Source organism: Marinicella meishanensis, from assembly GCF_019931145.1.
GTDB classification, from domain to species: domain Bacteria; phylum Pseudomonadota; class Gammaproteobacteria; order Xanthomonadales; family Marinicellaceae; genus Marinicella; species Marinicella meishanensis.
The window spans coordinates 173,014-403,699 of the sequence record NZ_JAIOUV010000001.1 but is presented as its reverse complement, the minus strand read 5'-3'; the positions used below and the strand labels follow the sequence as shown (position 1 = coordinate 403,699).

Below are 230,686 nucleotides of genomic sequence, written 5' to 3'. Positions count from 1 at the left end.
GGTGTTGGCAGTCGATTCAGGCAAGTTCACATCCACCCCCAGGTTCATCAAGGGGGTGGTGATCATGAAAATGATCAACAACACCAAGGTCACATCGATGTATGGGACCACGTTGATTTCGGCTTTGACTTTTCTGGGTCGACGCATGGAATCACCCCACCTGGCGATGCAAAATGGCGGAAAACTCTTCTTTGAATGCGTCGTACTGGGCGTAGATGCGTTCCACTTTGTCGCTGTATTTGTTGTAAAAAATCACCGCTGGAATGGCCGCGAACAAACCCATCGCGGTGGCAATCAAGGCCTCGGAAATACCCGGCGCCACCAAGGCAATGGTGGCTTGGGTGACGTCGGATAAGGCATGGAACGACAACATGATACCGATCACCGTGCCAAACAGGCCAATGTATGGGCTGGTTGAACCGATGGTGGCCAGGGTCGGCAAATGGCTTTCCATGTCTTCGATCTCGCGGTTCAAGGCCACCCGCATGGCCCGATCTGAGCCTTCAATCGATTGGATGGAGATGTTGCCCACGGTTTTTTTGCGTTGGAATTCTTTGAAACCGGCTTCGAAAATTTTCGCCAAACCTTGGTTTTTCTTGCCAGAGATGTTGTCATACAGCTTATTCAGATCTACCCCGGACCAGAAGTATTCTTCGAACTTTTTGGCTTTGCCCTGGGCGCTGGACAGCACCCGACCTTTGGCGAAAATGATCAACCACGACCAAACCGAAGCCAGGATCAAAATGATCATCACCACTTTCACCGGCATGGAGGCGCTCATGATGATCTCGTAATAAAATTGTCCGCTGTCGTTCAAAACAATAACTCCTCTAAATATTGGGTGGGAAAGCGCATCGGCTTGAATTTGCTGGCATTCAAACTGACGATTTGCACACGGGCTTTGGCCATCAGGGTGTCACCCACGTACATGGCCTGTTGCACCACCATGGCGATTTTGCTGTGGGACTCCACTGCGGTGGTCACCGTCAACAAATCGTCCAGCCGGGCGGGCAACACATAGTCGATTTCCATTTTGCGGATGGCCAAAATCACATTGGCCTGTTCACGCATCACACTTTGTTCTAAACCTTTGGAACGCAACCATTCTGTCCGCGTGCGTTCGAAAAAGTTCAAATAATTGGCGTGGTAGACCACCCCGCCGGCGTCGGTGTCTTCATAATAGACTCTGAATTGATGGGTGTATTGACTCATGATTTCATTCAAACAGGTCTTGATTGTGTCTGTTTTTTGGTGGGTTCAAGCCCATGATTTGCCAGGTTTTGGGCGTCGCGATGCGGCCCCGGGCGGTGCGGGCCAACAGGCCTTGTTGGATCAAATACGGTTCGATCACATCTTCCACCGTGCCGCGTTCTTCCGATAAGGCCGCGGCCAAGGAGTTGACCCCCACCGGGCCGCCTTCGAACTGGGTGGTGATGATCGACAACAACTTGCGGTCCATTTCATCCAAGCCTTTTTGGTCCACCTGCAACATGTTCATGGCACTGGCGGCAATCGCCTCGGTGATCACCCCATCGCCCTTGACTTCGGCATAGTCCCGCACCCGCCTGAGCAAACGGTTGGCAATCCGTGGCGTGCCGCGAGAACGGCGGGCCACCTCCAAACAACCGGCCTGATCGGCTTGGATGTTGAGGATGCTGGCCGAACGGGCGACGATCTGGGTCAAATCTTCGGTGTCATAGAACTTCAAACGCTGCACGATGCCAAAACGGTCGCGCAATGGCGAGGTCAACAAGCCGGCGCGGGTGGTGGCACCGACCAAGGTAAACGGTGGCAAATCCAGTTTGATAGACCGGGCGGCCGGGCCCTCTCCGATCATGATGTCGATTTGAAAGTCTTCCATGGCTGGGTACAAAATTTCTTCGACCACCGGCGATAATCGGTGAATTTCGTCGATAAAGAGCACATCGTGCGGTTGTAGGTTGGTCAACAAAGCGGCCAAATCACCGGCTTTTTCCAGCACCGGTCCGGACGTTTGGCGCATTTGCACCCCCATTTCATGGGCAATCACATGGGCCATGGTGGTCTTGCCCAAACCCGGTGGGCCAAAGATCAACACATGATCCAGTGACTCTTGGCGCTGGCGCGCCGCGGCAATGAACAGGGCCATTTGTTCTTTGACTTCTTTTTGCCCCAAGTAATCTTGCAACGATTGCGGCCGGATGCTCGCTTCAATGATCTTTTCTTGTGAGCTTTCGGCCATGCCACCCATCAGCCGATCATCAAAATTCATCTCATGGTCCATCAACCAGCTCCTTTCATTTGCAGACATTCGCGGATGATTTGTTCAGCACTCATGTCATCTTTGGCCACCTGCTTGACCATTTGCGCGGCCTCAATCGGTTTGAAGCCCAAGGCTTGTAAGGCCGATTCGGCTTCGGCTTGTATGCCAAAACGGCTGGCCTGAGGTTGGTTCGGATCACCCGGGTCCATACTGGTCACATCGACTTTGTCTTTCATTTCGATGATCAAACGTTGGGCGGTTTTTTTGCCGATACCCGGTACTTTGACGATGGCGTTGACGTTTTGTTCTTGAATCACTTGGGCGAACTCGGCCGAGCTCATGGTGGAGAGGATGGCCAAGGCCGATTTGGCGCCGATGCCGTTGACTTTCAACAGGGTGCGGAACAGGTCGCGCTGTGGAAAACTGCGAAAACCGTATAAGATCGAGGCGTCTTCTCGCACCAAATGATGAATCACCAAAGTGATTGGCTGGTTCAACTCCGGCAGCTCAAAAAACACGCTGGTGGGGGCTTCCACTTCATAGCCAACGCCGCCCACATCCACGATCAGGTGCGATGGTGGGTCGGCATGTACCAGTTGTCCTTGTAAACGTCCTATCATGTTCGGTTCAGAATTTTCTCCAGTTGCTGGTGTTGTTGGCCACCAGCCGTTGTTGGGCCCAGCGGTTGTTGGCATGGCAAATCGCCACTGCCAAGCCGTCAGCCGCATCATTTTGCACCTTCTCGGGTAAGTTAAGCAACAGCTGCACCATGTATTGCACTTGTTTTTTGTCCGCCCCGCCTTTACCGACCACCGCTTGTTTGATGGCTTTGGGCGCGTATTCATGCACCACCACGTCATTGGCCACCGTGGCACAAATGGCCGCGCCGCGGGCCTGTCCGAGTTTCAAAGCGGCATTGGCGTTTTTTGCCATGAACACATTTTCAATGGCCATTTCGTGCGGGCGGAATTGTTGCACCAACTCATTGACCGCCACAAAGATGGTTTTCAAACGGTCGGGAAAATCGCCGTCACCACAAGCGATGGTTTGGTGATGTACGTGTTGGATCTTTTGGTCTTGGGTGTCAATGATACCAACGCCGGTAAACCGGGAGCCAGGATCGATGCCAATGATGCGCAGCATGGTTCAATGTTAACAAAGGTAGGCTTTATTTTATGTTATTGAATTCCTTGATTGTTGATTTATTGAGATTGTTTGTTGCGGCATTCTTTAATGATCTGCCGCATTTCACGAACTTTTTGTTCATACAATTGACCATATTCATCATAAACCACTTTTCCCATTCCATCTAACCCAGAGCCTTTGACCACAATACTTTCATTCGAATCAGAAATCAAAATTCTGCCAAACTCATTATGATTGACTGGTTTTATGGGCAGGTTAATGGTTTCTATCAATTTTTCCACCAACAGTTCGCAGTTTTGTCCTTTTAATTTAGTGGTTTTGATTCTTTCTCTGAGTTTCAGAAGATTTACCTTTTTGTCACTGCCAAACTCATACTGTAAATAGTTTCCACCATCTTCACTGACATATTCTTTGATGAAAATTTCTGTATTTGCAGTATTTCCATTAGCTGCATCTTCCCAATATACGACCATGGTGATACCGATCTCAGCATCTGCGCCGTGATAAAAGTTTAAATTCGTTTTGAACAGTACTTGCACATAAGATTTCACATTTTCTGGAACCGGGATGAGGCTTTCTTCTGTAAATTGTTCATACAGTTCATGGTGATGATTGGCCAACAACAAAGAGGGGATGAACAATGTGGCAAAAACTACTGTAGTGATGAGTTTCTTCATGCTGAATTCTTTTGTTTGGTGTCTCCATACTATTTTTTATGGGTTAAAGTTGCTACAATTTTTTTTTGTCATTAATTTCCCACATGAAAATCGCCTCCTGGAACGTCAATTCCCTCAATGTCCGCTTGGACCATGTTTTGCAGTGGCTGGAATCAGCCAGTCCCGATGTGCTGGCCTTGCAAGAAACCAAATTGACCGATGAGGCCTTTCCGGTGGATGCCATTCAGCAGGCCGGTTATCAGGTGGTGTACTCCGGTCAAAAAACCTACAACGGCGTGGCCATCATCGCCAAGCAACAGCCTGAAGATGTGATCACCGACATCCCCGATTTGGACGATCCGCAACGCCGCATCTTGGCCGCCACGGTCGACGATGTGCGCATCATTGATCTGTATGTGGTCAATGGCTCGGCCCCAGGCACCGAAAAATTCACTTACAAACTCAATTGGTTGGACAAAGTCACCCGCTTCATCGAACAGCAAATGGCCGAATACGATGACGTGGTGGTGCTCGGTGATTTCAACATCGCGCCGGATGACCGCGACGTGCATGACCCGAAAAAATGGCACGAAAAAATCTTGTGCACCACCGAAGAACGCCAAGCCCTCAACCGCATCCTGGATTTGGGCTTACAAGACTCTTTCCGCTTGATGCACGATGACGGCGGATATTTCAGCTGGTGGGATTACCGCATGAACGGCTTTGCCCGCAATCTGGGCCTGCGCATCGATTTGGTGTTGTGTTCAGATGAGATGTCCGAAGCGGTCAACGCCGCTTACATCGATGTCGAACCCCGAAAATGGGAGCGACCTTCCGATCACACGCCGGTGGTCACCGAATTTGACTGGTGAGCCATGAACAGTTCAGCACCCTTTAACAAGCATCCTTTGCTGTTGCGTTGCTTGCATTGGATCAATGCGCTGTTGATCATCGCGCTGTTTGTTTCAGGCTGGATCATGGTCGACTTGGATTATTACAGCCCCTGGTACAACCGACTGCCGGAGTGGCACATCACCGGTGGGGTGCTGCTGTTGCTGTTGTGGACACTGATGATTCTGCGCACCTTGTTTCCCAAACAAGCCTTGCCCGATTTGCAACACCACCGCCTGGAGTACTGGCTGAGCCTCATCACCCAAATCCTGTTTTATCTGTTGGTGTTGATCATTACAGTCTGCGGTTACCTGTTCACCACCGCCGATGGTCAAAGCAAAGCCCTATTGGGTGGTTTGAATATCCCGGCCATTTCACATTTTTCTGCCGAACAAATCGATACCATGGGCTGGTTACACGAAAACCTGTCTTATGTGTTGATGGGCTTGGTGCTGTTGCATGTCTTGGGCGCGCTGAAGCACCACTTCATCGACCGAGACGCCACTTTAAAACGCATGTTATAGGAACACACCATGAAAAAACTTTTGCTCATTGCTTTGTTGGGACTCAGTGGCGCTGCCGCTGCCGATCGTTATGTGGTTGACACCAAAGGCGCACATGCCTTTGTGCAATTCAAAATCTCTCACCTCGGATTCAGTTGGTTGTACGGCCGCTTCGATTCCTTCAGTGGTGAATTCAATTTTGATGAGAATGACCCCAGTGCCGCCCGCATCCAAATGACGGTTGATACCAACAGCGTCAACTCCAACCACACCGCCCGTGACAAACACCTGCGCAGCGATGACTTCCTCAATGTGGCCGCCCACCCCACCGCCACTTTCGTCAGCAAGTCATTCTCGCCAGCCAGCGATGGTCACGGCACCATGACTGGAGACTTGACCTTGAATGGTGTGACCCAGGAAATTGAGTTGGATGTTAAATTCATTGGCGCGGGTAAAGATCCTTGGGGTGGCGAACGCCGCGGCTATGAAGCCACCACCGAATTGTCCTTATCAGATTTTAAATTGAAGAAAAGTGTCGATGGCGCTTACGAACAATTGTGGCTGACGGTGTCGGTGGAGGGCATCAAACAGTAAACACCCACCACCCCAAAAACGGTCGGATGGTGTCGATCATTCGACCGTTTTTTTGCGCTGCTGTGTGCCTGGAATTCTCCCCACTTAAGCCACCCATCAAGCGCATTCAAGACAAAGCCCTTGCTTAAACCATCAAAAACGAAATAAATGCTTGATATTAAAAGGTAATTATTAGCCCACGGGGTGAGATTTACCTCTCAGAAAAATGGTTACATATTAACCATAATTCACAGCGGTTGATGGCGCTGAGCCGACATTGAAAAAAACCTCGCCATACCCATCGATCGGTGTCATTTTTCGACCGTCAATGCGTTTTAATCAAATTGGCTTTCTTGAGAAGAATCATTCAATGGTGGGTCGTATAGGATTTGAACCTATGACCAATGGATTAAAAGTCCACTGCTCTACCAGCTGAGCTAACGACCCATTTGAATAAACAGGAATGAAACAGAATGTTTCGAGGTGCGCAATGATAAAATAAATCAATGCATTAGGCAAGCCTTTTTAATGCTTATTTAAACTTTTTTCCAGCCCATTCAATCCACCCACCAGCGTGCCTATTTTGCGGGTCATGGTGGGTCCAATGCACCACCCCGCCTTGCTCATTCCATTCGTATTCCCCCCGGATAAGCAAGCGGTCTCCGGCTTGTGCCGGTACCCTGGGTGCCAGGTCGATGTTGTGGGCAATCAACACCGTTTGTTGACCCTTTTTCACGATCATTTTTTGGTGTCTGGAACCGTGGTTGTCATCGGCCAACAAGCGCACCACCGCCGCATCAAACTCCACCCAAACCCCACTTTTTTGTTGTTGGTACAACTGTTGTAAGGTGGGATCACCGGCCGCTTCTTGACTCGACCACACAAGCCACAACACCATCGCCAGCAACAAAAAAGCGCCTGGCAAGAGGCGCTTTGGTAAGCCGTTTTTTGCTCGTGGGCTAGGCGCTCCAGGCATTGTAACCACCGGTCAAGTTGAACACCTTGGTGTAACCTTTTTTACGGAAAAATTCGGCCGCTGACATGGAAGATTGCCCCACCTGACAGACAAACACCAACGGGGTGTCTTTGTCCATACCTTCAATGTCATTGATCGCCTGTTTGTCCAACCGGACGGCATGGGCCACCGTGCCTTCAGCCACTTGATCGGCTGATCTGACGTCATAAATTCGGGGGTTGTCCACTTCGGTGTCCAGCCAATCTTGCAATTCCGCCACCGACAAATCTTGCACCGGTGGGGGTTCATTGGGGTTTTTGATGCGCAATCCAGAACCTTGCAACTCATCGACCCAAGAGATTTCCACCCCTTGCGCCCGCTTGGCGGTACCGATGTCCATGTACACCTTCAAATCACCCACATCGGCAATGATTTCATAGCCTTTGGGCAGTTCCAAACTGAATCGGGTGTTGAATTCATCATCCACCGATAAAAACAATTGGTGGTCGCCCATGTCTTTCAAACCTTCTTTGATGTGAGACAAAGCTTCATCGGTGATGTCAATGGTTGGTGGGGTGCGATCGGGTTGTTCCAGGTTCAACAACTCATGCAATTCACCGGTGTTGAACATTTCAGAAACGATGTCATTGCCACCGATCAATTCTTTGTTGACATACAGTTGGGGGATGGTGGGCCATTGGCCATAGGCCTTGATGCCTTCCCTGATGTCCGGATCTTCCAACACATTGAATGTGGCAAAGCCATCTCCCAACAAGTCTTTGAGGATCTTCACGGTGTTGCTGGAAAACCCACACATGGGGGTTTGTGGGGTGCCTTTCATGAACAAAAAGACTGGGTTTTGATCCAGCATTTGTTCGATTCTGTGGGTGGTTTGGTCAGTCATTTTTATACATCCAGGTTGCTGGCATTCAATGCATTTTCTTCGATAAATTGGCGTCTGGGTTCCACCACATCGCCCATCAAAGTGGCGAACACGGTGTCGGCCGAGACCGCATCTTCGATGGTGACTTGCAACAAGCGGCGGGTCTCTGGGTTCATGGTGGTTTCCCACAATTGGTCGGGATTCATTTCACCCAAACCTTTGAATCGACTGATGGTCAAGCCTTTCTTGGCCACCGCCAACAGGTGTTCAAGCACTTCACTTAAGCTTTTGATCTGTATGGTTTTTTCACCTTTTTGCAAGAAACAATCGCCGTGCATCAAATCGCGGTTTTGTTCGGCAATTTCCATCATTTGTTGGTAATCTTTGGATTTGAAGAACAAGTGACTCAATGCGGTGTGCTCGATCAAACCATTGGCATTTTTGGCAAACAACACCGCTTCCATGTCGGCTTGGTAACTGACTTCCCAAGTCACGCCCAGGCGGTTACCGGCATTCATCAAATCTTGTGCTTGTTGAATCCAAGCCTCACTGACGGCCTCTTCGGCTGGATTGATCTTGGGTAAATTGAGCAAGTGATCAATCACCTTGCGGTCATACAGCAAACTGAGTTTCTCGATCACACTTTTCACGTGCACCTGTTGTTTGATCAAGCGATACAACACATCGCCACTGATCGGTGGGATGTCATCTTGATAAGTCAATTCCACATCATCCAATGAGCGGTTTAACAGGTATTCATTCATTTCGTCATCATCTTTCAGGTAAGTTTCCTGCTTGCCTTTCTTGACCTTATACAAAGGGGGTTGACCAATGTAAATGTGACCCCGTTCAATCAATTCTGGCATCTGGCGATACAGGAAGGTCAACAACAAGGTTCGGATGTGGGAACCGTCCACGTCCGCATCGGTCATGATGATGACTTTGTGATAGCGCAATTTATCTGGATCAAAGTCATGCTGACCAATGCCACAACCCAAAGCGGTGATCAAAGTACCCACCTCGGCTGAGGACAACATCTTATCAAAACGGGCTTTTTCCACATTCAAAATTTTACCTTTCAGGGGCAAAATGGCCTGGTTTTTACGGTTGCGGCCTTGTTTGGCAGAGCCACCGGCCGAGTCACCCTCGACCAGGAATATTTCTGACAACACCGGGTCTTTTTCTTGGCAATCGGCCAATTTACCCGGTAATCCCGCGATGTCCAAGGCGTCTTTGCGGCGGGTCATCTCACGGGCTTTGCGGGCCGCTTCCCGAGCACGGGAAGCATCCATCACCTTCTCGGTCAAGATCTTGGCTTCGGTTGGGTTTTCCAACAAGAAATCAGACAGGTGTTCGCCCACCGTACTTTCGACGATGCCTTTGATTTCAGAAGAAACCAATTTGTCTTTGGTCTGCGATGAAAATTTGGGGTCTGGTGATTTCACTGAAATCACTGCAATCAATCCTTCCCGACAGTCATCACCAGTCATTGCCACCTTTTTCTTGGCCGATTGGTTGATGAAGTTATTGATGGTGCGGGTCAAAGCGCCCCGGAAACCAGCCAGGTGGGTGCCGCCGTCTTTTTGCGGGATGTTGTTGGTGAAACAGAAGACCGATTCACGGTATGAGTCGGTCCATTGCATGGCCACTTCCACCGCCGTGCCATCTTCGGTTTCATTTTGAAAATGCACCACAGTGTCATGCAAAGGGGTTTTGCGTTCGGCCAGGTAATGCACGAATGATGCAATGCCGCCTTCGTATTCAAAGATTTTTTCTTCATCGGTGCGTTCATCACGCAACTCAATACGCACCCCTGAATTCAAGAAAGACAGTTCACGCAGGCGTTTGGCCAAGATGTCAAAATGAAATTCGACATCGGAAAAGATTTCGCCCGAGGGTAAAAACCGCACTTCTGTGCCGGTGCGATCGGTGTCACCGACCACAGCGAGGTCAGCCTGGGGCACACCCATTTTGTAGGATTGTTGATGGATTTTTCCTTTGCGGTGGATTTCCAAATCCAACTCTATACTCAAGGCATTGACCACCGACACCCCCACACCGTGCAAACCACCAGACACTTTGTAGGAATTGTCATCAAATTTACCACCGGCATGCAACACCGTCATGATCACTTCGGCCGCCGATTTACCCTCTTCGTGTTGATCCGTTGGGATACCCCGACCATTGTCCACCACGGTGACGCTGCCATCGGCATTGATGGTGACTTTAATGGTGTCACAATGCCCGGCCAAGGCTTCATCGATGGAGTTGTCCACCACTTCAAACACCATGTGGTGTAAGCCGGTGCCATCATCGGTGTCGCCAATGTACATCCCAGGACGCTTCCTGACCGCATCCAATCCTTTGAGCACCTTGATATTCGACGAATCGTAATTCTCACTCATGAGCGCGTTTCAATCCAAAAAATAAAACAACACATTATACCAGTTTTTACGCCCCTGCAAACGACCATTTGGGGACTGTCTGTGTGGCTCAGGGAGCACCAACGAAACGTTTGTTATCGGCTGATTCCCTGTTGTTTCACGTGAAACAAATCAGCATTACCCAACACCGCCAGCAGATTCTTTTGATCCACCGTGCTGATGAACACCTGGTGCCCACCCTGTTGGATGAAATCGGCCAGAATTTTGGTTTTCCTTGCATCCAACTCAGCATCCATGTCATCCAAGCACAACAGCGGCGACCGTTGTAAGGCGTCTGACATCAACTCAATGAAACTGAGGTAATAGATGATCGAGATGATTTTTTTTTGTCCCCGAGACAAACGTTCATGGGCAGGGGTGGTGCCAAACTGGTTTTTCAAATCCATTTTATGGATCCCCCCTTGCAAGTGTCCATACAACAAATGGCGAGAACGGTCTCTGTCCAATAAATCTTGTAAGCACAACTCAGTCGACCAACCTTGCGCATACACCGTGTTCATGTCGCTCAACTCAGGAATGAATTGTTTGATTTTGCTGGCGATCAAGGGTTGCAAATCGTTGAACACGGCCTGTCGCATGGCATTCAATTGGTCTGCATATTGGATGTATTGGGCTTCCCATTGCGGCAACAAAGCGGTGTTCTTGTCTTTGTACAACTGGTTCAATTGTTTTTGGCAGCGGGCCACTTTGGACCAGATACCCAAGTACTCAGGTTTCACGTGAAACACCAACCAATCCAAAAAAGAGCGGCGAAACTGGGGAGGTTTGTCCAGGAACAAATAGGAATCCGGATCAATGGAAACCACCGGCAATGTGTGCGCCACGGTGGACTGGTTGTTGATGTTGTCGTGATTGAAGCGAATGGTTTTTTTTAATTGTTGGTTCAGTGACACCCCCAACTGTTGCTTGGATCCGGTGTTGTCAGCAAATTCAGCATACACGGTCAGCTGTTCACTTTGGTGATTGATCAGGTTTTTGGTGCGGTTGGAGCGAAACGATTTACCGGTGGAAATGAAATAAATCGCTTCGAGCACCGAAGTCTTGCCGGCACCGTTGTCACCATGGAACACATTGATGGCTTGCTGGAATTGGATTTCGGCCTGGGAATAACAGCGAAAGCCGGACAATTTGAGGCGTTTCAGGAACACTGAGGACCTGTTGAAGACTTATCACGGGTGACCGATGGATTGCCAGGCTCAGCTGGTTTGGCCGCCACCAAGCGCGCGCATCGCCACATGTTTGGGGGTTGGCTCGGCATCACCGCAGTCATTCAAATTGGGTTAACCCAGCCTAGATGCGCAAGGGCATGACCACCAAACGGCAATCGAGTTTTTCAGGGTGTTTGATCAAACAGCTGGACAAAGCTTCTTTGAAGCTGAATTGAATTTCTTGATCGGTGATGGCTTGGGTCGCATCCAAAATGTAATTGACGTTGAAGGCGGTTTCGATGTTTTCGATGTCAGTTTGCACTGTGATCACATCTTCGGCTTGTTCCTGGTCGGGGTTGTGGCCAATGATTTCCAACTTGTTGGGAGAGATTTTGAATTTCACCCCTTTGTATTGTTCATTGGACAAAATGGCCACCCGGTGCAAAGCACTGCGCAAGGCCTCCCGATCGGCAATGAAGTTGTTTTCCATGTTCAAGGGGATCACCGATTCATAATCAGGGAACTTGCCGTCAATCAATTTCGAAGTCATGCTGATCGACTCGATGGAAATTTTGACGTGGTTCTGCCCGATGTTGATGGTGATTTCCTGATCCAGATCACGGATCATTTTTTGCAGTTCCAACACCCCTTTGCGTGGAATCAGCACCTGTTTGTTCAAACCACTGTCATTGACGTAGTCACATTCAGACAGAGCCAACCGGTGGCCATCGGCCGACACACAACGCAGCTTGTGGTTCAACACTTCAAACAACAGGCCATTGAGGAAATAGCGCACATCTTGTACCGCCATACAAAACACGGTTTGTTTCAACATGCGTTGCAAATCAGTCGAACCCATGGTGATCGGCTGGTAGGATTCCATGTCATCGATCAATGGAAACTCTTGTGCCGGTAGGGTGCTCAAACTGAAGCGGCTGTCACCAGAGGTGATCAAACATTTGCCGGAATCAAAAGAAAAGGTCAGGATCGATCCATCAGGCAAGGCTTTACAAATATCCAAAAACTTGTGGGCGGGGACCGTGACTTCACCGGGGCCTTGGGCATCGACGGTGCATTCTGAGCGCATCTCGACATCCAGGTCACTGGTGGTTAATAACAGGGTGTCACCATCTAACTTCAGCAACACATTGCTCAACACCGGCAATGTGCCTTTTTTCTCGACCACCCCACAGATTTGATTCAATGGCGCCAAAAGGGTTTCTCGTTGGATATTAAATAACATAGTATATATATAAAATTAGTTTTTATAGTGTTTAATAAATCAGTGAATATTTTTCTAAGTATTTGATTATAAAAACATTTATTCCTTATTCTTTGTTGTTAATCTTGTGGATAACCTGTTGGTAATTTCAGACCATATTTTTGCTCACAGTTTATCCACAGCTTGTTAACAGTCATTCAGTTAACTTATTCACAATCTTCTGTCGGTCTTCATCCAAATCATTGTTTTCCGAAATCAGTTCAACAATTTTGCGGTAGGCATGCAACACCGTGGTGTGGTCACGGCCACCAAACAGCTCGCCGATTTCAGGGTAACTTTTGTCGGTCAATTCTTTGGCCAAAAACATCGCCAGTTGCCGCGGCAACACGATCGACCGCTTGCGGCTTTTTCCCAACAACTCAGACAATTTCACATTGTAATATTGTGCCGTGACTTTTTGGATATTTTCTACCGACACAATTTGGTGATTGACTTTGAACAATTCTTTGAGGATTTGTTTGGTGTAATCCAAATCAATCGCTTTGCCGGTGAAAAAAGCATTGGCTTTGAGCGTGCTCAAGGCCCCTTCCAATTCTCGGATGTTGGAGTTGAGTTGTTTGGCGATGTAAAAAGCCACTTCATCGGTCAAGGTGAAACCAAATTGAATGGCTTTTTCTTTGAGGATGGCCACCCGGGTTTCATAGTCAGGCGGATCGATTGGCACCACAATGCCCCACCCCAATCGGGATTTCAGCCTGGATTCCAAGCCGTTGACCTCTTTCGGGTAACGGTCACAGGTGATGATGACCCGTTTTTGGCCTTCCAATAAATAATTGAAGGTGTGAAAAAATTCTTCCTGGGTGCGTTCCTTGCGCGCAAAAAACTGGATGTCATCAATCAGTAAAGTGGTCACCGATCGGTATTTCTGCTTGAATGCTTCCATGGCCTTTTGCTGAATGGCCTTGACCATCTCATTCACGTAAATTTCCGAATGCAAATAACAAACGACTTCATCGGGGTTGTTGGCCACAATTTCATTGCCAATGGCGTGCATCAAATGGGTTTTGCCCAAACCGGTGCTGCCATACAACAACAAAGGGTTGAACTCAGGGTTCGGGGTTTGGGCGGTTTGCAAAGCCGCGGCCAGGGCGATGGTGTTGGAACGGCCCTCAATGAAATTATCAAACTTGAAACGGGGGTCCAAATTGGAGGGAATTTGCGTGGGGCTGTGTTTGACCGGCTCGACCGTTTCGGCGGTTTGTGATTTTTGCAGTTGTAGGCTGGCAGAGAATGGATCACCAAACACTTCCTTGATGGCGGCTTGGATCAAGGGGTAATATTGGCCTTTGACCTGGTTCAGGACCACATCGTTGGCGGCATATAAATTAACGGTGTTTTGGGAGATGGCAACTTCGAGTGGGCGGATCCACAACAGGATGTCGTTTTTGGGTATTTCTGATTCAAGTCTTTTGAGACAATGTTCCCACATGATGCGTTGCTTGGAATCTCCTGGAAAAAGCGCTTCAGTATACCAAGAAAAGATTCACAAACCCATAAGAAACTGTGCAAAAACGGGTCATGTGAGCCAGCCAGTGGTGGTGACTTATGGTGGAAAAACCGGTCTGTAGATCTGGCCGTTGCCCATGGGGCCAAATGGCGGTACAGTCCGGCACCGCACAGATCATAAAAAAGACTTGAAAAAGGGGCAAAAAAACAGTATGATGCACGGCCTTTTTAGAGGCGTGCATGAAGCATGCCTGACGCGTTAAAAAAAAACAGGTAGACAATCATGAAAAGAACATTTCAACCAAGTAATTTGAAAAGAGCCCGCACCCATGGTTTCCGTGCCCGCATGAAAACCGCCGGTGGCCGAGCTGTGATCAATGCCCGCAGAGCCAAAGGCAGAAAACGCCTGGCCGCTTGATGCCATTGGGCTGACGATTAGATCACCTCAGGTGTGCCTTGGAACAATTCCCTAAAGGCAAAAGATTATTAACCCGACTCGATTACAGTCGGGTTTTTAGTAAGTCAAAAAGAATCCAAAACAAAGCGTTTACTTTGCTGATTCACCACCCCAAAAACAGCAACCAGCAACCAGCACATGCCGGTAAAATGGGTCTGGTCGTTTCAAAAAAAGTTCACAAAACTGCGGTACAAAGAAACCGCATCAAACGCTTAATCCGAGAATCATTTCGTCGCCACCCCAATGTGCGCTCCGCTGAATACGTGGTATTGGCCAAACCATTGGCTGCTTCGATGAACAATGCAGACTTGTTGACCTTGCTCCATGCTTTGTGGTCACAAACAGAGAACCAAGAATGAACAACAAAACCCTATATTTGATCACCCTCATGTTCCTGGGCTTTATGCTCTACACCCAATGGCAGAAAGATTACGGCCCGGCCCCAGTGAGTCAACAACCCAGCACCTCAAGCAGCAACCCGAATCCAGTCAACAACTCTGTTGATGCGGTGATTGATCAAGCCATTCCAGCAACCAGTGTCCAAGAAGACGACATCCCGCAACCTTTGAATAACAACACCGCTGATGTACCGGCGGTGATGGACCAAACCGCTGACACCCAGGTCATTGCAACGGTAGACACGCCCTTGGTTAAGCTGCAGTTCGCAGCGCAAGGAGCGGCCTTGGTCTATGCGGAATTGAAACAATATCCGGTGAAGAAAAAATCCGATCAACATGTGGTGCTGATGGATTATGCCAACAACCGCTTCAAAATCGAGGCCGGTTTGGTGACCCAATCGGTCAACTTCACCCACAGCGACATTTACCAAACCAACACCCCCAATGTGGTGGTGACTGAAAATGCCATTGATGTGGTATTCACCACCGAAAAAGAAGAAGGTACTTTGGTCAAAACCTACCGCATTGACCCCAACAGTTATGCCATTGGATTGACCCAAACGGTGACCAATAACACCGCTTCGGACTGGAATGCCTCTGAATACCAACGGTTGATGCGCAACAATCCTTGGTTGGGTAAAGACCCCTCTTTCACCGATGCCAGCCGTTATTCATTCAAAGGTGTGGGCTATTTTGATGCCGAAGAAGGTTATGACACCTTGAGTTTTGATGATTTACAAGATGAATCATCGGTGATCAATCTGGGACCAGAAAGCTGGGCCGCCATGGTCCAACATTATTTCTTTGCAGCAGTGATCCCATCAACTGACTTTGCCAAATTGGAAGCCAAATTCCGGCCCAATAACCCCCACCCTTACCTGGCCAGCATTGTGACCAACAATTCAGCAGTGCGCGCCGGTTCGACTGTGGCCTTTGAGTCGACCTGGTATGTGGGGCCGAAACTGCAGAAAACCTTGCCGGAAGTGGCGCGTGGTCTGGACCTGACCGTTGATTACGGCATGTTCACAGCCATCTCCAAGCCGCTGTTTTGGGTGTTGGAAAAAATTCACGGCTTGGTCGGTAATTGGGGTTGGTCGATTGTGTTGTTGACGGTGTTGATCAAGTTGATGTTCTTTAAACTGTCAGAAGCCCAATACAAATCGATGGCCCGCATGCGCAAACTGCAGCCACGCATCACCGTGTTGAAAGAGCGGTATAAAGACGACAAACAAAAATTCAATCAGGAAATGATGGGCCTGTACCAAAAAGAGAAGGTCAATCCATTGGGTGGTTGTTTGCCCATCCTGATTCAGATTCCGGTGTTCATCGCCCTGTATTGGGTGTTGTTGGAGTCGGTGGAATTGCGCCAAGCGCCGTTCATCTTGTGGATTCAAGACCTGTCTTCACCCGACCCCTATTTCATTTTACCGATCATCAACGCCGCGGCCATGATCATGACCCAACGCCTGTCGCCGACCCCGGGCATGGATCCGATGCAAGAAAAGATCATGAAAGCCATGCCGATTGCCTTCTCAGTGTTGTTCGCCTTCTTCCAATCTGGCTTGGTGCTGTATTGGGCGGTCAACTCGGTGTTGTCCCTGGCCCAACAATGGGTCATCACCAAACGCATCGAAGAGCAGGACAACAAAACGGCGGCCTAAGGCTTGCCCACCCACATGACGGCTCATCAGGACACCATCGCTGCCATTGCCACCCCGGCGGGCAGCGGCGGTGTCGGCATCGTGCGAATTTCTGGCCCAGCGGCCACAACCATGGCCACCCAGATCAGTGGTTTGCGCACCCTCAAACCCCGCTTTGCCCACCACGCCACCTTCAGCAATGCCAAAGGACAAGTCATCGACTCGGGGCTGTTGTTGTTTTTTCAGGGGCCCGCTTCATTCACCGGTGAAGACGTGATTGAACTGCAAGGCCATGGTGGTCAAGTGGTCATGAACATGCTGCTGCAGGCGGTGATTCAATTGGGCGCGCGGTTGGCCCGCCCGGGTGAATTTTCAGAACGGGCTTTCTTGAACGACAAAATCGACTTGGTCCAAGCCGAAGCCATTGCCGATGTGATTGCCAGTGGTTCAGAACAAGCCGTCCTGGCCTCGCAACGATCCTTGCAAGGCGCCTTCTCGCGACACATTGATGAGCTGTTGGAAAAGTTGATCGAAACCCGGGTGTGGGTCGAATCGGCGATCGACTTTCCCGAGGAAGAAATTGATTTCTTGTCGGATGTGGGTTTGCAACGGCAATTGGCGGCGTTGAATCAGATGTTGCTGGACACCTTGCGCAAAACCCAGACCGGGGTGGTGTTGAGTCAAGGCATCAGCATTGCCATCATTGGCCGACCCAATGCCGGTAAATCGTCCCTGCTCAACCGCCTGACTGAAGCCGATTCGGCGATCATATCTGAGGTGGCCGGCACCACCCGTGACGTGGTCAAAGAAGACGTGGTGATTGCAGGCATTCCGGTGCGATTGATCGACACCGCAGGGATTCACGAAACCGACAACCCGATTGAACAACAGGGCATTGAACGGGCTTTGTTGGCCAAAGCTCAGGCCGATGTGGTGTTGCAGGTCTGGGATGGCAGTGAATACCAGGGTCAGCCCTTGCCAGTGGCTGCCAACCAGATCAACATCATCAACAAGTCCGACCTGGTTGGTGAATTGACGGTGGCCGATGCTTTGGTGGTTTCGGCCAAGCACAACACCGGCATCGATGCCATCCGCCAAGCCATTGTTGATCGGGTCACAGCCGGTGACTTGAATGAAAACAGCTTCACGGCCCGACAAAGGCACATCGAACAACTGCACACCACCCAACAACACCTGGCCGCCGCTGAACGTCAACTGCATGACAATCAGGGAGAACTGTCGGCCGAAGAGTTGCGCCTGGGACAACAGGCTTTGAGTGAGATCACCGGTGCGTTTTCTTCTGATGACCTACTGGGCGAAATATTTTCCCGGTTTTGTATCGGTAAATGAGGTCAGGTTTGGGGCCGTCAATCGCCGCACATAGCGCATAAAAACCGCCCAAAACCACAATTTTTGCACGATTGTGTGGCAAGATTCGGTGGATGAAAACCGGTTCACTAAAAACCAAAGTCTTCATGGGGCTGTTGATGATCACCTTACTGGTGGTGTTCTGCATGGCGTTGATGATGCTGTTTGGCATTGACCGGGGTTTTGATCGATACAAAAAATCCCAAGAATATCGGTTCAATCAAAATGTCATACAGCTGTTGGGCGAACACCATCGAACAGTGGGTAACTGGGACACTTTGCGAGCCGACCCGGACCTGTGGAAAGAAATGATTTTCCATTCCGCCTTCAAAGTGGTGGACAAAAAACCACCCCGCCACCCCAGAAATCCTGCCGAGCACAACCACCCAGACCCCAAAGCGGAAAATCGTCACCAGCAAAAACAAGCCAAGTACACTTTTAAGCGCATGTTGCCAAACTACGCGGTTTACGACCGCCAGAAAAACAAAGTGGTTGGCTCGATCAATTGGGATCAAAAGGTCCACCACGCACTCAAAATCAGCGATCGAGGCGAGGTGGTTGGCTTTTTGATCACCCAAAGTAACAAAGGCATTTACGCCGAAGAGGACCGCCAATTCAATCACGGCATACAAAAGTTGTTGCTGGTGATGGTGATCACCATGGCCGTGCTGTCGATGTTGTTGACTTTACCCATCACGCGGTATTTCACAGGGCCCATACAAAGATTGACCCGGGCCACCCAGCAGGCATCGGCCGGGGATTTTTCAGTGCGCACCCAAATCACCCGCAACGATGAATTGGGTCAATTGTCCAGTCACTTCAACCATTTGGTCAAAACCCTGGAGTCCAATGCCACGAGTCAAAAAAACATGATGGCCGACATTGCCCACGAGTTGCGCACACCCCTGTCTGTGACTTTGGCACAAATTGAAGCCATTCAGGATGGCATCCATCAATGCAACGAAAAAACCCTGGGTATTTTGCACCACCAAATCACCACCCTCAATCACCTGGTCAATGACTTGTATGAGTTGAGTTTGTCGGACCTGGGCACCATGCGATATGAGATGAAAAACATCGACTTATTGATGGTTTTGAGGCGTTCGGTCAATGCCTTCAAGCTGGCCTTTGAACAAAAAGCCATTCAACACACTTTCCAATTTGATGATCAGCCTCACCCGATCCTGGCGGATGAAAATCGATTGTGTCAGTTGTTTTACAACATATTAAACAATGCCGTGCAATACACCGATGAAGGGGGGCAAGTTGAGGTTTCATTGCGTCAGGAAGGTCACGATTATGTGGTCATGATTGCCGACTCAGAACCCGGACTCAACCAGGCCCAGATGGCCAAAATGTTTGATCGATTGTACCGCCAAGAATCGTCTCGCAACAAAAAGTCGGGTGGCTCTGGTCTGGGACTGGCCATTGCCGCCAACATTGTCCAAGCGCACAATGGACAGATTATGGCTGGCTCATCGGCCCTGGGTGGCATCCAAATCGAAATCAGCTTGGCCAAAGCATGAAGCACGCACGCATATTGGTGGTGGAAGATCAGGAGGACTTGGCGGCGTTACTCAGTGATTATTTGCAGCAAGAAGCCTGGCAGGTGGACTTGATTCATCATGGCGATGAGGTGGAGGCATTCATCCAACAACACATGGTGGATGTGGTGCTCTTGGATGTCATGTTGCCCGGTAAAAATGGCATGGACATCTGTCGAGACATCCGCAAGACCTCTGATGTACCGATCATCATGACCACCGCCCGGGTGGATGAAATTGATCGCATTTTGGGCTTGGAGATCGGCGCCAATGATTATGTGTGCAAACCCTACAGCCCCAGGGAACTGGTGGCACGGGTCAAAGTGTGGTTGCGCCACAAAGCCAAGCCCTGTGTACCGCCGGTGCTTGAGCTGGACACCGAATCGATGGTGGTCAGTTGTGCCGGTTCTCAGGTCGAATTGACATTGGTTGAATGTCGCTTGTTAGATAAAATGATGTCTCAACCCAGTCGGGTGTTTTCCCGCAGTCAACTGATGGATGCGGTTTATGATGATGGGCGCATCGTGTCGGATCGAACCATTGACAGCCACATCAAGAAATTGCGGGCCCGCCTGAAGCGGGTGCAACCACAGCAAGATTTGATTCATGCCATCTATGGTTGTGGTTATAAATACGAAGAAGATCGGTGACTTCCATGGTTTTTGCACATTTCTTGTGAATTCGATTGTTAGGATGAAACTCCATTCACACAACATAGGTATAGAAATGAAAATATTGATGGCATTACTGATGGTGGTTTCTTTCGCGGCGGTTGCAGGACCTGAGCACAAAAACCACAAAAAAGGTGGCTGGATGCAAGAATTGGGGCTGACTGAGGCCCAAATGAAAGAAGTCAAAAGCATCAAAAAAGCCAAGCACGAGAAACTGATGGCTTACAAAGATCAGTTGGCCACAGAGACCGACGATGAGTTGGCTGCGGTGTTGTCTGCCGATCAAATGAACCAGTTGCAAGCCATGCGCGACCGCAAAGAAAACCACATGGCAGCCAAAAGCCACAAAAAGCACAAAAAAGGCCGCGGGGATTAAGCCTGTCGTTGTATTGTTGAGTTTTAAACGCCAGAAAATGTGGCGTTTTTTATGGCCAGCGAATGCAGAATTCAGGTGTCAACTCGGGCCGGGTCAAGACCGTGTGCTTGGGTTGTTTGCTCAAGCAGGCCACCATTTGGGTGGGTTTGATGGTGCCCTTGAGTATGGCTTGTTCATCGATTTCATGAACCCGATCAATCAAGGCGAGGTCCGCCGGGTCATCGACCTGAAAGTTGTGTCCAAATGGGCGGTCAATCAAGACCATGATGAGGTTGGCAAAGGGGATGAACATATCGAAATGAAACCGCTCAACCAACATCGGCAAAATGTCTTGCGCACGAATGCCTTCAAAACCGGAAGTCGAGCAATCGTGGTTGATGTATTCGGGTTCAAAGCGCTGCAACAAGCGGTTGTGTTTGAGGCGATCGGGCATGCCTTCCCAGATTGGCTTGAGTAAGGTCAGGGCTTCGGGCCAACGTTGGTGCCCATTGCGTCCAATCATGTCTGACACCAAGAACACCCCTGTGGGTTTCAAGGCAAGCTCAACCGTGGCCAACAGGTGTTCTAAGTTGATCACGTGGTGCAGGCATTGGTTGGCTAGGACCACATCAAAAGTTTGATTGGCTTCCCACACATTGAAATCACCACACTCGGTGGCGATTTGCGCCCCCAGTCCTTTGGCCGCGGCGTTTTCTTGGCAACGCTGTAACATGTGGGGGTTGATGTCCAGACAAGTGATGGTGAAATGGCGAATGCCTTGCTTGACCAGGGCATCGGCCAGCAGCAGTTCGGATTCACCGTTGCCGGCACCGATGCTCAACAACTGAAAAGGGTCTTGAGTCGGGTGCTGACTCAGGTGTTGCAACACCTGTTGAATGAAAAAATCATCGGGGCTGTTGAAACCGTGTGGCTGAAACTTGGGCAGCAAGTAGCGATTGGACCAGTAGTGAAAGATGTCGGGCAATTGATGCACCTGCTCACAATCTTTATAAAAGTTGATTTCGTTGTCAATGCGGTCTTGATAAGTCGTTGGTTCGGTGGCCAGCATGGGTGGATTGTCTGTCAAAACCCTCAGCTTGCCGCATGTGGGTTGCAATTCAGTTAAGAATGCATGAAGCTTGGGTTAAATCATGGAGTGAAAAATGTTGTCCCCACCACAGCCATCCAAGTTAATATAGGCGCATGCTGAATAAAGAACGTTCCAAGGCCATTTTGGCACTGGCCCTGCCGATCATTGGTGGCATGATGTCACAAAACATCCTCAACTTGGTGGACACCGCGATGGTGGGTCGACTGGGCGCGCCGGCCTTGGCGGCGGTGGGCTTGGGTGGTTTTTTGAACTACATGAGTGTGGCCTTTTTGTTGGGTTTGAGTGCTGGGGTGCAGGCCATGGTGTCGCGGCGCATGGGTGAGGACAAACAAAGCCAAGCGGCGTACCCTTTGAATGCGGCCTTGTTGTTGATTCTGCTGGCGGCCATCCCCATGACCGTCATTTTGTATCTGTTGTCGCCTTATTTAATTCAATGGTTTAACCCCGACCCCTTGGTCATGGAGCAGGGCACACCTTATTTGCAAGCGCGCTTTTTGGGCTTGATTTCCTTGGCCGTGCACTTCAGTTTCCGTGGTTATTGGAGCGCCATACAAATGACCAAGGTGTACTTAAAAGCCTTGTTGTTTGCCCATGCCAGCAACATAGTGATCAGTTACGTGTTGATCTTTGGCAAGTTGGGCATGCCGGCATTGGGCACCTTTGGGGCCGGTTTGGGCACCAGCATTTCCATCACCCTGGCGGTGTTCTATTATTTTTACTGTGCCTGGAAACACACCCGCGGTTATGGCTTTTTGGAAAATTTACCCACCCGGGCCACGGTCAAACAAATGATCAAAACCTCGGTGCCCTCTTCGATTCAACAGTTCTTCTTTGCCGCCGGTTTTGCCGCTTTGTATTGGATCATCGGCCAGGTCGGTACCAACGAATTGGCTGGCGCCAACGTGATCATCAACATCATGTTGGTGGGCTTGTTACCGGCCATGGGCTTTGGTTTGGGTGGCGCCACCCTGGTGGGTCAGGCTTTGGGTCGCAAGAACATCGATGCCGCGCATACCTGGGGCTGGGACACGGTGAAACTGGCCTGCCTCACCGCCGCCTGTTTGATGTTGCCGGTGTTGCTGTTTCCCGACTGGATTTTGCGGGTGTTTCTGACCGACCAAACCGCCGTCATTGAGTTGTCGCGGCTGCCCTTGCAGCTGGCGGCACTGTCACTGGCAGTTGAATGCATTGGCATCGTTTTGTTCAACACCATCAACGGTGCCGGTGACACCACCAGCACCATGAAAATCTCTTTTGCCTTACAATGGTTGTTGTTCTTGCCCATGGCGTGGTTGGTGGGACCGTATTTGGGTATGGGTCTGACCGCGATTTGGATTGGGCAAATCATTTATCGACTGATTTTCACCTGGGCCATGATTCACATGTGGCAAGGCCGCAAATGGTCCACGGTTGAGGTATAGGAAGCATCCATGACAGAAAAAACTCGCTGTGGCTGGGCCACGCACGCCAGTCCTTTGGACCAGCAGTATCATGATGAAGAATGGGGCCGCCCCGTGCACGATGACCGGGTGTGGTTTGAGTTCCTGACTTTGGAAGGCGCGCAAGCCGGCTTGAGTTGGTCGACCATCCTCAACAAACGCGAGGGTTATCGGCAGGCCTTTGATGACTTTGATTACCACAAAATTGCGCAATACTCAGCGGCCAAACAACAGCAGCTGAAAGACAACCCCAACATCATCCGCAACACCCTGAAAATCAAATCCACCGTCACCAATGCCCAGGCTTTTCTGCAGGTGCAGGCTGAATTTGGTTCCTTCAATGAATACATTTGGCGCTTTGTCGGTGGCCAACCAATCATCAACCACTGGCGCACCATGGCCGAAGTACCGGTCAGCACGCCGGAATCAGATGCCTTGAGCAAAGATTTGAAAAAACGCGGCTTCAAGTTTGTTGGCACCACCATTTGTTACGCCTTGATGCAAGCCACCGGTCTGGTCAATGACCACACCACCGACTGTTTTTGTTACCAACCGGAGTGATCCATGCCCCCAAATAAAGTCCCCTTTCTGATCATCCTAATCACCCTGCTTGTGGGCTGTCAGGAAAAACCCCGCAATGCGCAGGGTGCTTTTTTTGCCAACCTGGGCTCGCTGTGTGGACAACGATTCATCGGGGCCAGCACCTTTCCCGACGATCCGGCCCATGATTTTGCCGGCAAAACGCTCGTGGCCGACTTCAATGATTGTCGGGACCAAGAAATCCGCATCCAGTTTGACGTGGGTGCAGACCGTTCCCGCACCTGGGTGATCACCCTGACTGACGCGGGTTTGCTGCTCAAGCATGACCACCGCCATGCCGATGGCACCCCCGACGAGATCACCAATTACGGCGGCTGGGCCAATGACCAAGTCTCCGAGTGGCAGCAATATTTTCCAGCCGATGCGGAAACCGCCGCGCTGATTCCGGCGGCCGCCACCAATGTTTGGATGTTGCGGTATGAGCCCCAGTCTGCCACCTTGACCTATGACCTCAAACGCCATGGTCAACCGCGCTATCAAGCGCAATTGCAACCGGTTAATCAGCGTTGAGGGGTGTCAGGTGTTTGAGTTACAGACCCAACGTTTGCGGCTAACCGAGCTGAGCCCAGCAGATGGGCCATTCATTCAAGCCTTGTTCACCGACCCGGATTGTTTGCGCTTCATTGGTGACCGCGGCATCACCGATTTGGCATCGGCCGAAACCTATTTAAAAGACCGCTTGATGGCCTCCTACCGAGAGCACGGCTTTGGTTTGTACAAAGTCACTTTGTTGGGAGCAGACACCGCCATGGGCATTTGTGGTCTGGTCAAGCGCGATGCCGACAACCCGCCGGACATCGGTTTTGCGTTTCTGCCAGCCCACCGGGGTGGTGGCTATTGCACCGAAGCGGCCCAAGCGATCTTGGACTGGGCCCAGCAGCAGCGCATCAGTGACACCATCCTGGCTTACACCAACCCGGAGAATGCGGCATCGATTCATGTGTTGGAAAAAATAGGTTTGCAGCGGCAAACCATCACCACCCTGCCCGGTCAGGACTTTCCCAGCCTGATCCTACAAATTAGGATCTGTTAACGCCCACTGCATGACCACTGTTCAAGTTACAAAGGTCACACTTCACGATTGATGCCTTGATGGCTGAAACATACGTTCCAGCAGTCGCCATTCATTTGGTGTTAACAGGCCCTGAGTTTTGACTGAGTCTGGCATCAGAGCGCACAACTGATCAGAAGCTTGCCCCAAATTGGCCACAATTGCTGGTTATGCTGGCAGTCAATCAAACAGGAGCCACCGGCCATGAAAGAATTTTGTTTTTGGGATGAAGATGATTTGGACAACCTGCCCAAAGATTTCAAGCTGACCCCATTCAATGTGGATTATTTCGAAACACCCAAAACTTCGACATCAGAAACGTCACCATCGGCACCGTCACCATCAACAACGGCAGTGCCTGCGTCTGATAAGTCAACTGCAGTTGGTTAACCAACAGATACACCCCGCTTTGGTGCAGGGCAAAGCCGGTACCGGCGGTGATGGCAAACTTGGGAAAGCGTTGTTTGTGGGCCCCATCGTCTTTGAAGGAATAGTGGTAATGACCCAAATAAGCGGTGATCAAACCACCAAAGAAGCCGATGGCATGGGACCAAAACGGCTCAATGTCAAACACTGCCAACACCGCCAAACTGATGCCGGCATGTATCAACGAAGCCAGCACCCCGACCATGCCATAGCGCACCATCAAGGCGAATAACGATTTATACGAGCTCAATGTAGACGTCCTTGTCATCAAAAGTGATGTGCAGTTGAGTCAGAGACTGACCGGCGCAGGGCCCACCCGTACAGAAGCCTGATGCGGCATCGAATGTGGCGCCATGCGCTGGGCAGACCAATTGGCCGTCGGGCGTTTCCAAAAAGGCGTTTTCGGCATAATCCAGGCGCCGGCCCTGATGGGGGCACTCATTGATGAAAGCTACCCACTCGGTGTGACCGCGCTTGACCATCACCGAAGTGAGGCCATTCTCGGTTTGCCAGGCGTGTTCGGACCATTGGCCCAATGGCACATCGATCAATTGGGTGAGTTTGTGTTTCATGAACGGGCCGAGAGCTCACGCACCGCATCCACCAGCACCGCCACCTTTTCCGGTTGCATGTCCGGCTGCATGCCATGACCAAGGTTGAACACATGCCCGGCTTGGTGGCCATAAGCATCGAGGACTTTTTTCACCGCCGCCCGGATGTGGTCGTCGGGTGCGTACAAGGTGGCCGGGTCCAGGTTGCCTTGCAACGCCACCCGGCCACCGGTGAGCTGTTGGGCCACATCAATGTCGATGGTCCAGTCCACCCCCAAGCCATGACAGCCGGTGTGGGACAGGGCTTCAAGGCTTTGGTTGGCGCCTTTGCTGAACAACACCACCGGGGTGTCACCGAAGCCGGCCTGTTGTAAGCCGCTGACGATTTGTTGCATGTAGCGCAAAGAAAATTGCTGAAAATCGGCCGGGCTCAACACCCCGCCCCAACTGTCAAAGACCTGCACCGCTGAGGCGCCGCTTTGGATCTGACCGATCAGATACTTGATGATGGACTGCGCCAATTTGTCCAGCAATTGGTGGGCCAGTTCCGGTGATTTGTACAACAGCGCTTTGGATTTGGCATAGGTTTTGCTGCCACCATTTTCGATCATGTAAGTCAACAGCGTCCAGGGACTGCCGGCAAAGCCAATCAAAGGCACGCGCCCGGCCAAGGTTTGGGTGGTCAAGCTGATGGCGTCCATCACGTATTGCAAATCCTCGGCTTCGGGTATCGGCAGTTGCTCAATTTGCCGGGCATCGGTGATCGGGTGCTTGAAGCGGGGGCCTTCGCCTTGGACAAAATACAAGTCCAGCCCCATGGCATCGGGGATGGTCAAAATGTCAGAAAAGATGATGGCGGCATCCAGCGGAAACCGCTCCAGCGGTTGGATGGTCACCTCACAGGCCATCTCTGGTGTGCTGGCCAAGGTCATGAAGTCACCGGCCTGAGCCCGCACTTTGCGGTATTCGGGCAAATAACGACCGGCTTGGCGCATCAACCAAACAGGGGTTCTTTCGGTGGGTTCCCGGCGCAAGGCGCGCAAATACAAATCGTTGTTCAGAGCCATCAGGATTGAGCAAAAAAAGGGCCATTTTAGCAGTTCGACCGTAGCAAAACAGCTATAAATGACGGTCAAACCCCCGTGTTGACCTACCGCCAGCCCTTTTCTGGTAAAATTCCGCGCTTTGCAGTGAACCTCACTCCGGTGGTGGGGTCTTATAGGAACTTTTGATATGCCTGACACCATGAAAAAATTGACCTTACTGTTGCTGATTTTCAGCACCACCCTGTTGCATGCCCAAGCCATGGATCCGGAAGACATTTTCGCCCGCGATGTGAATGCCATGGACAGCATACCCCAATTGATCGAATTGGCCCGCGAGATGGAAGCCAAAGATCAGTTTGCCCGCCAGGAAGTGGTGATTCAACGCTTGTTGGTCTTGCGCCCGTTCAACCCCGACTTCAAGTTTGCCTTGGTCAAAGCCTTTGCCCAACAAGACAAAAAGACCGATGCCTACAACACCTTGATCGAAATCCAAAAAGCTGGATTGAGTTACCCCATTGGTGAGTTGGAGGGGTATGAAAACATCCAAGGCACCAATGTCTATGATTACATCGAGGAAAACATGGTGAAGAACGCCGAGCCTTTTGGTGAAGGCCAACAGGTGTTTGCCGTCAGCCACCACTACTCAGGGATGTTGTTTGAAAACATCGCTTATGATGCCACCGCCGATCGCTTGTTGCTGGGCAGTGTGCGCGCTGGCGCGGTGTACCAACATGACGCCGCCGGCGGCTTCAAAGAGTTCATCAAACCCGCCGACCCCCAAACAGGCCCCTGGGGCATTGTTGACTTGGTGGTTGACCAACAGGCCGATTTGCTGTGGACGGCATCGGCCACCTTGCCGCATTACAACGGCACCACCCCGAACAATTTCGGGCATGCAATGATCTCAAAATTCAAGTTGAGCACCGGCGAACTGATCAACAACTTCGCCATGCAGCGCACCAACCAACCGCTGTTGTTCACCGCCTTGCATGTCAGCGAAGGTCAAAACCTGTACTTCATCAATGCCTTCAACAGCCAGCTGTTCAAGATTGCCAAAGGCAGCGAACAAGTGGAACGGGTCTTGGCCTTGCCCAACTTGACGGCGATCAAAGCCATCACCACCAACAGCGACGAATCGGTCATCTATGTGTCTGACTATGATCAGGGTTTGTATCTGATCAACACCCAAACCCAACAACTGGCACCTTTGGTGCCGGCTGGTGCCGGCTTTTTTGCCGGCATCAACGACCTGTTCTATGACGACGGCGATTTGGTGGCGATACAAAGTGGCGTCAAGCCGGCCCGCTTGATGCGTTATGTGTTGGAACAAGATGTGATCTTGCAAAACATGTTCCCCATTGAAGCTTCCAACCCCGCCTTCCAGACTTTGGGCAATGGGGTGCTGGTGGGTGATCAGGTTTATTACACCGCCAACACGCAATGGGAAAAAGTCGATGCCCTGGGCCGCCTGTTGCCAGAACAACAATGGGAGCCACTGCTGGTGATGCAATCACCCACCAAATACCGCATGGAAGAACACATGGAGCGCATGCGGCGCATCGAAGAAATCAAAAAGAAACGCGGCATTCAATGAAGCCGAACAAAAAAGCCAGCTGAATCGCTGGCTTTTTTGTTGCCTTGAAGAAGTGGGGCTTCAGCCGGTGGCCTCGGCGATGTATTGATCCACCAGCTGTTCCAGGATGTTCAGCGGCACTGAGCCGTTGTTCAACACCACCCGGTGGAAGTCTTTGATGTCAAAGCGGTCACCCAAGGCCTGTTGGGCCCGTTGCCGCAACTCCAGGATTTTGGTCATGCCCACCTTATAAGCCGTGGCTTGGCCAGGCATCACAAAGTAACGTTCGATTTCGGAGATCACATCAGATTCAGCCATGCCGGTGTTGGCCTGCATGTAGTCGATCGCCCGTTCACGGCTCCAGCGTTTGGCATGGATGCCGGTGTCGACCACCAGCCGCACCGCCCGGAACAGTTCCGCCTGTAAGCGACCGATGTTGTCATAGGGGTCAGGTAACATGCCCATTTCATAGGCCACCCGCTCGGCATACAGGGCCCAACCTTCACTATAAGCGGTGAATGGGATCATCTTGCGGAAAAACGGCATGTCTTCCAGTTCCTGTTGAATCGCCAGTTGGTAATGGTGGCCAGGAATGCCTTCGTGGTATGCCAGGGTTTTCATGCCATATTTGGGGGTGGCTTTGATGTCATACAGGTTAGCAAAGAACACCCCAGGACGGGAACCGTCCATTGCCGGCCTTTGGTAATACGCGCCGGGTGCAGTTTTTTCTTTGAATTCAGGAATGCGTTGCACATCCATGGTGGCTTGGGGCAAATCATGGAAATGACTGCCCATTTGTTTTTCAATGTCCACCAGCATGGTTTTGTAGTCAGCCAAAATTTGCTCGCGCCCTTCATCGGTGTCGGAATAATAAAAGCGCGGGCTGATGGCCATGTTGTCGATGCTGCTGGTGAAACCACCACTGACTTCCCAACCCTCTTGTTCCAGGATGCCAAGGATCTCGGCCTGGATGCGGTCGACTTCGGCCAAACCAAAATCATGGATGTAATCCGGGGTGTAATCGGTGGTGGTGAAAAAGCGCAGGGTCAAAGCATAATAGGCATCGCCATCCGGCAGGTTCCACACGCCGTGATTGGAATCCACCTTGTTGTCCAGTTGCACAAAGTAATCGATCAGCTTTTGGTAAGCCGGATAGACCGATTGCTCGATCAGCTGTTTGGCTTCGGTGGCGATGGTCTGTTGGTCCTCAGCACCGAGCTTGGCCTCGTCCATTTTGCTGGCCAATGCGGTGAACAAGATGTTGTCTTCGGCGGGGGTGTTGATGAAGCCATTCATTTCTTCCAACACCTTGGTCACCACAAACTGGGGTGGTAAGATGCCCAGGTTTTCGCGGTGGCGCAAGCCTTCCAGCACCTGATCAAATTTAACCCCCACTTTGGACAGGCGGCTGAGGTAATCTTCGGCATCGCCCACATCGTCGATTTGGTGGGTGCTCTCCATGAAAGAGGGAAAACCATTTTGTACCCCGAACAGTTGATTCACCGGATAATTATGAAACCGAAACCGTTGGCCTTCTACCATGATGTCCAACAAAGACAACATCACGTCTTTGGACATTTTATCGGCGGGTTCCAAATCCTCATCGGTATAGGACAGCAGGGTTTCGTGGGCTTTGAGCATTTGTTCCAGGGTGCGGTCACCCGCTGCCAGGCTGGCGTCGTCCAGTTCGGCGTTGTGGCCATCCAGGCCAAACTGTTCCAACACCCGAACTGAACTCAATGTTTCAGGGCTTTGCAAGGCAAATTGCAGGGCCGTGCGCCCGAAGAACAAATTGATGTCATAGGGTTTGAAATACCACACATGAACAAAGAACGCCGAAGCCAGCAACACCACCACCAACAACAAGCCACCCAAAATTTTCAGAATTTTCTTGATCATGGCAGACTCCTTGAGTGGGTGTGTTGGGCCCAATGGGTGGTTAACTGTGCGACCTGGCTGACATTGATTTCAGCAAACAGGCTGTCGTAAAATCTTGATGCAGCATCCAGGTCGTTGGTGCCGAGTGTGATGAAACCAAGCATGGGGTGTCTCCTCTGAGCCAATGAAATCAAACATTGTGAATGCCGCGCCATTCATTGTCCAGCACAACACAAGCGAGAGAATCAAAAAATGAAAAAAGTCATGGCCAACCAAGCACCCGATCCCGTGGGGTTGTATCCGCATGCCCGTCAAGTGGGCAATTTGTTGTTTTTGTCGGGGGTGGGTCCACGGCAAAAAGGCAGCCAAGACATTCCTGGGGTGGTGTTGGATGAAGGGGGCAATGTGACCTCGTATTGCATCGAAACCCAATGTCGCAGTGTCTTTGATAACGTGCGGTTGGTGCTGGAGGCCAGCGGTGCGAGCTGGGATGATTTGGTCGATGTGACGGTGTTTTTGACCAACATGGACGATGACTTTGCCACCTACAACCGGGTTTATACCGAATATTTTGCCAGCAACCAACCGTGTCGCACCACGGTGGAAATCAACAAGCTGCCAACGCCGATTGCCATTGAGTTAAAATGTATAGCCAACATGAGCAACGACAAGACTGGGGAAACCGCATGAAAACCACCAACGCCAAACCCATGCCGCCGTTTGATTTCAAGGGCTGGATCGAAGCCCACCGCGATCAACTCAAGCCGCCGGTGTGTAACAAACAAGTGTTCGAAGAGGATGACTTCATCGTCATGGTGGTGGGTGGGCCCAATGGCCGGCGCGACTACCATTATGATGAGGGTCCGGAATTTTTTTACCAGCTGGAAGGTGAGATGTTGTTGAAAACCCAACAAAATGGCCAAGTGGTGGATTATCCCATCAAGGCTGGCGAAGTGTTTTTGTTGCCACCGCGGATGCCGCATTCGCCGGTGCGCTTTGCCAACTCCATTGGCTTGGTGGTGGAGCGCAAGCGACTGCTGCATGAAAAAGATGGCTTGATGTGGTTCTGTGAAAACTGCAACCAAAAATTGTATGAAGAATACTTCACCCTGGAAGACATCGAAAAAGATTTCTTTCCGGTGTTTGAGCGGTTTTTTGGTGACGAAGATGCCCGCACCTGTGACCGGTGCGGCACGGTGATGCCAGCCACCAACAAGCTGGATCTTTGATGCTGACCATCGACATCCACACCCACATCCTGCCTGAGAACTGGCCCAACTTGCGTGACCGTTATGGGTACGGTGGCTTCGTGCAATTGGAGCACACCGGCTGCGGTTGTGCCCGCATGATGCAAGACGGCAAGCACTTTCGCGACATTGAGTCCAATTGTTGGGACCCGCATGTGCGGCTGCAAGAATGTGACCAACACGGGGTGCATGTGCAGGTGTTGTCGACCGTGCCGGTGATGTTTTGTTATTGGGCCAAACCCCAAGACACCCATGATTTGTCGCGGTTTTTGAATGACGACATGGCGCAAAAAGTGGCCACCGACCCCCGCCGTTTGGTCGGTTTGGGCACCTTGCCGATGCAGGCGCCGGACCTGGCGATCAAAGAATTGGAACGCTGTGTCAAGGAATTGGGCTTGGCTGGCGTGCAAATTGGTTCACATGTGAACGATTGGAATTTGAATGCCCCGGAATTGTTTGATGTGTTTGCCGCTGCCGAAGAACTGGGTGCGGCCATTTTCGTACATCCGTGGGACATGGTGGGCAAAAAGCAAATGGAAAAATACTGGTTGCCCTGGTTGGTGGGCATGCCGGCCGAAACCTCTTTGGCCATTTGCTCGATGATTTTTGGTGGGGTGCTGGAACGGTTGCCCAATTTGCGCATCGCCTTTGCCCACGGCGGTGGCGGGTTTCCGGCCAGCATTGGCCGCATTGAGCATGGCTTTGAAGTCAGGCCGGACCTGGTGGCGGTGGACAACCCGCACAACCCGCGCAAATACCTGAAACAAATATACCTGGACACCTTGGTGCATGAACCCGGGGTGCTGGATTACATCGTTAAGCTGATGGGCGCTGATCGCTTGGCGCTGGGCACCGATTACCCGTTTCCTCTGGGTGAGTTGCAACCGGGCAAACTGATTCACTCGATGCCCTACAGTGATGAGACCAAAGCCCGCATGCTGGCCGGCACCGCGCTGGAGTGGTTGCAGCTGGACCGGTCGCAGTTTGTCTGATGGCTCAACGCATCGATTTCAAAACCCCGCCGGCGTCCATTGCCATTGCCATGGACTTTGCCGGCGGTCCACAGCCGAACCATTTTGGGGCCGCCATGGCCCATGCTGAACCGATGCAAGCCGGCGGCTTCATTGGCGACACCACCCAAGGCGGTTCATGCAACGCGCCATCGGTGACTTTCAACCCCCATTGCAACGGCACCCACACCGAAAGCATTTCGCACGTGATTGATGAATTGGTGCCGCCGCATGAGGTGGTGAAACAACCGTTGATGTTGGCCCATTTGCTGACCCTGGAACCGGTCAGCCATGTCAGCATGGACACCTATTCACCGCCCTTGGAGCCGGGTGACAAAGTGATCTGCCGATACCAGTTGACACCCGTAAAGAAAAATTTACATGCAGGTGTAAAAGCGTTGATTATCAGGACCTTACCCAATACCCAGGCCAAGCTTTCACACCGCTATGGGCAAGACATTCAGCCGGCTTTTTTCAGCCATGAAGCGATGCACTGGTTGGTCAACGAAACCGCCATTGAACACCTGTTGGTCGATCTGCCCTCGGTGGACCGGTTGCATGATGATGGGGTGTTGAACAACCACCGTTTGTTTTGGAACATCGAGCCTGGGTCACACGCGACCACGGCTGAGCAATTCAAGCACAAAACCATCACCGAAATGGTATATGTGCCCAATGAGATCAAAGACGGTGCCTATTTGTTGAACCTGCAATTGCCCCGCTTGAACCTCAACGCCGTGCCCAGCAATCCATTGCTGTATCGCCTGGACACCAATCAGCGATGAAACCCCGTCTGTGGTTGCTCACGGCATTGGCTTTGCTGGCCTTTGCTGGCAACTCGGTGTTGAACCGTTGGGCCTTGGCCGGGGGCTTGATTGATGCCGCCGGTTTCACCGCCATTCGTTTGCTGGCCGGAGCGGTGATGTTGACATTCTTGTGTTTGTTGAAAACCAACAACCGCCAGCGGTTGTGTCGCCGCCCCACTAGCTCAACCCTCGCCGGTTCCTTGTTTTTGTTTGTCTATGCGTTGGCCTTTTCGGTGGCCTATCGGGTGCTGGACACCGGCAGTGGCGCACTGATTCTGTTTGCTGCGGTGCAACTCACTTTGTTGATGGCCGGTTTCATTCAAGGCCATCGACCGGCTGCAGGAGAATGGTTGGGTTTGGTGTTGGCCTTTGTGGGTTTGGGGTATTTGCTGTTGCCCGCTTGGGGCAGCCCCACCTTGGCCGCCGGTTTGTTGATGATGCTCAGCGGCATCGCCTGGGGTGGATACACGTTGTTGGGGCGGAGTTCGGCCCAGCCACTGTTGGACACCAGCCGCAATTTCTTGTGGTCTTTGCCGTGGGTGGTGCTGTTGTGCTGGTGGCAGTTCACCCCGAACGCCTGGAGCCTCACCGGCGTGGGTTTGGCGGTGGCCTCAGGCGCTTTGACCTCGGGTTTGGGCTACGCCATTTGGTATGCGGTGTTGCCCCATTGGAACACCTTGCAAGCGGGGGTCCTGCAGTTGTTGGTGCCGGTGTTGGCGGCCATCGGTGGCGTCTTGTTTAATCATGAATTGGTGACTTGGCGCCTGGCCATCGCCGCTGGCTTGGTCCTGGGTGGCAGCTATTTGGTGTTGCGTGTGGGTCCTGCCAAAACTTGAGGCAGATTTCTGCTTGAAAAAGCCCCGGCCAAAGTTAACAATGAAGTCATTTCAATCAAGAGGGTCACAATGGAAGGATTGTTCACCATAGAGAATTTATTGACCTTGGGCATGTTGATCATGCTGCAAGCCGTGCTGGGTTTTGACAACCTGCTGTACATCATCATTGAATCCAAACGGGTCGAGCCGGACAAGCAGTCGAAATTGCGCAAGACCGGGATTTGGATGGCGGTCGGATTCCGCTTGATTTTGTTGTTCTTGCTGCTCAAACTGCTCAGTTATTTCACCGAACCGTTGTTCACCTTGGCCTGGCAAGGGGTGGTCGAAGGTTCGTTCAACCTGCGTGCCGTGGTGGTGCTGCTCGGTGGGGCATTCATCATTTACACCGCGACCAAAGAAATCTGGCACATGATGCTGTTGGAAGAGCACGCCGATCAAGAGCAAAGCAAGAAGACCTCATTCGGAATGGCTTTGACCTTGATCGTGACCATGAATGTGGTGTTTTCCTTTGATTCCATCCTCAGCGCCATGGCCTTGACCGATAATTACGTGGTGATGGCCACCGCCATCATCATCGGCGCCTTGTTGATGGTGTGGTTGGCCGACACCATTGCCGATTTCTTGCAACGCAATCGCATGTATGAAATCTTGGGTTTGTTCATCCTGTTCATCGTCGGTGTGATGTTGATTTCCGAGGGCGGCCACATCGCCCACCTGAAATTCTTTGGCCATGAAATCACCCAAATGAGCAAAGCCACGTTCTATTTTGTCATCGTGATTTTGGTCATTTCGGAAATCGTGCGCGGTCGGTACTCGAATAAGCTGAACCGAATAAAAATCGCCAAAACACCCAAACTGTCTGAGACCTTGAAGGAAAAAGCATGACCGAACATTTGATGTTGGCATTGGCCATCATCGGCATTTTGGGCTCTTTGGCCCAATGGGCCGCTTGGTGGCTGAAACTGCCCTCGATTTTGTTGTTGCTGTTGTTGGGCATCGTGTTGGGCAAGCCGGTTACGGGTTTGATCGATCCCGACCTGATCTTTGGTGACCTGCTGTTTCCAATGGTGTCGCTGGCGGTGGCGGTGATCCTGTTTGAAGGGGCCTTGACCCTGAACTTTTCGCAGATTCGGGGCCTCGAATCGGTGGTGCGGCGCATGGTTTCGGTGGGCATGTTGATCACCTGGCTGGTGATTGCCGTGGCCACCCGCTACCTCCTCGATTTGTCCTGGCAGCTGTCTTTGTTGTTTGGTTCTTTGGTGGTGGTCACCGGCCCGACTGTGATTGTGCCGATGTTGCGCATATTGAAACTGAATAAAAAAGTGGCCAACGTGTTGCGCTGGGAAGGCATCGTCATTGATCCCTTGGGCGCCTTGCTGGCGGTGTTGGTGTTCAATTTCATCATTTCCACCCAAGGTGGCGCGGCTGGTTTACTGGAAGTGCTGTTGGATTTTGGCTGGATCTTATTGATCGGCTGTGTGTTGGGCGGGGTGGCCGGTGCCTTGTTGGGCTTGATTTTGCGCCGCCATTGGCTGCCCGAATACCTGCACAATGTGTTCACCCTGACCTTGGTGTTTGCGGTGTTTGCGTTTTCCGACTTCTTGGCCCATGAGTCCGGTTTGTTGACCGTGACGGTGATGGGCATGTGGCTGGCCAACAGCAAAAACACGCCGATTGAAGACATCTTGAATTTCAAGGAAAGTCTGACGGTGTTGTTGATCTCGGGCTTGTTCATCATCCTGGCGGCGCGACTGGACTGGGACGCTTTCATGCAGATCGGTTGGTTGTCGATTTTTCTTTTTTTAGTGGTGCAATTTGTCGCCAGACCGCTGAAAGTGTTCATTTCCACCTGGGGTTCGGAACTGGATTTGAAAGAAAAGATCATCCTGTCCTGGATTGCCCCCCGGGGCATCGTGGCCGCCGCAGTCTCGGCTTTGTTTGCCTTGAAACTGGAACAACAAGGCTATGCCGACGCCCCCTTGTTGGTGTCACTGACTTTTATGGTGATCATTGGCACGGTGGTGTTTCAATCCGCCACTGCCGGTATCTTGGCCAATAAGTTGGGGGTGTCCAGCAGCGAAGCCAAAGGCATTTTGATGGTCGGCAGTAATCCGGTGGCCATTGCCATTGCCCAGGCTTTGAACAGCCATGGCTTTGAATGCATGGTCAGTGATTCACATTGGCGTTACATCCGCGAAGCCCGCATGAAAGACATCAAGACCTACTATGGCAATGTGGTGTCAGAACATGCCGACCAACACCTCGACTTGATCGGGGTGGGCAAACTGTTGGCGGTTTCCATGAACCAAGATTTGAATCTGTTGGCCGCCACCCGTTACAAAAATGAATTTGGTCGGGCCCACATTTATGTGTTGAAAGGCGAGGACAAGGGCAAAGGCGAAAAACACAGCGTTGCCCAAGAAGGCCTGGCCCGTCATTTGTTTGGCAAAGAGGTGACCTATGCCAAACTGGCCAGCTGGTTGGGCCAAGGGGCGCAAATCAAAACCACCTTGTTGACCGAAGAATTCACCGTGACAGACTATTTGGCCAAACACGGCAAACAGGTCATTCCGATGTTTGCGGTATCACCTGGCGGCAAGACCCTGAAGGTATTCACCCATTCGGAAATCAGCGATCAAGTGGCCGCTGGGTGGAAAGTGATTGGCCTGATCAAAGAGAACAACGCACAAGTTTGACATCAATCAAGCACATTGTTTGTGTACATGTGCGAATATATGGGTTTACTCAAAGGGGGAAAACCCATGTCTGGAAAACCCGAAGTGTTGTATCGCCACGGCGATCATTATTGCCTGGCCTTCACCGATTTGGTCACTGGACAGGGGGTGCAAGCCAATCAGTTTTTGATTGTTCATGGCGAGCACACCTTGTTGTTGGACCCCGGTGGTGATTTGACCTACATCCCGTTGAACATCGCCATCACCCGCTACATCAACCCGAAAAAATTGAATTACATTTTCGCGTCTCACCAGGACCCGGACATCATCGCCTCGATCGATCGCTGGATGATCAACAGCGGTTGTCAGGTGTTGGTGTCCAAGCTGTGGGACCGGTTCTTGCCCCATTTGTTGTCTGCGCATGTGGACAAGCAGGTGGGCGACTTCAACGACCGGGTGGTGTCGATTCCTGACCGGGGCATGCGCCTGCCATTTGGTGACAGTGAGTTGGTCATTTTGCCCGCCCACTTTTTGCATTCGGTGGGTAACTTTCAACTGTATGACCCCATCAGCAAAATATTGTTTTCTGGCGATATGGGTGCCTCCATCGGTGATGATTCAGGGGCGGCCTTGGTGACTGATTTTGCCGCCCACATCCCCTTGATGCAAGGCTTTCATCGGCGCTACATGTGTTCTAACAAAGCCACCCGGTTGTGGGCCAGAATGGTGAAACAACTGGATGTCGAGATGATCGTGCCGCAACATGGCTTGGCCTTCAAAGGTGCCAACATGATTGGTGAGTTTTTGGATTGGATCAGTGATTTGGAGTGTGGCGTGGATCGCGTACAGCAACAGGATTATGCCGTACCATCGTGAACTGTTGGCACAAAAAAACCCCACGATTGTGAGGTTTTATGTTCAGGCTGTTGCCGTTATCTAGCTGAGGACATGTCTGGCAAAAGACAAAATCATCAGGACCAGAAAGACAAAGAAAATGATTTTCGCAATGCCTGCAGCGGTGCCGGCGATGCCGCCAAAACCAAAGATGGCTGCAACCAAAGCGATGACTAAAAAGATCAGTGCCCAATTTAACATAATAAAACCTCGTGTTGTTCAGATGTGAAGGATCAAATCAGAATCTAAGTGCGGGACCTCAGCCCCGCACCGATCATGAATGGACTGCTTATGAGTTGCTGTCAACTTCGATTTCGCTGTTCACTTGTTTCACGCCAGGCGTGTTTTCCGCGATCTGCTCAATCAAGTCTTTTTCAGCGGCAGTTTCTACAACACCGTTCAAGGTAACCACCCCAAAAGCAGTGTCAACATTCACATCTAAACCTGATGTGTCGTCATTAAACAACAATTCTGATTTAATGGATGCAGTGGTGGTGGCATCGTCGTACCAGGTGCCAAAGCTTCTGGTTTTAACCGACTCATGCTCATGGGTGACATGCAAAGCGTCAGTGGCCTCTTCAGGCTTTTTCACGATGATGTCATTGTCCACCGAAGTCACGCCTTCAATTGAACGGGCAATCTCTGCCGCCAATTCGCGGTCAACTTCTGAATTCACCGTACCTGATAAATAGGCCACATTGTTTTTCACATCGGTGTCGATGGTGAAATTGTTCAAGTGGCGGTTGATCAACAGCGCGGTTTCGACTTTACCGTCCAACCAGGCGTCTCTCAACTTTTCATCAGTGGTGTATTGGTCATTACCACCTGCGGTGGCCATGGATGAAACAGCAAGAGTCGCGGCTAAAAATGTAGATTTAATGGCTTTTGATAACTTGTCTGTTTTCGTTTTCATAATAATCTCCTGAAAGTTATTAATAAACACGCACCGAGTGATGCGATGGCCACTAATTTAGCAAATCAAAAATAAAAGCCGTTGAAAAAAGTTAACATTTCGTTAACGTTAAAAATAAACAACGTGTATGTTGTTGATATTGTTGTATATTATTAGTTTCAAAAGAAACCATATAAAAATTCAATATATTTTGAGAACCTGGTCTTGAACGTGACAACCGTCTTGAAAAAAAGCCTGGTGGTGTCTTGATCGCGTCAAAAAAACCAATTCAGGCCCAGCTGCACATAATCATTGCGACTGAACACAAAGGCCGGGTCTGCAGGGTCGGTGTTGGTGAACAGCCGCACCCGCAAGTCAGCCGTTAGGTGATCGGTCAGGCGGGTTTCGGCTTCGATGTTGATGAAGGTGGAACCGGTGTCGAGGTCGTGACTGAAGCCGCCCAACACGCTGCTGTCCTTGGCATCATTCAAGGCCCAACGGGCGGCCAAAAATAAGTCATTGTCGGCCAGCGTCGGGGCGCTGGTCAGATCCCGGTCATCGAATTGGTATTCGAGCAGCACCCCCAAGTCGGCTGCGCCGTCGTTGATCTGGTAGAAGGTGTATTCAAAACCGCCCACCGCGGCCCAAAATTGATCGGTTTCGGTGTCGCGAAAGATGGCTTCCAGTTTCCACAGCCAGGCGTCGGTGGTGTATTGTAAATCCACCCCCAACTGATTCATTTGTTGGTAATAAGGCTGCCATTGACTGCCGTCATCGCTGGGCAGCAACAAGGGTTCGCGGTTGGTGCCGACAAAGCCATACAAGCCGACATCCAAGTCACCAAAATAGTGCGAATACCGCAAGGCCACATCGGTGTGGGATTGTTCGGCCGAAGATTCGTAAAGTGCCTCATCGCTGATTGGCACCCCGAAGCCAAAACGGCCCTTGGCACCAGGGAAAGTCCGTTCACGAAAATGCGGTAAGACGAACAAATCCAACCGCCCCCAGTTTTGTTGGCGACTGATTTGCAGCATGGGTTGGCCGAGTTTGTCTTCTTGATCCAAGTCCTCAACCAAATCGGTTTGGTTGATCACGTCGACCAGGTGCACCGACTCGGTGACACCCCAGAACACTTTGTTGATACCCACCGTGGTGGTCCATGCCCGATCACTGTAGGACCAATACAACTCCCGCACATCCAGGTGGCTGCGTTCATCATCTTGTTGGTCCCAGCGCATGAAAATCGCGGCATTGAAGCGGTGTTTGCGGTCTGCCGAGCGCCATTGCCATGCAGGCAGCACCGACACAGAGGCATTGAATTCGTGGTCCTGGATAGAAAGCAAGGGGTCCGCGAAGAACCCCCTGGTTTCCAGGCCAATATCAATCGAGAAATCAACTTCCTCGGACTGTGCAGGGAGGACACAGCTGAGCGTGAGTAAGATCAACATCAAGCCCACTCTTGGAGAGGGATAAAATCCCAAGAGTGATTCCCTGTGGGTATTGGATCGGAGTGACATGGTTTTCATTACAAAAAGGATGAATTAAAGTTCGGTCAGTTTGCCTTTGACAAAATCATGGTCACCCAAGCCGACCTTGAAGGTGTAGTCACCATAGTGCAAATCGGTGCTTTTGCCATTGGTGTGGTTCAACATCGACAGGCGGTGGCTGCGCCAAATGCCATCGTAACTGCGGTAATCGCTGAGCGTGAGGGTTTTCAACAGGCTGTCGCGGCGGTCATAAAATTCGACTTGGCGCAGTTGGTGATCGGTTTGGTCGATCCAGGCGATTTGTTTGGTGTAGCCCGAATGCTCATAGCGGGGTGTGCGTTGCACCACGTCACAGACCAAATCGCCACAGGCTTCGGTGCGCAACCACAGGTAATCATATTTGTTCAACTCGGTGGCGGTGAAGTCTTCAAAGGCAAACTCCGATCCCACAAAAGGGCCTGATTTGTTTTTCGACGAAATGCGTTTGACCCGTTTCAAGGCCGGCAAGAACAACCATTGGTCATCGGGTTTGACCATCTTGGCGTGGGACAACAATGCCGTGCCCTCGACGTCTTTGGGGGTGTTGAACAGCACCAGGCTTTTGTCGCCAAGGTCTTCATCAGCGACTTCCAAGGTGGTGAAGGTCATGGAGCGGGCGGTTTCCTGCCCGGCGGCGTTCTTCAACACCATGGTGACGTCCACTTCACTGTCGGCAAAGCCGCGATCTGAGCGGTCCGAACGGGCCGAAATGGCGTGGCCTTTGAGCACCGGATCGGCACTTTCCAGGTTGAGGTCTTGCGCGGCGACCGAGCCGAAGCTGCTGAACAGCAGCACGGCGGCCATGGCGGCAGCGGTTTTTACGGGTTTCATGGGGGTTCCTCCAGAGGGGTTAACAGATGGTTGGGTGGCCGGTTTGCGATCAAAAAAGACCAGCAAAGCCGGTAACAGCAAGAAATCCAGCAACAAAGCAAAGACAATGGCGATGGCGGTCAGCATGCCCATGTCGAAATTGATTTTGAATGACGATGTGGTCAGCACCAAAAAGCCCACGGTGAGGATCGCGGTGTTGACCAAAATGGCCAGACCCACATTGCGATAGGCATATTGGACTGAGGCGGCGGCATCCAGGCCTTTTTCATTCCGCGCCCGCACATACTTGGACAGAAAATGCACCGTGTCATCAACAATGATGCCCAGTGAAATGGAAGCCACGGTGGCCACCGAAAAGCCCACTTCGCCCACCAACAGAGCCCAGGTGCCAAAGGTGGCCAAGATGGGCAAGCCATTGGGGATCAGACTCAACAAGCCCAGGCGCCAACTCATCAATGACACCATCAAGATCAGCGAGATCAGCACGATGGCGCCGACGGTGCCGCCAACCATGTTGAAGACGTTGCGTTCGGCGATGTAGGTGAACATCACTTGGGCACTGGTGGGTAAGGTCGCGTGCATGTAGTCAGGCAAGTTGGTTTGGATCCACTGTTGGGCGTTTTCCAGCATGATTTTGGTCTGAGCGGTGGAGGTGTTGGCCAATGTGGCGGTGACCCGCGTGGCTGATTTGTCGATGTTCACGCGGTCGTTCAAATCCAGACCGAACGGCAAAGACATCTCATACAACAACAGGTATTGAGCGGCCAATTCATGGTTGTCAGGGATGGCATAATGGTCCGGGTCATCGGCGTGTAAGTTCTTGTTCAAGCGCTTGATGATGTCGGAAAAGGCGTACACATGGGTCACATGCTCTTGTTGCTTGAGGTATTCACTGAAACGTTCCAAGTGCGCCAGGTATTCGGGATCGGCAATTTGATTGGGGCCTTTGGCTGGCAGTGAAAACTCCACTGGATAAATGCCAAAATGTTTGACCACTTCGTCGGTGTCTTGTCTGAATTGGATCGAATCATCAAAGTATTCGGACCATTGGTCATTCAATTCAATGCGTGGAATGAAGCTGATCAGGATCAGGGTCGATAAGCCCAGCACGGCGATCAATTGTTTGGGGTAACGCACCACAAACTGGCCCAAACGATCCATCAGGGTCAAGTCGTCAGCCGCCCGTGGTTTGACCCGAAAAGGCAGCCAGCTGATCAACACCGGCAACAAAGTCAAGGACAAGATCCACGCTGCGAAAATGCCCATCGCGGTGATGTTGCCCAAATGCCAAAACGGCGGTGAATCTGAAAAATTCAAGGCCAAAAAGCCGATGATGGTGGTCAGTGAGGTGATGGTAACGGGCAAGAAATTGACCCGCACGGCTTCGATGATGGCTCGTGATTTTTCCATGCCGTCGCGCATCAAATTCTTCAAAGTGATCAAGATGTGCAAAGAGTCGGCAATCGCCAAAGTCAAGATGATGGTCGGCGCAGAACCGGCGATCGGGGTCAGTTTGATGCCAAAATAGCCGGCCAGTCCCATGGCAAACATGGACGACAGCATCACCACCACCAAGGTGGCCAGGGTGGCGGTGAATGAGCGCATGATGACCCAGGTCATCAGCATGATCACCAAAAACATCAGCGGCACCAAGCTGCCCATGTCACCAAATCCGGCTTCGGCAAAGGCGTTGTTCAACATGGCCACACCACTGATGTACACGTCCATTTCGGGATGCTGTTCCAGCAGTTGGGCTTTCAAGCTCCGCGCTTCGGCCACCGCTTCGGGCACCTCTTGGACATTTTGTTGGGGGAAGTTCAAGGTCACCACCACCGCCGTGAGTTGTTGGTTGTCGTTGACCAGTTGCCGATGGATCAGGGGTTCGTGCAGCGCCACCTGTTCGATGGCGTCCAGTTGTTCAGCGCTCAGACTGCGGGCGTCGGTCACCAAGTCTTCCACGATCAAATCGTCATCCACCCCGCGGGTGTGTTGGAAGTTGGACAATGAATCGACCCGCTGGGTGTAGGGGATCTGCCAGGAAGCTTCGGTCAACCATTCCACCGCCGCCAAAGTGTCGTTGCTGAACACCTGCTGGGACTTGGGTTTCAACACAAACAGGATGTTGTCGTTTTTGCTGTAGGTGTTTTGCAAGTCATCAAAGGCTTGCAATTCAGGGTTGGACTCCGAAAAGAAGTCGCGGTAATCGGTGGAGAAATCCAAAAAGCGGCCGCCTGAACCGGCCAACATCACCAGCATCAGGCTGATCATGAGGACCCACAAGCGGTGGCTGGTGGTGAATTGGGCCAGTTGGCTGGCAAATCGATCAATGGCTTGGAAATAACGGCTCATGTGATACCTCTTTTTGTGTAGTTGTTTATGACCAATCGGTCAAAAAATAGGCAAAAAAAATCAGATGCCCAGTAATTGTAACTGTTGATCCAGCACGGCTTTGGCCATATCCGGATCCATGTTGTTTTTCATCTCGATGCTCAAACCTTCCATGGCCACCCCAATCAGGGCAGTGACCACCTCCACCGGACGGGTCAGCTGTTGCGGGTTGGCAGCTTGGATTTGTTCAATCACTTGCACCATGGAACCAATCATGCGTTGTTTCTTTTGTTCCAACAACTGACAGATGTCATCGTCGTATGGGGCGCTGTCTACCAAGGAATTCACCGCCATACAACCGCGTTGTTGTTGCCCGCCCTGGTCGTTGATGTGGGCGTATTCCAACAAGTGAAACAACACCGCTCGGATGGCAGCGGTCGGGTCGTCATGGGTTTTGATGATTTGTTGTTGTTCGACAAACATGCCGTCCAAATACCGCTCCAAAGCGGCCATGAACAAAGATTTTTTGTCGCCAAAGGTTTGATACAGACTGCCTTTGTGCATACCAGTGGCGCGCATGATGTCAGCCATGCTGCTGCCTTCATAGCCTTTTTCCCAGAACACCTGCATGGCGTTCTCAAGGATGATGTCTGGATCAATTTTGCGCGGTCTGCCTACTGTCATGATGGGCATTGTATTGATTTATGACCGCTCGGTCAACAAAAAAATCAATTATTTGACCAATTGGTCATAAAAGGGCCAAAAAAAGGGCCCAAAGGTGGGCCCAAGCACAAAAATAAAGGGAGTGTGTTGATCAGAATGTTTTGCCGAAGCCAATGCCAAACACGATGGGGTTGATGTCCACATCCACCGAAGCCCGGCCGATGGCGGTGTCAAAAGTGGCTTCGGTTTCGATGTTGGCGTATTTCACATCGATGTTGAATGACCAGTTATTCTGTAAGGCCCAATCAATGCCGAATTGGGCAGCCAATCCAACCGAATTATCCAGGCTCAGGTTGCTGGCACCCAACACTTCTTTGGCCGCGGGTGTCAATTCGTCATTCAAGAAGGTGGTGAAATTCAGACCCACCCCGGCATAAGGCCGGATGTCGCCAGTGGGGTTGAATTGATATTGCAAGAACAAGGTGGGTGGCAGGGTGTTGACTTCCACCACGTCGGTGCCATCGGGTACGCCCAAGCTGGACAGGCCATAGGCGGACACATCGTGTTTGGAGCTCAAGTCCGCCAACAGTTCAACCGCCCATTTGTCGGTGAACATGTAGCCCAAAGAGATGTCCAGCGACTGCCCTTCGTCCACCCTTACGCCGGTGCCGGCCACGCCGGTACCATCCACCCGAATCACTGAACTGTCGTCATTCGGTCCGACGTTGATCACCCGCAGGTGCAACAGCCAATCACCTTGTTCAACAGCGAAGGTATTCAAGCTCATCAGGGCCAAAGCGGTGGTCAGAATTTTTTTCATGATAGGTCTCATTGGTTGTGAAAACTGCATTGTAAAAAAACCGTTAATTGAGGAGTTTGACAATAGTCAAAAAGATGTTTGAGCAGGCTTGTTGGCAGACGTTCTGCGCAAACTGAACCCCACTTGAACCAGGCGCTGTTTGGGAGTGCGCCCTGTCGCACATTTGCCGCACCGGCGGTTGAGAATCGGTGGCGGTTGCGACACAATGGTGGCCTTTCAATTCAGAGATCAATGCCATGAAAAAAATCACCTTCTGTTGCCTGGCAATGGCCACGCCGGCCGTTTGGGCCAACCCCGACACCATATTGGTGTTTGACGCCTCAGGGTCCATGTGGGGACAAATTGACGGCGTCACCAAAATCGAAATCGCCCGCGATGCGGTCAGCACCATCAGCCAAGGCTTTGCCGCCGAGCAAACGGTGGGCTTGATGGCTTATGGACACCGACGCAAAGGCGATTGTGCGGACATCGAAACCTTGGTCGAGCCGGCCGCGGGCACCGCCCAGGCCATTGCCGCCCAAGTTCAGCAACTGCAACCCAAAGGCAAAACCCCGCTGAGCCAAGCGGTGGTGATGGCGGCAGATTCTTTGAAATACACCGAGAACCAAGCCACGGTGGTGCTGATCACCGATGGGGTGGAAACTTGTGACCGCGATCCTTGTGCCGTGGCGGCTGAATTGGAACAACTGGGTGTTGATTTCACCGCCCATGTGGTGGGCTTTGGTTTGAGTGCCGACCAAGGCAAACAACTGTCTTGCATGGCCGACATCACCGGTGGCCGTTACCTTCCTGCCGCCGATGCCCAGAGCCTGAATCAGGCACTGCAGCAGGTGGTGTTGGCCGCTGAAGAACCGGTGGCCACGGTTGAGTTGCCCACGGCTGAGGTGCTGTCGCCCAGCGAGCCGGTGGTCATTGGTGCCGGTTTTGCCGTCAAATGGACGGGACCTGCCGGAGAGCAGGACTACATTGATGTGGTGCCGGTGGGTGATGATCGGGTCTATGGTGAGTTGGCTTATCAATGGGCCAACACCGGCAGTCCGGCGCAACTGAGGGCCCCGGGGCAAGTGGGAGAATACGAGCTGCGCTACATTTGGCAGGGCCCCAAGCAAAAACACATTTTGGCCCGGGCCCCAATGCAAGTGGTTGACAGTGATGTGTCGTTATTGGCACCGGCGAAAGTGGCTGCGGCCAGCGCCTTTGAGGTCACTTGGCAAGGCCCCAACCGCAATGGTGACTATGTTGATTTGGTGAAACGAGGTGATCAGCGAACCTATGGTGAATTGGGCTACTTCTATACCAATGTGGGTCCAACTGGGACCATCAATGCCCCCGCGGCACCGGGTAAATATGATGTCCGCTATGTAATGGAAGCGCCGGATGGTCGCCAAATCCTGCACCGCATTCCCGTTGAAGTTGAGGCCTCAGCGGTGACTTTGGCATTTCAACCACAGGCTGAAGTGGCGGCCAAAATAACGGTCAATTGGAGCGGACCAAACAATGCAGGCGGCTACATCGATGTGGTGAAACAAGGGTACACCCACACCTACGGTGAAATCAGTTATTTTTACTTAGAACACAACCCGGAAAGTGGTGAATTATTGATGCCTGTGGAACCCGGTGAGTACCAAATTCGCTTTGTGATGCAAGGATCAAAAGACCGCCAGGTGTTGGCCAGTGAGCCGATCACCGTCACTGCGGTGCCCGCCATTTTGGCGCTGCCCGGCACGGCGGCGCCTGGCAGCACCATTCAGGTGCAATGGACTGGCCCCAACCGCCAGGGCGATTATGTTGACTTGATGCCGGCCGATCGCCACACCCTGTATGGTGAGATCACCTACTTTTACACCGAACAAAACCCCGGACAAGGCCAGTTGACGATGCCTGAGCAAGCAGGTCAATACAAAGTCAGGTATGTGTTGCAAGGCCGCAAACGTTTGGTGTTGGCTGAACAAACCATCACCGTGCAGTGATCCAGGCTGGTGCCTTCAGGGGGCGGTGTTGAACGGCCCCCTGATGCCTGGTTCATCAAGTGATCATCACCAACCGCTGCAGTCGCGTTCGCCCAGTTCATCCAGGCGATCTATGATGTCATCCAAAGAGGCTTCGAAGTCTTCCCGCTCCATCTCCTCCCACGCCAGATTCAAATCGGCAATCCAGCGGGTCAAGCGGGCGTCATTTTCGACCGCAGCCACCACCGATAAGGCTTCGGTGACGTCACCCAAGGCCCCATCCAAGGTCGAATTGACCCCAATGTCATCCACCACGGACATGGCTTCAGCCAAGTCATCCAAACTGGCGGCCAACTCATCCAATTCATCACAACTGAGTCGCGCATTGGCGGCACTGGACAGGCCCAACAACAGGCCCAGTAAATAAACATGTTTCATGTGAGATCCCCTTTTTAATGGTTGAAATCAGGATACCACAAAGCCATCAAGAAGTGGCTTGTCGTCGGCGTTGTCGGTTGCGGAATGAAAAAACCAACAACACCACCCCGCTCAAGGTGAACAGCAAGGCAGAACCGGCGGTGAGGTACAACAAGGGGTGGTTGAAATCTTCCCGCTCATCATAGTCCATGATGTGCAGCATCCACAAAAAGTCAAACCAGCGCCAGCGGTCAGTGCGGGTGGCGACGATGTCACCGGTGCTGGGCGAAACATAAACCCGTGGATTTTCCGGTCCTGACAACTGCACTTGCCACAACGGCGCTTGACGGCCCCGGGCTTCAGCAGGCACCTCATCCAACCATTGGACCGCCAGGATCTGTAACGGTGGGCGCAAGCGTTCGGCCACCACCGCCCTGGCCTGTTGTTCATTCAGGGGTGTGATCAAGGCATGGTTTTGGGCATCCAACAACCAAGTTCCATGCGCCGTGGTGGCTTCAATCACCGGCCGTTGCAACCAAGTTTTGACCACCATGGATTGCACCGATTCAGGAATCGCGGCCTGGACCTTGGCCCCATCGATGGTGACCGCAGGCAAAGGGCTGCTCTGGGCCGGTTGCCACAAATGACTGCCTCGCACCTGCTCAATCGGCATCCAGCTCATGAAAAAGCCGCTGAGGAACCACAGCAGGATTTGCAGGCCCAGGATCAAACCAAGCCAACGGTGAATTTTTCGAAACAACAATTGTGGACGCATGGGATGCTCCAAGACAAAAGCCGCATTGTAATGCATGGCCCTGAGACTGGCAAAAAAAGTGCCCGAACAACCACAAAGGTGGTTTAATGAGGCCAACTCAAATCAGGCACAGCCATGAAAAAACAAATCTCCAGCGGTTCAGCCTTCGAAGCCGAGTACGCGTATTCCCGGGCCGTGATTGATGGCCAATATGTGTTTGTCTCAGGCACCACCGGCTACGATTATGCGACCATGACCATCAGCGAAGACGTCGTTACACAAACCGAACAATGCTTTGAAAACATCAAACTTGCTTTGTCAGCGGCCGGCTGCGGTTTGCACGATGTGGTGCGAATCCATTACTTGCTGCCTGACAAAGACGATTTCGCCCGCTGTGCCCCAGTGCTGCGTCAATACCTCAGCGACAGCCGCCCGGCAGCCACCATGATGGTGGTGGGTTTGTTGGATGACAAGATGAAAATAGAAATCGAAGTGACCGCGCGGTTACCGGCCTGAAGCCACAAAAAAGCCCCGGATGGACCGAGGCTTTCCTGCAAAGGACTCAATCAATTGAGTCAGGGTTGGGCTTTTTTCTCCGGCACCGGGAATCCACGGTCGCGCATCAAAGCATCGATGCTGGCATCGCGGCCTCGGAACTTGCGGTAGGCTTCGGCCGGATCCATGGCGTTGCGCGGGGCAAACAGGTATTTAACCAACTTGTTGGCCATGTCCTTGTCGTAGTAACCGCCGGGGGCTTGTTCAAACGCTTCGGCCGCGTCAGAAGTCAGCACGTCGGCCCACATGTAACCATAGTAAGCCGTGGCATAACCCTCTCCTGAGAACACGTGACCAAAATGCGGCGTGCGGTGGCGCATCACCAATTCATCGGGCATGCCCAAGGCTTTCAGGGTATCGCGTTCAAACGCATCGACATCGATGCCTTTGGGATCGGCCATGTGAATTTTCATGTCAATCAAGGCCGAGGCCAGGTATTCGGTGGTGGCAAAACCCTGGTTGAAGGTGGCGGCCTTTTTGATTTTGGCGATCAGTTCTTTGGGAATTACTTCACCGGTTTTGTGGTGTTTCATGTACTTGTTGATCACTTCATCGGTCGATAACCAGCGCTCCAGCAACTGTGATTGGAACTCGGTGTAATCACGCACCCCACCATTGGAGCTGGGGTATTTCACATTGGATGACAAGAAGTGCAAAGCATGTCCAAACTCATGGAAGAAGGTGTTGGCATCATCCCAAGAAATCAACACCGGCTCACCGGGAGCGGGTTTGATGAAGTTCGAGTTGTTGGATGACAACACGGTGATTTTGTCATTGTACGACTCATGGGTGCGGTACTGACTGGCCCAGGCGCCGGAACGCTTGCCGGCACGGGCAAATGGATCCAGGTACCACAAGCCAATGTGCTCACCGCTGGTTTTGTCGGTCACATCCCACACTTTGACATCGGGGTGATAAACCGGCACTTTACCTTCTTCTAAGGCAGTGAATTGGTAATTGAACAGCTCTCCAGCGACAAAGAACATGGCTTCACGCAGGTTGTCCAATTGCAGGTATTGTTTCACCTCGTTGGAGTCCAAATCGTACTTTTTCTGCCGCACTTTTTCGGCGTAATAACGGTAGTCCCATGGTTCAATGGTGATGCCATGGCCCAATTCGTTAGCCACGGCCTGCATGTCGGCCACTTCTTCTTTGACCCGAGCAATGGCCGCAGGCCACACCGCTTCCATTAATTCCATGGCACGTTCTGGGGTCTTGGCCATGCGGTTTTGCAAACGCCATTCGGGGTAATTTTTGTGCCCCAACAGCTCAACCCGCTCGCGACGCAACTGCAGGATTTTGGCGATGTTTTCATTGTTGTCGTACTCATCGCCGTTGTCACCACGAGAATAGTAATTGGTCCACACTTTTTTGCGTAATTCACGTTCATCAGAATAGGTCAAAAACGGGTCCATGGATGAGCGCGTGTTGGTGATCGCGTATTGACCTTCTTGGTCCTTTTCTTTGGCGGCTTGGGCCGCGGCTTTGACCAAGGACTCAGGCAGGCCGCTGAGTTGGTCCTTGTTCAGGAAGGTGACGTAGTTTTCTTCGTCATGCAACACGTTGTTGGCGAAGTTGGTGTACAAGGTGGACAATTCTTTGTTGATTTCTGCATAGCGCTTTTTGGAAAACTCATCCAGGTTGGCGCCATTCATGGCAAAGCCTTCATAGGCGCCCAGCACCAAGCGTTGGGCTTCGGGATCCAAGGGGTTTTTCAAAGAATCCTCATAAACCTTTTTGACCCGTTCAAACAATTTTTTGTTTTGCGAGATTTTTGAGCTCATCTCGGAAAATTTGGGTGAATATTCCATTTGTAATTTGCGCACTTCGGGGCTGGACAGGTTGCTGCTCCAAATGCCGAAATAGGTGAACGCCCGACCCAGTTTTTCGCCGGCGGCTTCCATCGCGACGATGGTGTTCTCGAAGGTCGCGGGTTCGGGGTTGTTGGCAATTTTGTCGTAGTCCGCCAAATTTTCAGCCATGGCCACATCAAAGGCCTCGGGGACATATTTCAAATCCATTTTGTCAAAGGCGGGTACGCCACCATAGGGGCCGGTCCATTCAGCCAACAGTGGGTTGGCAGCGGCTTGTTCAGTTTGGGGTTGGGCCGTGACAGTCAGCGAAGTGGCCAGGGCCAGCCCGGTGATCAGCCATGTGGCTTTTTTCATTGGTTTCATTGCAAACCTCTGTTGATCAAATAATTGGGCCAATCATGTTGCCGGGTCAAACCTTGGCGCAACAGTGCCAAAAGTCCTTATCGGGGGAAAAGTGGGTGATCAGTGGGTTTTTGACGCGATCTTCACTGGTGGTTTTCTATCATGTGCCCTGTCCAATGACTGTGTGAGCTGCGACTTCTTGCCCACACCAGAAGGCGGGTTCTGCTTTCATTGGACCCTTCCTAAAATTCGAACCGCGCACCGACACTGGCGGTGTGCTGTTTGAAATTCCTCAAGCCGAACAGGCGACTGTAGCGCAGGTAAAACATTTTGCCGTTGGCCGTGATCCAGGTGAGCCCCACACTGGCCTGGCTGTAGGAACTTTCGGTGAAATTGGTTTCCACATTGAACAACTCATCGACCGGCATGCCAATCAAGCGCATGGCCATCACGCCGTCATCCTGATCTTCGTAATTATGTTGCCAGCTGAGTTGTGGAGACAACACCCCATTGCGGGTGCTGATGGCCCGGGACACGATGAAACCCAAATTGTATTTGAGTGCCTTGAAGTCTTGCTCGGCATAGAAAATGTTCCAGCCGCCGGCGCCGGTTTCGGCGAATTCGTCGAGCTGGTTATTGACGTATTCGGCGGTGATGTAGGGCGACCAGTTCCAGGCGCCTTTGTTGAAGTTATAACCGGCACTGGCGGCGACGGTGAATTGTTCCGATTGGGTTTCACCGATGGCTTCGATGCTCACCACCTCATCAATCAAGTTGAACAACTCAATGCGCCGCTGCCTGACGTCGGGACGGGCAAAACTGACGCGGGTGTCCAGATAAAAGTTTTCGGTGGGGGTGAACAGGCCATACAAACTGACACTGGCCCCCTCGGATTCCATGCGCACCCCAGCGCCGGTGTTGGAATCCATTTGGTTGTAGCCCACCGCGGCGCCCAACACAAAGCGGTTGGAAAAGCGGTAATCGACCCCGGCACTGAGGCTGTCGGAATCAAAATCAAAGCCGTCATTGACCTCATCGGCATAACTGAAATCGCCGGTGGTCAAACTGCCGTTGATGAAAAAGCCCCAGGGAGAGACAAAACTCTCGGCTGGGCCGTTGTCCTCTTGATAGGCCAACATCGACAGCGGCAAAGCGGCCTGGCCATTGTCCAATTGCAAATCGGCGGCGGTGAAACCACTGATGCCAGCCCGCAGCTGCGCCATGCGCTGTCCCAGGTTGGACAGTTGTGAGGCAACCAATTTGGTTGAATTGCGCGCCTGGTGCACGGTGTTGCGCGGCCGCATCCAGCTCAACACCCGGGTGATGGTTTCGAAGTCACCCAGCTCGGCTTGTTGCAACAGGTCATCACAAACCCCTTCCAGGCGGGTGTGAATGAGTTCGCCGGAACAGTAGGCCCCCAACACCTGTGCCGCCCGCAGAAAGCGTTTTTTACGGGCTTCGGGCATGTTGGTCAGCATGCCATTGGCGTATTCATCTATGTTGGGCAGCGGACTGACATTGAAGACAATGGTTTGGGTGTTGTTGCCGGGGTTGGGGTCGTTGCTGTCAGAGGTCACTTCAGCGGCCAACACCAGGTTGTCGGGCATTTCTTGTTGTTCCAGTTGCACCCGCACCAACAGCACCTTTTCTTGGCCGGCGGCAAAATCACCGATGTTTTGACAGCGGATGGCGCCTTGTTCCACGTTGATCTGACACGGGCCTGTGGCGGTGGTGGTGATGTCACTGAACAGCCCTTGGGTCACGTCCAGGTTGAAGCGCACCCCTTGGGCACTGTCAGGGCCCTGATTGCGTACGGTGATTTCCATTTTGGCCAAGTCACCGGTGATGATGCGGCTTTGGAATAAGCGCACGCCGACGCCGATGTCGGCCTCACCGGCCCACAACCAATCTGAAAAAAGCACCATTGTGATGAGAAATAATGTACGCATAATTCCCTCTGTTTTTCTTTTATTTTTTCCGCAAAATCATGATTTGTCAAACACTTGGAGCGTTATTTAGACATTTGGGCTTAAGGTCTGATTGCCTTGTTTTGTACCAACACGTAATATATTCGGTCTACCAGCAATGCATTTGACCCATGGCACAGCACCCAACACTGAACAATTATCGCCACCATGTACTGAATAAATTCCAGGTCAACAACAGCCTGTTTTTGAACCTGCCGTTTGATGCGGTCTACCAAACCGGGGTGTTGTTGCCGTTCTTGAGTCATGCCTGTGAACAAGGCTACCAAGCCGGCCTCAGCCCGCAGCAAATCATGCAGCGGTTTTTCCAACAACAAGGCAAGCTCGACGCCGAGGAGCAACAACTGAACCTGTTGTTCAAGTGCGTGCAGTACATCGAGCGGCAAATCGTCTTGTTCGATGCCGTGGAGGAAGCCGCCTTTGCCCACACCCACGAGTTGGATGGCCCGGGCAGCCTCACCCACTTGGCCTCACGGGCGGCCCAAACCGAGCGCAGCGCGGCCTTGCAAGACATCCTTTCGGAACACCGGGTGCGGGTGGTGTTGACCGCCCACCCCACGCAGTTTTATCCGGGTCCGGTGCTGGGCATCATGACCGACCTCAGCCAAGCGATCCAAGCCAATGACTTCGCCACCACCGAAGCCTTGCTGCAACAGCTGGGTCAAACGCCGCTGTTCAGCCAAAGCAAACCCACCCCATTTGATGAAGCGGTGAGCTTGATTTGGTATTTGGAAAACGTTTTTTATGACACGGTCAAAGCCATCATCAAGCGCATCAGCCAGCACATCTACCCAAACCAAGCGCTGCCCGACAACGCCTTCATCGAGTTGGGTTTCTGGCCCGGTGGTGACCGCGATGGCAACCCCTTTGTGGATGCCAGCACCACCCTGAAAGTGGCCGATCGCTTGCACCGCAGTGTGCTCAAGTGCTACCACCGCGACCTCAGGGAGCTGAAAAAAAGACTGACCTTTCGCGGCGTGATCCAACGGGTTGAGGCCTTGGAAAAAAGCTTGTATCAGGCGGCTTACCTGACTGATCAAACGCATGACTTGACCGCCGCTCAGCTGGTCGATGAACTGCAGGCAATTTTGGCACTGATCAATGAGCGGCATCATGGCTTGTATGCCGACTTGGTGCACGGCTTGATCAATCAGATCAAATGTTTTGGATTGTATTTTGCCACTTTGGATGTGCGCCAGGATTCTCGGATCCACCACCAGGTGATGCTTGGAATTGCCCGTGACACCATGGCCCTGCCAGCTGCATATCAGGACCTGGCACCAGCTGCTCAAGCCGCGGCTTTGGCTGCCATCGAGCAAACCGTGGCGCCTGATCAATTGAGCACGGCGGTGGCACAGGACACGGTGGCCAGCATCCAGGCCATGCAACAGATTCAAGCCCAAAACGGTGAATTCGGCGCCAACCGCTACATCATCAGCAACTGCCAAAGTGCGCTCAATGTGTTGGAGGTGTTGGCTTTGTTCCGCTTGGCTGGCTGGCCACAGCCCAGCGCCGATGTGGTGCCATTGTTTGAGACCATTGAAGACCTGGCGCAAGCCCCTGGCATCATGGCCCAACTGTTGCAAGATGAAGGTTACCGGCAACACCTGCGGCGGCGGCAGCAACGACAAACCATCATGCTGGGTTTTTCCGATGGCACCAAAGACGGTGGTTATTTGGCCGCCAATTGGGCCATTGTCCAGGCCAAAGAGGCATTGAGCGAAGTGTTTGAAGAAGCCGGCATCCAGGTGGTCTTTTTTGATGGTCGCGGTGGACCACCGGCCCGTGGTGGTGGCGCCACGCATAAGTTTTATGCCACACAAAGCCCGGCCATTGCCAACCACGCCACCCAGCTGACCATCCAAGGCCAAACCATTTCCGCCAACTTTGGCCACCCCTTATCGGCCCAACACAACCTGGAACAGTTGCTCAGTGCCGGTCTCTCCAGCCGCCTGTTTCCAGCCAAAACCGGTTGGGATTCCGCCAGCCGCCAACAGTTACAACAACTGGCTGAATTGAGCTTGGACCATTACCAACGGTTCAAACAACACCCCCAATTCCTGCCCTACCTGGAACGGGTCAGCACCCTGAAATACTACGGCATGACCAACATCGGCAGCCGGCCGACCAAACGCAACCCGGGTGAGGGCTTGCGCTTCGAGGATTTGCGCGCCATTCCATTTGTCGGTGCCTGGAGCCAACTGAAACAAAACGTGCTGGGTTATTACGGTGTGGGTCATGCCTGTGCCGAATTGACCCAGTCTGAGGGACCGGCCGCCTTGGCCCAACTCTACCAGCAATCAGGTTACTTCAAAGCCCTGGTCGACAACAGCCTGATGTCGATTGCCAAATCGTTCATGCCGTTGACGGCCTACTTGCAAGCAGACCCGGAATTTGGGACTTTCTGGTCCGTGATCAATGATGAATTTGAACAAAGTCAACAGCAATTGCTGGTCATCGCCGGGGTCAATGAACCGCTGGCCGATCAGCCGATGCGCCAATGGTCAATCCGCGAACGCGAGGCCATCGTCTTGCCACTGTTGACCATTCAACAACATGCTTTGCAACGCATCAAACAGCTGCAAGCCAAGGCCGAACCACAAGCAGATCTGTTGGCCGCCTATGAAAAACTGGTGACCCGCTCGCTGTACGGCAACATCAATGCGGCCCGGAATGCGGTGTGAAATGCGGTGTGATATGCGGTGTGATATGCCGTGTGAGATGACCGGTGAAATGTGGCCAGAGTCAGCTGGCGGCGGTCACAACAAATGCCGTACCTCAGGCAGGTATTTTTCAAAGGAACCGGTGTTGAACACCACCACTTGATCACTTGGCTGAATCAAACCGGCATCCACTGCGGGCTGCAAGGCGGCCAAACAAGCCGCGCCTTCAGGGCACAGCCACCAATGGTGTTGTTGCCAGGTGGTGCGCAGGTGGTCGGCCATCGCGGCCTCATCAATGGTCAAAGCGCCCCCGCCACTTTGGCGGATGATCTCCAACACCTTGAAGTGACCCACGCCACCGGCCACATTCAGGCCCACGGCCAGGGTGTGTCCGGCGTCGGTCGGCTCCGGTTCAAACAAGTCGTGTTCGAAGGCATGGGCCACCGGTGGCGTGGCGCTGGACTGCACCGCAATGACTTTCGGCCGTTCGGCCCCGATCAGGCCCATTCCTTGCAACTCATCAAAGGCTTTCCACATGCCCAAAATGCCGGTGCCACCACCGGTTGGGTAGAGGATCACATCCGGTAACTGCCAAGCGTCTGACAGGGCATTGGGCTCGGCCAATTCCAAGCCCATGGTTTTCTTGCCATCGATGCGCCAGCCGGGTTCCTGAAAGGTGGCGACATTGAAATAGCCGTGTGGTAGGTAGTGCTCTTTCATCAACACCCCGGCTTCCTTGATGGTGCCCTGCACCATGGCCAACTCGATGTCGGGGTTGTGGAAGGACAAGGCTGCGACACTGCCCTGGATTGGCATCGGTGTGTCATCTGGCATGATGATGGCGGCGCCCAGGCCCATTTGGTTGGCGTAGTAAGCCAAAGAATCCCCGGCATTGCCCTGGGTCGGCACCGCCAAGCGACTCAGGCCATAATGCCGCGCCATGTTGACCACCACCGCCATGCCCCGGTCTTTGAAACTCAAGGTTGGGTTTTGGCCATAACCCGGGTGGCCTTTGCCCTCGTCTTTGATGAACAGCTCAAAACCATGGGCCTGGGCCAAGGGGTGGTCCGAGTGGTTCAGCAGCGGGGTGTGCCCCTCACCGAGTGACACAAAGCCTTCGCTGATCGGCAGCAAACCGGCAAAGCGCCACAGGTCCTTGCGTTCAGGGTGGTACCAGTCGGTGTTTTTGATGGCTTCGGTGTCGTACACCATCTGCACCGGGCGCTGGTCATGTGGGCACAGGTTCATCGGCTCATCCAAAGGGTATTGTTGGCCACAATACGTGCAGGTCAGGTGGGATAAATGGGGGTTGAGTTGGGTCATGGGCGGTCCAAAACTCCCACCATACCGCCTCAAGGCGTCGCTTGCAATGCCTGAATTTCGCCTTGGGTGGCTAACAATGATGGGTTGTTGGCATCGATGGCCAAAGCGGCGTTGATTTGTGCCGTGGCTTGGTCCAACAGGTCTTGTTGAGGCGCCGTGCCCAGACCTTGGGCTTGCACCATCAGGCTTCTGGCCCACAGCTGATGGAAATAAGGGTTGGGCGGGTAATCGGCCAACACTTGGGCAAACAAATCATTGGCCTCCTGGTAATCTTGCCCAGCCGTGTGGTTTTGCAGGGTCAGCAGCATGGCCCAGCTCAGTTTTATGCCGGGATCGACTTGGTTAACTGCGCGGGCTTGGACCAGGTGTTGTTCGGCTTGGGTCAGGTGGGTTTGGAATGGCCGTTGCCCGCGCCGCAGGTGTTCGGCCAACAACAAATGGGTGTTGGTCAAATTCACCAGCTGATGGGGGTCGTTGACCAATTGGTTGTCGGCTGGATTCAACAGCGCCAGCAGCTCTTGTCCAAGCGCTTGGATGTTTTGCCCCTGATCGAAGGCCTGACGCAGCTGCACCCCTTTCATCTGCGCCATGTTGTTGATCAAGCCCCGCTGTTCGCTGACCAACAAATCCGGGGTCAACAAAATTTCTTCGAACACAGTCTGGGCCCGTTCGATAACCGCCGTGGGGTCTTGCCCTTGGCGGATCATTTCCGCGGCCTGTTGCGCCAACACATACAGGAAATCACTGACCACGAACGGCCGATAGGGGCTGTCCACCACCAGCAGCTGTTCAAACCACGACACCACCTGCTCCAGCTTGGCCAGGGCCGATTCACCGCGCAGCATGTGCACGTTGGCTTCGGTGGCGACAATCAGCGCCTGGGTCCAGGTGAAACTGAATAGGTCGGCCATCGGGCCGACCTGTTGGTTCCAATGTTTGGCTTGTTCCAGCGAGGCCGCAACATCACCACCATGGACCATGGCCCAGCGCCCTTGCATCAAGTGGAGGCGCGACAACAAGAATTTGGGATAGCGGTTTTCAGGCAAGGTTTGCAGGGCGTTGTCACAGGCTTCGATGCCCTGTTCAGCGAACTGTGCCACCTGCTCGCCGCTGCGCTGGATGCCATCGGCCATTAAATTAAAATAGGTGTAACAAAGGCTGTCGTATCCTGGTGGGTAACTGCGCGCCATTTGGGTTGATCGTTGATAGGTTTCGGCGGTCATCAAGGCATACTCTTTGGCCGCCGCCCACTGTCCCTTTTGTTCGGCGTTTTGCATCGATGCCGACAAGATCAGGGCTTTGAGGTTGACCGCGTCTTTGTTCCATTGCTTCTCGGCCAGCAGCTCATTGACCGCGGCCAAGCCGGCATCCAAAGACTCGGTTTGACTCAAGGCAAAAGCCCTGAGCAAGGGGTCTTCCTGGCCAGTGTCTTGCTGTGCCAGGGCGATGTATTGCAGGGCCGGTTGCAGGTAATTTTGTTGCAAGTCGGGGTCTTGCATGGCCTGTTCATAACCGTGTTGGTCGGAGAATTCTGAGGCTTTTTCGATGTACAGCTTGGTCCAGGCTTCGGCCAGCAAGGGGCTTTCGGCCTGACCTTGGGTCAACAGCGGAATGGCCTCGGCATAGTACTCAGCGCGCAGCATGATCAGGCCCATCAAGCGATTCTTTTCGGCTGTGGATAAAGTTGGGTCTTGGTCAATGTCGGCATACAGGCTTTCACCTTGCTGCAAGATCAGGCCGATTTCTTCACCCACCGGATGAATCGGCAGCACATAAATTTGTTCGGCTTGGCGCACCAGGTCATTAATTTGGTTTTCGTATTCATTGACCAATTGGTTGCGTTGTTCCTGGTTACCGATTTGCAGCCATTGCCACAGCATCACCGCCACCAGTACCAAGATGCCGGACGTCACTGCCCACTTCAGGCGTTTTTGCCGACGCCGCTTGGGGGCCAACAAGATCTCGGTGAAGTGCTCGGCGGCTTCGGTGGCTGTGGGCCGCGCCTGTGGCTCAAGCTGGGTCAGCTGTTGCAACAAGCCGGACAGCGGTTCTGGCAAACCATCCGGCTGCAAGCGTTTGCCCTGTTGCACATCGGCCAGCAGTTGTTTGGTTTCCATCACCTGATAGGCCGCCTGGTGACTGAACACCTCCTGCGCGATGATGCCCAAGGCGTACAAATCACTGGCGGTGTCGATGGCCTGGCCTTTGGCTTGTTCCGGACTCATGTAACGGATGGTGCCGACCAAGGAACCTTGTTGGGTCAGTTGCTGGTCGCTTTGGGTGTTTGTTTGATCGCTTTGTTCAGGGCCTGGTTGATCAGTGGCTTTGGGCTGGGCCAAGGATTGGGCGATGCCAAAATCCAACACCTTGAGTTGACCCTGTTCGGTGATCATGATGTTGTCGGGCTTCAAGTCCCGGTGCACGATGCCGTGCTCATGGGCCACCGCCAAAGCACTGGCCAACTCGGCCATCAAGGTCAGTTTTTGCGTGTCGTTCAACGGCACCTGATACAGTGGTTTGCCCTTGATGTATTCCAACACCAGAAAATCACCCTCAGGCGTTTCCATGTAGTCATACAATTGGCAAATCGACGGGTGGTTGATCTTCGACAGGATCTGCGCTTCGCGCACAAAGCGTTGCTGGGTGGCGGGGTTTTTCAGGTGTTCCGGACGGATCGACTTCACCGCCACCTGCCGCTCCAGCTTTTCATCAAACCCCAAATACACCGCACCCATGCCACCCTGGCCCAACAGCTTGATGATGCGGATGCGCTTGATCAGGGTCCCTGGCTCAATGGTCGCCACTTTTGCTGCCAACTGGGCCGTTGAAGCCGCCGGTTGGTTGGGCGCCAAATAAGCGGCCAACTGCGCCTCATCGGCCAACAAAGTCTCCACCTGAGACCGGATGTCGGTGTCATCAATTTGCTCCAACAACACCGTCCGCTCCTGGGTGCTCATGCCCAAGGCTTGCTGTAACAGGACTTTGGTCTCTTCGGTTTTTTTCACGGGGTCAAAGGACGACAACGGCTCGCTTGCGTTTCATTATAACCAACATCGAGAGCCATTCAGCAAAAACCCAGCCATTCAAAAATTTCCTTTGAAGAATTGTGGGGTGGGCTTGGCCCACCATCAGCGCGCTAAGAGCCCATCCCGCATGACTTGGCCCATCATTCAGGACCTGTGTTAATATCGTGGTTTCTTGCTTGCGCTGATAATAGTGGTTCAAAAAGGTGATTCAGCTCATTCAGAACGTCAATGAATCCATAAACATTAATTAACAAACCAGCCGAAAATCATGAGTGATTCTGAACATCAAATAGAGTGCAGTCGCCACGGAAAAACCAATGTCACTTTTCTTTGTAGGCATTTGGTTGAGGGTGAAAAATTGGGTTTTAACTTAGCTTATGACCCTGAAAATCCAGATGATTTATGCCCTGATGCTTGGTGTGATGAATGTGACAAGGTTTTGGATGCCGAAGGTGGGTGGACTGGAAAATTTGAAAAATTCGCCGACATAAAAGTTTTGTGTTCAAGATGCTATGAAGATGTTCGTGACAGGAATTGGGTCCAAGATGAAGAAATTTTTCATGATTTGGTTCGATCAAGTTTCAGTTTTATTGAGCCCAGGCATGAGGCATTTCTTTCTGAATACAAAGTCGACGAACATGAACGTTGGGATTGGTATCAAGAAACCGCCAAGTTGGTATTTTCTCACAACGGCAAGCCTCAAGTTGAAGCGGACATTCAATTTTCGGGGACTTTTTCTACCTCGTCCAATACTTGGATGTGGGCCTGGGTAAACAACAGTTTGTCTGAGATCGTGAAGTCGTCATCTCGGGAAATTAAGGAATTGGGTGAAGAGCTGGGTTTAAAACAATTGGTGGCTGGGCGATACGCTGCCACAGAGGTTGATGGTTGGGAAATGACGTCGGTGTTGGCTAAACATTTGAATGCAATTGGGGTTTATCGCACGCCCAGTGACAATGGTTTCACCTACATGGTTATTACCCTGGCAAAGTGGGTTGGTTAGCATGCGGTGATGCTGTTTGATGGGCAGGTCCCATCATACATGACTGCATACAGAGCCATTTTTAAATGGCGAGAAAAATACCCAACAAGCGCATGTTGTCGGACTGGTATTCCGCTGCGCTTCAAACCAGCCGCATATGCGGGCGTTATCTGTAAATTATCATTGCAAACCACGGAGTGATAGAATAGTATCACTTTTATGAAAATAGAACTTGTAACCACATTAAAAAGGCAAGCCACAAAAATTTTAGCTGACCTTCACTCGTCTAAAGAACCTGTGTTAATTACTGAACACGGTAAGCCTTCTGCATATCTTTTGGATGTCGAAGATTACGAGCAAATGCAAAAGCGAATGTGTATTCTGGAAGGTATTGCTCGAGGAGAAAAGGCTGTATTTCAAGGTCAAGTTTATGCTGAATCGGAAGCAGAAGAGAAAATGAGTAAATGGCTCAGATAATATGGACTGAGCCCGCATTGGAAGACCTTGACGAGATAGCCGAATACATTGCATTGGACAAACCAGTTGCAGCAAAAAAACTGGTGACTCAGGTATTCGATTCTGTAAAACGTTTAAAAGAGTTTCCGCTTTCCGGTAAAGTCCCAGAAGGGCTTGAAGATTCGCGCTATCGCGAAATTGTTGTTGGCCCTTGTCGTATCTTCTATCGCCTAGAGGGAAACCAGGTATTTATACTTTATGTTATGCGCAGTGAACGATTACTGCGAAATTTCATTTTGAATGATCGTGCAGATAATACTAAGGGACACACACTTTTTAGAAAAGCCAGCTTGAGAAATTGAACTGGGTTTTTCTTAATTTAACTGGGATTTTCTGGAGATAATACTAAGGGACACACACTTTTTAGAAAAGCCAGCTTGAGAAATTGAACTGGGTTTTTCTTAATTTAACTGGGATTTTCTGGAACTGAAAATCCGAAGTCGTCAGTTTAGAAGGATGTTGATGGAGTTTGGTTGATTTTGCCTGTTTAGAAATAAGCAGGCCGGTGGCAGACAGGATCTGCTAATGGGGACTTGATGGATTGAGCGCTATTCCAGAACGGTTTTTAATCTTAATCCTAAAGCGAATTTCTTACCGACTTGACGACAGAAATCTTTCAGTTGATCAACGGTGCCAACTGCTGAAAAACCCACCGATTTGAATCCTTTAAGCTCATCCATCCAGGTATCTGGGTTGAGCCCAAGTCTGTCGAGGATGGAAGGTAAGTTTTCAGGGGTATATCCACGCTTGTTTTCCAGGATGGCTCGGCCTGAATAATCGACCAATTCTAAATATCCTGAAAGTGAAAAAGGCAGATCTTTGTCGCCCTTTCCGAAACCAATCAGTCTGGTGTTTTCGTTGTTGATGCGATCTTGAATGGAAGTGTAATCTGACTGCTCTGGTGTTTTGGCCATAGCAGCCCTGATGGGGTTTAAATCAACATAAGCCATACAGGTCAGCAGTGCCCTTTCATCCAGCAGTGCCTGGCTTTTGAAGCGACTTTCCCAGAAGTGACCGGTGCAGCCATCTTCAATGTTGGCTCGCCTCGCTATGTACTCATTCAGGGTTTTCATAAACCATGAAATGTCCATCAACCGCTTGCGGTACTCATCAGCCTTAATGATGACGAATTCCAACTCAGGATTACTCATCTGATCACCCCTGACATACCGCTCACACAGCAGCGGTAGATCAAACAACCCAGCCCAAGTCATCAACACCCGCTTATCCGACCAATCTTGGGTTGAATTGACCTTCAGAACGATGTGAAAGTGATTCGACATGATGGCATAAGCGCAGATGTCCAATGCGAACAGTTTGGCCAAGAACTTCATCCGATCCACCACCCATTTTCTGCGGTGCTCGAATGACCGACCTGTGGTATGGTCGTCACCACACAAAAACGCCCTTCGCACACATCGACTCACCACATGATAATAGGGCGTTTCATCTACACATATTTGGTATTTCCTGGCCAGACCCATGGTTTTCTCCTTTCAAAACCATGATTTTGAACATTTCTGTGGATTTTATCTGTGGCAAAGCCCTGATCGATGTGTAAGAATTCTTTTATGGGGTGTCTGTCCCAAAGTATTCACTGATTAAGAGATGAAACCACGAGTAACACCAACAAAACATTGGATTGGATTTGCTGTTTTGGCATTTTTTGAGGTTTAACGAAATATGACCAAGCTGTTGCCAGAAATCTTTTGTGACCTCAATGCGGGAGTGGGTGTAAAAAGCTATCGATTGACAGTTGGCTCTTTTGCCGATTTGGAAAGATTGGGGCTAACACCGGAACAGGCAGTTGGCATGCGGTTTTCGTTCAATGGTGGCGCTGATGAAGACGAGAATGGCCAACCTGCGGACATCATGTTTCACGGCACAGTTGTCAAGGATGACCAATGGGGTTACTTGGCTGTGGCAGACGGAAAAGGTATCTACTGGCGTCCTGCAGAAGCCTAAGAAGGATTTTCATAAAAATCCGAAAGATGGGCTTGGCCCATGATGGATGCTGTTAATTGATTGATTGGAGAATGCAGTGATCACGTATCAATTGTGTGAGGACATACAGGCCTCAGCAAAACTGACCCATGAAAACATGCGGGTTTATTACGAGAAATTTGCGCCTGACTGGGACGAAGCAATGATCCGGGGGCAGATTGCCAATCTAGAAAATTGGGACATCTTGGACAACGATGAGGTTGTTGGCGCATTGAGGATCGAATTTGACAATCAATGTTGTGTCATCCGCGATCTTCAAGTCCTTTCGGTGCGCCAAAATCAAGGCTTGGGGGCCCAAGCCATCGAATATGCTGGGAAACAGGCTGTAAAAAATAGCGCAACCACCCTGGCCCTGAGGGTGTTGAAAGTAAGCCCAGCTTGCCGCCTCTACCACAGAGCCGGTTTTGCCACGATCAGCGAAGACGAACGGTTTTATTACATGGAAAAACACGTCTCCTGAATCATTTGCGTCCAGCCACAAAAAACCCCGCCGAAGCGGGGCTGGTATCAACAACTGAACGAGGGAGTCATCAGTCGAATTGATTCATGGTGTTGTCGGCGCCGGAGGCTTTCAGGGCCGCCTCACCAGAGAAGTACTCTTTGTGGTCGTCACCGATGTTGGAACCGGCCATGTCCTGGTGTTTGACACAGGCCAAACCTTCGCGGATTTCTTTGCGCTGCACCCCGGCCACGTAGGCCAACATGCCGGCTTCGCCGTAGTAGCCTTTGGCCAATTGGTCGGTGGACAAGGCGGCGGTGTGATAAGTGGGTAAGGTGATCAGGTGGTGGAAGATGCCGGCTTCTCGCGAACCATCGCGTTGGAAGGCCTGGATCATTTGATCGGCTTTTTGGCCCAAAGCGGTGTCGTCGTATTTCACGTCCATCAGCTGGTCGCGTTCGTAGGCGCTGACGTCTTCGCCGGCTTCGAGCATGGCGTCATAAGCCTGCTGGCGGAAGTTCAGGGTCCAGTTGAATGACGGTGAGTTGTTGTACACCAGTTTGGCATTGGGGATCACTTCACGGATGCGTTTGACCATGCCGCCGATTTGACCCACATGCGGGGTGGCGGTTTCGATCCACAACAGGTCGGCGCCGTTTTGCAGGCTGGTGATGCAGTCGAGCACGCAGCGGTCTTCACCGGTGCCGGGTTTGAATTGGAACAAACCACTGGCCAAGCGCTTGGGTTTGACCAACTGACCGTTTTGTTTGATCACCACGTCACCGTTCTTGAGGTCCTCAGCGGCAATCGCATCGCAATCCAGGAAGGCGTTGTATTGATCGCCCAAATCACCTGGCTCCTGGGTCACGGCGATTTGTTTGGTCAGGCCGGCGCCCAAAGAATCGGTGCGGGCCACGATCACGCCATCATCAACCCCGAGCTCCAAGAAGGCGTAACGCACGGCGCGGATCTTGGCCAGGAAGTCGGCATGCGGCACGGTCACTTTGCCGTCTTGGTGGCCGCATTGTTTTTCATCGGACACCTGGTTTTCGATTTGAATCGCACAAGCACCGGCTTCGATCATTTTCTTGGCCAGCAAGTAAGTCGCCTCTTCGTTACCAAAACCGGCATCGATGTCGGCAATGATCGGCACCACATGGGTTTGGAAGTTGTCGATGGCTTCTTGGGTGCGTTGGGCTTTGATTTGATCACCAGCGCCCTTGGCGTCATCCAGATCTTTGAACAAGCCACGCAGTTCACGGGCGTCGGCTTGTTTGAGGAAGTCATACAGTTCTTTGATGAGCGCCGGGACGCTGGTTTTCTCATGCATGGATTGGTCGGGCAGTGGACCAAATTCGGAACGCAGGGCGGCGATCATCCAACCAGAAAGGTACAAATAGCGCTTGTCGGTGGTGCCGTGGTGTTTTTTCACCGCGATCATTTTTTGTTGACCGATGAAACCGTGCCAACAACCGAGCGATTGGGTGTAGTTGGCTGAATCGAGGTCATAATCTTGCATGTCTTTGCGCATGATGGCGGCGGTGTACTTGGCAATGTCCAAACCTGTTTTGAATCGATTTTGCAGTTTCATTCGAGCGACGTATTCAGGGTTGATGGCTGACCAGGGAGACTGGTGGTCCTTGATGAGTCCATCGGCTGATTGCACTTCTGTTTGGTAATTTGACATGATAAAAGTCCTGCTTGTGTTTTGTGGTTAAAAACCGTTTTTGTTGAATAATGAATAAAAGTCGGGGTCAGTCAAACAAACGTTTGAATAACGCGTTCACGAATATTAAGAGCATTTTCATGACTTTTAAACACTTTTTTGCTACTTTTTGAGAAAAATTATTTTTTTCATACTTTCGTCTAAAAATTGCCAGAATTAGAGTTTTTAGTCTAAAAACCTGATATAAAATAAAAAGGTTTCGTCTCGAATCTCCCGCCATCCAGGACCCAAAATGACCCAAAACGCAGAATTGAATACCACCAACGACCACCCTAATTACCAGCACCGTGCCGCCTTGTCAGTCGATCCCTTGTTGGTCGAATTCATTGAAACAGAGGTCTTACCCGAGCTGCCCATCAGCCCCGATCAATTTTGGTCGTCAATGGCTGCGGTGATTCAGGACCTGGCTCCGATCAACCAAAAACTTCTCAAAAAACGCGAGGCGCTGCAAGCCAACTTAGACCAATGGCTGATGAAAAACCGCGATTCATTCGATCTAGCGGCTTATGCCGACCATTTAAAGGCCATCGGCTACCTGGTTGAGGAAGGGCCGGCATTCCGCATCGGTACAGCGAATGTCGATGCCGAAATCGCCCAACAAGCCGGGCCGCAATTGGTGGTGCCGACTTCCAATGCCCGCTTTGCTTTGAATGCCACCAATGCCCGGTGGGGTTCTTTGTATGACGCTTTGTATGGCACCGACGTGATTGCTGAGGCCGGTGGCGCCGAGAAAGGCACCGGCTACAACCCCGTGCGGGGTCAAAAAGTGATCGAATATGGCCGTGACTTTCTCGACCAACACTTTCCTTTGCAACAAGGCAGCCATCACCAGGCCACGGCTTATGAGATCAGCGAGCAACAGTTGTTGGTGACTTTGGCAGATGGTCAAACCAGCCCGCTAAAAGACCCAGGTTTGGCGGTCGGCTTCAATGGCGAGGCCAGCCAGCCGAGTCAAGTGGTGCTCAAACACCATGACCTGCATGTGATCATTGAGATTGATCGCGACTCGGTCATTGGCCAAACCGATCCAGCCGGGGTCAAAGACCTGACCTTGGAAGCGGCGGTGACCACCATCCAGGATTTCGAGGATTCCGTGGCAGCGGTCGACGGCGAAGACAAGGTCGGCGTGTACCGCAATTGGTTGGGTTTGATGCGTGGTGATTTACAAGACACCTTTGACAAAGGCGGCCGGCCCATGACCCGGGTGGCGGCACCGGACAAAGCATTCAAAGCCTTGGATGGCTCGCCACTCACCCTGCATGGTCGCAGCCTGTTGTTTTGCCGCAATGTCGGCCACTTGATGACCAACCCGGCGATCATGGATGCTGGCGGCAACGAGGTGCCTGAAGGCATCATGGACGCGATGGTCAGTGTGCTGGTGGCGATGCATGATTTGCGTCAACTGGGCCCTTTGCGCAACTCCCGCACCGGCAGCGTCTACATCGTCAAACCGAAAATGCACGGGCCGGAAGAAGCGGCCTTTGCCAACACCCTGTTTGATCGGGTGGAAGATGAGTTAGGCCTGCCACGACACACCATCAAAATCGGCGTGATGGATGAAGAGCGCCGCACCACAGTGAACTTGAAAGAGTGCATCCGCCAGGTGAAAGACCGCATCGTGTTCATCAACACCGGCTTTTTGGACCGCACCGGTGATGAAATCCACACCAGCATGCTGTTGGGCCCGATGGCGCCCAAAGCCGAGATCAAAGCCATGCCCTGGATCGCTGCTTATGAAAACTGGAACGTGGACATTGGCTTGGAATGCGGCTTCACTGGCATCGCCCAAATCGGCAAAGGCATGTGGGCCATGCCCGATGAAATGGCCAAAATGATGACCACCAAAACCGAACACCCCGAAGCCGGCGCCAACTGTGCCTGGGTGCCCTCTCCCAACGGCGCCACCTTGCACGCCATGCACTACCACCAAATCAACGTGTTTGACGTGCAAGCACTGCTCAAAGACCGAGCACGGGCCGATTTGAACGACATCCTGACCATCCCGCTGTGCGCCGATCCGGCCGCTTTGACCGCCGAACAAATCCAACGCGAGCTGGACAACAACGCCCAAGGCATCCTCGGCTATGTGGTGCGTTGGGTCGATCAGGGTGTGGGTTGTTCCAAAGTGCCCGACATCAACAACGTCGGCCTGATGGAAGACCGCGCCACCTTGCGCATCTCCAGTCAACACATCTGTAACTGGCTGGTCCACGGCATTTGCACCGAGCAACAAGTCAAAGACACCTTCGCCCGCATGGCCGCAGTGGTCGACCAACAAAACGCCGGTGACCCCGCCTACCAAGCCATGGCCGCTGACCTGGCGAACAACACCGCCTACCAAGCCGCCTTGGACCTGGTGTTCATAGGCCAGGAACAACCCTCCGGTTACACCGAACCCTTGCTGCACGCTTACCGCCTGCGACTGAAAGCCAAAGGCTGAGCCACCAACAGGAGCGGCCTTGGCACCCGCTCCTTCGGCTTTACCTCAAAAACAACGTGCCTGCGGCACTCGGCGACTGAAGTCACCGCTCCAAGTAAGAACCAGCCCCCCCGGAGCATCGACTTCAGTCGATGTGACACCCCCACAAACCTGACTTACGTTGAATCTGCAGTGGTTATTGGTGGCGTCATGTCAGCCAAAACATGGCACAATGAACACATCAACCACACCCAAACCATGAGCAAAAAAGAAGGCGAAAAAATTGTGATTACCCATCAAGCGTTTCAAATGCTTGATGGCGGGTTGGTGGTGCAAGCAGAACCATGGGACCAATTGGTGAAAGTGACAGCATATAAACTGGACTTGCTGGCCATGGATCATGGATCAAATCAGGGTGTTGTTTGAATATCAGTCTGGTCTGGAAATTGAAATCTCAGAGGACATGACGGGTTTCACTGAATTGATGGATTCGTTGCCCAAGCACATCCCTGGTTTTCCCCGATTGGATCAATGGAGGCCCAAGATTGTTCATCCGCCATTGGCAACAAACCTGACGACATTGTGGCAGAAACCAGATTAAACCCAGGGCTCAAGTAAGGTCGTTCGGCGACTGAAGTCGCCGCTACAAATGAAAGACGGTCCTGACACCACTGCATGATTCACAGGCTGTGAATTGGGCCCCAAATATGGGCCCAATGATGTGATAGGATTTTAGTTATTGATTCAAACAACCCACCAGGGGGTGAAACTTGAAAGCAGCGCTGTGGGAAACATATGGTAAACCGGCAGATGCATTGCGGTTCTCCGATGCCGATCAGCCGCGGCCGAAAAGCAATGAGGTTTTGATCAAAGTTCACGCCAGCACAGTCACCGCAGGAGATGCCCGGATTCGTGCCTTGAATGTGCCTCAGGGTTTCAGGCTATTGACCCGATTGGCTTTCGGTTGGTTCAAACCACGAAAAACGATCCCTGGTATGGAATTTTCTGGGGTGGTCAAATTCGTTGGTAATGGGGTCAAGTCATTCAAAGCGGGCGACCGGGTTTTTGGTTCGACAGGCATGCAATTGGGTGCCCATGCCGAGTACCTGTGTCTGCCTGAAAAAGCGGTGATGGTCAAATTGCCCGTTGAAATCAGTCACCAAGAAGCTGTGGCCTCTTTATTTGGTGGACTGACAGCGATACATTTCTTGAAACAAAAAGCGCAACTTAAAGCGGGTCAAACCATCCTCATCAATGGGGCTTCTGGGTCGGTGGGCACCGCATCGATTCAGGTGGCCAAATACCTGGGGGCGAACATCACCGCGGTTTGCAGCACCGGTAACATGAAGCTGGTCAAATCCCTGGGCGCCAATCAGGTCATTGACTACACCCAAACGGACCTCGATGCCATCTCAGCTGAATTTGACTTCATCTTGGATGCGGTGGGCAATCTGCCGCTGTCACGTTGTCAAAACATGCTGAAAGAGCGGGGAAAAGTAATCGCCATTGTGGCGGACCTGCCCACCAACATATCAGCCATTTTCAACGCCAAATTGATCAGTGGCGTGGCATGGGAAAATAAAGCGAATTTGACGTTCCTTAAAATTCAGGTCCTCAACGGTGATTTCAATCCAGTGGTCGATCGGGTGTACCCCATCGAGCACATTGTTAAAGCGCATGAATATGTCGATACGGGACACAAGAAAGGCAGTGTCGTCATCACCATGGACGATTGAAGACGACTTTTGGCGCATCGACTTCAGTCGATGTGTTGTTCAAAATAGTAAGCCAGATGCAAGCCCAAACTTTGGATGATAAACTGTTTTCGACAGCCGAAATTATTGCAACTTTTAGGAGCTGTGGATGAATTTTGAAGCAGGCAACCATTCAATAACAATCAATCAAGAATCGCATGACACATCAGGTTCAAATGATCATTTAAAACGGTATTCAAAGCAGCATCAATTGGCGCCCAATTACCAACCTTCTGTAATCTATGGGGTTGAGCTTGATGGTCGGTTTGATTGTCTGATCTTTGCTGCTGGAGGTGCAACGGGCGTGTCTCAGCAGTCGGCCATGATTCATCAAACCAGCTTATTTGTTGGCATCGGTGATCAATTGGTTGGTTTATCGCTTCCTGATTTACAGTTGTTGTGGCACAAGCAAGTTGATGAGGCGACTTGTTTTGACATTTACCTGTCCCCTGACGAAATGGGTTTGTTGGTACATGGTGAAATGGCCGTCTCAAAGGTTTCATTTACTGGTAAATTAATTTGGTCTTTCAGCGGCAAAGACATATTGACCGAAGGATTAGCGGTTCATGAAAGTCACATAGAGGTGATTGATTTCAACCAAGAGCCATACCAACTGGACATAAAAAACGGTGCGCTTATCCAGGGTTGATTGCTTGGTCGTGGCATCTTAAACTCCCTTTGCTTTACGGCGACTGAAGTCGCCGCTCCAGGAAATTTTTGGAGCATCGACTTCAGTCGATGAAAAAATCACGATCAATCCAAAGGTCGGATTGGCGTTTGCGATCATGGTCATCACCCATAAAGCCCCCAAAACCGCCGATCGGCATCGGCCAAGCCGGCGGCAACGGCGTTGTTTTTGATGTAGCGGTAGGTGCTGCGAAAGTGACGCTCAGAGCGGATGGCTTTGTCGAAATAATTCTTTTCCCACAAGGGGCCGGACCACTGCAGGCGTTTGTTGATCAAGCGGGCCAAGCCGCCTTTGAGTTTTTGCATGATCACATCCAAGTCTTGCCGTTGCTCAAACAAGATGTGCACGTGGTTGGGCATCACCGACAGGGCGATCAGTTGATAATACTCTGGGCTCAGGTTGTGGCAATACAGTTGGGTCAAATCAATGAGGTCGGCATCCAGTATCCGGCCTGAGTCAGAATGGTCGAGGTATTGATCGATGCCAAATTGTTTGTTGGACTCGTCCAGCTCTGATTCTTGCATCAAGCGGACAAACTCATCGACACTGTCCAGGGTCCGAAAGGTGACAAACTGAAGGGCATTGATCTGACTGAAATGTGGCAACGGTCTTTTCACGGTTGGCTAAAACGCAGACTGAAACCAACACCCCTGCAAAAGGGGAAACAAGGGTTGTCGATTCCAGCCGACGTTGTTCCTGATAAATCCAATGCCCCCCACTTTATTTGGTAGCCGTCAGAAAGTCTTGCGGCATTCACCGCTTCAGGCTGTCAATAATTTGGATCGATGGTCGAAAAAAATGACGGTGTTTTTAAGCAGCATCGACTGCTGTCGAGATAAGCAGCACCATAAACAGGGTGGTGTGTGCCTGCGGCAGTTGGCGACTGAAGTCGCCGTTCCAGGGTGGCTGCATTCTTTTGGAGCATCGACTTCAGTCGATGAATTAAACAATGAGAGCTTAATGGTTTGTGTTTGGTTGCCAGCATTAAGCCCTCAATGATAAAGCCCGAAAAAGTTGATCGGTTTTTTGGCTGTCCTTGTCGCAAGGGAGATGTTGCAGCTGAAACAGTTCTTATTCAAAAGTGCCTGCGGCAGTCGGCGACTGAAGTCGCCACTCCAGGGTGGGTACATTCTTTTGGAGCATCGACTTCAGTCGATGTAATCAGCACCATGAACATGAAGGTTTGAGTCCACCCATAGAAATAAACTTTAACCATGCAGCTCTTTAATGGATGATTGGTGTTGATGATCCTTTTTGATTACAAGAAAGTCGAAACAGGTAGCCACTTTTATCCTTCTGTGTGCCTGCGGCAATCGGCGACTGAAGTCGCCGCTCCAGGGTGGGTTTTTTCTCAAACGGTGATATGGGATGATGATGGCGGCGCAGATCGGTTGCGGTGGGTTTCAGGCGGCCAGCACCACCCGGTCGCGGCCCTGGGCTTTGGCTTGGTACATGGCATGATCGGCTTGGATCAGGGCGCTTTCCAGCTGGTCGTGGATCAGGGCCACCCCAAAGCTGCCGGTGATACGCAACTTGGCGTTGGTTTTGTGGCTCTGTTCGGACAGCTGCAGCCGCAAGTGTTCGGCCAGTTGTCCGGCTTCTTTCAGGTCGGCCACCGGCACCACAACGGCAAATTCTTCACCGCCGGTGCGGCCCATCACCGAGGGTGGCAACAACAGTTTGTTCATCCACATGGAGACCTCTTTCAACACCTCGTCGCCGACTTGGTGGCCATACTGATCATTGATTTTTTTGAAATGATCGATGTCGGCGACGATCACCGCCAGGTTTTTACCCAGTTTGTCTTGTTGTTGGATCAGGGCTTCGGCCTGTTGTTTGAAGCCGCGCCGATTGAGCAAACCAGTCAGGTAATCAGTGATCGCCTGGTGTTTCAGCTTGCTGGCCAAATCATCAACCAAAATCAACAGGGTGAACAGTCCCAGACCAGCAAAGAAGGCGGGCATGAACAAAAAGTTGACTTGGGAATACAGACTCAGCCAGTGCTCATTCCTTGCAGCCCCTTGCAACAAAGCCAGGGTGCCGCTGGTCAATTGCACCACGGCATACAAGGCAAACAACACCATGGCACTGATTTCCGCGGTGCGGAGTCGGCTTTCGGTGCGGGCGATTTCCCGCACAATGGCGAACACCACCACCGCGCCACTGAAAGGAATGAACACCATGCGCAGGCCCATGTGCGGTTGCCAATAGGTGAACACCACCACCAACAGTTCGACCAACAAGAAATAAGCCATGATCATAGGCGGAAATGGCCGTCGTCCGGCACGCATGCGAAAACCGGCCAGGGCCAGTGCTTGGGTCAGCAGGGACACACCATTGACCACCACCCAATACAGGTTGCGATCTGGAAACAGGTCGTTGATGGCGTTGAGGATGCCATTGACCGCAGCAAACACATAGAACAAAGACCACATCAACACATAGGTCTTTTTTTCCATGATGCGCCAGGCCAACAAAAACACCACCGTCATCATCAGGCTGATGAGGAATTGACTGATGTTGATCAAATCGACGTCTGACAAAGCCATATTGGTGTTTTTTGAACTCAGGTTTAAATCATTATAGCCTAAATGGGCGGCAGGGGTTTTTCGACCATGACGTGTTCAATTCGGTCTAAATAACGGTCAATGCCAGCACTGAATGTTACCCACAAAAAACATGTTATTCAGATTAATATGACCCTAAAATATGGCATTGATGTCAAGTCCCATGTCACCCATGAAAGCCAAAAACCACCACGTCATCAGCGCCGCATTGAGCGCTTTGCTCAGTTACCAAACAGGCGCTGCGAAGCAGCCAGATGTTTACTATTTAACGGCGGCAGAAATCAAAGCAGGCAACGCCTTGAATTTAACCAATGCACTGGGTGCCTGTGGATCGTCATTCATGTCTCACAAGCCAGGTTGTTGTGAGCCCAGTACAGCCAGCATACCGCTGGAAGAAAGGATCAAGCAACCACCTGCGGATCCGTTTCTGGAACCGGCCATCATTGAGGAAGGCAACAGCATTGACTACCAGGGCATGGCTTTTCAATGTGTGGCCATTGAACCCCCAACCAACCGCAATGAAACGCCATCAAGAACGGGGTTTGGAGAGCATAAATTTCAGTGGATTTCTCAAAATGTCATGGCATTTTGTGACTCGAAGGGCTTGTCATTGACTGCTTGTGCAGATCACATCAAAGTCAAAAACTAACCGGCATGTCCGTTTGATCATCGGGCTCATGACTGAGCCGCATGATTTGGCTGTGGGGCATGCAAATCGATGATTGGATGGACAACATGAAACAAATTAACAAGCCATTGCCTTGGTTGATGTTGTGGTCGTTGATGCTGGGGGTATCAACAGGCTCTTCGGCAGACAACAAGTACAAGGCAAAAAGTGTGGACACCCCAGAGGTGGTGGGTCGTTTGTATCTCCCAACCGACCATGAACAACCCGTTCCTGCCATCATCGTGCTGGGTGGTTCCGGTGGCAGATTGAATCAAGTGTATGCCGAGCAACTGGCAAAAGCTGGTTTTGTGGTGTTGGCCTTGGCTTATTTCAATGCCCCAGGCAGGTCAAGCACTTTGGATCGGGTCCCGGTGGAAACGGTCAGTCAAGGCATTGATTGGTTGTTGGCTCAACCCAATGTGCAAACTGCCGGCGTTGGGGTTTTAGCGGTGTCACGTGGCACGGAACTGGCCATCTTGGCCGCCGCCCATGACCCCCGCATCCAGGCAGTGGCCGCTTTGGTACCATCCTCAGTGGCCTGGCAGGGACAACGTGGGTCCGTGGCTTGGACCTTGGGGGGCGAAGATGTGGCCACCTTGACCTTGCCTCCGGCCGGGGACCAAACCACCTGGCAACGGGCCCAGCGGGCTTTGCAAACCAACCAAGCCACCCAGGCCCGCCTGCCGGTGCACATGATCAACGGACCCATTTTGTTGGTGTCGGTGGAACAGGATCACATCTGGCCCTCCACCGCGATGGCTGAAGAATTGATGCAGCAATTGAGTGATCATCCCCATGAGCACCGGCATTTGGTGTTGGATGATGACCACACCTTGAGCCCAGAGTCTCAGGCCCAGTTGGCCCAGCCTTTGCTGACCTTGTTCAGTCAATTGGCGGCTGAATCAACCAGCCATTGAGACCTTCTTCACAAGGCGTGCGTGGTTTTTTGGCTACAATATGGGGTCCATCAAAACAGCGCCTGAGGAACAGGCCGGAGTCAACATGCAACACCCCAGTAACCCGGTCCACCCACAAAACATCGGTGGCATCCACAAAAAAGGCATTGGCGTGGGCGAACAAGCCATGATCCAAATCACCGCTGGCCTATGCGCCACGGCCGAAGTCTGGCAGAAAACCCCACAAGAAATCGTCGCCATGGCCCAACGCATCCACGATGAGTTGTTTCGTTATAAGCCGGCAGATGAACGGGATTGAATCAAGCAGCTTTTAATGTCAACTTACCGGCGAAAGCCTGCCACTGGTGAAAACAGGGCCCGCATTCAATGTCATTCAATGGGTATTTGGCTTACTTCACTTTGACAACTTAAACCATCGTCTTAGCAGCGAAGGCCGCAATCCAGCGTCTTGCGTATGCGCTTTAAATTTGCCAATTGACATAATATTTGGTTCTTGCCAAAAGACACTGGGAACCGGCTTTCGCCGGTAAGTCGATATAAACAGTGTCTTCTCATGGGCAGGCTTTGCAAGCCTTGAACAAGCACAGAGCTCAACCCATAAAATGCGGCAACAAATCCACTGGGCTGGCAAAGTGGTGGTGGGCTGACCACTGTTTGGGGTCATCTTCGGGGGCCAAGTATCCCCATAAGGCGATGCCGGATGACATGCCGGCGGCGTGGGCGGCTTCGACATCGGAGCGGGCGTCGCCCAGGTATAAAGTGGCCGCGTGGTTCAAGTCCATGTTGGCGGCCGCTTGCAGCAACGGTTGCGGGCTGGGTTTGCTGCTGCCGACTTCATCGGCACACACCAGGATGCGGCTGTTTTTCAAAGCACGGATGTGCTGCACGATGGGTTTGGCCAACCAGGAAGGTTTGTTGGTGACGATGCCCCATGGAATGTCCTGTTGGTCCAAGTGGTCGATCAAACCCGCCACCCCATCAAACAAATGGCTGTGGGTGTTCAGCTGCTGTTGGTAAATCACCAGGTATTCTTGTCGCAGGGTTTCCAGTTGCTGCTGTGGTGGATCATTGAACACCGATTTGACCAGCGCCACCGCACCTTGGGAAATGTATTGGCGAAATTCAGACACATTCAAGGTGTGGTCCATGCCATGCTTGTCGGCCAATTGAGCCAGGGCATGGATCATGTCAATAGCGGTGTCGATCAGGGTGCCGTCCAAATCAAACAAAATGGCTTGGTAGCGGTCCATGATCAAGCGTTTTTCTGGGCCGCCACAAAGTAGTTGATGTCCAAATCCTCTGGGTCCAGCGCCGCCGATTGGGTGAGCGGGTTGTAACGCATGCCGGTCAGGTCCTGGATCGTCACCGGGTGTGCTTGCAGCATTTTGACCAACTCCGAGGGTTTGATGAACTGTTCGAAATGGTGGGTGCCCTTGGGCACGATTTGCAGCAGGTGTTCAGCGGCAAAGATGCCCAGCAACATGGCCTTGGGGTGGCGGTTCAGGGTCGATAAAAACAACCAGCCGCCAGGCTTCAAGGCCGCCACGCAGGCCGCCAAAATGCTGCCGGGATCCGGCACGTGTTCCAACATTTCCAAACAACAGACCACGTCCTGACTGGCGGGCTGGGCCGCTGCAAAGTCTTCGATGCTCAGGTTTTGGTAATCCACCTGCAGCCCCGATTCGTGCAGGTGCATTTTGGCCGTTGCCAATGAAGCGGCAGACAAGTCCAACCCGGTCACGTGGGCACCGGCTTGGGCCAAAGCTTCGGCCAGAATGCCGCCACCACAACCCACATCCAACACCTGTTGGTCGTTCAAGGCCACCCGTTCGGTGATGTATTGCAGGCGCACGGGGTTGATTTGGTGCAGGGTTTTGAAGGGGCCATTGGGGTCCCACCAAAAAGCCGCCTGACCATCGAATTGTTTGATTTCTGCGGGGTAGTGGTTGCTGTTCATGAGACTTGGCAAACAAAAGGGCTATTGTACACGATGGTCTGGTCGCGGGGGGTGGAATGCAGGTGGTAACTTTTTACTGCTTTTGTGCAGACTTGACTTGTGACTGTTCGAAAACAACCCATATCTGGTATCATCTTGCATTTGTACACCTGCCCTTGCTTCAACCATGAAATCGTTCGCGGATAAACTCGGTATGTTCCTGTCTGGACTGTGCGCCATTCAGTGTGCCATGCTGCCGATCTTGCTGAGTTTGTCAGCGGTGGTGCCCAGTTGGGCGCACTTTGGTCATGGGTGGATTTGGATGACGGTGATCGGGGTGATTGCTTTGTGGTCGTTTTCACGCGGCTGGCAACGCCACCATGACAAGAAAGTGATTCTGTTTTGTGTGCTCGGTTACGGCTTTTTGCTGACCGCCACCCTGCTGGAGAACCAAGTCAGCGTGCTGACGGAGTCGGCGCTGTTTGTGGTCGGCGGCACCTTCATGGTGCTGGCGCATTGGCGCAATTACCGCCGCATGCAATGCCTGCCAGCCGCCCAGTGATGGGCTGGATTTGGGATGATTGGGCTTGGGCACAGCCAAGCCGCGGCTCAGAGGAGTTCGAAATCTTCTTTGGTGACGCCGCAATCGGGACACATCCAGGTTTCTGGCACGTCTTCCCAGCGGGTCCCGGGCTCAATGCCGTCATCGGGCCAACCATCGGCTTCGTCGTAGATCAGGCCGCAGACAACACAAATGTATTTTTTGTACTCAGTTTCCATGGTGTCCAAAGAGATTCAGATGGAGCCAATATACGGTCAAACTGAGAAAAATCAACCGCTAAAATCGAGTGATTTATGGAAACAGCTTTAGCCATCAACAACCTGGTCAAAACCTACAAAGACGGTACCCAAGCCCTCAAAGGGGTGGACCTCACCGTCAACGCCGGAGAAATCTTTGCCTTGTTGGGACCCAACGGTGCTGGCAAGTCGACCATGATCGGCATCATCGCCTCCTTGGTCAATGCCACTTCGGGTGAGGTCAAGGTGTTCGGCAAAGACCTGTACAGCGACCGTCAGGCGGTCAAATCGATGATCGGTTTGGTGCCGCAGGAATTCAACTTCAACATGTTTGAGAAGCCAGTCGACATCGTCGCCAATCAAGCCGGTTACTATGGCGTGCCGCGCGAAGAGGCCTTGGTCCGCACCGAAAAGTATCTCAAGCAGCTGCAACTGTGGGACAAGAAAGACAGCGTATCGCGGGGCCTGTCAGGAGGCATGAAGCGCCGCTTGATGATTGCGCGGGCGATGGTCAACGAGCCGAAATTGTTGATCCTGGATGAGCCGACTGCCGGGGTCGACATCGAGATCCGCCGTTCCATGTGGTCGTTTGTGGAAGAGATTGCCGAACAAGGCACCACCATCATCCTCACCACCCATTACTTGGAAGAAGCCGAACAGCTTTGTAAAAACATCGCCATCATCGACCACGGTGAAATCGTGCGCAACACCACCATCAAGGAATTGTTAAAAACCCTGGATGTGGAGACTTTCATCTTTGACCTGGACCACCACCCGGATGACGCCTTGTTACAGGCTTTGGGCGCGGTGCACAAAGACGATTGTTCAATTGAATTGGACGTGCCCAAATCGAAAAACCTCAACAGCGTGTTCAAAACCATTGATCAAGCGGGTTACCAAGTCTCATCCATGCGCAACAAAGCCAATCGCCTGGAAGAGCTGTTTGTCAAAATGATCGAAAACAATGGAGGTCAAGCATGAGCACCACCTACATCGGCATCAAAACCCTGTTGCGCAAAGAAGTCACGCGCATCATCCGCATCTGGTCTCAAACCCTGTTGCCTCCGGCCATCACCATGACCTTGTACTTCGTGATCTTTGGCAACTTGATCGGCTCGCGCATCGGCGAAATGGGTGGTTTTGACTACATGTCCTTCATCGTTCCCGGCCTGGTGATGATGGCGGTGATCACCAGTTCCTATGGCAACATGGTGTCGTCGTTTTTTGGCGCCAAATTTGCCAAACACGTGGAAGAGCTGTTGGTCTCGCCGATGCCGAACTGGGCCATTTTGGCCGGTTACGTCAGTGGCAGCCTGTTTCGTGGTTTATCGGTGGGTTTGATCGTGACCTTGATCTCATTGTTCTTCACCGACATCCAGGTGCACAATGTGTGGATCATCCTGTCCACCGTGGTCTTGACCTCCATCGTCTTTTCGCTGGGTGGCTTCATCAATGCCGCCTTTGCCAACAAATTCGATGACATCGCCATCATTCCGACCTTTGTGCTGACCCCCTTGACCTATTTGGGCGGGGTGTTTTACTCCATCACCTTGTTGCCGGATTTTTGGCAGAAAGTCTCTTTGATCAATCCTGTGTTGTACATGGTCAACACCTTCCGCTACGGCTTTTTGGGTGTCAGTGACATCAACTTGGGTGTGGCCTATGGCATCATTATTGCCTTTGTTTTGATCCTGGGCTTCTGTTCCTGGTACATCCTGCACAAAGGCATCGGTTTGCGGTCTTGATGCGGGCATTGATCACAGCCATTTAAGGGCGTCCTGAATGGTTAACCCAACACCGCAATCAGTTGGCGGTGATGGGCCGATCATATCAATTCTTTTCGGTTTTTTTCAGCCAAGCCAGCAAGGTTTTGGCCACTTCATGGCTGTAATGGTCGCCTGGGTTGGCGGGGCTGAATGTGCCGGTTTGCATGGCGGTCATCAGCGCCTCACGCGACTCATAACGCATCAGGCTGTGTTCTGATTGGGGGATGATTTGGGTCACCGCCTGGGGTGCGGCCTGGGCAATGTCTTTGAGCCAATCGGCATTGATGGCCTGGATGTCGTATTCGCCGTGCATGGCCAGCACAGCGCCTGGGTAGTTGGCCCAAGCTTGTTTGAAATCATATTGGTTCAGGTCTTTAAAGAAGCTGTGGTGGCGGTTGAATACCTGGTCGCCGCTGTGGGGCATCAGACCGGACTCCAGGGCGGCGGCATATTGTGGATCGGCCACGATGTCGTCCCAATGGCGATCGGTTTTTAACCAAGCGTGCAACAGCGGTTGAATCAGTTTCTCGTTGTTGGCGGCGGTCTCGGCATCGGTGCCAAACAGCTGCGCTTGTTCACCGAAAATTTTCAACAAATAATCATACCAAGGCTCAACCACCGACCCATAAACCGACAGGCCTTTCAATTGATGTTTTTGGGCCAGCAGTGGAGCCACCAAACCACCCAGTGAGTGACCGAACACATAGACCCGTTGCGGATCGACAAAGTCATAAGCCTGCAAAGCCTGGAGCCCGGCGGCAAAGCCGGTCAATTCGGTGCTGAAATCCACTTGGTCACAGCGCAAAGGACCGACCGAATCACCGACCCCAAATTTCTCAACCTTGTAAACCACAAAGCCATTCAACACCACCTCATTCAGCAGTTGTTGCAATGTCAATTGCATGAACGGGCTGTGGTCCACCGAGCCGCAGGTATAGCCCTGGATGTAATACAAAGCCGGCAGGCGTTGGCCGGGTTTCAAGTCATGCGGCTTATAGACCATGCTGCGCAAGTGGTTTTGGCCCACAGTGACTTGGTCATAAACCACGGCAAAGTCGGGGTGTTGTTCAGGTGGGCGACCCAGCAGTTCACCGCTCAGGGTTTGCGTCTCTGGCCCTTGCTTGACCGCCACTTTGAGGGCATCGCCCACTGCCAAAGTGCGGATCTTGCTGACCAGGTCTTGTGGGCTGTTGATGGCTGTGTGGTTGATCTGCAGCACCACGTCACCTTGGCTTAAACCCAGTGCTGAGCCGGTGCTGTCGGGCAACACACGCAAGATTTCAACCCCGCCACCTGTGGGGTTGGCCTGCACTTGGATGCCCATGAGTGGGCTGGGTTTGAGCTCGGTGGCGTTGAGCCAGGTGCTGCACAACAGCAACAAGAAAAACAATTTATTCATGGTGGGCCTCCGGTTGGTAACTGTCCAAATGGGTTAAGGCTTGCAGCGGAAAGTGGCTCAGCCCCAACAGTTGGTGGTGAAAAGTTCTGAGATCAAAATCTGGCCTGGCGGCCTGTTTTGATAAGCTGTGTTTGATTTGATTCATGCCATAGACATAGGTGATGACTTGCATGGGCCAACGCTTGATGCGTTGTATTTCCCGTTCCATCACATCGGCCCCCTCGGGGAAATGACGCTGCCAATGTTGTCTGGCTTCGGCATCGGTCCAGCCGCGGGCATGGATGCCCACATCAATCATCACCCGCATGGCCCGCAACGATGCCCAGCGGAGGGCATAGGCTTGGCTGGCTTGATCCCGGTACCAGCCCATGTCATGACCCAGGGTTTCGGTGTAGGCGGCCCACCCTTCAATGAAGGCCATTTGTGGCGAGCTTGAAGACACGTCGGGGCACAGTGGGTGCAGCCGCCTCATTTGTTGTTGTAAGTGATGTCCTGGTATGCCTTCGTGGATATACAGCCAATCCAACTGGGCCAGATCAAAGGCGTCCTGTAATGGGTTGTAGTAGATGGTGTTGTTGCCGTAATGCCCGGGGGCACTGAACTCAGGACCCAAGGGTGAGCGGGCGAATGCCGGTTGGGACACCCCCGGCATGGGGTGAAACAGCCGATCCAGGTTCTGCTCAACCCGGGCCGCGCTGGCACGCAGCTGGGCTTGGATGGCGATATCTTGGCGGCTGTCAATCATGGGCTGGTTGTCAACCTTGGCTGTTTGACGCAGTGCCGCGATGGCTTCGGTAAAAGTCTGTTCGCCCATCGCATACAAGGCATCGGCCGACACCTCGGCGCCCAACCACCACCGGGTCAAATAGCGGTACCACAGAGCCCCCTGGGGTAAGGCATGAACCCGGCCGGCATAGGCCGCCACTGGCGACTGTTGGGCTGCCGACTGCATCAATTGATAACGCAATTGTTGGGTTTCCAGTCTGAACACCAAGTCATCCCAGGCACGGGCCTCGCACCATGATTGGGGGACGAACGTGTTGGCTTGGGCTTGGACCCTTTGCAGCCGCTTGAGTGCAACGGCGTGGTCTTCCGCTGTTCCGCGCTGTTGCAAAACCGCGGCAAAATCCAGTCTGGGGCTGGGTATATTCAATGATTGGGCTTGCTGAGCCAGTGCCGACCAGCTGATGGTTTCCTGCTGCGCCGGTTCTGGCGCAACGGTCGAGCCAGCCATCAAACCAAGCAGAGCCAAAACCAAGCGCTTCATTTTGTAGACTCGTCCAGCAAAAAGGATTTCAGCGGCCCTGTGCCAAAGGGGGCAAAATAGTGACCGCCGTCAGGATCGGGTAACACGTTGGACACAATGCCCACCACTTCACCCGCGGCATTCAACACCGGCGCTCCACTCAATCCACGCAAGGTGCCGGGTTCGGCATCGTTCAACTTGAGCAACAAATTGTCACCTTCCATGCGCACAAAGTGACCCTTGAAGCGGTCTTGATGACACGTGGCTTGACTTTGGTAGGTGCAGCCATGGGTGACCAGCTCATCACCCGCTTGTGGTGCCTCGTCGGCCAACCGCAAAGGCTGCAAGCGGGAGTGGTTTTCTTTGACGGCGAACAACAGCCAATCATCGGCCAACACCGCCATATCCAGGGCTTCGGCTGGGTTGGCATTCAACAGTTTGCCGAGGGTCACGACACCGGTGTCTTCATTGAATGGTTTGAGTTGCCATTGCGTGACCTGGCCGTCAATGTTGATGTGGTCAATGCCCTGGTCCATGGTTTCAAACAGCACGTGTTTGGCAGTGACGGCATAGACCTGTTGACCGTGCTGCAACAAAAAGCCACTGCCCACAAAGGGTTTTTCGCTGTGTTGGAATTGGATGTGGTTGGCACCGCTGTAGCGCTCAGTCGCCACCGCTGGACAACTGCACAAAGCCAACAACAGGATGGTGTTCAGTTTCAATGCATGTCTCCGGTTGTTTTCATGCCCATGATAAGGTAGGTCATCATCAAAACCAGAACAGCCAGGATCCGCCCCGGTTGTTGGTGGGTGCTGCGCTTGATTAAGATGGCGGCCAACAACAAGGCTGGGGTTAAGGTCATGAAATAAGCCAAACTGAGCAAAGACATGTGGTACTGGGGCATTGAACTACCAACCATTAAAGCAAAACCGGCGGCCAACAACATGTGTCAGAGGTCAGTCTGAAGCGCCCTGCAGGGTGTGTGGTGATGGACCCAGTCCGCCGTTGCAACACCGGTGGTTGACCATGGGAGGCGCCGTTAGATCAAGCCCAGCACCAGCCAAAAACCGCTGACAGTGCATTGGCATTTGGTTCGGCGAGACAGAATGCAAGAAAATCAAGAAAATCTGTGGATATTGACTTGAATTCAATTTTGCCAACCCCACATGTCACACCAACCGAGGCGTTATGGACCAAGCACCCATGGCGCTTCTTCGTATTAGTTAACTGTATTACTATAAATTTTATTTTTAAGGAGTTCGATAATGAATATTCGTCCTTTGCATGATCGCGTAATTGTCAAGCGCGTCGAAGAGGAAACCACCTCTCCTGGTGGCATCGTGTTGCCTGGTTCGGCCGCCGAAAAGCCGCAACGTGGTGAAGTGGTTGCTGTGGGTAATGGCCGCATTTTGGACAACGGTGAAATCCGTGCTTTGGATGTCAAAGCGGGTGACAGCGTGTTGTTCGGTAAATACTCGGGCAGTGAAGTTAAGGTGGATGGCGTGGAATACCTCGTCATGAAAGAAGAAGACATCATCGGAATCATAGGATAATAACAATGAGTGCAAAAGAAGTTAAATTTTCAGAAGATGCCCGCGCCAAGATGGCCCGTGGTGTGAACATTTTGGCCAACGCCGTTAAAGTCACTTTGGGTCCCAAAGGCCGCAATGTGGTGTTGGAAAAAAGTTTCGGTGCCCCCACCGTGACCAAAGACGGTGTGTCGGTGGCCAAAGAGATCGAACTGGAAGACAAGTTTGAAAACATGGGTGCGCAAATGGTCAAAGAAGTGGCCTCGCAAACCAATGACGTGGCTGGTGACGGCACCACCACTGCGACCATCCTGGCCCAAGCATTCGTGCGCGAAGGCTTGAAAGCCGTGGCCGCTGGTCGCAACCCCATGGACCTGAAGCGCGGTATTGACCAAGCCGTGGCCGTGGCCGTGGACGCGATCAAAGCCCAAGCCACCCCTTGTTCAGATTCCAAAGCCATTGCCCAAGTGGGCACCATTTCTGCCAACTCTGATTCGTCTGTCGGTGAAATCATTGCTGAAGCCATGGACAAAGTGGGCAAAGAAGGGGTGATCACCGTGGAAGAAGGATCAGGACTTGAAAACGAACTGGATGTGGTTGAGGGTATGCAGTTTGACCGTGGTTACTTGTCACCCTATTTCATCACCAACCAAGAAACCATGTCAGCCGATTTGGACGATGCGTTCATTTTGTTGCACGACAAGAAAATCTCCAACATCCGTGATTTGCTGCCGGTGTTGGAAGCCGTGGCGAAAACCGGTAAAAAACTGTTCATCATCGCCGAAGACATCGAAGGTGAAGCGCTGGCCACCTTGGTGGTTAACAACATGCGTGGCACCGTGAAAGTGTGTGCCGTCAAAGCCCCTGGTTTTGGTGATCGCCGCAAAGCCATGTTGGAAGACATCGCGGTGTTGACCGGTGGTACCGTGATTTCCGAAGAAGTCGGCTTGCAATTGGACAAAGCCTCTTTGGAAGATTTGGGTTCGGCCAAACGCATCCAAGTCAACAAAGACAACACCACCATCATTGACGGTGCCGGTGAAGTGTCTGAAATCGAAGGCCGCGTGAACCAAATCCGTGCCCAAATCGAAGACGCCACCAGCGACTACGACAAAGAGAAATTGCAAGAGCGCGTGGCCAAATTGGCCGGCGGTGTGGCAGTGATCAAAGTCGGTGCGGCCACTGAAGTGGAAATGAAAGAGAAGAAAGCCCGGGTTGAAGACGCCCTGCACTCCACCCGCGCCGCTGTTGAAGAAGGTGTGGTGCCTGGTGGTGGGGTGGCCTTGTTGCGTGCCCAAGCCGAAGTGATCGGTCTGAAAGGCGCCAACGAAGACCAAAACGTTGGTATTTCCATTGCCGTCACGGCGATGGAAGAGCCCCTGCGTCAAATCGTTAACAACTGCGGTGAAGAATCATCGGTGGTGGTTAATGAAGTGAAACAAGGCAAAGGCAACTACGGTTACAACGCCGCCACTGGCGAGTACGTCGACATGATCAAAGAAGGCGTGTTGGATCCAGCCAAAGTGACCCGCTCGGCCTTGCAACATGCCGCTTCGGTGGCTGGTTTGATGATCACCACCGAGTGCATGGTGGCCGAACTGCCTAAGGAAGAAGCCCCTATGCCTGACATGGGCGGTATGGGCGGCATGGGTGGTATGGGCGGCATGATGTAAGCCAGCCGCACCATCGATGGTATGTCAAAAGCCCTGGTTATACCCAGGGCTTTTTTGTGGTCAAGTGGATGGCAGGATTTGGGTTGCCAGCAAAAGTACAGAAAAAAATCCAATTACTTTGGAAATTGTGAGCGCCATCACATTAATGTCTGAGGGGAAGCGTAAACTGGGTACCAAGGTTGAGATCAAGCTCACACACACCCTTTTCCCCCTTTCTTGATCTCAAGGCCCAAAAAGACCGCCCCACGAGGCGGTCTTTTGCATTTGGGGTCCTGGAAAATCAGGCCTGCCACTTGCATCCTCCCAATCAAGCCTTACAATCACAGCATGAATGACCCATCCAACACACCGTTGATTGACGCCACAGGCTTGTTGTGCCCACAGCCCTTGTCCATGCTCAAACAAGCCGTCAAGCCCTTGTCTGCTGGCGCGGTGGTGCACATCACCGTGACCGACCCCCATGCCGAGCTGGATTTTGCCATCTGGTGCGAACGCTTTGGCCATGGTTTGGAAAAAATCAGTGAAGCCAGTGATCAATGGGTCTTTGCCGTGGTAGTCGATGCCGGGGAGGCTGCCTCATGAGGTATGTGTGGGGGGTGGTGATGCCGATGTTGGTTCAGGTGTTGGTGGTTTGGGCAGTGGTTGTCGGCACCCAAGGGGATGGCAGTTTCACCGGCTTGGGGGTGTATCTATTGGGCCTGTTAGCCGTGCCCTTGACCGCCATCATCAATGCCATTTATGTGTACACCCAGCGTGAAAAACCGGCTTTTCCTGTGGTTATGAAATGCTGGGGTCTGGCCTTGTTGATGCCGCTGTTGGTGGCTTTGTTGGCCGTGATTGGGTGAGGACCACCGGTGGCCGCCAAGCGGCCACCGGCAGGATGTAGACAATGGATCAGAAGCGCAAAACGGCTTGGATGCGTGCTTGCACGTCTTCAACGCTGCCGGTACCCAGCACTTCAGTGACGATGCCTTGTTGTTGGTAAAACGCCGCCACCGGAGCGGTTTGTTCGTTGTAGACATTCAAGCGATTGCGCACCACATCCTCGGTGTCATCCGTGCGGCCTTCAATTTCGGCGCGTTTGGCGATGCGGGCCACCACTTCATCGGGGTCCACTTGGATCAACAAGGCGTGATCCAAGGTCAGGTTCAGTTCTTGAAACAGCTGTTCCAACATTTCAGCCTGGGTCACGTTGCGAGGAAATCCGTCCAGGATGAAGCCATTGCTGGCATCGTCTGCAGACAAACGGTCTTTGAGCATGCCCAGGACAATTTCATCTGACACCAGGTCACCTCTGTCCATGACTTCTTTGGCGGCCAGCCCCAAAGGGGTTTTGGCGGCGATGGCGCCACGCAGCAAATCACCGGTGGAAATGTGCGGGATCTGCAGTTGTTCAACGATCAATTTGGCTTGCGTGCCTTTGCCACTTCCAGGCGCACCGAGTAATACGATTCTCATAAGCAGTTTTCAATAATGGTTTATGGGGTTCAGATCTTGGCAAATACCCGGTTTGGGGGGACGGTTCATTGGCCGTCAGACTTCATGCAATGGTCTTAATTTTCAGTTAAAATCAGCGGCCACAGTTGAAAGACATGAACGCCTGGGGTGTTTGCGCTAAAAAACGTGCTACAGTACACGCCCAACGCCTTTTAGTCAATACGTACCCCCAAATTAGCAATCAGGATTGAATATATGACGCAGAAAAATGCCCTCTACTGCCAATCAGGCGGCGTCACCGCCGTGATCAATGCCACTGCCTGCGGTGTGATTGAAGCGGCCCGCAAAAATCCCCAAGTGGGCACGGTGTTTGGTGCCAAAAACGGCATCATCGGCGTGTTGCGAGAACAGTTGGTGGACACCGCGCAACACAGCGATGCCGATATCGCGGCCTTGCGCCACACCCCTGGTGGGGCGTTTGGTTCATGCCGCTATAAACTCAAGGACATGGAAGCCCAGCGGGCAGAATATGAGCGCCTGATTGATGTGTTCCAAGCCCACAACATTGGCTACTTCTTGTACAACGGCGGCGGTGATTCCTCGGACACCGCATACAAAGTGTCACAGATGGCCAAAGCCCGCGGTTTGGATGTGACCTGCATCGGGGTGCCCAAAACCATTGACAATGACTTGCCGGTCACCGACACCTGTCCCGGTTTTGGTACCACCGCCAAGTACATCGCCACTTCGGTGATGGAAGCCTCGTTGGACGTCGAATCGATGGCCGAGAGTTCCACCAAAGTGTTCATCATGGAGGTCATGGGACGGCATGCCGGTTGGATCGCAGCGGCCGGTGGTTTGGCGGGCAACAGCCATGACGAACCACCCCAAATCATCCTGTTTCCAGAAATTCCTTTTGACCAAGCGGCGTTTTTGCAACGGGTCAAATGGTCGGTGGAAAGCCATGGCTACTGTTCGGTGGTGGTCTCAGAAGGGGTCAGAAACCCCGATGGGCGTTTTTTGGCGGATGCCGGCACCACCGACGCCTTTGGCCACGCGCAATTGGGCGGTGTGGCATCGGTCATTGCGCAAATGGTGAAAGACCATCTGGGTTACAAATACCATTACGCGATCAGTGATTACCTGCAACGATCGGCCCGGCACCTGGCGTCCAAAACCGACTTGGAACAGGCTTATGCCGTGGGCGAAAAAGCCATCGAATTGGCGGTGGCGGGACGCAATTCGGTGATGCCGGTGATCAAGCGACTGCAAGACGACCCATACCAGTGGGAAATTGCCACCGCTGAACTGAAAGATTTGGCCAACGTGGAGAAGATGGTGCCCCGTGAATACATCACCGAAGACGGCTTTGGCATCACCGAGGCCTGTCGCAAATACTTACAACCGTTGATTGTCGGCGAAGCCTATCCCCCGTACAATGACAATGGCCTGCCCCAGTATGTGCGTTTAACGCAAAATCTGGTGCCACAAAAACTGGCTAAATTTGACATTTGAATGATTGATCAAAACAGCAACATCGCGGTGATTGGTTTGGGTTATGTGGGCTTGCCCCTGGCCCTGGCCTTGTCTGAGCATTACCCAGTGGTGGGTTATGACATCAATCCGCAGCGGGTGGCTGAGTTGGAGAACCACCAAGACCACACCCAGGAAGTCACCAGCGATCAACTGCGACAAGCATCCGGTTTGCGATTTTCGGCTGACGCCAGTGTTTTGAACTCGGCCAATGTGTTCATCATCACCGTACCGACCCCAGTGGATGACAACAACACGCCCGACTTGACACCGTTGATCGAAGCGTCTGAGTTGGTCGGATCGATGATGTCCCAGGGCGCCACCGTGATTTATGAATCAACGGTCTATCCCGGTGCCACCGAAGGGGTCTGTGCCGACATCCTGACGGCCGCCAGTGGTCTGGTGTTGAATCAGGACTTTTATCTGGGTTATTCGCCCGAACGCATCAACCCAGGTGACCAAGTTCACACCTTGTCATCCATCGTCAAAGTGGTTTCAGGTTCCACCCCAGAGGTCGCTGCAGCGATCGATGGCCTGTACCAAAAAATCATCACAGCGGGCACCCACCTGGCCCCATCCATTCAGGTGGCCGAAGCGGCCAAAGCCATCGAAAACACCCAGCGTGACATCAACATCGCTTTCATGAATGAACTGTCGATGATGTTCCATGAGATGGACATTGATGTGTTGCAGGTGATTGAAGCGGCGGCCACCAAATGGAATTTTTTGAAGTTCACCCCCGGCTTGGTTGGTGGCCATTGCATCGGTGTTGACCCCTATTACTTGATTCACAAGTCCCAAGAGAAGGGCTACTTTCCGCAATTGATCACCACCGCCAGGCGCATCAATGAAAACATGAGCGCTTATGTGTCTGAGCGCATCTTGAAATTGTTGGCACTGCACCAGAAGCACATCGTCAATGCCCGGGTGCTGATCATGGGTTTGACATTTAAGGAAAACTGCCCTGATTTGCGCAACACCCGGGTGGTTGAAATTGTGGAACAATTGCAAAAATACCACGCCCAGATTGAAGTTTACGATCCCTGGGTTGACCCCACCGAAGCGGCCATTTTGCAACAGCCGTTGATCGCCCAGCCCGAGCCTGAGCAATATGATTTGGTGGTGTTGGCGGTGGCCCACAGTCAATTCACCGAAATCAATCCACGGCAGTACTTGAAGGCCGATGGCTTGTTGTTTGACCTCAAAGGCTTGTTGCCAGAGGCTTGGGTGGATGAGCGCTTGTGAGTCCCAAGCCCTGAGCCACGCGCAACCACAGGCCATTTGGCCGGCCGGATCGCATGCCTGATTCAACCGCCCACCGCAAAATCATTCATGTGGACATGGACTGTTTCTATGCGGCGATTGAAGCCCGGGATTATCCACACCTGCGGGGCCAACCGATTGCAGTGGGTGGCCAACCCGACAAACGGGGGGTGGTGGCCACCTGTTCCTATGAAGCCCGGGCCTTTGGCATTCACTCGGCCATGCCAATGGCGCAAGCGGTGAAAAAGTGCCCACAGTTGATCATCCAACCGGTGCGCATGGCCGTCTATCAAGCGGAATCCAAAGGCATCAAAGACATATTCAAAAAATACACCGAGATCATTCAGCCCTTGTCCTTGGATGAGGCTTTTTTGGATGTCACCGACGCACCACATTGTGCCGGCAGTGCCACTTTGATGGCGCAACAAATCAGACAAGACATTTGGCAAGCCCACCGGTTGACCGCATCGGCGGGCATTGCCCCCAATAAATTTTTGGCCAAAATTGCCAGTGACTGGAACAAGCCCAACGGCCAATGGGTCATCACCCCGGAACAAATCGATGGCTTTGTCCAGGCTTTGCCGGTCAAAAAAATCTATGGTGTGGGTCGGGTCACGGCGAAAAAAATGCATGCCATGGGTTTGCACACCTGCGCCGATTTACAACGACTGTCGCAGACTGAGTTGACCGATCGATTTGGCGTGTTTGGCACCACCTTGTACCAACTGTGCCGGGGCATTGATCACCGCCCGGTGCAAACCCACAGCGTTCGTAAATCGGTCAGTGTAGAAGACACTTTTCTCAAAGACCTGCCGCATTTGCCGGCTTGTTTGGCTGAAGTGGACCGTTTGTATGAGCTGCTGGGTGAGCGCCACCATCGGGCCCAGGCCAAACAAAACATTGCCATCAAAGCCTTGTATGTCAAAGTGAAGTTTGCTGATTTTCAAACCACCACCGCCCAACAAATCCATCCGCAGCTGGATCTTGACGTGTTCAGGCAGTTGCTCAAAACTGCCTGGCAACGCCAACAGTGTCCGGTGCGTTTGTTGGGATTGGGCATCCAATACCGGCAAGCCGACCAGCCCCAACAACAAAGCCTGTTTTGAGGCCAAAAAAAAGGCCGCTGATGCGGCCTTCTTCGGCTTTGATGGTTTTGATCAAGCCACCATTTGGGTTTTCAGTTTCTTCAACGCCACCGCTTCCAGTTGACGGATGCGTTCGGCTGAGACTTCGTACTTGGCAGCCAACTCTTGTAAGGTGGCTTTCTTGTCAACCAACCAACGGCTTTGGATGATGTCATGTGAACGCTCATCCAACTTGTCCAAACCTTTGAACAAAGCGTGGTGGTTGCGATCCGCTTCGGTTTCCTTGATCAGCTCCGATTCGGGCGTGGGGCTGTTGTTGGTTAACCAAGCTTGTGGTGAATAGTTGTTGTCCTCGTCGTCATCCATGGGCAAGTCGAAGGACACGTCCTGACCGTGCAGGCGCGATTCCATTTCGACCACCACTTCGGGGCTGACATCGAGGTCTTTGGCGACCCGGTTGACTTCTTCTTGCGAGAACCAACCCAGTCGTTTTTTGTTCTTTCTCAGATTGAAAAACAATTTGCGGTGCGCTTTGGTGGTGGCCACTTTCAATATGCGCCAGTTTTTCAAAATGTATTCGTGAATTTCGGCCCGGATCCAATGCACGGCGAATGACACCAAGCGCACTTTGTGCGTGGAATCAAAGCGTTTGATGGCTTTCATCAGACCGATGTTGCCTTCTTGGATCAGGTCACCCAGAGGCAAACCATAGCCGGAGTAGCCTTTGGCCACATAGACCACGAAACGCAGGTGTGACATCACCAGGGCGTGGGCGGCATCCAGGTCATTGTGATCCCGCACTTTATCAGCCAGTGAACGTTCTTCTTCGACTGACAACACCGGGATTTGGTTGACACTGCTGATGTACGACTCCAGGGAGCCAGTAATCGCAGGTACGGGTAAGGTTTTGATGGTTTCAGTTGTCATTAATTTTTCTCCAATCCGACATGGCTCTTAGAGCCCATGTGATGAGACATTTCGATGCTTGATTTGACTGTCAAACACCCAGAAAAGTTCCGTCCTCCAATGAGCAACGGGACAGCGATTATAGCACGCCACCTGCTCATGTCAATGGGCCTGAAGTCCCGGTTCAAGCGGGTTTTGTGAAGACTTCAGTCAGGTGGTCAGGCTGAATAAATAAAATACCTGAACTTTTGTCGGTTTTCTGTGAAAATGGGCTTTTCAATGGGGGCTTTTTTGACATGCAATTATGGGGTGATCACCGATCAGGCAACTGTTACAAATGTGCCCTCACCGCCGCTTGGTTGGGCATTGACTTGGCATGGGTCGACACCGATGTGTTGCAAGGCCAGACCCGCACGCCTGAATTTCTGCAGCACAACCCCAATGGCAAAATTCCCTTGTTGGTGCTGGATGACGGCCGCTGTCTCAGTGAGTCCAATGCCATTGTCAATTATTTGGCCCATGGTTCGGCTTTGTTACCGACCGAACCCTATGCCCTGGCTGTGGTGCAACAGTGGCAATTCTTCGAACAATACAGCCACGAGCCACACATTGCGGTGGCCCGGTTCATTCGGCTGTATCAAGGCATGCCGGCTGAGCGCCAAGCCGAGTATGAGGCGATCATCCCGGGCGGTTATCGGGCTTTGGATGTGATGGAAACCCAGCTAGAAAAAACCGCCTATTTGACTGGTGAGCGGGTGACGGTGGCTGATTTGTGTTTGTTCGCTTACACCCATGTGGCGGCCGATGGCGGCTTTGATTTGGCGCCATACCGTGCCATTCAGCGCTGGTTGCAGTCGATTCAAGCGCAGCCGCAGTTTGTGCCGATGGGTCATCAGCGCGGCAAATAATTGAAATCACACAAACAATGGGCCACCTGCAGCACCTCGCCAGGTCGGGCGGACAGGATCAGGCTCAATTCATTGGCCAAGGGTTGCAGCAATTGTTGCATGGTCAATTGTTGATTGCTTTTGAGGTCGATGTGCTCACCGGCGGTGGCCAAAAAGTCCACCAGCAGCTGTTCGGTGAAGCTCAAAGACTCTTCCACCCAAACCAAACTGTAATCATCGCCCAAGTTGGCTTGACTGGCGGCATCGGCCACGGCTTCTTGCAAACCACCCAATTGATCGATCAAGCCCAGGTCATGCGCTTGTTTGGCGGTCCACACCCGGCCACGGGCAATGCGGTCCACCATTTCAAATTCCAAATTCCGGGCTGATGCCACCGATGAAATGAATTGATGGTAACCGTATTCAATGTTGCTCTGAATCAATTCAGCCAATTCTGGGTCCAGCGCTTTGTCCGGGTTGAAGGCGCCGACCCATTTGGTGGTGCCCACACCATCGGAGTGGATGCCCAATTTGTTGAACAATTCAGGGTAGGTCATCAACAAGCCATAGATGCCAATGGAGCCGGTGATGGTGGCTTCATCGGCCCAAATGGTGTCGGCGGTCATGGAGATCCAATAGCCGCCTGAAGCGGCGACATTGCCCATGGAAACCACCACCGGTTTACCCGCCACTTTCAAGGCATCGACTTCACGGCGGATTTGTTCCGATGGATAGACCCCGCCACCGGGGCTGTTGACCCGCAACACCACGGCTTTGACCGAAGGATCCAGGCGGGCCAGTTCCAACAAGTTGCTGGTCGAGGCGCCGCCAATGGTGCCGGCGGGTTGTTCACCACCGAGGATGGTGCCTTCAGCCACCACCACCGCCACGCGATCGGCCCACACCGGCTCTTCCAGCAGTTGCATGTTCAGGTAATCTTCAAAGCCAATGCCGCGAAATTGGTTGTTGTCATCATCGAAGGAACTGAATTCGGCGATGCGTTTGTGCATGAAGCTGCGTTTCATGATGCGGTCCACCAAGCCGGCTTCAATGGCCATGTCAGCCACCGAACCATTTTTGGCCATCAAGCGCTGGGCTTGCTGGTCGACGATGGCTTCCAGGTCAGCCACCGCCAGGCCGCGGCGTTGGGCCACACCTTCGAGGTAGGTTTGCCACAAATCATTCATAAAATGCAGCCCCGCTTCCTTGGCTGCCTGCGACATGTCATTGCGCACATATGGCTCTGCCGCTGATTTGTATTCGCCCACTTTGAACAGGTGGACATCCACCCCCAGCTTATCCAGGCCGTCTTTGAAGTAGTTGCGGTAAGAACCAAAACCTTGCAAGAACAAAAAGCCTTGCGGGTCCATCAAGATTTCATCGGCCAGTGAAGCAAAGTAATATTGCCCTTGGCTCAAATTGGTGGCCATGGCGATCACCGGTTTGTTGGATTGGGAGCGGAATTGATCAATGGCGTATTCGATTTCTCGGAGGTTGGCCAGGCCGGCGCCCCACATGTAATCGGGGTTCAACACCAGGGCACTGATGCGGTCATCATCGGTGGCCAGTTCAATGGCCTTGATCAAGTCCCGAACCCGGGTTTCCGGGATATCGGTGCCACGGATGTTGTCGATGGCTTGTGAGGTCGGGTCACCACTGAATTGATCGACCACAAAGCCTTTGGGGGCCAACACCAAGGCGGTGTTGTCGCGCAATGTCAGGGTGTGACCGCCAACAAAGAAATACACGATCAGCATAAACAGCAGCAGCAACAACAAATGGCGGGTGAAATTGGCCAGCAGGATGAAGGGTTTGGTCAAGAACTGAAACAGTTGTACCAAGATCGGTGGTTTGGGGTTGGTGTGGGTTGGGTTGTTCATCATCAAATCAATATAGGGTCTGGTTGGGGAATGGACATGTCACAGAAGTCATGATTTATTTGAGATTCTCATGCCGCACTTGCCACTGTCACAACGAAAGCCCATAATTATAGGCTCAAAAAACCGGATAACAAAGCATGAAACACGTCCATTCACCTTGGCTGGTTGCGCTGGCAGGCTTGGCCACCCTGTTGCTGACCCTCCCCTCTCAAGCCGAAATATCGTCCACTTACGACCACCAAATGGCGGCCTGGGAACAGCATCAGGCGATGCGGGCAAACAGCCCATACAAAGGCATCAGTTGGCGCAATGTGGGTCCGGTGATTCAAGGTGGCCGGGCCGTGGATGTGATTCGGCCCAAAGATCAGCCACATGTGATCTACGTGGGTTATGCCTCTGGTGGGGTGTGGAAAAGCACCAACAACGGCACCACTTTCCAGCCCATCACCGAACACTTGCCCAGCCAGATCGTGGGTTCCTTGGTGATCGATCCCAATGATTCCAACACCTTGTGGTTGGGTACCGGAGAAAACAACTCTTCGCGTTCCTCTTATGGCGGCATGGGGGTGTACAAAACCACCGATGGCGGGGCCAATTGGCAATTCATGGGCTTGGGTGATACCGACCGCATTGGCCGCATATTGGTCGACCCCAACGATTCGGATCGGGTCTATGTGGCGGCTCTGGGCCGTTTATATACCCAGGGTGGAACCCGTGGTTTGTACCGCACGACCGACGGTGGCGGCAGCTGGGAAACCCTGATCAAGGGTCAAGATTTCACGGGTTTCATCGACCTCACCCGTTCCCCCAACGGCACCTTGTATGCATCGGCCTGGGACCGTTCTCGCCGGGCCTGGGACTTTGTTGAGGGTGGCACAGGCAGTGCGGTGTACCGCAGTGTGGATAACGGCGACAGCTGGGAAAAACTGACCGAAGGGTTGCCCCAGGGAAAGTACACCGGACGCATTGGATTGTCCGTTTCAGACAGCGCGCCAGACACCCTGTATGTGTCGATTGACAACCAAACCCCCTTGCCACCCGAACAATGGGACCTGGGTGATCAGGCGGTCAATGCCAAACGCTTGAAAAACATGGACAAGGCCACCTTTTTGTTGCAGGACGAAACCGCCATTGAAACGTTTTTGCGTGACAACAATTTCCCGCCTGAGATGACTGCAGAAGAAGTCATCAAACAAGTCAAAAAGGATGAGCTCACCCCCCAATCTTTGGTTGATAAGCTGGCCGATGGCAACACCAACCTGTTCGATGTGGACATCAAGTCACTGGAAATTTATCGCTCGGATGACGGTGGAGACCGGTTTTATCGAACCCATGAAGAAGACCTGCAAGGCGTGGTGTTTTCCTATGGTTATTACTTTGGCCAAATCAAAGTTGATCCGCAGGATGTGAACACCGTTTATGCCACCGGCGTGCCATTCATCAAGTCCACCGATGGCGGCAAAACCTGGGCTTCGGCCTGGAATGAATCGGTGCATGTGGACATCCAAGCCATTTGGATTGACCCCAACAACGGCAACCACCTGATGATTGGTAATGATGGTGGGGTGGATGAAAGCCATGATGGTGGCCAAACCTGGCGCAAAGTCGATCACCAGCCGGTGGGTCAGTTTTACACCATCGCGGTGGACATGCAAGAACCTTACAACATTTACGGCGGACTGCAGGACAACGGCACTTTGAAAGGCGCCAGCACCAACTTGTGGTATGACAACCGCTACCGGGGCAATGATTGGGAACGCATTTTTGGCGGTGATGGAATGCATGTGAACATCGATGACGATGAGAACTACACCTATGTGGGCTTTCAATTCGGCAACTCATTCCGTTTGGGTTCGGCCGCACCGAAACGCATCACCCCGCCCAACTATGTGGGTGAAGAGTCCTTGCGCAAAAACTGGAACACGCCGGTGATGATGTCGACCCACAACAAAGACATCCTCTATTTCGGTGGACACAAAGTCTATCGCAGCCTCAACAACGGCGATGACTGGACAGAAATCAGTGGTGATCTGACCGAGTCAGAAAACCGCGGCGATGTGCCATTTGCCACCCTGACCAGTTTGTCAGAATCGCCATTGAAGTTTGGTTTGTTGTGGGCTGGTACCGATGATGGGTTGGTCTGGGTCACCGACAATGGTGGTGATGATTGGACCCAAGTGAATCGTAAATTGCCCCGTCATCGTAGCCTGCGAGGCAAATGGGTCAGCCGGGTGATCGCCTCACCGCATGAAACAGAACGCGCTTGGTTGGCCTTCAACAATTACCGCAACGATGACATCAAGCCTTACCTCTACAAAACCGACAACTTGGGCCAAAAATGGCAAGACATGAGCGCCGGGCTGCCCAACGAAACCATCAATGTGGTCAAAGAAGATCCGCAAAACCCCGATGTGGTCTACGTCGGGACCGACAAAGGCCTGTATGTGTCGTTGAACCAGGGTGAAGACTGGCACATGCTGGGTGACCAGCTGCCCACCGTGCCCGTGCATGATTTGGTGGTGCACCCCCGCGATCATGAGCTGGTGATTGGCACCCATGGCCGCAGTGTGTTTGTGGCCGATGTCGGGCCCTTGCAGGCATTGGACGAAACCATCCGCGAGGCCGATTTGCACATTTTTCCCATGGCTGAACTCAAAGAAAGCAGCAGTTGGGACAACCGGCCTTATCGGTGGGGGCCCAACGACGACATCCCGAGTTTGACCACCGTTCACCTATGGGCCAAGGCGGCTGGTCCAGCCACCGTGCGCATCACCGATGCCGATGAAGCCGAGTATTTCAGCACCGAGGTTGCTTTGACCCAAGGGCTTAACCAGTGGCGGTGGGACCACCAGATTGACGTCGATAAAGCCATGGCGATTGAAGCCGAGCAGTTGGCCAAAGCTTTGGAACAAGCGGCCAATCAAGGCCCAGACAGTGATGCCGCTGCCGAGGACGATCCCCGCAACAAGGCCAATATGCCCTACAGTGAATCGCAGCGCTTGCAACACCCGCCATACATTGAGCCGGGTGAGTATCGACTGTTGATCGAGCAGGGCGAACACCGGCATCAGGTCGATTTCAACGTGAAATGATGGTGTGGGTTTGCGGCTGGCCTGAGTCCGGAAGTGCACTGTGAGCCACCACCAACCACCAAGCAGACCGGCCATTGGCGCCCACCTGGGATCCTGGCTGGTCTACGGACTGTGCTGGCTGTTGGCGCACCTGCCTTATGGCCTGTTGCTGTGGCTGGGGCGGGTCTTGGGGTGGCTGTTCAAGCGGTTGTTCAAATCGCGCCGCCGGGTGATTGCCAAGAACATTGCGGCCTGTTTTCCAGCGCTCAGTGAGGCGGAACAACGGGCTTTGATCGACCAAAACTACCGCGAAACCGGCATGATGGTCAGCCAAACCTTGCGCACCTTTTTGAACCGCTCAATATGGCCTTATGCCGACTTAACCATTGAGGGCAAAGAACACCTGGAACAAGCCATGGCGGCTGGCAACGGGGTGTTGTTGGTGTCCGGGCATTTCACCGCACTGGATGTGGGCGGCCGGGCCTTGTGTGAGCAGTATCCGGTGGCCGGGGTTTACCGTCCGCACAAAAACCCGGTGCAAGAACACATCGTCAAACGGTCCCGTTTGCGCTATGCCGATGCCATGTTTTCCCGCGACGAATTGAAAGGCATCATCAAGTACCTCAAAGCCGGTGGCGTGGTTTGGTACGCACCGGATCAAAATTACCGCCGGGGTCAATCGGTGTTTGTCGATTTTTTTGGCACCCCCGCGGCCACCATCACTGCCACCCATCAATTGGCGCGCATCACCGGCTGTCAGGTCTTGAGCTATGCCGTCAAACGCCTCGATCAGGCCCCTTATTATGCCTTGCGCATCGCCCCGGGGTTGACCGATTTTCCCAGTTCGGATGTCAACCACGACACCCAACGCATCAACCAAGTGATTGAACAGATGGTGCAAGATGCGCCGGAACAATACCTGTGGCTGCACAAGCGATTCAAAACCAGACCACCGGGTGCCGCACCGTTCTATTGATATTTCTGGCGTTGCCCCCACTGTTGTGTTTTGCCCATGATGAATCGATGAAAATACCCCACCTAGACCCGGATTACGCCCGTGCCCGGCGCCAACAATGGCCCAAAGCATTTCGCACGGCGTTGATCTTTTTGTTGGTGATTTGGGGGTTGTTTTTGTTGGCCCAAGTGGTGCCCATCACCCAGTTTGGCACCAAACCCAGAACCTTTGAAGGATTGGTGGGTCTGGTCACCATGCCATTCATCCACAGTGGCTGGCCGCACCTGATAGACAACTCTTTACCGATGTTTTTGGCCATGGTGGCCTTGTATGGCAACTACCCGAAAGTGGCCAAACGTGTGGTGTTGTTGAGCATAGTGTTGACCGGTGCGTTGGTTTGGTTGTTTGGTCGGGAAGTCAACCACATCGGCTCCAGCGGCTTGTTTTATGCCTTGTTAAGTTATTTGTTCGTCAGCGGTTTTTTGAAAAAAGACATCCAGTCGGTGGGCATTTCCATCGCCATTGCCTTCATGTATGGCTCACTGATTTGGGGCATTTTCCCGGGTCAAGAGGGCATCTCCTGGGAATCGCACATGTTTGGATTTTTGATGGGGGTGATGTTGGCCTACAACACCAAAGACATCGATCGCCCGGTGTTGAAGGATTGGCGCTTGGATGAGGGTTTGGAGGATTGGGAAGAATGAACAACCGGACAGCCAAGCGTCTGCAACTCAGCCCATGCTCCCCAATCAGTCAAAGCCTCACTTGGCGCTGGCGCATTGGATGCAAAAAGGCGTGTGCGGAATGGCTTTCAGCCGTTCGGTATTGATCGACCCGCCACAGACCACACAACTGCCGTAGTCGCCGGATTCAATGCGTTGTAACGCCTTGTTGATTTGTGACAACTCGATTTGCGCCCCTTGGTCCAGAGCCGCCACCACTTCATCATTTTCGGTCTCGGTGGCTTGTTCGGCAAAATCGGCGCTGACCGGATCTCTGCGGTGCAGGTGCCGCTGGGTGTTGGCCAACAATTTTTTCAGCCGCGTTTGTTCGGCCAGCAAGGTGGCTTTCAGCTCATCCACCAGGTGAATTTCCATCAACGCACTCATCAGTATTGCTCCTTCAAGTAGCAGATCAGGTCGGTGCTGGTCACCATGCCAATCAGTTGTTGTTGGTCATCCACCACCGGCAGTGAATGAAAGCCGCCATCGGCCAACAAGTGCACCGCATCGCGGATGGATTGTTTGTCTTGCAGGGTGGTCAGGTCTTGCGACATGATGTCGGTGATCTTGTATTGTTGATCAATCATTTCGGCAAAGCCGCTTTGATCAAACCCTTGTAGATTGAAATTCAACTGCATCATGTCGGTGAAACTGACCATGCCGACCAGTTGTTTGGCATTGAGGATGGGCACATGGTGTACCCCGGCTTGACTCATGATTTGGTAGACATCACTCAAGTTTTGCCCCTGTTGCACGGTCTGAATGTCGGTACTCATGATGTGATTAATGGGCTCATTTTTTCTCATCTTTGGTTCCCAGATATGGCGATAACATGCAGTCTATCATCGGCCCTGGGTCGAAAAAATTGACCAATGTCAATTTGCTCTCAGTTTCAAAAAAAAGCCAGCACCCGGTCCGGTGCTGGCTGGTCAATCATGGTTGGGTTAATTATTGTTGTTGCAGCTGGGCTTCCAATTTTTTGATGGTGCTCATCACCCGTTCTTGGGTCGCGGCATCCAAGCTCGAGCTGGGAGCTGCTTTCAAGTTTTGTGGGTCCAGCATTTTGTTCAAGCCCATGGCTGTTTTGTTGGTGCTTGCGGCTGACTTGGAAGGCCCGGTGCCGGTGTCAACGAATGTTTTGCTGGCTGAGCGGAAGCCGCGGACACTGAAGCCTGCCAGATTCAAATTCGGCGAGCTGCCCACTTCGTAGGAAAATGCTTCGCCATCGAATTGATTGGTGCCGGTTTTCAGGTAATAGGCCAAATAATAGTCATCGTCATCCCGCACCACCGCAATCAACTCATCGTTAACGGTGTCGTATGCCGCAGCCAAATCGTTGTTGTTCAGCGCATAATTGGTGCAGCGGTTGTAGATGGTGGATTCAGAACGACAGCCCGTGGCCAGGTAGTCGCCATTGAAGGTTTCGGTTTGTTCAAAGATCAACACATCGGCAAAAAACGGAAAGCCATTGCTGTATTCTGACACGTCATACACCACTTGCCATTCGCCGCGCATTTTTTGCAGTTCGTCGCCGAGGAAAAAGTTGAAGCGTTCGATGTATTTGATTTGACCCAAGTACTCGATGGTGGCAGTGGTCTCGGTTAAAAAGTTGATTTTGGCTTTGCCCAGGTTGCTGGCATAGGTGTTGGTTGGGGTCCAGCTGCAACCCAAACACGGGCCTTCTTCGCTGATGAAGATATCGCCTTCGACGTAGGAATTGCCTTCCATGAAGCCCGATGTGGTGTACCAGTAGGCGTTGCCAAAATCATCGAACACGTAAAAAATACCAAAAAAGAAATTATCCTGGATTTCAAAGTTGAAGCCACTGCCGGCCTCATCCGGATCCCAGTACAAGCCAGACTCTGGGGTGAAGGACCAGCTGGGTAGGCTGCTCAGCAGCAAAGCACATAAAGTCAGTATTTTTTTCATAAAAATCTCCGCGTGGTGAGTATAGGTTGTTATATTACGCATCCAGACTGAATTGGAAATGAATACTTAATTAACTGAAAATGAATGCCCATGATTGACATTGGAGCCAACCTCACCCATGACAGCTTTGATGCCGACCGCCAAGTAGTCATCGAACAGGCCCAACAAGCTGGCGTCGACACCTTCATCATCACCGGATCGGACGTGAGCTGTTCCCACAAAGCCCGTGACCTGGCGCACCAATACCCGGATTGCTGTTATGCCACAGCGGGCATCCATCCGCACCATGCCAGTGAGTTTGATGGCGAAGCCGAGGCCGCCATCGAGGCCTTGTTGGCCGATGAAAAAGTGGTGGCGGTGGGCGAAACCGGCTTGGATTACTTTCGCGATTTTTCACCCCGCGAAGCGCAGGTGTTTTCCTTTGAACGACACATTCAACTGGCGGCAGAAAGCGGCATGCCGATGTTTCTGCACCAACGCGATGCGCACGTCGATTTTCAGCCCATCATCAAGCAAAACCGGGACCAGTTAAGTCACGTGGTGGTGCATTGTTTCACCGACAATGAGCGGGCCTTGTTTGACTATTTGGACCTGGATTGTTACATCGGCATCACCGGTTGGATTTGTGATGAGCGGCGGGGTCAGCACTTGTTGGAATTGGTCAAAAACATCCCTTTGGACCGCTTGTTGATCGAAACCGATTCCCCCTATTTGTTGCCACGCAACTTACAACCCAAACCCAAAAGCCGGCGCAATGAGCCGAAATATTTGCCCCACATTGCGCAATTCATCGCCGATCGACTGCACATCGGTTATGATGAATTGGTGCAAGCCACGGTGCGCAACAGCCGCCACTTTTTTCAATTACCAGAACACCCAGCAGCATCATGAGTCTTTTTAAAAACCACATCCAACACCTGAGCCAAATCACCACCGACGCCCTGCAAGCCACCGGATATGACGGTTTGTGGATCTATTCGGGTCACCCAGTTAATCGTTTTCTGGACGACATGGCCCCACCCCACCGCAGCAACCCCCACTTCAATTGGTGGGTGCCCTTGCCGGAAACCGCCAGCAGTGTGGTGCATTTTGTGCCGGGCCAACAACCCACGGTGTACCTGTATCAACCGGCTGATTTCTGGCACAAAATCATCGACCACAGTCAGGAAAAGTGGGCCCAATATTTTGACGTCAAAGTCATTGGCCATTACTCAGAACTGCCGGATTTCACCGCAAAGGCCAACCACGCCTGGATTGGGCCAGAAGAGTTACAACCCTTACCGGATGCCGACACCAACCCCCAGGCTTTGATCAATCACTTGCATTTCAGCCGCATCCAAAAAACCGACTACGAAGTGCACTGTGTTAAGCAGGCCAATCAACTGGCACTGCAAGGTCATGCCGCGGCCAAAGCCGCTTTTTATGACGGGGCCTCGGAGTTTGAGATTCATCTGGCTTACCTGGCCGCTTGTGATGCCAACGAACACCACATGCCTTATGGCAACATCGTGGCCCTGAACGAGAATCCCGCGGTGTTGCATTACCAATATCAGAGCCGAGCACGCATCCCCAGCGCCGACTTGAAATCGTTTTTGATCGACGCCGGGGCCAATTACAAAGGTTATGCGGCCGACATCACCCGCACCTATGCCTACCAGCCAGGCCTGTTTGCCGACATGATCGCGCTGATGGATGACAAACAACAGCAGCTGTGCGAACAAGCGGTGGCGGGTCAGGATTACGTGGCCTTGCACCGTCAGGCGCACCTGTATATCTCGGAGGTGTTGCACGAATTCAAGGTCATTCAATGCACGCCAGAAAGTGCCGTCGAGCAAGGCTTGAGCCAAACCTTCTTCCCCCATGGCCTGGGACATTATCTCGGTTTGCAGGTGCATGACGTCTCGGGTCATGTGATTGATGCCCAAGGTACATTCAAAGCACCACCGGCCCAATACCCATTCTTGCGATTGACCGATCAGTTGCGAGAAAACGCCATCGTCACCATCGAACCCGGGGTGTATTTCATCCCCATGTTGTTGCAGGAGATTGCCGGTCACCAAGACGTCAACTGGCAGCAGGTTGATGCTTTGTTGCCTTATGGCGGCATCCGCATCGAGGACAACGTGGTGGTCAAGCCAGCCCAATCGGTGAATTTAAGCCGCGCGGCCTGACCCGGCTTTCATCAGCACCACAAAAAAAGCCTGACGTGTGCGGTCAGGCTTTGTGCTTGGATTGTAACAGAACGATTAAGACCGTTTGTTTTTGTCGGTTTTGGCAATCAGGCGCTCTTTTTTCAGGTCAATGAAATCAGCCAGAATTCGCGCCGTTTCATGCAAACGGTAATCGACGAACTCTTCGTCATCGATGTCTTCGTCATCGGCGGCCGCTTCTTCTTTGGCGCGTTGTTCGGCTGCCAAAGTGTCGTCCGATTTCAGCTCTTCACCAGAATCGTACAACAAGGTGACCTCGCCCAACAACGGATTCGGCTCAATGGCCGCCATCAATTCCGCCCGTTTGGCTTTGCGGGCTTTTTTCCGTGCTTTGCGTTCCTCGACTTTGCGCTGGCGTTCAGCCAATGACAGTGATACGGTCACGTCGTCTTTTTCTTGTTCATACAACTCAATCTCTTTTTTCAAAAAATCAAATTCGAAGTTCACTTCGCTGCGCGCTTGGTGGCGTTGTTTGAGTTCCGAAATTTCATCAGACAGGTCATCAAACATGGTGTAGTTGCTGCTGGAAATGCTGTTCCATGGCAAGGCGTTTTCATAGGTGGATTCACCGTATTTTTCAAACCCGGGAGATACCGGGAACGTGATGTCCGGAATCACCCCCCGGTTTTGGGTGCTGCCACCGTTGATGCGAAAAAACTGGCCACGGGTCAGTTTCAATTGACCCAATTCCAACTCGGAGTTGTTGATGTATTCATTCAACGGCATGACGTTCTGCACGGTGCCTTTGCCGTAGGTTTGGTTGCCCACAATCAAGGCCCGGCCGTAATCTTGCATGGCCGCAGCAAAAATTTCCGACGCCGACGCCGACAGTTTATTGACCATCACCACCATCGGTCCTTCCCAGGCAATGGTTGGGTTGACATCGCGTTTGATGTCGATTTTGCCTTTGGGAAACTTGGTTTGTACCACCGGACCTTTGTCTATGAACAAGCCAGTCAATTGAATGGCTTCATGCAAAGAGCCTCCGCCGTTGTTGCGCAAATCGACGATGATGCCTTGCACCCCTTCTTCTTCAAACTTGTTGAGGATTTTTTTGACGTCTTTGGTGGTGCTGCGGTAATCATTGTCACCGGCTTGGTAAGCGGCAAAATCCAGGTAGAAGGTGGGCAAGTCAATGACGCCGATTTTGCGTTCGTGCTTGCCGTCTTTGACTTTGTAGATTTGGTGTTGGGCAGCTTGTTGTTCCAATTTGACTTTATCTCTGACAATCCGCACGGTGTGTGGGATGGTATCTGGCCCATCGTCTTCGGCGATCACCCGCAAGCGCACGGTGGAGCCTTTTTCACCACGAATCAGTTGCACCACATCTTCGATGCCCCAGCCCACCACGTCTTCAAAGCTGCCGTCACTGCCCTGGCCCACGGCCAGTACTTTGTCGCCACTTTTCAGGGTGCCTTCCATATCAGCAGGACCGCCTTTGACGATGGTTTGAATAGAGGTGTATTCACCGTCATTGCCCAGCACCGCACCGATGCCTTCCAACGACAGTTTCATGTTGATTTCAAAATTTTCTGAAGTGATGGGTTCCATGTACCCAGTGTGGGGTTCCACCAAACTCAGGTAGGAGTTGATGAAGAACTGAAACACGTCATCGCTTTTCATGTCACTGACGCGCTTGGCCATCAGGTTGTATCGCTTGGCCAGTGTTTCTTTGATTTTTTCAGGTTCTTTTTTCAACAGTTTCAGACCCAGGTAGTCATTTTTGACTTTCTTGCGCCACAACTCATCCAGTTCATCCTGATCGATGGCGTAGGGGGCTTTTTCACGGTCCCATTGGTATTCTTCTTCGGCCTCGAAATTCAAGTCCGACGCCAACACCGACAAAGCGTAGGCTTTTTGAGTGGCCACGCGCTTTTTGAACAGGTTAAAAATGTCATACGCGGGTTTCAAATTGCCCGAGCGCAAGCCTTCATCCAGGGTGTAACGCCAGCGATCAAAGGCCACCACGTCTTCGCCCAAAAAGTACATCTTATTGGGATCCAGCACGGCCAGGTACTTGTCCAGAATTTGGTTGGAAAACTCGTCATCCAACTCGGTGTGTTTGTAGTGGAGGTTCTCCACCAATTTGACCACCAGGCGGCTCTCGTCCTGGTGTTTGGGATTGGGCTTGATCAACTCAAGATTGGTCTTGGCCAGGGCCAATTGGGCGGTGATTAAACTGCCCAGCAATGCCACGGCCATCCATGTTAGTCTGCTTCTGTTCATTTCTTTTGTCCGGTTGTTCTTATTCTTTGTCGTGGGCGCTCAATGCCAGGCATTGAACTTTTCTCCAACCATACTGCCAGAGGGGTGTATTTAATGATATATGTCAATCGTCACCAATACAAGCCCAGGCGGCGTAAACTGAGACCCAGTTATTGATTATTGGTTGCATATTTTTGTTATAATTGCCTGCTTTGGTTGATCCTGTTGATCTGCCAAGACCACAAATTCTAAAAAAATCGGAGATATTGAATGAAAAAATTAGCCATTGCTTTTGCTGTAGCAGGTGCCTTCGTGAGCGCCACTGCATGGGCAGACATGGATTCTGAAAACGGTCAGATCAACTACAAAATTGGTTCGGACGTCGGCAAGTACTTGAACGATTCTGAACTGGAGTTTGACAAAGAGTCATTCCTGAAAGGTTTGGAAGATGGCTTGGCCGGTAGAGAGCTGCGCTTGACCCAAGAAGAGCTGACCCGAGTGCGTGGCGTGATCCAACAAAAACAACAAGAAGTGCAAAAAGCCAAACGCGAAAAAATGATGGCTGAAATGGAAAAACAAAAAGTTGAAAATGCCGAAAAAGGCGCCGCCTTCATGAAAGAAAAAGCCGCTGAATCGGGTGTCATGAGCACCGAATCAGGTTTACTGTATGAAGTGGTGCAACAAGGCGATGGCGCCAAGCCGGCTTCAGAAACTTCAACCGTGGTGGTGCACTACACCGGCACTTTGATCGACGGCACCAAATTCGACAGTTCAGTGGACCGTGGCCAACCCGCCACATTCGCCCTGAATCAAGTGATCAAAGGTTGGACCGAAGGCTTGCAATTGATGAATGCCGGTTCCAAATACCGTTTCTACATCCCACCCGAGTTGGCCTACGGTGCGGATGCCAGACCTGGCGGACCGATTGGCCCCAACAGCACCTTGATTTTTGATGTTGAATTGATTGAAGTGAAATAATCAATTCACCACCAAACCAAGCCAAAAGCCCTGAGAGATCAGGGCTTTTTTTTGCTCAGTCGAAATTGACCGGATCGATGTCGATGAACCAGGGAATGGTGCCTTGGTGGGGGTTGTGCTGGTTGCGCAGGCGATGCAAGGTGCGGTGCAAAGCCTGGCGGTTGTTGCTGTTGAGGATCAGCTGCATGCGGTGCAGTTTTTGCCGCTTGGCCATGGGCGCTGGTAACGGCCCCAATACACTGAGGTCAGGCTCCCCTTCCAGTTCTGCCCCCATGCGTTGTAAGCAGCGTTCCAGTTCGCTTTCATTGCCGTGTTGTCCGCGGATGATGGCCAGGTGAGAAAATGGTGGAAACATCATCGCCTCGCGTTCGGCCATTTGCTGTTGGGCAAAGACCTCGTAACTTTGCTGGAACAAGGTTTGGAAAAACTCATGTTCGGGAAATTGGGTTTGGATGATGACTTCACCCTTGGTCTTGGCCCGGCCAGCGCGGCCGGCCACCTGCGTCAACAATTGAGCCAGGTATTCGGTGGCCCGAAAATCGGTGGAGAAAAAGCTGTTGTCCACATTCACCACCACCACCAATGACAGCCAGGGGAAATCATGGCCTTTGGACAACATTTGGGTGCCGACGATCACACAAGGGTCACCAGAACGCACCACTTCGAGGTTGTGTTGCCATTGGGCCGGGGTTGACACCGAATCGCGATCAAAGCGCACGATCGGTACCTGCGCAAAACGGTCAGCCAAACCGGCGGCCAGCTTTTCCGTGCCCACGCCCATGGTTTCAACCTGTTGCGAGCCGCAAGCGGGGCAAAATTCTGGCAACCCATAGCGGCGGTCACAGTGGTGACACTTGAGCAATTCCAGGTGTTTGTGAAAAGTCAGGTAGGCATCACAGTCATCGCACTCGGCCACCCAACCACAATCGTGACACAGCAACTTGTGTGACCAGCCGCGGCGGTTCATGAACACCAACACCTGATTGCCGTCATCGAGGTGTGATTCAATGCGGCTCAAGGTGGTGTGGGTCAAGCCTTTGGTCAGTTTTTTGGCTTGCGTGTTCTGCAAGGTCAGGCTGGGCATGGGGTTGCGGTTGGTGCGGCGGCGCAGTTGCAACCAGTGGTAACGACCGGTTTGGGCGTGTCTCAAGCTTTCAAAACTGGGTGTGGCCGAACCCAGTACCACCGGAATGTGTTCGATTTTGCCGCGCAACACCGCCAAATCGCGCGCTGAATAACGCACCCCTTCTTGCTGTTTGTAGCTCAAGTCGTGTTCTTCATCGACCAAGATGGCGCCCAGGTTTTTGAACGGTGTAAAGATTCCTGAACGGGTGGCAACCACCACATCCACCAATCCCTGACTGGCGTGTTGCCAGACCCGCGCCCGCGCCCCATCGGACAAACCGGAGTGCAGGATGGCTATTTGGCCATTGATGCGCTGGCTGATTTCTTGAAACAATTGGGGCGTCAGGCCGATTTCCGGCACCATCACCAAGGTCTGTTTGTGTTGTTTCAACAGTTGGTTGATGAAGCGGATGTAAATTTCGGTTTTCCCCGAACCGGTGATGCCATCCAACAAAGCCACCTGGAACCCCTGGTCATGTTGTGACAAAAATTGCATGGCCTGGGCCTGGTCGGCAGTCAGTTCAAAGTTCGGATCACGGGCCTCATCGGTCGCCACAAAACACACTTCTGATGATTCCAACAAACCTTTGTCCTGCAATTGACGGCACAGTTTGGCCGCCGCTGGGTTGAGGTGGGACATCATCTTGCTCATGACCGGTCCGTGGCGCCTGACATAGTCAAAGATGGCCAGTTGCTGCGGGGCCTGGGACAGCCGGGCGGCGGCTTCCTCGGCACTGACCGTCACTTGCCACCAGTGTTGAATTGGGATGGGGCGGTTGTCGGTGCTGCGAAACCAGGCCGGCAGGGCGGTGAACACCATTTCACCCAAGTTCACCTGGTAATAGCGCGCCGCTTGTTGCAACAAGTCCAAACTGGCTGGGTTCAACAAAGGGGCATCATCCAACAGGGCTTGAATGGGTTTGAGTTTTTGGTGCGGGCTGCTGGCCACCAAGCCCATCACCACCCCCACCACCGATCGGTTTTTACCCAACGGCACCTGCACCCGGGCCCCCACTGCTGGGGCTGGCATGTCATCGGGCAAACGGTAATCCAAGTGGGGCGCGAAAGGCACTTTCAAGGCCACCTGAACCACCTTCAGTTGATCGGTCTCGGGCATGCCCAGATGATACCACTTTTGTGCCAACGAACAACATCATTGAGGCGTCATTAAGGGCATGTTGAGGTGAATGAATGAAGCGGAGGAAATGGTGCCGACACGAGGAGTCGAACCCCGGACCTACTGATTACAAGTCAGTTGCTCTACCAACTGAGCTATGTCGGCACACTTTCTTTGGTCTCGCTGAACCGCGAGGAAGCGAAGTATAGACAAATCAGGGGCATTGTTCAACTTTTTTTTGGTGTATCCGGAGTGTTTTGCGTTGCAGCCAAAGGGTCCGGGGGCTCAGGCCTGGCGCGGGATGCGGCCGATCAGTCACCAAACGCAGCCCTTTTTCACAGGATGTGCGATAATGGCCGGCTTTGAACTTTTGACCTGCACACATGACCCCTTTGAAATTGACCATGCTCAGCCGTGAAGCTTTGAATGACAACACCGTCAACATGGCTTTTGCGGTGAGCTCTGAGCAGCCCTTCGTGGTGATTGCTGGCCAGTTTTTGCGCTTGCACTTCACCCAAGATGATGGCCTGGAAACCTTCCGCAGTTATTCTGTGGCCAGCATTTTCCCCGAAGAAAAAACCACGCTGGATCAAATTGACATCGCGGTGTCCTGGGTGCCAGGGGGGTTGGCCACCGAGCGGCTGTCGCAGATGCAAGTTGGCGATCAGTTGGAAGCCACCGGCCCGTATGGTCGGTTTTGTTTGTTGCCGGATCGCCATGAGCGGTATTTCTTGATTGCCACCGGCACCGGGGTCACGCCATACCGGGCCATGCTGAATGAGATTGAACTGCGCCTACAAGCCGGTTCGGAATTTTATGTGGTGATGGGTGCGCAAGACGCCACCGGACTGCTCTATGAAGCCGATTTCGTGGCCATGGAACAACGGTATGAGGGGTTTCATTACGTGCCATGCCTGTCTCGCCAACAGCGCGACAAGCCAGGCCCCAATGACCAATCAGGTTATGTGCAGCAGTATTTGGCCCAACATGAATTCGATGCCGAAAATGACATCACCTACTTGTGTGGCAATCCCAACATGGTCGATGACGCTTATCAGTTGTTGAAAGACAAAGGCCTGCCGGTACCATTGATCAAACGCGAAAAATACGTCAGCCCCCCGATTCGCAAGAAATGAAGGGAGCTGCCGCAGGTCCTGGCTCGCCGTGACCATTGGGCCATGATTAAGTCAGGCCATTTCATTAGAATAATTAACGTTAAACAGCACGGAAAAACATGAACAAAACAATCATCACTTTGGTGGCCTGGTTGCTGGCCACCAATGCCTACGCGCTTGAGTTGGAGCCCTGCTTCATTGGTGCGGCAGGCTCAGGCGTGCACACCGCCGCCCATTGTGGTCGCTTGAGCGTACCAGAAAACCGCGAGCAGCCAGAGCAGCAAATCGAGTTGAACATCGCGGTGGTCAAATCAGGTTCCAGTGACAAACTCAACGACCCGGTGTTGTTGTTGGCTGGTGGGCCGGGGCAAGGCGCGGTTGACACCTTTGCAGGCTTGGTTAAACCCATCAGCGCCCTGTTGCCATTGCGCGATGTGGTGATGGTGGATCAGCGGGGTACTGGTGCCTCCAACCCGTTGCGCTGTGAAATCACGCCGGAAGATTTTGAAGCGATGAATGACTTGGATCCAGAGGCCCTGCGCGCCTGGACCAAAGAGTGTCATGACAGCTTGGATGCCGACACCCGCATGTACACCACGACCATCGCGATTGAAGACTTGGAATCGGTGCGTCAAGCCCTGGGTTATGACCAATGGAATTTGTACGGTGGCTCATACGGCACCCGCAAGGCCTTGACCTACATGAAAATGTATCCGGACGCCATTCGCTCGGTGGTGTTGGACGCGGTGGTCAGTCAGGACGAAGCCCTGGGGGTCTCGCATGAGGCCAATTTACAAAGCACTTTATCGCGAATCTTTGCGCGTTGTGAACAAGATGAAAGCTGTGCCAAAGCCTTTGGTGATGCCGAGCAACAAATGTGGAAGTTCTTGGACCAGTTGCAAGAGCAGCCCATCACCTTGCGCATCCAGAATTCGGCCACCGGTGAATATGAAACGGTGGTCATGACCCGCGAATATGCGGTGTTGGCCTTGCGCATGTTTGCCTATTCGCCTGAGACCATGGGCTTGATTCCATTGTTGGTGTCGTTGGCCAACAACGGTCAGCCTGAAACCATGGCAGCGCAGGCACAAATGGTCATGAACAGCCTCAACCAAGGGCTGAACAACGCCTTGGAATTGTCGGTATCTTGTGCCGAGGATGTGCCGTTCATGCCGACCTCGAGCAACGTGACCAACTCCCTGTTTGGTGACAATTTATTCGAGCTCATGCGGGCACGTTGTGCCGAATGGGATTCGGTGCCGGTGGCCGATTCGTTCAAAGAGCCGGTGACTTCAGACATCCCGACCTTGTTGTTGTCTGGAGAATACGATCCGGTGACGCCGCCTGAATTTGCCGAAAGAGCCATGGCAACGTTGAGCAATGCCCAACACTTGGTGGCCAAAGGTCAAGGCCACATCGTGAGTACCCGTGGCTGCATGCCGAAAATCGTTGCCGCTTTCATCAAGCAACCGGAAACTGAATTGGACACCGCTTGTATGGGTGACTTCAGAGATTTTCCTTTCTTCATCAACATGAATGGGCCTCAAGAATGATACAAGTCGATCGAATCAGTAAATCCTTTGGCGAAGTGCAAGCCGTCAAAGAAGTCAGTCTGGTGGCTGAAGACGGTAAAATCACCGCCTTGTTGGGCGCCAATGGCGCCGGAAAAACCACCTCCATGCGGATGATCTATGCCTTGATCAAACCGGAAACCGGGGTGGTCATGGTTGATGGCATCAACTCCACCGAAAATCCGGTTGCGGCACGTGCCCGCATGGGTGTGTTGCCCGATGCCAGGGGCCTGTATAAACGTTTGACGGCACGAGAAAACATGGAGTATTTTGGCCGTTTACAAGGCATGAGTGAAGCCGATATCAAGCGCCGTGCCGATGAATTGATTCAACGGTTGGGTATGGAAAAATTTGCCGATCGCCAAACCGACGGCTTTTCCCAAGGGCAGCGGGTCAAAGTGGCCATTGCCCGGGCCATCATCCATGATCCGCAAAACATCCTGTTGGATGAACCCACCAATGGTTTGGACGTGATGAGTACGCGGGCCATCCGGGCCTTTTTGCGGGAAGAAAAAGCCCGCGGCAAATGCGTGCTGTTTTCATCCCATGTGATGCAAGAGGTGTCGGCGGTGTGCGATGAAATCACCGTGGTTGATGCCGGCGCCATTTGTGCCACAGGCACCGAACAAGAACTGTTGGCCTTGACCCAGGAACAGAATCTGGAAGACGCCTTTGTCAATCTGGTCACCCAAAAATCCACTGTCGGAGGTGTGTCATGATGAGTCAAGCATTCAAAGTGGTGTTCAAAAAAGAGGTCACCGAAAACCTGCGCGACAAACGCACCGTGATGTCGTCTTTGGTGATGTCTGCGGTGCTGGGTCCGCTGATGATGTTGGGTTTGATCATCATGACCACCAACATGACCAAGGGCAAGGCCGAAGAACAATTGGAATTGCCGGTGATCAATGTGTCTGGGGCCCAAAACCTGGAACAATTTTTACTCAGCCAAGGGGTGAAAATTGTGCCATTGGGAGACAAAACCCCGGAACAAGCGATCAAGGACAAAGACCACGACGTGATTCTGGAAATTGACGAGAATTATGCGGCCGATTTCAATGCCGGGCGGGTGGCAACCGTGAAACTGTATTTTGATGGTTCGGCCAAAGGCACGGCCAACATATCGGTGCGCAAAGCCCGCTCCTTGGTCAATGCCTACTCCTCCAGCATCGGTGCCTTGCGCCTGCAACTGCGAGGCATTTCACCGAACATCATGAAAGCGGTGAGCATCCAAAGCCATGATCAGGCATCGCTGGAATCCAAAGGGGGCCAGATGATGACCTTTTTGCCCTACTTCCTGATTCTGATCTTGTTCTCTGGCAGCATGTACTTGGCGATTGACACCACCGCCGGCGAAAAAGAGCGCAAATCCCTGGAACCTTTGTTTTTGAATCCGGCCAAACGCAGCGACATTTTGGCCGGTAAATTGGCGGCCACCATCACCTTTGGTCTGCTCACTTTGGTGTTGACCATGATTGTGTTCAAAATCACTTTGCCGTTCTATCCCCAGAAAAAACTGGGTTTGAGTTTGGATTTGGGCATGTATAAGATTCTGATCATGCTGGTGGTGTTGATGCCTTTGGCGGTGGTGGCCAGTGCCATCCAGACCATCATTGCCTCGTTCAGCAAATCTTTCAAGGAAGCGCAAACCTATGTGGGGCTCTTGATTTTGTTGCCAATGATACCCAGTTTGTTGTTGATGTTCATGTCCGTGAAGGAAAAATTGTGGATGATGTTGGTGCCGATTTTGAGTCAAAACCTGATCATTAACCAAATCATTCGCGGCGAAGAGCCTGGCATGTCGGCCATTTTGGTCACCATCTTCGGCACTTTATTCTTTGGTGTCGTGCTTGCATGGTTTGCAGTCAGGCTGTATAACAAAGAAACGATGTTGTTTTCGGATTGATTATGAATAAAACCCATCTGCTCTTGGCTGCCTGGTTACTCAGCACCGGTGCACAGGCCAAAGAAGAGAAGAAAATATACAAATACACCGATGAAAACGGGGTGACCCACTACACCGAAACCAAGCCCAATGACAATTATGAAGAGGCTGATTTACCGGAGTTGTCGGTGGTGCCTGCCAGACCAGCAGACACCTACTCCAACACGACCACCAGTGATGCCGAACCGGTGGATCCGGCAGAGGTGCCCAAGTTTGAGATCCTGGAACCCAGCCAGGAACAAAACCTGTGGGGCACTGGGGGTAAAGTGACGGTGTCGGTACCGGAATTGACCGAAGCACAGAGTTTCCGTTATCAGGTCCAGGTGGTGTTGGATGGCGAAAAACAAAAGCCGGATGACAGCAGTTCACAGACCTTTTCCAACATCAGTCGAGGAGAACACCAAGTGCAGGCTTTGCTGGTGGAGCGATTGACCAACAAAGTCAAGAAAAAGTCACAAGTGGTGACCTTCTTCATGCATCAAAACTCAAAAAAGTGAACAACGGTCGGAGCCGCATCAACCGGGCCCGGCCGAACCGCATTCGATGACCACCACCCAGGGCTTGCGCGGCAGCAGCACAGGCCCTTGGATCGGTGCACCCCGCTGACATAAGTGCAGCAGAAGTCAGCAAAATCAGTTAAGATGGCGCTGTTTTTTTGATCACCCCCAATTGTTACCATGAGAACCACCGATTTTCATTTAGTTACCCGCAAAGAGACCCCTCAAGACGCCGAAATCATTTCCCACCAATTGATGATTCGTACCGGCATGATCAGAAAGCTGGGCGCCGGCTTGTATACCTGGGCACCGTTGGGACTGCGGGTGTTGCAAAAAGTGGAACAAATCATCCGTGAAGAAATGAATGCCAGTGGTGCTTTGGAAATGTTGATGCCAGCGGTACAACCCAAAGAATTGTGGGAAGAGACCGGCCGCATTGAAGACTTCGGTGGGCAACTGTTGGCCATCCATGACCGGGCCCAAAGGGACTACTTTTTTGGCCCCACCCATGAAGAAGTGATCACCGACTTTGTGCGCAATGAAATCAATTCTTACAAGCAATTGCCGATCAACTTTTACCAAATACAAACCAAATTCAGGGATGAAATTCGGCCGCGTTTTGGGGTCATGAGGTCCCGTGAGTTCATCATGAAGGATGCCTACTCCTTCCATTTGACTCAGGATTCGCTGGCAGTTACATACCAAAAAATGCACCAGGCATATACCAACATCATCAACCGCATTGGTTTGGAATTCCGTTGTGTGTTGGCCGATTCCGGAGCCATTGGTGGCTCTGGTTCACAGGAGTTTCATGTGATTGCTGATTCGGGTGAAGATGCCATCATGTATTCAGACACCGGTGACTATGCGGCCAACCTGGAAAAATGTGAGGCCGTCAGTTTGCTGAATGAACGGGCGGCACCGACAGCGGCGCTGCAAAAAGTGGCCACGCCCGAGCAGAAAACCATTGAGGCAGTGGCCAGCTTTTTGCAGGTCGACAAAACCAGCACCGTCAAAACCCTGTTGGTCGAAGGCACCGAACAACCGGTGGCCTTGGTGTTGCGCGGCGATCACACCTTGAATGAAGTCAAAGCCGGTAATTTGGCCGTCGTGGCCTCGCCTTTGCGCATGCTGAATGAGGCAGAAATCAAAGCCACGGCCGGCTGTGATGCCGGCTCCATCGGGGTCAAAGATTTGCATTGCCTGATCGTGGTTGATCAAACCGTGGCCAACATGAGTGATTTTGTGTGTGGTGCCAATGAAGAAGGTCACCATTACACCGGGGTCAACTGGGATCGCGATGCGACCTATGATCTGGTCAAAGACATCCGCGATGCCCAGGTGGGCGAACCCAGCCCAGATGGGGTGGGCACCTTACAAATGGCCCGTGGCATTGAAGTGGGACACATCTTCCAATTGGGCAACAAATATTCAAAAGCCATGAATGCCGTGGTGTTGAATGAACAAGGCAAATCACAAGCCATGGAGATGGGCTGTTATGGCATGGGTGTCACTCGCATGGTGGCCGCGGCCATCGAGCAAAACCACGACGACAAAGGCATCATTTGGCCTGCCAACATCGCCCCGTTCAGCGTGGCCATTTTGCCCATGAATTACCAAAAATCGCAGCGCGTTAAACAAGCTGCAGATCAATTATATGCAGAGTTAACCGCCCTGGGTATTGAGGTGATCCTGGATGACCGCAAAGTGAGACCCGGTTTCATGATGTCTGATTTCGAGTTGTTGGGCATTCCGCATCAAGTCATCATCGGCGACCGCGCCCTGGACAATGACGAAGTGGAATACCGCCATCGTGTAGACATGCAATCACAAAACATCAGTCGTGATACAATCAAAAGCTTCTTATCAGGACAAATCAAGGCATGAGCAAAAAAGTCAAAAATTCCTTGAAAGATTCGGCCTTGTTCCTGAAGCACGCCATCAAGAGTCCGATGCAAGTGGCCTACTTCATGCCCTCTTCGCCTTGGTTGATTGAACAAATTGCCAAAACCGCGCATTTACAAGAATCTCAACACATCATTGAGTTGGGTCCGGGGACCGGTGGCACCACCAAGGGCATCCTCAAATACATGGCCGATGATGCCCATCTGATCAGTGTTGAAATCAATCAAAAGTTCATCGATCACATGGCCAAAACCATCGGTGATCCGCGTTTGATATTGAGCAACAAAGGGGCCCAAAACTTGGTCGAAATCATGTCAGAACATGACTGGGAGTCGGCCGATGTGATCATTTCTGGCATCCCGTTCACCACCTTACCCAAAGGCATGGACAAAGCCATCATGCAATCGATCCATGACGCCCTGAAGCCCGGCGGCATCTTTTTGGCTTATCAGTTGAGGGATCACGTCAGCAAACTGGCCAGACCGTTGTTTGGTGATTACACCTACAAGAAAATCGAGTTCAAAAACATCCCGCCCATGCGCATTTATACCTGGCTCAAGCAGTGAGTTCAGACCCCAATCGCCTGCCCCACATCAACACCATTGGTTTGTTGGGTGGCATGAGTTGGGAAAGCACCCGCATTTATTACCGCGAACTGAATCAGCAAATCAATCAACACCTCGGGGGCCTGCACTCGGCGCCGATGGTGCTGGTGAATGTGGATTTTGCCCCGATAGAACGGCTGATGCAGGCCGGTGACTGGGCAGGCATTGGCCAGCGATTGTTGGGTCATTGCCGCTGTATCCAAGCCGCTGGGGCGGATTTTTTGGTGATTGCCACCAACACCATGCACAAATTGGCGCCTTTGATCGAGGCCGAATTGGATCTGCCGTTGCTGCACATCGCCGATGTGGTGGGCCAGGCCCTGCGAGACCAAGGGGTAACAACCGTGGGCTTGTTGGGCACCGCCTTCACCATGCAAGAGCCTTTCTATCGAGACCGCTTGCGGGCACGTCATGGGATCCAAACACTTTTGCCCAACGCCCCACAACGCGACGTGGTGGATCGGGTGATTTTTACCGAGTTGTGTCACGGTCAGTTGCAGGCTGAATCCAAACAAGCGTATTTGGACATCATCGACGACTTGGCTGCACAAGGGGCGCAAGCGATCATCTTGGGCTGCACTGAGATCGGTTTGTTGGTGCAGTCATCAGACACGTCAGTGCCCCTGCTTGATGCCACCCACTGCCACATTCAAGCCGCCGTTGAGATGGCCTTGAACCAAGACCCATGATTCAAAAAGTGCTGACCGCCAAACCTTCAATGTCAGCGGCACGGACCTGATCCACAGCAGTCACCAAGGTGGCCACATCGATGTCTTTGGCCGCCACCAATTGAGCAGTGAGTTTGGGGTGTTCGGCGTGCAGTTGGGCCAGGCGGCTTGCCATGCCATCCAGGGCAACGCTTTGTCCATTGATGCTGTGACCAGCAAGGTCGAGTTTGATGGTCACCACCGGTGCATCATGCTGGGGCATTTCTGCGGCGGTGGAGCGGCTGATGCCGAGACCGGTTTCTTTGACAAAAGAGGCGGTCACCACGAAAAAGATCAACATGATGATTTAACCCGTGTGGCGTCTAAATTCCGTTTCAGGACAAAAACAAATTCTCAAATCAAGGCTTGGCTTGAAATTAATGGTCATTCTATTAATGAAAGTCGTAACGCAGAGTTGAGGATTAGTTTTTGTCCCATAACAACAGCTACTCAAAGGATGGTCAATGATAGGAATCATGCATCATCGTTGTTGAATTTTGATACAGATGACTGTAACTTCAATTCATCGCCTTGATGCATGAATCCTATCATTGACTGAAATGAAATATAGACGTCACTCGGGTTAAGACATCCATCATGGGGGTGACATTGATTTCGTCTTGGTTGGCTTGGGGGGTTCGGTGTCGTAACATGCCTGTTCTCCGTTTGTTCTTCATTGATCCTGTCAGTTGTGACCACCGACTGAAACCTTCGGTTCAAAAATTTTCCATCCACCGGTGACTGTGGTTACAATGCCACCATGCAATACATCCTCAATGAACTCAAAGCCTTGTTCCAGGCCTTGGTGGCCATGGTGAGTTTTTATGGTCGGCCAGCTTGGGTCCTCAATGGCATCCAGCAACACCCCAATGCCATTGAACAAGCCATGTTGCATGTGAAAAAGTCGATCGCTTTGATGGTGATCATCATCACCGTGATGTCGCTGCTGTTCAGCGGCTTTGAATTTGTCCAGGAACAAGAAAAGCCCGGAGAAATTTTTGCCGTGTTGTTGGTGCATGGGGCCATGGTTACGGTCCTGCTTGCTGCGGTGGCCTGGTTGGGTTTGCGTGACCACCACCAAGTGGGCTTGTTGGTGGGGTGGTTCATCGTGGTCTATTGGGTGCCGTTGTGGTTGTGGAACATGTTGTTTGAAATCCATGCCGGCTTCAGCAGTGAAAAATACCACAACCTGTTTTTGCAGTTGGCCCATGACGAGGCGATGCAGGATTGGCACTTATGGGTGCTGGGCTTGATCTGGGTGCATGCCACCGCCATTGCGGTGTATGGACTGCATCGCTTGTTGGCTGTGCAAGCGCACTACTTGTGGGCCCTGGGTTGCTTGGCATCGGTCCTGTATTTGGGTTCTTTCTTGCTGTTGCACCACACCCAAAAAGGGGTCGAAATCATTTACCTGATCTTTGGCATGGGCTGATTTTGGGCCAATCGGGGCCTTTTTTTCATGTTTTTGTAACCTTTGGCAGTTTTCCGGCCTATCAGTGTTCGTATCTAATAGTTATTAACCGGAGCACAACATGAAAAAAACCATCACCCTGTTGACCCTGCTGTGGGTCTTTGCATTTAACAGCCAAGCCGCTGCCTATGATGAAGCCAATTGGTATTTGTCGGTGGATGTGGCCCAAATCAGAGACAAGGTGTTGCCTCTGTTACCCCAAGAGAAACACCACAAGAACGATTTTTCTCTGCGCGAAAACATGCCCCAAGAGGTGCAAAAAATCACCCTGTATGGCCACACCGAAAAAGAAAATGACGTTTCGGTGGTGCTCGCCGGCCAATTCGCCAACTTCAGCCTCAATCAATACATCACCGACACGCTGTATCAGATCAATGGTGAATCACCGATCGCCTTGTATGACTCAACGGCCCACGGTGGCACCGTGATCAACCAGTTCAAGGTGGATGAGAAAAAGGCCAATGATTTTGCTTTTTACAGCGCCAAACTGAACGACCAAATGATGGTCATCAGCTTCAGCCAAACCGAGGTAAAAAACTGGATTGATGGTCAATACAGCACCGCCGATTTGTACCAGTCAGATTTGATTTCCTTGTTGGTTAATGTGGAATCGGCGATGGCCAAAATGGGTGCGGATTTGAGCGCGCACAAACAGCCATTCCAATCTGAAATGTTCACCAAAGTCACCCAAGTATCAGCCGCTGCCTATGAGTCGGGTGCTGATCTGTCGCTGGATTTGGTGTTATCCACCAGCGACGACGCCACCGCCACCCAACTGGTGCAAGTGGCCCGGGGTTTGGTGGCCATGAACGCCTTGTCTGGGGCGACCGATGAAAAGCCGGTGTTGACCACCTTGCTCAATGGTTTGAACATCAGCCAACAAGGCACCGACCTGTTGGTGACCACGTCTGTGCCATTCAGTCTGCTGCCGCAAATCAACGTCGACTGAAGCATGACTGAGCAACAGCTCATCAGCCAGGCGCAACAAGGAGCCACCCACTGTTTTTCGCAGTTGGTGGCTTCCTACCAGGCGCGTTTGTACAGTTATTTGCTGGCCCGTTGTCACAACAGCCATGACGCCGATGATGTGCTCCAAGAAACCTTCATCAGCGCATTCAAGTACCTCAAAACTTATGACGCCCAGTGGCAATTCAGTACCTGGCTGTTCACCATTGCCCGCCGCATTCTCAGCAAACTGAAAACCGTTTACCACGTGGCCATGGATGCCATCTCTGGAGAGCAGTTGGCCACCCAGGAAGACCCCTTTGCCATCGATCGGAACAACATTTGGCAGTTGATCAAACAAGACGTATCACCCAAGCATTATGATGTGTTGTGGTTTTTTTATGTGGAACAAGCCAGCATCCAAGAAATTGCCCACATCATGAATCAGTCCACATCGTGGGTGAAAACCAACCTGCATCGCAGTAAAATGAAACTCAGTAACAACCGCTCGTTGTCGCTGATGTTGGAGGCCCATTGATGAACCCAGAATTGGAAAAACAGTTGAAACAAGATGCGCAAGCCATCCAGGCGCAGGCGCAACAGCGCCTGGCAACACTGGACTTGGATGTGCGACTGGCGGCCTCTCTGACCCAATCCCCGCGACCAAACCGCAGTCCCCAAAGGGTTTGGCTGGGTTTGGCTGCCGGCTTTACCCTGGCGGTGTTGGTGACGGTGTTTGCCTGGCAAAATCAAGCCTCCGTGGCGCTGGTTGCTCCAGAGCTGGTTGCCAACAAGCCGATCAACCCCCCGTGGCAACCCAATGCCCAACAGTTGGAACAAAGGATTTACCAACCGCTGCACCAAGAACAGCAAGCCATCATTGAAGACCTCAAAGCGCTGAAGACCCATTTGCTGTCTATTTGAACACCACATCGGAGTCTGGTGCTGCTATAGTAGGTCCAGTTTTTTTAATCCAAACTGACATGCAGCAAACAGCAGAGGGCGGCCGCCAAAAATTCGCTTGGGTTCAATACCTCAAAATTGGGACTCAGCCAGGAAGAATTCCAGAGCTGGATGGCTTGCGGGCACTGGCCATTGTCATGGTGCTGTTGTATCACTTTGCCACCTATTATGGTGAAGTGAATGGCTCTTATTATCGCAATTTTTTCACAGGGGCATTGGGTCACTTCCTGCAAAATGGCTGGCTGGGCGTGGATTTGTTTTTTGTGCTCAGTGGGTATTTGATTTTCCACCACCTGATCAAATTGCAAGACCAAACCGCCTTGGCCACCGATTACCGCCGCTATGCACTGAAACGCGTGCTGCGAACGTTTCCCGTGTATTACGCCATGATCTTGCTGTTCATGTTGGGTGCCATTCCTTATTACAAGGTCGATGTGACTGGCACACAGCTGCTTACGCATTTGTTTTTTTTACAGGATTACATGGGCCCCCGAATATTGGAACCCATGTGGTCACTGGCGACGGAAGAGAAGTTTTATCTGCTGGCGCCATTGCTGTTGTTTTTGCGCCGCTGGCCGGCCAAACAAGCGACCCTGCTGTTGCTGCTTTTTGTGCTCTTGATGTTACTTTATCGGAGCGTGTTGATCATTCAAGCAGACGCCGATTTGAGAAGCAATGATTTTTTCATAGAGCTGCGTCTGCCCTTTCATTTTGCCGTGACCGGGATTCTGATTGGCGTGCTGGTGGCTTTGTGGCAAGGGCGCCCGGTCAACAGGCTTGGACCGGGATCCACGATTGGGGTGATGTTGATTTTGGGGGTGTTGTTATTCAGTGTGAAATTGTTTGACCTGCCAAGCTGGCATTGGACCAACTGGCTTCATGGTTTGGTGATTGTGCTGTTTGGGTGTTTGGTGTGGTCGGTGGTTCAATTCAGTGGTCATCGTTGGTTGGCCTTGTTGCGAGGCCGGACGTTGCGGGTGATTGCCGTCCTGTCTTATTCATTGTACTTGGTTCATTACGCGTTGTTGCCATGGGTGGTGCGAATTCACAAAACATACATTCGCAGCGAAGAAGCTTGGATCCACATCGGCTCATTCATGGCATTGTATTTGGGGATGACGTTGTTGGGCAGTTTGTTGGTGCATTATTTGGTGGAAAAGCCCTTCTTGATTTGGAAAGACAGGCTTTGAATGCGGAACTCACTGGCCTGATGATCAGGCCAGTGGTGGGGTTCACATCGCCAATGGACCATCCATCCTAATTTTGGTGGTCATCGCTCGATTGCTGTTAGCATGATCATTTTCAATCGAGAACAATTATCATGAAACAATTGATTAAGTTGACATCATTGCTGCTGTGGTCATGGACGGTCCACGCTGAGTTGGCAGGTGACTGGGAAGGGGTGTTGGAAGTCAACGGCATGCAGTTGCCTTTGGTCTTGCACTTGCAACAAAACGATGGCGTGGCCAGTGGCACGCTGGATTCACCCGCCCAGGGCGCCATGGGCATGCCCATGAGCCGGGTGGAAATGGACGGTGCGCGTTTGTTGTTTGAGTTGTCAGCCATTGGGGTGCATTACGAGGGCCAGTTGGATGAGGCCAATGACACCATCACCGGCAAGTTCATTCAAGGCGGGGTGTTTGATTTGAGTTTCTCCCGCGCAGATGCCAACGTGGCCCACAGCGACAGCAGTGATCCAGCGGTGTTGGTGGGTCAATGGGGTGGCACGGTGCAGATTCCAGGCAACCCCCTGAGTTTGGTGTTGCACGTCAAGCAGTCAGAAGGGCAATTGCAGGCCAGTGCCGACAGCCCCGATCAAAACGTCACTGGCTTGGTGGTGGATGCCATCGGCATCGAGGCCGGTGAAGTGCGTTTCACCATGCAAGCGCTGGGGGTTGAGTTCACCGGTCACCTCAGTGAAGACGAACAGACTATTGACGGCGATTTCAAGCAACAAGGCCTGGTGTTCAAGCTGGCCTTGACCCAAGGTGCTTTGCCCAAACAGGTCTACCAGCGACCACAGCAACCCCAAGCCCCATTTGCTTATCACGTGGAAGACGTGGTGGTGGAGAACGTCACTGCTGGGGTGCAATTGGCTGGCACCCTGACCCGGCCCCAAGACCCCCAACAGGTCAAGGCTGCGGCGGTGATGATCACCGGATCGGGTCCCCAAGACCGCAACGAAACCGTGTTCAAACACGAACCCTTTTGGGTGATTGCCGATCATTTGGCGGCACAAGGTTATGCCGTGCTGCGCATGGATGACCGCGGTGTCGGTGATTCCACCGGCGACTTCAAAACCGCCACCAGCGCCGATTTCGTCACCGACATCAGCGCGGCGGTGGATTACCTGCAAACGCGGGATGACATCCCCGCTGACAAAGTGGGTTTGATTGGTCACAGCGAAGGGGGCATGATCGCCCCCATGTTGGCGGCCGAGCGTGACGACTTGGGTTTTCTGATTTTGTTGGCTGGACCAGGCATTCCGATCACCGAGTTGTTGGCCGAACAAAAGTACTTGATTGCCAAGACCATGGGTCAAGACGAAACGACTTTGCAGCAGCAACGGGCCGATGATTTGGCCTTCCATCAGCAGTTGGTCAAATGGGCCAAGCGCGATGATTACAGCGCGCAAGTCAGTCAATACCTCAAAGACGATTTGGCGGCCGACGGGGTGTCCGCAGAGCAGTTGCAACTGGCTGTGGACAACCACTTGAAAATGGTCGACACCCCATGGTTCCGGTATTTCATCGCCTTTGACCCGGCCCCATATTTGGCCCAGGTCTCCACTCCTTTGTTGGCCCTCAATGGTGAATTGGATGTGCAGGTCGCCGCCGAGTCCAACCTGGCCGGCATCGAGCGCAGCTTACAAGCAGCCCAGCACCCAGATTTCACCATCCAGGCCTTGCCGCAATTGAATCACCTGTTCCAAACCAGCACCACTGGGGCCACCAGCGAGTACGTGCAAATCGAAGAAACCTTTGCCCCGGCTGCGTTACAAGCCATGGTCAATTGGCTGAACAAGCGCTATGATTGACGCATGAGGAATGCCGCATGAACCCCGCCCGAACCCCGCCAGCTGACCGCTATTTTTGGTGGTTTCATGCTTCGGTTTGGGGGGTGTTCATTCTGATCAATTTCATCACCCGCCAATTCAATGGCATCGAAAGTCTGGAACAGGGCTTGGTCTCATTGGTGGTGCTGTTGTTGGTCAACACCGTGTTGTGCTTGGTGTTGCGCTGGGTGCTGCATCGGTTTGATTTGTTGCACTCACTGAGTCCAGGGGTGTGGTTTCGATTGGTGCTGCTGGTGGTGCTGCTGGGCTTTGTTTCGGCGGTCCTGAGCACCTTGGGTGTGGGTTTTTATTACCTGTTGTTTGGCCATGCCAGCACCTTGGTGTTTTTCATGGTCACGGTATACCAAAACTGGTTGGTGTTGACCTTGATGCTGGGCATTTGGACCGTGGTCTATCTGATCATCAATCACCTGCGCCAATTGAGTCAACTGCAGTCCCAACAACACCAGACCCAGTTGCAACTGAAAGAAGCAGAACTGAACCACCTGATGGGGCAGCTCAATCCGCATTTTTTGTTCAATGGTTTGAACAACATCCGCGGTCTGATGCTGGAAGATGTTGACCGGGCCCGCACCATGCTCACCGACCTGGCGGATTTGTTGCGCTATTCTTTGAACACCCCGAAACAGCCGTTGACCGATTTGGCCAGTGAGTTGGCGGTGGTGCAAGCCTACATCCAGTTGTGCCAGATTCAATATGAGGACCGCCTGCAATACCGCGAAGAAGTTGAGCCCAGGGCCTTGCCTTGTCAGGTACCACCGATGCTGATCCAGTTATTGGTGGAAAATGCCATTCGGCATGGCATTGATCGCCAAGCCAGCCCAGGCGAATTGTATCTGGGCGTCAATTTGGCATCACAACAGCTGCACATCACGGTGCGCAACCCGGGTCATTGGCACAAACCACCTGTGGCCGAGTCCGGCTTGGGTTTGGCCAACATCCGCAAGCGCTTGGCCCTGCTGTTTGGTGACCAAGCGACCTTGCAGGTGACGGCCCAATCCAATCAGGTCTGCATTGAAGTGGTGTTGCCCGCCTTACCAGAGGCCGCCACCTTTGCTGGAGCACCGGCATGAATTTGAAATTGGTCATGGTTGAAGATTCACGCTTGGCCCGCAATGAGCTGTTGCAGTTGCTCAAACCCCACCAGAACCTCGAAGTGGTGGGCCAAGGCAGCACAGTGGCCGAAGGCGTGGCGTTGATCAGAGAACAACAACCGGATGTGTTGTTGTTGGACATTAACCTGCCTGACGGCACGGGTTTTGATGTGCTGGAACAACTGGATCATTGTCCAGCGGTGATCTTCACCACCGCTTATGACGAGTATGCGGTGCAGGCGTTTGAACAAAATGCCTTGGACTATTTGCTCAAACCCATCAGCCAACAACGCTTCAACCAAGCCCTGGAAAAGCTGCTCAAAGCGTATGCCACTGAACCAAGTCCGAAGGTTGAGCAGGTGATCGACCACAAAATATTTGTCAAAGAAAACGACCGCTGCTGGTTGGTTGACGTGCACCAAATCCGCTATTTTGTCAGCCACGGCAATTACACCCAGCTGCACTTCGACCAGCACCAACCATTGGTCTACAAATCACTCACCCAAATCCAGACCCGTTTGCCTGAGAAGCAATTTTTCCGCGCCAACCGCAGCCACATCATCAACATCAACTTCGTGAAAAACATCGAAGCCTACGGCCACAGCGGCCTGCTGTTGACCATGGATGACGGCCAAGAAATCGACGTCTCCCGCCGCCACGCCAGCCACCTGAAAAAAGCCTTGAGTTGGTAGACCGGTGCTGAAGTCCTGAAGCGTCCTGCTAAGCGCACCAACCACCACCAGAACATCAAATAGGGGCAGCAAAAGCCACAGCCACCTCCCCCGCCGTCATTATCCGGCTTGACCGGATCATCCAGGTGGAAGGGCTCAAGGAGGACCAAAAATAACTTAAACATTTAGTTTTGTCTGCCTGGGTCCTGCGGTCCAGATCAAAAAAACATCCAAACAATCAGAACCCTTATTGACACCCAATGTCATATGGATGAAGCCATACAAGGAAGACCCATGCGGTTGTTGCTTTTTATTGCGTTGCTGATTCATGTCAACATCAGTCAAGGCAGATCATGCAGAGACATTGAGAATGTCATCATTGCAGACTGTCAGGCCGGTCAATGTACAGATTTGTTTTTTGTGGAAGAGGTCAGGATTAATGGCTATTGTCAGCGCATTCCAAAAATCATTGAAACACCCAAATGGGCCAAATCGGCCATTGAACACGAAATCAGCCATTCTGATAACAAGTCATGGTCCGGTGTCTACCAATTAACCATTTATGAGAATTGGGCTTTTGGGTTCCCCATCACATCAATTGATGACTATCTACAGCGAAAAGCTGCCCCTCACAGGAAATACAAAATTCGGGTTGATTTGGACACTTTGGTAACCCGCAGTTTTGAATTGGTCTCCAATGATTGGCAGCAGCAAAGCCAAGAGGAATGGTCATTACATCAACAAAAGCAGAGATGGGATTGGTTTTGGATGATATTGGTGTTGGTGGCTCTGGTGTTTTCAGTGATATTGTTCGTGGTTGGCATCAACAGAGGTAACACGGCTTCTGTAGCAACAGCCCTTGTAATCCAATTTGGGTTGTTTGTGATTATGATGGATGAATTAAATCAACAACCTGGGGTGGGCATATGGCTGATCGTGCTCTGTTATCCAGGAATCATTTTGTTTGAGTTGGTGTTGGGTGTTTATTTGTGGATCATTAACAAGAAAAGGCGGGCATCATAAAGTCTATCAACCGGTCAAAATGACATTCATTTCCTACCACTGAGCCATTAATAGGCCCAATGATCATTCGCCATGAGGACTGGCGATGTATTTTTTTCACCCACCCCCACCCGTCTTGAGCCGGCTTGACCGGATCATCCAGGTTGAATGAGCTCAAGGCAGGCCAAGAACTTCATTAACATTTAATGCTTTCTGACTGGGTTGATTGCGTGCTCCTGCACTCAACGCTGTGGGCCGCACAGCATGGTTGAAATGAACTCCCTGCAATTCAATCATTGGTCAAGCCGCAGGATGATGTCGGTGGCAATTTAATTGAAACAGAATCAGCCTGTGGTCAAAAGTTTTGCTGTTGTGCAATAAAACGAAGCCACCGGTACTTCTCGGATGATTTCTTGAAATGTGATACCCTCATTGGGTGTGGTCAAGCGTGTGTATGTACGTCATCGATGGTTGACCGTTGTCTGATACAGATGAGAGACAATCCCACATGACAAATAAAATCCAAAAGAACAACCAGCCCCGACGGGAAAGACTTGAATTGTTGTTTGACTCATTGGTGTCAAACCAATTGTTGATTTTGGCTGCAGGCCTCATTTTATTGTTTGCCATGGTTGAGCACAAAAGCCTGTTCATTTTGCTGACATGGGGGGCGATTCTGCTGGTTTCGATCCTGTATCGGGTGTTCCTCAAATGGCAATATGATCAACACGCTCCGATCCAAACAGCACAGCTGGGTCATTGGGAAAACCGATATTTGTTTGGTATCTTGTTGTCTGCCGTGGTCTGGGGGTCGGCGGGGTGGATGCTGTTTGTGTATGAGTCCATGGTACACCAAACCATGCTCGAGCTCACTTTGGCGGTGATTTGCATTGTGGCTTTGCGGGTGTTGTCCCCGATGAAGCGCGGCTTGTTGCTGTTCTTGCCGATTGTGGTGATCCCCATCACCATCCACATCGTCAATTCCGACAGTCCCATAGGTGGTCCGATGGCATTGTTGGTGGTGTTGTATATGGTGGTTTCATTTGTCAGTGGCATCAAATTCAACAAGCATTTCAAAGAGAACCAACAGCTGCGATTTGAGGCCATTGAGCGTGAGCAACAGCTGCAAGAAAGCGAGGAAAAATATCGGCTGCTGTATGAGAAATCAGAAGATCCCATGTTGATCATTGCCGATGGCAAACTGGTCATGGTCAATCAAGCCACGGTGGATTTGTTTGGCTACGCCAATGAACAAGAAATGTTGACCATCAACCCGTTCTTTTTGACCCCGGAGATGCAGCATGGTGGGGTGACTTCGTATGAAAAGGCGCTGGCAACCAAGGCCATTGTGGAAGCCAAAGGCTACTGTCGATTTGAGTGGCTGTATAAAAAGAAAGACCAACAGGTCTACCCTGCAGACATCACCCTCACGGCCATCCCATTTGGTGGCAAGCCGGCGATTTTTTGTATTCTGCGAGACATCTCGGAAAGCAAAAAAATTGAACAGGAACTGATCCAGGCCCAACAAAAAGCCGACAGTGCCAACCAAGCCAAATCGGTGTTTTTGGCCAACATGAGCCATGAAATCAGGACCCCCATGAATGGCATACTGGGCACCTTGGATTTGATGTTACAGAACCCGTTGCCAGCAGATCAAAAAGAGCGCGCCCGAATCATCCAAAACAGTGCCGATTCACTGATGGCGATCATCAATGACATTTTGGACATATCAAAAATTGAAGCCGGCAAGTTGACGCTTGATGATCAACCATTCAACCTGCAGGCATTGATGGCCGAGTTTGCCGAATCGATTCAACCTGGCTTGGCTGAAAAAAGCCTGAGTTTCCAATATGAAATGGAATCGCTTGACCAGCAAAATTTCATCGGTGATGCCGGTCGCATCAGACAGATCTTGCACAACCTGGTGGGCAATGCGATCAAATTCACAGACAAGGGTTTCGTGTTTGTCGATGCCCAAATGATCTGGGAAAATGCCGCAGAGGCTCTTTTGAAGTTCAACATCAAAGACACCGGCATAGGCATCCCTGAGGACCTGCAAGAGAATTTGTTCAACCGATTCACCCAAGCCGATGACTCCACCACCCGCAAGTACAGCGGAACCGGATTGGGCCTCAACATTTGTCAACAATTGGCCCGACTGATGGGTGGTGAAGTGGGGGTCAACAGCAAGCCGAAACAAGGCAGTCATTTTTGGTTCACCGTGCGCCTAGAAAAACCTGACCAATTGTCTGGACATGACAACCCCAAGCCAGCCTCTGAGAAGCAGCAAATACCCATGCAGGGACACATTCTGGTGGTGGATGACAATGAAACCAATCAATATGTGGCCAATGGTGTGCTGGAAACCTTGGGGATGAGTGTGACGTTGGCCGATGACGGGGCTGCCGCCGTCAAAGCTTGGCAAAACGACGCCTTTGACCTGATCATTATGGACTGTCAAATGCCCATCATGGATGGTTATGCAGCCACAGAAAAAATTCGACAGTTGGAAGCCGAACAAGGCCTGCCGCCCATTCCAATCATCGCCATGACCGCCAGCGCCATGCAGGGCGACCGAGAAAAATGTTTGGCTGCAGGCATGAATGACTACATCACCAAGCCGATTGAATCAGCGATGGTGCAACAAATCATATCGCCCTGGTTATTGAATCACACAACCCAATCGGCGCATGATTACACATCTCACAAGCAATCAGGTGAGGCTGATAAAAAGGCGGCTGTCTTTGATTATGCAGCATTATATAAAAGATTGGCGGGTGATGAGGCGTTGATCAAAGACATCATTCACAATTTCACTGATAGCATGGAAAAACACATTCAAACTTTAAAGCACCAGGTGGTACAACAGGATTATGAGGCCGTGAGCCTGACGGCGCATGCTTTGGTTGGATCAGCCGCCACCATGGCCTGCGATCAACTGAGTGCGTTGGCGCTGGCCATTGAGCAGGCCAGCAAACAAGGTGATGGCCTTGCGGTCGAAGCATTGATACCAAAAATTGAATCCAGCTTTACCGCCAGCGAATTGGCCATCCGAGCGCAGATAACAGAAAAATGACCTGATTGATGTTTCAGTGTGGTGCACCAGTCACTCACTGAAACTCAATCAGGGCAACATTCTCCCTCAGTATTTATACTTTTAAGGCTTCTTCTACATTTTGAGTTTTGCGGCGCGCCAAGGCCAGATTGCCTTTTTCTTTGTCAAGCACCACATACAAGAACAGACCTTTTTGCGAGACCATCGGACGAATGATGTGGTATTGATCGCCCAAAGTGATCAAGATGTCTTCGATTTCGGTTTTTAGGCCCAGGTTTTTCATGGTTTTCATTTTGGCTTTAACCACTTCAGAATTACCGGCAGCGGCCAGCTCCATGTCCACTCCAGTCCCCATTTCACCCAGCACCATGCCAGATGAACTGTCCACCAATGACACACACTTGGCGCCATCGACTGTCATCAAATCTTCTAAACTTTCTTTAATGTTGGCCATAATATTTTCCCCTATTTTTGAGGTTGGCTGTCGTTCGCAGCAGACAGTTTCGCTGTTTCTAAATAAGCGGCCAGCTTATTCAGATAAAAACGGATTTGACCCAAGTTGGGATCATTGCCTGATATCAGGCTTAAGACACATGGTTTGTCTTGGTATTTGGTTTTGATCATGAACATCAAGCCTTCGTTGGTTTCAATGCAAGTGGATTCAAACTTGGCGCCGATCAATTGCTTGGCGGCGGCCGAACCCAAAGCTGTGAGTGAGCTGGTCACAGCCGAGAGTTTGTCGTCCTCTACTTTGAAACTGCCGGCTGTTTGACTGAACACAGAGAAGCCATCCTCGGTGGTTAAGCTCAAGCAGCGAATGCTGTGTAACTTGCTGTCAATTTGTTTGAATAAGTCTGCAAAAGTTTGTTTCATTTATTGGCTCTCTTCTATGGCTATCAAGGTTCTCATGATTAAATTGGCGCATTCTTTGTCTCTGGCATCAATGGTATAGACTGGCAGATTCAAACCGCGTGGCTGCAATGTGGATTTTATTTTTTTGATGGTGGATTCACCGGACTCACTGTCCACGTGGGTGATGCCAATCACGCACGGCATGTGTTGTTGAATGTCAAAATAATCCAACAAATGGTCCAGTTCATGGATCGATTCTCGATCCCTGTTCCTGACCAAGATGACCACTGCCCACAACCCATCCTTGACAAAATCCCAGATAAAGGAAAATTTGCGCTGTCCAGGCACACCATACAAGCCCAAGGTGGTTTCTTGATCGACCACGATGTGTCCATAATCGATGCCAACCGTGGTCATTTCTTTGCCAATGTCGACCGATGACTCCACATCGGTGTTCACGGTGTTGATGCTGCTCAAGTTATCTATGATGGTGGTTTTACCTGATCCCACTGAGCCGATGAAAGCCACTTTTTTATGCATGCCAACCTCGCTGCCGAGTGGGCATGACACAGGGCTGATGCATCAAATATGTGAGGCAAGTGTCAGTCATGGTGATTAAAATCCAAAAAGTCGTTTCAAATTGAAAATGAAGCCAGACTCACCTGTGGGTTTGGCTGTGGTCGTGTGGTCAGTGTCGTGATTGGGAACCATGGCCAAATGTCCAGTCAACAATGTGGCGTTCAAAAATTGACACAGCAGGGCAGGTTCAACACCCATGTGTTGGATGATTTCCTTTTGGGTCATGGCTGAGTGCCACAAGCCAGAACACAATTGAATGAATTCCGGTTTGAATTTCAATTCGCCAAAATTGGGCCAGGAAATCAACTTGAACTTGGGGTCATTCAGGTCCAATCGCTTTAACATGTTTTGGGTCTTGTCATCCAGCCCCAGTTGCCAGCACCAGTTTTCCAATGCTGCGGAATGTTCGAGTTCAGCTGGCAGGGGGTCCGATGCGGCGAGGATCTCAGTGTCGTGGTCAGGTTGGTCAATCAAGGCCTGCACCAACGCTTGGTCTATCTTGCGGTTGGCATGCATGCGGTTGTTGTCTTTATCAAACAGCACACACCAGTCTGATGATGCCACCATCATCAAGCTGTCACTGTTGGCTTGCATGTATTCCAACAAAATAGTTTTGAATGGTTTGAGTTGGTCCACCGCTGCAATGGATTGGTTGGCGTGTAAACTTTGTTGGCCAAGTGCGCTGAACAAGTGCCTCAACGATTTGGGATTGAGGTTGGGTAGAATTGGGGTTTTTTGGCCGTTTTTGCGATTCAATGCATAATACACAGCACCATCATCCAAATAGTCTTTCACCACCAACACATCACTTTGTCGCGTGTCTTCTGTGAAACTCAGCTGGCTGCCATTGTATTCACTTTGGAGGCTCAGAATTGATTTGATCAAGGCCAAGTCGCGGCCCCCCATGGCACAAGCTATGCGGATATTCATAACATTCCCCCCGTGCTTATCATGAACTGAAACCAAACAGTGATTTGAGCCGGTTGGTGAAATGGCTGACTGCGGAGCCAGAATCTCGCTGAAGGTTTTCTCGCCCCTCCTTAAGCTCAATGATTTGTAGCAAAGATGCCGCATTCAAAAAATGATTGACGATGTGTTCGTTGCCATTGACCAGCTGCAACAATTCCGATTTGCTCATGGTTTTCTTGGTTAAATGGGCGCTGAGCACGATGAAATCCGGGCTGTACTTGGAAAAACCAAAGTTTGGCCACTCAGTTAACCGGTAGTACTTGCCCACCATGTTCTGTTTCAAGGGGCGGTTGGACACATTCTCCCAAATGGTTTCTTGCAATGAATGCATGTCAGGAACCCTCCAGATAGGGTTGGCATATTTCTTGCAAGAAATCATCCACAGCGTCGGTTTCAATCTTGAAAGGATTGAATTGGCTTTGGCTGGAGTATTTGCGGTAAACGCGCTCTTCTGGTTCGGAGATGGAAATAAATTCCATCGACCACACTGACCAGTGCCTTTGTTTGATGGCGCACAACTTGATGATTTGAGCATCATGGTGACGGGTGTCTTGGATGATTTTATTGTACAACTGGCTGACAGCCACCCTGGGTCCCTCCAAAGCCTGTAGGAAAAATTGACTGTTGAAGACCAACACACCAGTGATGTTCCGTTGTTCATTGTGTGCCTGGGCTTGGATCAAAATTTGCTCCAAGTCTCTGCCGTCCACATGTCGGTCCTTGATACTGGCATAGGTCAACCTGACCAAAGATTGGTTGTTATTCATCACCCAGCTCCAATAATCGTTCAAATAAAGGTTGATAAGCCTTGAGTTGATCCGCTTGGCACAAACCCATCACTTGATTCATGAACCAAATCATGCCATCTCGATCCAGCACCGACTCCAAATTGATCAAGATGTCCCACAGCTGATGATCGTTGGTGAAGTGTTGTTTTAACAGGCCAGCAAACTGTTGTTTGATGGCAGACAGGGCTGGTTGTGATGGTTCATTGATGCCTGCTGTCTGGTCTGGATTAGGGGCAACATTGGATTTGCGGATTAACCCGATTTCGGCCAAGGCTTGCAGCAGAGAAAAATCACAACGTGATAATTCAACCGATGCAGCTTCCTGGTGGCAGAGAATGGCGTTCAGGATCTGGGTCCACTCGATCGGCAATTTGAGGGTTTTGGCATTGGCCATTGCACGATGGCCAGCTGGGGTAATCTGGTACAACTTTATCCTTCTTTATTACAGCATTCTGGACGGGTGTTTACCCGATTTGCTAAGGGACCAGCAGTCCTGCCATCAAACTTGACAGCACGTCTGGCAGCAAATAATGCCGAATTACACACTCATAAAAATTCAGCAAGTGAAAATTTACACACACACAGAGATTGATCAAAAAACTGCCCACACACAATCTATTGAATACGCTCAAACTCTTAAATTAGTTGTATCGTATGTTCATTGTTCATGTCAACCCAAAGATTGTGTGCACGTGTTATACAAGCCGTGATTGGACCCACGCTCAAAATTTAAAATACTTTGATATCAATGAGTTGTCGGTGATTTATGAAAATAGATATTGACTTGGTTTGGTTTGTGAAAAAACATCACATGACATTTATGTGACGAAATGATGACACTTTTTGCCACCTCATTTGTCCATCAGTTCACTCAATTCCAACCACTCGGCTTCATAGTCATCCAATTCACTTTGCAGCTGTTGCGATTCTTCCATGCAGCGTTTGAGCTCGTGTTGGTTTTCTGGTTCGTAGATGTCTGACTCACCCAGGCGGGCGGTGACGTCGGTGAGTTTTTGGGTCAGTTGATCGATCAGTTTTTCCAGTTTTTGCAGGCGGTTTTTCGCCGCCTTATTGGCTTTGTGGTTTTGCTTCTTGTTGATCGGAACCACGTTGTTGGCAGCGGCTTCGGCTTGCTTGATCTGGGCTTTGATGAAACTTTGGTAGCCATCCAAATCGCCGTCAAACGGGTGAATCTGGCCTTGGTCGATGTAGACCATTTCATCGATCACGGCATTCAGCATGTGCTTGTCATGGGACACCAGGATCACTGCGCCTTCATAATCTTGCAAGGCAAAGGCGATGGCATCACGCATGTTCAAATCCAAATGGTTGGTCGGCTCGTCCAACAGCAGCAGGTCCGGTCGCTGATACACGATCAGGGCCAGGGCCAAACGCGCTTTTTCACCCCCGGAAAAGGGCTCCACCGGGGTGTCGGCTTTCTCGCCTTGGAAACCGAAACCACCGAGGAAGTTTTTCACCACCTGTTCGGTCGCCTCAGGATCCAGTTGCAGCACATGCTCAATGGCGGTGGCCTCAGGGTCCAATTGTTCCAGCTGGTGCTGGGCGAAATAGCCGATGTGCAGGTCCTTGGCGGTTTTCAGCTCACCCCGCTGCAAGGCTTTGTCCCCTGACATGGCTTTGATCAGGGTCGATTTACCCGCGCCATTGCGTCCCAACAAACCGATGCGCGCCCCGGCGGTGACCGAAAAATTGAGGTTCTTGAACACCAGGTGATCGCCATAGCCGATGTCGGCACCTTCTAATTCGACGATTTGGTGCTTCAGGTTTTGGCACGGATAAAACGCAAAGTGAAAGGGGTTTTCCACTTGTGCCGCGGCGATGGTGTCCATCCGTTCCAGGGCTTTGAGGCGGCTTTGGGCTTGCTTGGCTTTGCTGGCCTTGTAGCGAAAACGGTCCACATAGGACTGCATGTGGTCGATTTGTTTTTGTTGTTTTTCAAACATCGCCTGTTGCAGGGCCAAGCGCTCGGTGCGGATTTTTTCAAAGGCCGAGTAATTGCCACTGTACAGCGTCAGTTGTTGCTGTTCGATGTGCAAGATGTGTTGCACCACGCCATCGAGAAAATCGCGGTCATGCGAGATCAGCAACAAGGTGCCTTCATAGCGTTTCAGCCAGTCTTGCAACCACACCACCGCTTCCAAGTCTAAGTGGTTGGTCGGCTCATCCAACAACAACAAATCCGAACGGCTCATCAGGGCTTGGGCCAGATTCAAGCGCATCCGCCACCCCCCAGAAAATGATTTGACCGACTGCCCCTCTTCACCAGGGGCAAAACCCAAGCCGTGTAACAGGCGACAGGCTTTGGCATGGGCGGCATAACCGCCAATGCGCTCCATTTCAGCATACAATTCACCCAGCTGCTCGTGCTGCTCTTGCGCGGTGGCCTGGGTGATTTTTTGTTGCAGCTGGCGAAACGCCACATCGCCATCCAAGACATAATCCAAGGCGCTTTGGTCCAGTGCCGGGGTTTCTTGTTTGACGTGGGCGATGTGCCAACCTTTGGGCACGCTGCAGGCGCCCTGATCGGCTTGCAAGTGGTCCATCAACAAGGCAAATAGACTGGACTTCCCGGTGCCATTGGCGCCGGTCAAACCCGCTTTTTGTCCCGGATGGATGCTCAAGTTGGCCCCTTCGAACAACACTTTGTGGCCGCGTCTCAGGGTCAGATTGGTCAATTGAATCATGGCGCGTCATTCTGCAGCAGTGGACCGCTAAAATCAATTATAATCACTGTTTTGGTTGGAGAGAGGCCCATGGATGCCATGCTGATTTATGCTTTGTTGGCGGCAGTGTTGTTGTTGCTGTTGGTATTGGTGGTGGTTGGGGTGCACCTGAACAGACGACTCAAGGACCTGCATGCCGCGCTGCAAGACCTCGCCCAATCACAACGCATCTTGGCCAACAACCCGAAAAACTTTGAGGAAACCAAGCGCATCAATGCCTTGAAAAAGAACCCATACGACTGAAGGATCACACCATGGAAATGATTTTTTTGGGCACCTCATCAGGGACACCAACCAAGGAACGCAATGTGTCGGCGTTGGCGATCAAAATGCAACAACACAAAGCCTGGTGTTTGGTGGACTGTGGGGAAGGCACCCAGCACCAACTGCTGCACACCCCGTTGTCATTAAAGCACTTGGCCGCCATCTGCATCACCCACGTGCATGGTGACCATTGTTTTGGATTGCCTGGCTTGTTGGCCAGTGCCGCCATGGCCGGTCGCACCGAGCCCATGACCGTGGTCGCCCCTGCGCCGATCCAAACCCTGATTCAGACTTGCCAACAAGTGTCGGACACACACTTGCCCTATGCCATTGAGTTTCAAGCTGTTGAATCTTTGACCGGTCCCTTGCGGTTGGCCCACTTCGAGGTCACTCACCATGCCCTGAGTCATCGGGTGCCTTCATTTGCTTATCGGTTTGCCGAAGGTCAGGTGGCCCGCCAACTGAATGTCGAGCGGTTGTTGGCCGATGGCATCCCGCAAGGTCCATTGTGGGGCCAAGTTCAACAAGGCCAGCCGATCAAAGGGCCAGCCGGTGAATCGGTGCCAGCAGAGCGGTATCTGTTGCCGGCCAGAAAGCCGCGCGCGGTGGTGGTCGGTGGTGACAATGACGCCCCTGAACTGTTGGCCGCGGCGGTGGCTGGGGTCGATGTGTTGATCCATGAAGCGACCTACACCCAAGCCGTGGCCGCGCAAGTGGGACCAGGGCCACAACACAGTTCAGCCCAGCAGGTGGCTCAATTCGCCGCTTTAGTCGGACTGCCGAATTTGATCTTGACCCACTTCAGCGCGCGCTATTCGAGTGATCCCGATGCCAGCTCCAGCATCTTTGAGATCGCCGAAGAAGCCCAAGCTCACCACCAAGGCCCCTTGTTTCTGGCCGCCGATTTTGACCATTTTTTGCTGAATCAAGAACATGAATTGCGGCGACTGCCCAAATAATTCAACCCCGTTATGGCTGTGAAAGCCAATAAAATGGTAAAAAAATGCAATTTAAATTGCAAATTTACTCAAATTTGATAAATTAATAAAGAGTCGTTCTCAGACTGCACAAAGGGTCTGGTGGGCGCACAGTCGATGACATTGATTTTTTTCGATAACGAGGAGTTGTTCATGAATCCAGATACCGCCTTAACCAGAACCCGCAGTGGACGTGAGTTTGTGGCGCGGGCGCCCCGTTATCAACCCCACGATTTGATGGTGGTGCTCGATGCCATGACTGATCAGGTGTTGGGCAAGGTGGTTAATTTCAGCGAGACCGGTGTGCAGGTGTTGCTGCGAGGTGACCAGCCTTTGCCCAAGCATCAAATCAAAGAGCTGGCATTGGTGTACCATCAAAATTTCCAGGAAAAACACATCAAAGTGCAGGCTGAGTTGTTGTGGTCCAAGACCAGTGACCAACATGACATGGTGTTGGGTGGCTGTTATTTTTGTACCAAAGACTTCCGTTCGATTTATCACTTGAATCAATTGATTCGAAAACATCACTGATCACAAGCTAAATTCATGTTCACTGAATCCTCTGGCCACCATGTGTTAACCTCCACCGATCTTAATGTGGTCAGTGCATTTATTGAACGGGCTCACAGGTTAAAACCCAAGCAAACCATCAACGTTTTTACAGCCGATGACCAAAATTTGCTTGGTGAAGTCGTTAATTTCAATGAACAAGGCATGCAGTTGGTGTTAGAACGCGTGTTACCCATTAACCACATTGCCGAATTGGTTTTGGTCTCATTCAATGTTAATGGCGAAAAACAATTGATCAAAGTGTATGCTGAGTTATTGTGGATAAAGTCGCAGCCCGATGACATGCGCCCTTTGGCTGGATTCTATTTGAGCAGCAAAAATTTCAAAGCCAAGTTCCGTCTTGGCCAACTCATTAAATCCAACAGCTTAAGATCGGATTGAGACTGAGAACGATGTAAGCAGTCATTGATCCGGTGGTTTGGCCGTTCGACTTTTATTCAATGTTTGTAAAATCTGCTCCCTGGCTTCCAGTAAAATTGAATTGCGATCGAGGTTTTTGACGATGTTTTTGGCCACGGTTTTGGGCCCGTCTTTACCCCAAGAGTTGCCTTGGATGAAATAATACTCAGCGATTTGACCGACCAAGTAGGTGGCGTAATAGGCCAATGAGCCTTGGGCGGTGGCGGTCAAGGTGGTGGACAGGCCAGCACTGACGGTTTTCATCGCCGATGACAGCAAGTTCACACCCCACACCGCGCCCATCAAAACCGCCAGCTGGGCCATGATGGTGGTGGTCAGTTTGGTGGCCTCGACTTTGCCCAGGGACAAGCCATAGAGTTTGGACAATTGTCGAATCATGGCCACATCCAAGCCCGCGGCCAACAACAAATCAGCCACCGGAATCGGGTTGAAAGCCACGCCAATGCCCTTGGCCATGCAATGGGTGCGGATGATTTTTTGTCCGGCGGTTTTGCGAACCTCGATGATTTTTTTGGCCACATCTTCGGACACCTCGCCGGCAAACAGGCTGGCGTTCAAAGCGGTGATGGTCTTGCCTTCCTTGTCCAACAATTCCCAAATCAGCTGTTTCAATTCATCGATGTGGGCCGGTGGAGTTTCGGTTTTTTCTTGGCGCGAACCATCGGGCAATTCAACAATCAAAGTGCGGGCCCGGGGATCGGCCGACACCGCCACCAAACGCTTGTTGAGGTGCTGGGTTTTGGCCTCAATGGACGCTTTGATGCGTTCAATTTCATCGTGGGTATACAAGTCGGCCTTGTTCAACACCACGATCAGGGGTTTGTTGGGTTGGGCAATGATTTCCAACTGTTGTTTTTGTGACTCACTCAGATCACCATCCAGCACAAACAAAATCACATCGGCTTGTTTGGCCGCTTGTTGGGCCATCACCTCGCGTTCTTCGCCATCGAATTCGTCGGTGCCTGGGGTGTCAATCAACACCACCGATTGTTGTTCATAACTGGGCCAGTCCAAGTGGCTGGTGTGCTTGGTTTCGCCATGCAAGGGGCTGACTTGGAAATGCGGCTGACCACTGATGGCATTGAGCAAAGAAGACTTGCCAGTGCTGACTTTGCCGAAGGCGACGATGTGGATTTGTTCTTGTTCCAGCTTGTCAATCAAGCGCTGGATGTTGGCATACTCATGACTCAGTTGCTCTTTGACCACCGCGGGGATTTTGGGGTCGTTGAGTAACTGGCGCAAGCTGCTCAAGGCCCGATCGTTGACCGTCGGTTCAGTCGTTGCCGCCGCTGCCTCTGGTTCAGGCTTTGGGGCTTTTTTGTTGGCTGAGTCTGAGCGCCATTTTCGCCAGATCTTTAGCCAGTTCTTTGGATGTGCCAAGCAGGTTTTCCTCAAAGGTTTGTTGGGTTAACTCGGTGTTCAAACGACCTTCTTGCTGCACGCTGGTCATCACCGCTTTGCCCAATGAGTTGAATATCAGGCCATAGGCCACGGCATGCATGATGCCACCGGCCGCCGTGCCGATGCCCGGAAACGCTTTCAAGGCGTTGCCTGCCACCGCCAACACCAAGGAGGTGGAGGTGCGCAGTTTGCCGCCGGCCGATTTCAGCACCTGGTCCACTTGCAGCTGGTTGACCGGCACGTCATACAATTGGCACAGTTCGCGTACCAATTGGGTGCCGATGGTGCCTTGGATGACCAGATCAGAGCCCGGTGCCACCGAGGCCAGGGCGCCGACGATGGCACGGCGGGTGTGGCGTTCGATGGTTTCTTGGGCCACCTCAGCATTGAACGTTTCACTGGCGCTGTGCAACTTTTCTTCGGCCAGGCGCAGGATGCCGGCATCGCGAAAGCGGTGCAGCGCATCGGGGTTGTTGCTGATCACCAGTTCGATGGCGGATAACAGTGGCTTGATTTTGGGTTCGATCGGTTCGTGGTGTTGACTTTCGGTGCCGTCGGCGTGTTGCACGACCACCGGTTTGACCCCGCCGGTGTTGATTAACACCACGGGGAATTGTTGTCGGGTTTTGTGTTCAATGGCGGCGGTGATTTGCTGCACTTGGGCGGCAGAATAGACGTCGACTTTGTTCAAGGCCAGGACCATCGGTTTGTGCAAGGCATTGAGTTGTTCAAACAGCACCATTTCACTGCGGGCCAAATCGGTGTTTAACAGAAACACCACCACATGGGCCCGCTGGCTTTCTTCCAAGGCCAATTGGCTCAGTTCGGCCTGATCCACCGCGTCGAAGCCCGGCAGGTCGGTGATCACCAGTTGGCCGAATTGATGTCGGTGGGCTTCAATGGTGGTGCCTTTGACCACATCAATGGCCACTTGGGCATTGGGAATCAAGGCTTGAATCAAACTGGACTTGCCAGTAGAAGCGCTGCCAAACAGGCTGATGTAGAACTGTCCACTGCTGCGCCGACTGTGCAGTTCCTGCATTTCGGCATCGGCCGCCTGGGTGTCCACCCCACGGCTGCGCTCTTGCTCGATGGCGGCCGACAGGCTGCTTTCGTCAATCACTTTGACTTGGGGTTTGCTTTTGACTTTGGGTCGGGTCAGTTTGATGAACAGCCACACCGGGATCACCGCCACCACCACGATCAGGCTGGCGTACATCACCGACACCCACAACGGGGCTTCCTGCAGGTACTGCCAGATGGCCAACAACTTTTCAGCCAATACCAACACCACCATCAGGGCCACCAAGCCCATGGCAGTCAAGGCCATCACCAACAAGGTTTTGCTGTTCAACTTCATGCCCACATTATAGTCAAAAAAGGTCCGGGCCTCGCGTGCTGATCGTAATCTGTTGGCTGGTGTCTACCGGGCTTTGGCGCCGGTGGACTGGGTTTTTTGCCACCATGGGTCGATGATTTCATGGGGCAGGCCGTGGCGTTGAATGCGGTCGGATAACTTGTCATGGTCGGCCTTCTTGTCCCGCACTTGAGGCTCGATTCTGAGGTAATAATGGTGAATTTGTTGCGGATCCATCTGCTGTGCCAACAACCATTCATTGGCGGCCTGATCGGCGTCATGTTCCAGTTGTCGGTAAAACTTTTTCAAGCGGGATTTGGTGAAAAAGGTCGGTGGGTTTTGTATCTTTTTTGCGGCTTGCAGGTGATGGTCCAACAACAAGTGGGCGTGTTCATGGGCCAGAACGTGGGCCAATTGGTGGTCGTTGTTGATTTGTGACAACAAGCCCTGGGTCAACATCACCACGCCATGGGCCAAGGCATAGGCATTGGCATGATCGGCGTCCAACACCAGGCAGGATTGAAAGCGCTCCAAGGCCAAGTGTTCAATCAGTAGTTGGCATTTGTTGGCCCAACGTGCATCGGGGTGCAAGCCATGGCGGGTCACCATTTGGGCCTGTTGCTGTTCGGCATCTTGCAGCAAACGCTGATTCAAATCGCTGTCGGCGGCTTGGCCAATGCCCGCAAAAAACAGTAACATCCAGGCCACATGGCCGTTAAAGGTGTGTGTATGACGAAAGAATTTAAGCAAATTACTCGTTTTGTACGAAGACAGTGATAATATACATGATCACTGAGCCGTCATTTGATTTATTGTGAAGGCTGTTTATAATAATCCAATTCATTTATCAGAGGAACTGTTATGCCTACTGTATCGATCGATATTGATGATCAAGTCAAAGCACATTTTAATAAGTTCATCGAAGAGCATGGTACCAACATCGATGCCAATGACGTCCAGGAGGCGAGAGAGAAAGTGGCCGAAGTGCGGGCCAATGTGGACGATGGCTATGTGGTGGACCAAGTCGGTTGTCTGTCAATGATGTTGAGCATGGTTGAAGACAAAACCTGGGTCATTGAAGACAGCAACAAAGAAAAAATCAACGCCACCATCAAGTATTTCATTGATGACAACGACGTGATTCCAGACCACATTCCAGGCATCGGTTATGTCGATGACTGCATTGTGATTGATGGCACCATGGATGCGGTTGAAGAAGAAATGATGGAATACAAAGATTTTTGTCGGGCCCGCTTGGTGTATGCCAAGAACGGTCCTTTCAGCATGGAAGACTGGGCTGAAATCAAAGACCAGGAAGCGGTCAGCCGCGCCCGTAACCGACGCTTCCGAAAATCCAAGCGCCAACGGGGTTGGTGAAGCACTGAACCAACATCAACACCCCACAAAACACCCGGCTGGTCCGGGTGTTTTGTCGTTTATGAGGGGCAAAATCGCTCACACGGGCACAAAGGGGTTTGATTTTTGCCAAACACAACCCATTTAGGGGACTTACCACCAGACAAAAATCCAATGAAAGACTCCATGCACAACTACCGCGGCACCACCATTGTCAGCTACCGAGATGAGAAACAAGTGGTGATTGGCGGTGACGGTCAGGTCACCCTGGGCAACACCGTGATGAAATCCAACGCCCGCAAAGTCAGGTGCTTGTACCGCAATGAGGTGCTGGCCGGATTTGCTGGGGCCACGGCCGATGCCTTCACCTTGTTTGAGGTGTTTGAAACCAAACTGGAAAAACATTCGGGCCACTTGATTCGTTCTGCGGTGGAGATGGCCAAAGAATGGCGCACCGACCGGCGCTTGGGTCGCCTTGAGGCCTTGTTGGCCATCGCCGACAAAGAAACTTCACTGATCATTTCCGGCAACGGCGATGTGATTGAACCAGAACATGGCCTGATTGCCATCGGTTCGGGCGGTCCCTTTGCCCAAGCAGCGGCGCTGGCGATGATCAAAAACAGCCAACTGCCGGCCGAACAAGTGGTCAAGGAAGCGCTCAACATCGCTGCCGACATTTGTATTTACACCAATCGCAACCACACCATCGAAAGTTTGGAATTATAAGGAACCGCTATGTCAAACATGACCCCCCGAGAAATCGTCCAGGAATTGGACAAACACATCATTGGCCAGCACAAGGCCAAGCGTTCGGTGGCGATTGCCTTGCGCAACCGCTGGCGTCGCATGCAGCTGGACGAGGCGATGGCCAAAGAGATCACCCCGAAAAACATCCTGATGATCGGCCCCACTGGGGTAGGAAAAACCGAAATTGCCCGACGCTTGGCTATTTTGGCTGATGCGCCGTTCATCAAAGTGGAGGCAACCAAATTCACCGAGGTCGGCTATGTCGGCAAGGATGTGGAATCCATCATTCGTGATTTGGTCGAGTCATCCATGAAGAAAGCCCGCGAAACGGCGATGAAACAAGTCAACAAAATGGCCGAAGATGCCGCCGAACAACGGGTATTGGACCACCTGTTGCCGCGTCGGGAATCACCAATTCCGGATGAAACCGTTGATGACAGTGCCACCCGGGCCAAATTCCTGACCCGATTGCGCGAAGGCAAGTTGGACGACAAAGAAATCGAAATCAAGGTCAACATGAACATGGGCGTCGACATCATGGGCCCACCGGGCATGGAAGAGATGACCGATCAGTTACAAAGCATGTTCGAATCTTTGGGCAAGAAGAAACAACAAACCAAGAAACTGACCATCAAACAAGCCTTACCGATCCTGGCCGAGCAAGAGGCCCAAAAATTGATCAATGAGGATGAAATCAGACAACAGGCTCTGACCCAAGCCGAGCAAAACGGCATTGTGTTCATTGATGAGATCGACAAAGTCGCCAAAAGTGGCGGCATGGGTGGCTCCGGTCAAGTGTCTCGCGAAGGGGTGCAGCGGGATTTGTTGCCGATGATTGAGGGCTCGGTGGTCAACACCAAATACGGGCCGATCAAAACCGATTACATCTTGTTCATCGCTTCCGGCGCCTTCCATTTGAGCAAACCATCGGATCTGATACCCGAGCTGCAAGGCCGCTTGCCGATCCGGGTTGAACTGCGGGCCTTGACCAGCGAAGACTTTGAGCGCATCCTGACCGAGCCAGAGCATTCATTGACCGAACAATACAAGGCCTTGATTGGCACCGAACAGGTGACCTTGAACTTCACCACCGAAGGGATCAAACGCATTGCCGAAATATCCTGGTCGGTGAATGAAAAAACCGAAAACATCGGCGCCAGGCGCTTACACACGGTGTTGGAAAAAATCCTTGATGAAGTGGCCTTTGAGGCACCCGATAAATCCGGACAGGAATACACCATCGATGCCCAGCAGGTGGATGAAGCGGTGGGAGAGCTGTCACAAGACGAAGATCTGAGCCGTTACATATTGTAGTGATGCCTTGTGAAATCAACGGATACAAGGGATAATACGCGCTTTCTATTTTTTTTTGAGAAGAGGATCTTATGAAGACACATTACAAACTGTTTGCTTTGTTGCTGGTTGCCCTGATGGGTTTGACCGCTTGTGGCGGTGACGACAACTCCGCAGCCGCTGAAATTGCCAAGATGGACACCGACACCCCAGACGGTGCCTTCCTGGCCAATGTCGCGGCGATGAAAGCCAACGACCTGCACTCGTTGATCAAAAATTCACTGAGTGAGCAACAATACAACGACTTGGTTACCGAATTTGAAAACAACAAAACCGGTAATTTCTCAGAAGCCGATAAAGCCCAGTTTGCCCAAACCATGAGCATGCTGACCGCTGACGGTGCTGAAGATCAACTATATGCCATGGCTGCACCGCAATTGGAGCAAGCCCGAGCCATGTTGCCAATGATGGTGATGATGGGTAAAGACCAAATGGTCCAAGGCATCAAGCAAAACCCCATGATTCCAGAAGAGCAAAGAGAAACCCTGGCGGCTGTGGCCGGCGCTGCGGTTGACTGGATTGGTGAAAACGACGTGTTGAGCGACGAAAAAACCAAAGCCGCCATTGCTTCGGTGGTCGGCACCGCCAAAGCCATGGACATGACTTCTTTGGATGAAGTGGAAAACATGACTTTTGAACAAGCTTTGGCCAAAGGCTCGATTGCCTTGGGTGGCTTCAAAGACCTGTTGAATGTCTATGGTTTGTCAATGGATGACATGTTGGATTCAGTGGATGTGAGCAACGTCAATGTCAACGGCGACAATGCCACCATGGATGTGAACTTTGAAATTTTTGGTCAAACCATCAAACAAACCATGAACATGGTGAAAAAAGACGGCGTTTGGGTGGGTGAGCAATAAATCCACTGCCAAATTAAGTTCAGAGAAAGGGCCGATTGCGGCCCTTTTTCAACTGCGTGACTTTTGCCACCATTGCTCATGAACCCGAATCTGCTACACTGATCTCATGTCATTGCTCAGCAAACTGTTGTACCTGCGGGTCAAAGTCGAATACAGCCCCAAAAAACTGAAAACCCTGGGGGTGGATCAAGACTTGCCCTTTGTCTATGTGCTGTCCAGTGAGTCGACCATCTCTCGCAGCATTCTGTGGGAAGAAATCAATCGGGGCAACTTGCCCAAACCGTTCAAACTGGACGCCGAATTCGGCCTCAACAAAAGCATCTTGGCATCGAAAAAACTGGTGGGGTATTGGAACCGCCAAACCGACTACAAGGAGTTTGAAAAACAACTCACCGATGTCATCACCCAAATCAAACAAGACGGTGCCAAACAACTGCAGTTGATCCCCATCTCGGTGTTTCTGGGGCGGGCCCCCGACCGTGATCACGGCATCTTCAAAGTCATCTTTTCAGAAAAATGGGGCATCACCGGTCGCTTTCGCAAATTCATTTCGGTGTTGGTGCATGGCAAACACACTTTGTTGCGTTTGAGTCAACCGATTGTCATCAACCAAGAGTTGGATGACTCCAAAGAAGCCCCGGAGCGCATGGCCCATAAACTGTCGCGGGTCTTGCGCTTGCACAACAACCGGGTCAAAACATCGGTGGTGGGCCGGGATTTGTCGCACCGCCGCACCATCGCCAAAAACATCATCAAGCGACCGGTGGTGCAACAAGAAATTGCCAACTATGCCGACCGCCGCAAGATGCCGCTGGAAAAAGCCCAGAAAGAGGCGCAAAAAATCATTCGCGAGATTGCGGCGGATTATTCCTACTCAGCGATCAAATTCATGAGTGGCATTTTTCGCTGGTTCTGGACCAAGGTGTACGATGGGGTGAAATTGAATTTCTTTGATGATTTGCGCCACCTGACCACCGAAAAAGAAATCATTTACACGCCATGCCACCGCAGCCACATCGATTATTTAATCCTCTCGTATTCGCTGTATGAACGGGGCATCGTGCCGCCGCACATCGCCGCGGGAATCAATTTGAATTTGCCGGTGGTGGGGCGCATCCTCAGGGGTTCAGGCGCCTTTTTCTTGCGCCGTTCATTCAACTCCGTGTTGTATTCGACCATCTTTTCTGAATACCTCAGTTCCTTGATCGCGCACGGTGTGTCGATCGAGTATTTCATTGAGGGCACCCGCTCGCGCACCGGTCGCCTGTTGCACCCCAAAGCCGGCATGCTGGCCATGACCGTGCGCAGTTATTTGAACGAGCGCAGCAAACCGTTGGTGTTCGTGCCATCCTCACTGAATTACGAAAAACTGATGGAAGGCGCCTCTTACAAGAATGAACTGGGTGGCAAAGGCAAACAAAAAGAATCCATCGGCGGCTTGTTCAAAACCATTAAGCTGTTGAAAGAAAACTATGGCCGCTTGACGGTGAATTTTTCTGAGCCCATTGAGTTGGACAAGGTGTTGGATAAGCACCAGCCGAATTGGCGAGACATCAAACTGGACGTCAAAGAAAAGCCCCAATGGTTCAAAAATGTGGTGTCAGACACCGGTAATCAAATCCTCACCCACATCAACGAAGCGTCCCACGTCAATCCGATCAATCTGTTGGCCGTGACCTTGTTGTCCACCCCCAATCGGGCGGCTTCCGAAGACAATCTGCGCGCCCAAATCCGTTTGTACAAAGACATCATCACCCAGCTGCCCTATTCTGAACGCACCACCGTGACCGGACTCAGTGAAGATGAAATCATCGCCAAAGGCATCTTTTTGGGCTTCATTCAGCGGGTTGAGCACCCTCTGGGCGACGTCATCCAGGTCAAAGACGAAATGGGTGTGTTGATGACCTATTACCGCAACAACGTGCTGCACTTGTTCGCCGCCAGCTCATTCATTGCGATGTTTTTTGTCAACAACCTCAAGCACCCGCGGCGTGAGGTGTTGCGCATGATGGCCATCGTTTATCCCTTCATCAAAAATGAATTGTTCTTGCGCTGGACCACCGAGGAATTCGTTGAATACGGTCGCCAAACCTTGGCCACACTCAAGTCCTTGGATTTGTTGGTCTCCACCGGCCGCAACCTGGAACGCCACAAAGGCGGTTCCTTACAAGCGGCCCAATTGCGCGTGTTGGCCAATGCCTTGATGCAAACCTATGAGCGTTTTTTCATCGTCATTGCCTTGTTGAAAAAACGCGGTTCCGGCAACCTCACCAGCAATGAATTGGAGTCCTTGTGCCATCAAGTGGCCAGTCAACTGTCCTTGCTGTACGAATTCAATTCGCCCGACTTTTTTGACAAAAACCTGTTCCGCCAATTCATCTCGGTGTTGAAAGACGAACAGATCATCCGCGTCGATCTGGCCGGCAAAATCATCCACTCGGACAATCTGGAGCCCATGTACCAGGGCGCCAAAACCATCCTCTCGCGCCGGATCAGACACAGCATATTGTATTTGTTGTGAGGCCTCAGCGCTGTTTGTTTTGATACATCGCTGCATCGGCCTGTTGCAAGGCCTGTTCGAAAGATTCGCTTGGCGACCAAGTGGCCACCCCGACTGACACCGCAAATGCCGGTGCTTTGGCATCGGCCACCGCCAAGTCCTGACGCAGGCGGTCGATCATGGCTTGCACGGTCGGTTCATCTTGGTCAAACAGCATCGCCAAAAATTCATCACCACCCAAACGAAACAATTCACCGTGCCCGTTCAAGTGCTGTTGCATGCTTTCGGCCAAACGGCGCAAGCAGGCGTCACCCACCGCATGACCCCATTGGTCATTGATGGGTTTGAAGCGGTCGATATCCAAATAAACCAAGACAGCCGACCGGGCGGGGGCCAAAGTCATGCCGTGCAATTTGCGGCGGTTGTGTAAGCCGGTCAAGGGATCTTCATCGATCAATTCTCGCAGTGCGTGTTGCGCTTGTTCCAACTCGCGGTTGCGGTTTTGCTCTTCCCGCAGCACCCGGCGGGTGGTGGCCAGTACGCAGGTGATGCCCACGATCAACTCAGAAATGGAGTCGAAGAAAGAAATCCGGGTCATGTAAGCCGGCACCTCACCGCCCCACAAAGTGGGCAACAAGACCCAACCATGGTGTACGAACACCAAGCCTTCCAGCATCATCACCGATTGCAACCAGCGTCCGGGGTGGAAGTTGTGTTGCAACAAGAACAAGCCGCCACCCAGCAGCAGGGTGGACCCCACCACCCAGTACACCACGATTTGAATGTGCAGCGTGTTCATCGGACTGAGCCACAAGGCCAGCCAACCGGCCGCCGTGGCCCACAGCAGGTATTGAATCACCCGCCGAGAGAACAAATCCAAGCGATTCAGGTGTCGCCCCAGACCGATGACCAACAACAGGGCAAACCAAATTTTGGCCATGGCATACAACAAGTACAGGGCTTTGATGCCGGTGGCAGGCCAATGATCAACCAGTGCCAGCACCGCAAAGATGCACAACAAGGCCACCAGGTTGGCACCCCAGGCCAACAACCAAAAGAACACGTCGCGGCGTGGGAATTGCCACCACAGCACCAGGAACACCCCCGTGAAGACCGACAAGATGGCCAACTGCACCGACACCGCCCAAGTGTTCAAGGCCACATCGATGGCGGTGTTCAGATCAATTTCCATGGAAGGGTTGGTGCGCATGGTACAACGGGTCATTGACAGACTTTGTCATCAATATAGAACAAGCCTCGACAGAAAGCAAACCGGCCCCCATTCATCCACAATTCTGCCAGCCAGCGGTATATTGATGAGAAATTACTGATTTTTTAATGCCTGGTTAGGTACAATAAAGTACGTGTGTCGAGGCTCGAGCCAGCTTGAGTCCGATTTGACCATCAAATGGAGCCCCGGCTGCATGGATGAATCAATGGTGTGTGAAACAATCAATCATGAGTGAACCCAATCCGAATACCCGCGAAATTGATGGCTTGCTCCAGGCCTGGTCCGATGGTGATCAGCAGGTGGAAGCCCAACTGATCGAGTTGATGTACCCGCACATCCACCGCATCGCCCACTTTCAAATCAAATCCAGTTCAGCCAGTGCGCTGCAAACCACCGAGCTGGTCAATGAGGCCTTCATCCGCATCAGTGATCAGAAATCTGTGGACTGGCAAAACAAAGACCACTTTTTGGCCATTGCAGCGAAGGTGATTCGGCGGGTGATTGTGGACCATTACCGCTCAGAATTGAGCCAAAAGCGGGGCGGTTTGGAGCAGCATGTGACGCTGGAAAAAGTGTCTGACTTGATCGAAAACGCCCAAGCCAATGAATTGAATTGGTTGGAGTTGGATGCCATGCTGTTGGAGCTGTCAGAGATCGATGCCGAAGCGGCCCGGGTGGTCGAATACAAGGTGTTTGGTGGCATGACCATCCCCGAGATGGCGCATGTGATGCAGGTGTCACCATCCACAGTGTCGCGCAATTGGCAGTTTGCCCGCAGTTGGCTGTTGATGCAATTCAAATAAACAGAGGAAGCCGCCGATGGACCTGACCCCTGCCGATTGGCAACAAGTCAAAACCCTGTTCAACGAGTTGATCGAGTTGCCAGCCGAACAAATCCCAGCGGCCCTGGCCGCTCGCTGTGCCCAACACCCGCACCTCAAAGCGGCGCTGGAGTCGATGGTTGAGACCCACCTGTCCTCGACCGACCAAACCATCACCCCGCAACAGTCCGCGGCCAGCACCTTGCTGGACCAAGCCGGCCTCAAAGCCGGTGACCGCTTCGCCCGCTACCAAATCATCCGGGCCATTGGCTCAGGCGGCATGGGCCAGGTGTATCTGGCCCAGCGCGATGACGAAGTGGTGCAACAAGTGGCGATCAAAGTGCTGAACAAACACAGCCTGGATGCCCAAGGCCTGGCCCGCTTCGATGCCGAGCGGCGCATCCTGGCCAGTTTGGAACACCCCAACATCGCCCGCCTGATCGATGCCGGTACCGAAGGCGACCAGTCCTACTACGTGATGGAATATGTCGATGGCATGCCCATCGATCAATATTGCCAAGAACACCGGCTGTCATTGCCCGAGCGCTTGCGGCTGTTCGGTCAGATCTGCCAGGCGGTGGCCTTTGCCCACAGCAACCTGATCGTGCACCGGGACTTGAAACCCGGCAACATCCTGGTCACGGCACAAGGCGAGGTCAAGCTGCTGGACTTTGGCATCGCCAAACCCTTAAAAACCCTGCCCGGCACCGAGCAGGTGCACGAAACCCTGGTGGGCACCACCGCCCTGACCCCACAGTATGCCGCCCCCGAACAGATCAACGGGCAGGGGATCACCGTGTCCTGTGACGTGTATGTGTTGGGCTTGTTGTTGTTCCGCTTACTGACCGACCAGCATGCCTTTGAATTGGAAGGCAAGACCTGGGGTGAGATTGAGCGGGTGATCAACGAACAGTTACCGACCCTGCCCAGCCGCTTGTTGCGCCGCTTACCGGCCCCCAAGCCCGGCTGGCAGCACAAACTGAAAGGGGATTTGGATGCGATCGTCTCGCATGCCTTGAAGAAGGAACCCGAACAACGCTACCTGGGGGTGCGTGAACTGGCGGCCGACATCGACCACTACCTGAACAACGAGCCGCTGCAGATCAAACAAAGCCAAACGGCCTATCGCCTCAAGAAGCAGCTGCGCAAGCACTGGTTGCCGGTCAGTGCATTGACCGCGATCTTTGTGGTGCTGGCCGCCTCTTCGGCGCTGATCTGGAACCAGTCACAGACCATCGCTGAAGAACGGGACAAGGCTTTGGTTGAAAAACAAGTGGCCGAGGAAGTCACCACCTTCCTGGTCGACACCTTCAAGTCGGCTGATCCGACTGAAACTTTGGGCACCCAAGTGACGGCAGGCGACATCCTCAAGCAAGGGGTTAATCAGCTGCAACAACAAGCCCCCAGCCCCGCAGTTAAAAACCGCCTACTGACAGCCTTGGCCGAGGTGTATTTGAACCTGTCGTCATTTGATGAGGCAGAATCTTTGGCCAATCAAGTCAGTGACACCTCCCATTTAAATCGCAGAGATGCCATCAGTTTGGTGCAAGTCAGAGCCCAATCAATGTCTGAGCGAGGCCATATCAAACCGGCACTTGACTTGCTGGAATCGGTTGTATTTCAGACCGCAGAAAAAGACCGCCAATACTTCAGAATCATGAACTTGAAAATCAACCTGATTCGGGGATTGGATCGGTTCGAAGAAGCCAAACAAATGGCCTTGGATTTGAAAGATGAAGCCGAACAATTATATGGAGCTGATTCGTTTTTTTATGCGATTCAACTGCGGCAATATGCCAGCAGAACCAGAGATTTTGAAAACCGCCAACCGACCATCAATTATTATCGAGAAGTCATTGGAGTTTTAGAAAGCCTGTCACCCAATCCAGAACCACTGGAATTATTGAAAACCAAACGGATGTTGATGATTGAGTTGACTGGGAACTTACAATACGACGAGGCCTTGGCCTTGTCGGCTGAATTGGAACAGGACTATCTACAGGTATTTGAACCCAACCACGTGATCTTTGCGAAATTGTATAACAGCCGGGGGTTTGCGCAAATGAACAGCGACCGCGTTGAGCAAAGCATTGACAGTTTTGCCAAAAGTCGTGAGATTTATGCAGATAAATTGGGTGAGAATTCGACCAATGTGGCGTTTACTGAAATCAACATGGCGGTCAATCATTTGTATGAACTGGATAACCCCCAAGCAGCCAAAGAACTGTTCGAGTTGGCCCTGGCTAAATTTGTTAATAACTCTGGGAAGACCAATAATTATCACTACATGAATTTACCTTATGCCACTTGTTTGATGAAGTTAAACTTATGGGCCGAAGCCAAAGAGGCGGTCATGGAATCATTGAATTATTTTTTGCACCGTGAATCCAAGTCAGAACTCAGCATTGCCTTTGCCCACAGTTTATTGGCCCATGTGTTGGTGCATGAAGGAGACTACTTACAAGCCCATGAGCTGTACTCACAATCCATCACCCGCGTGATCAAGAACTATGGTGACACCATCCACAAACTGATGATTGATCAAGATGTGGCGATCATCGCTGAACAACTGGGTGAGGCATATCGCATCGAAGTGCCAGACTTTGAAACGTTGAACCAATGAACAAGCTGATATACCTGGTTGACATTGATTGTGATTATCTTGACAAGATTTATGCTTTGAATGCGAGTATATGTACAGAATGATTCAGTTATTGCAACAAATCTTGTTTTGCACTGTAATTTGGGTATGATGCACATCAATATTTCCCCCACACTGGATTGACCAAAAATATTTCTGAAAGGAGCCTATCATGAAGCAAAAAAATATTTGGATCGCATTGATGACGATTGTACTGACCTCAGTGGTACATGCCGATGTCCCCCCAGATCCCAGCCCAGGCTGTCCTGGTATGGATTATGTTGGCAGTAGTTACATCAATTCAACCTATGGATTCGGCACTGAATCGACCGGGTGTAATGGCATATCATCAGTGGTGGGGCCAGATGGCATGACTTTTGGTGATTACGAATTTGCCGAATTCGATGCCAATTTGATCAACGAGGGCTTGATTGAAACGCCCGACATCAAGATTAAATTGCGCTACACACTGGACAGCATGCCTTACGGTGGCAGCGTGGTCATTGGTAAATTGTTGTCAGGTGAGACCGCGGTTGCTAAATTGACCTTGAGAAAACTCATGAACATTTCGTCGGTCAGCAACACTGGTGGCAAACGGGGTCAGCAAGACCCTTATCGATGGGAGTTGAAGGTGACCTGGTTTGGTCCATTTCCTACCCTGAATGTCGAAGAAAAATTTTCCTTTGGGATGTACGATGAGTTGGAATACAACTTCATTGGCGACTACAGTGATCCAGAAGCACCCGTTGAAATGATTCAGTTCACCAAAAATGGTCTCAGCGTGGTTGGTCACACGATCAACCCCCATTCAGATTCAGGGATTGCGGGGTTGTATTTTCGCAGTGAGCAACTGGATGGATATCAATTGGGATTGATTGAAACATCAGTGGACTTGGCGTATCAAGACAGGATTTCTTTTTATGTTGATTTCGACTTGGGGGTTGTCCTTTATTAACAGACCTCAAAGACAGATCCTGCAACACGTCAAAAACCTGGTTTCCAGCCGGGTTTTTTAATGGGGCCAATAAAATAAAAAAAATGACAAACTTCACGACCACATTACGAGTATAGGACTGAGCCATTGATTGAACTGCAATCATGCAGCATTTGAGCAACCATGCACAACATTGCCCAATGTCATCAAGGTTGCTTGCAATCATTCAGTATATGGCTATGATGCGGGCTGTGCGTGTATGTGTCTGTTTATCATCGACGTGGTTTGATTCTTGGTCAGTGTTGACCTTTTGATACCCAAGGACAGCAAACATCATGGCCAATTCAATGTATTAAGGAGAAGATAATGACGAAAAAAATCATCACCCTGTTGATCTTCATCAGCAGTTTCGGTGTATGCGCCCAAACGGCCAACGAACCCACCCCTACCCCTGGTTGTCCTGGCATCGACAGCATGGGTCTGAACCTGCCCAATGGCCAAAACACACAAGATTACGTCACCGGATTTGGTGATGATGGCACCGGTTGTGGAGGCAACGCCTCATCCATTGGACTGACACCACTCAATCCAGGTGAGTTTGCTTATGCTCAGTTTGATGCCGACGTCATCCGTGAAACCTATGTGAATGACACCGACTACTGGGCGGAGTTGTCCGGATTTTTGGCTGAAATGCCCATTGGTGGTAGGGTCACCATTGTAGAAATGTATGCTGCAGATCGTTTGGTGGCGGACATTGCATTGGTGAAGAAGCAGGCACTCACGATTTCGAGTTCCGGGTATGGTTCAGGTATCAGCGGCAACAGCCAAACGCCCAGCCACCGCTGGCGATTAATCATCAAATGGTATGGCGCCACTGTCAATGAGTTTGTGGTGGACAAATACTTTTTTGCAGCCGATGAAAGGGTCCTATTCAATCACGTGTTGGAGACCAATGCCTATGGACAAATCGACCAGTACATCAGCCTCAACGTGGGTGAATACATCAGCACCAATCCATACACCAATTCCGGTCTTTCTCATGATTTGGAAACTTACAACATGGGCTTCATCGACACCAATGTGCAACTGGTTCATGGTGACCGGGTGCGTTTCAATGTGAATTGGATCTTCGGTCCGAATCCACTGTAATCATTGTTTTAAGCAACGAAAAACCCGGCCTCAGCGCCGGGTTTTTTTGTGCTTGAGTTTTTGTACCAATCAAGAAAAAATCGGTTTTTAAAAAAAATTGATATTTTTTGACAAGGTTTGATTGTTTTTTCCGAGTAACTGTTTGAAGCCTCCAAATTCGAGGGGCTTACGGGCACTGGTGGTGCCCAGCGAATCAATAAACATCTAGGAATTTCAGGAAAAAAACATGTACAAGCACTTATTGTTGATCTTTGCCCTCATCGCCTCATTCACCACCACAGCACATGTGTCGGTGTCGGATGAGCGCCGCTTACAAATCACTGAGCAAGTGATTGCTGAGCTGGGTTATTTGGATGCCATCGAAGTGGAAAAGCGCGCCCGGTTGGAGGCGTTGGACCTGCCGATGCCGTTGGTGACTGGCAACATCATTGAGCAAGGTTCGTGTTTGAGTTTTCCTTGTCCCATACCCAGTGCTTATGCTGATATGGAAGGAGACTTGGCCAATGTGCCAGACATCATTGGTATCAAAGGCATCAAGGACGCCAAAGGCAATAACTACCGCAAGTTCAGTGCCAAGCTCAGCAGTGTGGATTACATCAACTCCGGGGCAACCGATGACCTGAAAGGCTACCAAATGTACATGACCTGGCGAGCTGGCACCACCACCAACTTGAAGGGTCGTTATGTGGTGGTTGACATTGAGCCTGAGTTTTTCCAAGATGACCAGCCGCCAAAATTGCAATTTGTGCACATCAATGTCAACGAAACAAGCCCCTATAAAATCAACGTCAGGGCCTTGTATGATGGGGTGAATCCAGTGGCCAAATCAGCTGGTTCAGCAAACAACAAGTCAAGCAACAATTACTATTCCTATTGGTCATATGCATCTGATGTCAACGTTGAGGCCGATTCTGCAACGGTGGTCAATCTGGCTCCAGGCCCCTTGAAGAACTGCATCCTGGTCAATGGTTATCCTGATCAAACATTGCTGATGGACATTGAACAGCTGGACTGTGCCAATGGCAATTTGGACGACAATGACCGCACCACAATCCAGAACAACATGGGCGGTTTACGCAAACTGAATTTGTCAAACAATCCCAGCATCACCACATTCGGTGGCATGGGTCAGTTGTCATTTTTGTCATGGTTTGAAATTTCTGGCAACAACACGGCTAACCTGAATTCCTTTGACCAATATGGGCAAATTGACAGCTTTGTCTACACCGACTCAGGTTTAACTGTCATGCCACATGTGCCGCGCAATTCAACCTACATTGATCTCAGCGGTAACAACATCACCAGCAGCATTGGCCTGTTGATCGAAACCGGCAATCCGTTTGAAGACCGCAACCGCGACCAAAACATCCAGGCACTGGACTTAAGCCGTGACCCGGCATTGACTCAACCCAGCAATTTTGAAACCGATTTACTCAACACCCTTTCTGGTTATCACGTCAAAGCATTGGATTTGTCAGGCCACCAACTCAACAACATGAACGCATATGGTGCCGTCAATGGCTTGCGTTACTTGACCTTGAATGACACCGATTTCTCTGGGGCCCCCAGCCGAGAAATAGAAGTCAGTGGATTCAAAGGTTTGTGTGCCTTAACCGCCAACAACGCCAACATCAATGGCATCAAGTCTGTTACCAGCGGCATGCCAACCGGTTGGCCTTTGGACAGAACGCCCATTCAATACCTGAGTTTACAAAACAACCCCACCATGAATCGGGTGATTCCTTTGTCAACCAGTCATTTCAAACCCCATTGGTTGGACATGTCCGGCAGTGAAGCGGTGAAGTGTCATCTGTACTACCCCAACGTGGCCACCATGAGTGACCCCAGTGTGCCACATTTGACCGATATGGCGGCCGTGTTGGATCCATTCTTGGCAGAACAAGATCAGTTGTCCAGTTGTTTGGTGCCCACCAGCCAACCGCAGGTGACCATGCCCGATGGTTGCAAAATGTCCAAACCTGACGTGTTGACATTGTATGACGACACCGCATCTGGCAACCGTTTTGCCACATGGGAAGTGACCAGTGATGCGGTTGCTGAAGCTTATAATGTGTGGGGCGTGAATCGACATGACTTTTATGCCTACGACACCAACGGTGAAATTTACCGCACCGATCCCCTGGCCATGGATGCGCCCATTCAAGCCGTCGGTGGTTTGCCGATCAATCGCAACATCGGTGTGGCGGCCTGTAAAGACAGTGAATGCGGTTACATCCGTGAGAATTTCACCATCAAACAAGGCCTGACTGAGCCCGCCGTAGCCTCGCAACAGTGGCTGGATGAATACCAAGTGGTGTTCAACTTCACGTACCCACAAAGTGTGTTCGATGATGCCGACGGCAAAGGCCGGCCGGATTACTTACAAATCGTCCCGGATTACCAACAACCTGCTGGCACCCCCGAGATTCCCATCATTGAAGTGAGTGGCCACCAAAGCAGCTGGAGCTCGGTAACCATCTATTACCCGGACTATTTTGGTCACTACTTTTTGGTCAAGGCATGCAGTTATGACTTGGGCTGTACCAAAGGGAATTGGTTTGAGTTGGACCTGCCCAACGACCCCATTCCGGCCGTCCAAAGCTTCAATGTGGCTGAAGATTTACCCAGCAACACCCGCATGTTGGCCTGGTCGGTTGATGCCAATGCCTTGCCAGAATTCCCCGGGGTGTCAACGGTTAAGATTCTGATGTACGACCAAAACATGAACGTGATTGATCAGTTGATCACTGAGTTTGACATCAATCAAAACCACCTGTTGATCAACGACAGCATCCCCACCATGTATGGCATCAGCTTGTGTGATGTCAACACCTGTGGCCCAGAAGTCACCGACAGTGTGTTTGAACCAGGTCTGGCCAAAGTCACTGATGTGGATTCCACATGGAACATCAGCACCCCAGGTCAATTCGAAGTGACGATCAGTTTTGCCTACCCGCAAGCGGCCTTCAACAGCACCTACGGTAAACCCGATCATTTTTCGATCAAACCCCTGTTCGAGACCGAAGCCGATGAAATCATCGTGCCGGCCGGCAACACCTTCCGCACCACCTGGAATTCAGCCCCAATCAATGAAAATGACTTCATTGGTGAAGACTTCAGCATCAGTGCGTGCAGCGTCGCCTTGGGTTGTGGTGCGCCCTACTATATGGTGCTGAAAACACCGCTGGAATCGGCCGATTTGCCGGTGCCTGAGATCGTCTTCAATGGCAGCAACAACATCACCAACGTGTCTGGTTCTGAATTCAGTTTGGCTTGGACCTATCCGGCTGGTTGGACTCAGCAAGACATTGAAGAAGTGGTGGATTACATCGAAATCACCGAAAGCCAACCTTATGGTGGTCACAGTTCGTTCTTTGCGGTTGGGTTTCAGCCGATTGGCTATCTGAACAACAAAACCATCAAATTTTATAGCGATGATGTTACTGGACCTCTGGACCTGAAACGCATGACCCGTGGTGAATATGGTTTCACCATCAGGGCCTGTTCGCGTGATCGAATCAATGGAGACGTGTGTTCGGCCGCATCCAACAGCGGTGACTTGGAATGGCATGTGCGCAGAAGCGATGTCAGCAGTGGCTTGTTGAACAGAATCACCAACCAAGGTTGGTACCAAAGGGCCGATGGCACCTTTGGCGTGCGCTGGAATTTCCCTGCAAACAGTGTGAAAACCGACCGCTTCATTCTCGAAACGGATTCAGGAGCGAGCCCCACTTATTGCATCAACTACACCAACCCACAAAAAACCACCTGGGAATACAGCGCTTCGATTTCCATTGATTATGCCAAGGTGGATGGTGGTGTGTTCGATTCCGCAGCGCATTGTGATGACATCAAAATGAATGCCACCACCAACAACGTCAGCAACCTGCAAGACCCCAACACCCACGGGGGTCAAATGGCTTTGTACCCATGCACCAATGGCAATGGGTGTGGTGGTAAACAATACACAGGTAGTTTTACTTTCAACAAAATGTATGTGGTGGATTTTTCAACCCCGCCCATGAGTGAACCATCGCCACCTCCAGCTTTCACGGAAACCATCATTGGCGGTCCTGGTGACATGAAACCCGGCGCCTGGTGGAACCCTGACCAGAGCGGTACGGGCTGGCATTTTTATTGGGCCAGCGAACTGCGCTACCCAGCCGTACATGAAAACTATGGCAAAACTTATGATCTATTGGGTTATTGGATGGCCTACAAACAGACCCCAGAGGGCGTGTGGACACCCACTTGGTTTTACTCTTTGATGAAGCAGACCAGCTTGGGCAACCAGCAGTACTTTCAAGGTGAGCTGTTGTACGTGACTGCCAATGGCAGCGCCATCGACCAGACCAGTGTCGGTCGATTGCAGGTGCATTTTGACAATGGTGACAACCAACACGTGCAACTGAAATTCGATGTCGATTATGAGAACAATGTGTTTTCACGTCCACAATCATCCGGCGCCGATTCAATCACCTATATTGCTGACGAGGTCAACATCAACATCGAGAGCTTTGATCAATTGATTGTTGATCCCAGTTTGACTTATGACAACAACGCCGATCATTATTCCGGCGCCTGGGCCATGCAAAACCAAGATGGCTCAGTGAATCCAAGGATTTCCTGGTTGACCTGGATTGATCACTATGTGGAAGTGTCCACCATCTTGACCTACGATGAGGCCGGCGATCCCATTTGGTTGCAAGCCGAAACCTGTTCGCGCAATCCAGAGCTTGATCCTGACTGTGACCACAGCAATTATCCAGTGGCAGGTTACTTTGATAACTACGTCAGCCCAGATGACAGCAATTACACCATCAAAACCGTCAAAAATGGTTTCAACCCCCTGGGCGCCACACCTTCGGGTGATGGCGAGGAAGATGAGTTCATCCTGGCCGATCAACTGGTCCATCTTGGCACCGGTGGTCGACAATTCGCCGGCAATGGCGTGGAAAGCCACATCCAAGGCCAGTTCTGGTTACATGTGACCAACGATGTGGTTGAAGGCAATGTGGTTCGGGATTTGAACATCATTGAGGGCAGTCAGTTCAACATGACACCCATGTCAAAACAGGCCTCGTTCCACGACATCCGCTTCTTCATCAACGAACAAAACGAATGGGAGCACACCTGTGATCCCAACAATTCATTGTTCAACGGCTGTCAAATCCGCTTCACTTGGTTCACCGATGATTACTTTGAGAGCATTGAGCCATACTACAGCCAAAAACAAGCCAATGGCAGTTGGTCAGCGAAACAACCGCTGAATGACCTGTGTCCGGGCGTGCCCATGGGGCAGTTCGTGACCACCAACTTTGTTTGTGACAGCATCACTGAGGCTGGTGAATATCGCTTCTACTTGCACAAGGACAACTACATCCCTGGCCAACCCACGGTGGAAATTGCCATGTCAGAAATCCTGACCATCGAAGCCTGTTTGCCCGGTAATGGCTGTGACGGCACCACCCAACCGCTGGCTGCAGCAGAACCGCCAGGACCGGAGAACCACATGGAACTGATTGCACCGGATCCGTTGAATGATTTGGTCGGCGTCACTGCCGGGGCGTTCGATGTCGACGAATCGGGCTCGGCTAATTACAGCCTGCCGATATTCGCGCCGAAAGGACGCGGCGGCTTGGCGCCGCAGTTGGCCCTGTCCTACAACTCCAATGCCGGTAACGGCATCGCCGGCCAAGGCTGGAACATCAGCGGCACATCTTCCATCACCCGCTGCTTGAAATCCAAAGAACATGATCCGGGCATTGCCCTGGCTGACCTGGGCCCCATCACCATGACCTGGGATGATGCCTTCTGTCTGGATGGCATGCGTTTGCACAAAGTGTCGGAAACCGCCACCGAAGTGGAGTACCGCACCGAGCTTGCCAATTTCAGCAAAATCATCGCCCAAAAACACGTTGATTATCCCAATGGACCACGCAAATTCACCGTCTACACCAAGAGCGGTGAAACCTGGGGTTATGGTTCTCCCGGTGGTGCCTTCAAAGCCGGCATGATATTTCCAGTCGAAACCAGCACCGGTGCCCAGATCCTGGCCAACGACGGCGAAACCGTGCACACTTGGTTGTTGGCGCAAATCGCCGAGACCAAGACCGACACCACCCACTTGAACCGCATCAAGTTTTCTTATGACACCCAAGACGGTGAAAGTTATTTGAGCCTGGTGCGGTGGAGTAATTTCGATGCCGGCGAAGTGCCCCACTATGAGGTTCATTTCCAGTACGACCAAGACAACGTGCGCGCCGATGCCATGCACCATTATGGCATCAACACCGAGTACAAGAGTTTGTTGAACCTGGATTACGTATCGACCTACATTCGCGAAGCCAATTCAACTGCCGCCGCGTTGCAAGAAGTGCGCCGGCTGCAACTGACCTATGAGGAGCCGCACACCGCCAACAACCCCACCGGTGCCAAGCGCCTGATCAGTGCCCGACAGTGTCTGAATGCCGGAACCTGTCTGCAACCGGTGGAATTCACCTGGGATGATGGCAACACCGCAACCGGAATTTCCACCGCATCGGCCGACATCTTTGCCGGTGACGAGATCCATGCCTTGCAAGAAATGGGTTATGGCTCATACAAGCCCATCGACATCAATGGCGATGGCATCATGGAAATGATGTTCATCCGTGGCTATGATCGGGGTAACTGGCTGGAACAGAACCTGGATGCCAGGTACTGGATCGCCGCCAAGAAAGACACCATCGCTTTGCAAGGCATCGGTGATGACAACTGGCCTTGGGGTGGTAATGGTTGTGTCGATTTGAATGACGGCAACCAGCACTTTGATGTGGTGTGTAACACCGGCATCCAACCCTTCCATGCCGATGAATACCATGACTACAATGCCGAAATGTGGTTCATTTACGATTTCAACGCAGATGGCAATCAAGACATGTTGTCCACCCGCCGTGATGGTGATGGTTTTGAAAATTACCAAATTTTCTTGTCCAATGGCCAAACCATTTGTCAATCGGCAACCCAATCTGGCTGTTCGGGCATGGCACCCATCAACACCGGCATTCCATTCAATTTCACCCTCAGTGGCAGCGCCTTCCTGGATTTCACCGGGGATGGTTTGCCTGACTTGATGACCTTTGATGAAATCAGTGATTCAGTCTACCAATACAAAATTTTCCCATCCACCGTGATTTCCGGCAGCCACGTTGTGCCCAGCACCGTGGGCAGTTATGCCGTGGACTTGGATTCGGACTTGTTGGCGCCCAGAGACATGGTCTGTGAAAACGTGCCGATTCCTCCGGAGCAAGGTGGTGGCGTGTTTGCCCGCAACTTGTGTGTGGACATCTACGCGTTCAACGATTACGGGACCAAGACCTACATCGACAAAGTAGAACTCTCACCAACAGACTTGAATGGTGACGGCGTCAATGACCTGATGTTGACCTACACCTATGAATATTTGCGTGGTGGTTTTGATGACACCGACACCTGTGAATTGCCCGCTTTCCAACGGGGGCAAGATGCCAAGAAAACGGAATATCCAGACTACCAGGCCAGACCCGTGGCCGGGTCCGAGCTGGAGCCTTTGCTGGGAATCGGCAATTTATCAGAGCCATGTGCCCAACAATTCAAGGCCTTTTTGGTGGCCGAAACCGACACCAATGGCCAGGTTAAATTCAACTACGCCGGTCGTGCGGGCATTTTGAAGAGTAACCTGATCTATGTGACCGAGTGTGAAGCCGGTGTGGGCACCTCTTCATGCTTGCCCAACATGGCCAGTAAACACGATTCCTCTCGGGTTCAAGACGTGAATGGCGATGGTTTGGGTGATTTGCTGTACTTGGACAGGAATGGCAACTACCGCTATCAACTGAACTTGGGCTACACCGAAACCTACACCTATGATTCTGGCATCTCTCCAGGCTACAGTTTTGAAAAACTGCAATTTTCTCCGGCGGCAGACATCAACCAGGATGGCATCCCCTCCGGACAATTGAAAACCTGTGATGTCAGAGATCGGGACAATGACGACACCAACGCCTGTGCCCGGAACTTTTTGACCCAGTTCATCGACTATGACCTGGATGGTGACTTGGATGTGCTGATGCCAAAATTGGTCGCTGAAGGCATCCCCACGACCAGTTATTACCAGTTGCATCGATATGGACTGCAAGACAATGGCGAGTTTGGTTATTCCGCGCCGATCAACACCACTCTGCAGGCCTATTACACCAGTTCCAATCGACAGCCTCAAGATTTCAACAACGCCATCTGGGATGTCAATGGTGATTCACATTATGATTATTTCAGCTTGCTGCGGCGCCAAGACAACGACGGCGACTGGGACACCAAACAAGTCGTCAAACTGGGCAGCAATTCGTGGCAAACCCGCAACAAAATCACCCAGATTGAAAATCAATTGGGGGCTCAGAATTTGGAGTCCAAAATCACCATCGATTATGTGGCGGCGACAGAGCCAGGCAGTGCGGTATATACCCGCAACCACGGCAGTCTGGTTAACTTGACCAACCACGGTGAGGGTTCGCCGGTGTTTGATGTGTTTGCCCCCATGTACTTGGTCAGCCAAGTGGGCAAAACCGCCCCCACCACAGCCAACCCCAATGGTTTGGCACAGGTGACTTATGCCTACGAAGGGTTCAAGATGCAAGGCGGCGGTCGCGGCGCATTGGGTTTTGCTGCGATCATGACCTACGATCCTTATCACGATGTGTTGACCACAACGCAGTATCGCCAAGATTTCCCTTTCATTGGCATGCCGCAGTTGACCCAGGTGGATCATGACGGGCACATCTTGTCATACAGCCATTTGGATTATTTGGCTCACAGCTTCCCACTCGCTGATGGCAAACAAACGGTGTTTCCATACCTGAAACGCAGTTATGAAAAGAGCCAACTATTGAATGTGACTGGTGACCGTGATTTAGCCAACTCAGCAGGTTACTCCGTTAATGGCGCGGTGGATCACAAAGTGGTGATTTCTGATTTTACCTACGACATCTCCGACATCGTGCATGGCAACCTGAGTGAATCCGATGTGCGCACCTGTGTGGCTTCGGTGGCTCAGCCCACTTTGGTCACCTCTTTGGACGCGGTCTGTGGCCAGCCTGGTCAGAAAATGATTGAGCGTAAATTCACTGAAAACACCTATGCCGACAACGCCAGTGCTTGGTTCCTGGGCCGTTTGGCCAGCTCCAAAACCACTTCCCAGCGTTTGTTGAGCAGTGGCGGTTATGGCACCAGTATACGCGAAGCAGCCTTTGCTTATGATCCAGTCAGTGGTCAGCTGACCAAAGAAGAGATTTTAGGTAACGCTTTGCAGTACCTGAAAACTTTCTATACCTATGATGAATATGGACAAAGTATAGGTAAATATCAATGTTCTCAGGGTGTATCCGACGCCATTTGCCCAACGATTCCTCAAGGCATTAAAAGCCGTCCTGCGGACAACACCTACATACACCGTTTCAGTGAAACGGTGTATGACAACGAATGGAATCAGTATGTGGCCTTATCGAAAGTACCACATGCTTACTTTGAACCGTTTGATCATTTTAGTGATACCAATGCGGTTGAAAACAGCACTGATTTTGTGTTGGACCCTGGTCAAGTGATCAATGCGTCTACCATGCGAGTCAATCCTGATTTTAATCAACCTGGCGCGCCATTGAGGAATATTTATGGCAGTCCCTATTTGGTGAGCAATATTAATGGCATAGAAACCAGAACAGTCTATGGGGCTTTTGGTGATGCCCATGCATCGGCTTCTGTCACTGGTGGCAGTTCCAGCACCACCAAACGATGGTGCTCGGCTGCCAACATCAACACCTATCAGTGTCCAGCCACCGCCAGTACAGTGTTGATCAAGCAAGCTTCGGGTGCGCCCACGTCTCGTAACTTTTATGACACCATGGGTCGCGAAGTGCGCAGCCAAGTGCGAAATTTCATCGGCGAATGGCAAACCACCGACACCCAATATGATGTGATGGGTCGTACAGTGCGTCAATCCGACCCCTACACCATGACCGGTTCGGGTCAAATCACCTCAGGCGGTTCGCCGATTTGGACGGTGACCAAGTTTGACCCGCTGGACCGGGTGGTATTTATCCAGAACCCCAGCCAATGTGTGGAGAACTTTGTCGCTTCGGTGGGTGCACAAGCTCCTGAAAACCCATCGTGTGTCAACACCGACATCATCACCACCACCACATACAACGGCTTGATGGTGGCCACCACCAATGCAGTGAATCAAACCACGTCGCAAATGTTCGACCTCACCGGCAAAGTGATGTCATCACAGGATGCGCTCGGCGGGGTGGTTAACTATGGCTATGATGCCCAGGGCAACTTGACCGAAACCACCAGTTACCTGAATGGCAACCCGATTACCATCACCATGCAGTACGATCATTTGGGTCGCAAGGTCAGCATGAATGATCCAGACAAAGGTTTCTGGCAGTACATTCATAACGCCGCCGGTGAAGTGATCGAACAAAAATCAGCCAATTCGGGCAACAATTGGAGTGTGCGCAATTGGTACGACATCCAAGGCCGAATGGTATACCGGGTGGATGCAGATGGTTCTCGCAGTATTTGGGAATATGACATCTACAACAAGTATGGTCTGCTGGTGGGCGAACACGTGCGGGGCCAATACCAAACTCAGGGTATTGCTCAAAGTAAGCGCATGGATTTTGATCAATACATCCGACCATCAGAAATAATAACTACGGTCTATGATGAACAAGATCCACTGACACCTGCGGTGGTGACGTATGTAGCAAAAACCACTTATGATCAATACAGTCGGGTATTCCAGCAGTTTGACAGTTTGGACGACAGCTTCGATGAGCTGCCTAATGGTTTGCAATATTTCTATAACAATTATGGATACCAGCATCTGACCCGTGATGCTGAAAATGGGCTAAACGGCCAAGAGTATTACCGCTTGTTGGCCGTCGATCAACGCGGTCAAGTGGTGCATGAGCGCAAACATGGCAACTTCGAAACCTGGACGGGCTATGACCCACAAACCGGCTTATTGAAATTCAGTGAAACCCGCGATCAATTCAATGAAGTGGTGCAGTCCATGAGTTATGCCTTTGATCCCATTGGCAACCTGACCCGCCGCACAGACAGCGTGATCGAACTGGGATTTGTGCAGCACCGTGTTAATGAGTATTTTCAATACGATGGAATGAACCGCTTAAAGGACGTTTATTGGGATGCCAATGACGTGGGCAATTTGGGCACCTATAACCAAACCTTGCAACGCCGAGGCCGCCACACTTATGACGCCACTGGTAACCTGTTGTACAACAGCGGAGCCAATCGTGGTTTGGGCCTGACCATGGAGTATAACCATCCAGCGAAACCGCATGCGGTGACCCGCACTCATGGCGGCAGTGTAGACAAAACATACCATTATGACAACAACGGCAATGTCACTCAAATCATCGGCAACAGCTTGAACAACCAAAATACGGGCATGACCACCATTGATTACAGCAGCTTTGACAAAGCCACACGCATGGAGGCCAATGGCTGGATCAGTGACATCCGTTACGCTGCGGGGCGTGGCCGTTTCTTGCGCAAAGACCGCCGCGATGATGGCAGTGATGCGCGTGTTACCCATTACCTGGGTACGGTGGAGTACATCTATGAAAGTGGTACCACACGTATTAAACGTCATTTGGGCGACATCGTAATTGAGTTACAAGACCATTCAGTGCTTCGTAACCAATGGCAATTCAGCCACCTGCTGAAAGATCATTTGGGCTCGACTCACACGGTGGTCAACAAGCAAGGCCAGCAAATTGAACGGTTTAATTTCAGTGCCTGGGGTGAACGTCGTAGACCACCATTAACAGGCAATGAACCGCACGTTTTCTGGCCTTACTGGTATGGCTATGACAGCATTGGCATGGCCGATGCCATCGACAACACCACCAACCGCGGATTCACTGGGCATGAGCACTTCGATCAGGTGGGCATCATCCACATGAATGGCCGGATTTACGATCCCAGTATGGGCCGTTTCCTGCAAGCCGACCCGATCATCCAGGATCCTTACAACACACAAAGCCTGAACCGCTACAGCTACGTGATGAACAACCCCTTGAGCTACACCGATCCCAGCGGTTACTCAAGACTGCGCAAAGGGTGGTGGCGCATGCCGGTAGCCATTGCAGTCTCGATATATACGGCTGGTGCTGCCAGCAGCCTGATGTCTTTGGTTGGAACTGCCAACACAGCAACCATAGGGCTATTCGGTTCAACCATGGCAACGATCACCAGTGCCAACGCGGTCTCGGCTGCATTGATCACCAGTATTGTTGGTGGCGCAATTTCAGGAGCGGTTGCTTCTGGCAATTTGAAGGGAGCCGTTAAGGGGGGGGTGATGGCAGCACTCACCTTCGGAATTGGTCATGGAGGCGGAGGCGGTCGAGCACTGTTCGGAAAAACAGGCACCACGATGGCTCATTCCATTGTCAGTGGTATCAGCGCAGAGGTGGATGGTGGTAAATTTGGACATGGGTTTGCTTCTGCCATTTTGTCAATGGGTGCTGATGAGTTGGGCTTGGCCCATATAGATCGAGCAGCAACCAGGATTGTTGCCAACGCAGTTGTTGCTGGTACCATTTCAGAACTGACCGGCGGTAAATTCTCCAATGGAGCATTGAATGCAGCCTTCAGAGTGGCGTTCAACCATATCTTGATGGTTGGCGATAAGCCACTGGGCAAATATGCCAAGCCCGGCAGGTTTGTGTGTCAGTCCAATTGCTCATGGAAAACCGAAGACGCAGCTCATTTAGCCGCAGCCGAAGCTTATGTGGCTTTGTCTATCAAAGAGGAAAAAGAGTATGGATGGAACGTGTATCAACACGCAGACGGTTCATTTACTTACACATTTGCTCATGTAGGGACTAAAACAGCAGTTTATCCTGGAAAGCGGTATTCTGATACGGATACATATAAATTCATGAGTTCTGGTCACACCCATGTGGATGGCAATTTGGAGTTCAGCCCTCAGGATGTGGACTATGTCACTCATCATACAACGGACACAAGTAAACACAGGCCGCTGTATTTGTTTGCCCAAAATCAACAGTATTATTATTTGAATTCAGAAACGGCTTTGAATTACAGTGGGCCCAGGCCTGGATCGAGAATAACTTCGAAAGTATACACAACACTAACTGCCGGTCAAAATGTACCGATGTCAGCCGTGATTCACAAAGGATCTTATTAAATGAAAAATACAATTGCATATATCTTATTATTATATGGCTGTGCAATTTTTGCGCAAACCGAGGAAGACTCCCATGATGAATGGTTGGAGTTTCAGAGTTGTCTTGATGGAAATACGGTCAGCATCATCAAAGATACAGCTGAATTGAAGGAACGCTTGATGAACAAGGCATATCTTGATTTCAATGAGATCCTCTTGGATATAGGACATGGATATAACGATGAATTCCTGGCTCTAATGAAAGAAAGCATTGTTGCCGTTAACAAAAATAAAAGTTTTATAACGGAAAAGAACTTTGATCAGGCAAGAAAATCTCATGACCTTCAATTCATCTTTACTGAAATCTTGAGGAAGAAATACACCCAACATCATCAAACAGAAGCTTGTACACTCAATGGTGAGACTTTTGATTTGGATTTCAGGAGATTGATGGAGCCGTCTCTGGCAATTCTTAAAGACATACTGAAACACGACAGTCGATTTTGTGCTGCGAATGAAAACTGTATAAAGTACCTTGATTATCAATATTTGTTTGTCATTTCAGTATTGTTGTTCGAGCACTCGTTACTGGAATATATTCAAGAAGATATTGTTTTTCAGTCATATGAATTGATCAAAAATAAAGAGCTGAGACCTTGTCATTTAAAATATTTATATGATTTTTTGCAAGCGTGGGAAAATTAACCCATGGGACCAATGACAATTCTCTAAACGCCATTAACTTTAAATTCAGCCACCAAAACCCAGCTTAATTAAGGTGGGTTTTAATGAATTGGATCCCATGATCCTGTGTTCATTATTTGAAGCCAATCACAGCAGCGAAATGACGCAGCTGATAACATGACACATGCTTTTAAACCATGGATTCACTCATGATCAAAACTGATTGGTGGTCGTCACTTTGCTGCTTGTTGATGTTGTCCTTGATGGGGCGTGTCACGGCGCAGCAGTGGGATGTGGTGATGGCCGATGATTTTGAGGTGCCCAGCAATTACTTTTTTGTCACCGGGCATTCTTTGACCGACAACCCGTTTGCCGATTTCATGGGTGAAATTGGAGACTCCTTAGGGGTGCAGGGTTCGTGGAACCAGCAAATAGGCATTGGTTCGCCGGTGCGGGTGCGCACCAGTGGCAACCAAATGCCGCCCAATGCCTGGGCCGGTTACCGCGTGGGCAAGAACCGCGACACTTTCGACATGGATGTGATTGCCGAGTTGGCGGCGCCAGCGACCATTGGTGCGGGGCAGGTTTATGAGTCCTTGCTGTTGACCGAGCGCCACGACATTTTGGATGTGATCCGTTGGGAAATGACCAACAGCCTGATCCGCCACTACCACAACCGCTTGCTGACCGGTAATCCAGCGGGCGAGACCTATCTGTATCAATCCTGGCTCGACATCGATGAAAACGACCCGCAGGATTGGATCGGCTTTGAGTCAGACATGCGACTGGTGTGGGAATGTGTGGCCAACAAGATCAACCTGACCCTGGAGGCCGATGGTTTGCCGCCGGCGGTCAATGTGGTGCCGGCCGGTTGGGCCTTGACCGATCTGTTGCAGCGCATCCTGAATGACGAAGTGCCCGGTTTCACCGGTACCGACCAACAGAAAGTGGATGCCTTGTTCAACGACAACGTGCACCTGAATGAGCCGGGCATTTATTATGTGGCGGCCTTCAGTTTTGCCATGCTCAACCAACGCTCGCCAGAGGGTGGTTTCATCCCGGCCAGCATCGCCACCGACATGGGCACGGCCATGCAACAAATTGCTTGGACCAATGCGCAAAGCTACCGCCAACAGTACCGCCCAGTGACCATGGGTCAATGCCGCAGCGCCTTGGTCGGTCAATTGTGTGAACGCTATTTCACTTTCCAAGGCCGCCCGGATCAAATCCAAGCTTGCCAAGATTGGATGAACAACACCGGCTTTTCCTACAACCCATTCAACTGGCCCGACCCCGATTTGGTGGTGTGGCCGGATCCGCTTTAAAAAGTGAAGCCAAAAAACAGGCCCCGGTGGGTGCTGATGCCGGTCAAAAACTGCCAACGCCATTTGGTTTCAAACACCCCATAGGCCTCAAATTCAAACCGATCCAATGGCGCCAAAGCCCGGAAATCATGGCCATTGATGGGGTCGGGTTCATTGCTGACGTGATTGTAAGACCACTCGGTGATCAAGTCGATGCGCTCGGTCAACGCCGTTTTCGAACCGCCTTTCAAGCGCAGGTAGTCAAAATCGTTGCGCAATGACGTGTCGATGGCTTTGAAGTAAGACAGGCCCAGGTAAATGTCGGAGCGGTCGTTGATGGCCCAGTGACGGCCCAAGCCGACATCGCCGTACAAGGCTTGTTCGATGAAGCGGCCTTGTTGATAAATGGGTCCACTGATTTCGCCGGTCCAAAACCAGTCATCGTTGATGCTTTTGGAAAATTCATAAGTGGCATTCACGCCCCAGTTGCGGTACTGGTCAGAGACCGATGCGTGGCTCAAACCGATGGAAAAGGCCTGCCAATCGTAGTCACCTTGGCCATCAGCCTGGGCGGGTGCAGCCATCACACACAACAGTCCAAGCCAATGCTTCGTTTTCTTCATCATGGGGTTCTCCTCAAAAAAGCGCCCACCTTAAAAAGTCCCGTGTTTGGGCTTTGTTACGAAGAGGTTGATATTTTATTGAGGGGGATGGATTTTGGGTTTGCTCACCCTCGTTGACGACTCAATGGGGATCACAGCAACAAAATCTTGCGGATCAAATCATCGGTGTCGACCGAGCGTGGTAACTGGCCATATGGGCCGAACACCGCTGATTCCAGGCGGGCATCGCAATAGGCTTGGGCCCATTCCGGGTGGCCATGTTGTAACAACAACGCCGCTTGGGTCAACACCGCCAGCCGCGAGACCCAATGGCGCGCCGCGAAGGGTTGCAGTTGCTGGATGTCGCTGTCCTCCAAAAACTGACTCAGCGACCGATCAAACCCCGCGTGTTGTCCGGCGGCTTGTTGCAACAGTTGGGTCAGGGTTGGCCACACTTCGGGGCTTTTTTGCAGCGCCCGGATCACGTCCAGGCATTGCACGTTGCCGCTGCCTTCCCAGATCGAGTTGACCGGCGCTTCGCGAAACAGCCGGGCGTTGATGTGGTCTTCGATGTAACCGGCGCCGCCCAAACATTCGGCGGCTTCGGCGGTCACCGCCATGGCTTGTTTGCAGATCCAAAATTTACCCACCGACGTGAGCAGTCGGATCAGGTGCTGTTCGGTGGGCTGATCGCTGTGGTCCAAAGCCTGGGCCATGCGGGCGGTCAGGGCCAAGGCCCCGACCCAATCCAAGGCCAGATCGACCACCACGTTCTGCATCAAGGCTTGGTCGATCAACAACTGACCCATGACTTGGCGCTGGCTGATGTGGTTGACCACTTGAGCCAGGGCCTGTCGCATCAAGGCGGTGGAGCCGATCATGCAGTCATAACGGGTCAAGGCCACCATTTGGATGATGGTCGCCACCCCACGCCCCGGTTCACCGATCAACCAGGCTTCGGCCTGTTCGAACTCGATTTCAGACGAGGCGTTGGCGCGGTTGCCGAGTTTGTTTTTTAGGCGTTGGATGTGCACGCGGTTTTTGTTTTGGTCGAGTTGCCAGCGGGGCAGCAGAAAACAACCCAGGCCTTGATCGGTTTGCGCCAAGGTCAAAAAGGCATCACTCATGGGCGCCGAACAAAACCACTTGTGCCCGGTCAAGGCGTAGCGTTCACCCCATGCGCCTGAGCCTTGGTGGGAGGCGCGGCTGGTGTTGGCCCGCACATCGGTGCCGCCTTGTTTTTCGGTCATGGCCATGCCAATGGTGAGGCCGGTTTTGTCTTGCATGGGGCGATTGCTGGGATCGTACTGGCTGGACCACACCTTGGGAATCCAGTGTTGGCTCAAAGCGGCCGATTGTTGCAAGCTCGGCACACAGGCAAAGGTCATGGTCAAGGGACAGGCGCTGCCGGCTTCGTTTTGATTATGGCAGTAATTTTTGGCCAGGCGCACCAGGTGGGCCCCGGGTTCAGGCTGTTGCCACGGTAAGGCGTGGATGTTGTGTTTGATCGCCAGGGCCATCAGTTCATGGTAAGCCGGGTGGTATTTGACCAGGTCGCGGCGGTGGCCTCGGGTGTCGTGGGTGTGCAATTCCGGGGTGAGTTGGTTGGCCAAAAAGCCCCGCTCGATCCAGGCTTCCTGGCCCAAAGTGGCACCCAGGCGGCTGACCGACTTGGCCCCCCAGTCACCACCATAACAAGACAGCCAGTGTTGCAGTTGTGGGTCGCTCAAGTACAGGTTGTGGTTGTGCAATGGTAAAGGTTGGTTTTTGACTTGGTGGGTGTCGGGCATGGCGGCTGCTGTCTTGGGGATATTCAATCATTGTACCAGCCTCTTTTGGTGCGGTCACCCATGTCAACGGTGGGCTTGGCTGGGGTGGTAAAACAGCGCCAACAAACTTTTTTCAACTTTTTTGACAAGGTTTGGCGCCGTTTCGCGAGTATATAAGTAAGCAACACATTGCTGACTCCTCTTTCTTGTTGAAAAACGACGGACGGCAAGGAGCCAATTGCCCAAGGATGGGCCAAGGATGGATCAAGGCAAGCAGTGGCGTTCAAAAATTTTGGGGTCGGTCAGGAAGACCGCCTCACAGCACCACAGGACGGTGGTGGCCAGGATGGCAATGGCAGGCAGGATGCCGCCAAAAAACGGTCAGGACAAGGACCGGGAACCGGGCCCAGGAATGGCCCAGCAGGGAATGCCACCAGGAAGGGTTTGGGTCCCAGGGATGGGCGCAGGCAGGCAACCAGGCGGTGCTTTGGCAGGAGCCAAGCCAGCAACAGTTTATATCAAGGAAAGCAAGGAAATCAGCTCAAGGATGAGCCAAGGTTTTTCGCACCAACCACTTCATTGATCTTTGATTACACCACCTCAAAAGCTTCCAAGTGATTGTACACATGCATCACATGGGCCCAGGTGTATTCTTGTGGGGTCAATTCACCGTAGGCAAAATGCGGCTGCAAGTCACCTGGGTGGTTTTGAAAATCCGTCAAGGCTTGCAGCAAACGAGCAAGTGCCTGCTCGGCGTTGTGGTCGGCCAAGGGTGCCGCACCCGGAATCGCTTCGGCCAGGTCATGGGCCATGCGACCGCGGTAGGTAAACACCGCAAAGGCGTGTTGCCCCAGGTATTTTTTGAAGGCGTCGGATTTGTGTTGGGGGTAGCCGGTCATCGAATACTCGATGCTCTGGGCCAAATGATTGAACACCTGCGCCAGGTTCCATTCACCAACCACTTTGATCCGATTCAACGGCAGATCACGCAAGCGCTGTTGGCATTGTTCGATGGTCAGCATGGCCAGGTCTTCTCCGTTGTGCAGCCACCAACCGCCACCGGCCACCAATCCGGCGGTACCCAACAACAAAGACCTTTTCAACAATTTGCGGCGTTTCATCCCAGCCATTTTACCACGTGGCTGGGTGTCGCGGCATCAGGGTCGCAAGTGGGGTTCAATGTAATCCACCAAGTACTTGGTGTAGTTGTGTGCCCCCTGATAGCGATTCAAATGCGTGGCGTCGCTGAACATGGTTGGTTTGATCACCGGCAAGTCCTGGTGGTTGGCAATGGTCACGCCGGTGGCTTGCTCGATGCGTTGCACGGTTTCACGCAGTCGCTTCGCGCCGGCTGCCGAATGGGTGATCCATTTGGTGTTGCGCGGCAGCATCACCACCTCGACGTGATCGGAAAAGGTTTTGAATTGGTTGACCAGGTCGATGAATTTAACGACCAATTCTTCGCTGAAATGCATGTCGATGATGTCGGCGGTGTGGATGCGGTTCAAGCGCGCATCATCCATCCTTGCCGGGTCTCTGATCAACTCATAATACTCTTCGAAGATGGCCAGGGTTTCTGGTTTGCGTTCAGCCGCGATGGTGCCACCACCTTGCCATTCATAGGACCAATTGCTGGGTACATAGTCGGGGTATTCTTCCTCGAAGGCTTGGTTCAACAAATCACCCACCTCATCCAAGCGTTCCCTGCGTTCGGGATCACGCTCCAATTCGGTGCGTTTGCGGGGTTCGCGCAAGGAGCCACCCAAAAAACTGGTGGCCATCTCGGCCGAGATGCTGTTGCGCAGGTATTTGATGTTGAACAAGCGAAAGCCACGGGTGGGATCGGCCAGCATGATGTCCCACAACTCGGCATTGGTACCCAAAATGGTGAGGTATGAATCTTCCAGGATGCGGTTGCGGTTGTAGCGGGTGATGGTGGTTTGGAACGGATTGAATTCAATCACCGCCACTTTTAATCGGCGGTTGTTTTCATCGAACACGTCTTTGATGCGGCGGGTCAGGACCTCTTGGTAAAAGGGGTTGAGCCCACCAAAACCGTAATTGAAGGACTTGATGTTCTCATAACCGCGTTCTGCCGCCCATTGGTCAAATTCGCGGGGTGAAAAACCGGCTTGCACCATGGAAGAGCCGAATACCATGACCAGCTCTTTGTCTTCTTTGACCACCTGCGGCAGGGCGTCTTTGGCTTCCAACACGCGACCTAAAAAGTCGGTGGGTCCGGCATCCATTGACCAGGCAAAGACGCGGATCATGGCCAGCGCCAGGCCCATGCCAAGTAAAATTAACAACAGGGTTTTGCCATAAATACCTTGGCGCATCCCTTCAGACGCCTCCAGATTTTCCCCTTGTGCCCCGACCGGATACATGGGGTGTTTGTTGCCTGGGTCGCTGTTTTTTGGATCGCCGGTGCCTGTGTTCAAGTTACTTGCGTTCATGTCAGTTGAGTCAGAATTGGAAATAGATGAAGGCATTGCTGGGTTCTCCAATGAGTAAACAAATGGCTTGGATGAGGATCAAGGACGGCCAGAACAGCCACCAGCGGGCCATCCAACCGGCTGATTTTTTCAGCACCAGGGCATCAATCAGGTGCATGAAAATCAAGGCACCCACCGTCAGTCCAAAGATGATCAGGGCTTTGGAGCCCGACGCCGGCAAGCTGCCCGCCAAGCCATGCATCTGGGTGATGATGTCCCAAGCCGAATCCATGCCGGTGGCGCGGAACAACACCCAGCCAATCAACACCAGGTAGAAGGTGATCAGCCATTTGAACAGCTTGTTGAAAAAGCGCTGGCTCTGGGCAAAGCCGGCAAATGCCGCGCTGGTGCCCAGTTGGTGGGTGGCGATGATGATCAGGCCGTGGAAGGCACCCCAGGCGACAAAGGTCCAGGCCGCGCCGTGCCACAAGCCACCGAGCAACATGGTGATCATCACGTTGCGGATGCGGTTGTATTTACCCCCCAAGGAGATGTACAGGTAATCGCGCAACCAGGTCGACAGGGATATGTGCCAACGCTGCCAGAATTGCACCGGTGACAGCGCAAAATACGGCAAGCGGAAGTTCAGCGGAATCTTGAAACCAATCAACAAGGCGATGCCGATGGCCATGTCACTGTAGCCGGAAAAATCGCCGTAGATCTGACCGGCAAAGGCCAGCACCCCGGTCCAGGTTTCCAGCAAACTCACCGGCCCTTGATCAAAGGCCATGGCTGCTGGCGCCGCCAACAAATCGGCCATGGTTTTTTTCAACAAGCCGATGGTGATCAACAAAAAGCCGTTCTTGACCATCAGCCAGGTCGGCAACGGCAGTTTATGGAACTGCGGCAGGATGTGTTTGGCCCGGAGGATCGGACCGGCCACCAATTGGGGAAAAAACGCCAACGCGGTGGTGAATTCGGCCAGGCCTTTGCGCGCTTTCATCTCGCCGCGGTAGACGTCGATGGTGTAACTCAAGGATTGGAAGGTGTAGAAGGAAATGCCCACCGGCAACACCCAAGACAGCGAGCCCAAGTCGGACTGGTAACCCAACACCCCGAGGAAATCAGCCACCGACTGGATGGCAAAGTCGGCGTACTTGAACAGCGCGAGGATGCCCAGGTTCATCACCACCGACAAGGTCAAAAACAGTTTTTTGCGCCGTTGGTCACTGGCATTGTAAATCGCTTGGGCGAGGAAATAGTCAATGACCGCCGAGCCCACCAACAGCGGGATGAAGCGGTAATTCCAGGTGCCGTAAAACACCAGCGAAGAGACGAGGATGAAGTAGATCCTGGGTTTATGGCGCAAAAACACAAAGCCATAAAACAACAAGAACACCATCAAAAAAGCAAAAAAGATCGGTGTGTTGAACAGCATGGGGGTTCTTAAGCTCCTCTTTTTTAATCGTTATTAGCCATTAACGACCCGAACCCGCAATGGTTACAATTTTTTAAAAAAAGCTGTCAGTTAAGGCCCCGCTCATGGGTTAAAGAGTTATCAATCATCAAAACAAAGACTTTGGATAAGCCCATGATCACATTGACCACGAACATCAAGCGAATTTGGCTGGTCACCCTGTTTTTGGCTTTTTGCGCCCAATCAGGCGAGCTGTACACGATGGATTCTTCGGTACAGGCTCCAGCCGGTGGCAGCACTGCGGCCGGAGAATATCAACTGCAGGGCACGTTTGGACAACCTGCAGTGGGCCACACCAGCGGTGGTGAGTTCACCCTGCACAGCGGTTTTTGGGCCACCACACCACCGCCCAATGACCTGATTTTTGCTGATAATTTTGAATGAACCCAAGAATGAACCCAAGAATGAACCCGTGAAGGAGCCAAACCGATGAAACCTCAGATTCGAATGCGTGTAAAGAGCACCGTCTGCCAATTGATTTTGATCGGCACGATGCTGATTGGTACAACCGCCAGCCTGGCCGAAACCAGCTTCACCTACCAAGGCCAGTTGAGCCAATCCGGCCAAGCCGCTCAGGGTCCGTATGACATGACTTTTGCCTTGTACGATGCCGACAGTGCCGGTAACCAAGTGGGTGTCACTTTGAATGAAACTGGCATTGATGTCGCCGATGGGGTGTTTGAGGTGCTGTTGGATTTCGGTGATGCGCCGTTCAACAGCGCGCCGCGCTGGTTGGAGATTGCGGTGCGCGAGGCCGGTGGCGGTGTCTACACCACTTTGAGTCCCAGGCAGCGGGTCGGCGCCTCACCGTTCGCCATCGAAACCCTGTTTGTGGCGCCCGGTGCGGTGGACACGGCCGCGTTGCAAAACGGCGCGGTGACCGAGGAAAAACTGGCTGAGCAAGCGGTGACCTTGGGTAAAATCGACAACGGCGCGGTGATCTCTGGCAGCATCGCCAATGGCGAGGTGCGGACCGTGGACCTGGATTCGGCTGCAGTGACGCGGGCCAAGATAGCCAATGATGCCATCGGCACCGACCAGGTAGAGGATGGCGGCATTTTCCCAGCAGACATTGATGGGAATGTGTTCAACCGAAAAGGCAGTGTTTATGTTAATACCAACTCCATCGCTGTAGGAGGTTTTATCGATCAGGTGGCGGTGACATGTACCGGGGCCAAAGACCTGTTGATCAATCATGCGTGTAATGTGCCATCGGATAATTCTGGTATCAGTGTACTCTTTGAACGATTGACGGCAGTGGACAACGATGTGAATCCTGCCCGGCTCTTGTGTAAAGTAATCAACCGAAATCCTAATTTTGTAGAGACCGTGACCGCCACGGTGTGGTGCTTGGCGGTGGATTGATCCACCTCAGTCAGGCACAAAAAAACCCCGGACTGGCCGGGGTTTTTTTAGGCTTGTGCGATGCCGCTTATTTGAATTTCAAGATGAAGTCCAATTGGAAGCGGTCGTAATCCACTGGGTTGGCTTGGTCTTTTTTCAGCTCGTTGCTGAAGTAGGCGAAAGCCAATGAGGTGTTTTTATTCAAACCGTAGCCACCACGCAGCAAGTGACCTTTGGAATCGGGGCCACCGGCACCGAAGTTCGAGTCGTTGAACACTGCGACCACGGCATCGGCGTCGATGTCCATGAAGGTGTAGCTGACATTCCAGGTGCCAGGACCGCTGACTTTACCGTAGTTGGCACCCAGGGCAAAACCGCTTTCGGCCACATCGGCTTCCAGGTTTTCCACGTAGCTGCCGAATACCGAGAATGGTTTGTCATTCAACTTGGTTTGGTATTCCAAAGAACCTTCCAGCAGGTTGTAGTCATTGATCAAACGACCGGAGGCATCCACTGAGTTGTTGCGGGGTTTGCCGTCATAGGCAGGGAAGTTGCCTTGCAAGTTGTCATAGTCGTAGTAGCTGACGCCGGCAATCAAGCTGCCTTGGTCGAAATCAAAAGTGCGGTTCAATTGACCACCGAACATCAAGATGTCGTCATCACCACTGAACTCTTCCACCGCATAGCCCACCAGGTTGCCTTGCCAGCCGTTGCTGTCCAATTGCAAAGCAATGCCTTCGGGGTTGACGTCGTTGTCCCAGATCATTTGGTTTTTACCGGCTTTGTAAGCGGGGTTGGCCATTTTGCCGGCGGTCAGGGTCAAGGCATCGGTCAACTGGTAGTTGAAGTACGCGCGGTCCAGACCGAAATCTTTGGTGTTGAAGCCGCCGTCCAAGGTTTGGTTACCAGAAGCGGGGTCGTCCACGCCAGTGGCCAAGCGGAAATTCACGTCCAAGCGGTCATTGACTTGGGTTTTGGCGGCCAAACGCAAACGGATGCGGTTGCGGTTGCGGGCTTCTTTGCCGCGTTCGTCGATGTATTCTTCGCGGTAACGGAAGTCGCCAGAAAAGGTGATGCGGTCGGCCCAAGACTCCGATTTCTCTGCGGCTTTGGCTTCGGCGGCTTGTTCTGCGGCCTGCTCAACGGCTTCTGCGTTGTCGTTGGTTTTGGCTTCCAACTGTTCAATTTTTTGCGTCAACATTTTCAGCTGTTCTTTCAGCATGGCGATTTCATCTTGTGTTGAATCGGCCCAAGCTGGCGCGCCCATGGACAGTAACAATGACGTTACCAAAAGTTTCTTTTTCATGTGAATACCCACTGATGATTGGAAAAATGTGAATGTTAGGTGACAAATGTGACAGTTTCATGACAATTATTACATTCAGAACACAGTTGTGTGACAAATGCCCGAAAAGCACAAAATTCAGCGCCATTATAGGAAGCATTGCGCTAAGATGGCATGACATGGCTGATGCGCGGTGGTCAGGTTGAGAATTCTTGGGCCGCTGTGATGTGTCATCGGTCGTGGGTGTGCGACATACCTTATAATACAGGTCCCTGTTGGTTTTGTGTCATTCTCGGTTTCATCAATATGCAAATTTCCGGTTGGAAGCAAGAACGCATCGCGGTGCTGGTGTTTGTGTGCCTGGCACTGGTCACCGGTTGGGTCAGTGGTTACTGGTCCTGGAGCCTGTTGGCCTGGCTGTTGGTGTATGTGATTTGGAAAATCACCGAGTTCAAAACCTTTTATGACTGGTACATGAAAGGGGCGTCACGCAAATATGTGCCGATCAACCATGGGGTGTTCGAAGCCATCACCTGCAAAGTCATCAACAACAAAGCGCAAACCAAGGAAGCACAAAAACGCAACAAATTCCTGTTGCAACAGTTCGTCATCACCGCCCAGGCTTTGCCGTTTGCCACCATTTTGTTGAACCGCCAATTTGAAATTCAATGGAGCAACCACATCGCTGAAGAAATTCTCAACATCGGTGATGGCGACACCAACACCCGCATCGACAACATCATCCGCCTACCGGCCTTTGTGAAATTGTTGAGTACAGGCAAACAAGACCAAGCGGTCAAACTGCCACACGGTAAGTACAACGACAAAAGCATCCACATCCGCCTGATCAAAATCAACAAGGAGCGGTATTTGATGGTGGCCCGTGACATCAGTGCCCAGGAAGCGCTGCAACAATCGCGCAAGGCCTTTGTGGCCAATGCCTCCCACGAATTGCGCACGCCACTGACGGTGATCTCAGGATACCTGGAAATGCTGCAATCGTCGGCCGACATCAGTGATGACTGGACCGATGCCATCGACCAGGCCAAGGACCAGGCCAACCGCATGTCCAAGATCATCGAAGACATGTTGAAACTGTCGAAAATCGAGCACGACCGGGTCATCGAGTCGGATGACAAGGAAATTGCCATGCCGGAACTGCTCAATGGTTTATTCAATGACATCAAGTCCAGTGTCGATGCCAAAGACCACCAGCTGTCGGCCGAGATCAACTCGGCCCTGTCAATCAAAGGCGACGAGTCGGAAATCACCAGTATTTGTTTGAACCTGATGCACAACGCCATCATTCACACCCCGCCGGGCACCGCGGTGGCGATCAAGTGGTTTGAACGCAACGGCGAAGCCAACTTCTGGGTCACCGACAGCGGGCCGGGAATTGACACCCGGCACATCCCACATTTGACTGAGCGGTTTTATCGGGTCGACAATTCCAAAGACCGCAACCAACAAAGCACCGGTTTGGGTTTGGCCATTGTCAAACACATCTGTCTCAAGCACGGCGCCGAACTGGACATTGAAAGCGAACCAGACCAAGGGTCACAGTTCAAAGTGGTGTTTCCCAGACACCGCACTTTGATCGCGGACTGATTGTCATCAAGCCGTTATAAAGATTCAGTAGGCTGAAACAATCTGAGGCGATTGTGGGATTGTTTAAGCTTTGTGACAATATTGTCATATTACTGTAACAATTGCCCAATACAATGCCCAGCATCTCAATCTTCAAGATGATTTTAATATGAAAACTTTGAAAAAAATCACTTTGGTTGCCGGTTTGGTTGCAGCCAGTCAAATTCAAGCCGCAGGCCGAGACTACATCAGTGTGGTGGGTTCTTCTACGGTTTACCCATTCTCGACTGTGGTGGCTGAGCGTTTTGGCAAATCAACTTCTTTCAAAACCCCCAAAATCGAATCCACCGGCACCGGCGGTGGCATGAAGTTGTTCTGTAAAGGCAACGGCGTGGACACCCCAGACATCACCAATGCCTCACGTCGCATCAAAGAGTCTGAGTTGACCATGTGTCATGACAATGGCGTGGACGGTGTGGTTGAAGTGTTGATTGGTTATGACGGCATCGTGGTGGCCAATGAGATCAGTTCGCATGATTTCAAACTGTCGCGCAAAGACCTGTTTTTGGCCCTGGCCAAAGAAGTACCGACCGAGAAAGATGGTGAGTTGGTGCCCAACCCATACACCATGTGGAACGAAGTGAATGCTGAGTTGCCCGCGGTGAAAATCGAAGTTTTGGGTCCGCCACCCACTTCGGGTACCCGCGACGCTTTTGTGGAATTGGCCATGGAAGGGGGTTGTAAAAAATTCCCTTGGATCAAAGCCACCAAAGACAGCGACAAGAGCCAATACAAAACCATTTGTCACAGCATCCGTGAAGACGGTGCTTATGTCGAAGCCGGTGAGAATGACAACCTGATCATTCAAAAACTGCAAAAGAACCCAGACGCTTTGGGCATCTTCGGCTTCTCTTTCTTGGACCAAAATGCCGACCTGGTGAAAGGGTCATTGGTGGATGGTGCCGCGCCTGAGTTTGAAACCATTGCTTCGGGTGAGTACCCCGTGTCTCGACCGCTGTACTTCTACGTGAAAAAAGCCCACGTCGCAGAGATTCCTGGCATGAAAGAATTCTTGGCAGAATTCACCAGCGAAAAAGCCATGGGTGAAGAAGGCTACTTGACTGACAAAGGATTGATTCCTTTGGGTGGCGAGCTTTACAACAAAGTGAAAACCGACACCATGGAATTGAACAACCTCGAGTTGTAAAAATAGATTACGTTTTTATGACCTTTAACCGCAACCGGGTAAACCTCGGTTGCGGTCTTTTTATTAACGCGGTCCACAGATGTGGGCCTTTGATTGTATTCAGTGAGATGAAAATCCGATGAAATTCAGCGCCCTGATCTTTTTGTTGTTGCTGTTTGCGGCCTTCAGTTATTTCATGGCCAGGCAGAAAATCACCACCGCCTACCGCCAGCACAAGCAGAAAAAGAAAATCCTCACCCTGCCCAAGTATTTCGGTTATGTGGCGGCCCTGTGTTCGCTGTTGCCGGCCTTGTTGGTGTTGTTTTTCTTACAGGTGGTCGAAGAGCCTTACATCAACAGCGAGATTTCGGCCTACATCGTGGAGTCGAACATCGATGCCAATGAAGATTTGGACTTGTACCTGAATGACATCAAAAGCGCCGATACCCCGGAAAAAGTCAGTGCCCTGAGTCCGGAAAAACAACAGGTTTATCAGCGCTATCACGAAATTGAAACCACCACCAACCGCACCATCTCCGTGGTGGTGTTGGCCCTGTCCATCCTGCTGGCCATCTGGGGTTTGAAGAAAATCAACACCGACACCCCAGCGCGCAAGGTGTTTGAAAAAATCATCGAAGGGATTTTGTTGTTGGCGGCATCGATTGCCATCATGACCACGGTTGGCATCGTTTTCTCGGTGTTGTTTGAATCGACCCGATTCTTCGGTGAAGTGCCAATCTTGTCTTTCATGTTTGGCACCGAATGGTCGCCACAAACCGCCATCCGCGCCGACCAAGTCGGTTCCTCGGCGGCCTTTGGTGCGGTGCCCTTGTTTGTCGGCACCATGTTGATTTCGTTCATCGCCTTGTTGGTGTCGGTGCCCTTGGGTCTGATGTCGGCCATCTACCTGTCTGAATATGCCAGCAAGTCAATTCGGTCAGTGGCCAAACCGGTGTTGGAGATTTTGGCCGGTATCCCCACCGTGGTTTATGGCTTTTTTGCCGCCTTGACCGTGGCCCCATTCATCCGCGATTTGGGCGAATCATTGGGCTTGTCGGTGGCTTCTGAAAGCGCCCTGGCGGCCGGTTTGGTGATGGGCATCATGATCATTCCGTTTGTCTCATCTTTGTCCGATGACGTCCTCTCGGCGGTGCCACAAAGCTTGCGTGAGGGTTCTTTGGGCTTGGGTGCCACCCGATCGGAAACCATCATTAAGGTGTTGATCCCCGCGGCCCTGCCCGGTATTGTCGGTGGCGTGTTGTTGGCCGCCTCGCGGGCCATCGGTGAAACCATGATTGTGGTGATGGCGGCCGGTTTGGCAGCCAACCTCACGGTCAACCCGCTGGAAGCGGTGACCACCGTCACGGTGCAGATCGTGACCTTGTTGACCGGTGACCAGGAATTCGACAGCGCCAAAACCTTGGCGGCCTTTGCCTTGGGCTTGATGTTGTTTGTCACCACCTTGATTTTGAATGTGATTGCTTTGCATGTGGTCAGAAAATACCGAGAACAGTATGAATAACACCCTGAACAACACCGATTTGGTGAAAAAAAGTTTGCGCAAGCGTTATTTCAAAGAACGCCTGTTTCGGTCATTGGGCTTGGTCTCGATTGCCACCGCCATCATATTTTTGTTGATCTTGTTGGCTGACATCACCAGCAAGGCCCTGCCGGCCTTTTCCCAAACGCAATTGGAGCTGACCGTTGAATTAGACCGGGATCGTTTGGGCTTGAGTGCCCAGCCCGATGAAGCCGAGTTGATGGCCGCCGACTTCCGCCTGGTGATCCGCGATGCCTTGTTGGCCCAATTCCCGGAAGTGACCAGCCGCCGCGACAAACGCGAGTTGTACACCTTAACCAGCATGGGCGCGGAATTTCAGTTGCGAGATATGGTGATTGATGACCTCAGTTTGTTGGGTCAAACCATCACCGTGCCATTCATGGCCGATGACGATGTCGATGCGGTGATCAAAGGCTCGATTGACCGCACTTTGCCGGAATCCGATCGCCGGGTCAAAGACCAGAAGTTGGCTTGGATTGAAACTTTGGAAGCCAGCGGTCAAATCGACACCGCCTTCAATTGGCATTTTTTCTCCAGTGGCGATTCAAGGGAACCAGAAATGGCCGGCATCAAAGGCGCCATTTTGGGTTCGTTTTACACCTTGTTGGTGACCTTGGCCTTGAGTTTCCCCATCGCCGTGGCGGCCGCCATTTACTTGGAAGAGTTTGCCCCGAAAAACCGTTTCATTGACTTCATTGAAATCAACATCAACAACCTTGCGGCGGTGCCGTCCATCGTATTCGGTTTGTTGGGTTTGGCGGTGTTCATCAACTTTTTCACCTTGCCGCGCTCGGCACCGCTGGTCGGGGGTATTGTGTTGTCCTTGATGACCTTGCCGACCATCATCATTGCCTCACGGTCGGCGATCAAAGCCGTGCCACCCTCCTTGCGCGAAGCCGCTTTGGGTTTGGGTGCGTCGAAAATGCAAACCGTGTTCCACCATGTGCTGCCAGCCGCCTTGCCCGGTATTTTGACCGGCACCATCATCGGCATGGCCCAGGCCTTGGGTGAAACCGCACCGTTGTTGATGATCGGCATGGTGGCCTTCATCGTCGATATCCCCCAATCAGTGGCCGATCCGGCCACGGTGTTGCCAATTCAAGTGTTTCTGTGGGCCGATTCCCCAGAACGTGGATTTTTAGAAAAAACCTCAGCCGCCATCATGGTGTTGCTGTTCTTTTTGGTCGCAATGAATGCCATCGCCATTTATCTGCGTAAAAAGTTTGAGAAAAAATGGTAAAGTATCATGAATGAAGCCGTAATGAACGAGTTGGTGGACCCAACAATGAATGCCAGATCCAATCCAGAAACCGAAGATTCTTTGAACATCGAATACACCGACACGGTGGGTCAACCGCTGTGTGAAAAGGCGAAGATCAGAACCCAAAATGTGAATGTTTTTTATGCCGACAACCAAGCGATTCACAATGTTTCATTGGACATCGGCGCCCATGAAGTGATTGCTTTGATTGGGCCATCGGGTTGTGGTAAATCAACCTATTTGCGCACCTTGAATCGGATGAACGACACCATCGACATTTGTCGGGTGGAAGGCAAAATTTTGCTGGATGATGAAAACATTTACAGCAAAAAACAAGACCCCGTGTTGTTGCGTGCCCGGGTGGGTATGGTGTTCCAAAAACCCAACCCCTTCCCCAAATCCATTTATGACAACGTGGCCTATGGCCCACGCATCCATGGCTTGACCCGCAACAAATCAGAGCTGGATGATCTGGTCGAAGATTCTTTGATCAAAGCCGGCCTGTTTGCCGAGGTCAAAGACCGCTTGCATGCGCCAGGCACAGGTCTGTCCGGTGGTCAGCAACAACGTTTGTGCATCGCCCGCACCATTGCGGTGCAGCCAGAAGTGATTCTGATGGATGAACCGGCGTCGGCCTTGGATCCGATTGCCACGGCCAAAATTGAAGAGCTGATGAATGAGCTGAAAGAAAATTTCACCATCGTCATCGTGACCCACTCCATGCAACAAGCCGCCCGGGTGTCACAGCGCACCGCCTATTTTCACATGGGGCGGTTGATTGAAGTGGGTGAAACCGATCAAATATTCACCAACCCAGCACATGAGCTGACAGAAAAATACATCACCGGTCGATTCGGTTAAAGGTTAATCACATGGAACAATTTGACATAGACAAACACACCTCCAGCGAATTTGAAGCGGAGCTGGAAGACATCAGAAACCACCTACTAAAAATGGGTGGCAAAGCCGAAAGCCAATTGCGCACCGTGCTCACCGCGATGCTGGAAAATGATGAAGAGCTGGCCGATGAGTTGTTGGCCCAAGGCGATGACATCGACCAAATGGAAATTGATTTGGACCAGGAGTGCACCCGCATCATTGCCATCCGACAACCGGCCGCCAGTGATTTGCGTTTGATCGTGGCGGTGATGAAAAGCATCACTGACATTGAGCGCATTGGCGACGAAACCGAAAAGATGGCGCGCTTGTTGAAAAAACTGATCAGGCGGGATTTTCAATCCAAGTATTTCAAGGAGATTGACCACCTGGGTCAAGAAGTGCTGGCCAACCTGTCGGCGGCCTTGAATGCTTTGGCCCGCTTGGATGCCGAAGAAGCGATCAAGATTGCGCAAAAAGACCAGGTGATTGATGCCCATTTTGATGAGTTGAATGGCCATTTGATCAAGCACATGGTCAAAGACCCCAACAAGGTCAAACCCTACTTAAAAATGAGCCATTGTGCCCAGGCATTGGAGCGCATCGGTGATCACGCCAAGAACATCTGTGAAAACATCATCTACCTGGTGATCGGTAAAGACGTGCGACACACCGACATCGACGAAGTCAAACAAGACTTGTTCGACTGATCCCCAGTCAAGCCAGCTTCAGGATTCAGCTGTTTCCACGCGGCTGGGTCGTGGCTGCAAGTTGCCACCACAGTTGGGACAGCGGTGCTGCAAGGGCCCGGTGGTGCACTCGGCACAAAAGGTGCATTCATAACTGCAAATAAAAGCTTGCTCAGAATGCTTGGGCAAGGGCTTGTCACAGCGTTCACATTGGGGTTTCATTAACAACATGGGCATTGAAAAGATGATCTGTGATCCCACTTTATAGGTCAAATGCCGACGAAAGTCCATATGGGCTTGAATCAACCCAGTCATTTTGCCGAGCCCAGGCTCAAGCAACCCAACAGCACAGGAGGAAATCATGGATACATATTTGGTCACCGGCGCCAACCGCGGCATCGGTCTGGAACTTTGCCAACAACTCAAAGCCGCCGGTCATGCAGTGATTGCGGTGTGTCGCCAAAGCAGCCCGGAACTGGATGCCTTGGGTGTGCGGGTGTTGGCGGACTGTGATGTGTCAGATCCCGCTGCCGTCAAACAATTGGCTGAGCGTTTGGGTGACACGTCGATTGATGTGTTGATCAACAACGCCGGGGTGTTGTCACGCAATGCCTTGGGTGAAATTGACTATGACACGGTGTTACATCAATACCGGGTCAATGCCATGGGGCCGCTGTTGGTCACCGAAACTTTGTTGCCCAACTTACATGCCGGATCGAAAGTGGCGATCATCACCAGTCGCATGGGTTCAGTGGCAGACAATGATTCAGGCGGTCATTATGGCTACCGCATGAGCAAAGCCGCGGTGAACATGGCTGGCGCCAGCTTGGCCATCGACCTCAAAGACCGCGGCATCGCCGTGGGTTTGTTGCACCCCGGCTATGTGAAAACCAACATGACTGGGCACAATGGTTTTGTCGACACCCGGCATTCAGCCCAAGGTCTGTTGCAGAGGATCGCACAATTACGTATGGAAAACAGCGGCCAATTCTGGCATGCTGAAGGCGAACAATTACCCTGGTAGGATTGCCCCATGAAAATGATCACAGCCATCATCAAACCCTTCAAGTTGGACGACGTTCGCGATGCCTTGGAAGACGTCGGGGTGCGCGGCATCACCGTGACCGAAGTCAAAGGATTTGGCCGCCAAAAAGGCCACACGGAACTGTATCGCGGGGCTGAATATGTGGTGGATTTTCTGCCCAAACTGAAAGTGGAAATCGCCACCACCGATGACCAGGTGGAAGCCATCGTCGAAACCTTGGTCGCCACCGCCAGCAACAACAAAGTCGGTGACGGTAAAATCTTCATCCATGACTTGGAAAAGGTCATCCGCATCCGCACCGGCGAAACCGATCAAGACGCTTTATAAGCAAGCTGGTTCCAAATCGCCTCAGTCAGAATCATTTAATGACCACACACCGTTTGGGGTTGTGGGTCTTGGCTTGACAGCTTGTCCACCAGACCGAGTGGGCGGTTGACAAACTGCCCATATATGCCACCTTCATTTGAGGTAGAATCCAGGCCATGAATTCAAAACAGCATCAATCGCATCGCAGCTTGTGTGGTCTTTTGGCCTGGATGCCGACCGTGGCCATGGGCACAGGACTGCCAACCGGGCATTGGGATCTGGGATTCATGGTCGTGTTGATTTTGGTGGTCATGGCATTGATTGTTGTGAGCATCAACTACATTTTGTATCAAAAATTCAAGCTGGCACTCAACAATAAACAAGCCAAAAAAGCAAAGCTCACGGGAGTTTTGACAATGGTGTTTAATGTCTTCGCCCTGCTGTTGTTGATTGGTATTGCCGCGATCCCGGTGGCTGCCATTGGTGCGTATTGCTTGTATGTCAAATACCGCCAAACCCTGTGTGGTCAATCCTTCGGACCCCCCAAAGAATAAGTGAATGCCACGAAGTACATAATCATCAGAATGTTGGTGTTGTTGATGATCTGCTTGCAAGCACAGGCCCAACAGGTTGGGGTGAATTCGTTCCCGGGTATGGGATTATCGGGCTTTCATGTGTTCATGGCGTTGGTGATTCTGGCGTTGGTGATTTTGGCCTTCGCTGTGCTGATCATCAAGTGGCGAATCGTTGGTGGAGTCATTGTGGCAATGGTCATCATTGGCTTGATGCTGTTGTACAAATTGGCCTTGTCGATATGACCCAGGTTAGCTCAACCACAAGGGGCAATTTGGGGTTGACAATGGTTGGGCCACTCATTAGCATGTCATGACCCTTTGAAAGGTCCTGGTTCTGCCAGGTTAAACGGGAAGCTGGTGCGAAACTTTTGGTTTCAAGGCCAGCACTGCCCCCGCAACGGTAAGTTGGAAATGATCAACCAAGATGCCACTGTGTGCAAGCATGGGAAGGCGGTTGATTGAGGGTCAAAGTCACTTCATGACCACCCAGAAGACGAGTCCGGAGACCGACCTCTCGAAGTTGAGTGGGCGCCTTGGCGTTCAATTTGCAACTTTTTCTCAATCGCCAAAGCTTGGCATTGAGACCCTTCATGTTCGGGTGGAACAGGAGTCATCATGAAAAATAAATTCACCTTCGTGGCCGCGTGGGCGCTGGTCACGCCGATCGCCGTTCAGGCACAATCAACAGAAAACCAGGCTTTGCCAAACATGATCGTGACCGGTGGTTTGGCGCCGATCGCCTTGGATCAATTCGCCGGTTCTTTGACGGTGATCACCGCGGCCGAGATCGAAGCGGCCCAAGCCACCTACTTGTCTGATGTGCTCAGGCGCGTGCCTGGGTTCGCCATCAACCAGTCTGGTGGACCAGGCAGCCAAACCCAACTGCGGGCACGGGGTTCAGAGGCCAACCACGTGTTGGTCTTGATCGACGGCGTGCGGGTCAATGACCCCACGGCTGCCGATGAATATTTGTTCAACTACGCTTTGTTGGACAACGTCGAACGCATCGAAATCATCCGTGGTCCGCAAAGTGCCATCTGGGGCACCGATGCCCTGGGCGGGGTGATCAACATCATCACCAAAACCTCGACCCGCAACCACTTCAATTTTGATGCCGAAGTGGGTTCATTCAACACCAATCGCCTGGCCTTCAATGGCGGCCTGGCCAAAGCAAAATGGCAGTTGGATGCCGGGATCAACGTTTTGGACACGGCGGGCACCAATATTTCCAGGTCCGGTTATGAGGAAGATGGTTTTGAAAACTGGACCGCCCACGTCAAGTATGGCCTGAACGTGAGTGACCGTTGGGACCTGGACTTGTCCTTCAAGCATGCCGATGCCTTGAATGAATTTGACGGCACTGATTTTGTGGTGAGCGGCTTGCCCACCGATGCCGATTTGTGGACCGAACGCAGCCAGCAAACCGGCCAGTTGCATGTGGCTTACCAACACAGTACCGATTGGCGTTCCAGTTTTGCCTACCAACGCACCGATGTGGCCGCAGACAACTTCACTTTTGGTTTGGGCATCACCTCGGCAACTTCAGCTGAAACCGATGAGTACACCTTCAACAGCACCCTGAAACTGGGTGAACATGATCAGTACCGCGTGTCTTTTGTGGCAGACCACCGGGCGATTGATTTTTCTCAACGGGGCGACGCTTCTCCCTTTGGTGACCCGAATCAGGACCAAAGTTACCACACCACTGGGCTGGCCGCCGAGATTCAGCACCAGGTGAATAACCGTTTCAACTGGAGTGTGTCAGGTCGCAACGACACGTTCAACCGATTTGCCGATGTCAGTAATTTCAAATTGGCCGCTGCGTATCAGTTACAGGCAGAATGGCGTGTGCGGGGTTCCTACGGGACCGGCAGCAAAGCCCCTTCATTCATTGAGCGGTTTGGCTTTTTCCCGGCCAATTTCATCGGTAATCCCAACTTGGAGCCCGAAGAATCCGATGCCTTTGAAGTGGCGGTTGCCAAAAGCTGGCAACAGTCGCGCTTTGAAGTGGTTTATTTCAATCAAGACTTGACCAACGAGATCAATGGTTTTGTGTTTGACCCGGACTCGGGATTGTTCACTGCAGCGAACCAGGCCGGTGACAGTGAACGACAAGGTTTGGAGTTTGATTGGTCTGGCCAGATCAGTGATGACCTGGGATTTGCCGTGAACTACACCCATACCGATGCCACAGAACCCGGTCCAACCGGTGGTGATGTGGCAGAAGTGCGCCGCCCTGAAAATATGGCCTCTGCCAGCCTGGATTACCGCTTTGCCGGTGACCGCGGTCAGCTGCGTGCACAACTGAATTACCAGGACGATCAATTGGATGTGTTTTTTGATCCAAGCACCTTCGAATCATCCAACGTGAAATTGGACGCCTACACCACCTTTGATGTGACTTTCAATTGGCAGTTGACCGACGAATACCAAGTCTATGTGAAGGGCCAAAATATCTTTGATGAAGACTACGAAGAAGTGCTGGGCTATGCCCGCCCCGGTGCGGCTTATTCTATTGGTTTGCGGGGCCGGTTTTAAACCAATTCTCAAGGCCACTGAGCATGTCGAAGTGCCCATGTATGGCTGAGGGCCCATCCAAGCCTTCAAACCCATCGACAGGCTCTGGGTGCTTGGGTGAATTGTGACCTAATAGATCACTGAGCTTGTCGAAGTGCCCATGTATGGCTGAGGGCCCATCCAAGCCTTCAAACTCATCGACAGGCTCTGGGCGCTTGGGTGTTTGGGGTTCAAAAAAAGCCCCGTTGATGGACAGGGCTTTGGGGATGGCTTGAGATTGGTAGATCCTTCGACAGCGCTCAGGATGGCAGACAGATGCCAATCTTTTGAATTGAATGCTTTTCAACATCCAACCAGGCTGAATGAACCTGGCTCAGGACAGCCTGTCTGTTGAAATGGATCCCCGGGTCACGATCTCCGATCCCGTCTCGATTCTAGGACTTACATCCATGTAAGCCAAGCCCGAGGATGACAGACAGATGCCAATTTTGTGTATTGAATGCTTTTCAACACTTAACTGGACTGAATGATCCTGGCTCAGGACAGCCTGTCTGTCACTTGTCCTCTTCCAAGCCAATGCCGTCCATGCCCATGGACAAGGAATCGGCGTCGCCGCCTTGGGACAGCTTGATCGCCAGGCGCACTTCGTTGGCCGAGTCGGCGTGACGCAGGGCGTCTTCGTAAGTGATTTCGCCGGCTTGGTACAGGTCGAACATCGCCTGGTCAAAGGTTTGCATGCCCATGTTGGTGGATTTTTTCATCAAATCTTTGAGCTTCTCAATCTTGCCTTTGCGGATGTATTCCTGGGCCAGTGGTGAGTTGATCAAGATTTCCACCGCCGCCCGGCGGCCGGTGCCATCGGGGGTAGGGATCAATTGTTGTGCCACCATTGCCCTGAGGTTCAAAGACAAATCCATCAACAGCTGTTCACGGGCGTCTTTGGGGAAGAAGTGCAACACCCGGTCCAAGGCCTGGTTGGCGTTGTTGGCGTGTAAGGTGGCCAAACACAAGTGACCGGTTTCGGCAAAAGTCACCGCCTGTTGCATGGTTTCGGAGGTTCGAATCTCACCGATCATGATCACATCGGGTGCTTGCCGCAAGGTGTTTTTCAAAGCCACCTCAAAGGATTCGGTGTCCAGCCCCACTTCCCGTTGGGTGATCACACATCCCTGGTGTTCATGCACATATTCAATCGGATCCTCAATGGTGATGATGTGACCAGTGGTGTTGACATTGCGATAGCCCACCATGGCCGCCAAAGAGGTCGATTTACCGGTACCGGTACCGCCGACGAAAATGATGATACCGCGTTTGGTCAGGGACAACTCTTTGAGTACTTCTGGCAGTTTCAAGGATTCGAAGGTGGGGATTTTGGTTTCCACCCGTCGGATCACCATGCCCACCGCATTCCTTTGGTAGAAGGCACTGACCCGGAAGCGGCCCACTGACGACACGCCGATGGCGAAGTTACACTCGTGGGTCCGTTCGAATTCTTCTTTTTGATACGGTGACATGATACCGGTGACCATGTCCCTGGCTTGGGCTTTGGTCAGCGGTTGTTGGGTGATGGGGATCACCCGACCATGAATTTTGATGCTCGGTGCCAGGTTGGCCGTGATGAAAAGGTCAGAGGCCTTTTTGTGGACCATCAGTTTTAAATACGAATTAAAGTCCATGGTTGCTCCTGTGTTGTTTGGTTAAGCCCGCATGCCGATTCGGATCAATCAAAATCAGTCTTCTTAACCGCCCGTGAACGGGCTTGGGCTTTGGAAATCAAACCTTTGCGCACCAGCTCGATCAAGCACTGATCAAGGGTCTGCATGCCAACCGATTGACCGGTTTGAATGGATGAATACATTTGCGCCACTTTGTCTTCCCGAATCAGGTTTCTGATCGCCGGGATGCCAACCATGATTTCATGCGCCGCCACCCGGCCGCCACCGACCCGTTTGATCAGGGTTTGGGCCACCACTGCCCTAAGGGACTCTGACAGCATGGAACGCACCATCGGTTTTTCCCCGGCGGGGAACACGTCAATGATCCGGTCAATGGTTTTGGCCGCTGAGGTGGTGTGCAAGGTGCCGAACACCAAGTGACCGGTTTCCGCCGCGGTCAGGGCCAGACGGATGGTCTCCAAGTCCCGCAGCTCACCCACCAGGATGATGTCAGGGTCTTCACGCAAGGCTGAACGCAAGGCGTTTTCAAAACTCTTGGTGTCGCGATGCACCTCACGCTGGTTGATCAGACACTTGTTACTGGTGTGCACAAACTCGATCGGATCCTCAATGGTCAGGATGTGACCGTGTTCTTTCTTGTTGAGGTAATCAATCATCGCCGCCAGGGTGGTGGATTTACCCGAACCGGTGGGTCCGGTCACCAGGATCAAGCCCCGCGGCACGTCGATCAAATCTTTGAAAATGGCCGGACAGTTCAGGTCTTCAAAGGTCAGGATTTCCGTGGGAATGGTTCGGAACACGCCGCCACAACCGCGGTTTTGGTTGAAGGCGTTGACCCGGAAACGGGCCAGTCCAGGAATTTCGAATGAGAAGTCAATTTCAAAGGTTTCTTCAAACTCTTTGCGTTGGTAGTCGTTCATGATGTCATAGATCATGTCGTGCAGCTCTTTGTGCTCCAACGGGGGTAAATTGATTCTGCGCACGTCCCCATCGACACGAATCATGGGTGGCAAACCTGCTGACAAATGCAAATCAGAGGCTTTGTTTTTTACGGTAAAGGCTAATAACTCCGCTATATCCACTTGAAAACCCTATCAATTAACTTGTATTGAGTTTAGCTTTGTTAAGTGATAAATTCCAGTTTACTCGATAAAAAAATGTCTTTGAAGATGAAAAAAAACGCACTGCTTGGCCTGCTGATTTTGCTTTTGTGTGGCTGCCAGCCTGCCCAAAACCGGGTGACATTGAAAGGACAGACTTTTGACGTGGAAGTGGCCAATGACAACCAAAGCCGGGCCATGGGGTTGATGTTCCGCGAAAACATGGCCAGTGATGCCGGCATGTTGTTCATCTTCCCGCAGCCACAGCCTTTGGCTTTTTGGATGAAAAACACCCTGATTCCCCTGGACATTTTGTATTTTGATCAAAACCGCAAACTGATCAACATCAGTGAACGGACCCCTCCCTGTAAAAACACCACCACCCGCTGTCCCAATTATCCCAGTGTCAGACCCGCCAAATACGTGCTGGAAATCAATGCCGGCTTGAGTGAACAATACGGTTTTCAACCCGGCGATGAACTGATCATTGAGTTGAAAAATTAGCTTGGACCTACCGCAACTGTGAAAAACCAGTTATGATGTTGGCCGATATCGCGGTGCTGGGTCGATAACCACAACAGCAGAGACCCCACCAGTCCATCAACCATTCCGGGAACAACATGAACATCAAACTGAAACTAACCGCCCTGCTATTGACCCTGTCGGGTCTGGTGCAAGCCGACACTTTGGACGATCGGATCAACAACGCCGTGGGTCCTTATCTGAACGAATTCACCAACATCATTTTTGCCACCATTCCGTTCTTTGGCACCACCGTACCCTGGGTGGTCATTTGGTTGGTGGTAGCTGCGACCTTCTTTACGGTCTACTTTAAGTTCATCAACCTGCGTTCCTTCCGCCATGGCTTTGCCTTGATGCGGGGCAAGTATGATTATTCCAATGCGCCTGGCGAGGTGAGCCACTTCCAAGCCTTGTCAACGGCATTGTCAGGCACCGTGGGCTTGGGCAACATCGCCGGGGTGGCCGCGGCCGTCGGCATCGGTGGTGCCGGGGCCACGTTCTGGATGATCGTCTGTGGCTTTTTGGGCATGTCGACCAAGTTTGTCGAGTGTACCCTGGGGGTGAAATACCGCGACGTGTTGCCCAATGGCCATGTGCACGGTGGGCCGATGAAATATTTGACCAAAGGCTTTGCCGAAAAAGGCATGGGTGGATTCGGTAAAGTGCTGGCGGTGATTTTTGCCATTTGTTGTATCGGTGGTTCATTCGGTGGTGGCAACATGTTCCAAGTCAACCAAGCCTTGGAGCAAGTGGTCAGTGTCACTGGTGGTGAGGGATCATTCTTGGCCCAGCACGGCTGGGTGTTCGGTGTGGTGGTGGCTGCCTTGGTCGGCATCACCGTGATTGGTGGCATCAAAAGCATCGGTAAAGTGACTGCCCGCTTGGTGCCATTCATGGGTGTGTTGTATGTGATCACCGGTTTGGTGGTGATTTTCATGAACCTGGATCATGTGCCTGCGGCCTTTGGCGCCATCATTGACGGTGCATTTTCGGCCCAGTCTGCGTTTGGTGGCTTGGTCGGTGTGTTGATCGTCGGTTTCCAACGGGCGGCCTTCTCCAATGAGGCCGGTATTGGTTCGGCTTCAATCGCCCATTCGGCAGTGAAAACCGATCATCCCGTCACCGAAGGATTGGTGGCCTTGTATGAGCCATTCATCGACACCGTGGTGGTCTGTACCATCACCGCTTTGGTGATTGGCATTGCTGGTTTCATTCCCGAAGCCCCCACTGCTGGTCAAGGCATCGCCCTGACCTCTGCGGCCTTTGGTTCGGCCATCTCTTGGTTCCCGTATGTGTTGACCCTGGCCGCTGTGTTGTTCGCTTTTTCCACCATGTTGGCCTGGTCCTATTATGGTCTGCGTTCGTTCAACTTCTTGTTTGGTCACGGCAAAAGTGTGGATCTGGCCTACCACATCATGTTCCTGGGTTTCATCGTGATCGGTTCATCCATGAGCCTGACCGCGGTCATCGGCTTTTCGGATGCGATGATTTTCGCCATGTCGATCCCCAACCTGATCGGCCTGTATTTCTTGGCGCCTGTGGTCAAACGTGAATTGACCAATTACATGGCCAAAATCAAATCCGGTGAAATCAAACCGTCATCCTGAAGCTTGGATACCCAAAAGCCATGCATCAAGCCCAACCCCGGTTGGGCTTTTTTGTGTCAGAATATAGGGACTTGATAACAGCTGACTGGAGCTTGCCATGATTGCCCATTTTCGCCCCACCCTGATTTTTGTGACCACCATGCTGCTGGCCAGTCAGCCAGCCGCTGCTGTTGGTATTGACCAAACCATCAATGAGTTTTTGACCCCGGTGGCCAATGCGATTGATGCCTTTTTCATGACCCAAATCCCCATTCCGTTGGTGGGCAGTGCGCCATTCATCGTGATCTGGTTGGTGGTGGCGGCGACTTTTTTCACGGTTTATTTCAAATTCATCAACCTGCGCTCATTTGGGGTGGGCATGAAATTGATTCGCGGTCAGTACGACACTTCCAAAGCGGACGGTGAAGTCACCCATTTCCAGGCATTGTCCACCGCCGTGTCCGGCACCGTGGGATTGGGCAACATTGCCGGGGTGGCCACGGCCGTCAGCATCGGTGGTCCCGGTGCCACCTTCTGGATGATCGTGGCCGGTCTGTTGGGCATGTCGTCCAAGTTCGTGGAATGCACATTGGGGGTGAAGTACCGCGATGTGCATGCCGATGGCACGGTGGCCGGTGGTCCCATGCGTTACTTGTCCAAAGGCTTTGCAGAAAATGGGCATGCGGGTTTGGGTCGGGTGTTGGCGGTGATGTTTGCCATTTTGTGTGTGGGCGCCGCTTTGGGTGGGGGCAACATGTTCCAAGCCAACCAATCGTTCGCCCAACTGCAAAACATCACCGGTGGCGCCGATGGTGTGATGGCCGGCAAAGGGTGGTTGTTCGGTTTGCTGCTGGCCACCCTGACCGGCATCACCATACTGGGTGGCATCAAGAGCATCGCCCGGGTCACGTCCAAGCTGGTGCCGATCATGGGCTTGATATATGTCATCACTGGCTTGGTGGTGATTGGCATGAATGGCGACCGGCTGGCTTGGGCCATGGGGCAAATTTTTCACGGTGCGTTCAACCCAAGTGCCGCCCTTGGTGGGGTGATTGGGGTGATGGTGGTGGGCTTTCAGCGGGCGGCGTTTTCCAACGAGGCCGGCATCGGCTCGGCCGCGATTGCCCATTCTGCGGTGAAAACCGATCGGCCAGTAACCGAAGGCCTGGTGGCCTTGTATGAACCATTCATTGACACCGTGTTGGTCTGTACCGTCACTGCGTTGGTGATTGTGATCACCGGATCATTGGATGACAGCACCGGTTTACAAGGCATCCCGCTGACTTCCAATGCGTTTGCCAGTGCGGTTTCGTGGTTCCCCTATGTGCTCACGGTGGCGGCCATATTGTTTGCCTTCTCGACCATGATTTCTTGGTCATACTACGGGGTGCGTGCCTGGACTTACTTGTTTGGAGAAAACAAAACCCAAGAAAACACCTTCAAAGTCATTTTTCTGCTGTTTGTGGTGATTGGCTCGACCTTGGATTTGGGTGCGGTCATTGGGTTTTCTTTTGCCATGACCTTGGCCATGTCGTTCCCCAACATCATTGGGCTGTATTACCTGGCACCGGTGGTTAAGCAAGAATTGGCCGAATTCATGGCCGATGTGAAATCAGGCCGGGTTGTGTTCAATCGCTGATCCAGGCAGGCCAGCCGCCTGCTCGGTCGTTGGCCGCACTGCTTTTGCACATAAGGTGGGTGGTTATTTCATGGCATGGCTTGAGTCCGCCTGTGAAATAACCGACAATAATTAATCATCAAAAGCAGAAATTAAAGAGAAGAAAATGACGATAAGAATTGCCATCAATGGCTACGGCCGGGTCGGTCGTTGCATCCTGCGCGCTCTGTACGAATACCAAAAGCATGACAACTTGAAAATTGTCGCCATCAACGACTTGGGCGACCACGAGGCGATGGCTCATTTGACCCGCCATGACACCACCCACGGGCCGTTTCAAGCCGAGGTGGGTTTGTCCGGTGATGATTTGTTGGTCAATGGTGACCGCATCCGCTTGCTGGCGGCAGCCGATCCAGCCACTTTGCCTTGGGGCGAATTGGGTGTCGATGTGGTGTTGGAATGCACCGGCAAATTTCGCAGCCGCGAATTGGCCGTCAAACACCTGGCAGCTGGGGCCAAAAAAGTCATCATTTCGGCACCGGGAACTGGGGTCGATGCCACCGTGGTCTATGAGGTCAATCACGGCATTTTACAAGCCAGTCATGAGGTGATTTCGAACGCCTCATGCACCACCAATTGTTTGGCACCTTTGGCCCAAGTGCTGCATCAGCAAATCGGCATTGAGTCGGGCTTGATGACCACCATCCACGCCTACACCAACGACCAGGTGCTGGGTGACAGCTACCACAAAGACTTGCGCCGCGCCCGCAGTGCTGCCTTGAATCAGATTCCGACCAAGACCGGGGCTGCCGCTGCGGTTGGTTTGGTGTTGCCGGAATTGGATGGCAAGTTGGACGGCTATGCCATGCGCATCCCCACCGTCAATGTCTCGGCGGTTGACCTGACTTTTGTGGCCAGCCAAGAAACTTCGGTCGCAGCGGTCAATGAAGTGGTAAAATTGGCGGCTGAACAATCCTCGGTGCTGGCGTACTGTGATCAACCGCTGGTCTCCTCAGATTTTAACCACCATCCGGCGTCTTCCATCTTTGATGCCGGCATGACCAAAGTCAACAATGGCAATTTGGTCAAAGTGCTGGCCTGGTATGACAATGAATGGGGTTTTGCCAACCGCATGTTGGATGTCAGTGTGGCATTGATGCAAGCACCGTGAGTAATCACTGAACAGGTAGAAACAAATGAACGTGAAGTTAATGGCCGATCAAGACTTGACCAACCGGAAAGTGTTGATCAGGCAAGATTTGAATGTCCCCGTCAAAAATGGCGTGGTCACCAGTGACCAACGCATTTTGGCGTCTTTGCCCACCATCAAAATGGCTTTGAAACAAGGCGCGGCGGTGATGCTGATGTCACACCTGGGCCGGCCCACTGAGGGTCAGCCTGAATCCAATTTTTCATTGCGCCCGGTGGCCGAATATTTGAGCCTGGCTTTGAACCAACAGGTGCACCTGATCACCGATTGGGATGGCGGCATTGCGGTGGAGCCGGGTGAAGTGGTGTTGTTGGAAAACATCCGCTTCAATGTCGGCGAGAAAGCCAATGACGATGGCCTGGCCAAACGCTTGGCGGCCCTGTGCGATGTGTTTGTGATGGATGCCTTTGGCACCGCCCACCGCGCCCACGCTTCGACCCATGGGGTGGCCAAATTCGCCCCGGTGGCATGTGCCGGTCCCTTGTTGGCGCATGAGTTGCAGTCTTTGGCCCAGGGCTTGGATGAACCCGCCCGGCCCATGATGGCGATTGTGGGTGGCTCCAAAGTGTCGACCAAATTGACGGTGCTGCAAAGCCTGTTCGAGCAGGTCGATCAGTTGATCGTCGGTGGTGGCATCGCCAACACCTTCATTGCCGCGGCCGGGCATCCGGTGGGCAAGTCCCTGCATGAACCGGATTTGATTCCCTTGGCCCAATCGTTGTTGGATGAGGCCAAACAAGCCGGAAAGGAAATCCCGGTGCCGGTGGATGTGGTGGTGGCCACCTCGTTCAGCGAAGACGCCCAGGGCATCATCAAGGACGTGGCTGAAGTGGGCCCATTTGAAATGATATTGGACATCGGTCCCAAGACCGCCGCCATGTATGCCGAAATGGCCCAAGCGGCCAAAACCGTGATTTGGAATGGTCCGGTGGGGGTCTTCGAATTCGATCAATTTGGCGAAGGAACCCGCACTTTGGCCCTTGGAATTGCGGAAAGTGACGCTTTTTCTATGGCAGGAGGCGGAGATACGCTTGCTGCGGTTGATAAATATCAAATAACAGATAAACTATCGTACATTTCCACCGGCGGTGGGGCTTTTCTGGAATTTTTGGAAGGCAAAAAACTGCCTGCCGTGGCCATTTTGGAAGAAATGGCCCAATAAACGAACACAACCACAGTGAATCTTGGCGACAAGAACACAACACAGGAATTGAGCATGACAGACAAACTGAATGAAATGATTGAAACAGCGGCGGCCATGGTGGCTGCCGGCCGCGGCATTTTGGCCATAGATGAAAGCACCGGCACCTGCCAAAAACGCTTTGACAGCATTGGGGTGGAATGCACCGAACCAAACCGCCGTGATTACCGCCACATGTTGTTGAGCACCCCGGATTTGGGTGAACACATTTCGGGCGCGATCTTGTTCGATGAAACCTTGCGTCAATCTTCGGCTGCAGGCAAATCTTTCGTTGACGTCATGCGTGACAATGGCGTGATTCCAGGCATCAAAGTCGACAAAGGCGCCCACCCCATGGCCGGTTTCGAGGGTGAAAAAATCACCGAAGGTCTGGACGGTTTGCGCGATCGCTTGAACGAATACTACGAACTGGGTGCCCGCTTCGCCAAATGGCGCGCGGTGATCACCATTGCTGAAGACAACCCTTCACAAGCCTGCATCGAGGCCAACTGCCATGCTTTGGCCCGCTATGCCGCCTTGTGTCAAGAAGCCGGCCTGGTGCCCATGGTAGAACCTGAAGTGCTGATGGACGGTGACCACGACATCCAAACCGCTTATGAAGTCACCTTGTTGACTTTGAAAACCTTGTTCGACCAGCTGTATGAGCAAAACGTGATCCTGGAAGCCTGTATCCTGAAATCCAGCATGGTGGTGTCCGGTGCCGATTGTCCGGAACAAGCCGATGTCGATGAAGTGGCCGAAGCCACTTTGGATTGTTTCTTGAACACCGTACCAGCCTCGTTGGCAGGCATCGTGTTCTTGTCAGGTGGTCAATCAGAAATCGAAGCCACCGAGCATTTGGATGCGATGAACCGCCTGGGCGATTTGCCTTGGCCACTGAGTTTTTCTTATGGTCGGGCGCTGCAAGCATCGGCTTTGAAAGTGTGGGGAGCCAACCCACAAGACAACGTCCAAGCCGCCCAAGCGGAACTGGCCCACCGGGCCCGCATGAACGGTTTGGCGGCCATGGGACAATACGAGTCCAAACTCGAACAAGCATAATACAACGGTAAACAAACCCGGCCAACTTGCAGGATCGCAAGGGCACCGGTAACACACAACGACGCTCATGCTGAGGCACCAATTCAGTCATGGGCGTTGTCGTCTCAATGACAATGTTGGGGGCAACATCATGAGTCTCAGAGAAGACATCAAGCAAGCGGCTTTGGAGTACCACAAGAATCCACGGCCTGGCAAAATAAAAATCACCGCCACCAAGGCGTTGACCACACAGCAGGATTTGGCATTGGCCTATTCCCCGGGCGTGGCTGCGCCATCGATGGCGATTGCCGAAGATCCGGCCACCGCCGCCGATTACACCTCACGCGCCAACATGGTGGCGGTGGTCAGCAATGGCACCGCGGTGTTGGGCTTGGGTGACATCGGTCCTTTGGCTTCCAAGCCGGTGATGGAAGGCAAAGGCGTGTTGTTCAAGAAGTTCGCCGGCATCGATGTGTTCGACATCGAAATCGATGAAAAAGACCCCGATAAACTGATCGACATCATCGCCTCATTGGAGCCGACTTTCGGCGGCATCAACCTCGAAGACATCAAATCACCGGAATGTTTTTACATCGAGGAAAAACTGAAAAAACGCATGAAGGTGCCGGTGTTCCATGACGACCAACACGGCACCGCGATCATTTGTGGCGCGGCGGTGATCAATGCCCTGCATGTGGTTGGCAAAGACATCAGCGAAGTCAAACTGGTGACCTCAGGGGCCGGCGCAGCCGGCATGGCCTGTTTGGATCTGTTGGTGGCCCTGGGCATGAACATGGACCACATCATCGTGTCGGATTCGTCAGGGGTGTTGTACGAAGGCCGCGAAGACCTGGAGTCAGACCGCAAACGCGCGTATGCCAAAGGCGTCAAACAACAAAGTCTGACCGAGGCTTTGGATGGCGCCGATGTGTTCCTCGGCGTGTCGGTCGCTGGGGTGCTGAAACCCGAAATGATTAAAAACATGGCCAAAGATCCCTTGATCATGGCCTTGGCCAACCCGGTGCCAGAAATCATGCCGGATGTGGCGCTGGCAGCCCGGCCGGATGCGATCATCGCCACCGGTCGCTCGGATTTCCCCAACCAAGTCAACAACGTGCTGTGCTTCCCCTACATTTTCCGCGGGGCTCTGGATGTCGGCGCGACGCACATCAATGAGGCGATGAAAACCGCCTGTGTGCATGCCCTGGCACAGTTGGCCCGCATGGAAGTCAGTGAAGTCAGTTCCAAAGCCTATGGTGGCAAAGAATTGAAATTTGGTCGTGAATATTTGATTCCACAACCCTTTGATCCGCGCATCTTGATCCATGTGGCCCCCGCCGTGGCCCAAGCCGCGATGGATTCTGGTGTGGCCACCCGCGACATCGAGGACATGGCCGAGTATGAGCACAAGCTCAATGAATTCGTCTACCAAAGTGGCTTGTTGATGCGGCCGGTGTTCGACGCCGCCCGCAAAGACCGCAAGCGCGTGGTGATGGCCGAAGGTGAAGACGAACGGGTGTTGCGGGCGGTGCAAGTGGTCAACAACGACCAACTGGCCACCCCCATCCTGATCGGCCGCCCTGAGGTGGTCAACCAGCGCATCAAGCGCATCGGTTTGAATTTGGAAATTGGTCGAGATTTTGAATTGGTTAACCCACAAGACGACCCCCGCTTCAAAGCATACTGGATGCTGTACCACAGCATCATGGAACGCCAAGGGGTGAGTCCGGAAATCGCCAAAGCCATCGTTCGCACCCGCACCACGGTGATCGCTGCCTTGATGGTCAAGCGTGGTGAAGCCGATGCCATGCTGGCCGGCTTGACCGGGCGCTTTCACAAAGTGCTGCAACACATCATCGATGTGATTGGCCTCAAAGACCAGACCCCATCAGGCTTGTCGGCGGTGGCCACCGACATGGGCAGTTATTTCGTCACCGACACCAACGTCAATCCCAACCCCACCGCTGAACAGGTGGCCAACATGGCACTCAGTGCGGCGGAAAAAGTCAAAGCCTTTGGCAAAACCCCTCGGGTGGCTTTGATGTCCTATTCCAACTTCGGCACCCGCGATGGCAACAGCCCGGAAAAAATGCGCAAAGCGCTGCAGATCATCCGCCAGCAAGCGCCAGAACTGGCGGTGGAAGGTGAAATGGATGCCGAATACGCCCTGATGCCCAACATCCGGGCCCACGTGTTTCCCAATGCCAACTTTGCCGAGCAAGCCAACCTGTTGGTGATGCCTAACCTCGATGCCGCCACCATGGCATTGAACATGATAAGATACTTTTCCCAAGGCGTGACGGTGGGTCCCATGTTGATGGGCACCCAATTACCGGCCCATGTGTTGAACCCGTCTTCATCGGTACGCCGCATTGTGAATATGGTGGCAATTGCCGCCGTCGATGCCCAGACCCATGCCCAGGCCCAAGCCGCCGAAGCCAACGCCCAAACTGCAGAATAATAGCCATGACAAACATCAAAACCACCCCAGACCTCGATCCGATTGAAACCCAGGAATGGCTGGACGCCTTGACCGCCGTGATCAACGAAGAAGGTCCAGAACGGGCGCACTTTTTGATCGAACAACTGATCGATCTGAACCGCCGTTCGGGCGGACACCTGCCATACCAGGCGACCACCGCTTACTTGAACACCATTCCGGTGGGCGAAGAAAAACGCTCACCCGGTAACAACGACCTGGAATGGCGCATCCGTGCCATCATCCGTTGGAATGCCATGGCCATGGTGGTGCGGGCCAACCGCCGCCCCGGTGCTTTGGGTGGGCACATTGCTTCGTTTGCCTCAGCGGCCACCATCTATGATGTCGGCTTCAATCACTTTTTCCGCGGCGCCGACCACCCATCCGGAGGTGATTTGCTGTATGTGCAAGGCCACAGCGCCCCCGGCTTTTATGCCCGGGCCTTTTTGGAAGGGCGCCTGAGTGCCGAACAATTGGACAACTTCCGCCGCGAGGTTGATGGCGAAGGTTTGTCGTCTTATCCACACCCTTGGTTGATGCCGGACTTTTGGCAGTTTGCCACCGTGTCGATGGGCTTGGGACCGATCCAGGCCATTTACCAGGCACGCTTCATGAAGTACCTGCAAAACCGCGGCCTGATCGAAAAAACCGACAAGAAGGTCTATTGTTTCCTGGGTGATGGTGAGACCGATGAGCCAGAATCCCTGGGTGCCATTTCCCTCGCTGGTCGGGAAAAACTGGACAACCTGGTGTTCGTGATCAACTGCAACTTGCAACGCTTGGATGGCCCGGTGCGCGGCAACGGCAAAATCATCCAAGAGCTCGAAGGCGTGTTCCGTGGTGCTGGTTGGAACGTGATCAAAGTGATCTGGGGTTCCTATTGGGACAAATTGTTGGCCAAAGACAAAGACGGCTTGTTGCGCAAGCGCATGGAAGAAGCGGTCGATGGTGACTACCAAAACTACAAGTCCAAAGACGGCGCCTATGTGCGCGAACATTTCTTTGGCAAGTACCCCGAGTTGAAAGAAATGGTTTCAAACATGACCGATGACGACATCTGGCGTTTGAACCGGGGCGGTCATGATCCGCACAAAATGTTTGCCGCCTATGCCGCGGCCAACGAATCCGATGGTCTGCCCACCGTGATCCTGGCCAAGACGGTGAAGGGTTATGGCATGGGCCATGCCGGCCAAGCGGCCAACACCACCCACCAACAAAAGAAAATGGATACCGACTCGATCCGCCACTTCCGCGACAAGTTCCGGGTGCCGATCAAAGACGAACAATTGGAAGAGGTGCCGTATTACAAACCGGCTGAAGATTCCGAAGAACTGAAGTATTTGCAACAGCGTCGGGAAGAACTCGGTGGATATCTGCCACGTCGCCTGGTCAACCAAGAAGTGATGCAGGTGCCGGAACTGCAGGCCTTTGAAAGCATCACCAAAGGCAGTGGCGAGCGGGAAATCTCCACCACCATGGCCTTTGTCAGAACCCTGGCGCTGTTGTTGCGGGACAAGAACATCAAAGAACGCATTGTGCCGATTCTGTGCGACGAAGGCCGCACCTTCGGCATGGAAGGCATGTTCCGCCAACTGGGCATCTATTCGCACCAAGGCCAGGTGTATGAGCCAGAAGATTCGGATCAGTTGATGTTCTACAAAGAATCGGCCGATGGCCAGATCCTGCAAGAAGGCATCACCGAAGCCGGTGCCATGTCCTCCTGGATTGCGGCGGCGACATCGTATGCCAACTACCAAATTCCGATGATCCCGTTTTACATCTACTATTCGATGTTCGGTCACCAACGCATCGGTGATTTGTGCTGGGCCGCCGGTGACATGCGGGCCAAAGGCTTTTTGTTGGGCGGTACCGCCGGGCGCACCACACTGAACGGCGAAGGATTGCAACACCAGGATGGCCATTCGCACCTGATCGCCAGCACCGTGCCCAACTGCGTGTCCTACGACCCAACCTACGCCCATGAAGTGGCGGTGATCATCCAACACGGTTTGAAGCGCATGTTCGCCGACAACGAGGACGTGTATTTCTACCTGACTTTGATGAACGAAAACTACCCGCACCCAGCAATGGTTGCCGGACAAGAAGAGGGCATCATCAAGGGCCTGTACCAATTGAAAGACGGTGGCAAGGGCAAGATCAAAGCCCAACTGCTGGGTTCGGGCACCATCCTGCGCGAAGTCGAAGCCGCCGCCGAGCAGTTGGCCAAGGACTTTAAAGTGCAGTGTGACATCTGGAGTGCCACCTCACTGACCGAATTGAAGCGCGAGGCGCAAAGTGTCAGCCGCCACAACCGCTTGCATGCCGACAAGAAGCCGCAAGTGAGTTACGTCGAACAGTGTTTGGCCAAGGCCCAAGGGCCGGTGATAGCGGCCACCGATTACACCCATGATTTTGCCGAACAAATCAGACCTTGGGTGCCTGGTCCCTACACCACTTTGGGCACCGATGGTTTTGGTCGCAGTGACACCCGCGAACAGTTGCGTAAATTCTTTGAAGTGGACCGCAACCACATTGCTTACACCACCGTGGTGGAGTTGGTGCGCGCCGGTGACCTGCCAAAAACCGCCATTGCCAAAGCCAAGAAAGCCTACAACATAGACGCTGCGGTCGCTGACCCACGCACCCGATGAGGAACCGATTGTGAGTGATACCCAAACCATCAACATCCCCGACATTGGCGACTTTGAAAACGTCGAAGTGATAGAAGTGCTGGTGCAAGCCGGTGATCAAGTCGATGCCGAAGACGCCATCATTTCTTTGGAGTCGGAAAAAGCCACCATCGAAGTGCCGACCCCGGTCGCCGGTGAAATCGTCAAGCTGCTGGTCAAAGAAGGCGATATGGTGTCTGAAGGCACGCCGATGATTGAATTGAAAACCGCCGGTGATGCCGCCGCGGCGTCGGCGGCGGAGCCGGCTGCTGCTCAAGAGACAACAGAAGAAGTTGCTGAAGAACCCGCCAAAGCCGAGCCGCCCAAAGCTGAACCGCCAGTGGAACAAAGCGAAATGCCCAAAGCCGCCCCGCAAGCGCCACCCGTGCCCACCGAGTTGCCCAAGCGGGCCAGTGGCAAATTGGCCCATGCCTCTCCGGCGGTGCGCAAGTTCGCCCGCGAGTTGGGGGTTGAAATCAGTGCGGTGACCGGCACCGGTCGCAAAGGCCGCATCACCCGCGAAGACGTCAAACAACACGTCAAAACCGCGATGCAATCCGGCGGTCAAACCGTGGTCACTTCAAACTTTGATGTGCCACCGTTCCCGGCGGTGGATTTCACCGAATTCGGCGAGGTGGAAACCCAGCCTTTGAGCCGCATCCAGAAAATTTCGGGCAAGTATTTGCACCGCAATTGGGTGCGCATCCCGCACGTCACCCAGTATGATGAAGCGGACATCACCGAGCTGGAAGCCTTCCGCCAGGAAAACAAAGCTGAGGCCAAAGAGCAGGGCTTCAACCTGACACCTTTGGCTTTCATGGTCAAAGCCATGGCCAAAGCCTTGAAGAAGTTCCCCAAATTCAACACCTCACTGGACGTGGATGGTGAACACCTGATCTACAAAAAATTCTTCCACGTTGGCATCGCGGTGGACACCCCCAATGGTTTGGTGGTGCCGGTGATTCGCGATTGCGACAAGAAAGAGGTGTTTGAGATCGCCAAAGAAATGCGCGATGTGTCGATCAAAGCCCGCGAAGGCAAATTGGCCCCACGTGACATGCAAGGTGGTTGCATCTCGATTTCATCCTTGGGTGGCATCGGCGGCACTGCGTTCACGCCGATCATCAATGCGCCGGAAGTGGCCATCCTCGGGGTGTCGCGCTCCAGCATCAAACCGGTGTGGAACGGCCAAGAATTCGAACCACGGTTGATGTTGCCTTTGTCATTGAGCTATGACCACCGGGTGATTGATGGTGCCGATGCGGCCCGCTTTATTGTGTATTTGTCGAGCATCTTGTCCGACATGAAAAAAATGCTGTTGTGATCTGATCATGGGGTTTTTGGACAAACTCAAAGAGATCGTCGAAGAAGCGCAAAAACGCGCGGTGGCTTCGATCGACACCGAGGTGTTCAACCACCCCTTGGCCAAGGCCACCGATTGGCATCCGCTGGCCGGCGGCGGGGCCAATTTCCAAACCCACCGTCTGGACAGTTCCAACCCCGATTTGTTGGTGTTCAAATGCACCCAAGGGGCGTATTGGTTTGCCGGCATCTTCTGCTTTTTTGGCTTGTTGGGGATCATCATTCCCGGCGCCATTTTCATCAGCGGTGGCATGCAGGAATGGACCCTGTTGCTGTTTGCGGTGTTGTTTGGTGGAATTTTCCTGGGTGTGGGGGCCTTGATGCTGTACTTCATGACCATGCCGCGGGTGTTCGACACCTTTTACGGCGTGTATTACAAAGGCCGCAAAAAGCCGCAAGATTCGATGACCCTGGGCACCGCCCGGGACCGCAAAAAAGGCCCGGTGCCCCTGACTGAGGTCGAAGCGGTGCAAGTGATCCGTGAACGGGTCAGCGGCAAAAACAGCGCTTATTACAGTTACGAATTGAATTTGGTGCTGGCCGATGCCAGCCGCATCAACGTCATCGATCACGGCAAACACGCGGCGGTGATCGAAGACGCCGAAACCTTGGCCACCGCACTGGGCGTGCCCCTGTGGGATGGTTCTTAAAACACGAATGAGATCATTATGAGCAAAACCATTGACATCAAAATTCCAGACATTGGCGATTTCGACAACGTACCCGTGATCGAAGTGCTGGTGGCCGCCGGCGACACCGTTGAAAAAGACCAGTCACTGATCACCTTGGAAAGTGACAAAGCCACCATGGAAATCCCCAGCCCGCAGGCAGGTACCATCGAATCGGTGGCGGTGCAAGAAGGCGATGAGGTGTCGATTGGTCAAGTGATTGGCACCTTGGCGGTGGATGAGTCGGCAATTGTCGAGGCCGCAGATCCAGCAAGCCCCGCCGCTGAATCATCATCGGCTGCAGCGTCTAAGCCATCAGAGCCATCCAACCAAACCAACGAGCCGGCTGAGCCAGCCCCTGCTGCCACAACGGCGGCGCCGCAAGGCGATTTTGACACCGAATTGTTGGTGATCGGAGCCGGACCCGGTGGTTACACCGCGGCGTTCCGCGCTGCTGATTTGGGTATGGACGTGACCTTGGTCGAGCGTTATGACACCCTTGGCGGTGTTTGTTTGAACGTCGGTTGTATCCCGTCCAAAGCCCTGCTGCACACCGCGGCCATCATCCGCGAAACCGAACAAATGGGCCACCACGGTGTGACCTTCCAAAAACCGGAAATCGACCGCGAAAAACTGCTGGGTTTCAAAAACTCGGTGGTGCAAAAACTAACTGGCGGCTTGGGCCAAATGGCGAAACAAAGGAAGGTCAAGCGCCAAACCGGTGAAGCCAAATTCATCGACCAACACACCGTGTCGATTGGCGGCGAAACACTGACCTTTGGCCAATGCATCATCGCCGCCGGATCACAGGTGTTCAAACTGCCTGGCATGCCCTGGGATGATGAGCGTCTGATGGATTCCACCGACGCCCTGGAGATGACCGACATCCCTGGCTCCATGCTGATCATCGGTGGCGGCATCATCGGCCTGGAAATGGCCTGTGTGTATTCCGCCTTGGGCACCGAGATCACCATCGTCGAAATGATGGATCAGATCATCCCCGGTGCCGACAAAGACCTGGTGCGCCCCTTGATGCAACACATCAAGAAGCAATACAAAGACATCAAACTCAAATCCAAAGTCACCGCCTGTGTGGCCCAAGACGACGGCTTACAAGTGGAGTTCGACGGCGCCGACCAAGTCACCTATGACCGTGTCTTGGTGGCCGTTGGTCGGGTGCCGAATGGCAACCTGCTCGACGCCGATCAAGCCGGGGTCAATGTCACCGAGCGCGGTTTCATCCCGGTGGACAAACAAATGCGCACCAACGTGCCGCACATTTTCGCCATCGGCGACATCGTCGGCCAACCGATGCTGGCCCACAAAGCCACCCACGAAGCCAAAGTCGCGGCCGAAGTGGCGCACGGTGAGAAGGTGTTTTTCGATGCCCTGGTCATCCCATCGGTGGCCTACACCGACCCCGAAGTGGCCTGGGTCGGCTTGACCGAAAATGACGCCAAAGAAAACGGCACGAAGTACGAAGTGGGTAAATTCCCGTGGGCCGCCTCCGGCCGCGCCATCGGCAACGACCGCACCGAAGGCTTCACCAAGCTGCTGTTCGACCCCGAAACCGACCGCATCCTCGGCGCCGGCATCGTTGGCACCAACGCCGGCGAGCTGATCAGTGAATTGTGCCTGGCCATCGAAATGGGCTGCGAAGCCGCCGACATCGGCCTCACCATCCACCCCCACCCGACTCTGGCCGAATCGGTCGCCATGGCCGCCGAAGCCTTCGAAGGCACCATCACCGATTTGTATATGCCGAAGAAGAATTAAGCAAACCGCGAACCAAAAGGCGCCCAAAATGGGCGCCTTTCATCCAACAACACCACTGTCAACCCGAGCAATCTCAGCACACCGGCGTTTCCGCGTCCTGCTTGCACGGCACACCTCCGTCCATGGAGGCGAGGGACCTCATCAAGTGCATTCGACTACAAATTCGGCAAGCGCAGCAAAAGTTTTTGAAACCGGCCGTATCCGCTTACTGCTCAGTCGGCATACCTTTGTCTCTGGTTGTAAGGGACCCAAAAACATTCAGTCAGGTCACTGAGCCTGTCGAAGTGTCATTGTGTTTTGGAAAATACTTAAAACAACATATTCGCTTCGACAGGCTCAGCAATCTTGAGTATTGTCATTAAGTGCGAACCTGGCGGTTATTGCATCCTGCTCATACGGCATACCTTTGTCTCTGGTTGTAAGGGACCCAAAAACATTCAGTCAGGTCACTGAGCCTGTCGAAGTGTCATTGTGTTTTGGAAAATACTTCAAACAACATATTCGCTTCGACAAGCTCTGCGATCCTGAGTATTGTCTTTGAAGAATGAAGCCGTCCGTTTCCGCGACGACACACCTCAGCGCTAAAAAAAGAATCAAAGTCATCCCGAGCGAAGCCGGCCGCTTTCGCGTCCTGCTCACGCGGCAGACCTACATCCATGTAGGCCAGGGATCTCAGTCCGCCCTTGAGATCCCTCCACTCACTGCGTTCGGTCGGGATGACCACATCTTGTTCGCGTCATTCCTGCGCAAGCAGGAATCTCCATTTCGACCGGTCATATTTATGTAGTGGACAGCCGTATGAAGGTTGTCGCGCCACTGCGTGGCTCGTAATGACCGGCTTTTTTGGCATCCTGCCCCTCCCCACTGGAGCACCGACTTCAGTCGGTGAAATGGCCAGGCGCCAAGCCGCAGCCATCTTTTTTAGACCTTATGGGCAGATCACTGCCAACATTCTTATCGAACATTCTGTGCAGCCCGACGCCGACTGAAGTCGGCGCTCCGAGAAAGGTGTTTCTGGGATCAAATGAAAAACATGACTTCAGCTACCTTGTTCCTGAATCACGATCTTCGATCCCGCATTAATTGAAGAACTGGCTTATAATGATCCATCAATCATCAAAAGGACGTCAGCATGATCAATAAACACATACTGGTTCCAGTCAAAAAAGCCTTGATGGCTGTGGCATTGATGGCGATCTTCATCACCCATTCAACGCAAGCCAAAGAGAACAGCTCAGGCATCACTTTTAACACCAAGGATGGCCCAATCAAGCTCAGTGAAGAGGATTTGGCCAACACACCCATCACCCATTTTAAGGGTTTTGAGCTCAACCAAACTTCTGATCAATCTGCCGATGTCAAAGGTCTGTTAGAGGTCTCTTTGAATCGAGAAAACCAATACAACCAATACATCAACACGCTGAAAGAACAATTACTCTCTCAAGTATTGATTGTTTGTGGAGACGTTTCCAATGTCAACAAAGTGACCATGGATGACGTCTTAGAAATTTCTGAAAATCCTGATGGTACACTGCCATACCTGGCCACCATCAGCATCCAAGTGGAATGTGTTGGGCTGTTGGACAAAGGTTTGCCTATCGAGTAACCACCCATGTTGAAAACAATTGGCACCACAACCATCCACTTTTTGTTGGGTGTTGCTGACTGCGCATTTTCACCTAACTTAATGAGCACCCAATGAGACCCAAAAGCAGAATCGTGTACATTGAACACAAAGGGGATGATGGAATTGTTGGGCAGGCTCGCATTGGACGCGTGACTTTTTCAAAATCAGGCCAATCAATTCATTATGCCGGAAAAACTTTTGAAACACGTAAAGGTCAAGGATTTAAATCCAACTATTTTGATGTAGAAACCGGTGAGGCTTACTGGATATCAGGTTGTCGCAAAGACGGTCGTGATGCGCTGTACACCACCACAGCAGAAATTGATGAAGACGTGCGTGCGGAATATTGGACGCGAATCAGGGGCTTGCCGGAAAAGGCGCAAATCTCCCGCATCAAGGTCAAAAGCAAACATTGATCATCGCAGATTTTGGCCTGTTTCAATGAATATGAATCAGGTCAATGGGAGTTTGCTTGTCAATCTTTTTGAACAACTGAGTTTTCAGCGGCCACCAGCCACACCTGCTCCAAGGCCTCACAGCCGCCTTTCAAACCGCCTTTGACCGGCATGCTGGCCAGTTGTTTGAGCTGATTTTCAGACCCGTAATGGGTTTCGATTTCGGCAGCCGGGATGGCAAAGGGTGGACCGGCTTGTTGGGATTGGTCGTAGTCAAAAGTGATCAGCAGTTGGGTAGCCCGGTTGGTGATGGTTTGCAGGTGTTGGGCGTAATCGATCCGCATCTCAGCCGGAAGCGCCACCAGTGAGGCGCGGTCATAGGTGGCGTCGACCAGGCCCAGGTGGGTGTCTTTGAGGGCAAAAAAATCGCCGACATAGATGCGGACCATGGTGGTTTGGTAGAGGGTGAAATCGCCCACTTGGGTGATGTTGGGCTCGATTTCCAGGGATTGGAAAAAACGCTGAATGGCCTCTTCACTGAGCTCGTTACCGACCACTTGGAAACCCTGTTGCAACAACCACACCATGTCAATCGATTTACCACACAAAGGCACAAACACCTTGGCGCCGGGTTGCAGGTTCAAGGCAGGCCATTGTGCCACCAGCAGTGGGTTGGGCTGGTTTTGGTCAAAGCCAATCTCGTTGCTGCTCCATTTGTCGTACCAGAAATCTGCTTGCATCAAAGCCATCAGTGATCAAAATTGTATTTTCTCACAGACATCGTGGTCCCGTCATGAACTTGCTGAAAGATTTCATGGTGCCCAAAACAAAAAAGGCCAAGCAAATGCCAGGCCTTTTCTCCATGCTGAAGTGAGAGGTCAATCGAATGAATCAGCAAAGATCAGGTCGGCTGCACCGGTGATGGTGCCCACCCCCAATCCTTCGGTGGTGCCAGCCTCGGTGGTGCCGATGAAGGTGAAATCATCGTCTTCGTCAATGCGGATGATGCCGCCGGAAATCACGTTGGTCATTTCATTGACCACCGCATTTTCCACTTCGACTTCGGTGCCCACCGCGATCTGGTTGAAGAAATCGGTGGCGGTGATGGGCATGTTGTTGATGTCAAAGAACACACTGGTGCTGGTGTCCACGGTGATGCCAAACACTTCAATCAAGGGGTCGTTGATGGCAGTGATTTGGCCATCGGCACTGACGTCAGTGGCGTCGGGGTTACCCCGTTCACGCACACGGGTGGCATACAAGTTGCCATCACTGTCGGCGTAACCCCGGACTTCCACTTGGGTCTCAACACCCAAGCCTGAACCCATGATGCCGTCCTCATCTCGCAATTGGGGGGTGGATAAGATGGTGCGGCCATACAACTGGATGGACTGACCGGGTGACACATCAGCCGGCAACACGGGTTCTTCAAATTTAAAGCGAACTTCTTTGAACTTCACTTTCAAGGCATCGATGATTGAGGTGGTGGTGTTCATCAGCCCTTCGACTTCTACTTTGGCGCCGACCACGATGTCATCAACTTCACCATTGATGTAAACGGTGGTGCCACTGACATTGATTTGTTGTCCGGCAATGGTGAACAAGTTGTTCATTTCGATGTCTTCAAAATCCACCAGTCCTTCCAAGGCCACCGGAATCACGTCGCCCGGTAAGGTCACGATGCCTTCGGGCTTGCATTCAATCTTGGTCACGGTGGTCAGTGGCGAACCGGCCATGAACATGGCGTCAGGGGTGGCTTCGATTTCCACGAACTCGCCATTGGTCAAGCCGGTGTCACAGTCATTGGGAACCACGCCACCAATCACCACCACTTGGTTTTGGATGTTGAATTCGGTCGCAGTCAAGCCCGACACATAACCCGACAATTTCCACTCAGTCAATGGGTCGTCGTCGGCTTCCACGCGGCTGACCAGCAAGCTGGAATTGGCATCGACAAAGCCCGACAGTTTCAATTCATCGCCGATGTTGATGTCGGCAAAGGTCAAGTTGTCATCAAAAAAGGTGTTGGCAGTGATTTGGGCATCCACATTGAAAATTCTGAACGGGTCCAGCGAAGTGACCGGCCCTTTGTGGGTGTTGATCAAATCGATCTCATCAATGGTGCCATTGGTGATGGACGGGTTCACGTCATCGCCAATGCGGTAGCGGACTTTGAAGCCGGTGCCGCCTTGGCCACGGGCCGCCGAAACCACCACCCCGTCTTCACGGATGATGGTGTTTTGATCGATCTGGAAATTCCGGATGTCATTGATGGTGATGCCGGTGCCACCTTGGCCCTGGATGATCGGTGCTTGGTTTGGGTTGATGGGCGTGGTGTCGGCAGCTTGTAGGGTGCTGGCAGTCAACAACACAGCCAGGCACATCATGCGTTTGATGGGATTCATGGTTTTCTCCTGAATGAGATTCAAAATATGGGTTTGGGTTTGGATTCGGTGTTTGGGGCTGTTCATGGTCGGTCTCCTTGGTAATAGTATAAGCCAAGGCCCAGGTAAGGAACGGTTTCCCCACCATCGTCGTTGGCGTATTGGATCAGGTGTTCTAAGTATTCATCCACGTCATTGGCCAATTGTTGGCTTTTGTCTCGCACATAAGATTCGGCGATGTTGATCAATGATTTGGGTAATTCATGGTGGATCACGATGCGTTGGAAGCGTGGATCCGATTTGTCTGGGTCGATGTTGTGGTCAATGGTTTCCAACAGGTATTGGGTGGACACGCCCAGGAAATTCAATTTTTGTTCGTCATCGGGATCGTTGACGGTCAAGTAATAAGGCTTCAGCAATTCAACTTGGTCGCCATTGGTTTGCACTGAACCAGAGGCCGCCAAGTCGTCCAGGATGGACCGCACGGTGGCGCCGCCGGAATACTTTTCAACCAGGGACTTGAAGTCGTGACTGCCCTCGGCTTCCAGCGGAATGATGCGGGCTTTGCCATGTTGGTCCAAATAATCTTTGTCTTCCACCCAGCCGGTCAACACCCGCACCGCGCGATTCCATTTATATTGATCGGTTTCGGTTTGGAACAGGTTGGCTTTCATTTGGATGTCCACTTGGGTTCGGGACAAGCCAGTGATCACCGAAATGCGGGATTTGGTGGGGGGCTTGCCGTTCAGGCCAAAATGTTCGTTGGCCACATCCACATAAGTCCATTTCAACACGTCACTGACCTCATTGAAGGGGACTTTCAGTCGCAACAAGATCTTGGCCAATGGGCGGAAGACTTGTATCAACATTTGGATGATCACGCTTTTTAATTGATTTTTCATGGTTCATACTCTTGCCAGTTGAGCCCACTATAGCAAGTTCGATGCCTATTTGCAACAATTATTGCAAATAAATCAGAAAAAACTTGATTTAGCCCTGTTATTTGCTATATATTTTGCAGTAAGAGATGTGAAAACATCATATATAGTACAAACAACCGAAATGAGGCTACCATGAAATACCCCTTAAAACACACCATATATATGTTGGTCATTTTGATGACCATGGCGTCACCTCCCAGCCATGCCCGGGAGTTGATCATCACCAAAAGTTTCACCGGCGGTTGGTTCAATCCAGCCACCAGTGGTCAAGGGTTTTTGCTGGAAATCATCAAAAGCAACCAACAAAAGCAGGCCTTGACCACGTGGTTCACCTTTGACACGGTGGGCAACCAATATTGGTTAATCGGCGTGGGTTCCATTGAAGACCAATCCATCCAGTTCGATATGATGCTGCCCGAAGGGGGGTTGTTTGGTAACGCGCACAACCCCGCCAACATGACCAACACGCCTTGGGGTGAAGTCACCTTCACTTTTCAAGATTGCAACAACGGCACCGTCAGTTGGCAACCGCAATTGCCGGGGTTCACAGCCGGATCCATGCCCATCACCCGCAGCACCGTGATCAACAACTTGAACTGCACTGGCGGCTTGTTCGATGAATTGGGCGACACCCTCACCGAAACCGAGGTCATCACCCCACTGTTGACCACCGGATTGGATGCCGATGCCCATGGCAAAACCAAGTACGAGCAAAGAACCGACCGGATTGATTATTCAGTTGAAATTGAAGACCTGCCGCTGGGCACTTATCAGTTGATGGTGGGAGCCGTGCACCGCGGTGACATCAATGTGGTGATGCAAGCCGATGGTCGCGCCGAAGGTGAAATTGAATTCAGGGATCCGGTGGAGCCCGGCAAATTGCCCTTGGACTTTGATCCACAGGGTCAAGTGATCGACATTGTGCGCAATGGTCTGGTCTATTTGACCTCCGATGGCAGCAACGGTGGCGGCAATGGCGGCGGAGGCAGCAGTCAAAATGCCCCACCATTTGGTGACAGCGAGACCGAAGTCTATATGGTCAATACCGGTGTGGTGCCATTGGGTCAAGCCAAAACCAAATTGGAACAGCGGGCTGATCGGGTGGACTTTCAGGTGGAACTGGAAGACGTGCCTGCCGGCTTCTATGATTTCAATGTTGATGGCGTGACCGCAGGCATCATCCAAGTCAGTCAAACCGCGGCGGGCTTGGCAGGTGAATTGGAATTCCGCAACCCAGTGGAAGCCGGAAAAGAACTGTTGGATTTCAATCCATTCGGTCAATTCCTCAGCATCAGCCAAGGCGCCACCGTGTTCTTCACCCTGGAATTCCCTGCTGAACCCGGCTCTGGTCCGAACAACGGTGGGGGCAATGGCGGTGGTAATGGTGGTGGTAACGGCGGCGGCAACAACCAAGAATTGGAAATCGAGCGCGACTTCATCAATGCCGGGGTCGATGCCGATGCCAGTGGCACGGTTGAATATGAAGTGCGGGATGACCGCCGGGATTTCAAAGTGGAAGTTGAAGACTTGAACTTCGGCACCTATCAACTGGTGGTGGGTGGCGCCCAAGTGGCCAGTCTCAACGTCAATGCCGATGAAGTGGAAGTGGAATTCAGGGATCCGGTAGAACCGGGTAAATTGCCTTTGACCTTTGACCCACTGAATCAACTGATTGAAGTGAAACAAGGCGGCACGGTTTACTTGTCGGTCGTGTTGCAATGATGAAAGTCACACCTGATCCAATGCATGATACCTTCCCCGTCATGTGGGTCAGGTGTGACTACCCTCACAGGAATTGTCATGAATACCGCCCACAACATCACCCCCATCACGGCCCGTCGGGCCACCCAGCCGTTGAACCGGGAGAACGCCAGTTCGACCGTGATCTTGAGCAAAGACCAGTGGTTGGGTGCCTGCCTGGATGATTATTTGTTCAAACTGTGCGGAACCGATCAGGTGGTGTGGATTCCCGTTGCAAGCATTCGACATGCGGCGCAATGGGACCACGCCTTTGCGGCCGAAATCGATCCCGATACCCAATACAGCTGTGCCCGCATCACCATTTCCAACCCCATCCGCCTGTGTTTGATCGATCAACACCAAGTCACCGGTGAACAGCTGCTGCCTTTTTTAAAGGAGTCTCGGTAAGAAATTTTGATTGGGATTGGCAGTGTGGCACGCCCATATAAAGAACTCATGTGCTCAGCCATATTTGAATGAATTTCTGTCCCTTTCAGTTATCTGATACCACCCCCATTCCCCTTGTGAAATACCCAAATTGACCACACTACTTTCATCAGTTCATTTAAAAAAGGAGTTTGAAACATGTTTAAAAAGTTACTGATGTTTGTGTTGTTTATGTCATCAGGATACAGTTTGGGGTGTCTTCCAGAAAAGAAACCTTCTCTCAACTTTGATCGGTATGAGTCAATTTACATCGGTCAGGTGGTGGGTATCCACTTGCATGGGTACCAAGACAAAACCATTCGTGCTTTGAGAGACGGCAAAGAGTTCGCATCCTTTCCTGATTCAACCCCCGAATACAAGGTCACCGTCATTCCTCAAAGGCTGTTAAAAGGTGAAGCCTTTGGGGTTGAAGAACTGAAGTTATTTGGTTGTGATGTTTCAGTGCCTGCCATACTTGAACGGGGTATTTTTTTCATCCAGCCGGATCAAGAAGTATTCGTACTCTACACCACCGATTATTATGACTATGAGGATTAAGTGGGCAAGGCATACGAATATTGGCGCAGTCAAAAACAAGCGTTGACAATAAAAAGGGGTGTTAATGATGACAGTGGAGATTGACTGATGCATTGAATGAAAGACACAAAAAAACCACCATAAAAAAGGTGGCTTTCTTTGTGTGGCGCGCCTAGAGAGATTATTCCGCACATCCATGTGCTCCACCCCTTCGGGGTCGTCAGCCAGCTGACGGGCTGAAATGATCCAGTCATTTCAGTCGAACTGAGGGAGTACTCATTCTCTGATCACCTGACACAAAAAAACCACCATTAAGGTGGTTTTGTATGTGTGGCGCGCCCAGAGAGATTCGAACTCCCGACCAACTGGTTCGAAGCCAGTTACTCTATCCAGCTGAGCTATGGGCGCGGATTTGAGGGTGTATTTTAACGGGAAATCGGTTGAAAACAAGTGAATTCAATGATTTTCCATGGACCATCCGATTTAACGTTGGCGTAACAAAAGATCAGCAGATTGGTGTTAAAATGGTTGCATGATAGGAAATTTTCGTTGCAAACGGTTGTTGATGGCATGCATGTTGTTGTTGGGTGCCACAGGGGCTGTCGCCAATTTGCAGCAAACGTCTTGGGGCTTGAAAGACCCGGATTCTTATTTACAATCTCGCCTTGTGTGTGAGCAAAAACTGGTTGATTTGCGGTGGTCTTTTCAGCACTGGCCAGCACACAACCGGCATCCAAAACCCACGCACAATCCCACTGCCAGTGCCGCCCAAATCAGGGCAGCGGTGCTGCGAAACCTCAAACAAGAAGTGTATTTGCAGCAGCAGAAATCCTGGTACTTCAGTGCGGCAGTGGTGCAAGCAGAATGGCAGCGGATCCAAGCTGCCAGTCAGATGCCCAAACGCTTGCAACAATACATGGCGGCATTGGGACACGACGAGCAACAAATCTTGGCGTGTTTGGTGCGGCCAGCCTTGGTGGCACAACACTTCTCGGCTGTGGGTGATCCCGACGCTTTATTGGGGCTTGACTGGCGCCAATTGCAAAGACACCCAATCCAGCAGGGCTCAACTTTGCCAGCCCCCAGGATTCCAAGCCCAAGGACGCGACACACCACCATTTGGGATGGAAACCACATGATCATCTGGGGGGGCTATTGGCAGGATTTTTTTGACCAGTATGCGTTGCGGTCTGGGGCCCTGTATGATCCGGTGTTGGATCAATGGCAGTTCACCTCATCGGCCAATGCGCCAGAAGGTCGTTTTCAACACTCAGCTGTTTGGACCGGGCAGGAAATGATTGTTTGGGGCGGCTTGAATGATTTCGTCCATGGTGAACTCAACAGCGGTGGCAGGTACAACCCGACAACCGGTATGTGGCAAGCCACTGCCAGCGGAATTTCTGAGCCCAGGTATTTACACACCGCGGTTTGGTCGGGAACAGAAATGATCATTTGGGGTGGGTACCTGCCTTCTGGCCAAGGCGATGGGCAGGCTTATGATCCCAGCAGCAACCAATGGCGCGACCTGAGCCTCCTCAATGCGCCCACTCCCAATGCGGGACATGCGGCCATTTGGACCGGCTCTGAGATGCTACTTTGGGGCGGTGGAAATGCCAGATACAAGCCTGATTTGGATCAATGGACGGCCATCACCGGAGTCAATGCGCCTGCTGGCCACGCATATCCCCACATGGTCTGGACCGGGTCTTTCATGGTGGTCTGGGGTGGTCGCTTGTCCAGCACCACCGGCATTGATACCGGTGGGATCTATGTGGCGTCTCATGATGCCTGGATCAGCACCAGTCAGGACCAGGCATTGTCCGGCCGCTATGCGGCGGCCCACACTTGGACTGGCAGCGAGCTGTTTTTGTGGGGTGGTGTTGGTGATGGTCAACTGATGTCTGATGGCAGCCTGTTCAACCCCAACAACAATTCCTGGCATGCCGTTGCGGCTGACAACGCACCGCCGCCCTCGCAAGGCCTGTCTGCGGTTTGGACCGGAGAACGCGTGGTGGTTTGGGGCGCAGCCATCAGGGACGGTCAAAGCTATGACCCGTCAACCGATCAATGGCATGACATGTATGGCAACTTCATCTTTGATGCCGATTTTGAGTGACCCAAGGGCCCCGCTTATTCAACCTTTGCTTTCAACCAAACCAACAGGTTGTTGATGTTGATTTGCGCGTTTTTGGGGTTGGCGACCAATTGGGCAGACAGTGCATAGACCCGATCGGCTTTGGGTTGAAACGCCAGGGTGAATGACTGGTGCTGGTGTGATTTGGTGGTTTGTTTGAGGATGGGTTGTCGCCCTTCTGCCCGCATCGCTTCTTTCTCAAATACCTGCCAGGTGATATTGCCCGCATAGCCACTGATGTCATATTGGACTTTGAACTTGGCGGGGAAATCGCTCAAATGGATGTAGTCGGTGAACACCAAAAATCCATTGACCAGGTTTTCTTCAATGTTCAGGGCAAAACCGGCTTCGATCAAATACTCCTGGTGATCAGCCAGGTAGTTTTTTACTTCTCGTCGCAAGCGGTTGTATGGGTCCAGCAACTGCCACGTGTTGAAAGTGCTTTTGATCAACTGATTGCTGCGGTTGGTCATCAAATTGATGCTCCGGGTCATTCCAGGGGCAGCAAAGGTTAGGGGTTGATCGCCTTGTTGTGGAGACAACAGAAAATTGCAGGTGGTGTAGGGTATGCCTTCCAGGTAAAGGAACGGGGTGGGAAAGCGGTTACTCAATCCCTTGGCCATGAAAGAATCTACCGGCGGTTTGGGCCAGTTGGCAAAACTGCTGTCACAATGGCCATCAAATTCGGCGGCGGTGTCCAAGCCCGACTCGATGAACAATTCGCGCAGGTACTCCAGATCAAATTTGTAGTTGTGCGGGAGCGTCTTGGTGGCATCGCCAAACAAAAATTCGGTGGTCATGCTGTAGATGCCACCGGGCTTGAGCACCCGCCGCACTTCTTTCAGGTGTTGGATGAAATCGTCGCGATCGCCAATGTGTTCAAAGGCACAGGCCGAATAACAAAAATCCAATGAATCATCGGCAAAGTAACTCAAATCGCGCATGTCCATGTCATGCACCTTCATGTTGTCGGTGTTGGACCCCGCTGGAGCAGCGGCTTTGACAAATTCTTCCGGGGTATTGAATCGCTTGATGTTGGCGGTTTTCCACACCGTTTGCATGGTGTACAGGTCGGTGGCATGAAAGGCTTGGGTCAAAGGGGCGATGATATAGAGCAGCTTTTCTCGACCGGCACCGAAGGCCGCGCCCACTTTGTCACCACTGAACATGCCGTGGTGTGCAAGGTTCAAGAAGATGGTGGCGCATTCCCATTGTTTGCGTCGTTGTGAGGCGTTTTGTTGCAAAATCTGCTTCACCACATAATCAAAATCGGCTTCATACCAGTCTTCACAGACACAATACTTTTGCCAATAGTCGCGGCTTTTCAGTGATTGAATGGCTGCCAAGTGGTCAGTCATGGTTTGTTTGGTGGAGGAAGTTCTCTGCAGATGATTGCCCATAATGGTGGTCTTTGTTTTTTTAAGTCGAAAAATATTTGTTGGGTATTGTACTCAATTTAATTTGGCCATGTCATGAACTCCAAACAATAATGAGACTGCAGATGCCCAAGTACCAGGCCGTTGGGCTGACAATAACCGCATCACAGGCACGATGCAGTGAGTTCTGTCACAAAATCATTGAACTTGGTTTGACAACGCGTGCCTCAAGATTGAAGATGTCAAAATGCCGGTTGGCCATTCGGGCTGGCTGCGATCAACAAACAGGTGATGTATGGACAGGAAAGTGATTTTGTGGGGTTTCATTTTGACGGTCTTGGCTGGCTTGGGTGTGGCCCAGGCACAAGCCGATTTGACCGGCGTGCCAGACGACTTGGCGGCTTGGGCTGATTGGGTCAAACACGACCAGGGTCACCACAGCTGTCCGCACTATGCGGACCAAGCCTATGGCAATGCAGACAACCACGTTTGCGCCTGGCCACAAGCTTTGAACATCCGTGTGGATGCCCAACAAGCCGACTTTGCCATCACTTGGGAGGTGCTGCAAGACGCTTGGGTGCCGCTACCGGGTGATGGCGAAACCTGGCCCCAACAGGTGCGGGCCAATCAGCGTTTTTTGTCGGTGCAAAACCACCACAACCAACCGCGGGTGTGGTTGACGCCCGGGGTGTATGAGATCAGTGGCCAATTCTTGTGGGCGACGCGGCCTGAGTCCATCGGCGTGCCGTCTGAAGTGGCGGCCATCAACCTGACCTTAGAGGATGAGCCAGTGCGTTATCCGGTGCGCGAACGGCGGGCTTTGTGGTTGGGTGAAGAAACCCAGGAGGAACAGGTCGAGGCCAACAGTTTGGACCTGGAGGTGAACCGCTTGCTCATTGATGGCCACCCGATGGTGATGTTTGTGGCGCTGGATTTGCAAGTATCAGGGGTGGCGCGGCAGGAGAATTTGGGTCGGGTCTTGAGCGGGCCGTTGCAAATCACCGACGTGTCCGGTGATTTGAATGCCCATGTTGACCAAGCCGGTGATTTGTGGGTGCAGTTGAAACCCGGCTACAGTGAATTGATGTTGACCATGAATGTGCTGGGTTGGCCAGAGTCCTTCACCTTCACCGCCGCCGGACCGCAATGGCCGCAGCAGGAAATCTGGGCCTATCAAGACAACAAAAACATTCGCTTGACCCAAGTCGAAGGGGTGTTGGCGATCAACCCAGAACAAAGTTCATCGCGCTGGTTTGAGGTGCCCAATTTTTTGCTCAATGACGGCGATGAATTCCGCTTGGTGGAACAAAAAAGGGGCACACTGAACCAAAGCGAACAACTGCATTTGGCGCGCCAAGCCTGGTTGTCATTTGATGGCCAGGGTTTTCGCACCAAAGACCGCATCAGTGGCGAAAAGCTGGGTTCCTGGCGTTTGAATGCGGCCAATGAATTGAGCCTGTTGAGTGCCGAGTCCTCGGGCGAGACCCTGTTGATCACCGCTGCCGATGATGGGCAACAGGGGGTTGAGTTGCGCAAACCACTGGTCGACTTGACCATTGATGGTGAAATTGGCCCGTCGTTTTTGCAACAAATCAGTGGCTGGGACAGCACTTTTGAATCGGTGCAAACCCGCTTGTATTTGCCTCATGGTTACATGGCTTTGGCGGCGTACAATGTCGACAGCAGCCAGCAGGTGTGGTTGGAACAATGGCGCTTGTGGGACATTTTCATCGTCATGCTGCTGACGGTGTTGACATTCAAAGTGATTGGCGTGCGCTCAGCGGTGTTTGCCCTGTTGGCTTTGGTGCTGGGTTACCACAGCCTCAACATGCCTTTGTTTGCGTGGGGCAGCGTGATCCTGGCTTTGGGCCTGATGGCTTGGATCCCCCAGGGTCGGTGGTTGCGCCTGGTGCAAACCTATGCCCTGCTCAGTGTCTTGGCCCTGGTGTTTTGGTTGATTCCTTTCTTGGTCAATGAGGCCCGCTTGATGATCCACCCGCAATTGGAAAATCGGGTTGAATTCAACGAATTTTCGCCCTCTTTTGCCCAGGCCAAAAAAGTCGCGCCGTTGAATCAAGTGTATGAGCAACGCTACAGTGCCGATCAAGTGCTAATGCAAAACCAGGTGGTCGAGGATTTTGCCGTGCCCGAACAAGGCAAAATCACCGTCACCGGTTCCCGCGTCAAGCGCGCCGACATGCTCAACCGCTACCAGACCGATGCCGTGATCCAAGCCGGTAAAGGCACCCCCCAATGGCAGTACAATTCGGTGGTGCTGAGTTGGGATGGCCCGATCACCGCCGAACAAAGCCACCGTTTGGTTCTGCTCACACCGTGGATGCGGGTGTTGTGGCGGTTGTTGCTGATCACTTTCACCGTGTTGTGGTTGGTGGCCATCATCCAACACATGACCCGGCGTTTGCGGCGCGTGACCAAAACCACGGCCACCAGCCTGGTGTGGCTGATGACCCTGTTGTGGGTGCAGCCCAGTTTGGCGGCAGACCATCCCTCGGATGCTTTGCTCAATGAGTTAAAAAACCGCCTGTACCCAACGCCCGAATGTGACATCCGCTGTGCTGCTTTGTCGGCGGCTGCGATCGAGGTCAATGGCAAGCAACTGTCCATGCAGTTGGCCTACCACACCCAAGCCCAGGTGGCGGTACCGATTCCAGACTCGGCCGACTGGCAACTGCATGACGTCACGGTCAATGGCCAAAGCGTGGGCCACCGCTTGCAGGCCAATGGTCGCACTTGGTTGGCCTTATCGCCCGGCATCAACCAGGTCGTTTTGTCCGGCACCTTGGCCAACCGCAATGCCATTTCGGTGCGGTTTCCGCTGGCTCCAGGGCATGTGACCACCGCGGCCAGTGACTGGCAAGTGGCCGGATTGGACGGCCAACGGTTGACCGGTGACACTTTGCAATTGATCGCCAACAACCGCCCAGTCAACAACGAAACGGGTGGTGAAGATGAGCGGACCCAAACCACCGACATTGCGCCGTTTATCAAGCTGGAGCGGTCGATCACCTTCGATGATCAGTGGTTTGTGGACAACACCGTGACCCGAGTGGCACCCAAACAAGGCGTGATCAACCTCACCATCCCCTTGTTGGAGAATGAGTTTCCACTGGATAAGGTGACCCGCGATGAGGCCGGTGCGGTGCAGGTCAATTTGGGACCGAACGAACAGTCCCTGAGCTGGCGTTCGCGGCTGGACCGCTTGGACCTGTGGCAAATCACGGCACAAGACAGCCAGCAATACATTGAAACCTGGCGGGTGATTTCATCACCGCAGTGGCACGTCAACATCAGCGGCGTGCCGTTGGTGGCGGCAGAAAGCAATGATTTGGATTACGACGACTTTTTTGAGCACATTTACATGCCCAGGCCCGGTGAGTCGATCGAAATCAAGGTGTCGCGTCCGGCCGCTGTGGCCGGGGCTGCGCTGTCCATCGATGCCATCAACAACAGCTACACGGTGGGCAAAAGAACCACCAAAACCACCACCCGCATCACCTATCGGGCCACCCAAGGCGGACGCTTTGAAGTCAACTTGGATCCGGCTGCCGTGGTCAAACAAGTCACCTTTGATGGGGTTGATTCCAACTTGGTCAATGAAGACGGGGTGGTGGCAGTCAGCTATTTACCCGGCAACCACACGGTGGACATTGAATGGCACGTGAATCAAGAGTTGGGTGTGCACCACCAAACCCCGAGCATCAACCTCAACAACCCTTACAGCAACCTCAACCAAACCATCAACTTGCCGCGTGATCGCTGGTTGTTGTGGGGCGGCTCGGCCGGGGTGGGGCCGGCCTTCCTATACTGGGGAGAACTGCTGGTGTTTGTGGTCTTGGCCTTGTTTTTGGCGCGGCTGAAGTATTCACCGTTGCGCGCTTGGCAATGGCTGGTCTTGGGCTCGGCCTTTGGCACGTTCTCTTGGGTGGCATTCACCTGGGTCGCTGCCTGGTTGTTCTTCGTCGGTTGGAAACAGCAATTCGCCGGCTTTGCCTCCCGCGCCAAACGCATTTTGTTGCAATGGTTCAGTTTGTTGTTCACCTTGAGCGCCTTGCTGGTGTTGATCGGGGCGGTGGCCTACGGCTTGTTGTCCTACCCCGACATGGGCATCGCGGGCAATGGTGCCAGTGCCTCCAGGCTGTCTTGGTATGTGGATGTCGGGACCCAACAACTGCCCACCATCACCGTGTTGTCCTTGCATTTGTGGTGGTATAAATTGTTGATCTTGTTTTGGTCGATTTGGATCAGTTTTGCCTTGCTGGGTTGGCTCAAAGACTTGCTGCAAAGCCTGCGCCAAGGCGACTGGTGGCCGCGGTTTAAGCGCCCGCAAAAAGCGGCTGACTTGGACGCAGCTCAGGCCAACGACCCAGCGGTTGATCAAGGCTCCGACAAAGAAGCGGATTAAGCCGCTGACCCATGACCAGCGCTGGCCAGGAAAAGGCGGGCGCTTGCCCCTGTTATTGTGGGTTGATTGCTTTATAATGATTGGCCTTTCATTGACATTTTAAACATGGATTTTGAAGATCATTTGGGGTTTGCGCAGCAGTTGGATCAACGCGATCCCCTGGCCCACATGCGCGATGAATTTCACATCCCCACCATCAAAGGCACGGACCAAGCAGAAATTTACCTGTGTGGCAATTCACTGGGTCTGCAACCCAAACGCACGGCCAGCTACCTGCAAGATGAACTGCACAAATGGCAAACTTTGGGGGTCAAAGGGCATTTTGACTGCGAATACCCGTGGATGCCCTACCATGAATTCCTGACCGCAGAATCGGCCAAGTTGGTTGGCGCCAAACCGGCTGAGGTGGTGTGCATGAACTCATTGACCGCCAACCTGCACTTCTTGATGGTGAGTTTTTACCAGCCCACAGCAAAGCGGCATAAAATCATGATCGAGGACCATGCCTTCCCTTCTGATCACTACGCGGTGGAATCACAAATCAAATTCCACGGCCACGATCCGGCGGCATCGCTGGTTTTGCTCAAACCCCGTGCAGGCGAGGAAACCTTGCGCTTGGATGACATCCTGGCTGCCATTGATGAACACGCCGATGAGCTGGCCTTGATCATGCTGCCTGGGGTGCAGTATTACACCGGACAGGTGTTTGACATGCAAGCGATTGCCGATGCGGCCCAGCACCACCACATCACAGTCGGTTTCGATTTGGCCCATGCGGCCGGCAACATCCCCATGCAACTGCATGATTGGGGGGTGGATTTTGCCGCTTGGTGTACCTACAAATACCTCAACTCTGGCCCTGGTTCGGTGGCCGGTTGTTTCGTGCATGAGAAACACCACGACAACCCCGATTTGCCGCGATTTGCCGGTTGGTGGGGGCACGACAAAGCCACCCGCTTCAAAATGGAGAATCACTTTGTGCCGATCCAATCGGCCGAAGGCTGGCAGTTGTCCAACCCGCCGATCCTGTCACTGGCGGCCATTCGGGCTTCCCTGGATACCTTCAAACAAGCCGGCGGTATCGATGCACTTCGCGACAAATCGAAGCAATTAACCGCTTACATGCGGTTTTTGTTGCAACAACGCTTGCCTGAGCAGGTCCAAATCATCACCCCGGATGACCCTTTGAGTGGTTGTCAGTTGTCTTTGACCATCACCACCGAACAGCACAGTGGCCAGGCCATCTTTGCTGCCATAGAGGCCGCCGGGGTGACCGGTGACTGGCGTGAGCCCAATGTGATCCGGGTGGCGCCGGTGCCTTTGTACAACCGTTTCACCGATTGTCACCGCTTTGTGGAGATCCTGGAGGCCGCTTTATGAGCACAGCAAAACCACAACACATTGTCATCATGGGGGCCGGTTTGGTCGGTTCCATGCAAGCCATTTTCCTGGCCCGTCGGGGTTATCGGGTCAGCGTATACGAGCAGTTGCCAGACATCCGCAAAGAAGCCATTTCGGCCGGCCGTTCGATCAATCTGGCACTGGCCAATCGGGGCATCGATGCTTTGGACCGCTTGGGTCTGATGGACCAGGTCAATGAATTGTTGATTCCCATGCAAGGGCGCATGCTGCATGATGAAGCCGGTCAATTGAAATTCCAAAGTTACGGTCAAAAACCCGAGGAAGTGATTTACTCGGTGTCGCGTGCCGGCCTGGTCAGTTTGTTGCGAGACGCCGCTGAAGCCACCGGTCAGGTGACCTTTCATTTCAAACACGAATGCACCGCGATAAATTTCGAACAAAACCAGTGCACCGTCATCAATCAGCCCACTGGAGAAAACATCTTCGTGGCCTATGATTATTTGATCGGAGCCGATGGCGGTGGCTCACAGGTGCGGCAGTCGATGAAGGACTTACAGGAAACCACTTTTTCGGCGGAACTGTTGGACCACTCCTACAAAGAACTGACCATCCCGCCCGCAGCCGATGGTGGCTTTCAGTTGGAACCAGAAGCCTTACACATTTGGCCCCGGGGTGATTACATGATGATTGGCTTGCCCAATCCCGATGGCAGTTTCACCCTGACCTTGTTCATGCCCAATGAGGGGCCGATCAGTTTTGCCTCGATCAACGATGAGGCGGCCTTGCATGACTTGTTTGATCAATTCTTTGCCGATGCCAAACCCCTGATCCCGGATCTGGTGCATGATTACTTCAACAATCCCACCGGTTACCTGGGCACCATCCGTTGTCAGGATTGGCATTACCAGCGGGCGGTGCTGACCGGCGATGCGGCGCATGCCATCGTGCCGTTCCATGGTCAAGGCATGAACGCCGGCTTTGAAGACTGCGTGGCCATGGAACAAGCCTTGACCCGGTTTGATGATGACTGGCAGCAAGCCATTCCAGCCTTTGTAGACAGCCGCATGGACAACTCCAATGCCATCGCCGACATGGCCCTGGAAAACTATGTGGAGATGCGGGCCACGGTCAATGACCCAAAATTTCATTTGAAAAAAGCCATTGCTTTTGAGCTGGAGCGGCGCTTGCCGGATTACTTCATCCCGCGCTACTCGATGGTGATGTTTCACCTGATCCCTTATGCCCAGGCTTTTGCCCGGGGTAAGATCCAGGCCAAGATTCTGTCGGATCTGACGGTTGGCGTTGAGGCGTTGGATCAAGTTAACATGGCCCGGGCCGAACGCCTGGTCAAACAAAAACTGCCGAGGTTGCCGCATCGTGGCTGAGCAGCCCGCACATGATGTGTTGCAACAAGGCTTGAAAATAGCCGCGTTGTTTGAAAGTATCATCAACTCATTACCCACCCCGGTATTTGTCAAAGACAAGAAGCACCGCCTCATTTTGGTCAATGACGCCTTTTGTCATTTGATGGGACGCAGCCGCAATGAAATGTTGGGACAAATAGATTATGAGTTTTTACCAGCCGAAGAAGCCGCAGTTTGTAAGCAAAAAGACGAAGAAGCCTACGCCACCTCAGAGGCCATCGTCAGCGAAGAAAGCATGACCGATGCAGGGGGCAATCGGCTGAACTTGATGGTCAGAAAAATGGTGTTCCAAGACGACAAATTGGGTGGGGTCTTGTGTGGGGTGATCACCGACATCACCGAAATGAAGCGGTATGAAAAAGAACTGAACGAAGCCAACAGCAAACTCAAGTTGATCCTCGAAGACCGCACCCAAGAGTTGCAAAACGTGCATGAAAAGCTCACCTGGATGGCCAATGTCGATCCGGTCACTGAGTTGATGAACAAATCGGCATTGACCACTGCAGCCACTGAGTTCATCGATCGGGCCAGCCATGCCGGTGAAAAATTTGCCATGATTTTTTTGGACCTGGATGACTTCAAGTTCATCAATGAAAGCTATGGCCACCCGGTGGGTGATGCCCTGATCAAAGCGGTGGGTAACCGCCTGGTCAAGGTGATCAAAGACCAAGGCCGCGTGGCCCGGGTCGGTGGTGATGAATTCATGTTGTTGGTGGATTACCAGGACAGGGCCGAAATCGAGAAAGTCACCAAGAACATATTCCGTATCCTCAAGCAGCCGTTCGATTCCAACCAGCACCGGGTGTTCATCAATGCCAGCATCGGCATCGCCAGCTTCCCGGAAGACGGACAGGACGTGATCACCCTGGCACAACACGCCGACGCGGCGATGTACGTGGCCAAGAAAAACAACCGCGGCGGCCATCAATTCTACGAGGAGGCTTACACCAACACCATCAAGCGCAAACTGGAGATGGACGTGTATCTGCGCGATGCGATCAAGTCGAAACAGTTGGAAGTGCATTTTCAGCCGATTGTTGATGGCCACAACGACCAAGTCGTCGGTTATGAAGCCTTGTCCCGATGGAATGATCAGGTGTTCGGCTCGGTCAGTCCCTCGGAGTTTATCGCCATTGCCGAAGTGTCTGATTTGATCCTGCATTTGGGGGAATTGGTGATCGAACAAGCGGTGCAGTTCATTCAAAAGCGTTGTGACCAAGGTGAATACGTGTCGATCAATGTGTCACCCAAGCAGTTGATGCACCCGTCGTTTGAGGCCTGTTTGATTGAACAAATCAAACGCACCCAAATCAACCCCTCGCAACTGGCGGTCGAAGTCACCGAGAATGTCATGTTTGACATGAATGACTACATCACCCGCCTGGTGCAACAGCGCGACCTGCACGGCATGCGCTTTTTTGTCGATGACTTCGGCACCGGTTATTCCAACCTCTCACAGCTGAAAAAGATTCAATTCAACGCGCTGAAAATAGACCGCAGTTTCATCAAGGAATTGCCCGATTCACAGACCGACATTTCGCTGATCAAGATCATGATGTTGATGGCCCAGGAGTTGAACTTGCAAGTGATTGCCGAAGGGGTGGAAACCGCTGCCCAAAAAGAGTGTTTGGCCGAACTCGGTTGTCGTTATGTCCAGGGCTTTTTGTTGGGGCGCCCGGTTAAGGCCGATTGAAGGCGTTGGCTGAGCTTCAGCAGGCACCCCAAACAGATTTTTCTGGCAGGCTACTTGGCTGCCTTTTTCAACACCCCGATGACCAGCAACAAGACGATGGCGCCAATGGTGGCGGTGATGATGGCTCCGACCAGTCCGCCGCCCAGGGAGACACCCAACAAACCAAACACGTAGCCGCCGACGAAGGCGCCGATGATGCCAATGACGATGTTGGGGACCAGGCCAAAGCCTTTGCCTTTCATTAAAATACCGGCCAACCAGCCAGCCACCGCACCCACTACCAGGGTGATGATCAGTGCTTCTAAACTCATGTGATGCTCCTCTGTTGATGTTAAAGGTGGGCAAGGCCCACCCAGTGACTTCAGATTAACACAGTCAAGGGTGGCCGATTGTAAACAAATGCATCATCTCTGGTGCAAATAAAGTTCAAGGAGATTGTGGGGCTGTTTTGGGCTGCGGTATAATCTTTAATACTTGAATAGGCTGGTCTACCCTGGGCAGCCATTCAGGCCAATCAATCCATACCAAAAGGAGTGTCTGATGAAACGTATGTGGTGCGCAATCGCGGCGATTTTGAGTTCAACGGCGGTCTGGTCTGAGCCGACCGATTACTTGGTGTTGCGCTGGTCCGCGGCTGATGGCCTGGTTTCTGATTATCACCAGATTGTGGATTTGCCACCGCGTCAGTTTGACCCCACGCTCCATCCGCAACATGCCAATGTGCTGTTGCTGGATGCCCAGGGTAAAGCGGTCGGTGAAGTGTCCTTGTCACAAGCCTTGATCACCCGGGCCGAGTTCCATGGCCATGACCACATCGACGGTGAGGTTCTGGTCAATGAAGAATTTGCTTTTGTGGTGCGGGCTGCGCAAGGCCAAGTAGACCGCTTACAATTACCAACCAGTTTGGCCGGGGATCAAGCCGATTTTGATTTCCAACAGTTGGTTCGTGAAGCCCAACACAAAGGCCCTCAGGTGTACCTCGAGAGCCCCAATGGCGGTACCGACAATCGGGTCAATTTGCTGTTCATGGGTGATGGCTACACCAGTGGCCAAGAAAGCGCCTTCAACAACGACGTCAATTCGGTGATCACCTACATGCTGACCTTCGTGCCGTATCAAAACTATGCCAGCTTTGTCAGTTTTGACCGCTTGTTCACCGCCAGCAGCCAATCAGGTGCCGACAAACCGGCGCCCTGTTTCAATCCCGCTTCGTCGGTCAACACTGCATTTGATGCCACTTTTTGTACCAGCAACATCCAGCGCTTGTTGACCATCAACAGCTCCAAGGTGTTGACCGCGGCGGCGGCCAGTCCGGATTGGGACCAAATTGCCGTGATCGTCAACGACAGTGAATACGGCGGCGCAGGTGGTTTCATTTCCACCTTTTCCACCAACAGTTTGGCCGACGACATTTTCATCCATGAATACGGTCACAGTTTCACCGGTTTGGCCGACGAATACGACACCCCTTTTCCAGGTTTTCCACCCTGCAGCGACATTTCAGGGACCTCCCCGTGTGAAGCCAATGTCACCGATGTCACGGTGCGCAACAACATCAAGTGGAATTACCTGATCGATGGGGCCACCCCGGTGCCCACGCCAGAAACCGCACAGTTCGACTCAGATGTGGGCTTGTTTGAAGGGGCCCGGTACCTGTCCTCAGGCATGTACCGACCGAAGAATGCCTGCAACATGCAGTTTTTGGGTTTTGGCTTTTGTGAGGTGTGTCAGGAGGCTTATGTGGAACGCCTGTATGCGGTGCCTTATGCCAATGGCGGCTTGTTGAGTTTGATTGAACCGGATTCGCCGATACCGGCCAACCCCAACCCAACAGCCACGGTGTCGATGCCGATCAATTTCGCCATCCAAACCTTACAACCGACCCACGACTTACAAGTCACCTGGCGGGTAGGCGGTGTCAGCCAAGGCAGCACCAACTCTTCTTCAATCAACCAAACCTTTCAGTACACGCCGGTCTCTGTCGGCATGGTGGAAGTGAAGGTCGAAGTCAAAGACAATTCTGCGGTGGTTGATCCCAGCCAACATGGCACCCTGCCGACATTTGAGCAGGTGTGGCAAGTCGATGTGCAACCCTTTGTCGATTTGATCTTTGCCGATGATTTCGAGTGAATCGGTGCCTCCATGTACAGCCCCAAAGCGTTTGCCGTCGGTGACCAAGGCACCCTGGACAGGTTCATTCGTGACCACAGTTTTGGCCAATTGATTTCCTCCCATCAGGGCCGCTTATTCAGCACCCACCTGCCCTTTTTGTATGCGGCCAAAGCCGGCACCTTGACCGGGCATTTGGCCAAGCAAAATCCGCAACACCAGGATTTGGCTGGACAAGAAGTGATGGTGACTTTGAGCGGGCCACATGGCTACATTTCACCGACTTGGTATGCGGTCAACAGCGTGCCCACCTGGAACTACCAAGCGGTGCACATCTGGGGTCGATGCCAGATGTTCGAAGAGGCCGATCGCCTGTCACAGTTGGTCAATGACTTAA

At 52.1% G+C, this 230,686-nt stretch carries 202 protein-coding genes, 3 tRNA genes and 1 riboswitch (2 of these 206 running past the window's edge); of the genes, 125 read left to right on the top strand and 80 right to left on the bottom strand.

The window, feature by feature from the left end:
* The 7 genes in view from K7G70_RS01780 to K7G70_RS01750 are tightly spaced (at most 59 nt apart) and all read right to left on the bottom strand, a layout consistent with a single transcriptional unit that may run on beyond the window.
* Positions 1 to 147 carry the 5' end (the start) of an ExbD/TolR family protein gene (locus K7G70_RS01780; protein WP_223786874.1) on the bottom strand. 270 nt of this gene lie to the left of the window's left edge, so only the first 147 of its 417 coding nucleotides appear in the window; the start codon lies at positions 145 to 147; its stop codon lies off the left edge, out of view.
* A 4-nt stretch (positions 148 to 151) separates the two neighbouring features.
* Positions 152 to 781, bottom strand: a complete 630-nt coding sequence (tolQ, locus tag K7G70_RS01775) for a protein TolQ (protein WP_223786873.1) — start codon at positions 779 to 781, stop codon at positions 152 to 154.
* Positions 782 to 813: 32 nt separating this feature from the next.
* Complete coding sequence (gene ybgC, locus K7G70_RS01770) at positions 814 to 1,212, bottom strand: tol-pal system-associated acyl-CoA thioesterase (protein ID WP_223786872.1); 399 nt, start codon at positions 1,210 to 1,212, stop codon at positions 814 to 816.
* Between the two features lie 4 nt (positions 1,213 to 1,216).
* Complete coding sequence (ruvB, locus tag K7G70_RS01765; RefSeq protein ID WP_431310016.1) at positions 1,217 to 2,251, bottom strand: Holliday junction branch migration DNA helicase RuvB; 1,035 nt, start codon at positions 2,249 to 2,251, stop codon at positions 1,217 to 1,219.
* A gap of 11 nt (positions 2,252 to 2,262) precedes the next feature.
* Positions 2,263 to 2,862, bottom strand: coding sequence for a Holliday junction branch migration protein RuvA (gene ruvA, locus K7G70_RS01760; protein ID WP_223786870.1), 600 nt, complete (start codon positions 2,860 to 2,862; stop codon positions 2,263 to 2,265).
* Between the two features lie 7 nt (positions 2,863 to 2,869).
* Complete coding sequence (gene ruvC, locus K7G70_RS01755) at positions 2,870 to 3,385, bottom strand: crossover junction endodeoxyribonuclease RuvC (protein ID WP_223786869.1); 516 nt, start codon at positions 3,383 to 3,385, stop codon at positions 2,870 to 2,872.
* Between the two features lie 59 nt (positions 3,386 to 3,444).
* Entirely contained in the window at positions 3,445 to 4,065 is a 621-nt protein-coding gene (locus K7G70_RS01750) for a hypothetical protein (protein WP_223786868.1), read from the bottom strand.
* A gap of 83 nt (positions 4,066 to 4,148) precedes the next feature.
* Between K7G70_RS01750 and xth the strand changes: the two genes are divergently transcribed.
* From xth to K7G70_RS01735, 3 genes are read left to right on the top strand one after another with little or no spacing between them, the layout of a single operon-like run.
* Positions 4,149 to 4,916, top strand: coding sequence for an exodeoxyribonuclease III (xth, locus tag K7G70_RS01745; RefSeq protein ID WP_223786867.1), 768 nt, complete (start codon positions 4,149 to 4,151; stop codon positions 4,914 to 4,916).
* A 3-nt stretch (positions 4,917 to 4,919) separates the two neighbouring features.
* Complete coding sequence (locus tag K7G70_RS01740; RefSeq protein ID WP_223786866.1) at positions 4,920 to 5,459, top strand: cytochrome b; 540 nt, start codon at positions 4,920 to 4,922, stop codon at positions 5,457 to 5,459.
* A gap of 9 nt (positions 5,460 to 5,468) precedes the next feature.
* A complete protein-coding gene (locus K7G70_RS01735) occupies positions 5,469 to 6,032 on the top strand; it encodes a YceI family protein (RefSeq protein ID WP_223786865.1) in 564 nt (187 codons plus the stop codon).
* Between the two features lie 350 nt (positions 6,033 to 6,382).
* Here K7G70_RS01735 and K7G70_RS01730 read toward each other — a convergent pair.
* The 7 genes from K7G70_RS01730 to dnaA all read right to left on the bottom strand — a co-directional run bounded on the left by K7G70_RS01730 (position 6,383) and on the right by dnaA (position 14,152).
* Positions 6,383 to 6,458: transfer RNA gene (locus K7G70_RS01730), tRNA-Lys, on the bottom strand.
* Positions 6,459 to 6,543: 85 nt separating this feature from the next.
* Complete coding sequence (locus K7G70_RS01725; protein WP_223786864.1) at positions 6,544 to 6,921, bottom strand: DUF3465 domain-containing protein; 378 nt, start codon at positions 6,919 to 6,921, stop codon at positions 6,544 to 6,546.
* Between the two features lie 49 nt (positions 6,922 to 6,970).
* Positions 6,971 to 7,870 (bottom strand): Grx4 family monothiol glutaredoxin, encoded by a 900-nt coding sequence (grxD, locus tag K7G70_RS18035; protein WP_348525065.1) that lies wholly within the window; start codon positions 7,868 to 7,870, stop codon positions 6,971 to 6,973.
* Positions 7,871 to 7,872: 2 nt separating this feature from the next.
* Positions 7,873 to 10,254 carry a DNA topoisomerase (ATP-hydrolyzing) subunit B gene (gene gyrB, locus K7G70_RS01710; RefSeq protein WP_223786863.1) on the bottom strand — a complete coding sequence of 794 codons (2,382 nt, stop codon included), beginning with the start codon at positions 10,252 to 10,254 and terminating at the stop codon, positions 7,873 to 7,875.
* Between the two features lie 113 nt (positions 10,255 to 10,367).
* Entirely contained in the window at positions 10,368 to 11,441 is a 1,074-nt protein-coding gene (gene recF / locus K7G70_RS01705) for a DNA replication/repair protein RecF (protein ID WP_223786862.1), read from the bottom strand.
* Between the two features lie 142 nt (positions 11,442 to 11,583).
* Positions 11,584 to 12,684, bottom strand: coding sequence for a DNA polymerase III subunit beta (dnaN, locus tag K7G70_RS01700; RefSeq protein WP_223786861.1), 1,101 nt, complete (start codon positions 12,682 to 12,684; stop codon positions 11,584 to 11,586).
* A 172-nt stretch (positions 12,685 to 12,856) separates the two neighbouring features.
* Positions 12,857 to 14,152, bottom strand: a complete 1,296-nt coding sequence (dnaA, locus tag K7G70_RS01695; protein WP_223786860.1) for a chromosomal replication initiator protein DnaA — start codon at positions 14,150 to 14,152, stop codon at positions 12,857 to 12,859.
* A gap of 300 nt (positions 14,153 to 14,452) precedes the next feature.
* Here dnaA and rpmH point away from each other — a divergent pair, with 300 nt between their 5' ends.
* The 7 genes from rpmH to K7G70_RS01660 all read left to right on the top strand — a co-directional run bounded on the left by rpmH (position 14,453) and on the right by K7G70_RS01660 (position 20,623).
* On the top strand, positions 14,453 to 14,587 hold the full coding sequence (rpmH, locus tag K7G70_RS01690) for a 50S ribosomal protein L34 (RefSeq protein WP_077411775.1): 135 nt from the start codon (positions 14,453 to 14,455) through the stop codon (positions 14,585 to 14,587).
* 38 nt (positions 14,588 to 14,625) lie between these two features.
* Positions 14,626 to 14,985 carry a ribonuclease P protein component gene (gene rnpA, locus K7G70_RS01685; protein ID WP_223786859.1) on the top strand — a complete coding sequence of 120 codons (360 nt, stop codon included), beginning with the start codon at positions 14,626 to 14,628 and terminating at the stop codon, positions 14,983 to 14,985.
* A complete protein-coding gene (gene yidC / locus K7G70_RS01680) occupies positions 14,982 to 16,685 on the top strand; it encodes a membrane protein insertase YidC (protein WP_223786858.1) in 1,704 nt (567 codons plus the stop codon). The genes rnpA and yidC overlap by 4 nt, the downstream gene beginning before the upstream one ends.
* Before the next feature lie 15 nt (positions 16,686 to 16,700).
* The gene (gene mnmE, locus K7G70_RS01675) at positions 16,701 to 18,014 is read left to right on the top strand and encodes a tRNA uridine-5-carboxymethylaminomethyl(34) synthesis GTPase MnmE (RefSeq protein WP_223786857.1); all 1,314 of its coding nucleotides are present in this window, start codon (positions 16,701 to 16,703) and stop codon (positions 18,012 to 18,014) included.
* Between the two features lie 92 nt (positions 18,015 to 18,106).
* Positions 18,107 to 19,558, top strand: coding sequence for an ATP-binding protein (locus tag K7G70_RS01670; RefSeq protein ID WP_488801364.1), 1,452 nt, complete (start codon positions 18,107 to 18,109; stop codon positions 19,556 to 19,558).
* On the top strand, positions 19,555 to 20,226 hold the full coding sequence (locus K7G70_RS01665) for a response regulator (RefSeq protein ID WP_223786855.1): 672 nt from the start codon (positions 19,555 to 19,557) through the stop codon (positions 20,224 to 20,226). Before K7G70_RS01670 ends, K7G70_RS01665 begins: the two co-directional genes overlap by 4 nt.
* Before the next feature lie 76 nt (positions 20,227 to 20,302).
* Positions 20,303 to 20,623: a hypothetical protein gene (locus K7G70_RS01660; RefSeq protein WP_223786854.1), complete on the top strand. Its 321-nt coding sequence runs from the start codon at positions 20,303 to 20,305 to the stop codon at positions 20,621 to 20,623.
* A 49-nt stretch (positions 20,624 to 20,672) separates the two neighbouring features.
* Here the strand turns inward: K7G70_RS01660 and K7G70_RS01655 are convergent, their stop codons facing one another.
* Positions 20,673 to 21,671: a class I SAM-dependent methyltransferase gene (locus tag K7G70_RS01655; protein WP_223786853.1), complete on the bottom strand. Its 999-nt coding sequence runs from the start codon at positions 21,669 to 21,671 to the stop codon at positions 20,673 to 20,675.
* Positions 21,672 to 21,805: 134 nt separating this feature from the next.
* On the opposite strand from K7G70_RS01655, the gene K7G70_RS01650 reads away from it, so the two are divergent.
* From K7G70_RS01650 to K7G70_RS01635, 4 genes are read left to right on the top strand one after another with little or no spacing between them, the layout of a single operon-like run.
* Complete coding sequence (locus tag K7G70_RS01650; RefSeq protein ID WP_223786852.1) at positions 21,806 to 23,134, top strand: MATE family efflux transporter; 1,329 nt, start codon at positions 21,806 to 21,808, stop codon at positions 23,132 to 23,134.
* Between the two features lie 9 nt (positions 23,135 to 23,143).
* A complete protein-coding gene (locus K7G70_RS01645) occupies positions 23,144 to 23,713 on the top strand; it encodes a DNA-3-methyladenine glycosylase I (protein WP_223786851.1) in 570 nt (189 codons plus the stop codon).
* A 3-nt stretch (positions 23,714 to 23,716) separates the two neighbouring features.
* Complete coding sequence (locus K7G70_RS01640; protein WP_223786850.1) at positions 23,717 to 24,262, top strand: hypothetical protein; 546 nt, start codon at positions 23,717 to 23,719, stop codon at positions 24,260 to 24,262.
* Positions 24,263 to 24,272: 10 nt separating this feature from the next.
* Positions 24,273 to 24,785, top strand: a complete 513-nt coding sequence (locus K7G70_RS01635; RefSeq protein ID WP_223786849.1) for a GNAT family N-acetyltransferase — start codon at positions 24,273 to 24,275, stop codon at positions 24,783 to 24,785.
* A 292-nt stretch (positions 24,786 to 25,077) separates the two neighbouring features.
* Here K7G70_RS01635 and K7G70_RS01630 read toward each other — a convergent pair whose 3' ends face one another.
* From K7G70_RS01630 to hemE, 3 genes are read right to left on the bottom strand one after another with little or no spacing between them, the layout of a single operon-like run.
* Positions 25,078 to 25,479, bottom strand: a complete 402-nt coding sequence (locus K7G70_RS01630) for a GtrA family protein (RefSeq protein WP_223786848.1) — start codon at positions 25,477 to 25,479, stop codon at positions 25,078 to 25,080.
* Complete coding sequence (locus tag K7G70_RS01625) at positions 25,466 to 25,801, bottom strand: Rieske (2Fe-2S) protein (protein ID WP_223786847.1); 336 nt, start codon at positions 25,799 to 25,801, stop codon at positions 25,466 to 25,468. The genes K7G70_RS01630 and K7G70_RS01625 overlap by 14 nt, the downstream gene beginning before the upstream one ends.
* Positions 25,798 to 26,847, bottom strand: a complete 1,050-nt coding sequence (gene hemE / locus K7G70_RS01620; protein ID WP_223786846.1) for a uroporphyrinogen decarboxylase — start codon at positions 26,845 to 26,847, stop codon at positions 25,798 to 25,800. Before hemE ends, K7G70_RS01625 begins: the two co-directional genes overlap by 4 nt.
* Positions 26,848 to 27,013: 166 nt before the next feature.
* Here hemE and K7G70_RS01615 point away from each other — a divergent pair, with 166 nt between their 5' ends.
* Positions 27,014 to 28,420 carry an SMP-30/gluconolactonase/LRE family protein gene (locus K7G70_RS01615; protein WP_223786845.1) on the top strand — a complete coding sequence of 469 codons (1,407 nt, stop codon included), beginning with the start codon at positions 27,014 to 27,016 and terminating at the stop codon, positions 28,418 to 28,420.
* A gap of 60 nt (positions 28,421 to 28,480) precedes the next feature.
* Here K7G70_RS01615 and K7G70_RS01610 read toward each other — a convergent pair whose 3' ends face one another.
* Both K7G70_RS01610 and K7G70_RS01605 read right to left on the bottom strand, forming a co-directional pair.
* Positions 28,481 to 30,298: a DUF885 domain-containing protein gene (locus tag K7G70_RS01610; RefSeq protein WP_223786844.1), complete on the bottom strand. Its 1,818-nt coding sequence runs from the start codon at positions 30,296 to 30,298 to the stop codon at positions 28,481 to 28,483.
* A complete protein-coding gene (locus K7G70_RS01605) occupies positions 30,295 to 30,441 on the bottom strand; it encodes a VOC family protein (protein WP_223786843.1) in 147 nt (48 codons plus the stop codon). The genes K7G70_RS01610 and K7G70_RS01605 overlap by 4 nt, the downstream gene beginning before the upstream one ends.
* A gap of 88 nt (positions 30,442 to 30,529) precedes the next feature.
* On the opposite strand from K7G70_RS01605, the gene K7G70_RS01600 reads away from it, so the two are divergent.
* The 8 genes from K7G70_RS01600 to K7G70_RS01565 all read left to right on the top strand — a co-directional run bounded on the left by K7G70_RS01600 (position 30,530) and on the right by K7G70_RS01565 (position 37,727).
* Entirely contained in the window at positions 30,530 to 30,967 is a 438-nt protein-coding gene (locus tag K7G70_RS01600) for a RidA family protein (RefSeq protein ID WP_223786842.1), read from the top strand.
* Positions 30,964 to 31,506, top strand: a complete 543-nt coding sequence (locus K7G70_RS01595) for a 3-hydroxyanthranilate 3,4-dioxygenase (RefSeq protein WP_223786841.1) — start codon at positions 30,964 to 30,966, stop codon at positions 31,504 to 31,506. Before K7G70_RS01600 ends, K7G70_RS01595 begins: the two co-directional genes overlap by 4 nt.
* A complete protein-coding gene (locus tag K7G70_RS01590; protein WP_223786840.1) occupies positions 31,506 to 32,516 on the top strand; it encodes an amidohydrolase family protein in 1,011 nt (336 codons plus the stop codon). The genes K7G70_RS01595 and K7G70_RS01590 overlap by 1 nt, the downstream gene beginning before the upstream one ends.
* Positions 32,516 to 33,319, top strand: a complete 804-nt coding sequence (locus K7G70_RS01585) for a cyclase family protein (protein WP_223786839.1) — start codon at positions 32,516 to 32,518, stop codon at positions 33,317 to 33,319. Before K7G70_RS01590 ends, K7G70_RS01585 begins: the two co-directional genes overlap by 1 nt.
* Positions 33,316 to 34,176 (top strand): DMT family transporter, encoded by an 861-nt coding sequence (locus tag K7G70_RS01580; RefSeq protein WP_223786838.1) that lies wholly within the window; start codon positions 33,316 to 33,318, stop codon positions 34,174 to 34,176. Before K7G70_RS01585 ends, K7G70_RS01580 begins: the two co-directional genes overlap by 4 nt.
* 69 nt (positions 34,177 to 34,245) lie before the next feature.
* Entirely contained in the window at positions 34,246 to 35,061 is an 816-nt protein-coding gene (locus tag K7G70_RS01575; protein ID WP_223786837.1) for a TerC family protein, read from the top strand.
* Positions 35,058 to 36,872 (top strand): cation:proton antiporter, encoded by a 1,815-nt coding sequence (locus K7G70_RS01570; RefSeq protein WP_223786836.1) that lies wholly within the window; start codon positions 35,058 to 35,060, stop codon positions 36,870 to 36,872. Before K7G70_RS01575 ends, K7G70_RS01570 begins: the two co-directional genes overlap by 4 nt.
* Before the next feature lie 66 nt (positions 36,873 to 36,938).
* A complete protein-coding gene (locus tag K7G70_RS01565) occupies positions 36,939 to 37,727 on the top strand; it encodes an oxygen-binding di-iron domain-containing protein (RefSeq protein WP_223786835.1) in 789 nt (262 codons plus the stop codon).
* 60 nt (positions 37,728 to 37,787) lie between these two features.
* Here the strand turns inward: K7G70_RS01565 and K7G70_RS01560 are convergent, their stop codons facing one another.
* From K7G70_RS01560 to K7G70_RS01535, 6 genes are all read right to left on the bottom strand, one after another.
* On the bottom strand, positions 37,788 to 37,946 hold the full coding sequence (locus K7G70_RS01560) for a DUF1328 domain-containing protein (RefSeq protein WP_223786834.1): 159 nt from the start codon (positions 37,944 to 37,946) through the stop codon (positions 37,788 to 37,790).
* An 88-nt stretch (positions 37,947 to 38,034) separates the two neighbouring features.
* Positions 38,035 to 38,658, bottom strand: coding sequence for a BON domain-containing protein (locus K7G70_RS01555; protein ID WP_223786833.1), 624 nt, complete (start codon positions 38,656 to 38,658; stop codon positions 38,035 to 38,037).
* Positions 38,659 to 38,912: 254 nt separating this feature from the next.
* Positions 38,913 to 40,085, bottom strand: a complete 1,173-nt coding sequence (locus K7G70_RS01550) for a hypothetical protein (RefSeq protein WP_223786832.1) — start codon at positions 40,083 to 40,085, stop codon at positions 38,913 to 38,915.
* Between the two features lie 93 nt (positions 40,086 to 40,178).
* The gene (locus K7G70_RS01545; RefSeq protein WP_223786831.1) at positions 40,179 to 43,343 is read right to left on the bottom strand and encodes an outer membrane lipoprotein-sorting protein; all 3,165 of its coding nucleotides are present in this window, start codon (positions 43,341 to 43,343) and stop codon (positions 40,179 to 40,181) included.
* 60 nt (positions 43,344 to 43,403) lie between these two features.
* Positions 43,404 to 44,006, bottom strand: a complete 603-nt coding sequence (locus K7G70_RS01540; RefSeq protein ID WP_223786830.1) for a TetR/AcrR family transcriptional regulator — start codon at positions 44,004 to 44,006, stop codon at positions 43,404 to 43,406.
* A gap of 130 nt (positions 44,007 to 44,136) precedes the next feature.
* The gene (locus K7G70_RS01535) at positions 44,137 to 44,805 is read right to left on the bottom strand and encodes an OmpW/AlkL family protein (protein WP_223786829.1); all 669 of its coding nucleotides are present in this window, start codon (positions 44,803 to 44,805) and stop codon (positions 44,137 to 44,139) included.
* Between the two features lie 236 nt (positions 44,806 to 45,041).
* Here K7G70_RS01535 and K7G70_RS01530 point away from each other — a divergent pair, with 236 nt between their 5' ends.
* Entirely contained in the window at positions 45,042 to 46,775 is a 1,734-nt protein-coding gene (locus K7G70_RS01530) for a vWA domain-containing protein (RefSeq protein ID WP_223786828.1), read from the top strand.
* A gap of 66 nt (positions 46,776 to 46,841) precedes the next feature.
* On the opposite strand, the gene K7G70_RS01525 is transcribed toward K7G70_RS01530, so the two are convergent.
* Together K7G70_RS01525 and K7G70_RS01520 are read right to left on the bottom strand one after the other, a co-directional pair.
* A complete protein-coding gene (locus K7G70_RS01525; RefSeq protein WP_223786827.1) occupies positions 46,842 to 47,192 on the bottom strand; it encodes a hypothetical protein in 351 nt (116 codons plus the stop codon).
* A gap of 46 nt (positions 47,193 to 47,238) precedes the next feature.
* Positions 47,239 to 47,946 (bottom strand): PepSY domain-containing protein, encoded by a 708-nt coding sequence (locus K7G70_RS01520; RefSeq protein WP_223786826.1) that lies wholly within the window; start codon positions 47,944 to 47,946, stop codon positions 47,239 to 47,241.
* A gap of 114 nt (positions 47,947 to 48,060) precedes the next feature.
* Between K7G70_RS01520 and K7G70_RS01515 the strand changes: the two genes are divergently transcribed.
* Complete coding sequence (locus tag K7G70_RS01515; protein WP_223786825.1) at positions 48,061 to 48,441, top strand: RidA family protein; 381 nt, start codon at positions 48,061 to 48,063, stop codon at positions 48,439 to 48,441.
* A 59-nt stretch (positions 48,442 to 48,500) separates the two neighbouring features.
* Here the strand turns inward: K7G70_RS01515 and K7G70_RS01510 are convergent, their stop codons facing one another.
* A complete protein-coding gene (locus K7G70_RS01510) occupies positions 48,501 to 50,648 on the bottom strand; it encodes a M3 family metallopeptidase (RefSeq protein WP_223786824.1) in 2,148 nt (715 codons plus the stop codon).
* 230 nt (positions 50,649 to 50,878) lie between these two features.
* Positions 50,879 to 52,561 carry an autotransporter domain-containing protein gene (locus K7G70_RS01505; RefSeq protein ID WP_223786823.1) on the bottom strand — a complete coding sequence of 561 codons (1,683 nt, stop codon included), beginning with the start codon at positions 52,559 to 52,561 and terminating at the stop codon, positions 50,879 to 50,881.
* A gap of 173 nt (positions 52,562 to 52,734) precedes the next feature.
* Between K7G70_RS01505 and K7G70_RS01500 the strand changes: the two genes are divergently transcribed.
* Positions 52,735 to 55,305 carry a phosphoenolpyruvate carboxylase gene (locus tag K7G70_RS01500; protein ID WP_223786822.1) on the top strand — a complete coding sequence of 857 codons (2,571 nt, stop codon included), beginning with the start codon at positions 52,735 to 52,737 and terminating at the stop codon, positions 55,303 to 55,305.
* Positions 55,306 to 55,380: 75 nt separating this feature from the next.
* Here the strand turns inward: K7G70_RS01500 and K7G70_RS01495 are convergent, their stop codons facing one another.
* A complete protein-coding gene (locus K7G70_RS01495; RefSeq protein ID WP_223786821.1) occupies positions 55,381 to 56,607 on the bottom strand; it encodes a threonine synthase in 1,227 nt (408 codons plus the stop codon).
* A gap of 29 nt (positions 56,608 to 56,636) precedes the next feature.
* Positions 56,637 to 59,630, bottom strand: coding sequence for a serine/threonine-protein kinase (locus tag K7G70_RS01490; RefSeq protein ID WP_223786820.1), 2,994 nt, complete (start codon positions 59,628 to 59,630; stop codon positions 56,637 to 56,639).
* Between the two features lie 271 nt (positions 59,631 to 59,901).
* Here K7G70_RS01490 and K7G70_RS01485 point away from each other — a divergent pair, with 271 nt between their 5' ends.
* The 3 genes from K7G70_RS01485 (at position 59,902) to K7G70_RS01475 (ending at position 61,433) form a co-directional block, all read left to right on the top strand.
* Positions 59,902 to 60,636: a DUF6882 domain-containing protein gene (locus K7G70_RS01485; protein WP_223786819.1), complete on the top strand. Its 735-nt coding sequence runs from the start codon at positions 59,902 to 59,904 to the stop codon at positions 60,634 to 60,636.
* Between the two features lie 198 nt (positions 60,637 to 60,834).
* Entirely contained in the window at positions 60,835 to 61,092 is a 258-nt protein-coding gene (locus K7G70_RS01480) for a type II toxin-antitoxin system Phd/YefM family antitoxin (protein ID WP_223786818.1), read from the top strand.
* Positions 61,080 to 61,433, top strand: a complete 354-nt coding sequence (locus tag K7G70_RS01475; protein ID WP_223786817.1) for a type II toxin-antitoxin system RelE/ParE family toxin — start codon at positions 61,080 to 61,082, stop codon at positions 61,431 to 61,433. Before K7G70_RS01480 ends, K7G70_RS01475 begins: the two co-directional genes overlap by 13 nt.
* 246 nt (positions 61,434 to 61,679) lie before the next feature.
* On the opposite strand, the gene K7G70_RS01470 is transcribed toward K7G70_RS01475, so the two are convergent.
* Positions 61,680 to 62,615 (bottom strand): transposase, encoded by a 936-nt coding sequence (locus K7G70_RS01470; protein WP_223786816.1) that lies wholly within the window; start codon positions 62,613 to 62,615, stop codon positions 61,680 to 61,682.
* A gap of 199 nt (positions 62,616 to 62,814) precedes the next feature.
* On the opposite strand from K7G70_RS01470, the gene K7G70_RS01465 reads away from it, so the two are divergent.
* Together K7G70_RS01465 and K7G70_RS01460 are read left to right on the top strand one after the other, a co-directional pair.
* A complete protein-coding gene (locus K7G70_RS01465; protein ID WP_223786815.1) occupies positions 62,815 to 63,096 on the top strand; it encodes a hypothetical protein in 282 nt (93 codons plus the stop codon).
* Between the two features lie 76 nt (positions 63,097 to 63,172).
* A complete protein-coding gene (locus K7G70_RS01460; protein WP_223786814.1) occupies positions 63,173 to 63,595 on the top strand; it encodes a GNAT family N-acetyltransferase in 423 nt (140 codons plus the stop codon).
* A gap of 70 nt (positions 63,596 to 63,665) precedes the next feature.
* Here K7G70_RS01460 and K7G70_RS01455 read toward each other — a convergent pair whose 3' ends face one another.
* A complete protein-coding gene (locus K7G70_RS01455; RefSeq protein ID WP_223786813.1) occupies positions 63,666 to 65,261 on the bottom strand; it encodes an isocitrate lyase in 1,596 nt (531 codons plus the stop codon).
* Between the two features lie 271 nt (positions 65,262 to 65,532).
* On the opposite strand from K7G70_RS01455, the gene K7G70_RS01450 reads away from it, so the two are divergent.
* From K7G70_RS01450 to K7G70_RS01435, 4 genes are all read left to right on the top strand, one after another.
* Positions 65,533 to 67,740, top strand: coding sequence for a malate synthase G (locus tag K7G70_RS01450; RefSeq protein WP_223786812.1), 2,208 nt, complete (start codon positions 65,533 to 65,535; stop codon positions 67,738 to 67,740).
* 237 nt (positions 67,741 to 67,977) lie between these two features.
* The gene (locus tag K7G70_RS01445) at positions 67,978 to 68,145 is read left to right on the top strand and encodes a hypothetical protein (protein WP_223786811.1); all 168 of its coding nucleotides are present in this window, start codon (positions 67,978 to 67,980) and stop codon (positions 68,143 to 68,145) included.
* A 344-nt stretch (positions 68,146 to 68,489) separates the two neighbouring features.
* Positions 68,490 to 69,455, top strand: a complete 966-nt coding sequence (locus K7G70_RS01440; protein WP_223786810.1) for an NAD(P)-dependent alcohol dehydrogenase — start codon at positions 68,490 to 68,492, stop codon at positions 69,453 to 69,455.
* A 127-nt stretch (positions 69,456 to 69,582) separates the two neighbouring features.
* A complete protein-coding gene (locus tag K7G70_RS01435) occupies positions 69,583 to 70,122 on the top strand; it encodes a PQQ-binding-like beta-propeller repeat protein (RefSeq protein WP_223786809.1) in 540 nt (179 codons plus the stop codon).
* Between the two features lie 143 nt (positions 70,123 to 70,265).
* Here the strand turns inward: K7G70_RS01435 and K7G70_RS01430 are convergent, their stop codons facing one another.
* Together K7G70_RS01430 and K7G70_RS01425 are read right to left on the bottom strand one after the other, a co-directional pair.
* A complete protein-coding gene (locus tag K7G70_RS01430) occupies positions 70,266 to 70,778 on the bottom strand; it encodes a transposase (protein ID WP_223786808.1) in 513 nt (170 codons plus the stop codon).
* Positions 70,779 to 71,564: 786 nt separating this feature from the next.
* Positions 71,565 to 72,710, bottom strand: coding sequence for a GGDEF domain-containing protein (locus tag K7G70_RS01425; RefSeq protein ID WP_223786807.1), 1,146 nt, complete (start codon positions 72,708 to 72,710; stop codon positions 71,565 to 71,567).
* Between the two features lie 190 nt (positions 72,711 to 72,900).
* On the opposite strand from K7G70_RS01425, the gene K7G70_RS01420 reads away from it, so the two are divergent.
* The 3 genes from K7G70_RS01420 to K7G70_RS01410 all read left to right on the top strand — a co-directional run bounded on the left by K7G70_RS01420 (position 72,901) and on the right by K7G70_RS01410 (position 74,610).
* Positions 72,901 to 73,377 (top strand): hypothetical protein, encoded by a 477-nt coding sequence (locus K7G70_RS01420; RefSeq protein ID WP_223786806.1) that lies wholly within the window; start codon positions 72,901 to 72,903, stop codon positions 73,375 to 73,377.
* Positions 73,378 to 73,418: 41 nt separating this feature from the next.
* On the top strand, positions 73,419 to 74,312 hold the full coding sequence (locus K7G70_RS01415; protein ID WP_223786805.1) for an alpha/beta hydrolase family protein: 894 nt from the start codon (positions 73,419 to 73,421) through the stop codon (positions 74,310 to 74,312).
* Between the two features lie 85 nt (positions 74,313 to 74,397).
* Entirely contained in the window at positions 74,398 to 74,610 is a 213-nt protein-coding gene (locus K7G70_RS01410; RefSeq protein WP_223786804.1) for a hypothetical protein, read from the top strand.
* A 292-nt stretch (positions 74,611 to 74,902) separates the two neighbouring features.
* Here the strand turns inward: K7G70_RS01410 and K7G70_RS01405 are convergent, their stop codons facing one another.
* Both K7G70_RS01405 and ubiG read right to left on the bottom strand, forming a co-directional pair.
* Positions 74,903 to 75,562, bottom strand: coding sequence for an HAD family hydrolase (locus K7G70_RS01405; RefSeq protein WP_223786803.1), 660 nt, complete (start codon positions 75,560 to 75,562; stop codon positions 74,903 to 74,905).
* Positions 75,563 to 75,564: 2 nt separating this feature from the next.
* Positions 75,565 to 76,269, bottom strand: a complete 705-nt coding sequence (ubiG, locus tag K7G70_RS01400) for a bifunctional 2-polyprenyl-6-hydroxyphenol methylase/3-demethylubiquinol 3-O-methyltransferase UbiG (protein WP_223786802.1) — start codon at positions 76,267 to 76,269, stop codon at positions 75,565 to 75,567.
* A gap of 166 nt (positions 76,270 to 76,435) precedes the next feature.
* Between ubiG and K7G70_RS01395 the strand changes: the two genes are divergently transcribed.
* A complete protein-coding gene (locus K7G70_RS01395; RefSeq protein ID WP_223786801.1) occupies positions 76,436 to 76,810 on the top strand; it encodes a MerC domain-containing protein in 375 nt (124 codons plus the stop codon).
* Between the two features lie 47 nt (positions 76,811 to 76,857).
* On the opposite strand, the gene K7G70_RS01390 is transcribed toward K7G70_RS01395, so the two are convergent.
* Positions 76,858 to 77,028 carry a rubredoxin gene (locus K7G70_RS01390; protein WP_223786800.1) on the bottom strand — a complete coding sequence of 57 codons (171 nt, stop codon included), beginning with the start codon at positions 77,026 to 77,028 and terminating at the stop codon, positions 76,858 to 76,860.
* Between the two features lie 75 nt (positions 77,029 to 77,103).
* Here K7G70_RS01390 and K7G70_RS01385 point away from each other — a divergent pair, with 75 nt between their 5' ends.
* Together K7G70_RS01385 and K7G70_RS01380 are read left to right on the top strand one after the other, a co-directional pair.
* The gene (locus K7G70_RS01385; protein ID WP_223786799.1) at positions 77,104 to 78,027 is read left to right on the top strand and encodes an ABC transporter ATP-binding protein; all 924 of its coding nucleotides are present in this window, start codon (positions 77,104 to 77,106) and stop codon (positions 78,025 to 78,027) included.
* Positions 78,024 to 78,791 (top strand): ABC transporter permease, encoded by a 768-nt coding sequence (locus tag K7G70_RS01380; RefSeq protein WP_223786798.1) that lies wholly within the window; start codon positions 78,024 to 78,026, stop codon positions 78,789 to 78,791. Before K7G70_RS01385 ends, K7G70_RS01380 begins: the two co-directional genes overlap by 4 nt.
* Before the next feature lie 85 nt (positions 78,792 to 78,876).
* On the opposite strand, the gene K7G70_RS01375 is transcribed toward K7G70_RS01380, so the two are convergent.
* The 4 genes from K7G70_RS01375 to K7G70_RS01360 are packed head-to-tail and all read right to left on the bottom strand — an operon-like array spanning position 78,877 to position 82,346.
* A complete protein-coding gene (locus tag K7G70_RS01375) occupies positions 78,877 to 80,211 on the bottom strand; it encodes an alpha/beta fold hydrolase (RefSeq protein WP_223786797.1) in 1,335 nt (444 codons plus the stop codon).
* Positions 80,204 to 81,478 carry a DUF885 family protein gene (locus K7G70_RS01370; RefSeq protein WP_223786796.1) on the bottom strand — a complete coding sequence of 425 codons (1,275 nt, stop codon included), beginning with the start codon at positions 81,476 to 81,478 and terminating at the stop codon, positions 80,204 to 80,206. Before K7G70_RS01370 ends, K7G70_RS01375 begins: the two co-directional genes overlap by 8 nt.
* Positions 81,475 to 82,179, bottom strand: a complete 705-nt coding sequence (locus tag K7G70_RS01365; RefSeq protein WP_223786795.1) for a S1 family peptidase — start codon at positions 82,177 to 82,179, stop codon at positions 81,475 to 81,477. The genes K7G70_RS01370 and K7G70_RS01365 overlap by 4 nt, the downstream gene beginning before the upstream one ends.
* A complete protein-coding gene (locus K7G70_RS01360; protein ID WP_223786794.1) occupies positions 82,176 to 82,346 on the bottom strand; it encodes a hypothetical protein in 171 nt (56 codons plus the stop codon). Before K7G70_RS01360 ends, K7G70_RS01365 begins: the two co-directional genes overlap by 4 nt.
* A 376-nt stretch (positions 82,347 to 82,722) precedes the next feature.
* Here K7G70_RS01360 and groES point away from each other — a divergent pair, with 376 nt between their 5' ends.
* The 4 genes from groES to K7G70_RS01340 all read left to right on the top strand — a co-directional run bounded on the left by groES (position 82,723) and on the right by K7G70_RS01340 (position 85,504).
* Entirely contained in the window at positions 82,723 to 83,010 is a 288-nt protein-coding gene (gene groES / locus K7G70_RS01355) for a co-chaperone GroES (RefSeq protein ID WP_223786793.1), read from the top strand.
* A gap of 5 nt (positions 83,011 to 83,015) precedes the next feature.
* The gene (gene groL / locus K7G70_RS01350; protein WP_223786792.1) at positions 83,016 to 84,659 is read left to right on the top strand and encodes a chaperonin GroEL; all 1,644 of its coding nucleotides are present in this window, start codon (positions 83,016 to 83,018) and stop codon (positions 84,657 to 84,659) included.
* A gap of 327 nt (positions 84,660 to 84,986) precedes the next feature.
* Positions 84,987 to 85,241: a sulfurtransferase TusA family protein gene (locus K7G70_RS01345; RefSeq protein ID WP_223786791.1), complete on the top strand. Its 255-nt coding sequence runs from the start codon at positions 84,987 to 84,989 to the stop codon at positions 85,239 to 85,241.
* Positions 85,238 to 85,504: a hypothetical protein gene (locus K7G70_RS01340; protein ID WP_223786790.1), complete on the top strand. Its 267-nt coding sequence runs from the start codon at positions 85,238 to 85,240 to the stop codon at positions 85,502 to 85,504. Before K7G70_RS01345 ends, K7G70_RS01340 begins: the two co-directional genes overlap by 4 nt.
* Before the next feature lie 49 nt (positions 85,505 to 85,553).
* On the opposite strand, the gene K7G70_RS01335 is transcribed toward K7G70_RS01340, so the two are convergent.
* Positions 85,554 to 86,117: an adenylate kinase gene (locus tag K7G70_RS01335; protein WP_223786789.1), complete on the bottom strand. Its 564-nt coding sequence runs from the start codon at positions 86,115 to 86,117 to the stop codon at positions 85,554 to 85,556.
* 234 nt (positions 86,118 to 86,351) lie between these two features.
* Between K7G70_RS01335 and K7G70_RS01330 the strand changes: the two genes are divergently transcribed.
* From K7G70_RS01330 to dinB, 3 genes are read left to right on the top strand one after another with little or no spacing between them, the layout of a single operon-like run.
* Positions 86,352 to 87,611 (top strand): 6-phosphofructokinase, encoded by a 1,260-nt coding sequence (locus tag K7G70_RS01330; protein ID WP_223786788.1) that lies wholly within the window; start codon positions 86,352 to 86,354, stop codon positions 87,609 to 87,611.
* Complete coding sequence (locus K7G70_RS01325) at positions 87,612 to 88,874, top strand: nucleotide sugar dehydrogenase (RefSeq protein WP_223786787.1); 1,263 nt, start codon at positions 87,612 to 87,614, stop codon at positions 88,872 to 88,874. It begins immediately after the preceding gene.
* A gap of 53 nt (positions 88,875 to 88,927) precedes the next feature.
* The gene (gene dinB / locus K7G70_RS01320; protein ID WP_223786786.1) at positions 88,928 to 89,998 is read left to right on the top strand and encodes a DNA polymerase IV; all 1,071 of its coding nucleotides are present in this window, start codon (positions 88,928 to 88,930) and stop codon (positions 89,996 to 89,998) included.
* A 51-nt stretch (positions 89,999 to 90,049) separates the two neighbouring features.
* Here dinB and rpoH read toward each other — a convergent pair whose 3' ends face one another.
* Positions 90,050 to 90,919 carry an RNA polymerase sigma factor RpoH gene (gene rpoH, locus K7G70_RS01315; protein ID WP_488801367.1) on the bottom strand — a complete coding sequence of 290 codons (870 nt, stop codon included), beginning with the start codon at positions 90,917 to 90,919 and terminating at the stop codon, positions 90,050 to 90,052.
* 260 nt (positions 90,920 to 91,179) lie between these two features.
* Between rpoH and K7G70_RS01310 the strand changes: the two genes are divergently transcribed.
* The gene (locus K7G70_RS01310) at positions 91,180 to 91,791 is read left to right on the top strand and encodes a glutathione S-transferase family protein (protein WP_223786784.1); all 612 of its coding nucleotides are present in this window, start codon (positions 91,180 to 91,182) and stop codon (positions 91,789 to 91,791) included.
* Here the strand turns inward: K7G70_RS01310 and sppA are convergent.
* Complete coding sequence (sppA, locus tag K7G70_RS01305; RefSeq protein WP_223786783.1) at positions 91,776 to 93,653, bottom strand: signal peptide peptidase SppA; 1,878 nt, start codon at positions 93,651 to 93,653, stop codon at positions 91,776 to 91,778. The two genes, K7G70_RS01310 and sppA, sit on opposite strands and share 16 nt — an antisense overlap.
* Positions 93,654 to 93,787: 134 nt before the next feature.
* Between sppA and K7G70_RS01300 the strand changes: the two genes are divergently transcribed.
* The 3 genes from K7G70_RS01300 to K7G70_RS01290 are packed head-to-tail and all read left to right on the top strand — an operon-like array spanning position 93,788 to position 98,380.
* On the top strand, positions 93,788 to 96,742 hold the full coding sequence (locus K7G70_RS01300) for a WD40/YVTN/BNR-like repeat-containing protein (RefSeq protein WP_223786782.1): 2,955 nt from the start codon (positions 93,788 to 93,790) through the stop codon (positions 96,740 to 96,742).
* 40 nt (positions 96,743 to 96,782) lie between these two features.
* The gene (lpxL, locus tag K7G70_RS01295) at positions 96,783 to 97,697 is read left to right on the top strand and encodes an LpxL/LpxP family Kdo(2)-lipid IV(A) lauroyl/palmitoleoyl acyltransferase (protein WP_223786781.1); all 915 of its coding nucleotides are present in this window, start codon (positions 96,783 to 96,785) and stop codon (positions 97,695 to 97,697) included.
* Between the two features lie 47 nt (positions 97,698 to 97,744).
* Entirely contained in the window at positions 97,745 to 98,380 is a 636-nt protein-coding gene (locus K7G70_RS01290) for a rhomboid family intramembrane serine protease (protein WP_223786780.1), read from the top strand.
* A gap of 57 nt (positions 98,381 to 98,437) precedes the next feature.
* Here K7G70_RS01290 and K7G70_RS01285 read toward each other — a convergent pair whose 3' ends face one another.
* From K7G70_RS01285 to K7G70_RS01275, 3 genes are all read right to left on the bottom strand, one after another.
* A complete protein-coding gene (locus tag K7G70_RS01285) occupies positions 98,438 to 98,785 on the bottom strand; it encodes a TraR/DksA family transcriptional regulator (protein WP_223786779.1) in 348 nt (115 codons plus the stop codon).
* Positions 98,785 to 99,174, bottom strand: coding sequence for a CBS domain-containing protein (locus K7G70_RS01280; RefSeq protein ID WP_223786778.1), 390 nt, complete (start codon positions 99,172 to 99,174; stop codon positions 98,785 to 98,787). The genes K7G70_RS01285 and K7G70_RS01280 overlap by 1 nt, the downstream gene beginning before the upstream one ends.
* Positions 99,175 to 99,346: 172 nt before the next feature.
* Entirely contained in the window at positions 99,347 to 100,327 is a 981-nt protein-coding gene (locus K7G70_RS01275; RefSeq protein WP_223786777.1) for a hypothetical protein, read from the bottom strand.
* Positions 100,328 to 100,411: 84 nt separating this feature from the next.
* Between K7G70_RS01275 and K7G70_RS01270 the strand changes: the two genes are divergently transcribed.
* Together K7G70_RS01270 and pepQ are read left to right on the top strand one after the other, a co-directional pair.
* Positions 100,412 to 101,218 (top strand): TatD family hydrolase, encoded by an 807-nt coding sequence (locus K7G70_RS01270; RefSeq protein ID WP_488801363.1) that lies wholly within the window; start codon positions 100,412 to 100,414, stop codon positions 101,216 to 101,218.
* Positions 101,215 to 102,498: a Xaa-Pro dipeptidase gene (gene pepQ, locus K7G70_RS01265; RefSeq protein ID WP_223786775.1), complete on the top strand. Its 1,284-nt coding sequence runs from the start codon at positions 101,215 to 101,217 to the stop codon at positions 102,496 to 102,498. The genes K7G70_RS01270 and pepQ overlap by 4 nt, the downstream gene beginning before the upstream one ends.
* Positions 102,499 to 102,573: 75 nt before the next feature.
* Here pepQ and K7G70_RS01260 read toward each other — a convergent pair whose 3' ends face one another.
* Positions 102,574 to 104,763, bottom strand: coding sequence for a carboxy terminal-processing peptidase (locus tag K7G70_RS01260; RefSeq protein ID WP_223786774.1), 2,190 nt, complete (start codon positions 104,761 to 104,763; stop codon positions 102,574 to 102,576).
* 249 nt (positions 104,764 to 105,012) lie between these two features.
* Between K7G70_RS01260 and bamJ the strand changes: the two genes are divergently transcribed.
* Positions 105,013 to 105,720, top strand: coding sequence for a BamJ family beta-barrel-assembly machinery protein (gene bamJ / locus K7G70_RS01255; protein ID WP_223786773.1), 708 nt, complete (start codon positions 105,013 to 105,015; stop codon positions 105,718 to 105,720).
* A 55-nt stretch (positions 105,721 to 105,775) separates the two neighbouring features.
* On the opposite strand, the gene K7G70_RS01250 is transcribed toward bamJ, so the two are convergent.
* Positions 105,776 to 107,962, bottom strand: coding sequence for a primosomal protein N' (locus K7G70_RS01250; protein WP_223786772.1), 2,187 nt, complete (start codon positions 107,960 to 107,962; stop codon positions 105,776 to 105,778).
* A gap of 89 nt (positions 107,963 to 108,051) precedes the next feature.
* Positions 108,052 to 108,127 (bottom strand) — tRNA-Thr (locus tag K7G70_RS01245).
* Positions 108,128 to 108,345: 218 nt separating this feature from the next.
* Here K7G70_RS01245 and K7G70_RS01240 point away from each other — a divergent pair.
* From K7G70_RS01240 to K7G70_RS01205, 8 genes are all read left to right on the top strand, one after another.
* Positions 108,346 to 109,098: an FAD-binding oxidoreductase gene (locus tag K7G70_RS01240; RefSeq protein ID WP_223786771.1), complete on the top strand. Its 753-nt coding sequence runs from the start codon at positions 108,346 to 108,348 to the stop codon at positions 109,096 to 109,098.
* 98 nt (positions 109,099 to 109,196) lie between these two features.
* Positions 109,197 to 110,630: an alpha/beta hydrolase gene (locus K7G70_RS01235; protein ID WP_223786770.1), complete on the top strand. Its 1,434-nt coding sequence runs from the start codon at positions 109,197 to 109,199 to the stop codon at positions 110,628 to 110,630.
* Positions 110,627 to 111,367, top strand: coding sequence for an ABC transporter ATP-binding protein (locus K7G70_RS01230; protein ID WP_223786769.1), 741 nt, complete (start codon positions 110,627 to 110,629; stop codon positions 111,365 to 111,367). The genes K7G70_RS01235 and K7G70_RS01230 overlap by 4 nt, the downstream gene beginning before the upstream one ends.
* The gene (locus tag K7G70_RS01225) at positions 111,364 to 112,551 is read left to right on the top strand and encodes an ABC transporter permease (RefSeq protein ID WP_223786768.1); all 1,188 of its coding nucleotides are present in this window, start codon (positions 111,364 to 111,366) and stop codon (positions 112,549 to 112,551) included. The genes K7G70_RS01230 and K7G70_RS01225 overlap by 4 nt, the downstream gene beginning before the upstream one ends.
* A gap of 2 nt (positions 112,552 to 112,553) precedes the next feature.
* Entirely contained in the window at positions 112,554 to 113,087 is a 534-nt protein-coding gene (locus K7G70_RS01220) for a DUF4124 domain-containing protein (RefSeq protein ID WP_223786767.1), read from the top strand.
* 180 nt (positions 113,088 to 113,267) lie between these two features.
* A complete protein-coding gene (locus K7G70_RS01215) occupies positions 113,268 to 114,974 on the top strand; it encodes a proline--tRNA ligase (RefSeq protein ID WP_223786766.1) in 1,707 nt (568 codons plus the stop codon).
* A complete protein-coding gene (locus K7G70_RS01210; RefSeq protein ID WP_223786765.1) occupies positions 114,971 to 115,558 on the top strand; it encodes a class I SAM-dependent methyltransferase in 588 nt (195 codons plus the stop codon). The genes K7G70_RS01215 and K7G70_RS01210 overlap by 4 nt, the downstream gene beginning before the upstream one ends.
* A 26-nt stretch (positions 115,559 to 115,584) precedes the next feature.
* On the top strand, positions 115,585 to 116,286 hold the full coding sequence (locus K7G70_RS01205) for an aspartate/glutamate racemase family protein (RefSeq protein ID WP_223787005.1): 702 nt from the start codon (positions 115,585 to 115,587) through the stop codon (positions 116,284 to 116,286).
* A 1-nt stretch (position 116,287) separates the two neighbouring features.
* Here K7G70_RS01205 and K7G70_RS01200 read toward each other — a convergent pair whose 3' ends face one another.
* On the bottom strand, positions 116,288 to 116,605 hold the full coding sequence (locus tag K7G70_RS01200) for an ExbD/TolR family protein (RefSeq protein ID WP_223786764.1): 318 nt from the start codon (positions 116,603 to 116,605) through the stop codon (positions 116,288 to 116,290).
* Positions 116,606 to 117,064: 459 nt separating this feature from the next.
* Between K7G70_RS01200 and K7G70_RS01195 the strand changes: the two genes are divergently transcribed.
* From K7G70_RS01195 to K7G70_RS01150, 10 genes are all read left to right on the top strand, one after another.
* Entirely contained in the window at positions 117,065 to 117,736 is a 672-nt protein-coding gene (locus K7G70_RS01195) for a hypothetical protein (RefSeq protein ID WP_223786763.1), read from the top strand.
* A gap of 100 nt (positions 117,737 to 117,836) precedes the next feature.
* On the top strand, positions 117,837 to 118,724 hold the full coding sequence (locus K7G70_RS01190; protein ID WP_223786762.1) for a hypothetical protein: 888 nt from the start codon (positions 117,837 to 117,839) through the stop codon (positions 118,722 to 118,724).
* 3 nt (positions 118,725 to 118,727) lie between these two features.
* Positions 118,728 to 119,258, top strand: a complete 531-nt coding sequence (locus K7G70_RS01185; RefSeq protein ID WP_223786761.1) for an RNA polymerase sigma factor — start codon at positions 118,728 to 118,730, stop codon at positions 119,256 to 119,258.
* Positions 119,258 to 119,644, top strand: a complete 387-nt coding sequence (locus K7G70_RS01180; protein WP_223786760.1) for a hypothetical protein — start codon at positions 119,258 to 119,260, stop codon at positions 119,642 to 119,644. Before K7G70_RS01185 ends, K7G70_RS01180 begins: the two co-directional genes overlap by 1 nt.
* 59 nt (positions 119,645 to 119,703) lie before the next feature.
* The gene (locus K7G70_RS01175; protein ID WP_223786759.1) at positions 119,704 to 120,873 is read left to right on the top strand and encodes an acyltransferase family protein; all 1,170 of its coding nucleotides are present in this window, start codon (positions 119,704 to 119,706) and stop codon (positions 120,871 to 120,873) included.
* Positions 120,874 to 121,004: 131 nt separating this feature from the next.
* The gene (locus K7G70_RS01170; RefSeq protein ID WP_223786758.1) at positions 121,005 to 122,720 is read left to right on the top strand and encodes an alpha/beta hydrolase family protein; all 1,716 of its coding nucleotides are present in this window, start codon (positions 121,005 to 121,007) and stop codon (positions 122,718 to 122,720) included.
* A gap of 17 nt (positions 122,721 to 122,737) precedes the next feature.
* Positions 122,738 to 123,832: a sensor histidine kinase gene (locus K7G70_RS01165; protein ID WP_223786757.1), complete on the top strand. Its 1,095-nt coding sequence runs from the start codon at positions 122,738 to 122,740 to the stop codon at positions 123,830 to 123,832.
* On the top strand, positions 123,829 to 124,545 hold the full coding sequence (locus K7G70_RS01160; RefSeq protein WP_223786756.1) for a LytR/AlgR family response regulator transcription factor: 717 nt from the start codon (positions 123,829 to 123,831) through the stop codon (positions 124,543 to 124,545). Before K7G70_RS01165 ends, K7G70_RS01160 begins: the two co-directional genes overlap by 4 nt.
* 636 nt (positions 124,546 to 125,181) lie before the next feature.
* Positions 125,182 to 125,547: a hypothetical protein gene (locus K7G70_RS01155; protein WP_223786755.1), complete on the top strand. Its 366-nt coding sequence runs from the start codon at positions 125,182 to 125,184 to the stop codon at positions 125,545 to 125,547.
* 487 nt (positions 125,548 to 126,034) lie between these two features.
* Entirely contained in the window at positions 126,035 to 128,602 is a 2,568-nt protein-coding gene (locus K7G70_RS01150) for a hybrid sensor histidine kinase/response regulator (RefSeq protein ID WP_223786754.1), read from the top strand.
* A 73-nt stretch (positions 128,603 to 128,675) separates the two neighbouring features.
* Here K7G70_RS01150 and K7G70_RS01145 read toward each other — a convergent pair whose 3' ends face one another.
* The 8 genes from K7G70_RS01145 to K7G70_RS01110 form a co-directional block, all read right to left on the bottom strand.
* Positions 128,676 to 129,035, bottom strand: coding sequence for a hypothetical protein (locus K7G70_RS01145; RefSeq protein WP_223786753.1), 360 nt, complete (start codon positions 129,033 to 129,035; stop codon positions 128,676 to 128,678).
* Positions 129,036 to 129,046: 11 nt separating this feature from the next.
* Positions 129,047 to 129,454: a roadblock/LC7 domain-containing protein gene (locus K7G70_RS01140; RefSeq protein ID WP_223786752.1), complete on the bottom strand. Its 408-nt coding sequence runs from the start codon at positions 129,452 to 129,454 to the stop codon at positions 129,047 to 129,049.
* The gene (locus K7G70_RS01135; protein WP_223786751.1) at positions 129,455 to 129,973 is read right to left on the bottom strand and encodes a GTP-binding protein; all 519 of its coding nucleotides are present in this window, start codon (positions 129,971 to 129,973) and stop codon (positions 129,455 to 129,457) included. It lies immediately after the preceding gene.
* 75 nt (positions 129,974 to 130,048) lie between these two features.
* Positions 130,049 to 130,942: a hypothetical protein gene (locus K7G70_RS01130; RefSeq protein ID WP_223786750.1), complete on the bottom strand. Its 894-nt coding sequence runs from the start codon at positions 130,940 to 130,942 to the stop codon at positions 130,049 to 130,051.
* Between the two features lie 19 nt (positions 130,943 to 130,961).
* Positions 130,962 to 131,312, bottom strand: coding sequence for a hypothetical protein (locus K7G70_RS01125; protein ID WP_223786749.1), 351 nt, complete (start codon positions 131,310 to 131,312; stop codon positions 130,962 to 130,964).
* 1 nt (position 131,313) lies between these two features.
* A complete protein-coding gene (locus K7G70_RS01120; RefSeq protein ID WP_223786748.1) occupies positions 131,314 to 131,748 on the bottom strand; it encodes a BLUF domain-containing protein in 435 nt (144 codons plus the stop codon).
* A complete protein-coding gene (locus K7G70_RS01115) occupies positions 131,741 to 132,163 on the bottom strand; it encodes a hypothetical protein (RefSeq protein ID WP_223786747.1) in 423 nt (140 codons plus the stop codon). Before K7G70_RS01115 ends, K7G70_RS01120 begins: the two co-directional genes overlap by 8 nt.
* A 457-nt stretch (positions 132,164 to 132,620) precedes the next feature.
* The gene (locus tag K7G70_RS01110) at positions 132,621 to 134,474 is read right to left on the bottom strand and encodes an ABC-F family ATP-binding cassette domain-containing protein (RefSeq protein WP_223786746.1); all 1,854 of its coding nucleotides are present in this window, start codon (positions 134,472 to 134,474) and stop codon (positions 132,621 to 132,623) included.
* 69 nt (positions 134,475 to 134,543) lie between these two features.
* Here K7G70_RS01110 and K7G70_RS01105 point away from each other — a divergent pair, with 69 nt between their 5' ends.
* From K7G70_RS01105 to K7G70_RS18085, 4 genes are all read left to right on the top strand, one after another.
* The gene (locus K7G70_RS01105; RefSeq protein WP_223786745.1) at positions 134,544 to 134,756 is read left to right on the top strand and encodes a hypothetical protein; all 213 of its coding nucleotides are present in this window, start codon (positions 134,544 to 134,546) and stop codon (positions 134,754 to 134,756) included.
* An 11-nt stretch (positions 134,757 to 134,767) separates the two neighbouring features.
* Positions 134,768 to 135,736 carry a ribonuclease Z gene (locus tag K7G70_RS01100; protein ID WP_223786744.1) on the top strand — a complete coding sequence of 323 codons (969 nt, stop codon included), beginning with the start codon at positions 134,768 to 134,770 and terminating at the stop codon, positions 135,734 to 135,736.
* 171 nt (positions 135,737 to 135,907) lie between these two features.
* The gene (locus K7G70_RS01095; protein ID WP_223786743.1) at positions 135,908 to 136,285 is read left to right on the top strand and encodes a PilZ domain-containing protein; all 378 of its coding nucleotides are present in this window, start codon (positions 135,908 to 135,910) and stop codon (positions 136,283 to 136,285) included.
* A 15-nt stretch (positions 136,286 to 136,300) separates the two neighbouring features.
* Entirely contained in the window at positions 136,301 to 136,705 is a 405-nt protein-coding gene (locus tag K7G70_RS18085; protein ID WP_431310015.1) for a PilZ domain-containing protein, read from the top strand.
* 21 nt (positions 136,706 to 136,726) lie between these two features.
* Here the strand turns inward: K7G70_RS18085 and K7G70_RS01090 are convergent, their stop codons facing one another.
* The 3 genes from K7G70_RS01090 to K7G70_RS01080 form a co-directional block, all read right to left on the bottom strand.
* Entirely contained in the window at positions 136,727 to 137,986 is a 1,260-nt protein-coding gene (locus K7G70_RS01090; protein ID WP_223786742.1) for a GTP-binding protein, read from the bottom strand.
* A gap of 58 nt (positions 137,987 to 138,044) precedes the next feature.
* Complete coding sequence (locus tag K7G70_RS01085) at positions 138,045 to 139,505, bottom strand: GTPase (RefSeq protein WP_223786741.1); 1,461 nt, start codon at positions 139,503 to 139,505, stop codon at positions 138,045 to 138,047.
* A gap of 63 nt (positions 139,506 to 139,568) precedes the next feature.
* Positions 139,569 to 140,201 (bottom strand): M48 family metalloprotease, encoded by a 633-nt coding sequence (locus K7G70_RS01080; protein ID WP_223786740.1) that lies wholly within the window; start codon positions 140,199 to 140,201, stop codon positions 139,569 to 139,571.
* Between the two features lie 162 nt (positions 140,202 to 140,363).
* On the opposite strand from K7G70_RS01080, the gene K7G70_RS01075 reads away from it, so the two are divergent.
* The 5 genes from K7G70_RS01075 to plsB all read left to right on the top strand — a co-directional run bounded on the left by K7G70_RS01075 (position 140,364) and on the right by plsB (position 146,339).
* The gene (locus K7G70_RS01075) at positions 140,364 to 140,879 is read left to right on the top strand and encodes a YkvA family protein (RefSeq protein WP_223786739.1); all 516 of its coding nucleotides are present in this window, start codon (positions 140,364 to 140,366) and stop codon (positions 140,877 to 140,879) included.
* A gap of 153 nt (positions 140,880 to 141,032) precedes the next feature.
* Positions 141,033 to 141,584: an ATP-dependent protease subunit HslV gene (hslV, locus tag K7G70_RS01070; protein WP_488801366.1), complete on the top strand. Its 552-nt coding sequence runs from the start codon at positions 141,033 to 141,035 to the stop codon at positions 141,582 to 141,584.
* Between the two features lie 9 nt (positions 141,585 to 141,593).
* Positions 141,594 to 142,919, top strand: a complete 1,326-nt coding sequence (gene hslU / locus K7G70_RS01065; RefSeq protein ID WP_223786737.1) for an ATP-dependent protease ATPase subunit HslU — start codon at positions 141,594 to 141,596, stop codon at positions 142,917 to 142,919.
* Positions 142,920 to 142,990: 71 nt separating this feature from the next.
* A complete protein-coding gene (locus K7G70_RS01060) occupies positions 142,991 to 143,818 on the top strand; it encodes a hypothetical protein (RefSeq protein ID WP_223786736.1) in 828 nt (275 codons plus the stop codon).
* Positions 143,819 to 143,924: 106 nt separating this feature from the next.
* On the top strand, positions 143,925 to 146,339 hold the full coding sequence (plsB, locus tag K7G70_RS01055) for a glycerol-3-phosphate 1-O-acyltransferase PlsB (RefSeq protein WP_223786735.1): 2,415 nt from the start codon (positions 143,925 to 143,927) through the stop codon (positions 146,337 to 146,339).
* Between the two features lie 4 nt (positions 146,340 to 146,343).
* Here plsB and K7G70_RS01050 read toward each other — a convergent pair whose 3' ends face one another.
* Positions 146,344 to 147,528 (bottom strand): GGDEF domain-containing protein, encoded by a 1,185-nt coding sequence (locus tag K7G70_RS01050; protein WP_223786734.1) that lies wholly within the window; start codon positions 147,526 to 147,528, stop codon positions 146,344 to 146,346.
* A 248-nt stretch (positions 147,529 to 147,776) separates the two neighbouring features.
* Between K7G70_RS01050 and K7G70_RS01045 the strand changes: the two genes are divergently transcribed.
* The 7 genes from K7G70_RS01045 to K7G70_RS01015 all read left to right on the top strand — a co-directional run bounded on the left by K7G70_RS01045 (position 147,777) and on the right by K7G70_RS01015 (position 168,337).
* Positions 147,777 to 148,352 carry an ECF-type sigma factor gene (locus tag K7G70_RS01045; protein ID WP_223786733.1) on the top strand — a complete coding sequence of 192 codons (576 nt, stop codon included), beginning with the start codon at positions 147,777 to 147,779 and terminating at the stop codon, positions 148,350 to 148,352.
* Between the two features lie 16 nt (positions 148,353 to 148,368).
* A complete protein-coding gene (locus tag K7G70_RS01040) occupies positions 148,369 to 150,993 on the top strand; it encodes a serine/threonine protein kinase (RefSeq protein WP_223786732.1) in 2,625 nt (874 codons plus the stop codon).
* 190 nt (positions 150,994 to 151,183) lie between these two features.
* Positions 151,184 to 151,966 carry a hypothetical protein gene (locus K7G70_RS01035; protein WP_223786731.1) on the top strand — a complete coding sequence of 261 codons (783 nt, stop codon included), beginning with the start codon at positions 151,184 to 151,186 and terminating at the stop codon, positions 151,964 to 151,966.
* A 345-nt stretch (positions 151,967 to 152,311) separates the two neighbouring features.
* Positions 152,312 to 153,094 carry a hypothetical protein gene (locus K7G70_RS01030; protein ID WP_223786730.1) on the top strand — a complete coding sequence of 261 codons (783 nt, stop codon included), beginning with the start codon at positions 152,312 to 152,314 and terminating at the stop codon, positions 153,092 to 153,094.
* A gap of 226 nt (positions 153,095 to 153,320) precedes the next feature.
* Entirely contained in the window at positions 153,321 to 166,349 is a 13,029-nt protein-coding gene (locus tag K7G70_RS01025) for an RHS repeat-associated core domain-containing protein (RefSeq protein WP_223786729.1), read from the top strand.
* Positions 166,350 to 167,033 (top strand): hypothetical protein, encoded by a 684-nt coding sequence (locus K7G70_RS01020; protein ID WP_223786728.1) that lies wholly within the window; start codon positions 166,350 to 166,352, stop codon positions 167,031 to 167,033.
* Between the two features lie 188 nt (positions 167,034 to 167,221).
* The gene (locus tag K7G70_RS01015) at positions 167,222 to 168,337 is read left to right on the top strand and encodes a hypothetical protein (protein WP_223786727.1); all 1,116 of its coding nucleotides are present in this window, start codon (positions 167,222 to 167,224) and stop codon (positions 168,335 to 168,337) included.
* Here the strand turns inward: K7G70_RS01015 and K7G70_RS01010 are convergent.
* The 5 genes from K7G70_RS01010 to K7G70_RS00990 form a co-directional block, all read right to left on the bottom strand.
* On the bottom strand, positions 168,334 to 168,942 hold the full coding sequence (locus K7G70_RS01010) for a hypothetical protein (protein WP_223786726.1): 609 nt from the start codon (positions 168,940 to 168,942) through the stop codon (positions 168,334 to 168,336). The two genes, K7G70_RS01015 and K7G70_RS01010, sit on opposite strands and share 4 nt — an antisense overlap.
* 128 nt (positions 168,943 to 169,070) lie before the next feature.
* Positions 169,071 to 170,708 carry an acyl-CoA dehydrogenase family protein gene (locus K7G70_RS01005; protein WP_223786725.1) on the bottom strand — a complete coding sequence of 546 codons (1,638 nt, stop codon included), beginning with the start codon at positions 170,706 to 170,708 and terminating at the stop codon, positions 169,071 to 169,073.
* Between the two features lie 569 nt (positions 170,709 to 171,277).
* The gene (locus tag K7G70_RS01000) at positions 171,278 to 171,808 is read right to left on the bottom strand and encodes a DUF1569 domain-containing protein (protein ID WP_223786724.1); all 531 of its coding nucleotides are present in this window, start codon (positions 171,806 to 171,808) and stop codon (positions 171,278 to 171,280) included.
* Positions 171,809 to 171,844: 36 nt separating this feature from the next.
* Positions 171,845 to 173,143, bottom strand: coding sequence for a hypothetical protein (locus K7G70_RS00995; protein ID WP_223786723.1), 1,299 nt, complete (start codon positions 173,141 to 173,143; stop codon positions 171,845 to 171,847).
* A 10-nt stretch (positions 173,144 to 173,153) separates the two neighbouring features.
* Positions 173,154 to 174,560, bottom strand: coding sequence for an MBOAT family O-acyltransferase (locus K7G70_RS00990; protein WP_223786722.1), 1,407 nt, complete (start codon positions 174,558 to 174,560; stop codon positions 173,154 to 173,156).
* Positions 174,561 to 174,713: 153 nt separating this feature from the next.
* Here K7G70_RS00990 and K7G70_RS00985 point away from each other — a divergent pair, with 153 nt between their 5' ends.
* Positions 174,714 to 174,983, top strand: a complete 270-nt coding sequence (locus tag K7G70_RS00985) for a hypothetical protein (protein WP_223786721.1) — start codon at positions 174,714 to 174,716, stop codon at positions 174,981 to 174,983.
* A 45-nt stretch (positions 174,984 to 175,028) separates the two neighbouring features.
* Positions 175,029 to 175,964 carry a DUF8740 domain-containing protein gene (locus K7G70_RS00980; RefSeq protein ID WP_223786720.1) on the top strand — a complete coding sequence of 312 codons (936 nt, stop codon included), beginning with the start codon at positions 175,029 to 175,031 and terminating at the stop codon, positions 175,962 to 175,964.
* Between the two features lie 67 nt (positions 175,965 to 176,031).
* Here K7G70_RS00980 and K7G70_RS00975 read toward each other — a convergent pair whose 3' ends face one another.
* Complete coding sequence (locus K7G70_RS00975; RefSeq protein ID WP_223786719.1) at positions 176,032 to 177,249, bottom strand: putative porin; 1,218 nt, start codon at positions 177,247 to 177,249, stop codon at positions 176,032 to 176,034.
* Positions 177,250 to 177,534: 285 nt separating this feature from the next.
* Here K7G70_RS00975 and phoR point away from each other — a divergent pair, with 285 nt between their 5' ends.
* From phoR to phoU, 6 genes are all read left to right on the top strand, one after another.
* A complete protein-coding gene (gene phoR / locus K7G70_RS00970) occupies positions 177,535 to 178,836 on the top strand; it encodes a phosphate regulon sensor histidine kinase PhoR (RefSeq protein ID WP_223786718.1) in 1,302 nt (433 codons plus the stop codon).
* Between the two features lie 148 nt (positions 178,837 to 178,984).
* Entirely contained in the window at positions 178,985 to 180,022 is a 1,038-nt protein-coding gene (locus K7G70_RS00965; protein WP_223786717.1) for a PstS family phosphate ABC transporter substrate-binding protein, read from the top strand.
* A gap of 118 nt (positions 180,023 to 180,140) precedes the next feature.
* Positions 180,141 to 181,523, top strand: coding sequence for a phosphate ABC transporter permease subunit PstC (gene pstC / locus K7G70_RS00960; RefSeq protein WP_223786716.1), 1,383 nt, complete (start codon positions 180,141 to 180,143; stop codon positions 181,521 to 181,523).
* Positions 181,516 to 182,802, top strand: a complete 1,287-nt coding sequence (pstA, locus tag K7G70_RS00955) for a phosphate ABC transporter permease PstA (protein ID WP_223786715.1) — start codon at positions 181,516 to 181,518, stop codon at positions 182,800 to 182,802. The genes pstC and pstA overlap by 8 nt, the downstream gene beginning before the upstream one ends.
* Before the next feature lie 6 nt (positions 182,803 to 182,808).
* Positions 182,809 to 183,684, top strand: a complete 876-nt coding sequence (gene pstB, locus K7G70_RS00950) for a phosphate ABC transporter ATP-binding protein PstB (protein WP_488801362.1) — start codon at positions 182,809 to 182,811, stop codon at positions 183,682 to 183,684.
* An 11-nt stretch (positions 183,685 to 183,695) separates the two neighbouring features.
* Complete coding sequence (phoU, locus tag K7G70_RS00945; protein ID WP_223786714.1) at positions 183,696 to 184,409, top strand: phosphate signaling complex protein PhoU; 714 nt, start codon at positions 183,696 to 183,698, stop codon at positions 184,407 to 184,409.
* An 18-nt stretch (positions 184,410 to 184,427) separates the two neighbouring features.
* On the opposite strand, the gene K7G70_RS00940 is transcribed toward phoU, so the two are convergent.
* Positions 184,428 to 184,619 carry a DUF1272 domain-containing protein gene (locus tag K7G70_RS00940; protein ID WP_223786713.1) on the bottom strand — a complete coding sequence of 64 codons (192 nt, stop codon included), beginning with the start codon at positions 184,617 to 184,619 and terminating at the stop codon, positions 184,428 to 184,430.
* Between the two features lie 130 nt (positions 184,620 to 184,749).
* On the opposite strand from K7G70_RS00940, the gene K7G70_RS00935 reads away from it, so the two are divergent.
* From K7G70_RS00935 to K7G70_RS00915, 5 genes are all read left to right on the top strand, one after another.
* Positions 184,750 to 185,412 carry an SDR family oxidoreductase gene (locus tag K7G70_RS00935; protein ID WP_223786712.1) on the top strand — a complete coding sequence of 221 codons (663 nt, stop codon included), beginning with the start codon at positions 184,750 to 184,752 and terminating at the stop codon, positions 185,410 to 185,412.
* Positions 185,413 to 185,421: 9 nt separating this feature from the next.
* Complete coding sequence (locus tag K7G70_RS00930) at positions 185,422 to 185,760, top strand: P-II family nitrogen regulator (RefSeq protein ID WP_223786711.1); 339 nt, start codon at positions 185,422 to 185,424, stop codon at positions 185,758 to 185,760.
* A 155-nt stretch (positions 185,761 to 185,915) separates the two neighbouring features.
* Positions 185,916 to 186,293, top strand: a complete 378-nt coding sequence (locus tag K7G70_RS00925; RefSeq protein WP_223786710.1) for a hypothetical protein — start codon at positions 185,916 to 185,918, stop codon at positions 186,291 to 186,293.
* Positions 186,294 to 186,323: 30 nt separating this feature from the next.
* Positions 186,324 to 186,557, top strand: a complete 234-nt coding sequence (locus tag K7G70_RS00920) for a hypothetical protein (RefSeq protein ID WP_223786709.1) — start codon at positions 186,324 to 186,326, stop codon at positions 186,555 to 186,557.
* A gap of 63 nt (positions 186,558 to 186,620) precedes the next feature.
* A riboswitch (cobalamin riboswitch) is annotated at positions 186,621 to 186,843 on the top strand.
* An 86-nt stretch (positions 186,844 to 186,929) separates the two neighbouring features.
* Positions 186,930 to 188,852, top strand: coding sequence for a TonB-dependent receptor plug domain-containing protein (locus tag K7G70_RS00915; RefSeq protein WP_223786708.1), 1,923 nt, complete (start codon positions 186,930 to 186,932; stop codon positions 188,850 to 188,852).
* A 533-nt stretch (positions 188,853 to 189,385) separates the two neighbouring features.
* Here K7G70_RS00915 and K7G70_RS00910 read toward each other — a convergent pair.
* Complete coding sequence (locus K7G70_RS00910; protein ID WP_223786707.1) at positions 189,386 to 190,507, bottom strand: PilT/PilU family type 4a pilus ATPase; 1,122 nt, start codon at positions 190,505 to 190,507, stop codon at positions 189,386 to 189,388.
* 44 nt (positions 190,508 to 190,551) lie between these two features.
* Positions 190,552 to 191,589, bottom strand: a complete 1,038-nt coding sequence (locus K7G70_RS00905) for a type IV pilus twitching motility protein PilT (protein ID WP_223786706.1) — start codon at positions 191,587 to 191,589, stop codon at positions 190,552 to 190,554.
* Positions 191,590 to 191,676: 87 nt separating this feature from the next.
* Between K7G70_RS00905 and K7G70_RS00900 the strand changes: the two genes are divergently transcribed.
* From K7G70_RS00900 to K7G70_RS00835, 13 genes are all read left to right on the top strand, one after another.
* Positions 191,677 to 192,111, top strand: coding sequence for a DUF192 domain-containing protein (locus K7G70_RS00900; RefSeq protein ID WP_223786705.1), 435 nt, complete (start codon positions 191,677 to 191,679; stop codon positions 192,109 to 192,111).
* A 116-nt stretch (positions 192,112 to 192,227) separates the two neighbouring features.
* Positions 192,228 to 193,736, top strand: a complete 1,509-nt coding sequence (locus K7G70_RS00895) for an alanine/glycine:cation symporter family protein (protein WP_223786704.1) — start codon at positions 192,228 to 192,230, stop codon at positions 193,734 to 193,736.
* Positions 193,737 to 193,833: 97 nt separating this feature from the next.
* The gene (locus K7G70_RS00890) at positions 193,834 to 195,354 is read left to right on the top strand and encodes an alanine/glycine:cation symporter family protein (RefSeq protein WP_223786703.1); all 1,521 of its coding nucleotides are present in this window, start codon (positions 193,834 to 193,836) and stop codon (positions 195,352 to 195,354) included.
* A 145-nt stretch (positions 195,355 to 195,499) separates the two neighbouring features.
* Entirely contained in the window at positions 195,500 to 196,504 is a 1,005-nt protein-coding gene (gene gap / locus K7G70_RS00885; RefSeq protein WP_223786702.1) for a type I glyceraldehyde-3-phosphate dehydrogenase, read from the top strand.
* 25 nt (positions 196,505 to 196,529) lie between these two features.
* Positions 196,530 to 197,705: a phosphoglycerate kinase gene (locus tag K7G70_RS00880; RefSeq protein WP_223786701.1), complete on the top strand. Its 1,176-nt coding sequence runs from the start codon at positions 196,530 to 196,532 to the stop codon at positions 197,703 to 197,705.
* Between the two features lie 54 nt (positions 197,706 to 197,759).
* Positions 197,760 to 198,785 carry a class I fructose-bisphosphate aldolase gene (locus K7G70_RS00875; protein ID WP_223786700.1) on the top strand — a complete coding sequence of 342 codons (1,026 nt, stop codon included), beginning with the start codon at positions 197,760 to 197,762 and terminating at the stop codon, positions 198,783 to 198,785.
* A 130-nt stretch (positions 198,786 to 198,915) separates the two neighbouring features.
* On the top strand, positions 198,916 to 201,225 hold the full coding sequence (locus K7G70_RS18030) for an NADP-dependent malic enzyme (protein ID WP_223786699.1): 2,310 nt from the start codon (positions 198,916 to 198,918) through the stop codon (positions 201,223 to 201,225).
* A gap of 5 nt (positions 201,226 to 201,230) precedes the next feature.
* Positions 201,231 to 203,894: a pyruvate dehydrogenase (acetyl-transferring), homodimeric type gene (gene aceE, locus K7G70_RS00865; RefSeq protein WP_223786698.1), complete on the top strand. Its 2,664-nt coding sequence runs from the start codon at positions 201,231 to 201,233 to the stop codon at positions 203,892 to 203,894.
* Between the two features lie 10 nt (positions 203,895 to 203,904).
* A complete protein-coding gene (gene aceF, locus K7G70_RS00860) occupies positions 203,905 to 205,236 on the top strand; it encodes a dihydrolipoyllysine-residue acetyltransferase (protein ID WP_223786697.1) in 1,332 nt (443 codons plus the stop codon).
* 7 nt (positions 205,237 to 205,243) lie between these two features.
* A complete protein-coding gene (locus tag K7G70_RS00855; protein ID WP_223786696.1) occupies positions 205,244 to 205,924 on the top strand; it encodes a hypothetical protein in 681 nt (226 codons plus the stop codon).
* Positions 205,925 to 205,942: 18 nt separating this feature from the next.
* Positions 205,943 to 207,718: a dihydrolipoyl dehydrogenase gene (gene lpdA / locus K7G70_RS00845; protein ID WP_348525063.1), complete on the top strand. Its 1,776-nt coding sequence runs from the start codon at positions 205,943 to 205,945 to the stop codon at positions 207,716 to 207,718.
* 1,132 nt (positions 207,719 to 208,850) lie between these two features.
* A complete protein-coding gene (locus K7G70_RS00840; RefSeq protein ID WP_223786695.1) occupies positions 208,851 to 209,324 on the top strand; it encodes a hypothetical protein in 474 nt (157 codons plus the stop codon).
* A 92-nt stretch (positions 209,325 to 209,416) separates the two neighbouring features.
* Positions 209,417 to 209,761: a 1-deoxy-D-xylulose-5-phosphate synthase gene (locus K7G70_RS00835; RefSeq protein ID WP_223786694.1), complete on the top strand. Its 345-nt coding sequence runs from the start codon at positions 209,417 to 209,419 to the stop codon at positions 209,759 to 209,761.
* A gap of 59 nt (positions 209,762 to 209,820) precedes the next feature.
* On the opposite strand, the gene tmpT is transcribed toward K7G70_RS00835, so the two are convergent.
* The 3 genes from tmpT to K7G70_RS00820 form a co-directional block, all read right to left on the bottom strand.
* The gene (gene tmpT, locus K7G70_RS00830; RefSeq protein WP_223786693.1) at positions 209,821 to 210,480 is read right to left on the bottom strand and encodes a thiopurine S-methyltransferase; all 660 of its coding nucleotides are present in this window, start codon (positions 210,478 to 210,480) and stop codon (positions 209,821 to 209,823) included.
* A 138-nt stretch (positions 210,481 to 210,618) separates the two neighbouring features.
* Complete coding sequence (locus K7G70_RS00825) at positions 210,619 to 212,145, bottom strand: DUF5666 domain-containing protein (protein ID WP_223786692.1); 1,527 nt, start codon at positions 212,143 to 212,145, stop codon at positions 210,619 to 210,621.
* A 62-nt stretch (positions 212,146 to 212,207) separates the two neighbouring features.
* On the bottom strand, positions 212,208 to 213,026 hold the full coding sequence (locus K7G70_RS00820; RefSeq protein WP_223786691.1) for a DUF6502 family protein: 819 nt from the start codon (positions 213,024 to 213,026) through the stop codon (positions 212,208 to 212,210).
* 171 nt (positions 213,027 to 213,197) lie between these two features.
* Between K7G70_RS00820 and K7G70_RS00815 the strand changes: the two genes are divergently transcribed.
* The 3 genes from K7G70_RS00815 (at position 213,198) to K7G70_RS00805 (ending at position 215,789) form a co-directional block, all read left to right on the top strand.
* On the top strand, positions 213,198 to 214,787 hold the full coding sequence (locus tag K7G70_RS00815) for a hypothetical protein (RefSeq protein ID WP_223786690.1): 1,590 nt from the start codon (positions 213,198 to 213,200) through the stop codon (positions 214,785 to 214,787).
* 78 nt (positions 214,788 to 214,865) lie between these two features.
* A complete protein-coding gene (locus K7G70_RS00810; RefSeq protein WP_223786689.1) occupies positions 214,866 to 215,213 on the top strand; it encodes a hypothetical protein in 348 nt (115 codons plus the stop codon).
* A 177-nt stretch (positions 215,214 to 215,390) separates the two neighbouring features.
* A complete protein-coding gene (locus K7G70_RS00805) occupies positions 215,391 to 215,789 on the top strand; it encodes a hypothetical protein (RefSeq protein ID WP_223786688.1) in 399 nt (132 codons plus the stop codon).
* 310 nt (positions 215,790 to 216,099) lie between these two features.
* Here the strand turns inward: K7G70_RS00805 and K7G70_RS00800 are convergent.
* A tRNA-Arg gene (locus tag K7G70_RS00800) sits at positions 216,100 to 216,176 on the bottom strand.
* A gap of 124 nt (positions 216,177 to 216,300) precedes the next feature.
* On the opposite strand from K7G70_RS00800, the gene K7G70_RS00795 reads away from it, so the two are divergent.
* Positions 216,301 to 217,884, top strand: coding sequence for a Kelch repeat-containing protein (locus K7G70_RS00795; RefSeq protein WP_223786687.1), 1,584 nt, complete (start codon positions 216,301 to 216,303; stop codon positions 217,882 to 217,884).
* 14 nt (positions 217,885 to 217,898) lie between these two features.
* Here the strand turns inward: K7G70_RS00795 and K7G70_RS00790 are convergent, their stop codons facing one another.
* Positions 217,899 to 219,260 (bottom strand): class I SAM-dependent methyltransferase, encoded by a 1,362-nt coding sequence (locus K7G70_RS00790; RefSeq protein ID WP_223786686.1) that lies wholly within the window; start codon positions 219,258 to 219,260, stop codon positions 217,899 to 217,901.
* A 313-nt stretch (positions 219,261 to 219,573) separates the two neighbouring features.
* On the opposite strand from K7G70_RS00790, the gene K7G70_RS00785 reads away from it, so the two are divergent.
* From K7G70_RS00785 to K7G70_RS00770, 4 genes are all read left to right on the top strand, one after another.
* Complete coding sequence (locus K7G70_RS00785) at positions 219,574 to 223,701, top strand: hypothetical protein (protein WP_223786685.1); 4,128 nt, start codon at positions 219,574 to 219,576, stop codon at positions 223,699 to 223,701.
* Between the two features lie 105 nt (positions 223,702 to 223,806).
* Positions 223,807 to 225,081 carry a kynureninase gene (kynU, locus tag K7G70_RS00780; protein ID WP_223786684.1) on the top strand — a complete coding sequence of 425 codons (1,275 nt, stop codon included), beginning with the start codon at positions 223,807 to 223,809 and terminating at the stop codon, positions 225,079 to 225,081.
* Positions 225,078 to 226,448, top strand: coding sequence for an FAD-dependent oxidoreductase (locus K7G70_RS00775; protein ID WP_223786683.1), 1,371 nt, complete (start codon positions 225,078 to 225,080; stop codon positions 226,446 to 226,448). The genes kynU and K7G70_RS00775 overlap by 4 nt, the downstream gene beginning before the upstream one ends.
* A complete protein-coding gene (locus K7G70_RS00770; RefSeq protein WP_223786682.1) occupies positions 226,441 to 228,180 on the top strand; it encodes a sensor domain-containing protein in 1,740 nt (579 codons plus the stop codon). Before K7G70_RS00775 ends, K7G70_RS00770 begins: the two co-directional genes overlap by 8 nt.
* A gap of 50 nt (positions 228,181 to 228,230) precedes the next feature.
* Here K7G70_RS00770 and K7G70_RS00765 read toward each other — a convergent pair whose 3' ends face one another.
* The gene (locus tag K7G70_RS00765; RefSeq protein WP_223786681.1) at positions 228,231 to 228,491 is read right to left on the bottom strand and encodes a GlsB/YeaQ/YmgE family stress response membrane protein; all 261 of its coding nucleotides are present in this window, start codon (positions 228,489 to 228,491) and stop codon (positions 228,231 to 228,233) included.
* Between the two features lie 229 nt (positions 228,492 to 228,720).
* Here K7G70_RS00765 and K7G70_RS00760 point away from each other — a divergent pair, with 229 nt between their 5' ends.
* Together K7G70_RS00760 and K7G70_RS00755 are read left to right on the top strand one after the other, a co-directional pair.
* The gene (locus tag K7G70_RS00760; RefSeq protein ID WP_223786680.1) at positions 228,721 to 230,310 is read left to right on the top strand and encodes a M64 family metallopeptidase; all 1,590 of its coding nucleotides are present in this window, start codon (positions 228,721 to 228,723) and stop codon (positions 230,308 to 230,310) included.
* 12 nt (positions 230,311 to 230,322) lie between these two features.
* Positions 230,323 to 230,686, top strand: partial view of an FMN-binding negative transcriptional regulator gene (locus tag K7G70_RS00755; protein WP_223786679.1) — the 5' portion only. It continues 239 nt past the right edge of the window; only the first 364 of its 603 coding nucleotides appear in the window; the start codon lies at positions 230,323 to 230,325; the stop codon falls past the right edge of the window.

Coding starts and splice junctions, on each gene's coding strand:
- tolQ (WP_223786873.1), bottom strand. CDS start 781: ATGAGCGCCTCCATGCCGGTGAAAGTGGTGATGATCATTTTGATCCTG.
- ybgC (WP_223786872.1), bottom strand. CDS start 1,212: ATGAGTCAATACACCCATCAATTCAGAGTCTATTATGAAGACACCGAC.
- ruvB (WP_431310016.1), bottom strand. CDS start 2,251: ATGAATTTTGATGATCGGCTGATGGGTGGCATGGCCGAAAGCTCACAA.
- ruvA (WP_223786870.1), bottom strand. CDS start 2,862: ATGATAGGACGTTTACAAGGACAACTGGTACATGCCGACCCACCATCG.
- ruvC (WP_223786869.1), bottom strand. CDS start 3,385: ATGCTGCGCATCATTGGCATCGATCCTGGCTCCCGGTTTACCGGCGTT.
- K7G70_RS01750 (WP_223786868.1), bottom strand. CDS start 4,065: ATGAAGAAACTCATCACTACAGTAGTTTTTGCCACATTGTTCATCCCC.
- xth (WP_223786867.1), top strand. CDS start 4,149: ATGAAAATCGCCTCCTGGAACGTCAATTCCCTCAATGTCCGCTTGGAC.
- K7G70_RS01740 (WP_223786866.1), top strand. CDS start 4,920: ATGAACAGTTCAGCACCCTTTAACAAGCATCCTTTGCTGTTGCGTTGC.
- K7G70_RS01735 (WP_223786865.1), top strand. CDS start 5,469: ATGAAAAAACTTTTGCTCATTGCTTTGTTGGGACTCAGTGGCGCTGCC.
- grxD (WP_348525065.1), bottom strand. CDS start 7,870: ATGACTGACCAAACCACCCACAGAATCGAACAAATGCTGGATCAAAAC.
- gyrB (WP_223786863.1), bottom strand. CDS start 10,254: ATGAGTGAGAATTACGATTCGTCGAATATCAAGGTGCTCAAAGGATTG.
- dnaN (WP_223786861.1), bottom strand. CDS start 12,684: ATGTTATTTAATATCCAACGAGAAACCCTTTTGGCGCCATTGAATCAA.
- dnaA (WP_223786860.1), bottom strand. CDS start 14,152: ATGTGGGAACATTGTCTCAAAAGACTTGAATCAGAAATACCCAAAAAC.
- rpmH (WP_077411775.1), top strand. CDS start 14,453: ATGAAAAGAACATTTCAACCAAGTAATTTGAAAAGAGCCCGCACCCAT.
- yidC (WP_223786858.1), top strand. CDS start 14,982: ATGAACAACAAAACCCTATATTTGATCACCCTCATGTTCCTGGGCTTT.
- mnmE (WP_223786857.1), top strand. CDS start 16,701: ATGACGGCTCATCAGGACACCATCGCTGCCATTGCCACCCCGGCGGGC.
- K7G70_RS01670 (WP_488801364.1), top strand. CDS start 18,107: ATGAAAACCGGTTCACTAAAAACCAAAGTCTTCATGGGGCTGTTGATG.
- K7G70_RS01665 (WP_223786855.1), top strand. CDS start 19,555: ATGAAGCACGCACGCATATTGGTGGTGGAAGATCAGGAGGACTTGGCG.
- K7G70_RS01660 (WP_223786854.1), top strand. CDS start 20,303: ATGAAAATATTGATGGCATTACTGATGGTGGTTTCTTTCGCGGCGGTT.
- K7G70_RS01655 (WP_223786853.1), bottom strand. CDS start 21,671: ATGCTGGCCACCGAACCAACGACTTATCAAGACCGCATTGACAACGAA.
- K7G70_RS01650 (WP_223786852.1), top strand. CDS start 21,806: ATGCTGAATAAAGAACGTTCCAAGGCCATTTTGGCACTGGCCCTGCCG.
- K7G70_RS01645 (WP_223786851.1), top strand. CDS start 23,144: ATGACAGAAAAAACTCGCTGTGGCTGGGCCACGCACGCCAGTCCTTTG.
- K7G70_RS01640 (WP_223786850.1), top strand. CDS start 23,717: ATGCCCCCAAATAAAGTCCCCTTTCTGATCATCCTAATCACCCTGCTT.
- K7G70_RS01625 (WP_223786847.1), bottom strand. CDS start 25,801: ATGAAACACAAACTCACCCAATTGATCGATGTGCCATTGGGCCAATGG.
- hemE (WP_223786846.1), bottom strand. CDS start 26,847: ATGGCTCTGAACAACGATTTGTATTTGCGCGCCTTGCGCCGGGAACCC.
- K7G70_RS01615 (WP_223786845.1), top strand. CDS start 27,014: ATGCCTGACACCATGAAAAAATTGACCTTACTGTTGCTGATTTTCAGC.
- K7G70_RS01610 (WP_223786844.1), bottom strand. CDS start 30,298: ATGATCAAGAAAATTCTGAAAATTTTGGGTGGCTTGTTGTTGGTGGTG.
- K7G70_RS01605 (WP_223786843.1), bottom strand. CDS start 30,441: ATGCTTGGTTTCATCACACTCGGCACCAACGACCTGGATGCTGCATCA.
- K7G70_RS01600 (WP_223786842.1), top strand. CDS start 30,530: ATGAAAAAAGTCATGGCCAACCAAGCACCCGATCCCGTGGGGTTGTAT.
- K7G70_RS01595 (WP_223786841.1), top strand. CDS start 30,964: ATGAAAACCACCAACGCCAAACCCATGCCGCCGTTTGATTTCAAGGGC.
- K7G70_RS01590 (WP_223786840.1), top strand. CDS start 31,506: ATGCTGACCATCGACATCCACACCCACATCCTGCCTGAGAACTGGCCC.
- K7G70_RS01585 (WP_223786839.1), top strand. CDS start 32,516: ATGGCTCAACGCATCGATTTCAAAACCCCGCCGGCGTCCATTGCCATT.
- K7G70_RS01580 (WP_223786838.1), top strand. CDS start 33,316: ATGAAACCCCGTCTGTGGTTGCTCACGGCATTGGCTTTGCTGGCCTTT.
- K7G70_RS01575 (WP_223786837.1), top strand. CDS start 34,246: ATGGAAGGATTGTTCACCATAGAGAATTTATTGACCTTGGGCATGTTG.
- K7G70_RS01570 (WP_223786836.1), top strand. CDS start 35,058: ATGACCGAACATTTGATGTTGGCATTGGCCATCATCGGCATTTTGGGC.
- K7G70_RS01565 (WP_223786835.1), top strand. CDS start 36,939: ATGTCTGGAAAACCCGAAGTGTTGTATCGCCACGGCGATCATTATTGC.
- K7G70_RS01560 (WP_223786834.1), bottom strand. CDS start 37,946: ATGTTAAATTGGGCACTGATCTTTTTAGTCATCGCTTTGGTTGCAGCC.
- K7G70_RS01555 (WP_223786833.1), bottom strand. CDS start 38,658: ATGAAAACGAAAACAGACAAGTTATCAAAAGCCATTAAATCTACATTT.
- K7G70_RS01550 (WP_223786832.1), bottom strand. CDS start 40,085: ATGTTGATCTTACTCACGCTCAGCTGTGTCCTCCCTGCACAGTCCGAG.
- K7G70_RS01545 (WP_223786831.1), bottom strand. CDS start 43,343: ATGAGCCGTTATTTCCAAGCCATTGATCGATTTGCCAGCCAACTGGCC.
- K7G70_RS01540 (WP_223786830.1), bottom strand. CDS start 44,006: ATGACAGTAGGCAGACCGCGCAAAATTGATCCAGACATCATCCTTGAG.
- K7G70_RS01535 (WP_223786829.1), bottom strand. CDS start 44,805: ATGAAAAAAATTCTGACCACCGCTTTGGCCCTGATGAGCTTGAATACC.
- K7G70_RS01530 (WP_223786828.1), top strand. CDS start 45,042: ATGAAAAAAATCACCTTCTGTTGCCTGGCAATGGCCACGCCGGCCGTT.
- K7G70_RS01525 (WP_223786827.1), bottom strand. CDS start 47,192: ATGAAACATGTTTATTTACTGGGCCTGTTGTTGGGCCTGTCCAGTGCC.
- K7G70_RS01520 (WP_223786826.1), bottom strand. CDS start 47,946: ATGCGTCCACAATTGTTGTTTCGAAAAATTCACCGTTGGCTTGGTTTG.
- K7G70_RS01515 (WP_223786825.1), top strand. CDS start 48,061: ATGAAAAAACAAATCTCCAGCGGTTCAGCCTTCGAAGCCGAGTACGCG.
- K7G70_RS01510 (WP_223786824.1), bottom strand. CDS start 50,648: ATGAAAAAAGCCACATGGCTGATCACCGGGCTGGCCCTGGCCACTTCG.
- K7G70_RS01505 (WP_223786823.1), bottom strand. CDS start 52,561: ATGGTGCTTTTTTCAGATTGGTTGTGGGCCGGTGAGGCCGACATCGGC.
- K7G70_RS01500 (WP_223786822.1), top strand. CDS start 52,735: ATGGCACAGCACCCAACACTGAACAATTATCGCCACCATGTACTGAAT.
- K7G70_RS01495 (WP_223786821.1), bottom strand. CDS start 56,607: ATGACCCAACTCAACCCCCATTTATCCCACCTGACCTGCACGTATTGT.
- K7G70_RS01485 (WP_223786819.1), top strand. CDS start 59,902: ATGAGTGATTCTGAACATCAAATAGAGTGCAGTCGCCACGGAAAAACC.
- K7G70_RS01480 (WP_223786818.1), top strand. CDS start 60,835: ATGAAAATAGAACTTGTAACCACATTAAAAAGGCAAGCCACAAAAATT.
- K7G70_RS01475 (WP_223786817.1), top strand. CDS start 61,080: ATGGCTCAGATAATATGGACTGAGCCCGCATTGGAAGACCTTGACGAG.
- K7G70_RS01470 (WP_223786816.1), bottom strand. CDS start 62,615: ATGGGTCTGGCCAGGAAATACCAAATATGTGTAGATGAAACGCCCTAT.
- K7G70_RS01465 (WP_223786815.1), top strand. CDS start 62,815: ATGACCAAGCTGTTGCCAGAAATCTTTTGTGACCTCAATGCGGGAGTG.
- K7G70_RS01455 (WP_223786813.1), bottom strand. CDS start 65,261: ATGTCAAATTACCAAACAGAAGTGCAATCAGCCGATGGACTCATCAAG.
- K7G70_RS01450 (WP_223786812.1), top strand. CDS start 65,533: ATGACCCAAAACGCAGAATTGAATACCACCAACGACCACCCTAATTAC.
- K7G70_RS01445 (WP_223786811.1), top strand. CDS start 67,978: ATGAGCAAAAAAGAAGGCGAAAAAATTGTGATTACCCATCAAGCGTTT.
- K7G70_RS01435 (WP_223786809.1), top strand. CDS start 69,583: ATGAATTTTGAAGCAGGCAACCATTCAATAACAATCAATCAAGAATCG.
- K7G70_RS01425 (WP_223786807.1), bottom strand. CDS start 72,710: ATGGCTTTGTCAGACGTCGATTTGATCAACATCAGTCAATTCCTCATC.
- K7G70_RS01420 (WP_223786806.1), top strand. CDS start 72,901: ATGAAAGCCAAAAACCACCACGTCATCAGCGCCGCATTGAGCGCTTTG.
- K7G70_RS01415 (WP_223786805.1), top strand. CDS start 73,419: ATGATTTGGCTGTGGGGCATGCAAATCGATGATTGGATGGACAACATG.
- K7G70_RS01410 (WP_223786804.1), top strand. CDS start 74,398: ATGCAACACCCCAGTAACCCGGTCCACCCACAAAACATCGGTGGCATC.
- K7G70_RS01405 (WP_223786803.1), bottom strand. CDS start 75,562: ATGGACCGCTACCAAGCCATTTTGTTTGATTTGGACGGCACCCTGATC.
- ubiG (WP_223786802.1), bottom strand. CDS start 76,269: ATGAACAGCAACCACTACCCCGCAGAAATCAAACAATTCGATGGTCAG.
- K7G70_RS01395 (WP_223786801.1), top strand. CDS start 76,436: ATGAAATCGTTCGCGGATAAACTCGGTATGTTCCTGTCTGGACTGTGC.
- K7G70_RS01390 (WP_223786800.1), bottom strand. CDS start 77,028: ATGGAAACTGAGTACAAAAAATACATTTGTGTTGTCTGCGGCCTGATC.
- K7G70_RS01385 (WP_223786799.1), top strand. CDS start 77,104: ATGGAAACAGCTTTAGCCATCAACAACCTGGTCAAAACCTACAAAGAC.
- K7G70_RS01380 (WP_223786798.1), top strand. CDS start 78,024: ATGAGCACCACCTACATCGGCATCAAAACCCTGTTGCGCAAAGAAGTC.
- K7G70_RS01375 (WP_223786797.1), bottom strand. CDS start 80,211: ATGAATAAATTGTTTTTCTTGTTGCTGTTGTGCAGCACCTGGCTCAAC.
- K7G70_RS01370 (WP_223786796.1), bottom strand. CDS start 81,478: ATGAAGCGCTTGGTTTTGGCTCTGCTTGGTTTGATGGCTGGCTCGACC.
- K7G70_RS01360 (WP_223786794.1), bottom strand. CDS start 82,346: ATGTCTTTGCTCAGTTTGGCTTATTTCATGACCTTAACCCCAGCCTTG.
- groES (WP_223786793.1), top strand. CDS start 82,723: ATGAATATTCGTCCTTTGCATGATCGCGTAATTGTCAAGCGCGTCGAA.
- groL (WP_223786792.1), top strand. CDS start 83,016: ATGAGTGCAAAAGAAGTTAAATTTTCAGAAGATGCCCGCGCCAAGATG.
- K7G70_RS01345 (WP_223786791.1), top strand. CDS start 84,987: ATGAATGACCCATCCAACACACCGTTGATTGACGCCACAGGCTTGTTG.
- K7G70_RS01340 (WP_223786790.1), top strand. CDS start 85,238: ATGAGGTATGTGTGGGGGGTGGTGATGCCGATGTTGGTTCAGGTGTTG.
- K7G70_RS01335 (WP_223786789.1), bottom strand. CDS start 86,117: ATGAGAATCGTATTACTCGGTGCGCCTGGAAGTGGCAAAGGCACGCAA.
- K7G70_RS01330 (WP_223786788.1), top strand. CDS start 86,352: ATGACGCAGAAAAATGCCCTCTACTGCCAATCAGGCGGCGTCACCGCC.
- K7G70_RS01325 (WP_223786787.1), top strand. CDS start 87,612: ATGATTGATCAAAACAGCAACATCGCGGTGATTGGTTTGGGTTATGTG.
- dinB (WP_223786786.1), top strand. CDS start 88,928: ATGCCTGATTCAACCGCCCACCGCAAAATCATTCATGTGGACATGGAC.
- K7G70_RS01310 (WP_223786784.1), top strand. CDS start 91,180: ATGCAATTATGGGGTGATCACCGATCAGGCAACTGTTACAAATGTGCC.
- sppA (WP_223786783.1), bottom strand. CDS start 93,653: ATGATGAACAACCCAACCCACACCAACCCCAAACCACCGATCTTGGTA.
- K7G70_RS01300 (WP_223786782.1), top strand. CDS start 93,788: ATGAAACACGTCCATTCACCTTGGCTGGTTGCGCTGGCAGGCTTGGCC.
- K7G70_RS01290 (WP_223786780.1), top strand. CDS start 97,745: ATGAAAATACCCCACCTAGACCCGGATTACGCCCGTGCCCGGCGCCAA.
- K7G70_RS01285 (WP_223786779.1), bottom strand. CDS start 98,785: ATGAGTGCGTTGATGGAAATTCACCTGGTGGATGAGCTGAAAGCCACC.
- K7G70_RS01280 (WP_223786778.1), bottom strand. CDS start 99,174: ATGAGTACCGACATTCAGACCGTGCAACAGGGGCAAAACTTGAGTGAT.
- K7G70_RS01275 (WP_223786777.1), bottom strand. CDS start 100,327: ATGAAAAAAATACTGACTTTATGTGCTTTGCTGCTGAGCAGCCTACCC.
- K7G70_RS01270 (WP_488801363.1), top strand. CDS start 100,412: ATGCCCATGATTGACATTGGAGCCAACCTCACCCATGACAGCTTTGAT.
- pepQ (WP_223786775.1), top strand. CDS start 101,215: ATGAGTCTTTTTAAAAACCACATCCAACACCTGAGCCAAATCACCACC.
- K7G70_RS01260 (WP_223786774.1), bottom strand. CDS start 104,763: ATGAACAGAAGCAGACTAACATGGATGGCCGTGGCATTGCTGGGCAGT.
- bamJ (WP_223786773.1), top strand. CDS start 105,013: ATGAAAAAATTAGCCATTGCTTTTGCTGTAGCAGGTGCCTTCGTGAGC.
- K7G70_RS01250 (WP_223786772.1), bottom strand. CDS start 107,962: ATGCCCGAGACCGATCAACTGAAGGTGGTTCAGGTGGCCTTGAAAGTG.
- K7G70_RS01240 (WP_223786771.1), top strand. CDS start 108,346: ATGACCCCTTTGAAATTGACCATGCTCAGCCGTGAAGCTTTGAATGAC.
- K7G70_RS01235 (WP_223786770.1), top strand. CDS start 109,197: ATGAACAAAACAATCATCACTTTGGTGGCCTGGTTGCTGGCCACCAAT.
- K7G70_RS01230 (WP_223786769.1), top strand. CDS start 110,627: ATGATACAAGTCGATCGAATCAGTAAATCCTTTGGCGAAGTGCAAGCC.
- K7G70_RS01225 (WP_223786768.1), top strand. CDS start 111,364: ATGATGAGTCAAGCATTCAAAGTGGTGTTCAAAAAAGAGGTCACCGAA.
- K7G70_RS01220 (WP_223786767.1), top strand. CDS start 112,554: ATGAATAAAACCCATCTGCTCTTGGCTGCCTGGTTACTCAGCACCGGT.
- K7G70_RS01215 (WP_223786766.1), top strand. CDS start 113,268: ATGAGAACCACCGATTTTCATTTAGTTACCCGCAAAGAGACCCCTCAA.
- K7G70_RS01210 (WP_223786765.1), top strand. CDS start 114,971: ATGAGCAAAAAAGTCAAAAATTCCTTGAAAGATTCGGCCTTGTTCCTG.
- K7G70_RS01200 (WP_223786764.1), bottom strand. CDS start 116,605: ATGTTGATCTTTTTCGTGGTGACCGCCTCTTTTGTCAAAGAAACCGGT.
- K7G70_RS01195 (WP_223786763.1), top strand. CDS start 117,065: ATGCAATACATCCTCAATGAACTCAAAGCCTTGTTCCAGGCCTTGGTG.
- K7G70_RS01190 (WP_223786762.1), top strand. CDS start 117,837: ATGAAAAAAACCATCACCCTGTTGACCCTGCTGTGGGTCTTTGCATTT.
- K7G70_RS01185 (WP_223786761.1), top strand. CDS start 118,728: ATGACTGAGCAACAGCTCATCAGCCAGGCGCAACAAGGAGCCACCCAC.
- K7G70_RS01180 (WP_223786760.1), top strand. CDS start 119,258: ATGAACCCAGAATTGGAAAAACAGTTGAAACAAGATGCGCAAGCCATC.
- K7G70_RS01175 (WP_223786759.1), top strand. CDS start 119,704: ATGCAGCAAACAGCAGAGGGCGGCCGCCAAAAATTCGCTTGGGTTCAA.
- K7G70_RS01170 (WP_223786758.1), top strand. CDS start 121,005: ATGAAACAATTGATTAAGTTGACATCATTGCTGCTGTGGTCATGGACG.
- K7G70_RS01165 (WP_223786757.1), top strand. CDS start 122,738: ATGAACCCCGCCCGAACCCCGCCAGCTGACCGCTATTTTTGGTGGTTT.
- K7G70_RS01160 (WP_223786756.1), top strand. CDS start 123,829: ATGAATTTGAAATTGGTCATGGTTGAAGATTCACGCTTGGCCCGCAAT.
- K7G70_RS01150 (WP_223786754.1), top strand. CDS start 126,035: ATGACAAATAAAATCCAAAAGAACAACCAGCCCCGACGGGAAAGACTT.
- K7G70_RS01145 (WP_223786753.1), bottom strand. CDS start 129,035: ATGGCCAACATTAAAGAAAGTTTAGAAGATTTGATGACAGTCGATGGC.
- K7G70_RS01140 (WP_223786752.1), bottom strand. CDS start 129,454: ATGAAACAAACTTTTGCAGACTTATTCAAACAAATTGACAGCAAGTTA.
- K7G70_RS01135 (WP_223786751.1), bottom strand. CDS start 129,973: ATGCATAAAAAAGTGGCTTTCATCGGCTCAGTGGGATCAGGTAAAACC.
- K7G70_RS01130 (WP_223786750.1), bottom strand. CDS start 130,942: ATGAATATCCGCATAGCTTGTGCCATGGGGGGCCGCGACTTGGCCTTG.
- K7G70_RS01125 (WP_223786749.1), bottom strand. CDS start 131,312: ATGCATTCATTGCAAGAAACCATTTGGGAGAATGTGTCCAACCGCCCC.
- K7G70_RS01120 (WP_223786748.1), bottom strand. CDS start 131,748: ATGAATAACAACCAATCTTTGGTCAGGTTGACCTATGCCAGTATCAAG.
- K7G70_RS01115 (WP_223786747.1), bottom strand. CDS start 132,163: ATGGCCAATGCCAAAACCCTCAAATTGCCGATCGAGTGGACCCAGATC.
- K7G70_RS01110 (WP_223786746.1), bottom strand. CDS start 134,474: ATGATTCAATTGACCAATCTGACCCTGAGACGCGGCCACAAAGTGTTG.
- K7G70_RS01105 (WP_223786745.1), top strand. CDS start 134,544: ATGGATGCCATGCTGATTTATGCTTTGTTGGCGGCAGTGTTGTTGTTG.
- K7G70_RS01100 (WP_223786744.1), top strand. CDS start 134,768: ATGGAAATGATTTTTTTGGGCACCTCATCAGGGACACCAACCAAGGAA.
- K7G70_RS01095 (WP_223786743.1), top strand. CDS start 135,908: ATGAATCCAGATACCGCCTTAACCAGAACCCGCAGTGGACGTGAGTTT.
- K7G70_RS18085 (WP_431310015.1), top strand. CDS start 136,301: ATGTTCACTGAATCCTCTGGCCACCATGTGTTAACCTCCACCGATCTT.
- K7G70_RS01085 (WP_223786741.1), bottom strand. CDS start 139,505: ATGAAGTTGAACAGCAAAACCTTGTTGGTGATGGCCTTGACTGCCATG.
- K7G70_RS01080 (WP_223786740.1), bottom strand. CDS start 140,201: ATGTTACTGTTTTTTGCGGGCATTGGCCAAGCCGCCGACAGCGATTTG.
- K7G70_RS01075 (WP_223786739.1), top strand. CDS start 140,364: ATGCCTACTGTATCGATCGATATTGATGATCAAGTCAAAGCACATTTT.
- hslV (WP_488801366.1), top strand. CDS start 141,033: ATGAAAGACTCCATGCACAACTACCGCGGCACCACCATTGTCAGCTAC.
- hslU (WP_223786737.1), top strand. CDS start 141,594: ATGTCAAACATGACCCCCCGAGAAATCGTCCAGGAATTGGACAAACAC.
- K7G70_RS01060 (WP_223786736.1), top strand. CDS start 142,991: ATGAAGACACATTACAAACTGTTTGCTTTGTTGCTGGTTGCCCTGATG.
- plsB (WP_223786735.1), top strand. CDS start 143,925: ATGTCATTGCTCAGCAAACTGTTGTACCTGCGGGTCAAAGTCGAATAC.
- K7G70_RS01050 (WP_223786734.1), bottom strand. CDS start 147,528: ATGCGCACCAACCCTTCCATGGAAATTGATCTGAACACCGCCATCGAT.
- K7G70_RS01045 (WP_223786733.1), top strand. CDS start 147,777: ATGAGTGAACCCAATCCGAATACCCGCGAAATTGATGGCTTGCTCCAG.
- K7G70_RS01040 (WP_223786732.1), top strand. CDS start 148,369: ATGGACCTGACCCCTGCCGATTGGCAACAAGTCAAAACCCTGTTCAAC.
- K7G70_RS01035 (WP_223786731.1), top strand. CDS start 151,184: ATGAAGCAAAAAAATATTTGGATCGCATTGATGACGATTGTACTGACC.
- K7G70_RS01030 (WP_223786730.1), top strand. CDS start 152,312: ATGACGAAAAAAATCATCACCCTGTTGATCTTCATCAGCAGTTTCGGT.
- K7G70_RS01025 (WP_223786729.1), top strand. CDS start 153,321: ATGTACAAGCACTTATTGTTGATCTTTGCCCTCATCGCCTCATTCACC.
- K7G70_RS01020 (WP_223786728.1), top strand. CDS start 166,350: ATGAAAAATACAATTGCATATATCTTATTATTATATGGCTGTGCAATT.
- K7G70_RS01015 (WP_223786727.1), top strand. CDS start 167,222: ATGATCAAAACTGATTGGTGGTCGTCACTTTGCTGCTTGTTGATGTTG.
- K7G70_RS01010 (WP_223786726.1), bottom strand. CDS start 168,942: ATGATGAAGAAAACGAAGCATTGGCTTGGACTGTTGTGTGTGATGGCT.
- K7G70_RS01005 (WP_223786725.1), bottom strand. CDS start 170,708: ATGCCCGACACCCACCAAGTCAAAAACCAACCTTTACCATTGCACAAC.
- K7G70_RS01000 (WP_223786724.1), bottom strand. CDS start 171,808: ATGAAACGCCGCAAATTGTTGAAAAGGTCTTTGTTGTTGGGTACCGCC.
- K7G70_RS00995 (WP_223786723.1), bottom strand. CDS start 173,143: ATGAACGCAAGTAACTTGAACACAGGCACCGGCGATCCAAAAAACAGC.
- K7G70_RS00990 (WP_223786722.1), bottom strand. CDS start 174,560: ATGCTGTTCAACACACCGATCTTTTTTGCTTTTTTGATGGTGTTCTTG.
- K7G70_RS00985 (WP_223786721.1), top strand. CDS start 174,714: ATGATCACATTGACCACGAACATCAAGCGAATTTGGCTGGTCACCCTG.
- K7G70_RS00980 (WP_223786720.1), top strand. CDS start 175,029: ATGAAACCTCAGATTCGAATGCGTGTAAAGAGCACCGTCTGCCAATTG.
- K7G70_RS00975 (WP_223786719.1), bottom strand. CDS start 177,249: ATGAAAAAGAAACTTTTGGTAACGTCATTGTTACTGTCCATGGGCGCG.
- phoR (WP_223786718.1), top strand. CDS start 177,535: ATGCAAATTTCCGGTTGGAAGCAAGAACGCATCGCGGTGCTGGTGTTT.
- K7G70_RS00965 (WP_223786717.1), top strand. CDS start 178,985: ATGAAAACTTTGAAAAAAATCACTTTGGTTGCCGGTTTGGTTGCAGCC.
- pstC (WP_223786716.1), top strand. CDS start 180,141: ATGAAATTCAGCGCCCTGATCTTTTTGTTGTTGCTGTTTGCGGCCTTC.
- pstA (WP_223786715.1), top strand. CDS start 181,516: ATGAATAACACCCTGAACAACACCGATTTGGTGAAAAAAAGTTTGCGC.
- pstB (WP_488801362.1), top strand. CDS start 182,809: ATGAATGAAGCCGTAATGAACGAGTTGGTGGACCCAACAATGAATGCC.
- phoU (WP_223786714.1), top strand. CDS start 183,696: ATGGAACAATTTGACATAGACAAACACACCTCCAGCGAATTTGAAGCG.
- K7G70_RS00940 (WP_223786713.1), bottom strand. CDS start 184,619: ATGTTGTTAATGAAACCCCAATGTGAACGCTGTGACAAGCCCTTGCCC.
- K7G70_RS00935 (WP_223786712.1), top strand. CDS start 184,750: ATGGATACATATTTGGTCACCGGCGCCAACCGCGGCATCGGTCTGGAA.
- K7G70_RS00930 (WP_223786711.1), top strand. CDS start 185,422: ATGAAAATGATCACAGCCATCATCAAACCCTTCAAGTTGGACGACGTT.
- K7G70_RS00925 (WP_223786710.1), top strand. CDS start 185,916: ATGAATTCAAAACAGCATCAATCGCATCGCAGCTTGTGTGGTCTTTTG.
- K7G70_RS00920 (WP_223786709.1), top strand. CDS start 186,324: ATGTTGGTGTTGTTGATGATCTGCTTGCAAGCACAGGCCCAACAGGTT.
- K7G70_RS00915 (WP_223786708.1), top strand. CDS start 186,930: ATGAAAAATAAATTCACCTTCGTGGCCGCGTGGGCGCTGGTCACGCCG.
- K7G70_RS00910 (WP_223786707.1), bottom strand. CDS start 190,507: ATGGACTTTAATTCGTATTTAAAACTGATGGTCCACAAAAAGGCCTCT.
- K7G70_RS00900 (WP_223786705.1), top strand. CDS start 191,677: ATGAAAAAAAACGCACTGCTTGGCCTGCTGATTTTGCTTTTGTGTGGC.
- K7G70_RS00895 (WP_223786704.1), top strand. CDS start 192,228: ATGAACATCAAACTGAAACTAACCGCCCTGCTATTGACCCTGTCGGGT.
- K7G70_RS00890 (WP_223786703.1), top strand. CDS start 193,834: ATGATTGCCCATTTTCGCCCCACCCTGATTTTTGTGACCACCATGCTG.
- gap (WP_223786702.1), top strand. CDS start 195,500: ATGACGATAAGAATTGCCATCAATGGCTACGGCCGGGTCGGTCGTTGC.
- K7G70_RS00880 (WP_223786701.1), top strand. CDS start 196,530: ATGAACGTGAAGTTAATGGCCGATCAAGACTTGACCAACCGGAAAGTG.
- K7G70_RS00875 (WP_223786700.1), top strand. CDS start 197,760: ATGACAGACAAACTGAATGAAATGATTGAAACAGCGGCGGCCATGGTG.
- K7G70_RS18030 (WP_223786699.1), top strand. CDS start 198,916: ATGAGTCTCAGAGAAGACATCAAGCAAGCGGCTTTGGAGTACCACAAG.
- aceE (WP_223786698.1), top strand. CDS start 201,231: ATGACAAACATCAAAACCACCCCAGACCTCGATCCGATTGAAACCCAG.
- K7G70_RS00855 (WP_223786696.1), top strand. CDS start 205,244: ATGGGGTTTTTGGACAAACTCAAAGAGATCGTCGAAGAAGCGCAAAAA.
- lpdA (WP_348525063.1), top strand. CDS start 205,943: ATGAGCAAAACCATTGACATCAAAATTCCAGACATTGGCGATTTCGAC.
- K7G70_RS00840 (WP_223786695.1), top strand. CDS start 208,851: ATGATCAATAAACACATACTGGTTCCAGTCAAAAAAGCCTTGATGGCT.
- K7G70_RS00835 (WP_223786694.1), top strand. CDS start 209,417: ATGAGACCCAAAAGCAGAATCGTGTACATTGAACACAAAGGGGATGAT.
- tmpT (WP_223786693.1), bottom strand. CDS start 210,480: ATGCAAGCAGATTTCTGGTACGACAAATGGAGCAGCAACGAGATTGGC.
- K7G70_RS00825 (WP_223786692.1), bottom strand. CDS start 212,145: ATGAATCCCATCAAACGCATGATGTGCCTGGCTGTGTTGTTGACTGCC.
- K7G70_RS00820 (WP_223786691.1), bottom strand. CDS start 213,026: ATGAAAAATCAATTAAAAAGCGTGATCATCCAAATGTTGATACAAGTC.
- K7G70_RS00815 (WP_223786690.1), top strand. CDS start 213,198: ATGAAATACCCCTTAAAACACACCATATATATGTTGGTCATTTTGATG.
- K7G70_RS00810 (WP_223786689.1), top strand. CDS start 214,866: ATGAATACCGCCCACAACATCACCCCCATCACGGCCCGTCGGGCCACC.
- K7G70_RS00805 (WP_223786688.1), top strand. CDS start 215,391: ATGTTTAAAAAGTTACTGATGTTTGTGTTGTTTATGTCATCAGGATAC.
- K7G70_RS00795 (WP_223786687.1), top strand. CDS start 216,301: ATGATAGGAAATTTTCGTTGCAAACGGTTGTTGATGGCATGCATGTTG.
- K7G70_RS00790 (WP_223786686.1), bottom strand. CDS start 219,260: ATGACTGACCACTTGGCAGCCATTCAATCACTGAAAAGCCGCGACTAT.
- K7G70_RS00785 (WP_223786685.1), top strand. CDS start 219,574: ATGGACAGGAAAGTGATTTTGTGGGGTTTCATTTTGACGGTCTTGGCT.
- kynU (WP_223786684.1), top strand. CDS start 223,807: ATGGATTTTGAAGATCATTTGGGGTTTGCGCAGCAGTTGGATCAACGC.
- K7G70_RS00775 (WP_223786683.1), top strand. CDS start 225,078: ATGAGCACAGCAAAACCACAACACATTGTCATCATGGGGGCCGGTTTG.
- K7G70_RS00765 (WP_223786681.1), bottom strand. CDS start 228,491: ATGAGTTTAGAAGCACTGATCATCACCCTGGTAGTGGGTGCGGTGGCT.
- K7G70_RS00760 (WP_223786680.1), top strand. CDS start 228,721: ATGAAACGTATGTGGTGCGCAATCGCGGCGATTTTGAGTTCAACGGCG.